209 protein-coding genes, 1 tRNA gene and 4 pseudogenes (2 of these 214 only partly in view) are annotated in these 230686 nt (G+C 67.5%); 95 read left to right on the top strand and 119 right to left on the bottom strand.

From position 1 onward, the window contains the following. Positions 1-209, top strand: the 3' end of a protein-coding gene (locus PWF70_RS04760; RefSeq protein WP_006358591.1) for a YdcF family protein. The gene continues 352 nt to the left of window position 1, outside the view; the window shows 209 of its 561 coding nt (coding positions 353-561); the start codon falls outside the window, past its left edge; it ends in the stop codon at positions 207-209. Between the two features lie 36 nt (positions 210-245). Here PWF70_RS04760 and PWF70_RS04755 read toward each other — a convergent pair whose 3' ends face one another. Next, positions 246-1310, bottom strand: a complete 1065-nt coding sequence (locus PWF70_RS04755; protein WP_035753434.1) for an LLM class F420-dependent oxidoreductase — start codon at positions 1308-1310, stop codon at positions 246-248. A 194-nt stretch (positions 1311-1504) separates the two neighbouring features. On the opposite strand from PWF70_RS04755, the gene PWF70_RS04750 reads away from it, so the two are divergent. The 5 genes from PWF70_RS04750 to menE all read left to right on the top strand — a co-directional run bounded on the left by PWF70_RS04750 (position 1505) and on the right by menE (position 5042). Then, the gene (locus PWF70_RS04750; RefSeq protein ID WP_196813041.1) at positions 1505-2740 is read left to right on the top strand and encodes an inorganic phosphate transporter; all 1236 of its coding nucleotides are present in this window, start codon (positions 1505-1507) and stop codon (positions 2738-2740) included. 48 nt (positions 2741-2788) lie between these two features. Beyond that, positions 2789-3067 (top strand): hypothetical protein, encoded by a 279-nt coding sequence (locus tag PWF70_RS04745; RefSeq protein ID WP_006358588.1) that lies wholly within the window; start codon positions 2789-2791, stop codon positions 3065-3067. Positions 3068-3123: 56 nt separating this feature from the next. After that, positions 3124-3432, top strand: coding sequence for a DUF3349 domain-containing protein (locus tag PWF70_RS04740; RefSeq protein ID WP_006358587.1), 309 nt, complete (start codon positions 3124-3126; stop codon positions 3430-3432). Between the two features lie 131 nt (positions 3433-3563). Continuing rightward, complete coding sequence (locus PWF70_RS04735; RefSeq protein WP_035753310.1) at positions 3564-3881, top strand: DUF3349 domain-containing protein; 318 nt, start codon at positions 3564-3566, stop codon at positions 3879-3881. 48 nt (positions 3882-3929) lie between these two features. After that, positions 3930-5042, top strand: a complete 1113-nt coding sequence (gene menE, locus PWF70_RS04730; RefSeq protein WP_042375524.1) for an o-succinylbenzoate--CoA ligase — start codon at positions 3930-3932, stop codon at positions 5040-5042. Positions 5043-5089: 47 nt separating this feature from the next. Here the strand turns inward: menE and PWF70_RS04725 are convergent, their stop codons facing one another. Further along, on the bottom strand, positions 5090-5965 hold the full coding sequence (locus tag PWF70_RS04725; RefSeq protein WP_035753311.1) for a type IV toxin-antitoxin system AbiEi family antitoxin domain-containing protein: 876 nt from the start codon (positions 5963-5965) through the stop codon (positions 5090-5092). A 145-nt stretch (positions 5966-6110) separates the two neighbouring features. Here PWF70_RS04725 and PWF70_RS04720 point away from each other — a divergent pair, with 145 nt between their 5' ends. After that, positions 6111-6995 (top strand): 1,4-dihydroxy-2-naphthoate polyprenyltransferase, encoded by an 885-nt coding sequence (locus PWF70_RS04720; protein WP_035753438.1) that lies wholly within the window; start codon positions 6111-6113, stop codon positions 6993-6995. Between the two features lie 60 nt (positions 6996-7055). Here PWF70_RS04720 and PWF70_RS04715 read toward each other — a convergent pair whose 3' ends face one another. Together PWF70_RS04715 and PWF70_RS04710 are read right to left on the bottom strand one after the other, a co-directional pair. After that, entirely contained in the window at positions 7056-7919 is an 864-nt protein-coding gene (locus PWF70_RS04715; protein ID WP_035753313.1) for a Clp protease N-terminal domain-containing protein, read from the bottom strand. Further along, a complete protein-coding gene (locus tag PWF70_RS04710; protein WP_035753315.1) occupies positions 7897-8193 on the bottom strand; it encodes a helix-turn-helix domain-containing protein in 297 nt (98 codons plus the stop codon). The genes PWF70_RS04715 and PWF70_RS04710 overlap by 23 nt, the downstream gene beginning before the upstream one ends. A 128-nt stretch (positions 8194-8321) precedes the next feature. On the opposite strand from PWF70_RS04710, the gene PWF70_RS04705 reads away from it, so the two are divergent. The 5 genes from PWF70_RS04705 to PWF70_RS04685 all read left to right on the top strand — a co-directional run bounded on the left by PWF70_RS04705 (position 8322) and on the right by PWF70_RS04685 (position 12939). After that, positions 8322-8660, top strand: coding sequence for a hypothetical protein (locus PWF70_RS04705; RefSeq protein ID WP_075862714.1), 339 nt, complete (start codon positions 8322-8324; stop codon positions 8658-8660). Further along, a complete protein-coding gene (locus tag PWF70_RS04700) occupies positions 8660-10963 on the top strand; it encodes a TPR repeat domain-containing protein (RefSeq protein ID WP_035753317.1) in 2304 nt (767 codons plus the stop codon). Before PWF70_RS04705 ends, PWF70_RS04700 begins: the two co-directional genes overlap by 1 nt. Before the next feature lie 17 nt (positions 10964-10980). After that, positions 10981-11682 (top strand): hypothetical protein, encoded by a 702-nt coding sequence (locus PWF70_RS04695; RefSeq protein WP_155225034.1) that lies wholly within the window; start codon positions 10981-10983, stop codon positions 11680-11682. Between the two features lie 27 nt (positions 11683-11709). After that, positions 11710-11982, top strand: coding sequence for a hypothetical protein (locus PWF70_RS04690; RefSeq protein ID WP_035753319.1), 273 nt, complete (start codon positions 11710-11712; stop codon positions 11980-11982). 261 nt (positions 11983-12243) lie between these two features. Next, a complete protein-coding gene (locus PWF70_RS04685) occupies positions 12244-12939 on the top strand; it encodes a LysE family transporter (RefSeq protein ID WP_050918664.1) in 696 nt (231 codons plus the stop codon). A gap of 20 nt (positions 12940-12959) precedes the next feature. On the opposite strand, the gene PWF70_RS04680 is transcribed toward PWF70_RS04685, so the two are convergent. The 5 genes from PWF70_RS04680 to PWF70_RS04660 form a co-directional block, all read right to left on the bottom strand. After that, positions 12960-14270 carry an ISL3 family transposase gene (locus tag PWF70_RS04680; RefSeq protein ID WP_006358616.1) on the bottom strand — a complete coding sequence of 437 codons (1311 nt, stop codon included), beginning with the start codon at positions 14268-14270 and terminating at the stop codon, positions 12960-12962. A 225-nt stretch (positions 14271-14495) separates the two neighbouring features. Then, the gene (locus PWF70_RS04675; protein ID WP_196813042.1) at positions 14496-17078 is read right to left on the bottom strand and encodes an FtsX-like permease family protein; all 2583 of its coding nucleotides are present in this window, start codon (positions 17076-17078) and stop codon (positions 14496-14498) included. After that, entirely contained in the window at positions 17075-17767 is a 693-nt protein-coding gene (locus tag PWF70_RS04670; protein WP_006358574.1) for an ABC transporter ATP-binding protein, read from the bottom strand. Before PWF70_RS04670 ends, PWF70_RS04675 begins: the two co-directional genes overlap by 4 nt. Positions 17768-17807: 40 nt before the next feature. Further along, on the bottom strand, positions 17808-18929 hold the full coding sequence (gene cds1, locus PWF70_RS04665) for an L-cysteine desulfhydrase Cds1 (RefSeq protein WP_035753321.1): 1122 nt from the start codon (positions 18927-18929) through the stop codon (positions 17808-17810). A 25-nt stretch (positions 18930-18954) separates the two neighbouring features. Then, a complete protein-coding gene (locus PWF70_RS04660; protein ID WP_035753444.1) occupies positions 18955-19281 on the bottom strand; it encodes a DUF4229 domain-containing protein in 327 nt (108 codons plus the stop codon). A 188-nt stretch (positions 19282-19469) separates the two neighbouring features. Between PWF70_RS04660 and PWF70_RS04655 the strand changes: the two genes are divergently transcribed. The 3 genes from PWF70_RS04655 (at position 19470) to PWF70_RS04645 (ending at position 20589) form a co-directional block, all read left to right on the top strand. Continuing rightward, positions 19470-19691: a BldC family transcriptional regulator gene (locus PWF70_RS04655; protein WP_006435233.1), complete on the top strand. Its 222-nt coding sequence runs from the start codon at positions 19470-19472 to the stop codon at positions 19689-19691. Positions 19692-19764: 73 nt separating this feature from the next. After that, positions 19765-19983: a hypothetical protein gene (locus PWF70_RS04650; protein WP_006358570.1), complete on the top strand. Its 219-nt coding sequence runs from the start codon at positions 19765-19767 to the stop codon at positions 19981-19983. A 138-nt stretch (positions 19984-20121) separates the two neighbouring features. Next, entirely contained in the window at positions 20122-20589 is a 468-nt protein-coding gene (locus tag PWF70_RS04645) for a helix-turn-helix domain-containing protein (protein WP_006358569.1), read from the top strand. A gap of 4 nt (positions 20590-20593) precedes the next feature. Here PWF70_RS04645 and ccsB read toward each other — a convergent pair whose 3' ends face one another. The 7 genes from ccsB to PWF70_RS04610 all read right to left on the bottom strand — a co-directional run bounded on the left by ccsB (position 20594) and on the right by PWF70_RS04610 (position 27818). Further along, a complete protein-coding gene (gene ccsB / locus PWF70_RS04640) occupies positions 20594-21619 on the bottom strand; it encodes a c-type cytochrome biogenesis protein CcsB (RefSeq protein ID WP_035753325.1) in 1026 nt (341 codons plus the stop codon). Positions 21620-21640: 21 nt separating this feature from the next. Further along, positions 21641-23371 (bottom strand): cytochrome c biogenesis protein ResB, encoded by a 1731-nt coding sequence (gene resB, locus PWF70_RS04635; RefSeq protein WP_035753327.1) that lies wholly within the window; start codon positions 23369-23371, stop codon positions 21641-21643. Positions 23372-23384: 13 nt separating this feature from the next. Beyond that, complete coding sequence (locus PWF70_RS04630) at positions 23385-24215, bottom strand: cytochrome c biogenesis CcdA family protein (RefSeq protein WP_006358566.1); 831 nt, start codon at positions 24213-24215, stop codon at positions 23385-23387. After that, on the bottom strand, positions 24215-24808 hold the full coding sequence (locus PWF70_RS04625; RefSeq protein WP_035753330.1) for a TlpA family protein disulfide reductase: 594 nt from the start codon (positions 24806-24808) through the stop codon (positions 24215-24217). The genes PWF70_RS04630 and PWF70_RS04625 overlap by 1 nt, the downstream gene beginning before the upstream one ends. A 19-nt stretch (positions 24809-24827) precedes the next feature. Then, complete coding sequence (locus tag PWF70_RS04620; protein WP_035753334.1) at positions 24828-25454, bottom strand: histidine phosphatase family protein; 627 nt, start codon at positions 25452-25454, stop codon at positions 24828-24830. Then, the gene (hemL, locus tag PWF70_RS04615; RefSeq protein WP_035753336.1) at positions 25454-26803 is read right to left on the bottom strand and encodes a glutamate-1-semialdehyde 2,1-aminomutase; all 1350 of its coding nucleotides are present in this window, start codon (positions 26801-26803) and stop codon (positions 25454-25456) included. Before hemL ends, PWF70_RS04620 begins: the two co-directional genes overlap by 1 nt. A gap of 97 nt (positions 26804-26900) precedes the next feature. Then, on the bottom strand, positions 26901-27818 hold the full coding sequence (locus PWF70_RS04610) for an SGNH/GDSL hydrolase family protein (RefSeq protein WP_372512918.1): 918 nt from the start codon (positions 27816-27818) through the stop codon (positions 26901-26903). Positions 27819-27933: 115 nt separating this feature from the next. Here PWF70_RS04610 and PWF70_RS04605 point away from each other — a divergent pair, with 115 nt between their 5' ends. The 6 genes from PWF70_RS04605 to PWF70_RS04580 all read left to right on the top strand — a co-directional run bounded on the left by PWF70_RS04605 (position 27934) and on the right by PWF70_RS04580 (position 35482). Continuing rightward, the gene (locus tag PWF70_RS04605; RefSeq protein ID WP_286352860.1) at positions 27934-29418 is read left to right on the top strand and encodes an NAD-dependent succinate-semialdehyde dehydrogenase; all 1485 of its coding nucleotides are present in this window, start codon (positions 27934-27936) and stop codon (positions 29416-29418) included. A 127-nt stretch (positions 29419-29545) separates the two neighbouring features. Beyond that, positions 29546-30178 carry a YdcF family protein gene (locus tag PWF70_RS04600; protein WP_042377482.1) on the top strand — a complete coding sequence of 211 codons (633 nt, stop codon included), beginning with the start codon at positions 29546-29548 and terminating at the stop codon, positions 30176-30178. A 118-nt stretch (positions 30179-30296) separates the two neighbouring features. Beyond that, positions 30297-31730, top strand: coding sequence for a plasmid pRiA4b ORF-3 family protein (locus PWF70_RS04595; RefSeq protein ID WP_286352859.1), 1434 nt, complete (start codon positions 30297-30299; stop codon positions 31728-31730). Positions 31731-31822: 92 nt separating this feature from the next. Further along, positions 31823-33517, top strand: coding sequence for an HNH endonuclease signature motif containing protein (locus PWF70_RS04590; RefSeq protein ID WP_286352858.1), 1695 nt, complete (start codon positions 31823-31825; stop codon positions 33515-33517). Between the two features lie 244 nt (positions 33518-33761). Then, positions 33762-34385, top strand: a complete 624-nt coding sequence (locus PWF70_RS04585) for a DUF8548 family protein (protein WP_052362802.1) — start codon at positions 33762-33764, stop codon at positions 34383-34385. Further along, positions 34385-35482 (top strand): hypothetical protein, encoded by a 1098-nt coding sequence (locus PWF70_RS04580; RefSeq protein WP_286352857.1) that lies wholly within the window; start codon positions 34385-34387, stop codon positions 35480-35482. The genes PWF70_RS04585 and PWF70_RS04580 overlap by 1 nt, the downstream gene beginning before the upstream one ends. 4 nt (positions 35483-35486) lie before the next feature. On the opposite strand, the gene PWF70_RS04575 is transcribed toward PWF70_RS04580, so the two are convergent. Next, a complete protein-coding gene (locus tag PWF70_RS04575) occupies positions 35487-38729 on the bottom strand; it encodes a UvrD-helicase domain-containing protein (RefSeq protein ID WP_286352856.1) in 3243 nt (1080 codons plus the stop codon). 1 nt (position 38730) lies between these two features. Beyond that, positions 38731-41541: a PD-(D/E)XK nuclease family protein gene (locus tag PWF70_RS04570; protein ID WP_042377477.1), complete on the bottom strand. Its 2811-nt coding sequence runs from the start codon at positions 41539-41541 to the stop codon at positions 38731-38733. 250 nt (positions 41542-41791) lie between these two features. On the opposite strand from PWF70_RS04570, the gene PWF70_RS04565 reads away from it, so the two are divergent. The 8 genes from PWF70_RS04565 to PWF70_RS04530 all read left to right on the top strand — a co-directional run bounded on the left by PWF70_RS04565 (position 41792) and on the right by PWF70_RS04530 (position 56243). Then, complete coding sequence (locus PWF70_RS04565; RefSeq protein ID WP_042377476.1) at positions 41792-42400, top strand: DUF1819 family protein; 609 nt, start codon at positions 41792-41794, stop codon at positions 42398-42400. Continuing rightward, positions 42400-43011: a DUF1788 domain-containing protein gene (locus PWF70_RS04560; RefSeq protein WP_042377475.1), complete on the top strand. Its 612-nt coding sequence runs from the start codon at positions 42400-42402 to the stop codon at positions 43009-43011. Before PWF70_RS04565 ends, PWF70_RS04560 begins: the two co-directional genes overlap by 1 nt. 4 nt (positions 43012-43015) lie before the next feature. Next, positions 43016-46501: a BREX system P-loop protein BrxC gene (brxC, locus tag PWF70_RS04555; RefSeq protein ID WP_286352855.1), complete on the top strand. Its 3486-nt coding sequence runs from the start codon at positions 43016-43018 to the stop codon at positions 46499-46501. Then, the gene (pglX, locus tag PWF70_RS04550) at positions 46501-49986 is read left to right on the top strand and encodes a BREX-1 system adenine-specific DNA-methyltransferase PglX (protein ID WP_042377469.1); all 3486 of its coding nucleotides are present in this window, start codon (positions 46501-46503) and stop codon (positions 49984-49986) included. The genes brxC and pglX overlap by 1 nt, the downstream gene beginning before the upstream one ends. Further along, positions 49979-52471 (top strand): BREX-1 system phosphatase PglZ type A, encoded by a 2493-nt coding sequence (gene pglZ, locus PWF70_RS04545; RefSeq protein ID WP_042377467.1) that lies wholly within the window; start codon positions 49979-49981, stop codon positions 52469-52471. The genes pglX and pglZ overlap by 8 nt, the downstream gene beginning before the upstream one ends. Before the next feature lie 7 nt (positions 52472-52478). Further along, a complete protein-coding gene (gene brxL, locus PWF70_RS04540; protein WP_042377464.1) occupies positions 52479-54665 on the top strand; it encodes a BREX system Lon protease-like protein BrxL in 2187 nt (728 codons plus the stop codon). A 92-nt stretch (positions 54666-54757) separates the two neighbouring features. Then, entirely contained in the window at positions 54758-55810 is a 1053-nt protein-coding gene (locus tag PWF70_RS04535) for a hypothetical protein (RefSeq protein WP_042377462.1), read from the top strand. Then, positions 55782-56243 carry a hypothetical protein gene (locus tag PWF70_RS04530; protein WP_231498977.1) on the top strand — a complete coding sequence of 154 codons (462 nt, stop codon included), beginning with the start codon at positions 55782-55784 and terminating at the stop codon, positions 56241-56243. Before PWF70_RS04535 ends, PWF70_RS04530 begins: the two co-directional genes overlap by 29 nt. A 275-nt stretch (positions 56244-56518) precedes the next feature. On the opposite strand, the gene PWF70_RS04525 is transcribed toward PWF70_RS04530, so the two are convergent. The 3 genes from PWF70_RS04525 to PWF70_RS04515 form a co-directional block, all read right to left on the bottom strand. Then, the gene (locus PWF70_RS04525; RefSeq protein ID WP_035751749.1) at positions 56519-57682 is read right to left on the bottom strand and encodes an acyl-CoA dehydrogenase; all 1164 of its coding nucleotides are present in this window, start codon (positions 57680-57682) and stop codon (positions 56519-56521) included. A gap of 159 nt (positions 57683-57841) precedes the next feature. Continuing rightward, entirely contained in the window at positions 57842-58537 is a 696-nt protein-coding gene (locus PWF70_RS04520; RefSeq protein ID WP_286352854.1) for a TetR family transcriptional regulator, read from the bottom strand. Positions 58538-58770: 233 nt separating this feature from the next. Next, positions 58771-60480, bottom strand: a complete 1710-nt coding sequence (locus PWF70_RS04515) for an AMP-binding protein (RefSeq protein WP_279939115.1) — start codon at positions 60478-60480, stop codon at positions 58771-58773. A gap of 220 nt (positions 60481-60700) precedes the next feature. On the opposite strand from PWF70_RS04515, the gene PWF70_RS04510 reads away from it, so the two are divergent. From PWF70_RS04510 to PWF70_RS04505, 3 genes and pseudogenes are all read left to right on the top strand, one after another. After that, entirely contained in the window at positions 60701-62767 is a 2067-nt protein-coding gene (locus PWF70_RS04510; protein ID WP_006358547.1) for an acyl-CoA dehydrogenase family protein, read from the top strand. Positions 62768-62938: 171 nt separating this feature from the next. Beyond that, positions 62939-63111 (top strand): annotated as a pseudogene (locus tag PWF70_RS24105) (manganese catalase); the annotation flags it as partial. Between the two features lie 22 nt (positions 63112-63133). Further along, positions 63134-63850: a hypothetical protein gene (locus PWF70_RS04505; protein WP_006358546.1), complete on the top strand. Its 717-nt coding sequence runs from the start codon at positions 63134-63136 to the stop codon at positions 63848-63850. Here the strand turns inward: PWF70_RS04505 and mce1N are convergent. The 9 genes from mce1N to PWF70_RS04460 form a co-directional block, all read right to left on the bottom strand. After that, positions 63832-64473, bottom strand: coding sequence for a transport-regulating membrane protein Mce1N (gene mce1N / locus PWF70_RS04500; RefSeq protein ID WP_006358545.1), 642 nt, complete (start codon positions 64471-64473; stop codon positions 63832-63834). The genes PWF70_RS04505 and mce1N overlap by 19 nt on opposite strands. Beyond that, positions 64470-64913: a hypothetical protein gene (locus PWF70_RS04495; protein ID WP_006358544.1), complete on the bottom strand. Its 444-nt coding sequence runs from the start codon at positions 64911-64913 to the stop codon at positions 64470-64472. The genes mce1N and PWF70_RS04495 overlap by 4 nt, the downstream gene beginning before the upstream one ends. Further along, a complete protein-coding gene (locus PWF70_RS04490) occupies positions 64910-65704 on the bottom strand; it encodes a Bax inhibitor 1 family protein (RefSeq protein WP_279939126.1) in 795 nt (264 codons plus the stop codon). Before PWF70_RS04490 ends, PWF70_RS04495 begins: the two co-directional genes overlap by 4 nt. Before the next feature lie 65 nt (positions 65705-65769). Continuing rightward, on the bottom strand, positions 65770-66747 hold the full coding sequence (gene hemB, locus PWF70_RS04485; RefSeq protein WP_006358542.1) for a porphobilinogen synthase: 978 nt from the start codon (positions 66745-66747) through the stop codon (positions 65770-65772). A gap of 13 nt (positions 66748-66760) precedes the next feature. Beyond that, the gene (locus tag PWF70_RS04480) at positions 66761-68443 is read right to left on the bottom strand and encodes a bifunctional uroporphyrinogen-III C-methyltransferase/uroporphyrinogen-III synthase (RefSeq protein WP_006358541.1); all 1683 of its coding nucleotides are present in this window, start codon (positions 68441-68443) and stop codon (positions 66761-66763) included. Between the two features lie 49 nt (positions 68444-68492). Then, positions 68493-69437: a hydroxymethylbilane synthase gene (gene hemC, locus PWF70_RS04475; RefSeq protein ID WP_006358540.1), complete on the bottom strand. Its 945-nt coding sequence runs from the start codon at positions 69435-69437 to the stop codon at positions 68493-68495. Then, entirely contained in the window at positions 69434-70810 is a 1377-nt protein-coding gene (locus PWF70_RS04470) for a glutamyl-tRNA reductase (protein WP_155225024.1), read from the bottom strand. The genes hemC and PWF70_RS04470 overlap by 4 nt, the downstream gene beginning before the upstream one ends. Continuing rightward, positions 70807-71634 carry a redox-sensing transcriptional repressor Rex gene (locus tag PWF70_RS04465; RefSeq protein WP_006358538.1) on the bottom strand — a complete coding sequence of 276 codons (828 nt, stop codon included), beginning with the start codon at positions 71632-71634 and terminating at the stop codon, positions 70807-70809. The genes PWF70_RS04470 and PWF70_RS04465 overlap by 4 nt, the downstream gene beginning before the upstream one ends. A gap of 145 nt (positions 71635-71779) precedes the next feature. Further along, positions 71780-72034 carry a glutaredoxin family protein gene (locus tag PWF70_RS04460; RefSeq protein WP_006358537.1) on the bottom strand — a complete coding sequence of 85 codons (255 nt, stop codon included), beginning with the start codon at positions 72032-72034 and terminating at the stop codon, positions 71780-71782. Positions 72035-72208: 174 nt separating this feature from the next. Here PWF70_RS04460 and PWF70_RS04455 point away from each other — a divergent pair, with 174 nt between their 5' ends. Beyond that, entirely contained in the window at positions 72209-73381 is a 1173-nt protein-coding gene (locus tag PWF70_RS04455) for an HAD family hydrolase (protein WP_006358536.1), read from the top strand. A gap of 63 nt (positions 73382-73444) precedes the next feature. After that, positions 73445-75814, top strand: a complete 2370-nt coding sequence (locus tag PWF70_RS04450; RefSeq protein ID WP_006358535.1) for a thiamine pyrophosphate-binding protein — start codon at positions 73445-73447, stop codon at positions 75812-75814. A gap of 6 nt (positions 75815-75820) precedes the next feature. Here the strand turns inward: PWF70_RS04450 and PWF70_RS04445 are convergent, their stop codons facing one another. The 10 genes from PWF70_RS04445 to PWF70_RS04400 all read right to left on the bottom strand — a co-directional run bounded on the left by PWF70_RS04445 (position 75821) and on the right by PWF70_RS04400 (position 86133). Continuing rightward, a complete protein-coding gene (locus PWF70_RS04445) occupies positions 75821-76984 on the bottom strand; it encodes a zinc-binding dehydrogenase (RefSeq protein ID WP_035751761.1) in 1164 nt (387 codons plus the stop codon). Between the two features lie 66 nt (positions 76985-77050). Further along, on the bottom strand, positions 77051-78046 hold the full coding sequence (locus tag PWF70_RS04440; RefSeq protein ID WP_006358533.1) for a lysophospholipid acyltransferase family protein: 996 nt from the start codon (positions 78044-78046) through the stop codon (positions 77051-77053). Between the two features lie 518 nt (positions 78047-78564). Next, positions 78565-79617 (bottom strand): NAD-dependent epimerase/dehydratase family protein, encoded by a 1053-nt coding sequence (locus PWF70_RS04435; RefSeq protein WP_006358532.1) that lies wholly within the window; start codon positions 79615-79617, stop codon positions 78565-78567. A gap of 110 nt (positions 79618-79727) precedes the next feature. After that, positions 79728-79829: a 30S ribosomal protein bS22 gene (locus PWF70_RS04430; RefSeq protein ID WP_003402602.1), complete on the bottom strand. Its 102-nt coding sequence runs from the start codon at positions 79827-79829 to the stop codon at positions 79728-79730. 314 nt (positions 79830-80143) lie between these two features. Next, the gene (locus PWF70_RS04425) at positions 80144-80377 is read right to left on the bottom strand and encodes a helix-turn-helix domain-containing protein (protein ID WP_006358531.1); all 234 of its coding nucleotides are present in this window, start codon (positions 80375-80377) and stop codon (positions 80144-80146) included. A 188-nt stretch (positions 80378-80565) separates the two neighbouring features. Beyond that, entirely contained in the window at positions 80566-81426 is an 861-nt protein-coding gene (gene proC, locus PWF70_RS04420; protein WP_035751763.1) for a pyrroline-5-carboxylate reductase, read from the bottom strand. 6 nt (positions 81427-81432) lie between these two features. After that, positions 81433-82320: a thioesterase family protein gene (locus tag PWF70_RS04415; RefSeq protein WP_286352853.1), complete on the bottom strand. Its 888-nt coding sequence runs from the start codon at positions 82318-82320 to the stop codon at positions 81433-81435. A gap of 65 nt (positions 82321-82385) precedes the next feature. Next, the gene (locus tag PWF70_RS04410; RefSeq protein WP_005194240.1) at positions 82386-83294 is read right to left on the bottom strand and encodes a sugar phosphate isomerase/epimerase family protein; all 909 of its coding nucleotides are present in this window, start codon (positions 83292-83294) and stop codon (positions 82386-82388) included. Then, positions 83291-85024 carry an Rv0497 family membrane protein gene (locus tag PWF70_RS04405; protein ID WP_286352852.1) on the bottom strand — a complete coding sequence of 578 codons (1734 nt, stop codon included), beginning with the start codon at positions 85022-85024 and terminating at the stop codon, positions 83291-83293. The genes PWF70_RS04410 and PWF70_RS04405 overlap by 4 nt, the downstream gene beginning before the upstream one ends. A gap of 131 nt (positions 85025-85155) precedes the next feature. Further along, positions 85156-86133 (bottom strand): Ppx/GppA family phosphatase, encoded by a 978-nt coding sequence (locus PWF70_RS04400; RefSeq protein ID WP_187346464.1) that lies wholly within the window; start codon positions 86131-86133, stop codon positions 85156-85158. A 55-nt stretch (positions 86134-86188) separates the two neighbouring features. On the opposite strand from PWF70_RS04400, the gene PWF70_RS04395 reads away from it, so the two are divergent. Further along, positions 86189-87049: a DUF3109 family protein gene (locus PWF70_RS04395; protein ID WP_035752078.1), complete on the top strand. Its 861-nt coding sequence runs from the start codon at positions 86189-86191 to the stop codon at positions 87047-87049. A 30-nt stretch (positions 87050-87079) separates the two neighbouring features. Here the strand turns inward: PWF70_RS04395 and PWF70_RS04390 are convergent, their stop codons facing one another. The 4 genes from PWF70_RS04390 to PWF70_RS04375 form a co-directional block, all read right to left on the bottom strand. Continuing rightward, complete coding sequence (locus PWF70_RS04390) at positions 87080-87766, bottom strand: winged helix-turn-helix domain-containing protein (RefSeq protein ID WP_006358524.1); 687 nt, start codon at positions 87764-87766, stop codon at positions 87080-87082. Next, on the bottom strand, positions 87763-89121 hold the full coding sequence (locus PWF70_RS04385) for a sensor histidine kinase (RefSeq protein WP_006358523.1): 1359 nt from the start codon (positions 89119-89121) through the stop codon (positions 87763-87765). The genes PWF70_RS04390 and PWF70_RS04385 overlap by 4 nt, the downstream gene beginning before the upstream one ends. Positions 89122-89260: 139 nt before the next feature. Continuing rightward, the gene (locus PWF70_RS04380) at positions 89261-89581 is read right to left on the bottom strand and encodes a GNAT family N-acetyltransferase (RefSeq protein WP_006358522.1); all 321 of its coding nucleotides are present in this window, start codon (positions 89579-89581) and stop codon (positions 89261-89263) included. Positions 89582-89680: 99 nt separating this feature from the next. After that, positions 89681-90427 carry a phosphoglyceromutase gene (locus PWF70_RS04375; protein ID WP_006358521.1) on the bottom strand — a complete coding sequence of 249 codons (747 nt, stop codon included), beginning with the start codon at positions 90425-90427 and terminating at the stop codon, positions 89681-89683. Between the two features lie 112 nt (positions 90428-90539). Between PWF70_RS04375 and PWF70_RS04370 the strand changes: the two genes are divergently transcribed. After that, on the top strand, positions 90540-91985 hold the full coding sequence (locus PWF70_RS04370; protein ID WP_006358520.1) for an APC family permease: 1446 nt from the start codon (positions 90540-90542) through the stop codon (positions 91983-91985). A gap of 68 nt (positions 91986-92053) precedes the next feature. Here PWF70_RS04370 and PWF70_RS04365 read toward each other — a convergent pair. From PWF70_RS04365 to mshA, 4 genes are all read right to left on the bottom strand, one after another. Continuing rightward, positions 92054-92130: transfer RNA gene (locus PWF70_RS04365), tRNA-Met, on the bottom strand. An 80-nt stretch (positions 92131-92210) separates the two neighbouring features. Further along, positions 92211-93818 (bottom strand): 4-coumarate--CoA ligase family protein, encoded by a 1608-nt coding sequence (locus tag PWF70_RS04360; protein WP_006358519.1) that lies wholly within the window; start codon positions 93816-93818, stop codon positions 92211-92213. Between the two features lie 208 nt (positions 93819-94026). Next, positions 94027-94635, bottom strand: coding sequence for a type III secretion system chaperone family protein (locus tag PWF70_RS04355; RefSeq protein WP_006358518.1), 609 nt, complete (start codon positions 94633-94635; stop codon positions 94027-94029). Between the two features lie 37 nt (positions 94636-94672). After that, complete coding sequence (mshA, locus tag PWF70_RS04350; protein WP_035752079.1) at positions 94673-96037, bottom strand: D-inositol-3-phosphate glycosyltransferase; 1365 nt, start codon at positions 96035-96037, stop codon at positions 94673-94675. Between the two features lie 148 nt (positions 96038-96185). Here mshA and PWF70_RS04345 point away from each other — a divergent pair, with 148 nt between their 5' ends. Genes PWF70_RS04345 through PWF70_RS04335 form a run of 3 tightly spaced genes read left to right on the top strand, consistent with a single transcriptional unit; the run spans position 96186 to position 98829 of the window. Then, positions 96186-97154: a metal ABC transporter solute-binding protein, Zn/Mn family gene (locus PWF70_RS04345; protein ID WP_006358516.1), complete on the top strand. Its 969-nt coding sequence runs from the start codon at positions 96186-96188 to the stop codon at positions 97152-97154. 5 nt (positions 97155-97159) lie between these two features. Next, positions 97160-97963: a metal ABC transporter ATP-binding protein gene (locus PWF70_RS04340; protein WP_006358515.1), complete on the top strand. Its 804-nt coding sequence runs from the start codon at positions 97160-97162 to the stop codon at positions 97961-97963. Continuing rightward, on the top strand, positions 97960-98829 hold the full coding sequence (locus PWF70_RS04335) for a metal ABC transporter permease (protein ID WP_006358514.1): 870 nt from the start codon (positions 97960-97962) through the stop codon (positions 98827-98829). The genes PWF70_RS04340 and PWF70_RS04335 overlap by 4 nt, the downstream gene beginning before the upstream one ends. On the opposite strand, the gene PWF70_RS04330 is transcribed toward PWF70_RS04335, so the two are convergent. Beyond that, entirely contained in the window at positions 98826-99371 is a 546-nt protein-coding gene (locus PWF70_RS04330; protein WP_035751768.1) for a DUF2599 domain-containing protein, read from the bottom strand. The genes PWF70_RS04335 and PWF70_RS04330 overlap by 4 nt on opposite strands. A gap of 63 nt (positions 99372-99434) precedes the next feature. Here PWF70_RS04330 and PWF70_RS04325 point away from each other — a divergent pair, with 63 nt between their 5' ends. Continuing rightward, the gene (locus tag PWF70_RS04325) at positions 99435-100565 is read left to right on the top strand and encodes a beta-mannosidase (RefSeq protein ID WP_231498863.1); all 1131 of its coding nucleotides are present in this window, start codon (positions 99435-99437) and stop codon (positions 100563-100565) included. 7 nt (positions 100566-100572) lie between these two features. On the opposite strand, the pseudogene PWF70_RS04320 reads toward PWF70_RS04325, so the two are convergent. Continuing rightward, a pseudogene (locus PWF70_RS04320) lies at positions 100573-101073 on the bottom strand (ABC transporter); the annotation flags it as partial. A gap of 29 nt (positions 101074-101102) precedes the next feature. Then, positions 101103-101555: pseudogene (locus PWF70_RS04315) on the bottom strand (hypothetical protein); the annotation flags it as partial. Positions 101556-101742: 187 nt separating this feature from the next. On the opposite strand from PWF70_RS04315, the gene PWF70_RS04310 reads away from it, so the two are divergent. Further along, a complete protein-coding gene (locus tag PWF70_RS04310) occupies positions 101743-102546 on the top strand; it encodes an alpha/beta fold hydrolase (RefSeq protein WP_006358509.1) in 804 nt (267 codons plus the stop codon). A 16-nt stretch (positions 102547-102562) separates the two neighbouring features. On the opposite strand, the gene PWF70_RS04305 is transcribed toward PWF70_RS04310, so the two are convergent. Next, complete coding sequence (locus tag PWF70_RS04305; RefSeq protein ID WP_006358508.1) at positions 102563-104116, bottom strand: carboxylesterase/lipase family protein; 1554 nt, start codon at positions 104114-104116, stop codon at positions 102563-102565. A gap of 64 nt (positions 104117-104180) precedes the next feature. On the opposite strand from PWF70_RS04305, the gene PWF70_RS04300 reads away from it, so the two are divergent. Next, on the top strand, positions 104181-104963 hold the full coding sequence (locus PWF70_RS04300; RefSeq protein WP_006358507.1) for a LamB/YcsF family protein: 783 nt from the start codon (positions 104181-104183) through the stop codon (positions 104961-104963). 13 nt (positions 104964-104976) lie between these two features. Here PWF70_RS04300 and rlmB read toward each other — a convergent pair whose 3' ends face one another. From rlmB to PWF70_RS04270, 6 genes are all read right to left on the bottom strand, one after another. Next, the gene (gene rlmB, locus PWF70_RS04295; RefSeq protein WP_006358506.1) at positions 104977-105939 is read right to left on the bottom strand and encodes a 23S rRNA (guanosine(2251)-2'-O)-methyltransferase RlmB; all 963 of its coding nucleotides are present in this window, start codon (positions 105937-105939) and stop codon (positions 104977-104979) included. Further along, complete coding sequence (cysS, locus tag PWF70_RS04290; protein WP_280089185.1) at positions 105939-107330, bottom strand: cysteine--tRNA ligase; 1392 nt, start codon at positions 107328-107330, stop codon at positions 105939-105941. The genes rlmB and cysS overlap by 1 nt, the downstream gene beginning before the upstream one ends. An 82-nt stretch (positions 107331-107412) precedes the next feature. Beyond that, positions 107413-108732, bottom strand: coding sequence for a condensation protein (locus tag PWF70_RS04285; protein WP_286352851.1), 1320 nt, complete (start codon positions 108730-108732; stop codon positions 107413-107415). Continuing rightward, entirely contained in the window at positions 108729-110246 is a 1518-nt protein-coding gene (locus tag PWF70_RS04280; protein ID WP_286352850.1) for an acyltransferase, read from the bottom strand. The genes PWF70_RS04285 and PWF70_RS04280 overlap by 4 nt, the downstream gene beginning before the upstream one ends. Then, positions 110246-111736 (bottom strand): condensation domain-containing protein, encoded by a 1491-nt coding sequence (locus PWF70_RS04275; protein WP_286352849.1) that lies wholly within the window; start codon positions 111734-111736, stop codon positions 110246-110248. Before PWF70_RS04275 ends, PWF70_RS04280 begins: the two co-directional genes overlap by 1 nt. A gap of 167 nt (positions 111737-111903) precedes the next feature. Further along, positions 111904-112827 (bottom strand): alpha/beta hydrolase, encoded by a 924-nt coding sequence (locus tag PWF70_RS04270; RefSeq protein ID WP_483154634.1) that lies wholly within the window; start codon positions 112825-112827, stop codon positions 111904-111906. An 87-nt stretch (positions 112828-112914) separates the two neighbouring features. Here PWF70_RS04270 and PWF70_RS24185 point away from each other — a divergent pair, with 87 nt between their 5' ends. From PWF70_RS24185 to PWF70_RS04255, 3 genes are read left to right on the top strand one after another with little or no spacing between them, the layout of a single operon-like run. Beyond that, entirely contained in the window at positions 112915-113298 is a 384-nt protein-coding gene (locus PWF70_RS24185) for a non-ribosomal peptide synthetase family protein (protein ID WP_286352847.1), read from the top strand. Further along, a complete protein-coding gene (locus PWF70_RS04260) occupies positions 113222-114052 on the top strand; it encodes a hypothetical protein (protein WP_286352846.1) in 831 nt (276 codons plus the stop codon). Before PWF70_RS24185 ends, PWF70_RS04260 begins: the two co-directional genes overlap by 77 nt. Next, complete coding sequence (locus tag PWF70_RS04255) at positions 114049-115284, top strand: nucleotide disphospho-sugar-binding domain-containing protein (protein ID WP_286352845.1); 1236 nt, start codon at positions 114049-114051, stop codon at positions 115282-115284. Before PWF70_RS04260 ends, PWF70_RS04255 begins: the two co-directional genes overlap by 4 nt. A 22-nt stretch (positions 115285-115306) precedes the next feature. Here PWF70_RS04255 and ispF read toward each other — a convergent pair whose 3' ends face one another. The 3 genes from ispF to PWF70_RS04240 are packed head-to-tail and all read right to left on the bottom strand — an operon-like array spanning position 115307 to position 117002. Next, positions 115307-115771 (bottom strand): 2-C-methyl-D-erythritol 2,4-cyclodiphosphate synthase, encoded by a 465-nt coding sequence (ispF, locus tag PWF70_RS04250; RefSeq protein WP_006358499.1) that lies wholly within the window; start codon positions 115769-115771, stop codon positions 115307-115309. After that, positions 115768-116484, bottom strand: coding sequence for a 2-C-methyl-D-erythritol 4-phosphate cytidylyltransferase (gene ispD, locus PWF70_RS04245; protein ID WP_286352844.1), 717 nt, complete (start codon positions 116482-116484; stop codon positions 115768-115770). The genes ispF and ispD overlap by 4 nt, the downstream gene beginning before the upstream one ends. Positions 116485-116513: 29 nt before the next feature. Next, on the bottom strand, positions 116514-117002 hold the full coding sequence (locus PWF70_RS04240; RefSeq protein ID WP_006358497.1) for a CarD family transcriptional regulator: 489 nt from the start codon (positions 117000-117002) through the stop codon (positions 116514-116516). A 322-nt stretch (positions 117003-117324) separates the two neighbouring features. On the opposite strand from PWF70_RS04240, the gene PWF70_RS04235 reads away from it, so the two are divergent. Beyond that, positions 117325-118035 (top strand): copper chaperone PCu(A)C domain-containing protein, encoded by a 711-nt coding sequence (locus PWF70_RS04235; RefSeq protein WP_286352972.1) that lies wholly within the window; start codon positions 117325-117327, stop codon positions 118033-118035. An 83-nt stretch (positions 118036-118118) separates the two neighbouring features. Then, positions 118119-119498: a DNA repair protein RadA gene (gene radA / locus PWF70_RS04230; protein ID WP_006358495.1), complete on the top strand. Its 1380-nt coding sequence runs from the start codon at positions 118119-118121 to the stop codon at positions 119496-119498. A 7-nt stretch (positions 119499-119505) separates the two neighbouring features. Here the strand turns inward: radA and PWF70_RS04225 are convergent, their stop codons facing one another. After that, complete coding sequence (locus PWF70_RS04225) at positions 119506-120036, bottom strand: PaaI family thioesterase (protein ID WP_286352971.1); 531 nt, start codon at positions 120034-120036, stop codon at positions 119506-119508. Positions 120037-120140: 104 nt separating this feature from the next. On the opposite strand from PWF70_RS04225, the gene disA reads away from it, so the two are divergent. After that, positions 120141-121226, top strand: coding sequence for a DNA integrity scanning diadenylate cyclase DisA (disA, locus tag PWF70_RS04220; protein ID WP_006865342.1), 1086 nt, complete (start codon positions 120141-120143; stop codon positions 121224-121226). A gap of 44 nt (positions 121227-121270) precedes the next feature. On the opposite strand, the gene PWF70_RS04215 is transcribed toward disA, so the two are convergent. Beyond that, entirely contained in the window at positions 121271-122038 is a 768-nt protein-coding gene (locus PWF70_RS04215) for a hypothetical protein (RefSeq protein ID WP_006358492.1), read from the bottom strand. 126 nt (positions 122039-122164) lie between these two features. Further along, a complete protein-coding gene (locus PWF70_RS04210) occupies positions 122165-122815 on the bottom strand; it encodes a carbonic anhydrase (RefSeq protein WP_035751798.1) in 651 nt (216 codons plus the stop codon). Here PWF70_RS04210 and PWF70_RS04205 point away from each other — a divergent pair. Next, positions 122814-123686, top strand: coding sequence for an iron-sulfur binding domain-containing protein (locus PWF70_RS04205; protein ID WP_286352843.1), 873 nt, complete (start codon positions 122814-122816; stop codon positions 123684-123686). The two genes, PWF70_RS04210 and PWF70_RS04205, sit on opposite strands and share 2 nt — an antisense overlap. 120 nt (positions 123687-123806) lie before the next feature. After that, positions 123807-124775, top strand: a complete 969-nt coding sequence (locus PWF70_RS04200; protein WP_286352842.1) for a hypothetical protein — start codon at positions 123807-123809, stop codon at positions 124773-124775. A 60-nt stretch (positions 124776-124835) separates the two neighbouring features. Here PWF70_RS04200 and PWF70_RS04195 read toward each other — a convergent pair whose 3' ends face one another. Then, positions 124836-125663, bottom strand: coding sequence for an alpha/beta fold hydrolase (locus PWF70_RS04195; protein WP_286352841.1), 828 nt, complete (start codon positions 125661-125663; stop codon positions 124836-124838). A gap of 82 nt (positions 125664-125745) precedes the next feature. On the opposite strand from PWF70_RS04195, the gene PWF70_RS04190 reads away from it, so the two are divergent. From PWF70_RS04190 to PWF70_RS04180, 3 genes are all read left to right on the top strand, one after another. Continuing rightward, on the top strand, positions 125746-126054 hold the full coding sequence (locus PWF70_RS04190; RefSeq protein WP_006358487.1) for an antibiotic biosynthesis monooxygenase family protein: 309 nt from the start codon (positions 125746-125748) through the stop codon (positions 126052-126054). Between the two features lie 52 nt (positions 126055-126106). Beyond that, complete coding sequence (locus tag PWF70_RS04185; RefSeq protein WP_006358486.1) at positions 126107-126742, top strand: LON peptidase substrate-binding domain-containing protein; 636 nt, start codon at positions 126107-126109, stop codon at positions 126740-126742. Between the two features lie 134 nt (positions 126743-126876). Beyond that, entirely contained in the window at positions 126877-128376 is a 1500-nt protein-coding gene (locus PWF70_RS04180) for an aldehyde dehydrogenase (protein WP_286352840.1), read from the top strand. A 107-nt stretch (positions 128377-128483) separates the two neighbouring features. Here the strand turns inward: PWF70_RS04180 and cydC are convergent, their stop codons facing one another. From cydC to PWF70_RS04155, 5 genes are all read right to left on the bottom strand, one after another. Then, positions 128484-130196: a thiol reductant ABC exporter subunit CydC gene (cydC, locus tag PWF70_RS04175; protein ID WP_286352839.1), complete on the bottom strand. Its 1713-nt coding sequence runs from the start codon at positions 130194-130196 to the stop codon at positions 128484-128486. Then, entirely contained in the window at positions 130178-131902 is a 1725-nt protein-coding gene (gene cydD / locus PWF70_RS04170; RefSeq protein ID WP_286352838.1) for a thiol reductant ABC exporter subunit CydD, read from the bottom strand. Before cydD ends, cydC begins: the two co-directional genes overlap by 19 nt. Beyond that, the gene (gene cydB / locus PWF70_RS04165; protein ID WP_035751811.1) at positions 131899-132981 is read right to left on the bottom strand and encodes a cytochrome d ubiquinol oxidase subunit II; all 1083 of its coding nucleotides are present in this window, start codon (positions 132979-132981) and stop codon (positions 131899-131901) included. The genes cydD and cydB overlap by 4 nt, the downstream gene beginning before the upstream one ends. 27 nt (positions 132982-133008) lie before the next feature. Continuing rightward, positions 133009-134589 (bottom strand): cytochrome ubiquinol oxidase subunit I, encoded by a 1581-nt coding sequence (locus PWF70_RS04160; protein ID WP_035751813.1) that lies wholly within the window; start codon positions 134587-134589, stop codon positions 133009-133011. 207 nt (positions 134590-134796) lie between these two features. Beyond that, a complete protein-coding gene (locus PWF70_RS04155) occupies positions 134797-135666 on the bottom strand; it encodes an aminodeoxychorismate lyase (protein ID WP_035751815.1) in 870 nt (289 codons plus the stop codon). 74 nt (positions 135667-135740) lie between these two features. Between PWF70_RS04155 and ygfZ the strand changes: the two genes are divergently transcribed. From ygfZ to PWF70_RS04140, 3 genes are all read left to right on the top strand, one after another. Further along, the gene (gene ygfZ, locus PWF70_RS04150) at positions 135741-136919 is read left to right on the top strand and encodes a CAF17-like 4Fe-4S cluster assembly/insertion protein YgfZ (protein WP_035751816.1); all 1179 of its coding nucleotides are present in this window, start codon (positions 135741-135743) and stop codon (positions 136917-136919) included. Between the two features lie 3 nt (positions 136920-136922). Beyond that, a complete protein-coding gene (locus tag PWF70_RS04145) occupies positions 136923-137600 on the top strand; it encodes an MOSC domain-containing protein (RefSeq protein WP_035751818.1) in 678 nt (225 codons plus the stop codon). 94 nt (positions 137601-137694) lie between these two features. Next, positions 137695-137871 carry a DUF3073 domain-containing protein gene (locus PWF70_RS04140; protein ID WP_005194294.1) on the top strand — a complete coding sequence of 59 codons (177 nt, stop codon included), beginning with the start codon at positions 137695-137697 and terminating at the stop codon, positions 137869-137871. Positions 137872-138199: 328 nt separating this feature from the next. Here PWF70_RS04140 and purM read toward each other — a convergent pair whose 3' ends face one another. The 3 genes from purM to PWF70_RS04125 form a co-directional block, all read right to left on the bottom strand. Continuing rightward, a complete protein-coding gene (gene purM, locus PWF70_RS04135; RefSeq protein ID WP_035751819.1) occupies positions 138200-139312 on the bottom strand; it encodes a phosphoribosylformylglycinamidine cyclo-ligase in 1113 nt (370 codons plus the stop codon). A gap of 82 nt (positions 139313-139394) precedes the next feature. Next, positions 139395-141002, bottom strand: coding sequence for an amidophosphoribosyltransferase (purF, locus tag PWF70_RS04130; RefSeq protein ID WP_035751821.1), 1608 nt, complete (start codon positions 141000-141002; stop codon positions 139395-139397). A 161-nt stretch (positions 141003-141163) separates the two neighbouring features. Next, a complete protein-coding gene (locus PWF70_RS04125) occupies positions 141164-141583 on the bottom strand; it encodes a sterol carrier family protein (protein ID WP_006358475.1) in 420 nt (139 codons plus the stop codon). A 47-nt stretch (positions 141584-141630) separates the two neighbouring features. On the opposite strand from PWF70_RS04125, the gene PWF70_RS04120 reads away from it, so the two are divergent. Further along, positions 141631-143139 carry a glutamate-cysteine ligase family protein gene (locus tag PWF70_RS04120; RefSeq protein WP_006358474.1) on the top strand — a complete coding sequence of 503 codons (1509 nt, stop codon included), beginning with the start codon at positions 141631-141633 and terminating at the stop codon, positions 143137-143139. 4 nt (positions 143140-143143) lie between these two features. Here the strand turns inward: PWF70_RS04120 and PWF70_RS04115 are convergent, their stop codons facing one another. Both PWF70_RS04115 and PWF70_RS04110 read right to left on the bottom strand, forming a co-directional pair. Further along, positions 143144-144223 carry an NAD(P)H-dependent amine dehydrogenase family protein gene (locus tag PWF70_RS04115; RefSeq protein ID WP_042376200.1) on the bottom strand — a complete coding sequence of 360 codons (1080 nt, stop codon included), beginning with the start codon at positions 144221-144223 and terminating at the stop codon, positions 143144-143146. Between the two features lie 22 nt (positions 144224-144245). After that, the gene (locus PWF70_RS04110) at positions 144246-144881 is read right to left on the bottom strand and encodes a hypothetical protein (protein ID WP_035751827.1); all 636 of its coding nucleotides are present in this window, start codon (positions 144879-144881) and stop codon (positions 144246-144248) included. A gap of 35 nt (positions 144882-144916) precedes the next feature. On the opposite strand from PWF70_RS04110, the gene PWF70_RS04105 reads away from it, so the two are divergent. Then, positions 144917-145864, top strand: coding sequence for a glycerophosphodiester phosphodiesterase (locus PWF70_RS04105; RefSeq protein WP_042376201.1), 948 nt, complete (start codon positions 144917-144919; stop codon positions 145862-145864). Here PWF70_RS04105 and PWF70_RS04100 read toward each other — a convergent pair. The 3 genes from PWF70_RS04100 to purL all read right to left on the bottom strand — a co-directional run bounded on the left by PWF70_RS04100 (position 145853) and on the right by purL (position 149099). Then, positions 145853-146269, bottom strand: a complete 417-nt coding sequence (locus PWF70_RS04100; RefSeq protein ID WP_196222028.1) for a DUF2752 domain-containing protein — start codon at positions 146267-146269, stop codon at positions 145853-145855. The genes PWF70_RS04105 and PWF70_RS04100 overlap by 12 nt on opposite strands. Before the next feature lie 28 nt (positions 146270-146297). Continuing rightward, entirely contained in the window at positions 146298-146660 is a 363-nt protein-coding gene (locus tag PWF70_RS04095) for a CD225/dispanin family protein (RefSeq protein ID WP_042376203.1), read from the bottom strand. Between the two features lie 144 nt (positions 146661-146804). Further along, complete coding sequence (gene purL, locus PWF70_RS04090; protein WP_196222027.1) at positions 146805-149099, bottom strand: phosphoribosylformylglycinamidine synthase subunit PurL; 2295 nt, start codon at positions 149097-149099, stop codon at positions 146805-146807. A 210-nt stretch (positions 149100-149309) separates the two neighbouring features. On the opposite strand from purL, the gene eccA reads away from it, so the two are divergent. The 3 genes from eccA (at position 149310) to PWF70_RS04075 (ending at position 152145) form a co-directional block, all read left to right on the top strand. After that, positions 149310-151094 carry a type VII secretion AAA-ATPase EccA gene (gene eccA / locus PWF70_RS04085; RefSeq protein WP_035751832.1) on the top strand — a complete coding sequence of 595 codons (1785 nt, stop codon included), beginning with the start codon at positions 149310-149312 and terminating at the stop codon, positions 151092-151094. A gap of 68 nt (positions 151095-151162) precedes the next feature. Beyond that, positions 151163-151591, top strand: a complete 429-nt coding sequence (locus PWF70_RS04080) for a hypothetical protein (RefSeq protein WP_006358466.1) — start codon at positions 151163-151165, stop codon at positions 151589-151591. A 14-nt stretch (positions 151592-151605) separates the two neighbouring features. Then, the gene (locus PWF70_RS04075; RefSeq protein ID WP_006358465.1) at positions 151606-152145 is read left to right on the top strand and encodes a hypothetical protein; all 540 of its coding nucleotides are present in this window, start codon (positions 151606-151608) and stop codon (positions 152143-152145) included. 30 nt (positions 152146-152175) lie between these two features. On the opposite strand, the gene PWF70_RS04070 is transcribed toward PWF70_RS04075, so the two are convergent. The 3 genes from PWF70_RS04070 to cysD all read right to left on the bottom strand — a co-directional run bounded on the left by PWF70_RS04070 (position 152176) and on the right by cysD (position 155852). After that, positions 152176-152955: a 3'(2'),5'-bisphosphate nucleotidase CysQ gene (locus PWF70_RS04070; protein ID WP_035751833.1), complete on the bottom strand. Its 780-nt coding sequence runs from the start codon at positions 152953-152955 to the stop codon at positions 152176-152178. Between the two features lie 72 nt (positions 152956-153027). Further along, complete coding sequence (gene cysC, locus PWF70_RS04065) at positions 153028-154890, bottom strand: adenylyl-sulfate kinase (protein WP_042376207.1); 1863 nt, start codon at positions 154888-154890, stop codon at positions 153028-153030. Continuing rightward, positions 154890-155852 (bottom strand): sulfate adenylyltransferase subunit CysD, encoded by a 963-nt coding sequence (cysD, locus tag PWF70_RS04060; protein ID WP_006358462.1) that lies wholly within the window; start codon positions 155850-155852, stop codon positions 154890-154892. Before cysD ends, cysC begins: the two co-directional genes overlap by 1 nt. A 61-nt stretch (positions 155853-155913) precedes the next feature. Between cysD and PWF70_RS04055 the strand changes: the two genes are divergently transcribed. The 6 genes from PWF70_RS04055 (at position 155914) to PWF70_RS04030 (ending at position 161593) form a co-directional block, all read left to right on the top strand. Further along, positions 155914-156837, top strand: coding sequence for an IclR family transcriptional regulator (locus PWF70_RS04055; RefSeq protein WP_042376209.1), 924 nt, complete (start codon positions 155914-155916; stop codon positions 156835-156837). A gap of 95 nt (positions 156838-156932) precedes the next feature. Continuing rightward, positions 156933-157403: a hypothetical protein gene (locus PWF70_RS04050; protein WP_035751840.1), complete on the top strand. Its 471-nt coding sequence runs from the start codon at positions 156933-156935 to the stop codon at positions 157401-157403. 44 nt (positions 157404-157447) lie between these two features. Next, complete coding sequence (locus PWF70_RS04045; RefSeq protein ID WP_035751842.1) at positions 157448-158356, top strand: enoyl-CoA hydratase; 909 nt, start codon at positions 157448-157450, stop codon at positions 158354-158356. Between the two features lies 1 nt (position 158357). Then, complete coding sequence (locus PWF70_RS04040) at positions 158358-159524, top strand: acyl-CoA dehydrogenase family protein (protein ID WP_006358458.1); 1167 nt, start codon at positions 158358-158360, stop codon at positions 159522-159524. A gap of 6 nt (positions 159525-159530) precedes the next feature. Then, on the top strand, positions 159531-160499 hold the full coding sequence (locus PWF70_RS04035) for an acyl-CoA dehydrogenase family protein (protein WP_035751845.1): 969 nt from the start codon (positions 159531-159533) through the stop codon (positions 160497-160499). Next, positions 160496-161593 (top strand): acyl-CoA dehydrogenase family protein, encoded by a 1098-nt coding sequence (locus tag PWF70_RS04030; protein WP_035751848.1) that lies wholly within the window; start codon positions 160496-160498, stop codon positions 161591-161593. Before PWF70_RS04035 ends, PWF70_RS04030 begins: the two co-directional genes overlap by 4 nt. A 7-nt stretch (positions 161594-161600) precedes the next feature. On the opposite strand, the gene PWF70_RS04025 is transcribed toward PWF70_RS04030, so the two are convergent. The 7 genes from PWF70_RS04025 to hsaA all read right to left on the bottom strand — a co-directional run bounded on the left by PWF70_RS04025 (position 161601) and on the right by hsaA (position 168180). Beyond that, positions 161601-162227, bottom strand: a complete 627-nt coding sequence (locus tag PWF70_RS04025) for a TMEM175 family protein (RefSeq protein WP_035751850.1) — start codon at positions 162225-162227, stop codon at positions 161601-161603. A gap of 77 nt (positions 162228-162304) precedes the next feature. Next, on the bottom strand, positions 162305-163447 hold the full coding sequence (locus PWF70_RS04020) for a sulfotransferase family protein (RefSeq protein ID WP_035751852.1): 1143 nt from the start codon (positions 163445-163447) through the stop codon (positions 162305-162307). Beyond that, positions 163440-164231: an SDR family oxidoreductase gene (locus PWF70_RS04015; RefSeq protein WP_035751854.1), complete on the bottom strand. Its 792-nt coding sequence runs from the start codon at positions 164229-164231 to the stop codon at positions 163440-163442. The genes PWF70_RS04020 and PWF70_RS04015 overlap by 8 nt, the downstream gene beginning before the upstream one ends. Continuing rightward, positions 164228-165424, bottom strand: coding sequence for a hypothetical protein (locus PWF70_RS04010; protein ID WP_006358452.1), 1197 nt, complete (start codon positions 165422-165424; stop codon positions 164228-164230). Before PWF70_RS04010 ends, PWF70_RS04015 begins: the two co-directional genes overlap by 4 nt. Then, the gene (gene hsaB, locus PWF70_RS04005) at positions 165421-165993 is read right to left on the bottom strand and encodes a 3-hydroxy-9,10-secoandrosta-1,3,5(10)-triene-9,17-dione monooxygenase reductase subunit (RefSeq protein WP_006358451.1); all 573 of its coding nucleotides are present in this window, start codon (positions 165991-165993) and stop codon (positions 165421-165423) included. Before hsaB ends, PWF70_RS04010 begins: the two co-directional genes overlap by 4 nt. A 1-nt stretch (position 165994) precedes the next feature. Then, positions 165995-166906: an iron-dependent extradiol dioxygenase HsaC gene (gene hsaC / locus PWF70_RS04000; protein WP_035751856.1), complete on the bottom strand. Its 912-nt coding sequence runs from the start codon at positions 166904-166906 to the stop codon at positions 165995-165997. A gap of 89 nt (positions 166907-166995) precedes the next feature. Further along, positions 166996-168180 carry a 3-hydroxy-9,10-secoandrosta-1,3,5(10)-triene-9,17-dione monooxygenase oxygenase subunit gene (hsaA, locus tag PWF70_RS03995; RefSeq protein WP_006358449.1) on the bottom strand — a complete coding sequence of 395 codons (1185 nt, stop codon included), beginning with the start codon at positions 168178-168180 and terminating at the stop codon, positions 166996-166998. A gap of 226 nt (positions 168181-168406) precedes the next feature. Between hsaA and PWF70_RS03990 the strand changes: the two genes are divergently transcribed. From PWF70_RS03990 to PWF70_RS03980, 3 genes are all read left to right on the top strand, one after another. Further along, the gene (locus PWF70_RS03990; protein ID WP_042376212.1) at positions 168407-169639 is read left to right on the top strand and encodes a 3-ketosteroid-9-alpha-monooxygenase, oxygenase component; all 1233 of its coding nucleotides are present in this window, start codon (positions 168407-168409) and stop codon (positions 169637-169639) included. 2 nt (positions 169640-169641) lie between these two features. After that, positions 169642-170037, top strand: coding sequence for a hypothetical protein (locus tag PWF70_RS03985; protein ID WP_006358447.1), 396 nt, complete (start codon positions 169642-169644; stop codon positions 170035-170037). 128 nt (positions 170038-170165) lie between these two features. Further along, a complete protein-coding gene (locus PWF70_RS03980) occupies positions 170166-170702 on the top strand; it encodes a C40 family peptidase (protein WP_035752086.1) in 537 nt (178 codons plus the stop codon). Here the strand turns inward: PWF70_RS03980 and PWF70_RS03975 are convergent. Then, the gene (locus PWF70_RS03975) at positions 170677-171237 is read right to left on the bottom strand and encodes a hypothetical protein (protein ID WP_006358444.1); all 561 of its coding nucleotides are present in this window, start codon (positions 171235-171237) and stop codon (positions 170677-170679) included. The genes PWF70_RS03980 and PWF70_RS03975 overlap by 26 nt on opposite strands. A 160-nt stretch (positions 171238-171397) precedes the next feature. Here PWF70_RS03975 and PWF70_RS03970 point away from each other — a divergent pair, with 160 nt between their 5' ends. Next, positions 171398-172192 carry a VOC family protein gene (locus PWF70_RS03970; RefSeq protein ID WP_035751861.1) on the top strand — a complete coding sequence of 265 codons (795 nt, stop codon included), beginning with the start codon at positions 171398-171400 and terminating at the stop codon, positions 172190-172192. A 45-nt stretch (positions 172193-172237) separates the two neighbouring features. Here the strand turns inward: PWF70_RS03970 and PWF70_RS03965 are convergent, their stop codons facing one another. Both PWF70_RS03965 and PWF70_RS03960 read right to left on the bottom strand, forming a co-directional pair. Next, complete coding sequence (locus PWF70_RS03965; protein WP_035751864.1) at positions 172238-172450, bottom strand: Rv3202a family protein; 213 nt, start codon at positions 172448-172450, stop codon at positions 172238-172240. Positions 172451-172556: 106 nt separating this feature from the next. Continuing rightward, on the bottom strand, positions 172557-173750 hold the full coding sequence (locus tag PWF70_RS03960; protein ID WP_006358441.1) for a TDT family transporter: 1194 nt from the start codon (positions 173748-173750) through the stop codon (positions 172557-172559). A gap of 48 nt (positions 173751-173798) precedes the next feature. Here PWF70_RS03960 and PWF70_RS03955 point away from each other — a divergent pair, with 48 nt between their 5' ends. Then, entirely contained in the window at positions 173799-174716 is a 918-nt protein-coding gene (locus PWF70_RS03955) for a LysR family transcriptional regulator (protein ID WP_081724793.1), read from the top strand. 7 nt (positions 174717-174723) lie between these two features. Here PWF70_RS03955 and dmpG read toward each other — a convergent pair whose 3' ends face one another. The 3 genes from dmpG to PWF70_RS03940 are packed head-to-tail and all read right to left on the bottom strand — an operon-like array spanning position 174724 to position 177560. Beyond that, positions 174724-175818, bottom strand: a complete 1095-nt coding sequence (gene dmpG / locus PWF70_RS03950; RefSeq protein WP_035751867.1) for a 4-hydroxy-2-oxovalerate aldolase — start codon at positions 175816-175818, stop codon at positions 174724-174726. Further along, positions 175815-176720, bottom strand: a complete 906-nt coding sequence (locus PWF70_RS03945) for an acetaldehyde dehydrogenase (acetylating) (RefSeq protein WP_006358438.1) — start codon at positions 176718-176720, stop codon at positions 175815-175817. The genes dmpG and PWF70_RS03945 overlap by 4 nt, the downstream gene beginning before the upstream one ends. A 51-nt stretch (positions 176721-176771) precedes the next feature. Next, positions 176772-177560, bottom strand: a complete 789-nt coding sequence (locus PWF70_RS03940; protein WP_279939169.1) for a 2-keto-4-pentenoate hydratase — start codon at positions 177558-177560, stop codon at positions 176772-176774. Positions 177561-177744: 184 nt separating this feature from the next. On the opposite strand from PWF70_RS03940, the gene PWF70_RS03935 reads away from it, so the two are divergent. Genes PWF70_RS03935 through PWF70_RS03910 form a run of 6 tightly spaced genes read left to right on the top strand, consistent with a single transcriptional unit; the run spans position 177745 to position 183745 of the window. Then, positions 177745-178557, top strand: a complete 813-nt coding sequence (locus PWF70_RS03935; RefSeq protein ID WP_035751874.1) for an enoyl-CoA hydratase-related protein — start codon at positions 177745-177747, stop codon at positions 178555-178557. Then, on the top strand, positions 178554-179720 hold the full coding sequence (locus PWF70_RS03930) for an acyl-CoA dehydrogenase family protein (RefSeq protein ID WP_035751877.1): 1167 nt from the start codon (positions 178554-178556) through the stop codon (positions 179718-179720). Before PWF70_RS03935 ends, PWF70_RS03930 begins: the two co-directional genes overlap by 4 nt. Then, positions 179717-180832, top strand: a complete 1116-nt coding sequence (locus PWF70_RS03925; RefSeq protein WP_035751880.1) for an acyl-CoA dehydrogenase family protein — start codon at positions 179717-179719, stop codon at positions 180830-180832. Before PWF70_RS03930 ends, PWF70_RS03925 begins: the two co-directional genes overlap by 4 nt. Next, entirely contained in the window at positions 180829-182109 is a 1281-nt protein-coding gene (locus PWF70_RS03920; RefSeq protein WP_035752089.1) for a CaiB/BaiF CoA transferase family protein, read from the top strand. The genes PWF70_RS03925 and PWF70_RS03920 overlap by 4 nt, the downstream gene beginning before the upstream one ends. Positions 182110-182120: 11 nt before the next feature. After that, positions 182121-182798 (top strand): GntR family transcriptional regulator, encoded by a 678-nt coding sequence (locus PWF70_RS03915; RefSeq protein WP_035751883.1) that lies wholly within the window; start codon positions 182121-182123, stop codon positions 182796-182798. Beyond that, positions 182795-183745, top strand: coding sequence for an alpha/beta hydrolase (locus tag PWF70_RS03910; RefSeq protein WP_035751887.1), 951 nt, complete (start codon positions 182795-182797; stop codon positions 183743-183745). Before PWF70_RS03915 ends, PWF70_RS03910 begins: the two co-directional genes overlap by 4 nt. Before the next feature lie 9 nt (positions 183746-183754). Here PWF70_RS03910 and PWF70_RS03905 read toward each other — a convergent pair whose 3' ends face one another. The 6 genes from PWF70_RS03905 to PWF70_RS03880 all read right to left on the bottom strand — a co-directional run bounded on the left by PWF70_RS03905 (position 183755) and on the right by PWF70_RS03880 (position 189236). Further along, the gene (locus tag PWF70_RS03905) at positions 183755-185035 is read right to left on the bottom strand and encodes an NAD(P)/FAD-dependent oxidoreductase (protein WP_035751889.1); all 1281 of its coding nucleotides are present in this window, start codon (positions 185033-185035) and stop codon (positions 183755-183757) included. 1 nt (position 185036) lies between these two features. Next, entirely contained in the window at positions 185037-185354 is a 318-nt protein-coding gene (locus PWF70_RS03900) for a 2Fe-2S iron-sulfur cluster-binding protein (protein WP_035751892.1), read from the bottom strand. A gap of 9 nt (positions 185355-185363) precedes the next feature. Further along, entirely contained in the window at positions 185364-186614 is a 1251-nt protein-coding gene (locus PWF70_RS03895; RefSeq protein WP_035751895.1) for a cytochrome P450, read from the bottom strand. Between the two features lie 38 nt (positions 186615-186652). Beyond that, complete coding sequence (locus tag PWF70_RS03890) at positions 186653-187558, bottom strand: SDR family NAD(P)-dependent oxidoreductase (protein WP_035751898.1); 906 nt, start codon at positions 187556-187558, stop codon at positions 186653-186655. A gap of 44 nt (positions 187559-187602) precedes the next feature. Next, entirely contained in the window at positions 187603-188550 is a 948-nt protein-coding gene (locus PWF70_RS03885) for an SMP-30/gluconolactonase/LRE family protein (protein ID WP_035751900.1), read from the bottom strand. A gap of 167 nt (positions 188551-188717) precedes the next feature. Next, entirely contained in the window at positions 188718-189236 is a 519-nt protein-coding gene (locus PWF70_RS03880; RefSeq protein ID WP_035751902.1) for a nuclear transport factor 2 family protein, read from the bottom strand. Between the two features lie 254 nt (positions 189237-189490). Between PWF70_RS03880 and kstD the strand changes: the two genes are divergently transcribed. From kstD to PWF70_RS03865, 3 genes are all read left to right on the top strand, one after another. Further along, on the top strand, positions 189491-191224 hold the full coding sequence (kstD, locus tag PWF70_RS03875) for a 3-oxosteroid 1-dehydrogenase (protein WP_035751903.1): 1734 nt from the start codon (positions 189491-189493) through the stop codon (positions 191222-191224). A 3-nt stretch (positions 191225-191227) separates the two neighbouring features. Then, positions 191228-192088 (top strand): enoyl-CoA hydratase ChsH3, encoded by an 861-nt coding sequence (gene chsH3 / locus PWF70_RS03870; protein ID WP_042376215.1) that lies wholly within the window; start codon positions 191228-191230, stop codon positions 192086-192088. Positions 192089-192183: 95 nt separating this feature from the next. Then, positions 192184-192615, top strand: coding sequence for a DUF6918 family protein (locus PWF70_RS03865; protein WP_035751907.1), 432 nt, complete (start codon positions 192184-192186; stop codon positions 192613-192615). Positions 192616-192640: 25 nt separating this feature from the next. Here the strand turns inward: PWF70_RS03865 and PWF70_RS03860 are convergent, their stop codons facing one another. Further along, a complete protein-coding gene (locus PWF70_RS03860) occupies positions 192641-192838 on the bottom strand; it encodes a hypothetical protein (protein WP_035751909.1) in 198 nt (65 codons plus the stop codon). 192 nt (positions 192839-193030) lie between these two features. On the opposite strand from PWF70_RS03860, the gene PWF70_RS03855 reads away from it, so the two are divergent. Together PWF70_RS03855 and PWF70_RS03850 are read left to right on the top strand one after the other, a co-directional pair. Further along, positions 193031-194701, top strand: coding sequence for an MFS transporter (locus PWF70_RS03855; protein WP_042376217.1), 1671 nt, complete (start codon positions 193031-193033; stop codon positions 194699-194701). A 17-nt stretch (positions 194702-194718) separates the two neighbouring features. Beyond that, positions 194719-195984: an ArsB/NhaD family transporter gene (locus tag PWF70_RS03850; protein WP_006358428.1), complete on the top strand. Its 1266-nt coding sequence runs from the start codon at positions 194719-194721 to the stop codon at positions 195982-195984. Positions 195985-195992: 8 nt separating this feature from the next. On the opposite strand, the gene PWF70_RS03845 is transcribed toward PWF70_RS03850, so the two are convergent. The 7 genes from PWF70_RS03845 to PWF70_RS03815 all read right to left on the bottom strand — a co-directional run bounded on the left by PWF70_RS03845 (position 195993) and on the right by PWF70_RS03815 (position 205000). Beyond that, positions 195993-197624, bottom strand: coding sequence for an acyl-CoA synthetase (locus tag PWF70_RS03845; protein ID WP_006358427.1), 1632 nt, complete (start codon positions 197622-197624; stop codon positions 195993-195995). An 82-nt stretch (positions 197625-197706) separates the two neighbouring features. Continuing rightward, positions 197707-198879 (bottom strand): lipid-transfer protein, encoded by a 1173-nt coding sequence (locus PWF70_RS03840; RefSeq protein ID WP_006358426.1) that lies wholly within the window; start codon positions 198877-198879, stop codon positions 197707-197709. After that, positions 198879-199322 (bottom strand): MaoC family dehydratase, encoded by a 444-nt coding sequence (locus tag PWF70_RS03835; protein ID WP_006358425.1) that lies wholly within the window; start codon positions 199320-199322, stop codon positions 198879-198881. The genes PWF70_RS03840 and PWF70_RS03835 overlap by 1 nt, the downstream gene beginning before the upstream one ends. Continuing rightward, positions 199319-200371: a bifunctional MaoC family dehydratase N-terminal/OB-fold nucleic acid binding domain-containing protein gene (locus PWF70_RS03830; protein ID WP_006358424.1), complete on the bottom strand. Its 1053-nt coding sequence runs from the start codon at positions 200369-200371 to the stop codon at positions 199319-199321. The genes PWF70_RS03835 and PWF70_RS03830 overlap by 4 nt, the downstream gene beginning before the upstream one ends. Beyond that, on the bottom strand, positions 200368-201567 hold the full coding sequence (locus PWF70_RS03825; RefSeq protein ID WP_286352837.1) for an acyl-CoA dehydrogenase family protein: 1200 nt from the start codon (positions 201565-201567) through the stop codon (positions 200368-200370). The genes PWF70_RS03830 and PWF70_RS03825 overlap by 4 nt, the downstream gene beginning before the upstream one ends. 2 nt (positions 201568-201569) lie before the next feature. Continuing rightward, a complete protein-coding gene (locus PWF70_RS03820; RefSeq protein ID WP_006358422.1) occupies positions 201570-202694 on the bottom strand; it encodes an acyl-CoA dehydrogenase family protein in 1125 nt (374 codons plus the stop codon). Positions 202695-202813: 119 nt separating this feature from the next. Next, positions 202814-205000 (bottom strand): acyl-CoA dehydrogenase family protein, encoded by a 2187-nt coding sequence (locus PWF70_RS03815; protein ID WP_040004075.1) that lies wholly within the window; start codon positions 204998-205000, stop codon positions 202814-202816. A 137-nt stretch (positions 205001-205137) separates the two neighbouring features. On the opposite strand from PWF70_RS03815, the gene kstR reads away from it, so the two are divergent. Beyond that, positions 205138-205788: a cholesterol catabolism transcriptional regulator KstR gene (kstR, locus tag PWF70_RS03810; RefSeq protein WP_005194416.1), complete on the top strand. Its 651-nt coding sequence runs from the start codon at positions 205138-205140 to the stop codon at positions 205786-205788. Between the two features lie 7 nt (positions 205789-205795). On the opposite strand, the gene PWF70_RS03805 is transcribed toward kstR, so the two are convergent. The 5 genes from PWF70_RS03805 to PWF70_RS03785 form a co-directional block, all read right to left on the bottom strand. Beyond that, positions 205796-206278: a MaoC/PaaZ C-terminal domain-containing protein gene (locus PWF70_RS03805; RefSeq protein WP_006358420.1), complete on the bottom strand. Its 483-nt coding sequence runs from the start codon at positions 206276-206278 to the stop codon at positions 205796-205798. Then, the gene (locus PWF70_RS03800) at positions 206275-207285 is read right to left on the bottom strand and encodes an alpha/beta hydrolase (RefSeq protein WP_006358419.1); all 1011 of its coding nucleotides are present in this window, start codon (positions 207283-207285) and stop codon (positions 206275-206277) included. The genes PWF70_RS03805 and PWF70_RS03800 overlap by 4 nt, the downstream gene beginning before the upstream one ends. Positions 207286-207400: 115 nt before the next feature. After that, positions 207401-208171 carry an SDR family NAD(P)-dependent oxidoreductase gene (locus PWF70_RS03795; protein ID WP_006358418.1) on the bottom strand — a complete coding sequence of 257 codons (771 nt, stop codon included), beginning with the start codon at positions 208169-208171 and terminating at the stop codon, positions 207401-207403. Between the two features lie 54 nt (positions 208172-208225). Next, entirely contained in the window at positions 208226-208891 is a 666-nt protein-coding gene (locus tag PWF70_RS03790; RefSeq protein ID WP_006358417.1) for a crotonase/enoyl-CoA hydratase family protein, read from the bottom strand. Between the two features lie 241 nt (positions 208892-209132). Then, complete coding sequence (locus PWF70_RS03785) at positions 209133-210197, bottom strand: enoyl-CoA hydratase/isomerase family protein (protein WP_286352836.1); 1065 nt, start codon at positions 210195-210197, stop codon at positions 209133-209135. Between the two features lie 47 nt (positions 210198-210244). Between PWF70_RS03785 and PWF70_RS03780 the strand changes: the two genes are divergently transcribed. Together PWF70_RS03780 and PWF70_RS03775 are read left to right on the top strand one after the other, a co-directional pair. Continuing rightward, positions 210245-211429 (top strand): CoA transferase, encoded by a 1185-nt coding sequence (locus PWF70_RS03780; protein ID WP_286352835.1) that lies wholly within the window; start codon positions 210245-210247, stop codon positions 211427-211429. Continuing rightward, a complete protein-coding gene (locus tag PWF70_RS03775; RefSeq protein WP_286352834.1) occupies positions 211426-212835 on the top strand; it encodes an amidohydrolase family protein in 1410 nt (469 codons plus the stop codon). The genes PWF70_RS03780 and PWF70_RS03775 overlap by 4 nt, the downstream gene beginning before the upstream one ends. 8 nt (positions 212836-212843) lie before the next feature. On the opposite strand, the gene PWF70_RS03770 is transcribed toward PWF70_RS03775, so the two are convergent. Next, positions 212844-213536, bottom strand: coding sequence for an SDR family NAD(P)-dependent oxidoreductase (locus PWF70_RS03770; protein WP_006358413.1), 693 nt, complete (start codon positions 213534-213536; stop codon positions 212844-212846). Positions 213537-213599: 63 nt separating this feature from the next. On the opposite strand from PWF70_RS03770, the gene PWF70_RS03765 reads away from it, so the two are divergent. Both PWF70_RS03765 and PWF70_RS03760 read left to right on the top strand, forming a co-directional pair. After that, positions 213600-214460, top strand: a complete 861-nt coding sequence (locus tag PWF70_RS03765) for an alpha/beta fold hydrolase (RefSeq protein WP_286352833.1) — start codon at positions 213600-213602, stop codon at positions 214458-214460. A 4-nt stretch (positions 214461-214464) separates the two neighbouring features. Beyond that, a pseudogene (locus PWF70_RS03760) lies at positions 214465-215688 on the top strand (MFS transporter); the annotation flags it as partial. 72 nt (positions 215689-215760) lie between these two features. On the opposite strand, the gene PWF70_RS03755 reads toward PWF70_RS03760, so the two are convergent. Next, a complete protein-coding gene (locus PWF70_RS03755; protein WP_006358410.1) occupies positions 215761-216087 on the bottom strand; it encodes a hypothetical protein in 327 nt (108 codons plus the stop codon). A 303-nt stretch (positions 216088-216390) separates the two neighbouring features. Between PWF70_RS03755 and PWF70_RS03750 the strand changes: the two genes are divergently transcribed. After that, positions 216391-217869 (top strand): LVIVD repeat-containing protein, encoded by a 1479-nt coding sequence (locus PWF70_RS03750; protein WP_286352970.1) that lies wholly within the window; start codon positions 216391-216393, stop codon positions 217867-217869. Next, positions 217866-218528 (top strand): DUF305 domain-containing protein, encoded by a 663-nt coding sequence (locus PWF70_RS03745; protein WP_035751952.1) that lies wholly within the window; start codon positions 217866-217868, stop codon positions 218526-218528. The genes PWF70_RS03750 and PWF70_RS03745 overlap by 4 nt, the downstream gene beginning before the upstream one ends. Positions 218529-218558: 30 nt before the next feature. Here the strand turns inward: PWF70_RS03745 and PWF70_RS03740 are convergent, their stop codons facing one another. The 3 genes from PWF70_RS03740 to PWF70_RS03730 form a co-directional block, all read right to left on the bottom strand. After that, a complete protein-coding gene (locus PWF70_RS03740; protein ID WP_005194436.1) occupies positions 218559-219056 on the bottom strand; it encodes an HNH endonuclease in 498 nt (165 codons plus the stop codon). Positions 219057-219375: 319 nt separating this feature from the next. After that, a complete protein-coding gene (locus PWF70_RS03735; protein ID WP_042376231.1) occupies positions 219376-220242 on the bottom strand; it encodes an enoyl-CoA hydratase-related protein in 867 nt (288 codons plus the stop codon). A 107-nt stretch (positions 220243-220349) separates the two neighbouring features. Beyond that, positions 220350-222896, bottom strand: a complete 2547-nt coding sequence (locus PWF70_RS03730; protein ID WP_006358406.1) for an ATP-dependent Clp protease ATP-binding subunit — start codon at positions 222894-222896, stop codon at positions 220350-220352. A 402-nt stretch (positions 222897-223298) separates the two neighbouring features. Here PWF70_RS03730 and betT point away from each other — a divergent pair, with 402 nt between their 5' ends. From betT to PWF70_RS03715, 3 genes are read left to right on the top strand one after another with little or no spacing between them, the layout of a single operon-like run. Further along, positions 223299-225515: a choline BCCT transporter BetT gene (gene betT / locus PWF70_RS03725; protein WP_042376235.1), complete on the top strand. Its 2217-nt coding sequence runs from the start codon at positions 223299-223301 to the stop codon at positions 225513-225515. Beyond that, positions 225512-227029: an aldehyde dehydrogenase family protein gene (locus PWF70_RS03720; protein WP_042376236.1), complete on the top strand. Its 1518-nt coding sequence runs from the start codon at positions 225512-225514 to the stop codon at positions 227027-227029. Before betT ends, PWF70_RS03720 begins: the two co-directional genes overlap by 4 nt. Then, positions 227026-228591: a GMC family oxidoreductase gene (locus PWF70_RS03715; protein ID WP_006358402.1), complete on the top strand. Its 1566-nt coding sequence runs from the start codon at positions 227026-227028 to the stop codon at positions 228589-228591. The genes PWF70_RS03720 and PWF70_RS03715 overlap by 4 nt, the downstream gene beginning before the upstream one ends. A gap of 5 nt (positions 228592-228596) precedes the next feature. Here the strand turns inward: PWF70_RS03715 and PWF70_RS03710 are convergent, their stop codons facing one another. Next, positions 228597-229199 carry a TetR/AcrR family transcriptional regulator gene (locus PWF70_RS03710; protein ID WP_006358401.1) on the bottom strand — a complete coding sequence of 201 codons (603 nt, stop codon included), beginning with the start codon at positions 229197-229199 and terminating at the stop codon, positions 228597-228599. Positions 229200-229268: 69 nt separating this feature from the next. On the opposite strand from PWF70_RS03710, the gene PWF70_RS03705 reads away from it, so the two are divergent. Further along, the gene (locus PWF70_RS03705; RefSeq protein WP_006358400.1) at positions 229269-230147 is read left to right on the top strand and encodes an alpha/beta fold hydrolase; all 879 of its coding nucleotides are present in this window, start codon (positions 229269-229271) and stop codon (positions 230145-230147) included. Positions 230148-230204: 57 nt separating this feature from the next. Further along, positions 230205-230686 carry the 5' portion of an RNA polymerase sigma factor gene (locus PWF70_RS03700; RefSeq protein ID WP_372512905.1) on the top strand. Its footprint extends 52 nt past the window's final position, so only the first 482 of its 534 coding nucleotides appear in the window; its start codon is at positions 230205-230207; its stop codon lies off the right edge, out of view.

The following is a 230686-nucleotide window of genomic DNA, read 5'->3' as shown; positions in this document are numbered from 1 at the left end:
GACGCCACGACTGGCAGGACGTCATAGTCGTCAGCTGGAGTTACCACCTGGTGCGGGCGCGGTTCATCTTCGGTCAGTGTTTCGGCGGCGACGTCGTCATGCACGCGCTCCCGCGCGACTACAGCCCCAACCCGGTGCTCTGGGGTGCGGTGTACACATACCAGTACGGCGGCCTCGCGAAGGCCGCCGTACTGGGGTGTTCTGACTGAGAGGTTCCGCGACCGCCGAGGACCGGCCGGGCGGGGTCAGCCGCCGAAGACGTCGCGCAACGCCTCGACCTCGGCGACCCGTTCCTTGTGCCTGGGCGCGGTCGGCGAGGCCAGGATGCAGGTGACCCCGGCCGCACGGAACGCGGCGACGCGCTCGGCGACCTGAGACTTGGAACCGATGAGCGACATGGCGTTCACCAGCTCCTCGGGGACGGCCGCGGCGGCCTCGACCTTCTTGCCGTCGAGGTAGAGGTCCTGGATGAGCTTCGCCTCGTCGACGTAGCCGTACCGGATGGCGAGCTGGTTGTAGAAGTTCTTGCCGCGGGCACCCATGCCGCCGATGTAGAGCGCGGCGTGGTGGCGGACGAGTTCCTTGGCGTTGTTGATCTGCTCCGGGTCATCGGAGACCCGCGCGGTGGCCTGCACGACGATGCCGAGCTCGCCCAGCGACGGGTCGCGCTTGGCCCTGCCTGCGGCCAGGGACTCGCCGAATGCGGCGTCGATCTGCTCCGGGTGGAACAGGATCGGCTGGAGCTCGTCGAACATCTCCGCGGCCAGCTCGATGTTTTTCGGCCCGATGGCGGCCAACAGCAGCGGGATGTTCTCACGGACCGGATGGTTGATGATCTTGAGCGACTTACCGAGTCCCGAACCGCCGTGCTCCTCGTCGAGCGGCAGGGTGTAGTGCTTGCCCTGGTAGTTCAGCTTCTCGCGGCGCCACACCATGCGACAGATCTCCGCGTGCTCGCGCGCGCGGCCCAGCGGGTAGTCGTACTTCACGCCGTGGAAGCCCTCGATGACCTGCGGTCCCGACGCCCCGATGCCGAGCACCGCGCGGCCGCCACTGATGTAGTCGAGGCCGGCCGCGGTCATCGCGAGATTGGTCGGGGTGCGCGAGTACATGGGCAGGATCGCCGTCTGCAGTTCCATCTTCTCGGTCTTCGCGGCGATGAAGCCGAGCTGGGAGACCGCGTCGAAGCTGTAGGCCTCCGGCACCGCGATCCGCTCCACACCCGCAGCCTCGAAGTCGGCGAGATTGTTGATGGTCTCGCGGAAGTCGCCCGCGTAGTTGATCGGCATGCCCAGCTTCATCGATGTCATGGCGTCGGATTCTTCCACAGCGACCGCCGGTTCCACCATGCCCGGCCGAGCGTTCGTTCGCCCCGGAGAGCGACGGACGACACACCGGTGCTGAACTGCGACAACAAGCGCGACACGCCGAGGAGACAACGAATCCCCACGAAACCGTGCCGAGACGTTTAGGAATTTCGATGCCCAGCCCTCATGATGAAAATATGAGCGGCGAAATGCTGATCCTGGTGCTGTTGGTGATCACGGCCCTCGGCTTCGATTTCACCAACGGCTTCCACGACACCGGCAACGCCATGGCCACCTCGATCGCCACCGGCGCCCTGAAACCGAAAGTCGCCGTCGGACTCTCCGCCATCCTCAACCTCGTCGGCGCCTTCCTCTCGGTCGAGGTCGCCGCCACCATCACCAAAGAAGTCCTCAACATCCAGCAGACCTCCGGCCCCGACGCCGGCGAGATCGTCGCCGGCATCACCCCGACGACCGCGCTGCTGATCATCTTCGCCGGACTCATCGGCGGCATCCTCTGGAACCTCTTCACCTGGCTCTTCGGCCTGCCGTCGAGTTCCTCGCACGCCCTGTTCGGCGGCCTCATCGGTTCCGGGATCGCCGCCATCGGGCTCTCCGGCGTGAACTGGCACGGGGTGTTCGGCAAGATCATCGTGCCCGCGTTGCTCGCCCCGGTGATCGCCTGCCTCGTCGCCGCTTGCGGAACCTGGCTCGTCTTCACGATCACCCGTCACCTCGCCGAGAGCCGCAAGGAACAGGGTTTCCGATACGGCCAGATCGCCAGCGCCTCACTGGTCTCGCTCGCCCACGGCACCGGTGACGCGCAGAAGACCATGGGCGTCATCGCGATGGCCCTGATCGTCACCGGCCATCTCGACGCCTCGAGCGTCAGCCACGGACTCCCCCTGTGGGTCGTCGCGAGCTGTGCCGTCGCCATCGCGATCGGCACCTACCTCGGCGGCTGGCGCATCATCCGCACCCTCGGAAAAGGCCTGGTGGAGATCAGTTCCCCGCAGGGCATGGCCGCCGAGGCCTCATCCGCGGCGATCATCCTGACCTCCAGCGCAGCCGGGATGGCGCTGTCCACCACGCAGGTCGCCACCGGTTCGATCCTCGGCTCCGGCGTCGGCAAACGCGGCGCACAGGTCCGCTGGGCTGTCGCCGGCCGGATGGCCGTGGCGTGGCTCACCACCCTGCCCGCGGCCGGACTCGTCGGCGCGGCATCGTTCTACATCGCCCACCTGCTCGGCGACGTCGCGGGCGCAGCGGCGATCTTCGGCCTCCTCATCGCGGCGTCGGCCTACATGTACCGGCGCGCGCAGCAGAACAAGGTCGACGCGGGCAACGTCAACGACGACTGGGACGAGACCACCGGCTCGGTGCTGCCGACCGATCCCGGGGCCACCCCGGACACCACCGCCCGGTCCGCCTGATCGTCACGGGCCGACCACAACACGAGCACACGAGAGGACCCTGCTGAGATGGACATCGTCGAGGCGATCGCCAAGGTGCTGGTCGTCGGCCTGATCTTCGGCGCCGGCCTCCCGGCACTGTTCGCGGTCGGCCTCCGGGTCCACGAGCAGGGTTCCGACGAGGTCATCGACGGTTCGGTCATCAAGGGCAACCCGGCGATGCGCGTATTGAGCTACGCGATCTTCGCCGTCGTCGCACTCGTCATCCTCACCGCGCTGCTGTGGATCACCCGGCAGACCCTCTACTTCCACACCGGCATCAAGCTGTTCCCGTTTGGTTACAAGTGACCCCACCCGGGTAAACAGCTGTTCCAGATGTGCAAGAGCCGGAGACGCGATCAATCATGAGCAGTGAAACCCCGCTCTTCGAATCGGTGATCAACTGGATTCGCAAGGGCTATCCCCAAGGTGTCTCGCGCACCGACTTCCCGCCCCTGATGGCGCTCCTCACGCGTGTGCTGACCGATGAGCAGGTCACTGCCGTCGCACTGCAACTGGTCAAGGAGTACGGCCCCCGGGAACCGGTGACCGAGAACCAGATCAGCGACGCCATCAAGCGGGTCACCAGCGAACCCCCGACGCCCGAAGAGGTCAACCAGGTCGCCGGACGTCTCGCCGCCGTCGGCTGGCCGCTGGTGTCCAGCCGAGCCTGACATCGCGCTCCGCAGACACCGAGGACCGACCGCGTGGCGCCGAAACCTACAATCACGCTGAGTGGGTACGCATCCGCGTCACCGCAACGCGCCCGACGCACCTGCGTCCCGTCGAAGAAAGGGGGTGAGGAGTGGACCGCCCACAGTTGCTCTACCGCATCATCGAATGGCTTCGCACCGGATATCCCGACGGCGTACCCCAGGGCGACTACATTCCACTCGTCGCCCTCCTGCGCCGTCAGCTCAGTGAAGACGAGGTGCAGGAGGTGTCGTCGCGGCTGATTCGTCAGTCGCCGCCACCTCCCGAGCCGATCTCCCAGATCGACGCGGCTGTCGCGATCACCAAGGTCACCCGCGAGCTACCGCACGAGGACGACATCGCCCGCGTGCGCCGTCACCTGGAATCGTCGGGCTGGCCGTTCGACGGACCCGACGCGAATCGGGGCTGAGTCCTGAGAACTCTTCGCGCTCTTGCCCTTCCCTCTCGGCCGGAGGTCGTGGACCGACGCGACGAGCTGCTGGCGGTGCTCGACGGTTCGGTCGCGATCGTCCCCACCCCCGACGACGCCCGCGAGACAGCGCTTCTGACCGAGGCGCTGGCGGTGGGTGAGCCGATCGCCGACGAGGTCTCGCTCGTGGTCTCCACGTCCGGGTCGACCGGCATCCCCAAAGGGGCTCAGCACACCCCGGCGACGCTGGCCGCGTCGGCGCGGGCGACCGCGAACCGCCTCGGCGGCCCGGGCAACTGGCTCCTGGCCCTCGCCCCGCATCACATCGCCGGACTGCAGGTCCTGCTGCGGGCCTTCGCCTCCGGACACACACCCGCCGTCCTCGACCTGGCTGTGGGCTTCGACGCCGACGCGTTCGCCGATGCGCTCGACCGGCTGGACGGGCCCCGTCGCTACACCTCACTCGTGCCGACGCAGCTGATCAAGGTCCTCGACTCACCACGGGCTACCGCCGCGCTGCGCTCCGCCGACGGCCTGCTCGTCGGCGGTGCGGCGACCCCCGCTCCCCTGTTGCGCCGGGCCGGCGACGAGGGACTCCCCATCGTCCGCACCTACGGGATGAGTGAGACCGCAGGCGGTTGTGTCTACGACGGCATCCCGCTCGACGGCGTCTCCATCCGCATCGACGAGCCGTCGCCCGACGGTGTCGGTCGCGTCATCCTCGGCGGCCCCATGGTCGCCCACGGCTACCGGAATCTGCCGGATCATCCCGCCTTCGCCGAGTCCGGTTGGTTCCGCACCGACGACCTCGGTCGCCTCGACGCCGGTGTCCTGTCGATCGTCGGGCGCGCCGACGAGGCGATCTCCACCGGCGGACTCACCGTCGTGCCGCAGGTGGTCGAGGCCGTGATCGCCGAGGACCCGTCGGTCGCCGAATGCGTCGTCGTCGGGCTCCCCGACGACCGTCTCGGCGAAAAGGTCGTCGCGGTGGTCGTCGCACGGCGCGGAGAGCTCCTCGACGCCAACCGGATTCGTGGTTCGGTCGCCGAACGACTCGGCCGGTTTGCGGCGCCGCGCGAGGTCATCGAGGTCGACGAGCTGCCGCTGCGCGGCCCGGGTAAACCCGACCGGCGCGAGTTGCGGCGTCGCTTCTCTTCGTAGGTGTCGCGGATCGTGTCGGGCCGCAACACCTTTCGCGACAACTGCGGTCAAGCCGCGACGCTGATCGCCTGACGGATGGTCGACGCGACGTAGCCGGCCCGTTCCGTCAGGTCACTCCAGGTGAAGTTCAGAACAGTCCAGCCGGCCGCGATCAGCGCGTTCCGTCGGGTGCGGTCGTTCTGAAACGTCCCGGCGTCCCGGTGGAACGCGAAGCCGTCGAGCTCCACCGCCACCATCTGCTCGAGGAACGCGAGATCGATCTCGTACCCGCAACTGGGATGGTTGGCGACCCAGCCGACGATCCCCGCGTCGTCGAGGATCGTCACCGCGAGCCGCTCCGCGGCCGATCGTGCGCCGGACTCCAGCAATTCGACCATCGGTCCCATCTCGGCGGCTCCGACACAGCGGTACCGACGTCGGTAGGCCTCCTCCAGTCGATCGACGGTGATCCGACGCTGTTGCAGCGCCGAGTCGATCACCCCGGCCCCCTGTTCGACCGCCCCTTCGAGCGCCGACAGCGCAATTCCGGTGACCCGCAGGTCTCCTCGGACGAGGATATCCGCGTCGTCGAGGGACCGGTTGATGATGCGCACCCCCTTGACCGGTGGACCGTGCCGTCCGCGGGGAGCGGTGACGGTGATCGTCGCGGGCGGGTCGTCGACGATGCCATGCCACCATGCCGCCGCCAGTCCCGACAGGATCGCCGAGGGACCGACGGACAGCGTCGCGATCCGGGTGGTGGTGCGGTCGGTCACAGGGTGGTCGGCGAGTCGGTACAGCCGGGGTCGGACACGGACCCATTCGCCGGCGGCCACCCGACGGTGCACCGCCGAGCGATCCAGTCCGTGATCGCGTGCCTCGCCGGCGGTGATGACACCGTCGTGTTCGAGGGCAACGGCCCGCAGTTTCGGTGGAGTACGCACTCTCATCAGACGTATCCGCAGGTCGGTGCGGTTCCGGCCGTGGACGGCCGAAGACAGATGTCGCGTGTCGTGTCGCGCGTCGCAACGATGCGCGACATCTGATGGGGTGGTCGGCGGCGATCCGGCGGCGTGGCAGGATCGATCCGTGGCAACCGCATCGCAGTGGATTCAGGGCGCACGCCCGCGGACTCTCCCCAATGCCGTGGCGCCCGTCGTGGCCGGCGTCGGAGCGGCGCTCCACGGCACCTCGGGATGGGGAGGGATCTCGTGGTGGAAGGCCGGGCTCGCGCTGGCCGTGGCGATGGCGTTCATCATCGGCGTGAACTTCGCGAACGACTACTCCGACGGAGTGCGCGGCACCGACGACGACCGTGTCGGTCCGTTGCGCCTCGTCGGCTCAGGTCTGGCGTCCCCGGGTTCGGTGAAGGCCGCGGCGTTCATCTGCTTCGGCATCGGGGCGGTGTGCGGTCTCGTGCTGGCGATCGCAACGGCCTGGTGGCTGGTCGTGGTGGGTGCGGTGTGCATCGCGGGTGCCTGGTTCTACACGGGCGGTAAGCGGCCGTACGGCTATGCGGGCTGGGGCGAGGTCGCGGTGTTCGTGTTCTTCGGTCTGGTCGCGGTGCTCGGAACCCAGTTCGTGACGTCGGACCGCGTCGACCTGGTCGGCCTCGCCTGCGCGGTGGGTGTCGGCGCGGTCTCCTGCAGCGTGCTGGTCGTCAACAACCTGCGCGACATCCCCTCCGACACCGAGAGCGGCAAGATCACCCTCGCCGTCCGGTTGGGCGACCCCCGCACCCGAATCCTCTTCGCCGTCCTGCTGATGGCCCCGCTCGTGATGAGCGTGGCGCTGGCCTTCGCGACCCCGTGGGCGCTCGTCGGGCTGTTGACGTTCCCACTGCTGTGGCAGGCGTACACGCCGGTCCGCACCGGGGCGCAGGGTCCGGCGCTGATCCCGTCGATCGGGACGACCGGCAAGGCGATGCTGGCGTGGGCGGTCGTCACCGCGGTGGCGTTGGCACTGACCTCATAGTCTGCCGGCGAAGAAGCCCGCTCCGGATCTGCTCCGGGGCGGGCTTCTTCGTATCGGGAATCAGACCTCCGCGTCGACCTCGGGCAGGCTCGCCCACACGGCGGCCTTGAGTTCATCTGCGGTGGTGGCCGATTCGATCAGCGTCCGCGAAGCCTCGTCGGCGGCGTCGATGATGCCGAGCAGCAGGTACTCGCCGCGGAGCTGGCGGTCGCCGCGTTCGCGGGCGATCTCGACCGCCCGGGCGAACACCGCACGGGTGGCCGACGCGAACCGAGGGCGGTTACCCCGCCCGCGCGGACCACGACGGCCACGACCCGGTTCCCAGGGTCCCTCGCCGCCGGGGCCGAAGGGTCCACCGGGACCGAACGGTCCGGGTCCGAAGCCGCCGGCACCCTCGGGGCCGAAGCGCGGGTCGAAACCTTCTGGCCCGCAATCGGGGCGGGGTCCGCGAGCGCGGTGCGGTCCGTGACCGTGCCCGTGCCGGCGTCCGTGTCCTCGGCCGCGTCCACGACCCCCGTCGGGGCCTCCTCGTCGGCCCGGCCCCCGTCCGGGGCGTTCGCCCCAGCCGTCGGACAGGTCCTCACCGAATCGTCCGCGAACGGCTTCGCGGACCTTGTCGAGGTCGATCCCGATGCTGCGCAGCGCTTCCCGGTCCTCCTCGTAGCGCCGGCGCGCCGACTCGTCGTCGGTGTCCGTCACCTCGGCCTGGTCGGCGTGCTCGTCGTGGTACTTGCGCACCACTTCCCGCGCCGATGCCAGGGTCAGCCCCTGATCGGCGAGGATCGAGAACAGCGGACTCCGGGCGTTGCAGAGCATGCCCAGGATGAGGTGGTCGTTGCCGAGTTGCCGATGGCCGAGGTCGGCGGCCTCCTGCGTGGCGAAAGCCAGCAGCATCTTGTCATCACGAGTGATTCGTTCGAACATCTTTGACTCCTTCGGGTCCGCCCTCGCGGACCTCACGTTGTGAGTGCTTCTGATGCACGGCCTGCCGGCTGATCTGCAGCACTTCGGCGATCGCCTGCCAGCTCCAGCCATTGGCCCGAGCGTTGGCGACCTGAACTTCTTCGAGCCGGTCAGCCAGTGTGCGTAGCGCCCGAACCGCAGCCAGGCCCTTCGCGGGGTCGCTGCTCGCGGCATCACCTGCGAGGTCAGCGCCCTGGGCGTCGTCCGGCGTTTCGGTCTTCTGGTCGGCGTGCATGGTGTCAGGTTATGTTGACATCTTGATGTTGTCAAGAATTATTGACGACCCCAACTGCCTGTGGATGGCTGCACATCGACCAGTCCACGAGTCGGCTAGCATGCAACAAACTGCGGGGGGAGTTTGCGATGACAACGAGGGTTGATCCAGACGAGTTGCGGAAAGCAGCGACCAAGTTTGCGCCGGCGGTCGCCTTTGGGCCGGTGTGGCCACCTTCGACGTCAACCGCCGGGCTCGCGGTCACCTTCGCGGCTGCGGGCGTAGACCAACTCGACACCGGGACAGCGCTTTCCGAGACAAAGACGTCCCTGCTGTCTGCGTTGGCCACACTCGGCGGTCGCAAGGCTGCTTGGGAGTCGATCCTCAACGAGTCTGCTGACGCCTACGAGGGATCCGATGTCACCGCGGCCAATCGACTTGCCGGCCTAGTCGACTTGAACCGGCCGCTTCCGGGTCAGCCCGGCTGATGGTCTACCCCACCCGGTCGATCGTCGCCGAGCTCAACTTCGACAAGATGACGACGCTCGCTGAGGAACTGAACGACTACGCCGAACGCACTGCATCCGACGCCCAGACCACACGGGACACCATCACCAGGCTGGACTGGTCCGGCGGCGCGAAGAACGCCGCGGAAAGTCGCGCCCACAGGGAACACGCCCAACTGATGCGGGTCTCGGCAACCTTCACCTCCCTCGCCAATGCCATCACCACCGGGCACACAAATTTGTCGTCCTTGGCAGGCGACTTGAAGCTGACCGCAACGGCCTACGAGGCAAACGATTACTCAGTGGCGGACAACTGGAAGGTCACCGACTCATACAACTATGCGCTTGCCGAATCCGCAGCCGCCGGAGACGACGAGCAACTCACCGCACTCGAAACGTTGAAGGCCACCCGTGCGCGGATCGCCGAGAACGCGACACTCTGGATGGAGGGGGTTGCAAGAGATTTCGACACGGCCGATACCGACATCGCGGCAGCGATCCGGGGCGCAAACGGCGTGCTCGACCAATTAACGCCTCCCGCAGCAGGTTTGAGTGCCGGTGGCGCAGCGAAGATCCTGGACAACTGGGAAGACGGCCGTGGCCTGACCCAAGAGCAGATGTACGCGCTCGCCGCCGCCGGGAACCTGACACCGGAGCAACTACAGGCGCTGCATGCGGGTCAACCTGTCAACATCCCGCAGGGACAATACGACTTCCTTCGAACTCTTTTCCGCGGGATGGACGGCATGTCCGTCGAGGAGATCACCGGACTGCCTGGCACCGGGGAGCAGAGTGCCGCAGTTCGAAACCTGCTCGCCAACGGAATGCAGATCATGAGCAATCCGTCTGTGTCCACCGACGCCGGGGACGCCGGCGGGATGGCGGTCCTGCCGACCAACGTGCGGACGCTACTCACCGAGAAGCCCGCGCAGACAGCCCCCTCCGCCCACGGTTCCGCGGTCAGGCGTCTTGGCGAGTTCGACGCGCTGGCAGACCTTCTCCTGGCGGGCGACGATTCGCTTCGAATGGGTACCGACATCGACCGGGCCTTCCTGAAGCAGGCGGCAGAGATCACCGCATCACTCGAGGGCGACCCGACTCGCAGGGCTTTCGGGGACGTGATCATGACCCCCGAAGAGACCTCCCGATTCCTTGACAAGATGATCGGAGTCGCGAGTCCGGACAAGGCCGCAATCCATGACTTCGTCACTGGATCAAATATGGACGTAACGTGTTCAGACGGAGGCAAATTCAACGCCGACAGTCATCTGGACGCGCTGTTCGGCCACAAGTGGGATGAAAACGCTACCAACGTCAACAATCTCTTCAAGTGGGTCGGTTCCGACGCCGGCAATCCACAGAATTCCTACTACGCCGGCACGGCCGCCGACACCGCCACCGCACTCGGGAAGTACCTCGGCGCCGAGTCGAACATGTCGATCGGCGGAAACCTCGGCGTCAACAGCCCGCACCTCGCACAGACGCTGGCGGGCGCGCTTGCCCCCTACCTCGGCGACTACGCGCACTCATTCACCGGGTCCACCGGTATTCCCACGTACGGTGCCGGAGAACTGACCGCAGGAGAGCTCAAGAACGTCTTCCGAGCCTTGGACTCGGACCCGGCGGCCGCTGCGATCATCAACCAGGCCGGTGCGCAGTGGCAGCTCGCGATGGCGTACCAGGCAGGAGCACATGACCTTCCCCAGCTCGGCGTGGCTGCCGGACTCCTGGCGGATGCGATGCGAGATGGCATGGACGAGGAAATCGCGCACCTGTCCGAGACCGCATACAAGGACCGCGTCGGCGACTATCAGGACAAGCTGAATGCGGCAACAATGCTGAGGTATGTCGCCTCGGTGAGCACCTACGGAGCCGCGCTCAATGCTCTGGTCCCGCCTGAAGTCGAACAGAGACTGTTCGGTGGACCGCCTGACCTCGATTCAATGACCGCAGAGGAGAGGGCGCGCTACGCCTCGGTGAACGTTCCTGCGTTGACTGATCCACAGGCCATTCGGTTCGCATACTTCGTTGGTGCGGCATCCACCGACCCCTCCCTTCAAGACCAGTTCCCTGGGGGCTTCGACGAAAAAGGCCGGCCAAACTACGAACAGCTGATCGAGTGGGACAAGGCCAATGGAGGCAAGTGGACGAAGTGGATGAGTGAGCAGATGTCACAGGGCTTCGACAGCAACTTCGATCTCGGTGTCGGCGCACCCGACCAACCCGGACCACCACCGCAGGCAGGCACGCTTCCACTCGTCCCGGGCGGAAAACCGGTCGGCTGACGGAGGAACAAAAAACTATGCGCTCCTTCTATTCAGTTATTCTCGCGCTCTTGCTGCTGCCGATGGTCAGTTGTTCTGGCGACGCACAGACCAACGACCTCCCTTTAACCGGCCCCCCGCCGGCTCAAGGTGCAGACCCGTCACAGTTCCCTTTCCGATGGATCCCGACCCGTGCGCTCGACCTCAAATCACCGGACGGAACCTTCGTACGTGCGATAGCCGAGACCGACGTTCTTTTCAGTTATCTGGGCAGCTCCGCGATGCAAGCACTGGTTCCCCCTGGATACGTCGAAGCAGCCCAGGAGCTTTGGACTCTGAGAGTGAACAACATACCCACCTTGAACATCGAGCCACGAACGACGTACCTGTTCGCAGTCGATTTCCCCGACACCGTGCGGCGAGCAGACGAACCGAGAGATCAACGTCACGCCTCGCCCACCCCGACCGATCAGCTCGGCAGAGCGGCCGTCTGCACCTTCAGCACGGGGCCAAACCCCAAACCCATTCTTCGCGCGCTCTTCACCTACCGGCGCACCGGCATCGCCCCTTCGGTTGACCAAAAGGGGGCGCTGAACCAGCCCACTGTGAACGTGTTCGGCGATTGGACGGCTCTCGAGGACTACGACACGCTTGACGATCGGCCCTGCGAGAGAACGCTTGCGTCGCCCGACGGTCAACATCAAAGCCCCAGCCCTGGATGGGCTGGCGCGAGCCACTGACCGCTAGCAGAATCAGGTATTCAAACCATGTCAAGTGAACTCGAAGGACTGAAGCCCCACATCATCGCCGCGCTCAAGTCACCGCCGGGCACAACCCTCAAGGACCTCGCCGCGCGCTTCCCCGAACTCGACCGCGAGAAGCGACTCGAGGAGGAGTTCAGACGTCGCTACGACGACGCGATCTTCGACTGGCAGCACCACAACGGATGGAAACAAGCTCCGTATGACGTGGCGCAGGAGATCGCCGAGCAGGTTCGACACGAGATCGAGTACGAGGTCCGAACAGGGAGACTCACCTGAGACAGACTCCGCCAGAAGTTGGGGCAGTTTGATCCGCCTACCGGATCAAACTGCCCCAAGAAGGAAGGGCTCGACGACCACGCCGAGCAGATGAGGTGGCAGCAGCCGGTCGCAACATCCTTGCCGCGATACCGAACGTCGGCGCACCGCTGAATGCCATGATGATCTGAGGACGCCACGGCTCTGACCACGAGACTCACGGCGCGTTCGAAGCGTCGCACTGCTACCGTCACGGCTCATGACGACTCCTACCGCCGCTGGATGGTCCGCCGACGAGCACCCGCCCTGCGCGCAGCAGCAGAACCTCTGCAGGGAGGATTCGGCAGCACACTCGTGATCACCGCACTGTTCGGTGGGATCGTTGCCGGCCTCGCGGTCGCGGTTCCGGTCGGTGCCGTCGGTGCACTCATAGTGATGACCGGCGCACACCGCGGGTGGCGGGTCGCAGCCGGCGGCGGCCTGGGAGCCGCGACTGTCGACGCCCTCTACGCGATCTTGGCGGTGATCGGCGGGAGTGCAGTCACCGCCGCCGTCGGAAGTGTGGCGACACCCCTGCGTTGGGTGGCCGGCCTCGTACTTCTGGTCCTCGGCGCGATGATGCTTCGATCGGGCTGGCGAAGCCGAAGCGGGACAACGGATGCCGGGCCCTCACGCCTCTTCGGCACCGCCGGCCGCGCCTATGTCAGCGTGTTCGGCGTGACGGCGATCAACCCCGCGACGGTCATCTACTTCGCCGCTCTCGTGGCCGGCGGTGCGGTCGTCGAACCCACGGCGGCCTCTGGCACCGCATTCGTTCTCGGCGTACTGATCGGCTCGGCGGCGTGGCAACTGGTTCTCGCCGCGGGCGGTTCGTTCCTCGGCGCAGCGCTCGTCGGCGACCGTGGTCGACGATGGACGGCGGTCATCGGAGGTGGGCTGACGATGCTCCTCGCCGCCCGAATCCTGATCGGGTCGTGAGTTTTCTGGCTCTTCCGGATTCAGAGTGCATGCAGGTGTTCTGCGAGTTGGCCGGAGTGGATGAGTGACCGCAAGATGTAGTGGGTGAGGTTACGGAACCCGAGCGCGATCCCGCGCAGATGCTCGAGGCGCCCGTTGATGGCTTCGACCGGCCCGTTGGAGGCACCGGTGTCGAAGTAGGCGAGGATCTCGGCTCGCCGGGCCCACAGGGATCGGCCCAGCTGCGCCATTTCAGCCAGCCCGGTCGGCAGACCGGTGTGGATGCGTTTGAGCAGCTTGTACATCGCGATCTTCCCGTCCCGCTTGTTCGGTTGGTCGTAGGCGTCGATGAGGTCTTGGTAGATCGCGTAGGTGACCGCAACGGCCACATGCTCGTCATGGGCGTCGAGGCCGGTGCGCAGGCGGGTCTTCTGTTTGTCGGTGAGCAACCCGATCCGGGTCAGCAGGGTCCGACGGATACCGTAGAGGGGATCTCCACTGCGACCCCGATGTCCACACGTATCCTGTTGCACCCGTTGGCGACACAGGGTGAGTTTCTCCGCGGCCAGGTGCACCACGTGGAATGGGTCCATCACGGCCCGCGCCTTGTCGAGGGACTCTGCGGTGGCGGTGCGGTAGCCGCTGAACCCGTCCATGGTGACCACTCGGATTCGATCGCGGAACGCCTGATCGCGAGCGTCGAGCCAGTCCTTCAACGCGGCTTTCGACCGGCCGGCGACCATGTCCAACAAGCGGGCCGGACCGGTCCCGTCGACGATCGGGGTGAGGTCGACGAGGACGGTCACGAAACTTGAATCACCCTGGCCACGAACATGTTTCCACTTGTGCTCATCAACCCCTAAGACCCGCACACCGGACAGCCGGACGGGTGCAGTAGCCAGGGTCCGGGCCGCTTCGCAGGCCAGGGTGTTGACGGTGTTCCAGCTCAACCCCACCGCCGCGGCCGCGGCCGAGACCGACATTTTGTCGCAGATCATCGCCCGCATGATCCAGGTGGTGGTGCGGCGGGTGACCTGCGCACGCGAGGCCACGATCGCACTGAGGTCGGCCCGGAAGATCGACGTCGCGCAGTCGCTGGTGGCGCATGTGTAGCGCGGTACCGTCAGATGCAGCCGGGTCGGATGCCCCACGATCGGCAGATCGGCGACCTCCCGGTCGACGTGATCACGCAGCCGACCCACTCGCCCGCAGGTCGGGCACGTGTTCTTTGGGTCCAGGAGCTGGCAGAACAGGTGGGTGCGGTCCTCGCCGTCGACGGCGGCATCGGTGATCGTGACGCCGAGTTCGATGGTGCGGCAAATCGTGTCGGCAATAGCGCTACGCTGCGTCATGGGTCCTGTGAGTGTTCGGATGAGTGTGTAGGAGCTTTCATCCTCACACCACAGGACCCGCCCACATCACGCAGAGGCTCACACCCGCAAATCCGACCTACATCTTGTGGCCAGTAGAACCTGTTTCACGCACCGTCAATCCGGAAGAGCCAGTTTTCTCCGTATGACGTTGTGCCCGGATTCCGGGCACAACGTCATACGGAAATCAGCAGCACCGGGCAGGACCTACTCGTTCAGAATCGACTCGCTGATGTTCATCCGCGCTGCGCGCACGGCCGGTAGGAACGCGCCCACCAGGCACAGCGCCACCGCGATCGCGACGAACATCGCGGCAGACGGTCGTGGCGAATAGATCACCGTCAACGACGTTGTGACACTCAAGATTCGGTCACTCAGCAGATGCATCATCGCACCGAGGACCACCCCGACCAGGGCGCCGACCATGGCGACCGCGGCGGCCTCGGCAAGCACCATGCGCGAGATGAACTTCCGCGAGGCACCCATCGCCCGGAGCACACCCAACTCACGACGACGCTCGATCACCGAGAGCAGCAGGGTGTTCAGCAGCGCGATCGCGGCGGCGCCGGCGACGATCCACTGGATGGCCACCGTGAACGAACCCGCCTGCTGGACGGTCGCCTGCGTGGCGGCGAGCGCTTCCGCACCGGTGTAGACGCTGATGGGTTTGTTGCCGGTGGTCGGAACCTCCGCGACCAGCGCTTCGAGCGACTTCTGCACCTGCTCGGGGTCGGCGTCGGGTGCGGTGATCACCTGCAGGTAGGTGTCGCCCTCGCGTCCGAACCACTCCCCCAGCTGCTGCTGCGACAGCGCGGCGACCCCGGAGTCCACGGAGACGTAGTCGACGGTGTCCCGGACGATGACGTCGTGCGGACCGGTCGGCGTCGCCAGCGTCACCGTGTCTCCGACACCCACATCGAGCACGCGCGCAAGCACATTCGACAACAGGATGCCGTTCCCGGCGAGCACCTGCTCGACCGACTCCGGCGTCGCCTTCCGCATGAACGGCGCTCGCGACCCGGGTTCCAGACCCTGCACATTCGCTCGGCTCTCGCCGATGTTGACCGCAGCCCACTGACCGCCGACGACCTCGGTCACCCCGGGCACCTTCGCGGCCTCGCCGCGGATCGACGGCGGCAGGATCGGACCCAGCGGCAGGCTCGCCGACGAGGACGACGACACGTAGAAGTCCGGGTCGCCCAGGCCGTCCAGCGATTTCGACATCGACGAGACGAGGTTGTCCAGCGCACCCGACGTCCCCATGCCCACGGCGATCGCCACGGCGACCGTCATGAGCGTCGCCCACGCCCGACGCGGCGCGCGCTCGGTGTTGACCGACGCCAGCTGACCCGGTCCGCGGAACCAGCGGGCGACCCGAACCACCAGCCAAGTCAACGGATTCGACAACGCGAAGCACACCAGCAGCGCACCCACGAGATAGACGACACCGGCCAGAATCGCCGGCCGGCCGGGCACCGTGGCCACGATGACCCACGATGCGATCAACCCGGCGACACCCACGATCGCCGCGATCACGACCACCGGGCCGCGACGTCTCGACGCGTCGGACACCTCGACGGGAGCCATCGCCTCCACCGGCGACACCGAGAACACCGACCGCGCGGCCAGCGATGTGGCGGCGACACAGGCGATCACACACGCGAGGACCGCGACCACCGGCGCGTACCCCGGGAGATGATAGTTGATGACCGTGCCCACCGTGTCGGGCGGCGGATCGGGCAGGCTCGCGATGACCGCGCGGCCGGCGAGGATTCCGAACGGGATACCGACCACACCACCGACCAGACCCATCAGGGCGGCCTCGCCCAGCATGTCACCGACGAGGTGGGATCGTTTGGCGCCCAACGCCCGGATCATGGCGAGCGAACCGCGCCGCGACGCCACCGCCATGTTCATCGTGTTGAAGACCAGGAACGCCGCGATCACCAGCGACACCAGCGAGACGAGCAGCGTCGCGTCGCGCGTCACCGAACTCGCGACCTCGGCCTGTTTGGCGCGGAAGTCCGGATCGACGACGACCGCCCGGCCGTCGACGATCTCCTCGACCTGCTTGCGCACCGAACCGACATCGACGCCCGGTTCGGTGACGATGAGGATCGAATCGAGCCGTCCTTCCAGCCCGACGAGTCGTTGCGCGAGGTCGAGGTAGGCGAACAGAAACCGACCGTTGTTGAGTCCGGCCGCCTGCTCGTTGTCGACGACCTCCAGCACCTCGACGTCGACGCCGTTGACCGTCAGCTTCTGCCCGACGTCGAGGCCGAGTCCCGGCCCGACGAAGACGCCGTTGCGCAGTCGGTCGAAGTCGATCGAGCCGGAGTTCTCCTGTTGCACGGCGGATCGCAGGCTCCCCGACAGCGACGTGACGCGCTGGTCGGAACCGATGAGCGGGATCGCCGACTCGTCGACGACGACCGACCCGCGGATCATCGGTACGACGGCTTTGACACCGTCGACGTCGCGGCGGATCTGCCCGGCCAACGACTGGTCGACGCCGCTGTCGGCGATCGCCGCGACCTCGAGATCGGCCGAACCGGAGATCGCATTGTTGAACGCGCGCACCGACTCCGAGGTCGAACCGAAGGTCCCCAGAACAGCGACGAGCAGCGCCGACGAGACGATGACCACCGCGAGCGAGGTGAACAGCCGCAGCCGGTGGGTGCGGATCTCGCGGATGTTGAGCAGCCGGATACGGGTGAAGCCGGCGAGCAGGGCTTCGACACGCCTCCTCGCTGCGCTGGTCGGCTGCTCAGCCGGCGGGGTGTCGCTCACTCCGCGATCTTCCCGTCGCGCACCGTGATCGTGGTGTCGGCGAACGCAGCCGCCTTGGGGTCGTGGGTCACCATGACCACCAGTCGATCCGGCGCGGCGTGCGCGACGTCGGCGAGCAGTTCCAGCACCGATTCCCCGGTCTTGGAGTCGAGGTTGCCGGTGGGTTCGTCGGCGAGCAGGATCGTCGGGTCCATGATGAGCGACCGGGCGATGGCCACGCGCTGCATCTGTCCGCCGGACAATTCCGACGGCCGGTGGTCGACGCGGTCGCCGAGGCCCACCTGCTCGAGGAGTTCGACGGCGCGCGGTTTGGCCTTGCGCAGCGACTGGTTGTCGAGCAGTCGTGGCAGCGCCACGTTCTCCCACGCCGACATGGTCGGGACGAGGTTGAAGAACTGGAAGACGAAGCCGACGCGATGGCGCCGGAAGGCCGACGCGGCAGTGTCGTCGAGCGCACCGAGATCGACTCCGTCGATGGAGATCCGGCCCGACGTCGGGGTGTCGAGGGCGCCCAGGATGTGCAGCAGCGTGGACTTGCCCGCGCCGGAGGGACCGACGATGGACGCGAACTGCCCTCCGTCGATGGTCAGATTCAGTCCGTCGAGGGCGCGGACGCGTTCCTCACCCATCTGGTACTCACGCACCAGGTCGACGGCCTCGACGAGTGGACGCACGGTTTCGGTCGGCACCCCCCGGATGGTAGCCCACCGGGTTGGTGCGGCTCGGGGCTCAAGCCGTCCAGCGTCCCGTCGCGAGGAACTCATCGAGGACCCCGTTCGCCGGGTCCAGATCGAAAGACTGTGCAGCGATCCACTTCTCGTCGAAGTAGGTGTTGGCGTAGCGGTCACCCGGATCGCACAGGAGCGTCACGATGCTGCCGGCCCGACGATCGGCGACCATCTCCGCGACGAGGGAGAACGCACCCCATATGTTGGTGCCGGTCGACCCGCCGACGCGGCGCCCCAGCATCTCCGACAACCGGTGCGTGGTGGCGATCGAGGCCTCATCGGGAACGCCGATCATCCGGTCGATCACCTGGGAGATGAACGACGGCTCGACGCGCGGCCGGCCGATTCCCTCGATACGCGAACCGATCTCACCGGTGAGCGTTCCGTCTCCGGTCTCGTACGCCGGCAGGAACACCGAGTTCTCCGGGTCGACGACCGCGAGCCAGGTGTCGTGGCGCCGGTACCGCACATAGCGGCCGAGCGTCGCCGAGGTGCCGCCGGTACCGGCGCCCACCACGATCCACGTCGGGACCGGGTGCTCCTCGTCGGCCATCTGGGCGAAGATCGATTCGGCGATGTTGTTGTTGCCGCGCCAGTCGGTGGCCCGTTCGGCCATCGTGAACTGGTCGATGAAGTGCCCGCCCAACTCGGCCTCGAGGCGCAACGCCTCGGTGTAGACCTCGCCGGGATGTTCGACGAAATGACAACGGCCGCCGTGCCGTTCGATCAGCCTGGTCTTCGCCGGCGACGTACTCGACGTCATCACCGCGATGAACGGCACGCCGATCAGCTCGGCGAAGTAGGCCTCGCTGACGGCCGTCGAGCCCGACGACGCCTCGATGACGGGCGTGCCCTCGGTGACCCAGCCGTTGCAGATCGCGTAGAGGAACAGCGACCGGGCCAGACGATGCTTCAGCGATCCGGTCGGATGTGTCGACTCGTCCTTCAGGTACAGGTCGACACCGGCCTCGCCGTCGGGCCCGGACCATCGCGACCACGCGGGCAACGGAACCCGCAGCAAATGCGTGTCGGCACTGCGCCGGGCGTCGGCCTCGATCAGCCGTACCGCGTTCTGCGCCCAGGCGCGGTCTCCCCGATGATCGACGACCCGCGTCGGCCTCATGCGGGACGCCCCGTTCGGAACGACCTCACTTGTCCCCGCGCAGGCGCGACTGGAGGTCGTCGTGGCGGGCCCGACGATCGGCCTCGATCGCGGCGATCTCGCCGTTGACCTTCAGCCTGAGCGACTTGAACAGGTACATGCCAAGCGGGAGCGCGATCAGCACGCCGAAGACTGCGGCCACGAGGAACGGCACGTCGACACCGACGAGCTTTCCGCCGAAGAGGATGACGGCGGCGATGACCACGACGAGCAGCATGCGCGCGACCGTGTAACCGAACAGGGCGACCGCCAGGGTCGCGGGGCGGCCGCTTGGCGTAGGTGTACCGGGGGCAGGGTCTTGCGCTTCACTCACCACCTCAGAGTACTTGGCACCCCTCGAAGACCTGCACGTCGAGGGCCTTTGCACGCTCTTTACCTGCGGCTGACGGTTCGAGTACCTGGGCGATTTGCGTGTATTCATGAAACACGCGTCCATCACGTGCCGGGCCGATTCGCCAAACCGTGGCGCACCGACAGGGCACCATCGTTTCAGGGGGAAACGTGACCAGCATCGAAACAACCGCGTCCACCTACATCACCCCGGGACTCGCCAGCCAGCACACCCTGACCCCCGGCCAGGTGGCGGCGATGTTCAATGTGAATCCCAAAACCGTCGCACGCTGGGCCAGCTCGGGCATCCTCGGCTCCATCCGCACCCCGGGCGGCCATCGACGCTTCCGCGAAGAGGACGTGGTCGCACTCCTGAACCGTCGCACCCACTAGTCGGGCCGGCCCATCGAGCGACCTCAACCGGCTGCCAGACGAACTGACGTACCCTGGTTGACGGGAGGTTGCCATGACTTATCTGTTCGCCGTTCTCGGTCTGCTCGCCATCGGTTTCCTGATGTGGCGTGCGTTCGGACCGCAACCCGACGGCGGCGGCAGCGCCTCCCCGTCCGGCGGTCAACGGCGTCGCTCCAGAGGGCCGGTCGGCCCCGACGACGACCCCGACTTTCTTCGTGACCTCGACAATCGCACCCGTGACACCAACGGCGGAGAAGCTGACGACCTCTGACGTCAGCCATCTGCTGAACCGCGTCATATACAAAAACCTGAGACGAGATTCAGAAAGCCTTGCCGGAACATACCCAGGGGTAGGGTAATGTCCTTCTCATCATCGACTCCACGATGGATGATCCGAGAGAAGGCGCCGTTGAACCCGGGACGATCTCCGCAAGGGGCGTCGACCGATGACGACCTGAGCTTCGCAGACAAGATCGGTCACCTGTTCGAGCACAGCCGTGACGAGAACGGGATCCGCTACACCGGCAAGAAGATCGCCGAGAAAGCGAACCGCTTGGGGTACTCGCTGTCGGATGCGTACATCTCGCAGCTCCGCACCGGCAAAGCTCGTACTCCGTCGTTCCGCACCGTCGAAGCCATCTCCCGTGCCTTCGACGTGAGCGTCACTTATTTCCTCTCCAATCCCGACGAGGACCTCGAGCGCGTCAGACAGCAGCAGAACTATGTCGAGATGCTCGAGGTCACCGGCAGCCACCTGGCCGGGATCGACCTCGGTTCACTGTGCCCGGACACGATCGATGCCCTCATCGATCTGCTGAAACTCGTGAAGTCACAGGCTCTGGCGAAGCAGGCCGAGACCCCGGAGCCCGACGCCTGACGGCTCAGAGGCCTGCGTACGAGTGCAGGCCCGAGACGACCAGGTTGATGATGAACAGGTTGAACAGCATCGCGACGAAGCCGGCGACGTTGATCCAGGCCGCGGCGGTGTTGCGCCAGCCTGCGGTTGCGCGGGCGTGCAGGTAGGCCGCGTAGATCACCCACGCGATGAACGACACCGTCTCCTTGGGGTCCCAGCCCCAGAATCGTCCCCAGGCGGCCTCGGCCCAGATGGCACCGCAGATCACGCCGAGGCCGAAGAGCGGGAAGCCGACGACAACGGTCTTGTAGGCGAGGCGGTCCAGGCTCTCGGCCGCCGGGATGTGGTCGACGATGCGACGCAGCGCGCCGCCCAGTCCCGGGCGAGCGGTGGAAGCCGCGTCGGCGGCGGGGTTCGATGCCCACCGCATCTTCATCAGGTAGAGGATGCTGGCGACGCCGGAGACCATGAGGATGCCCGAGGACACCGAGATGATCGAGACGTGCACGGCCAGCCAGTACGACTTGAGCGCCGGCACCACGGGCGCGGCCTGCGTGTAGAGCCAGCGGCCGGCGATGAACATCAGCAGGACGACCGGCAGCAGCACGAACGAGAGCAGCGGACGGTGTTCGGGCTTGCGCAGGATGACCAGCGCGGCGATCACACCGGCGGCACACGTCATCGAGACGAACTCGTACATGTTGCCCCACGGCACACGGTCGGTTGCCATGGCGCGCAGCACGATCGACGCGAGGTGCGCGACGAGCCCGACGATCACGACGGGCAGGCCCATGTTGCCGAGCTTGTCCCCGAACGTCCGCTTCGCCGGGCCCGCGACGCGACCCGGCACCCGGACGTCGTCGGAACCGGCCGAAGCCGAGGCGGTACCGGCGGCGACGAGTTCCCGCTCCTCGAGCCGGCGACCGCGAACCGCCGCCAGCGCACCGAAGAACAGGAACGCGGCGACCACGTACACGGCCATCGCGGTGCCGAACAGCAGGTCGGAGTAGCGTGCCAGCGTCTCGTCCACCTGGACGGTGCCGTTGTTCATCAGAGTTCCTTTCGCCGGCGCCTAGAGCCGCCGGGTCGCGCGCCGCGAGGTGGATTCGTCCGCGTCGTCGGCGACGAGTGCCGCCGCCTGATCTTCGAACCCTTCACCCCAGCCGGCCTGATCGGTACGGGCCAGACCGGCAATCTCTACTACAGTACGTCGTTTTCCGTCGAGCGGTTCGGAGCCGGCCGGGTTTCGACTGCCGTCCTGCCCGGTGGTGACCGGTGCCGGGACGAGCCGCGCCCAGATGCGACGGCGGCGGATCAGCAGCGAGATCAGAAGCCCGCCGAGCATCACGATCGAGCTGACCAGCACCCAGATCTGTGCCGGGTCGTGGGAGACCTGCACCGACACCCACCGCTTGTATCCGTCGAAGGTGACGGTGGTGCCGTCGGCGGTGGTGTGGCTCTGGCCGATGCTCAGGTTCACCTGTGCCTGCCGCTGGAGGCGGCCCTGCTCGACGAGGTCCTGATCGAGGGAGTAGACGTTCTGCGGTTTGCCGGTGTCGAGACCGGTGTCGCCCTTGTAGACGCGGATCGCGACGGCCGGGTCGTCGGGCTCGGGAGACAGCGACGTCAGCAGGGTCCCGTGGTAGAGCGCGGTCGGCGCGAACAGGCCCTCGAGCGCGATCTGGTTCTTCCGTCGCTCGTCGGCGTCGGGATAGAGACCGGCCGGGGTGTCGTAGCGCACCGCACCCGAGGACAGCATCGTCTGCAGTTCGTCCGGGACGAACGGGACGGTCTGGGTGCGCTTCTCCCCGTTGGGGAAGGTCACGGTGAAGGTCGGGGCGAAGCCGTTGCCCAGCACGTAGACGCGGTCGCCGGCGACGCGCAGCGGTTCGTTCACGCGGACCGAGGTGCTGGTCCAGGTGTCCGGGGAGCCGACCTTGGTTCCCTCCGCGTAGCGGATCGTCGCGTCGTACATGTCGGGCTGCCCGCTTGGCAGGAAGGTCGCCGAGAAGTCGTCGACGCGGAAGCAGAACGGCGACAGGTCGGTGCCGTCGACGAGGTTGCCGGCGCGGAAGGAGTCGTAGACGGCGGTCGAGGTGTTGCACATGCCCTGCTCGCCGTCGGCGACGAGGATTCGCGTGCCCTCGTAGCCGAACATCTTTCCGGCCGCGATCGACACCAGCAGCGCGAGCAGCGCGAAGTGGAAGACCAGGTTGCCGAACTCCCGCAGGTAACCCTTCTCCGCGGACACCTCGACGCAGCCCTCGGGGTAGGCCTTGGACGGTTCGCGGACGACGACCTCGCGCCGCCAGCCGCGGAGCCGGCCGTTGATGCGCTCGGCGATCTCGTCGGGGGTGCCGTCGACGGTGTGCGTGACGTGCCGCGGGAGCCGCGACAGATTGCGCGGCGCGGCAACGGGTTTGGCACGCAGGCTGTGGAAGTGCTCGATCATCCGCGGCGTGAGGCAACCGACCAGCGAGACGAACAGCAGCACGTAGATGGCGGTGAACCAGACGCTGGAGAAGACGTCGAACAGCTGCAGTCGGTCCATCCAGGTGCCGAGCGTGCCGCGTTCGGCGATGTACTCGAGCGTCTTGGTCTCGTTCAGCTCGCGCTGTGGGAGGAGCGCTCCGGGGATCGCCGCGAGTGCGAGCAGGAAGAGCAGCAGCAGGGCGGTGCGCATCGAGGTCAGCGAACGCCACAGGTTGCGCAGCGGCCAGAGCACCCGGCGTCGGGCCCAGTGCGGCTTGGGCGCGCCGGGTTCGGGGGTGTCCACCTGGGGACGGTCGGAGACGTCGGTCATGGCTGCAACACGCTCAGATCGGTAGTTGGGTGTCGGTGACGAAGCGGACCTGGACCCAGACGATGAACTGGTCCCACCAGCCGGTCAGCAGTGCGACGCCCACGCCGATGAGGAGGACGCCACCGATGATCTGGATGGTCCGGGCGTTGCGGCGCAGCCAGCCGAGGCTGCGCAGGGCCCACGCCGAGGAGAATGCCAGCACGACGAACGGCAGGCCGAGGCCCAGGCAGTACGCGACGATGAGGGTCACGCCCTTGGCCGCGGTCGCACCCTCGGTGCCGCTGACGGTCGCGATGACCGAGGCCAGCGTCGGTCCGAGGCACGGCGTCCAGCCGAGCGCGAAGACCGCGCCGAGCAGCGGGGCGCCGACGATGTTGGAGACGCGCACCGGCTCGAAGCGGACCTCACGCTGCAGGGCCGGGATGAGGCCGATGAACACCAGGCCCATGGCGATGGTGACGACGCCGCCGATACGTTGCAGCAGTTCACGATTGAGGACGAACGTGCTGGTGACCCCCAGCACCGTCGCGGTGGCAGCGACGAACACGACGGTGAAACCGAGTACGAACAGGCCGGCGGCGAGCGCGACCCGTGAGCGTCCGGTCTTGGCTCCCTCGCCCGCCTTCACCGCGGGCGCCTCGGCGCCGACGAGTCCCGCGAGATACGACAGGTAACCGGGGACGAGCGGCACCACGCACGGCGACGCGAACGAGACGAGACCGGCCAGCAGACATGCCGCGAGGGCGAGTAGTAGCGGGCCGCTGGTCACCGTGTCGGCGAAGGTGTCGCCGATCGACGAGGCGAGGACGGTCGTCGTCAGGTCGGCCGTGGTGGGCTGGGACATCAGGCGGCACCCGTGGGTTCCGCGGCGACCCGCTTGACGACCTCGTCGAGTTCCTTGTCGGATACGGCCTTGAGGAAGACCGCAGCCGGCCGGTGCTGACGGTCGAGGACGATCGTCGTCGGGACCACCGAGGTCGGGGTGGTCAGTGCCGCCAGGGACAGGCCCGGGAAGTCGTAGATGGACGGGAACCCGACCTTGCGGTCGATCACGAAGTCCTTCGCGGAGTTCCGGTCGTCGCGCAGGTTGATGCCGAGGAACTCGACGCCGTCGTCGCGGTTGTCCTCGTAGACGCGCTCGAGGTCGTCGGCCTCGCCACGGCAGGGCCCGCACCACGAACCCCAGACGTTGATGACCACGACCTTGTCGGCGAACCTCGCGTCGGACAGCGACAGCGGCTGCCCGCTCACGAGGTCCTCGCCCTCGAGGCCGGCGATCGGTTTGCGGTCGGCCGGTTCGTAGGTGATGACCGTCTGCCCGCCGGGCGACACGAACTGGAAGGTGTTCCCCTGTGCCACCGCGTCGTCACCGGTGCTGCAGCCGCTGATCAGCAGGATCAGGGCCGACAGCACTGCCGGCAGGAGGAACTTGCGCACTGCTTCTCTACCTCTGGCTTCACGCACCGGTGGCCAGCGGGTCGGATGCACCGGCCGGCTCGGAGTAGATGATGTCGACGAGGGCGTCGTCGTCGTAGATCAGGCTGGTCAGCGAGGCCAGCGAGCACTGCCGCCGACGCGGGTCGTGCCAGAGGCGCTGACCTTCGAGGAACCGACGCAGCGTGTAGACGGGCAGCTGATGGCTGACGCAGATGGCCTCGTGGCCGCGTGCGGCGTCGCGGGCCTTGTTGGCCGCGGCCAGCATGCGGTGGGCCAGCTGAATGTACGGCTCGCCCCACGACGGGGTGAAGGGGTCACGCAGCTTGGGCCAGTGCCGCGGCTTGCTCAGCGCGCCGTCGCCGACGGAGACCTTGAGGCCCTCGAAGACGTTGTCGGCCTCGATGAGGTCGTCGTTGGTCTGGATGGACAGCCCGTGGGCGGCCGCGATCGGGGTCGCGGTCTCCTGCGCACGCTGCAGCGGCGAGGCGAAGACGGCCTTGACGTCGTGGTCGGCGAGGGCGTCGGCGACCGTCTGCGCCTGCGAGCGGCCGGTGCCGGAGAGCCGGAAACCGGGGAGTCGGCCGTAGAGGATGCCCTCCGGGTTGTCGACCTCTCCGTGGCGCATCATGTGGACGATCGTGTGCATCAGGCGTTGTCCCCCGGGGTGGCTGCGGTAGCGGCTGCTTGCGCTGCCGCGGGCAGCGCGTCGGCGATCTGCGAGAAAGCATCCTCGTCGAGTGCGGCGGACACAAACCAGGCCTCGAAGGCACTCGGCGGTGCGTACACCCCGCGTTCGAGCAGCGCGTGGAAGAACGGGGCGAATCGCCAGGTCTGCGTCGCATTCACCCCCGCGTAGTCGACGATCGGGATCTCCGGGTCGGTAGTGAAGAACACACTCAGGAGGTTGCCCGCCTTCTGCACGCGGTGGCTGACACCGGCTGCGGTGAGCGACTCCGTGAGCAGTCCGGCGAGACGGTCGGCGTTGGCGTCGAGCTTGTTGTAGACCTCGTGGTCGGCGTGACGCAGGGTGGCGAGGCCGGCGGCCACCGCGACCGGGTTCCCCGACAGGGTGCCCGCCTGGTAGACCGGGCCGGTCGGCGCGAGGCGTTCCATGACGTCGGCGCGACCACCGAAGGCGGCGGCGGGCAGGCCGCCGCTCATGACCTTGCCGAAGGTGTAGAGGTCTCCCGCGACTCCTTCGAGGCCATACCAGCCGCTCGGGCTCACCCGGAAGCCGGTCATGACCTCGTCCATGATCAGCAGCGCGCCGTGGCGGCGGGTGACCTCGCGGAGACCGGCGTTGAAGCCCGCGTGCGGCGCGATCGCGCCCATGTTGCCGGCGGCCGCCTCGGTGATGACCGCGGCGATGTCGTGGCCGTGCTCCTCGAATGCCTTCGCGACGGCCTTCAGGTCGTTGTAGGGCAGAACCAGGGTGTCGTGGGCCGACGCACCGGTGACGCCCGGGCTCGTCGGCAGACCGAGCGTCGCCAGACCCGAACCGGCGGCGGCGAGCAGGGCGTCGACGTGACCGTGGTAGCAGCCGGCGAACTTGATGATCTTGGAACGACCGGTGAATCCGCGGGCGAGCCGGATCGCCGACATCGTGGCCTCGGTACCCGAGTTCACCAGGCGCACACGCTGGACCGGATCGACGCGGCCGATGATCTCCTCGGCCAGTTCGATCTCGGCCTCGGTGGGCGCGCCGAACGACAAACCGCTGGTCGCCGCACGCTGCACGGCTTCGACGACGGCCGGATGCGCGTGGCCGAGGATCATCGGTCCCCACGAGCTGACGAGGTCGACGTAGGTGTTGCCGTCGGCATCGGTCAGGCGGCAGCCCTGGGCACTGGAGATGAAGCGCGGGGTCCCGCCGACCGCAGAGAAGGCACGGACCGGAGAGTTGACGCCGCCCGGGATGGCCTCGGCGGCGCGGGCGAACAGCGCAGCGGAGGAGTCGGAATGCTCGACGATGGGGCCGTCAACGGAAGGGGTCACGGCCTACAGTGTTCCAAATGGCACCGGGTGACCCAAATCGCCGCTGGTGAGAGGGTGCTCCGGATCACGCGGGGGTGTCAGATGGGGCCGTCGACGGTCAGTTCGCGAGCGCCTTGCGGACCTGCTCCGCGATCGCTGCCTGGCCCCGTTCGTTCGGGTGAACCCGGGCGGGTCCCTGCGCCGTCATCGGCTCGATCCAGCGTTGCGGACCGGCGCAGGCGTCGTGCCCCACCGACACCGGCAGCATGTCCACGAACCGGACACCCTCGTCCTCGGCAGCGCGTCGGCCGTACTCGTTGAGCGAGGTCTGCAGCTCGCGGATCATGGGGGCGTCGCCGACGGCGAGCTTCATCTCGGGGTAGCAGCCGACGGTCGGCGGCATCAGCCACGGATAGCCGACGAGCAGCACCTTCGCGTCCGGCGCCTTGGCCTTCACGTCGCGCAGCGCCTGACGGATGGCCGGATAGATGTCGGTGGCGACCGGCTCGATCAAAGAGCGTCCGTACCGATCGGTGCACGGCGAGCCGAGTGGATTGGTGTCCGCCGCTCGGCTGCAGAGCTCGATCGTCCGCCCATAGGTCCCCTTGTCGTTGCCGCCGATCATCACCGTGACGATGTCGGCGTCAGCGGTCAGGGCGTCGAGCTGCGGCGGCACCCCCTCGTGCTGGGCGTTCCGGAAGTCGGCGGTCTCGGCGCCGCCGCAGCTGACGTCGGTCAGCGAGAGGTCTTCCTCCGCGGCAACGATGTGCGCGAAGTTCTTCGACGAGCGCAAGCACAGGATCGGCGAGTCCTCCACCAGCGGCTGGACGCCGGTCCCCGCACTGAAGCTGTCGCCGAGGTTGACGTAATCCGTGCGGTTGTCGGCGGTCTGGGTCTCGGCGGATGTGGGCGGCGGGCCTGGGCTGCCCGCGGCGTCGTCGCTCGAGCAACCAGTCGCCAGGGTCGCGGCCACCGCGAGCAGGCCGAGACCGCGCAACAGGGAGCTGGTCCGACCGCATCGGTGTCGTGTGTCCACCAACCCATCGTGCGTCCGCGCGAAGGCGGTCGGCAACCACCGCCCGGCCGGTAGCGTTGAAAACGGCGTGCGAATGCCGAGGCTGCAACTCGAACAGACGAGGATGTGAGACCGCATGAACTCCAGCGATGTCGGCGACAGGGATGTGATCGATCCCCAGGCGGTTCTCGACGGGGTGCCGACCGGACTGTGGATCAACGGCCGCTCGACGCCGGCCGCCGACGGCGCCACCTTCGAGGTGTACGACCCGGCCACGGAGGAGTCGCTGACCTCGGTCGCCGACGCCGGGGTCGCCGATGCCCGCTCCGCGCTCGACCACGCGGTCGCCGTGTCCGACGAGTGGGCCGCGACGCCCGCCCGCGAGCGCGGCGAGATCCTGCGCCGGACGTTCGAGTTGCTCACCGACCGCGCCGACGACATCGCCCTGCTGATGACGCTCGAACTCGGCCGCGCACTCCCCGACAGCCGGGCGGAGACCAAGTACGGAAACGAGTTCCTTCGTTGGTTCGCCGAGGAGGCGGTCCGCATCGGCGGGCGGTTCACCCAGGCCCCCGCGGGCAACGGACGGATCCTCGTCGCCCATCAGCCGGTCGGACCGTGTCTGGCGATCACGCCGTGGAACTTTCCGCTCGCGATGGGAACGCGCAAGATCGGGCCGGCGCTGGCCGCCGGCAACGTCATGATCGTGAAACCGCCGCGGGAGACACCGCTGACGATGCTGGCGCTGGCCGAGGCCTTCGCGGAGGCGGGGTTGCCGCCCGGTGTGCTGTCGGTGCTGCCGACGAGTTCGAGCGGCGAGGTGTCCACCGCACTGATCACCGACGACCGGATTCGCAAGATCAGCTTCACCGGCTCTACGCCGGTGGGCCGCAACCTGCTCGGGCAGGCGGCCGAACGCGTGCAACGCACCTCGATGGAACTCGGCGGCAACGCACCGTTCCTGGTCTTCGACGACGCCGACGTCGACGCCGCGGTCGAGGGAGCGTTCGCGGCCAAGATGCGCAACGGCGGCGAGGCCTGCACAGCGGCCAACCGATTCCTCGTGCAATCCGGTGTCGCCGAGGAGTTCACCACCAAGCTGGTGGAGAAGATGTCCGACGTCGTGATGGGGCCGGGCTACCAGGACGGCGTGACCCTCGGGCCGCTGGTCAACGCCGATCAGCGGGACAAGGTCGCGGCCGCCGTCGAGCAGGCCGTGAGCGACGGAGCACGGGTCCGGCTCGGTGGGGAACGACCCGACGGTCGCGGATTCTTCTTCCCGGCAACGGTTCTCGACAACGTCGACCCGTATGCCCCGGTCACCCGGGAGGAGATCTTCGGCCCGGTCGCGGTGATCAGCACCTTCGACGCCGAGGACGACGCGATCGCTGCCGCGAACTCGACCGAGTACGGCCTGGCGGCGTACTTTTACAGCCGCGACCTGGAACGATGCATGCGCGTCGCGAGCCGCCTGGATTCGGGCATGGTCGGGGTGAACCGCGGCGTGATCTCCGATGCAGCAGCACCATTCGGCGGCATCAAGCAGTCCGGCATCGGCCGCGAGGGCGGCAGCGAAGGAATCGACGAGTACCTCTCGGTGAAGTACATCGCGCTCACCTGACCCCGGCGCGACCTGATGATCCGACGATGGTTCGACGCCGATTCAACCTGTTACGTATGTGACTGGTGATGCAGATGTTATCGCGCCGAAACCTGCACGTCCGTGCTCATCCGTACACTTCGAGAGCATGCATCTGAGAAGAATGATGCCCGCGATCGCCGTCGCCGCGGCGGTGACGACGGCCGGTGTTGCCGTCACCACCACCGGGGACAACAGCACCGCGAAGATCGAATCAGCCGCCACCAGTCTGGATTTCGGTAGTGCCGACCCCGGTAGTCTCGATTTCGGTAGCGTCGACTTCGGCAGCTCCGAACTCGGAACGCCGAACAGCACCTTCCTCTGGGAGAGCCCGCCGACCCGTTACATCGTCGTCCTGGGCGCCAAATTCGGCCAGCTCGGCCAAACACCGCAGATCATGACCCAGCGACTCAACGTCGCGGCCAAACTCGCCAAACAGCATCCGTTCAACCGCATCATCGCCTCCGGCGGCGACACCCACTGGCTCCCCATCGCCGAGGCACAGTTCATGAACATCGGACTGATCCGACGTGGAATCCCGACGTGGCAGATGGTCAACGAGGTCGCGTCGACCTCGACGGTGCAGAACGCCCAGAACACGGTGGCGATGCTGAAACGCATGGGCGGAACCGGCGCGCTCATCGTCACCAACGGCTTCCACATGGAACGCGCGATGAAGAACTTCCGCGACGCCGCCAAGGTCCAGGGTGCCCGGCTGACCTTCCGGCCGGCGTACGCATAGACACTTCCCCGCGGGGCGGTCCCCCCTCCCGCCCGACTGTTTCCCTCCCGCTTGCCGGATCCGGTAAGCGGGAGGGAACAGACACCGCGGGAAACGGGCCTGGCCTACGCTGGGCAGCATGCACGACCCTGGCCACGAATCGCCCGATGCCGAAGAACTGCGTCGCCAGTTCGAGGCGATGCTTGCCGGCCTGCAACCGAACGAACTCCCCACGCTGCTGAACCAGCTCAGCAGAACTGCCGCGGACAGGTTCGAGCGGCCACCGTCGATTCGTCACCGCAAGGAACCGCTCGCCGAGACCGTGGTGTTCCGCATCCGCGTGGACCTCGACGAAGCGCGGCCTCCCATCTGGCGCCGCCTCGACGTCCGCTCGGATGTCTCCCTGGAGGACCTGCACCGGATCATTCAAGCGGCGTTCGGATGGCTGGACTACCACCTCTATCGTTTTGCCCTGGGCGGCAGCCCATTCGACCGCAGGAGTGAACTGTTCCTCTGCCCGTTCGACGCGCAGGAAGGCGAGGAGGTGGGCACACCCGTCGCCGAGGTTCGCCTCGACGAGACGCTCCACGGACAAGGCGACGTCCTGCGCTACGTCTACGACTACGGCGACAGCTGGGAACTGACATTGCAGGTCGAAAGCGTCCACGAGGCGTCGAAGGACACCCCGTGGGCCCGCTGCGTCGGCGGTCGGCGAGCTGCACCGCCGGAGGACTGCGGCGGGATCACCGACGCGGAGTCACTCGCCGAGGTCGTCGACGACCCCGCACATTTCGACATCGACGAGGTGAACGCCGCACTCAGCGATCCCATCCTCTCGCTCGTCGATGCCGGGATCGATGGTCGTCTCGGCGTTCTGCTGTGCCGGATTCAACCGTTCGACGAGTCCGGAGCTCTGACGGCGAGCGCAGGTCGGCTGGCGAGTTCATCAACAATGGCGACGGGTGAGCAACTCGAGGCCGACCTGAACCCGTACCTGTGGTTCCTGCGTCGCGCACGTGATGAAGGATTCACACTCACCTCGGCCGGCTACTTGAAACCTGCTGACGTGGTTGCGGCGTCCAAGGTGTTGCCGACGATGAAGTACTTCTTCGGCGCCAAGAATCGAGAAGTCCAGAGCGCGCCGGTATTGCACTTCCGCGAGTCCATGCTTCGGATGGGGTTGTTACGCAAGTACAAAGGCCGCCTCCTGCCGACCCGAGCCGGAGCGAACCTCGCCGACGATCCGCAGGCACTGGCCGACCATCTCGCAGACCGGCTGCTGAACCAGAAGATGGATCAATTCAGCGAGGACGCGAGTCTGCTGATGCTCTTCTTCGCCGCCGCCTCCGAACCCGGCGACGAGATGCCACTCGAGACGATCGGCGCGCTGCTCACCGCGTATCGCTGGCAGGGCCCGGGCGGGCGCCCGATCCAGAAGTACGACCTCTATGACCTCGACAACGGAATCTACGAGTTCTTCGGAGCCGTCTCGCCCCCGGAACGGGGACTCCGAGGGGTGACGCTGAGTTCGACGGCCATCGAGATCGCGCGGCGCGCCATCCGACACCGCTGACCCACGTCTACTACCGAAAGTAGTTCTGGCGCCTGACGATCCGTCGGAGTCGTGCCGACGGTTTTGTCGGACCCCCTTCGTATGGTGGTGTCATGGCTTTCGAGTTCGGCACCATCGACCCCGGCGGGGATCTCCCCGACGCGGGGTTCGACGTGTTCGGATCACTCGCCGGCCTCTCGCCCGAAGCCCTGATCAGCACCGCCGTCTATTCGGCATCGATGAACGCCGCCAACACCTGCCGCACACTGATCACCGCCAGCCTGCTCCACGAACAACGCGAAGAAGAATACCTACTGCACCGCAGTGCGATTCACCCCGGCGAGGCAGGTTCCATCGACGAACTCCTCGACAGGACAGCACAAGCAGTTACCGGTGCGGACCCGTATGAACAGTTCGGGCCCAACGGATTCGAACAAGCCACCGCCGAACTCGGCGCCGCCCTGAACCTCACCCCCGCCGAAGCCCGCGACCTCATCCGCACCGGCGACGCCATGCGGTACCGGCTTCCGCTCACCGGCACCACCCTGGCCTGCGGACGAATCGACCTCGACCGGTTCCTGATCGCACTCAAACGCACCGACTTCGTCGACAACGCCACCATGCCTATAGTGGACGCCGCGTTGGCCGAGGCAATCCTGGCGCGCGATCCGATGTCGACGGCGCGGTTCACCACCATGGTCGACAACATTGTCCACACGCATGCACCTGATGCGGTGAAACGCCGCAACGACCACGCCGCCCGCGACCGCGGAATCGACATCCGACCCGACCGCCACCAACCCGGCCAATCGCGCATCACCGGGCACCTGCCACACACCGACGCCGCCGCCCTCAACGCCCAGCTGACCGCCATGGCCACCGGCGTGCACACCGGCGACCCGCGCACCATGCCCCAGCGCCGCGCCGACGCCCTCCTCGCCCTCGCCCACGGTAACCAAACCCTGAACTGCCACTGCCCCGACTGCACACCCCCACCAGCCGAGCAGAACCTCGATACCCCCGAGCCCGCCGTTGCGACAACACCCGGACCCGGGCCCACCCCCGTTGCTGCACCGAACGTGACCGACACCGCCGCAACCCAACCCGAGGACGACGCGCAGGCCCCGGAGCCGACCGGCGACTGCACATGCACCTGCACCAGTTGCCGCGCACCCCGACCGACTTACCACATCGTGGGCAACCTGACGACTTTTGTCGGGCTCGACAACGAACCCGGCATGCTCGACGGCTACGGGCTGATCGACGCCCACACCATGCGCCGACTCTTCGCTGACGCGGTTCACACCTTCATCACCACCGGGGTGCGCACCGACCCGGCCGACGCCGACGCCCGGGCCGCAGCCGCCGCCAGCACCTACGTACCGAGCAAGAAACTGCAGGCACTCGTCCGCGCCGGCGAGTTGTGCTGCACCTTCCCCGGCTGCAATCAACCGGTGTGGACCGTCGACCTCGACCACACCCACCCATACGACCACCGCCAGCCCGACCGCGGCGGAAAGACCCTCCAGCACAACCTCAAACCGTTGTGCCGGTTCCACCACCGCATCAAAACCTTCGGACAATGGCGCGACTCCCAGGACGAGTACCTCGCCGTGTGGTTCGAAGCCCCCACCGGCCACACCTACCTGGGCAACCCATACACCGGGCGAGACCTGTTCGCGTCGTTGAAAACCCAGCCACCCGACCACCCGGCGCGGCAACGACTCACCGACGAGCGCGCACACCGCACCGACACCTATCGTCGACAACAAGTCGAGTGGGACCGAAACAACCCGCCACCGTTCTGACACAGAACAAGTGCGCGGGCGGCTGAAGGCCGGCTTCGATATGCCGACGGGGGCGATTTCGCTGCGCGAATCGCCCCCGAGGTGTGCCGAACTGCGGAATGGGTACAAGCACACGCGTGGTGGTCAAGCGCGCGGTCGGCAAGGACACTGAGACCTTCCCAGACTTCACCCGCCGTCTCGGCTTCTGGGTCACCACAGAACCGAGGTTTCGGAACTGACCGACTAGAGAGCGGAGGAGCTCGAAGTGGACGAAGCAGCCACACTGGACGAATACATCAAGACTGCGCTCGGCGACGACTTTCATACCTGGCCAGGGGGATGGCCGGGTGAGATCGAGGCGGCCCTGATTGACGCGGTGTTCTCCATTCAAGCCAGGTATGGCGGTCCCAGAACAGGCGTCCGCGCGGTCGTCAACCGGTGGCGGTCGCGCGACGACCGCACCGCGAAGATCGACGATCTGGAAGCTCTCGCCGCTGCAGATCCAGTGGAGTTCGTGAGGACGGTCAACAATTCTGCGCAAGCGAGCGGGCGCCTCAAGGGCGAGATCGTCATCGACGCCGCGAAAGCACTCACTGCCGTTGGACTTCGTCACGCGAGTGACTTCACCAATTCGAAAGAGCAGAAGAACGCTTACCTATCAGTCAAGGGCTGCGGATCGGTGACGTGGTCATACTTCGGGATGTTACTCGGTGAGGCTGATGTCAAGGCAGACACGTGGATTGTCCGCTTCGTGGAGAGGGCGCTGGCGCGACCCGTGCGGACTGAGGAAGCCCGTGAACTTCTAGCCACAGTCGCGACGATGCGTGATGTCAGCGCCACCGCGCTGGATCACGCCGTGTGGGAGTACGCGCGCAAGAACCTCGGCTGATGCCCGTCCCAGGACAATCCGAAGAGCGACGCGTCCACCTCGTCGGCGTGGCGCCGTGGCGGCAGGCCGTCGATTTCTACTACAACCCCGACGACGATCTGGACCTCGACGATCTCGGGTTCACGTTTCCCGCGCGCTGGGCCGCGGGAGATCTGTTCGTCGTCGTGACGACGGACAGCCCCTCGCCGGCCGTAATCGTGGTGGAGACAACTCATCACGACTCATCGGATCCGGACTCGTACGACCAGTATCTCGGGCCGTTCGACCACGGGCTCTCGGTCGCCGCTGTCGAACGCCGGATCGGCACTCCCCTACCGAGCGCCCCAGCCACCCTCGACACGGCGTCGGGCGAACGGTTGATCGCGGCGATCTCGGCCGAGGAGAAGTCTCCGACACCCTGGCGTGAGTTGGACGAGCGGGGATGCGTTGCTCACTCTGAACCTGTCGAACCGTACTCCCGGTGTGCATGCTGCGGGGAGTGGGCGGACGAGGCACCGGTCCTCGAGAATCACGTGCTCGTCGACACCCAGGAGTTGGAGTTCTTCGGTTACGGCCCGATCGTCGTGTGCCTCACCTGCCACGACCTGCTTCATCGTCCACTCGCGCCGAGCTCCGACGACCTCATGTTCGGTTTCCGACCGTTGTGCCCACGCTGTTCGGCGATACGCACCTGCCAGGTGGACCGGGGATTCCCTGCGGGACCACCGGGACCGGGAACCCTCCTCGCCGGTTGCGTCATATCTGACCCAGTGACCTTCGAGTATCGCTGCGACTCATGCGAGTACGAGTGGACCGATGACGACGATGGTTACCAGCCGTTGCCTGCAGAATTCGACGACGATGTGGTGGTTCGAGCCCGCATCGCGCCGATCCCCGAGGGGGTCTACCGCCCGTACTCACGCACAGGCGAGCCCGGTCGGGTCGTCATCGGGCGGTATGCGCGGCGAGGGCCGGGACCCCACGCCGCCGCCTGGGGCGACGCGATCCACCACGAGCTCGTCGGGCAGGACGGGCGTATCTACCTGGTCGACCCGCCGACGGTGAGGTCTGCGGAGCCCCATACGTGGGAGACCCAGCAGCCGTCTGACGACAGGTAGGTTCTCAGCGTCCTGCCAGGCGCAGACCTCGTTCGACGACGGTCGCCTGCCCGGGCCGACAGAACACCAGCTCCAGCCGAGACACTTTCTCCCCAGTCGCATTTCGCAACAGATCGGCGTAGATCGCGAGTTGCGCCCAGTACGCCTCGAGGGTGTCGGCGGAAACCCCGACGTCGGTCTTGTAGTCGACGATGACCAACGAACCGTCGTCGTCGCGATACACCAGGTCCGCGATGCCCTCGACCACGGTGACTCCGTCGGGCCCGGAACCGGCGAGCTGCATTTCCTGCCAGTGCTCGCGGACGGCAGCCCGCTGAACAGGTGCCGACTGCAACGCCGACCGAGCCAGCGCCACGAAATGATCCACGTCGACGACGCCGGCGAGTGCGGCCGCGCGCCGAGCGGTCTCGTCGAATCCGTCGTCGACGGCGGTACCCAGGGCGACCTGTTCGAGGAGCGCGTGCAGGGCGGTACCCAGCGTCGCGCCGCTGTCGGGGCTCGCGGTGCCGACCGGAATCTGTTCGGCTACCGGCGCTGTCAGCCGTCCAGAATCCCGGTACCCCTGCAGCACAACTGTTTCGGCGTCATCGACGCCGTGGACGATCCGCGTCGCCGAGTAGGAGGCCCGGAGCGTCGAGGCGGTCTCGATCGCGGCGGTCTCTGCCGACCAGTCGATCCAGGCCTGTCGTTCGTGCTGGGCGATCGCTTCGTCGTCGCGCCTGACCGGTTCGACGAGCTCCGGAACGTCGTTGGGCAGGCCCTCCAGCGCGGGTGCGAGCGCGGCTCCCCAGGATGCGTTCTTCCCGACGTATCCGGAGACCGCGAGGTGACTCTCGGCGCGCGTGCAGGCGACGTACAACAGGCGCTTCTTCTCCGCCTCGGCGTGCGCTTTCTCGGTCTTTGCTGCTGCCGCATAACCTTTCGAGGTCACGTTCTTCGACGCACATGCCTGCAGCTTCTCGTCCTCGTCCCATAGCAGCGGCTCGGGCTGCGTGCGGAATCCGCCGCTCATGCCGGCGACGACGACCATCGGGAACTGCAATCCCTTGGCGGCGTGGATGGTCATGATGCGCACGGCGTCGACGCCGATCTCGGGGAGTACGGTCTCGGCGACACGCGCGTTCTCGTCGGCCTGGGTGGCGGCCCAGTCGATGTAGTCGCGCAGCGACCCACGATCTTCGGCGTACCAGGCGCGGGCCTGGTCGATGACGAAGCGGAGCCGCCGCCAGACGTCGCGGTGACGGGGCGAGTCCATGGACACCTCGAACACCCGACGATCGATGGCCAGGCGGCTCAGCAGTGCGCCCGGGTTCAGGTCCCCCAGTTCCGAAGACAGAGCCTTCAGGTATGCACATGCGGCCGCCACCGGCGATCCGACCAGTTCCTCGGTGGGCGCATCGGCGTAGATGCTCCATCGGCCGTCGGCGGCCTTCCAGCGGAGCAGGTCGTCGTCGCCGCAGCCGAACAGCGGGGTACGCAGGGCGGCGACGAGGGCGGCCTCGTCGGCGGTGTTCGCAAGTGCGCGACAGGTGACGAGGAGGTCGTGCACCTCTTGCGTCGAGTACACCAGACTCGATGCCTCCGAACGGAACTCGATGCCCGCGGCGTCAAGGCTCTTCTCCAGGAACGGCAGTACCGCCCGCGACGGGATGAGGATGCAGATGTCCTTCCAGCGCAATGGGACATGCTGGTACGCATCGCCGTCGAATGTCTCCTTGCGCCAGCCGTTCTCGACAGCGGTGGCGATGATCCTCGCGACGTCGCGCGACTCGCGTGCGCGGAGGGCTTCGGCGGGCGAGAGTGCGTCCTCGTCGTGGACGGGTTCCTCGGTGTCGGGGAAGACGAACGGCTTCGGTCCCCAGGAGAGGTCCCAGCGGGGTCGGCCCGGGGCCGGGTCGAGCGGCGTGTACTCGGGCTGCACGTGATGCTCGGCGACGATGAGCCGGCCGAAAACGGCGTTGACCCAGTCGAGGACGGGTCGCGTGGACCGGAAGTTGGTGGTCAGCTGTACGACGTCGGCCGGCGGAGTGCGATCCCGCGCAGACATGTATGCCGCGATGTCGGCGCGGCGGAAACGGTAGATGGATTGTTTCGGGTCGCCGACGGTGAAGAGCCGACCCGCTTCGTCTCGGCCGGCGACGATGCGTTGTGCCAGCGTGAGTTGCAGCGGATCGGTGTCCTGGAACTCGTCGAGGAGGACGCGCTGGTAGCGCTGATGGGCGGCCGCGGCGACCTCCGGCTTCCCGAGTACGTCGCGGGCCAGGACGAGCAGGTCGTGGAATTCGAGCTGTCCGCTGCGCTGCCGGTCGCGCGCCTCGTCGAGGACGATCTCCGACAGGTGGCGGACCACCACGCGCACCGCGCCGTCGACGTAGGTGCCGACCACGTCGGAGCAGATCTCCTCGCGCAGCGCCTTGGCGGCGGCTTTGATCTCCTTGCACTGCGCCACACCACCGCGCCACGCGGACCCCCGGCCCACGTTGCCGAGCTTCGGGCACAGGTCCACCATCGGAACCCATCCGAAGGAATCACGTTCCGCGGCAACCAGGATCCGCCATTCGCGCAGTTCCTCGAGTTTGACCGCGAGCTTGTCCTCCGGATCGAGACAATCGTCGAGCTTGTCGATGATGGCGTCGGTCTCCCAGAGGATGCGGTCGATGTCGGCGGGTGCGATGCCCTGCGGGTTGTCGTCGAGGGTCAGGCGATCCCAGTTGCGGTCCAGCGCATCGGCGAGTGTGCGCATCTGATCGAGCGATGCGCCGGCGGCCATCACGATGCCCATGGCGTCGACCAGCATGGGTGGGGCGTCGTCGGTGAACAGTCGGGTGCGCATGCGACGCCAGCGGCGTTCGAAGGACAGCTGGGAGCCCATGGCGTCGACGACCGCGATGCGCGGTGGCACACCGGCTTCGAGAGGATGCTCGCCGATGATGCGGGCCGCGAACGCGTGCAGCGTGCCGATGGCTGCGGTGTCGATCTGTTCGAGAGCGGCTCGCGCACGGTCAGTGTCGTGTGTGGCGAGTTCGACACGCACGCGTTCACGGAGTTCGGCCGCGGCCTTTTCGGTGAAGGTGATGGCGGCGACGGCGTCGAGTTCGATGCCGTCGTGCAGCACGAGGTGACAGATGCGGCCGACCAGCGAATGAGTCTTGCCGCTGCCGGCGCCGGCTTCGACGAACAGGGTGGCGTCGGTGTCGGTGGTGATGCGATCGCGCGCGGCCTGGTCGGCGAGTTGTGCTGCGGTCATCTCAGCCTCCGTACTTCTGCACGTAGTCGGACAGTTCGTCGACGTGTTCCAGTGCGGCCCAGGCGCGTCGCAGCCCGGCACGTCCGAGGAGGTCGATGACGGGCAGGTCCCAGTGGGTGTCTTCGATCTTGGGCGGGAAGTAGCCGGCCCGGATCGACTTGTGCACGAGCGTCATGTCGTCGATGAGGGTGGCGACGACGTCGTCGGTGACGGGGTAGCCGACCGAGGCGAACTTGCCTTTGCTGGTGATGAACCAGTATCGGGCTTCGACGTCGGCGCCGAAGGTGCGGGCGAACAGGCCGTAGACGGGGAGCTGGAATTGCAGACCCGAGTTGGTGGGTGTGCTTTCGGCGAGGTCCTTGTACTTGTCGGCCTTGCCGGTCTTGTAGTCGGTGACGCGGATGCGTCCACTGTGGTGGCGGTCGATGCGGTCGATCTGCCCGCGGAAGCGAATCCTGCTTTCGCCCAGTTCCAGCGAGACCTCGTGACTGCCTTGCGCGTCGAGACCGAAGTCCGCCTCTGCGTGCGTCGGCTGCCAGCCGTCGGCGGCGTCGGCGTGGTCGTGGGTGAACCATTCGTCCAGGTCGCGCATGATGGTGCCGCGGTCCTTGGCCCACAGCTGTTCGAGCCAGCCCGGACTGTTGGCCTGCGCCTCGTCGAGAACTTCTGCGGCAACAATCCGTAGGCGGGCGAGGTCGAGCTGCGCGCCGTCCATCGTCTCACGGACGTACCGCTCGAGGATGGTGTGGATCAGGGTCCCCCGCGTCGATGCGTCGATCTGGGCGATCTCGTCGGGGTCGTCGAGGGCACGCAGGCGCAGGATGTGTTCGAGGAAGTACTGATAGGGGCTCTGCACCCACAGTTCGAGGCCGGTCGGCGACACCGGCTGATCGAAGGTGGTGATGAGTTCGCTGACCGACGACAGGTTGCCGTTGAACCGGGTGAAGCGGCCGTTGAGGCGGTCGCTGCGCATGTGCATGCCGCGGTTGATGATCGGATCGTCGAGCGCGCCGCGACGACTGTCGGCGGGGACTGCGGCGAGCTCTCGGAGGCGCCATTCGGTGTCGGAGGCGGCGGAGGCGCCGATGCGCTCGTCGGCGCGTTGGGCGGCGACGTCGAAGGAGTCGACTGCGACGATCTGCGGCGAATTCTCCGTCGCGCGTTGCCAGTTGACGACGTCGACGTCGCGCCCGGCGAGGTCGGCCAGCGCCGGGAGTAGCCAGCGGGACGGTACCTTCTCGGCGCCGCCGCGAAGGTTGCCGCGCGGGAAGGTGACGACCCGTTCGGCGCGGCTGGCACTCACGGCGCCGGCGAAGACGAGGCGTTGGCGTTCCATGTGATCGCGGACGGTGACGCCGATCAGTTTCGGCGGGAGAAGCGGGTCGTCGCGGCGGGGTGTGGGCACGATGCCTTCGGCGGCACCGACGACGACGCACACGTCCAGGTCGCGGCCGATGCCCGATGAGATCGGTGCGACCGTCACGCCTGCACCCGACGTCCCGTGTATGCCTCGGTGCGCGTTCAGCCGGATCGAGACCGCGTCGAGCACCCGCGCCGCGGTGGGTTGCGGTGCGATGCCGTCCATCAGGGCGATTCCCGCGCAGTCGGCACGGATCGCGGCGAGGTCGGCGGCCGCTGTCTCGCGGGTCGGCGTGCGAAAGTAGGTGTCGAGCAGGGTGTTCAGATGTTCGGCGACGGTCGCCCAGTCCGGCGCGGCGACGAGAGCGCGCAGGTCGGCCTGCAGCCGACGGACGTAGGAGTGGACGGCCGCGGCCCTGGTGTGGTGCTTCTCGTGCGCTCCGACGCGGGTGAGGCGCTCCCAGTCGGCGCCGCCGACGATGGGTTCGTCGCTGCGCGTGAGGCGTTCGAGTTGGGGCTGCGTGATCGGCGTGTCGTCGAGTTCGGGGCGTCGGAGGGCGCCTTCGGCGAGGAGGGTGAACAGTTCCCGACGGGGCATGGCGTCGTGGTCGAGTGCCAGCAATCCGAGTAGTGCGCGACCGGTGGGACGGTCGACGAGGGTGTGGCATTCGGGTCCGGTGAACGCGATGTGGCCGGCGGTGAGGTGCTCGTGGAGCAGCGGAAGGTAGGGGTCGTCGGTGCCGTAGAAGATGCCGATGCGGTGGCCGGGCACCCCGGTGGCGAGGTGTTTGCGGACCAGCCGGACGACAGCGCGGATCTCATCGTCGGCGTCGGAGGTGTGGATGACCTGGGTGGGTGAGACATGAGTGATCGCTTCGATGGTCTCGCCTCGGCGCTGGAGCTCCCTGAGAAGGGCTTGCTCGGCGGGCGTGTGAGCGGCCGGGTGATGGACGATCACCGCCCCGAGATCGTCGAGTCGTTCGGCGGCGGCCGAATACGCCTCGTGCTGGAGGTAATAGGCGCTGGTCAAACGCTCTGTAGTGGCGCGATGGATGCGCAGCAGGTCGGCGACGAGGGGCGTCGGCGACGGCATCGTAGGTTCGGCGATCCCGGTGAGTTCCCAGGCTGCGCTCGCGAGAGCCTCTGACGTAATGGGCTCGTCGGCAACGTCGGCGAAGACACCCGGCGCGTCGGCGAGAACTCGCTGGACCGCCGCCTCCAGGAGCGGATACGGCAACGGTCGGCGAGGCGCGAGCGCGGGGGCGGCGAGCTTGTCCACCAACTGCGCAAGTGTGAGGACGCCGGTGTTGGCCACCCCCTGCGTCCGCGCCAGGTGGTGCAGGACGTCCCGGCCGGAGCCGTGGCTCGGCACGATGACAGTGACCTGGGTCAGCGGTGAGCCGGACTTGGCGCGGGACACCGCCTCCGCCAACTGGTCCATCACGGTGGGCATGGGGCCATCATGCCGGGTGGGTGTGACATCGTGACCAGACCTACAGAATCACCGTCGGCCGGCGCCGAGATCACGAGAGCTAGAGACTCCTGTTCTAGCGCGTGAGCATAGTTCGCCTCGCGCGCCAGTGCACGATGACAAGAACGGCTCTTGACCATCGCGCGCCATGAGGCCCGAACTGTCAGAGGGCCGAAGTATCCTGACCAACTTGCGTACCCTGATCAACTCACCCTTACAAAGGAGGTGTCCCGTGAGCAGCAGCTCGGCAGCATCGTCGCGCTACGCTCTGTCGTTCACGACCGGTGGCCTCCTAGAGCGCGAGGCCGCTGTCTTGGCACCCGTGTACGCCGAACATCGCGACTGGGCGAAGGTCCGCGACGTTGCCGTCGATGGGAACCTCCTGCAGACACGAACCCACAGCACGGGTGTCCGTCGCGTGCGGGAAACCGTCAAGCGCCTGTCGGCGCTCTCCGACCGAGAGATCGAGGCGCTCGCCGATCTCACAGCCACCGAGCGCGGCCACCTCATGTGGGCAGCCGCCTGCCGGCGCTACGACCTCATCGGTGAGTTCGCCGAGGAAGTCCTCCGTGAGCGTTTCCTCACCTTGGCGGGCACCGTCTCTTACGGGGACTACGACTCGTTCTACCGCGCCAAAGCCATGTGGCACGACGAACTGAGCGAGGTCACAGACCTCTCGTACAAGAAGCTCCGGCAGGTGCTCTTCAAGATGATGGTCGAGGCAGGACTACTGACGACAAAGGGCACAATCGAGCCCGTGCTTCTCTCCACCCGCGTCGCCGAGTTTCTCACGCAGCACACCCCAAGCGACATCCGCTTTTTCCCGACGAGGGAGGCCTGATGCCCCTGCACGCCCAACCCACATTGGCTCAGCAAGAGGAGCACCTGTTCAAGGTGCTCAGCAGCGAACGCTTTCTGAGGATGGAGGGTCTCGGCAACGAGGTGGCCCACTTTATCTACGACTACGACCCGGCGTGGGCACTCGACGTCGCCCAGGCCAAGAAGCGCATCAAGACCAAGCTCGACACCGAGCTGGGCATCAAGGTTCTTGAGATCAACCTCTACGACCTGTGCGTCGAGCTCCTGAAGAAGCGCAACGTGTGGGAGCGCGTCCTCGCTGCTGAGCCGACGATGGAAAAGCCCGACTTCCTCAAGATGCTCCAGAACATGCTCGACCCGCAGATGCACCTTGCCCCGGCCATCAAGGAGCGCATTGCAGCCGAGTCGTTCCAGATCCTTTTTCTCACCGGCATCGGCGAGGTGTTCCCGTTTGTGCGTTCCCACACGGTCCTCAACAACTTGCAGACTGTCGTCTCCGATAAGCCGATGCTGATGTTCTTCCCGGGACGGTACGAGGTGTCGGCTACGCAAGGCTCAGCGCTGGTCCTGTTCGGCCAGCTCAAGGACGACTCTTTCTACCGCGCCAAGCGCATCCTCGACCAGGAAGCATGACCCGATGAAACTCAATGAGATCTTCCTCAAGGACGTCACCCGCTCGATTGAGGGCGTCGTCAAAGCCGACGATGTCGACCACCTGGGCATCGAGGTCGAGGAGTACGTTTTCACCAACGACGCCGCGAAAGGTGTCGCGCCGCTGCTCGAGGAGTACACCAACTACACGAACGCCAACGGTGTGTGGATCTCCGGCTTCTTCGGCTCCGGTAAGTCCCATCTGCTCAAGATGCTCGCCCATCTCCTCGGTGACGTCGAGGGCCAGGCGTTGCCGCGGGAGAAGGTGAGCGAGAGCTTCCTCGGTAAAACCGACGACGCGATGCTCATCGCCTCGCTCAAGAAGGCCGCCGCGATCCCGGCTAAGAGCCTGCTGTTCAACATCGACCAGAAGGCGACTCTCATCGCCAAGGACCAGACCGATGCCCTGCTCAAGGTCTTCGTCAAGGTCTTCGACGAAAGCCGCGGCTACTTCGGCAACGATGGTGCTGTCGCCCGGTTTGAGGAGGACCTCGACAAGCGCGGCCAGTACGAGGCATTCAAGGCCGCCTTTGCCAAGCACGCCGGGATCGACTGGTCGCAGGGACGTGAGCAGACCGCCCTGGAGGGTCACAACGTCGACAAGGCGTTTGCTGAGGTCAACGGTCAGGCGAACCCGGGGATCATTGCGCAGTATCAGAAGTCTTATGCCGTCTCGATCGAGGATTTCGCTACGTCGGTCAAGGCGTGGATCGACAAGCAGGAACCGGGTTTCCGGCTCAACTTCTTCGTCGATGAGGTCGGGCAGTTCATCGCCGATGACGTGAAGCTGATGCTCAATCTGCAGACGATCGCCGAATCCCTCAATACCAAGTGCAAGGGACAGTCGTGGGTGTTCGTTACCTCGCAGGAGGACATGGACAAGGTCCTCGGCGACCGCACCAAACAGCAGGGCAACGATTTCTCGAAGATTCAGGCTCGCTTCAGCACCAAGGTGAAGCTGACGAGCCAGGATGTCGAGGAGGTCATCAGCAAGCGTCTGTTGGAGAAGAACGACGCGGGCGCTGCCGCTCTCACATTGATTTACTCCAAAGAAGCCGAAAATTTCCCGACGATCTTCAACTTCGTCGACGGCGCGAAGACGTACCGCAACTATATTGACGAAGCTCGCTTTATCAACGCCTACCCGTTCGTCACTTACCAGATCCCGATGTTTCAGGCCGCGATTGAGGGTCTGTCGGACCACAATATGTTCGAGGGCAGGAACAGCTCGGTGGGTGAGCGCTCGATGCTCGGGGTGGTTCAGGAGGTTGCCAAGCGTATTGGTGACCAGCAGGTGGGCTACCTTGCGACTTTTGACGAGATGTTTGCGGGTATCAGCGCCGCGCTGAAGTCGGCTGCCCAGAGCGCGATCCTCCAGGCCGAGAAGCACCTGCCGGACCCGGGGTCCGATGTCACGATCCTCGCTAATCGCCTTCTCAAGGCGCTGTTCCTGGTCAAGTATGTTGACACCTTCAAGGCCACGCCACGCAATCTGACTGTGCTCGTCTACGACCGTTTCGGGCTTGATCTCACTGGGCTGGGTAAACAGGTGCAGGCGGCGCTCAACCTACTGGAGGCGCAGTCCTACGTCCAGCGAAACGGCAACGTCTACGAGTATCTCACCAACGAGGAACAGGAGATCGAGAAGGAGATCAAGGCCGTTGACATCGACTCCTCGGAGGTCGCCAGCAAGCTCTTCCGGTACCTGTCGTCGGACATTCTCAAGACCAATAAGCTCAGGTACGCCAAGAACGGTCAGGATTTCCCGTTTGGCTACAAGCTCGACGACATCGTGCAGGGCAATCAGCGTGAGCTGACCGTCCACTTCATCACGCCCGAGACGAGCTACACCGATGCCGAGATCGCTGCGCAGAGCATGGGTAGGGACGAGCTGCGGGTCTTCCTTGGCCGCGACAAGCGACTCCTCGCTGACCTGCGGCTGCTGCTCAAGACAGAGAAGTACACCAAGCAACGCACCACCTCCGGTGCCACACCGTCGATGCAGGCGATCCTCCAGTCCAAACAAGTACTCAACTCCGACCGCGAGAAGGACCTCATCGAGCGCCTACGACAGGCCGTCGGCAAAGCACAGTTGATCATCAACGGCACCGAAGTCACCTCCTCCTCCTCCCAGGACGCCGTCACCCGCGTAACCGACGGATTCCAGGAACTCGTCAGCCGCACGTACACCAGCCTCGGATTGCTCGGCGGGAAGACCTTTCCCGAGCAGCAGGTTGCCGGCGCGGTCGAGCCCGACAAGGGTTTGTTCGACCCTGCGACGCCCAGCGCGCTCACCTCGCCAAGCACCGAGATGGAGTCCTGGATCATCACCCAAACGGGCCTGGGCGAACAGGTGACGATCAAGAAAATCGTCGACCGCTTCGAGACCAAACCCTACGGCTGGGACCTCGGATCCATCGAGGTCGTGTTGGGATGGCTCGTCGGAAACGGCAAGGTAGCACTGGGCGTCGACACCAACCCGGTCGTTCGCACCGAGGCAGCAACCCTGATCCGCAACACCGGTAAGCACCAGCACGTCGTCGTCACACCGCAGAAAGCATACGACCAGACGAAAGTCGCCGCGTTCAAGAGGTTCTGCACCGACTTCTTCGACGAGGGAGCCGTACCGAGTGACCCTACCGAGTTGGCTCGGTTCGGCAAGGACAAGATCGCGTCCAGGCGGGACGAGCTCAATGCCCTCGTGTCGGGTAGCCGGTACCCATTTGTCAGCCAACTCGCTCCTGTCGTCAACCTGCTCGACGAGGTCGTAGGGAAGCCTGTCGACTGGTACCTCAACGACTTCGACAAGGCCGACGAACTACTCGAGGCCAAGGAAGACCTGATCGACCCCATCAGGTCCTTCCTCAACGGCCAACAGGCCAAGATCTTCGACGAGGCGCAATCGCTCCTGAACGCCAGCACCGGCAATCTCAGCTATCTCCCCGCGGGCAGCGCCCACGCTGTTGAAGCGCTGCTCGCCGATGCCAACGCCTTCCGCGGCAACAAGATGAACCAGCTCAAGGCCGCCACCGACACCCTGCGAGGGCAGATCGACGACACCGTCGCCGACAAGCGCGCCCAAGTCACAGCCGCGATAGAGGAACGCAAGACCGAGATCCTCGCCAGCGCGCACTACGCCAACGCCATCCCGGCCACGCAGGAGAGCGTGATCCAGCAAATCGACCAGATCCTCGCTCGTCTAGTCGACGAGACCGAGGTAGCGCTGATCCTCCAGACACGCTCCACCTTCGAGCAGGACGACTATCCAGCGCTGCTGAGCCGGCTGTATGAGTCGCAGCAGGGCAGGGGCGACGACGATCCCCCACCATCGCCGATGGTCTCGGTCAAGACGATCAGCGCCCCGGGTGTCACCGGTGTGCTCGAATCCGAAGCCGATGTCGACAACTACCTCGCCGCGCTGCGCACCGCGCTCCTCGCCACCCTCGACGACGGAAAGAAAATCACTCTCTGATGGACACCGGACCGCTCAAATCCTTCGCCACCTCGGCACGCACGGAACTCATCCGCGAAGTCGGTGCGCGGATCACCGCGGTGCTCGCCCAGGGGTCACCCGAGCGCGTCGAACAGCCACGAGCGATCGCTGCGCTCGAACGAGCCATCGCCGCAGCCGGCGGTGGCGACAAGGGTAAGGCACACGTAGCCGACAAGGTGGCCTACACCTGGTTCAACCGCATCATTGCCCTGCGTTTTATGGATGCCAACGGATATACCGGTATTGGTGTGGTCTCACCCGCAGCCGATCAGATCGGGCAGCCCGAAGTCCTCGCCGCAGCAAAACGCGGACAGATCGACAGCGGCGTGGTCAGGGGCACAAATTCAGCAACGGTTACAGGACTGCTGAGTGGAACCCGCCAGCCGCGAGCCGGCGTCGACGCCCAAGCCGAGGCATACGCCCTCCTACTTGCGGACTACTGCCGCCACTGGAACAGGGCCATGCCGTTTATGTTCGAGCGCGCAGGCGACTTTACCGAGCTACTCATCCCCGCCAATCTGCTTGCCGAAGATTCTGTCCTGAGCCGCTCGGTCAAAGTGCTCACCGAGGAGGTGTGCCACGACGTCGAGGTCATCGGCTGGCTCTACCAGTTCTACATCTCCGAACGTAAGGACGAGGTCTTCGCTGGGTTCAAGAAGAACAAAAAGGCGGGCGCCGACGAGATCCCCGCCGCCACCCAGCTCTTCACCCCGCACTGGATCGTCCGCTACCTCGTCGAAAACTCCCTGGGCCGCCTGTGGATGCTCAACCACCCCGAGTCCCGTCTCGTTGACCAGATGGACTACTACATTGCACCGGTCGACGAGGAGACCGACTTCCTCAAGATCACCAAACCTGAGGAACTCAAGATCATCGACCCAGCTTGCGGCTCCGGCCACATGCTTACCTACGCCTTCGACCTCCTCTACGCCATTTACGAAGAGGAGGGCTACACGCCGTCTCAGATCCCGAGCCTGATCCTCACCAACAATCTCTACGGCACCGAGATCGACCCCCGCGCCGGCGCCCTAGCCGCATTCGCCCTGACCATGAAAGCCGCAGCCAAACGCAAACTGTTTCTGAAGAACTCGGTCGAGCCGAACATCTGCGTGCTCGAACCGATCTCCTTCAGGATCGACGAGCTGGACTTCCTCGTTACCAACGACGGCGACCGGGACGCCGAGGAAGCATTCTGGAACCAGTTTACCGAGGCCAACACACGTGGTGCCCTCATCCAGCCCGATCGTGATTTGACTGCTCGACTGGACCGCCACCTGGGGGATCTTGCAGATGGCGGAGACATGCTCAAGGCCTACTCGATCGAACGGGCACATAGGGTGGTCAAACAGGCAACGTATCTTGCGGGAGGCTATTCGGCCGTTGTGACGAACCCGCCTTACATGGGGTCAAACAATATCAGCGATGGCTTGTCTAATTGGCTGACCGAGAATTACCCCCTGGGCAAGGCAGACTTGATGACCGCGTTCATGGAGCGAGCCGCTTCGTTTACGTCGGGTGGTGGCTATTGGGGAATGATCAACCTACCTTCGTGGATGTTCCTGACCTCGTTCGAGCGCTTGCGGCGTTTCCTCCTACGCACGCAAAGCATCGAGTCGTTACTGCATCTCGGCCGAGGGATTTTTGGCGCGGATTTCGGATCAGTCGCATTCGTCTCACGTAACTCGCCGCATGCCCGGGGCCATCACGGTGTTTATCGACGGCTCTTCGAAGAGCATGTGGACGTAAGGTCGGTCGAGACAATTCGCCGTCTGTTTCTAAACGCGAACTACGGTTCGTATCGCGCAGACCAGGAGGCTTTCCTTGCGGTGCCCGGAGCTCCTGTTTGCTATTGGCTAAGCGAAGCGTTCCTTGCAACGTTCGAGAATCTACCGCCCTTGTCCAAGGTGGCTACCCCTAAGCAGGGACTCGCTACTGCCAACGATGCTCGGTTTCTGAGGTACTGGCACGAAATCGCTGCGAACAAGTGCGGCATAGGGCTTCCCGGCCGTGCAGTGGCCGCGACCTCCGGGTTTAAGTGGTTCCCTTTCAACAAGGGCGGTGCTTTCCGGCGTTGGTACGGCAACATCGAGCATGTCGTGAATTGGGAGCGCGACGGGCACGAAATACGGACCACGATCGGCGAGAATGGGCGCGTTCGGGCACGTCCTCAAAATCTGGACTACTATTTCCAGCCAGCTGTTACTTGGTCAAATGTGAGCTCCGGGGCACCAGCCTTCCGCGCGGTCGATCCGGGTGTGATCTTCGGGCATGTCGGACAGAGTTTGTTCGGAAGCGAACGGGCTCGTCTGGCGTCACTAGGCATCCTGAACTCAGCCGTTGCGTCGAAAGCACTGGAGGTTCTGGCCCCAACGATCCACTACGAGGTGGGCTCGATCGCTAAGGTTCCGATCGACATAGATTTGGCCGAATCGCTAGAACCACTGGTCTCCCGACTTGTTGAGATCGCACAGAGGGACTGGAACTCCCGCGAGACAGCAATGGGGTTCCAAGCACTTGGTTGGATTGCGCGGCGCGATGAGCGATCAATTGACCGCTTGGTGACTAGCGAGTTCGATGAGTGGTTCGCCCTGACAGATGAAACTCAGAGGACCGAGTCACAGCTAAATGAGGTCGTCGCAATAGCGTACGGACTCCACAACGAGGTCTCCTCGACGGTGGCACGCGGCCGTGTTTCTCTGATCAATAATCCGTGGTTCCGATTCGAGAACCTTGAGGGTGAGGAGGACGCGCGCCGGGCATTCGAGAGAACAGCTGCCCTCGACCTGGTATCATACGCCGTAGGTTGCATGTTCGGCCGGTACAGCCTCGACGAGCAAGGTCTAATTCTAGCTGACCAAGGCGCGACGTTGAATGACTACCTTGCGAAGGTGCCATCGCCGACGTTCAGGCCTGACGCCGATAATGTCATCCCGATCGTGGACGGCGACTGGTTCGAGGACGACATCGTCCAATTGTTCCGCCAGTTCCTACGCGTAGCGTTCGGCGAGCATTACTTCGAGGAGAACCTGCGGTTCGTCATAGAGTCGCTCGGTGTGAAGAATCTGCGCGCTTACTTCGTAAAGTCCTTCTACAAGGACCACGTTCAGCGGTATAAGAAGCGTCCAATTTACTGGCTGTTCTCCAGCCCTAAGGGCTCGTTTAACGCCTTGATCTATATGCATCGCTACACACCCTCAACGGTCTCGACGGTACTGACCTACCTGAGGGAGTACGTGACCAAACTGGAGTCGGCTCTCCAGCAATCCGAGCGCGACGGGAACGCGAAGGAGGCGGATCGACTTCGTAAGATCCTCGTCGAGCTGAACGAGTATGAGCACGACACGCTTTTCCCGAAGGCGTCCGAGAACGTCGAGATCGACCTCGATGATGGCGTCAAGGCGAACTACCCGAAGTTCGGCGTTGCACTCAAGAAGATCCCGGGCTTGGAGGCTGCGAGTGACTGATCTGACCTCGGTCCAGGACGCCGTCCAGCGCCGACTCGCCTCTCAGCGGGTCGTGTTCTGGCACGACCCCGCCCGTGAGTTCGTCGGTGACCTGAACGCACTCGATCTTGGAGCCGTAAATGTCATCCGCGTCGAGGGCAACGAATTCGGTGTCAAGAACACGATTCTGGCCGACCACGTCAGCAAGCACCTCGTCTACCGCTCCGGCGACATCCCTCGCGGAACCGCGAACTGGCTGCTCGACCTTGAACTCGCGTACGGAGTCTTCACAGCCGACAAGACCTCTATTCTTCAGCAGGAGCTCGGCCTCAACGACCCGGCCATAGCGTCGGTGATCGAGCAGCACCAGGAGTTCTTTACCGCGAACAACCGAAAGCAGGCACTGGAGAAGCTCCTGAACGACGGAGACGACGACGCCCGGCTCCGCGCCAAGATGTGCCAGGTGCTCGTCAACGCATCCGGACATCAGCTGACCGACATCGTGCGCGAACTCCTTGTCGAGAACGCCGCCGGGAAGAGCGCAAAGTTCGACGATCTCGTCACCTTCGGCCTCGATCTGTTCTTCTGGGACGGGCTCGCCAGTATCTATAGGTACTCGAACACGACGCCGACGATCGACGACTTCGTCCTCTGGATGTTCAGTCGCGCCATTGAGGATTTCGCGTCGACCACGCCTGACGAGTTCCGCAACATCCGAAGCGATTTCAACGCCCTCCGCTACGACGTTCGTACCCAGGGCGTGATGACGACGCTTGCATCCCACGCCGCCAACGCGCTCGGGGTGCAGTCGAAGGTCGAGAACCGCGACTTCCGGGAGCTTGCCGCGATCACGATCTTCGAGGAAATCGACCGTAAGGTGATCGTGGACCTCGCCGCCGCCGTGGCCACCAAGTCGGTGACGCACCGAGAGGTCGCCGACATCGTTCGGCAGCGCCAGCACAGCTTGTGGAGCGCCAAGTACGCGAAGCTCTATGAAGCCATTCATAGCGCCTCAGAGTTACTCGCCGCGATCGCTGCGCTCCCGAACGCAATTGCCACGGTCGCCTTCGGTCTGGAGAACTATCAGTCCGACTGGTTCCGCATCGACCAGCACTACCGCCGATTCACCTACGCCCACCAAACCGCCGACTTCCAGCAGCCGCTCGGAACACTCAAGGCCGAGGTCGACAAGCAGTACGCCAACACGTACCTCTACCACTTCGGCGGGCTTTGGCAGCAGGCTCTCGAGTCGATGAGCGAGTGGAAGTCCACCACCCTCGCGTCACAAACGAAGTTCTTCGACCGCTATGTCGCTCCGCTCGTCAAAGACGGACGCACCAAAGCGGTCGTCATCATCTCCGACGGCATGCGCTACGAAATCGCCGAGCAACTCGCTTCTACGATCCGCAGCGAGGACCGATTCGACGCCTCGCTATCGGCCCTACTCGGCTCGCTGCCGAGCTACACGCAGCTCGGCATGGCATCACTGCTCCCGCACTCGAGTCTCGAACTCAACCCCACAGGTCTTCCGGTTCTTGCGGACGGGAAGCCGACCAACGGAACGGCGAACCGCGACAAGATCCTGCAGGTGGTCAAGGGGCATGCCGTCACTGCGGAAGAGGTCTTGGCAATGCAGGGAACCGAACTCCGAGAGCTGTACAAGAAGCACCAGATCCTCTACGTCTACCACGACCGCATCGACGCCGCTGGTGACAAGGCCTCGACCGAGCGGACCGTCTTCGAAGCCGCCGAGGAGACGCTCCGCGAATTGCTCCAACTCGTGAAGAAATGGACCAACGCAAACGCGACGAACATTCTGATCACCGCTGACCACGGATTCCTGTATCAGGACATCCCCTTGGAGCAGGCGTACTACGTCTCCGAGACTCCCCAGGGCGACGCGGTCACCAAGACCACTCGTCGCTATGTGCTCGGCCGGTCGCTAAAGCCGTCCCCCTCCTTCATGACGTTCACCTCGGCCGAGGCTGGACTCGTGGGTGACCTTGACATCCAGATCCCCAAGTCGATCCACCGCATCCCGCAACCCGGCGCTGGCACCCGCTACGTCCATGGCGGTGCATCTTTGCAGGAGGTCGTCGTCCCAGTGATCACGGTCAACAAGAAGCGCAAGAGCGACGTTCGTCCGGTGAACGTCGACCTCATGCAAGAAACCGACAAGATCACCACAGGCCAGCTCGCGGTCAAGCTGCTGCAGCGCGAGGCAGTTACGGACAAGATCCAACCGCGCCAGGTCCGGCTCGGCCTCTATGTCGGCGACACGCTGGTCTCCGACCAGCCTGTCCTCGCCTTCGACAGTGCATCCGACGACCAACGCGATCGATACCAGAAGGCCGTGCTCTACCTGACCCAGGACGCCGACCAGTACAACAACCGACCCGTCGAGTTGCGGCTCGAAGAGCCGATCGCAAACACGACGCAGTGGAAGTCGTTCTCAAAGGGGCATTACAAGATCAATCGGTCGTTCACTGCTGACTTCGACTTCTAGGAGACTCATGACGAACCTCGAAGACGCTCTCGGCGAAATCGATGTCCTCGCCGCTGTTGAGGCGACTGATACGACCCCGACGAAGTCCGCGCTCGATGACAAGATCAATGAACACTTCGCCGGCGCCGTCGTCCGTAAGGACCTCGTCAAGGCAGTCCGCGGGAACGCCGTCGTGCCCTCCTACGTCCTGGAGTACCTGCTGGGCCAGTACGCTGCGTCCGACGACGACGCGACGATCCAGGCCGGGATCGACAGCGTGCGTCAGATCCTGGCGACCCACTACGTCAACCGCAACGAGCACATGCTCGTGAAGTCGGAGATCCGCCGCAAGGGTCGCCACCGTGTGATCGACAAGGTCACCGTCACGCTCAACGAGAAGAACGACGTCCACGAGGCGGAGTTTGAAAACCTCCAGGTCAAAGGCGTGATCATCGATGACGTCACAGTCAAGCAAAACCCGAAGCTCCTCGTCGGGGGTGTCTGGTGCATCTGCGACATCGAGTACTTCCACTCCGACGACCAGCGCGTCGTGCCGTGGATCCTCGGCAGCCTCAAGCCCATCCAGGTCGCTGGCGTCGATATCGACGCCTATTACGAGGCGCGCAAGGCGTTCACCACGGAGGAGTGGATCGACCTGCTCATGCAATCGATCGGCCTCAACCCCGAGCAGTTCAACGAGCGCGGCAAGCTCATCGCCCTGACTCGCCTTATCCCGTTCGTCGAGCGCAACTACAACGTCGTCGAACTCGGGCCGAAGGGCACCGGCAAGTCACACACGTTCAGCGAATTCTCCCCGAACGGCATCCTCATCTCCGGCGGCGAGGTCACCGTCGCTAAACTGTTCGTCAACAACGCCAGCGGCCGTATCGGGCTGGTGGGCTACTGGGACTGCGTCGCGTTCGACGAGTTCGCCGCCAATCGGCGCACCGACCAAAACCTCGTCAACGTGATGAAGAACTACCTCGCCAACAAGTCATTCTCGCGCGGGACCAGCATCTACGGAGCAGAGGCGTCGATGGCCTTCATCGGCAACACGACGCACACCGTGCCCTACATGCTCAAGAACAGTGATCTCTTCGACGAGCTGCCCGACGCGTACCGCGACCCGGCCTGGCTCGACCGAATCCACCACTACATCCCCGGCTGGGAGGTCGCGCCGATCCGCTCGGAGATGTTCGCCACGGGGTATGGCTTCGTCGTCGACTACCTCGCCGAAATTCTCCGCGCGAAGCGGTCTGAGGACTTCTCGGACAAATACAAGGACTACTTCACGGTCGACAACTCGATCTCGACGCGCGACCAGGACGGCATCCGCAAGACCTTCTCTGGGCTGATGAAGCTTGTGCACCCGACGGGCGAGGCCACCGACGATGAGGTACGCGTGCTGCTGGAGTTCGCAATCGAGGGGCGTAAACGAGTCAAGGACTCGATCCTGCGGATCGACGCCACCATGCGCGACACTCCTGTGCACTTCCGCTACACCGACAAGGGGGGCGCGCTGCACGATGTCGTGACTCTCGAAGAGAGCCAGTACCCACAGCTGTACCGGCGGGACTGGGATGCGATACGCGAGGCTGGGGGCGCTTCGGGAGGCGATGAAAACACGACCGCCGTTGAGTCTGCTCCTGCCGCCCCGATAGCTGCTGGCACATCCGTCGCGGTGGGCCCGACGCAGCCAGCTGATGTCCCGTTGGCTGAAGGCCATCGGGACTTCTCGGCCGGCCAGAAGGGCGTCTCCTACGAGAACCTCCTCCTGCCCTACCTCCGCGGCGCCTCCAAGATCACGATCACAGATCCCTATATCCGGATGCCCCACCAAGGGCGCAACCTCGCGGACCTCCTGAGCCTCCTCGCCTCAGCCAAGGACGCGGCCGACGAGATCGACGTCATACTTGTCACCACCGAGGAGCCGAAGGTCGAGTTCAAGCACAACCAGTTGCTCATGCTCAAGGCGATCAAGGACGCGTCCGACGCCGTCGGTGTCCGTCTCGCTGTACGCCTCGACGACACGATTCACGACCGCCGCATCGAGACTGACCGCGGCTGGCGCATCGATCTCGGCAAGGGGCTCGACATCTGGCAAAGGCCGAGCGACAATCCCTTCGACTTCGGCCGCAACCGCCAGGAGTTCCGCCTGATCGGATCGGCATTCACCGTCCACTTCGTGAAGATCCCCGTCGGGTCCGAAGGGTAAGTCCCCACGCGGGTTCTGAAGGGCATCGCGACAACCATGCGAGTTTGTCCGAACAGTGTGTAAGACTCTGGCCAACGGAGAAGGAGGGCCGCATGGTCTTGCCATTGATTCCAGTCGTCGCCATCGCAATCGGAGCAGCTACTGGAAGTGGCGGCGTTTTACTGGGCGGCAAGGGTGCCTACGACATCAAGAAGGCGAACGCAGAACTGAACGCAGCGCGTGAGCGTTATGACGCTCGGCGCGAAGCCAGCGAAACGCTCATCTCGTCCATCAACGACCGGATCGTGCGATACGGAGCGCAACAAGAGGTTGCGATTCGAGACGTTGTCCTGCGCATGCACGACTTCCTCATCCGCAACGAGAAGAAGGTCCGGGAGAACGAGAAGCTGCTGGTCGATGGCATCGAGGCCAGCGTCAACTTGGTTGCCGGCTCTCATTCGCTTGAACTGTCCATGACCGAGTGGGTACGCGGAGTAATCGGCTCCGTCGGAGCGGGCGCCGGGGCGGGCGCCGCCACGAGCGCTGCAGCCACGACATTCGGGGTCGCAAGTACAGGTGCGGCTATTTCCGGGCTATCGGGTGCCGCGGCCGAGAGTGCTGCACTCGCTTGGCTGGGCGGAGGCGCCGTCGCCGCAGGTGGCGGCGGGATGGCCCTCGGTGCGCTCGCACTGAACTTCGTAACCGTCGGGCCTGGCTTGCTCGTCGCCGGCTTCGTCGTGAAGGGCCAGGGCAAGAAGGCAGTGACGCAGGCACGTGAGTATCAGGCCAAGATCAACGTCGAGATCGCGAAATTGGACGCCGCGGACGCCGAAATGATCGCGGTCGAATCCCGAACGGACGAGCTCAGCGCACTACTCGAGGAGCTATCCGACAAGGCCATCGCGGCACTCGACGAACTCGAGGCCGAGCCCTTCGATCCGACCGTGCACGCGACTGTGTTCCAGCGAGCAATGATCCTCGTCAAAGGTGTAATCGATCTGGCCACCACACCTGTAATCGATGAGAACGGCGACCTTACTGAAGCAGGTCACCAGCTGACTGTGAAATACCGCAGTGCAGGCAGGGCGAAGACAGATGCGGCCGAAGACGTCTCGTCCCCGTCGCCACTTTCAACCGATGAAGAAGGAGAGCTGGCTTATGAGTGACCGGACGGAACCTTTGTCGGGCGAGGTCTTTCCTCCTAGATCGGGAAAAGTCGCAAAGCCCGGCGCCATTGACGGTTTCACAGCACTCAACCAGTTGGTAGACGCAGCCCGGGAGTGCATCACCGTCCATGCGGTGGAGAACACCAAACAGGCGAGGATAAGCGCTTACGAAACAACGGAAGTCGCGCGAATCAAAGCGGCCGAGGGCATTCTCCGTGAGTACTTCCACCAAGCGTTTGCCGAGCGACGGGCAACGACCGACGCACTTTTTGAACGGCTCGATACTGCGATCGAGACAGGCGACTCTCAGATGATCGGCGAGGTCGTCAAGGGCGTCGTCGACATCGCCAAGAGCTCTCCACTGGCGGATCTCGGTGATCTGAGCCAGATCAGAGCTGCGCTCGACGACCCCGACCAGGTCTGGGACCTATGACTCATCGCGCAGGCAAGACCAGAGCACGGGGTTCTGCCCAGCTCTCGTAGCCGTACGTGCCGGCCCCGCCGTTGACGCTGCCCGGCGACCGATGGTCGAACCCTCAGACCCCACCGAGCGCACGAAGCCGTCCTTCCCGCGGGACCGCTTCCCTCCCGCCCGCGCCGTTTCCTTCCCGCTTGCCGGCTAGCACCCGCGGGAGGGAAATGGTCCCGCGGGAACGAAACGCCCCGCCGGGAATGCCGGCGGGGCGAATTCAGCTGAGAATCGGGCGATCAGCGAAGCAGCGCGCGGCTCATGACGACGCGCTGGATCTGGTTGGTGCCCTCGTAGATCTGGGTGATCTTGGCGTCGCGCATCATGCGCTCGACCGGGAAGTCGCGGGTGTAGCCCGCGCCGCCGAAGAGCTGCACGGCGTCGGTGGTGACCTCCATGGCGACGTCGGACGCGAAGCACTTGGCAGCGGCCGAGATGAAGCCGAGGTTCTTCTCGCCACGCTCGGCGCGAGCGGCCGAGGTGTAGACCATGAGGCGCGCGGCCTCGACCTTCATCGCCATGTCGGCGATCATGAACTCGACGCCCTGGAACGAGCTGATCGGCTTGCCAAACTGCTTGCGGTCCTTGACGTATTCGATGGCCTTGTCGAGCGCACCCTGCGCGATGCCGACGGCCTGCGCGCCGATGGTCGGGCGGGTGTGGTCGAGGGTCTGAAGCGCGGTCTTGAAGCCGGTGCCCTCGTCGCCGATGATGCGGTCGAGCGGGATGGTGCAGTCCTCGAAGTACAGCTCGGCGGTGGGCGAACCCTTGATGCCGAGCTTCTTCTCCAGCGGGCCGACGGTGAAGCCGGGGTCGTCCTTGTGGACCATGAACGCGGAGATGCCGTTGGCCTTCTTCTCCGGGTCGGTCACGGCCATGACGGTGTACCAGGTCGACTTGCCGCCGTTGGTGATCCAGCACTTGGAGCCGTTGAGGACCCAGTTGTTGCCGTCCTTGCGGGCGCGGGTCTTCATGCCTGCGGCGTCGGAACCGGCCTCACGCTCCGACAGCGCGTAGGAGGCCATGGCCTCACCGGAGGCGATGCCCGGGAGCACCTGCTGCTTGAGCTCGTCCGAGCCGTTGAGGATCAGGCCCATGGTGCCGAGTTTGTTGACGGCCGGGATCAGCGACGCCGAGGCGTCCACGCGGGCCACTTCCTCGATGACGATGCAGGCTGCGATCGAGTCACCGCCCTGGCCGCCGAACTGCTCGGGGACGTGGATGGCGTTGAAGCCCGACGCGTTGAGGGCGTTCAGCGCCTCCTCCGGGAAACGCGAGTTCTCGTCGACGTCAGCCGCGTGCGGCTCGATCTCCTTCTCGGAGAGCGCGCGGATGGCCTCGCGCAGGGCGACGTGCTCCTCCGGAAGCTGGAAGACGTCGAAGTCGGGATTTCCGAAACCCATGACAACTCCTCACGGCACGGGGTGCCAAATTGGTGGTTATCTATCAGTGCATCACGGCACTCAGTGCCATGTCAACGCACCACAGCACCGGAGGAATGCGACCCACGCCACCGATTGTCCTCGCCGGCTCCGACGTTGTCCCGAACCTGCCGGTCTCGGTCAGGATTCCCGCAGCTGAGCGGCCACGCGACGGGCGACTTCGTCCGGCGGGGTGCCCGCCGGATAGGTCACCACGGTGACCTCTTGAGACCCATCGTCGCCGGCCGAGGCCTCGGGACGGTCGACGTCGGCACCGAGTGCCACCGCCACCCGGGCGAGTTCACGACGCAACCGTTCGAGGGTGGCGTCTGCGTCCCCGCGGATCATCTGGCGGAGCAAATAGTTGTGCGTACCGGTGATCGCCGCGACGTAGGCGACGATGCGGACCGGCGGCTCGTCGGGCAGCCGTCGACGCAGGAACTCCTCGAAGGCGCCCTGGTAGCGGTAGGTGGTGACGAGCTCGCGATCACGCAGCGCCGGGACCTCCTGCACCACCTGCGCACGCCGGACGGCCAGGTCGCGGTCCCGCCGGAAATGGCTGAACACGACCTCCGCGGCGGCGCACACCGCCGACCACGGATCACCCTCGAAGCCGGCCAGGGTGTCATCGACCTGCGCCAGCAGGGATTCGTGATCGGCGAAGATCACGTCCTCCTTGGACCCGAACTGCCGGAAGAACGTGCGACGCGACATCCCGGCGGCCGACGCGATCTGCTCGACCGTCGTCGACTCGTAGCCGTGCTCGCTGAACAGCCGGATCGACTCGGCGACGACGAGCATGCGGAAGCTCGTGCTGTCGACATCGGCAACTGACATGGGTCAAGTATCACCACATGAGCGTCCGCATGGGCGCACGACCCGATCAGTGGTCGGCGGTACCGAGGTCCTGCCGGCCGAAGGCGCCCGTCGCACGCGGCGTCACCTCCGCTTGCTCGTCTACCAACATCCCACGCCGGGGCCCGAGACGGGACCGCCTGGCCGCGAGACCACCGGCACTATTGCGCTTGGGGTACGGATTCGGTTCCTGCCCTACGTCACTGGGCGCCGGGTCACTCGGCGCGGGCTTGTGCACGAAGCTCGCCTTTCAGGACCTTGCCGGTGGGGGTGCGCGGCAGGTCGTGCGCGAAGACGATGTCGCGCGGCACCTTGTAACCGGCGAGCAGGCGACGGCCGTGCTCGATGAGCTCCTCACCGGTCAGCGTCGCCCCGGGGTGCAGCAGGACGTAGGCGCGGGGGCGCTCGCCCCACTTCTCGTCCTCGACACCGATGACCGCGACGTCGACGACGGCGTCGTGGCTCACCAAGGCCTGCTCGACCTCGATGGTGGAGATGTTCTCGCCGCCGGAGATGATGATGTCCTTGGCGCGGTCGCGGAGCTGGATGTAGCCGTCGGGGTGCATGACGCCGAGGTCGCCGGTGTGAAACCAGCCGCCCGCGAACGCCTTTCGGGTCTCGTCCTCGTCACGAAAGTATCCGGCCATCACGTTGTTGCCGCGCAGCACGATCTCGCCCATTGTCTCGCCGTCGGCCGGGACGTCGACCAGCGGAACCTGATCGGCGACCACCACCCGGGCCGTCTCGGCCTGCACCATACCCACGCCCTGGCGGGAGAGCTTCGCCGCACGATCGCCGGGTTCCAGTGCGCTCCAAGCATCTTGGTACTCGCAGATGGTGTACGGGCCGTACACCTCGGTGAGGCCGTAGACGTGGACCACGGTCACGCCGATCGCCTCGAGGGAGCCGATCACGGTCGGCGACGGCGGCGCGCCGGCAGTGGTGATGTGCAGCGGCCGGTCCAGCCGATGTGCCCGCGGCGAGCCGACGATGGTGGTGCAGACCGTCGGCGCTCCGCACATGTGGGTGACACCGAGATCGTCGATGGCATCCCAGATCGCGTCCGCGCGCACGGCACGCAGACAGACGTGGGTGGCACCGGCGTGGGTCACCGCCCACGGCGTGCACCACCCGTTGCAGTGGAACATCGGCAGCGTCCACAGATACCGCGACGAACCGGTGAACTGGTTGTGGAAGGTCTCGCCGAAGGAGTTCAGGTACGCGCCACGGTGGGTGTACATGACGCCCTTGGGCTTTCCGGTGGTTCCCGAGGTGTAGTTGATCGAGATGATCGCGTTCTCGTCGTCGACCGTCCACGGGATCGGCGTCGCATCGAGGTCGTCGGCGGAGGCCAGGTGGTCGTCGTAGGAGACGAGCCCGTCGATGCCGGCGTCGGAAACCGGACCGGGTGTCACCCCGAACTCGGGGTCGGCGATCTCGACAACCGTCTCGACCTCCGGCACCTGCCCGATGATCGCGGCGACGGTGTCGCGGAACTCCGCGTCGAAATAGAGTGCCTTGGCCCCGGAGTGCTCGAGGATGTAGACCAGCTCGGGTCCGGCGAGTCGCGAGTTGAGGGCGACGAGGACGCCACCGGCGAGCGGCACCGCATAGTGCGCGATCAGCATCTCCGGGATGTTCGGGGCCAGGTAGGCGACGCGATCACCGGGCTTGATCTTGGCGGAGAGCACGCGGGCGAGCCGCTGAACATGGTCGGCGAACTCCGCGTAGGTGTGCCGACGCTGCCCGTAGATGATGGCCGCGCGGTCGGGGAAGACCGCCGCCGAACGCTCCAGGAATCGCAGGGGGCTCAGCTCGGAGCGGTTCGCGCCGCCCCAATCCGTGGTCGAGGGGCCCGGGCCTGCAGACACATCGGGGGACGGGGCTGCGCCAGTCCCGGACACATCGGGGGTGGAGACCGACATCATTCCTCCGTTTTCTCGCGACCGTGTGAGAAGGGCCGTGGGGTTTGTGACGGCCCATACGTGCGACGGCGATCTAGGGTACTGATCACATGGAAGTGCCTGCACCCTCCGAAGTGGGGGTTCGACGCCGACACCGTGACCGGATTGGTGCACTCCCCGAGCCCGTAGCGGGCACCACAAAAGGTGGGACGGAGGCCTGCGCACTACGTACGGTGGTTCCATGGCAACTCCCACCGAGAGTCCCACCCCGTCGAGTCCCACCTCATCTGGGCGCACCCCGATCGCCAAGGAACCGACCGTCGACGATCCGGTCACCCCGGCCGGTGTCTCCGCCGACGACGACCTGTCCGCCGACGAGCGCGCGCTACTCGTCGACAACCTCCGGTTCGTCCTCGACGGCCGGTGGCGGGCCACGAGGGAAACCGTCCGCGAGAACTCCAACCGCGCCGACCTGCTCCCCGATCCCTCCTGCACGCTGGAGGAGGCACGCGCCCACACCCTCGAGGTGATGCGCGAGCTGGCGTCGCAGGGTTTCGCCGCCGCCGGATTCGCCGCCGATCACGGCGGCACCGGCGACATCGGCGCCTCGATCACCGCGATCGAGATGCTCGGCTACGCGGATCTGTCGCTGATGGTGAAGGCCGGCGTGCAGTGGGGTCTGTTCGGTGGTGCGGTCGAGAACCTCGGCACCAAGCGCCACCACGACAAGTACGTGCCGGGCATCATCGACCTGGACGTCCTGGGCTGCTTCGCGATGACCGAAACCGGGCACGGCTCCAACGTGCAGGCCATCGAGACCACCGCCACCTACGACCGCGACGCCCGCGAGTTCGTGATCCACTCCCCCACCCCGTCGTCGCGCAAGGACTACATCGGCGGGGCGGCCGAGCACGCCCGGTTCGCCGCGGTCTTCGCCCAGCTCATCACCGGCGGACCCGGCGAGGAGCCGGAGGGTCGAGGCGTGCACTGCTTCGTCGTACCGATCCGCGACGAGGACGGCAACGACCTACCCGGCGTCACCACCAGCGACTGCGGCTACAAGGGCGGTCTCGACGGCGTCGACAACGGTCGCATCATGTTCGACAACGTGCGCATACCGGCGGAGAACCTCCTCAACCGCTACGCCGACGTCGCCGAGGACGGCAGCTACAGCTCGCCGATCGAGAACATCAACCGTCGCTTCTTCACCATGCTCGGCACGCTGATCCGCGGACGCGTGAGCGTGGCCGCGACCGCGGGTGCCGCCGGTCGCAAAGCGCTGACACTCGCAACCCGGTACGGCCTGATCCGCAAGCAGTTCGAGGCGCCGGAGGCCACCGACGAGATCACCGTTCTGGACTACCTCGGCCACCAGCGAAAGTTGTTGCCGCTCATCGCCAAGTCCTACGCGATCGCCTTCGCCCAGAACGAGATCGTCGCCGAACTGCACGACGTCCAATCGGTGGCACCCGACGACTCCGACGCCGGACGCCAGCGCCAGCTGGAGGGACAGGCCGCGGGCCTCAAGGCCTACGCGACCTGGCATGCCTCGCATTCGATCAACGTCAGTCGTGAGGCCTGCGGCGGCGCGGGATACCTGGACGAGAACCAGCTCTCGATCATCCGCGGCGACATCGACGTGTTCACCACCTTCGAGGGCGACAACACGATCATGATGCAGCTCATCGCCAAGGAACTCCTCTCGTCGTATTCCGATGATGTGCAAGGTCTTTCGGCGGGCGGCTGGGTCCGCTTCATCGCCGGGATGGCGCGCGACGTGGTGGCCGAGAAGACCGCCGTCCGCCAGGTGGTGCAGACACTGCTCGACAGTTCCGACGAGGACACCGAGAAGTCGGCACTCACCGACCGGAGCACGCAGATCCGGCTGTTCCGCAACCGTGAGGACCACCTCGTCCGCACGTGTGCGCAGCGTCTGCGCCGAGCCCTCGACGACGACAACGACGCCTTCGACGTCTTCAACAACGCGCAGGACCACCTGCTGAAGGTCGGGCACGCCCACATCGAGCGCGTGGTGCTCGAGGCCTTCGTCGAGGCGATCGAGAACTGCGATTCCCGTTCCGCCGCAGAACTGTTGGGCAAGGTGTGCGACCTGTTCGTGTACTCCGCCCTCGAAGCCGACCTGTCGTGGTTCATGATGCACCGGCACATCTCGGTGGAGCGCGCGAAGGCGGTCCGGCGCGGCGTGAACGAGCTGTGCCAGGAACTGCGCCCGCACGCACGGTCGCTGGTCGACGCCTTCGGTGTCCCCGAGGAACTTCTCCGCGCACCGATGCTCGTGAACGGCTGACCCGACCGGTAATTCATCTGACACTGTGCCCGGCCTGTATCCCTCAGGCCGGGCGCAGTCTTGTGTGCGCTCGTGTTTGGAAAGAGCACAACTCGGGCACTACTGCCTCGACGCCGCTGTGAAACCACCCGCTGCGACGCGTCCAGGGATGTGGCCACGTGCTGCATCGAGCACCTCTCGGACGGCGCGGACGCCGACAAGGGCGGCTGGGCCAGTGGTCCTACCCCGACGGGAAGCACGAGTTCAAGTTCCTCGCCGATCCGCAACCGCTCGGCGACCGCCAATCCGGTCCGCCGCCGGATCCGAAGCTCTACGCGACCTACGATGGCGCCATGGGAGACCCGCCGCTTCATCTACGGAGGTGCCATGCCTGACCTGCCCGACCTCATCACCACGCCGTTCCGCTGGCTCGGCGCTCTGCGGCACGCCCGCGTGTTCCATCCGGACGGCCTGCTGTGCGGCGGCCGGGCGTCGGTGTCCGGCGACCACCCGCTGCCGTTCCGTTCCGGCCCGGTGACGGTCCGCCTGTCGAAGGGGATCGGCACCCCTGGCGGTCTGCCCGACATCGTCGGTGTGGCCGTGCGGTTCCCCGCCGTGGCCCCGACGAACGCCCCCGCCGACGCCCCGACCCCGACCGTCACCGGCGACACCGCGTCCGGTGCCTGGGATCTGCTGCTGGCCGGCCCCGCACCGCTGTCGGGTCGTCTACCGGTGCCGCTGCCGGCCACGCACTGGGCCCCCACCGCCGTCTCGAGCCTGACTCCCTATCGCTACGACGGCGAGCTCTACTGGATTCGTGCCCGCATCATCGAGCCGACCGGGCCGTCGGGTCTGAATGTCGAGGATCTCGCCGCCTGCCTGCGCACCAAGAAACCGGTCGTCATCATCCTCGAAGCCGGGTTCAAACGGTTCGTACCCCTGGCCCGGATCGAACTCGACCACGTCCTGACCGGGCTCGACATCGACTTCGATCCGATCCTGCATCGTCCCGACGGGGTCGAGTTCGCGCCGTCGTGGCTGGGCGACCTGCGCCGGCGCGCCTACCGCGACAGCCGCAAGGGCCGTCACTCGGTGGTGTCCTGATCCTTCTTCTCGGGTTCTTCCGGATCGGTCTTCCGGGATTCGTCGCTCTCGGTGGACTTGCTCTTCCTGGTGGAGGGCGGTAGTCCCATCCGTACGGCGGCGTGCGCCTGCGTGAGTTCACTGCGGAACACCTCGACGTCGCGGGCCCATGCCTGGGCCAGATTGCCGGAGGTGAGCCGCACCCCCACCCCCTTACGACGCCGCGGCACGCCGTGGAGTTCGCCGAGCGCCGGAGCGCTCTCCCAGTCTTCGGGTGTCGGGGAGTTGTTGGCCGGGTAGATCTTCTCGATGTCGGCGAGCGGCGTCGTCACCGCGCCCTGACGCAGCGTCGTCTCGGTGAGTTCGACGCTGACGTGGCGTCGTGCCGCGGTCACCTGGACGAGCGAGAAGCCGAACAGGATCACCAGGAAGATGATCAGGACCGGCCAGTGCACCTGCCCGGGCCCGGCGATCTCCATGATCAGGACGGCGAGGACGAGCACCGGCCCGATGAGGACCACCCACCTGCTGCCGCCGGGTTCGTAGAAGAGAACCTCGCCCGGGTCCACTTCCGGTTGGGGTGCAGCCGGTTCGGGTTCGACCGGATCGACCCCGTCGGCCGGGTCGGGGGTCTCGTCGGTCACGGCTTCTTCTTGCGCGGCGTGCGCTGCTTCTTGGGTTCGGGGGCCTTGCCGGTGTACCAGGTCTCCGAGTCCGGCCGGTAGGCCAGCAGCGAGCCGAACAGGCCGATGATGGCCGCCAGCAACGCCAGGGCGAACACCGGCGATCCGAGACCGACACTGAGGAACAGCAGCATCGCGACGACGACGAGTGTCAGGGCCGACAGCGACGACCGCCAGCGCGCGTCACCGGTGAAGGCCTTGCTGCCGAGCAGGATGTAGGCGACGCCGACGATCAGGACGAGGACGCCGAGCGTCGCCGAAGACATCGACCCGGAGTCGTCGATCGCGGACAGGATCACCACGAGGACACCGAGGACGGCCAGGAGCGCTCCCGACACCACCCAGCACCGGTAGGCCCAGACGACGAGTTTCGGACGCTGCGCCGGGTCGGGACTTGTCACTGCTTCTTCGGTCCTTCGCTGTCGGGGTCGGGGGTCTCGGGTTTGCGGAGGTCGGGTGTTCCACCGCGAGCCGCGTCGCCGGGTGAATTGTCACCATACGGTGTGCCCGCGGACTGCGTCCCCGGCTCTGACGCAGACCCGTACGGGTTCGGTGTCGGCTCGTGGGGTGACGGATACGGATTGCTGCCATACGGATTCTGGCCGTACGGATTCTGGCCATACGGGTTCTGGCCGTACGGGTACGGCGCCGCGGCGGGCGGCACGGGCCGCGGCTTGCGCTCCTCGGCCATACGCCGGCAGTACTTCTCGGAGTCACCACGCATCAACAGCACCGTCGCGCCGAGCGCGGCGACGCCGCTGATGACCAACGGCACCATCGCCCACGCCGGTTCGAGGTCGCCGAAGAGCGAGAAGACCAGGTTGACGACGATGTAGACGCCCATCGCACCCAGCACGATGCGCGCCCAGTTGTAGCCCTTGCGCGTGAACCACACGACCAGCGCGGTGATCGCGGTCAGGAAGACCGACATCGCGACGAGGACGCCGACGACGAAACCCGACGACGTCATGAACTGCAACTGGTCCGCGGAGACACCCTCTTGCGGGTTGGCGCGGATCTGGTCGCGGACCATGTCGACGAAGGTGCCGGTCTGGGCGAACAGCGCGACGATCTGTCCGACGACGACCACCACCCACAGTTCGACGGCGATCGAGATCGAATCCGGGATCGTCGGGCGCTGGTGCGCATCGGCCTCGGACGAGGCGCGCATCGGGTCGAACGGTGCGGACATGGCACCAGCCTAATCGGAGGCGACCCCGGTCCCGTGCACGCGTCCCGGAGGCCGCCGCGGTCAGCTCAGGAGAGCCGGTTCGCGACCTCGGTGGCCCAGTAGGTCAGGATGACCGACGCGCCGGCACGACGGATCGAGGTCAGCGATTCCATGATCGCGGCGTCGCGGTCGATCCAGCCCCGCTCGGCGGCGGCCGTGATCATCGCGTACTCACCGCTGATCTGATACGCGGCGACGGGGACGTCGCTCATCTCGGCGACGTCGCGCACGATGTCGAGGTAGCTCATCGCGGGCTTGACCATCACCATGTCGGCGCCCTCCTCGAGGTCGAGGCGCACCTCCCGCAACGACTCGATCCGGTTGGCCGCGTCCTGCTGGTACGTCCGCCGGTCCCCCTGCAACGAGGAGCCGACCGCCTCGCGGAACGGACCGTAGAAGGCCGACGCGTACTTGGCCGAGTAGGCCAGGATTCCGGTGTCGGTGAAGCCCTCGGCGTCGAGTGCCTCGCGGATGACGGCGACCTGGCCGTCCATCATCCCGCTCGGCCCCAGGAGCCGGGCACCGGCGCGGGCCTGTGCCAGCGACATCGACACGTAGCGGTCGAGGGTCACGTCGTTGTCGACGCGCCCACGACCGTCGAGGACACCGCAGTGCCCGTGATCGGTGAACTCGTCGAGACAGGTGTCGGCCATGAGGACCGTCGAGTCACCGAGGTCGTCGGTCAGCGCGCGCAGGGCACGGTTGAGGATTCCGTCGTCCGCATCGGCACCCGAGCCCGTCGCATCCTTGTCCTCCGCACGCGGCACGCCGAACAGCATCAGCCCGCCGACACCGGCCTCGACGGCCTCGGCCGCGGCAGTGCGCAGCGAGGCAAGAGTGTGCTGGACGACGCCGGGCATCGACGAGATCGGCTTCGGCTCGTCGATGCCGTCGGCGACGAACATCGGCAACACGAGTTGCCGTGGCGCGAGGGTGGTCTCGGCGACCAGCCGACGCATCGCCGGTGTGGTGCGCAGCCGGCGGGGCCGGATCAGCGGTGCCATCGATGCACCCGGCTCACGAACGCGATCGACGGGACTTCTTGCGCGGCGGGGGCAGTGCGCCCTCGGCGCGGAGCCGGGCGGCGTGCTCGGCGAGCGCGTCGACCAGTTCGAGAACCGACGCGTTCTCCGGCTGCACGTCCACGCGCAGACCGAATTCCGTTGCGGTCTCGGCGGTCTTGGGACCGATGCACGCAACGATGGTGCGGGCGTGCGGTTTTCCGGCGATGCCGACGAGGTTGCGGACCGTCGAGCTCGAGGTGAAGCAGACCGCGTCGAAGCCGCCGGTCTTGATCATCTCGCGGGTCTCGGCGGGCGGCGGCGCGGCGCGCACGGTGCGGTACGCCGTCACGTCGTCGATCTCCCAACCGCGGTCACGCAGTCCCTCGGAGAGGGTCTCGGTGGCGATGTCGGCCCGCGGCAGCAGGATTCGGTTCACCGGGTCGAAGACGTCGTCGTACGGCGGGAACTCGTCGAGCAGACCCAGCGAGCTCTGCTCACCCGACGGCACGAGTTCGGGGTTGATGCCGAACGACCGCACCTTGTCCGCGGTGGCCTCGCCGACACAGGCGATCTTGACGCCGGAGAAGGCGCGGGCGTCGAGACCGAACTCGGCGAACTTCTCCCACACGGCGCGGACCGAATTGGTGGAGGTGAACACCACCCACTGGTAGCGGCCGTCGACGAGTCCCTTGACCGCGCGCTCCATCTGCGCCGGACTGCGCGGGGGCTCGACGGCGATCGTGGGCACTTCCTTGGGGATCGCGCCGTGACTGACGAGGCGGTCGCTCATGTCGCCGGCCTGGTCCTTGGTACGCGGCACCAGCACGGTCCAGCCGTAGAGCGACCGCGACTCCCACCAGGAGAGCCTGCTGCGGGAACCCACGACCTTGCCGACGGTCACGACCAGCGGGCCGGTCAGGGCGTTGCCCTGCTCGTTCAGTGTCGCGAGAGTGGCCTCGATGGTGCGCTGTGCACACGTGGTGCCGTTGATGGTGATCGCCGCCGGGGTCTGCGGCGCCATCCCGTGCTCGGTCAGCGCGCTGGCCGTCTCGGCCAGGTGGCCGGACGTGGCGTGCAGGACCAGCGGGCCGGGCGCCGCGGCCAGGGCGGCCCAGTCGACCTCACCGCGCACGTCGGCCTCGGTGTGCGTCGAACCCAGCGGCATGCCGGCGTAACTCGGTACGACCGAGGCGGCGGGCAGGCCCGGCAGCACCTCGAAGGTGACCGAGTGACGCGCCACGGCGTTGACCTCGGCGAGCACCGAGTCGGTGGTGAGCGGATCACCGGCGACGACGCGGACCACGTCGTCCCCGTTGCGGGCGGCGGCCACGAGGGTCTTGGCGACCTCGGTCGGGTCACCGAGCGCCGGGCGCACCACCGACTCCTCGTCGGCCTTGTCCGCCTCCGCCGCGGATGCATCCGCGGCGGCCGCGGTGTCCGCCGCATCGGTGCCGTCGGCTTTGTCTTCCGCCGTCTTGTCGGCCTTCTTGGTCGACCGGCGGGTGTTCGGTGCGGGTTCTTCGCGGTGCGCGCTGCCGATCAGCGACACCACGGCGGCCGGGACATCGGGATCGATGTAGGCCGTGGTCGCGTTGATGATCACGGTGCGTGCCCGCACGGTGAGCAGGTCTGGGTCACCTGGACCCGACCCCACGAACAGGATCCGTCCGGGATTTGCCTTCTTCGTACGGCTCATGGGTTCGCACTCTCCTGCCCTCGCGTCGAGGGCTGCAGTTCTTTCTCTGCTAGGGAGAGTTGACGAGTTCGCCCGCTCCCAGCTCCAGCAGTTCGGCGGCAAGATCTTTACCAAGTTGGACGGCACGATCGACCGGACCCACCGCCGAAGCGCGGATCACATCGGATCCGTCCTCGGCCGCCACCGCCGCACGAAGCGACAGTTCGGCGAAGATGCGCCCGTCCTCGTCGATCGATTCGACCACCTCGGCGATCGCTCCGACCGGCGCAGTACACCCGGCCTCCAGGGCCGCGAGTACTGCCCGCTCGGCATCGATGGCCGCCCGGGTGGACTTGTCGTCCAACTCGGCGAGTATTCTCACCAGTTCGGCATCGTCTGAGCGGCACTCCACAGCGAGAGCACCCTGCGCCGGAGCCGGCAGCATGACGACCGGATCGAGCGCTTCGGAGACCACTTCGGTCCGTCCGATCCGCACGAGGCCGGCGCGGGCGACCACGACTGCGTCGAGTTCGCCGCTGGCGACTTTGCCCAACCGAGAATCTAGGTTGCCTCTTAGGGGGCGGATTTCCAAACCGAGACCCAATGCCTTAAGCTGTGCCGCCCGCCGGGGGGCCGAGGTGCCGATCACCGATCCCGGCGGCAATTCCCCGAGCACCAGATCGTCCCGGCTGACCAGCGCGTCTCGCGGGTCCACGCGGGTCGGGACGGCCGCGATCGTCAGGTCGTCCTCGGGGGCCGTGGGGAGATCCTTGTAGGAGTGCACGGCGACGTCGACCTCGTCGTCGCGGAGCGCGACGCGGATGGCGGTGGTGAAGACGCCGACGCCGATCTCGGCGACCGGTGCGGCCGAGGCGTCACCGGCGGTCTTGATGATCACCAGTTCGGCCGGGTGGCCGGCGGCGGTGAGTGCATCGGCGATCGTCTGGGATTGGGTGGTGGCCAGTAGCGAACCCCGCGTACCGATACGGATCGGCGCGGTCCGGGTTTCACTCATCGGTCACCCTGCTCGCCGGTCGCGTCGGTGGTCCCCAGTCGATCGGGCGCCGAAACCGACTCGGCCGCACCTGGTTTGAGTTCGAACAATTCGCGCAGGGCCTCCGCGTAGTGATCGCCGTTGGGCGTCGACGCCAGCTGCTTCACCCTCACCGTCGGTGCGTGCAACAGCTTGTCGACGACGCGGCGGACGGTCTTGGCGACCTCGTCGCGCTGGTTGTTCTCGAGGTCCGGGAGCCGGGTCTCGAGGCGCAGGATCTCGGCTTCGACGACATCGGCGGCGCGCTGGCGGAGAGCGGCGACGGTCGGGGTGACCTCGGCCTGGCGCTGGTGGGTCAGGTAGTCGGCGAGCTCGGCGGCGACGATGGACCGGGCCGCGAGGGTGTCGTTCTCCGCGGCCTGGGTCTCGGAGTGGCCGCGCAGACCCTCGATGTCGACGACGTGCACGCCGGGCAGGCGGGCCGCGGCCGGGTCGACGTTCCGCGGGAGTCCGAGGTCGCAGATGACCATCGGGGTCGACTCGCCGTTGCGGTTTCGCTCGGCGAGAGCCGAATGCACCGCACCCACGCTCACCACGGAGCCGATCGAGCCGGTACAGCTGACCACGACGTCGGCGGCGGCCATCGCGGCCGGCAGGTCGTCGAGTCCCACCCCGTGCACGGTGATCCCGTGGTTGGCGGCGATGTTGTCGGCCAGGTGGCGGGCGTTCTCGACCGTGCGGTTGACCACGGACATCTCCGTGACGCCCTCACGGGCCAGCTGGGCGGTCGCGAGGCCACCCATGGCGCCGGCGCCGACCACCACCGCGGTGCGCAGCCGGTGCGCCCCGGTCGCGGGGTCGGTGAGGAGGGACTTGGCGCGGTGCAGGGCCACGGACACGACCGATGCGCCGGCACGGTCGATGCCGGTCTCGGTGTGCACCCGCTTGCCCACGCGCAATGCCTGCTGCGCGAGCTCGTGCAGGACGCGGCCGGCCGAGTCGTTGGCGTCCGCGCTCAGGTAGGCGTTGCGGATCTGGCCGAGGATCTGCTGCTCGCCGACGACGAGCGAGTCGAGACCGGCGGCGACGGTGAAGAGATGTTCGACGGCGGCCTCGGAGTAGCGCACGTAGGCGTGCCGGGTCATCTCGTTGACGGTCATGCCGGAGTGGTCGCCGAGAACCTCGCCGACCGCCTCGAGGGCCGGGTGGAAGGCGTCGACGACCGCGTAGATCTCGACGCGATTGCATGTCGAGACGACCATGGCCTCGGAGATCGCCCGTGACGACAGCAACTCGTCGACCAGCTTCGGACGGTCGTGGTCGGAGACCGTCAACCGCTCCAGCACCTCGACGGGCGCACTGCGGTGCGACACCCCGAACAACAGAACACTCACGCTGTCACCGTTTCTTCACCCATTGCTTTTCCGTGGCGTCCGTCGGCCGCCTTCACCTCGCGAGGCGCACCGACGTCGCTGCGTGAGGAGATCTTGAGGTCGTTCCGTGGGGCCTGTGCACTGCCACGAGAGGCCTGGAACGTCAACACCTGTAGCTCCAAGGCTAGATCAACTTGTCTGACGACGACATCCGCCTCCGTCGTCAGCGCCACCGGGGTGACGTTGAGCACTTGCCGCACACCTGCCCCGACGAAGGCGTCGAAGGCCGGCCGGGCGTCGTCGTCGGCGGTGGCCACGACCCCGATCTCCACCGCGGGCTCGACCTCGGCGCAGACCGCCGCGATGTCGGTGAGCGGGGCGATCCGCGGGCCGCCGACCTCCAGCGATGTGCCCGTGAGAGCCGGATCGGCGTCGAACATCGCGGCCACCCGGAAGCCGCGACCGAAGCCGGTGTGGGCGAGCAGAGCGCGTCCGAGCTGGCCGGCCCCGGCCAGTGCGACCGTGTGGATGCTGTCGGTGTGCAAGGTCATCGAGATGCGCGCGGTGAGACGACCGACGTCATATCCGACGCCGCGGACGCCGTTCGCGGCGACATAGGAGAGGTCCTTGCGGAGGATGGCGGGGTTCACCCCGGCCGCGGTGGCCAGTTCGCCGCTGGAGGCCACCAGGACGCCGCGCTGGCTGAAAGAGCGCAGGACGTGCAGATATGTGGCCAGCCGGGCCACTGTGGGAGCCGGGATGTCGGTGGCCACCGTGGCGGCGGGCGGCGGCAGCGCAGACGCGGGAGGGTCGGCGTCGCCGGACTTCTGACGATCGGCGCCCACGCTCACCTCCACTCCCCTACGCACAGCACGATCCATCGAGGATATAACCCCCTGTGAATCTCTTCACATGGACCCTCATGATTCGCGGAGCTGTGTTAAACACCACCGTTTCTCCGCGATGGCGGATCGGGGCCGGACCGCCGGTTCAGCCCTGACGCGTGAGGTCGGCACGCAGCCGGGGCTCGTCGACCTCCCAGTAGCTGTGCTCGTCACCCTCGAGCAACACCACCGGCAGCCGGTCCCCGAACTCCGCACGGATCTCGGGACGGCCGTCGGCCGCGGCCCGGTCGACGTCGACCTCGGTGAACTCCACCCCCAGCTCGCCACAGATCCGCGTCAGGTCACGACGGGCGGTCGCGCACATCTGGCATCCCTCACGGGTCAGCAGTTCCACGGTCATGAGGTCCATACTCGCAGCGCTCCGCTCCCCCGCCGACGCGACCCCGGCCCGGTGACGAGAACCACGGCCCGGGCGCGCCGCAACGGCCCCGCGGCGACGCTGATCGTCGTGGGTGGCCGCTAGGCTGGACCGCGCAGGCAGTGCTGGCGCCAGACGCGACGTGGGAGGTGGGCAGTGGGCAACACCCCGGGCCCGGGAGACGAACGACCCGACAACTCGTCCGACACCCCTGTGCCCGGCGCATCCAGTCCCGAAACCCCCGCGGCGCGAAGCTCCGCACCGGCCGACTCCGGCGCCACCCCGCTCGACACCGGCGACGACTGGGAGTCGCAGGCAGCACGCATCGAGTTCGACGACGACTTCGACGAGGACGCCGAACTCCACGACATCGCCGCCGACGACGAGACCCACCGGGTCACCACGTGGATCTCCCAGCGGGCCAGCGCGGCGACCGGCCGTTTCCGCCAGACCGCCCACGAACTCCGTCAGACCCTCGCCGGCGAGGCGAGCGCGAAAGCCGCCGTCGACTCGCTCCGGCTGCGCGAACCGTCCGACATCGAGCCCGGCGAACCCCCGCGCGATCTGACCGCGGCCGCCTTCTTCGACGTCGACAACACCCTCGTCCAGGGCGCGTCGATCGTGCACTTCGCTCGAGGCCTCGCCGCCCGCAAGTACTTCACCTACGGCGACATCATGGATTTCGCGTGGACCCAGGCCAAGTTCCGGATCACCGGCAAGGAAAACGCCCGCGACGTCGCCGAGGGCAGGGAGAAGGCGCTCTCGTTCATCGCCGGACGCCAGACCTCGGAGCTCGCCGAACTCGGCGAGGAGATCTTCGACGACTACATCGCGGACAAGATCTGGCCGGGCACGCGCGCTCTCGCGCAACGCCACCTCGACGCCGGTCAGCAGGTGTGGCTGGTGACCGCGACGCCGGTCGAACTCGCGCAGACCATCGCCGACCGTCTCGGACTCACGGGTGCGTTGGGCACGGTCGCCGAAAGCGTCGACGGCGTGTTCACCGGGCGTCTCGTCGGCGACATCCTGCACGGGCCCGGCAAGGCCCACGCGGTGCGCGCACTCGCCATCCGTGAGGGCCTCAACCTCAAACGCTGTACCGCGTACTCGGATTCGCACAACGACGTCCCGATGCTGTCGCTCGTGGGCAAGGCCGTCGCCATCAACCCCGACACCGACCTGCGCGACGTCGCCAAGGTCCGCGGATGGGAGATGTACGACTTCCGGACAGCGCGCAAGGCGGCGAAGTACGGTGCCGGTACCGCCATCGTGCTGGGCGCCGCCGGCGGCGGTGCCGCGGCCGCCGCACGGCTCCTACGACACCGCTGACCCCGGCGCCTCGTCGCGACATCGGTGACCGCCCGGAGAGACCCCATCCCGGAGAGGACCACCATGACGGACGAGACCCTCACCGATCCCGGACCCGGAGCAGGCGCGACCGCCACACCCGATCCGCTGCGCACGATCGAGCAGCGCGTGCTCTGGCTGTCGACGTCGATGATCCACCACGCCAACCGGGTTCGGCCGAACCCGTCGGGCCTGAAGGTCGGCGGGCACCAGGCGTCGTGCGCCTCGATGGTGTCGATCATGACGTCGCTGTGGTTCTCGCAACTGCGGCCGGGTGATCGGGTCTCGGTCAAACCCCATGCGTCACCGGTCCTGCACGGCATCAACTACCTGCTCGGCGGTCTCGACGAGTCGTATCTGACGACGCTGCGGCAGTTCGGCGGACTCCAGTCGTATCCGAGCCGCACGAAAGACCCCGACGCGGTGGACTATTCGACCGGGTCGGTGGGAATCGGTGCGACCGCGCCCATCTGGGGTGCGGTGGCACGCCGCTATCTCGACACGACGGTCGGCGGCCCCGATGCGGTTGCCGCCGACCGGCGTTCGCCCACGGTGCTCGCCCGGCAGTACTCGCTCGTCGGCGACGCCGAACTGGACGAGGGCGCGGTCTGGGAGGCGATCCTCGACCCCTCCGTGGCCGAGCTCGGCGAGATCGTCTGGATCGTCGACCTCAACCGGCAGTCCCTGGACCGGGTCGTCCCCAACATCGCCGCCGGACGCCTGGAGGCCATGTTCGCCGCCGCCGGGTGGCAGGTGATCATGGTGAAGTTCGGCCGGCTGCTGGAGGATCTGTTCGCGCGGACGGGCGGGTCCGCGCTGCGTTCGCGCATCCTCGACATGCCCAACCCCGAATATCAACGCCTGCTGCGGTGCGACGCCGGCGAGGTCCGCGAACGCCTGCCGGGATCGGGTCCCGACTCGGACGCCGTCGCCGCGCTCATCGCCGAGGTCGACGACGAGACCCTCCTCGAGGCCATCCGCAACCTCGGTGGCCACGACCTCGACGCCCTGGTCGGCGCCTACGAGCAGATCGACGACACCCGTCCGACGGTCATCCTCGCCTACACCATCAAGGGCAACGGACTGCCGATCGAGGGCCACCCGCAGAACCACTCGTCGCTGCTCACCGTCGAACAGTACGACGAGCTGGCGGCGTCGCTTGGGCTCGACCCGAGCCATCCGTGGGGACGGTTCGACGAGGACACCGACGAGGGCCGGCTGTGTGCCGCGACGGCCGAGCGACTTCGGCGCGAACCCGTCGCGCCCACGGCACCGCCCGCGGTCCCGACCGACACCGGGAAGACACCGTCGGGAACGTCGACAACGCAAGCCGCACTGGGCCGTACGCTCCTCGCCCTGTCCCGGGAGGCTCCCGAGGCCTCCGCCCGGGTCGTCACCGTGAGCCCCGACGTCAGCTCGACGACCAATCTCGCCGGCTGGCTGAACAAGGTCGGGGTGTGGTCGCCGAACGAACGCCGCGACTGGTTCGCCGACGACGCGGAGACGATCATGCACTGGCGGGAACGACCGACCGGCCAGCACATGGAACTCGGTATCGCCGAGACGAACCTGGCCGGACTGATCGGCGAGCTCGGCGCCACCTGGAGTCGTTGGGGCGAACCGCTGTTCCCGATCGGCGTGCTCTACGACCCGTTCGTGGAGCGCACACTCGAGCCGTGGTCCTACGGCATCTACGCCGGCGGCCAGTCGATCCTGGTGGGTACCCCGTCCGGCGTCACGCTGGCAGCGGAAGGCGGAGCGCACCAATCGATCACGACACCGTCGATCGGCCTGGAACAACCCGGGTGCGTCAGCTACGAACCTGCCTTCGCGATCGACGTCGAGTGGACGCTGCTGGCGTGCATCGGCCGGCTCGGACGCCCCGACGGGACCTCGTCGTACCTGCGGCTGTCGACGCGGCCGGTCGACCAGCGACTCGCCGCGGTCCCCGACGACCCGGCCGCCCGTGAACGCCGCCGCCGTCAGGTGGTGGCCGGCGGATACCTGTTGCGTCGCAGCGAATCCCCGCAGGTCACGCTGGTCGGGATGGGTGCGGTCAGCACGGAGACACTGGCCGCCGCCGACCGCCTGGCGGATCAGGGCGTCGCCGCCGACGTCGTCTGCGTGACGAGCCCCGGACTGATCTTCGAGGCGCTACAGGCCCGACGCGGGCTCGCCGAGGCCGCGTCGTGGATTCTCGACCAGGTGTTCCCGCCCGGGCGCGCGGCACCGATGGTCACCGTCCTCGACGGACATCCGCACACCCTCGCCTTCCTGACCGGCATCAACAACGTGCCGGGTGCGGCGCTCGGGGTCAGCCGGTTCGGTCAGGTCGGCTCGCTCGAGGACGTGTATCGCCTCCACGGCATCGACGCCGATTCGATCGTCCGCGCCGCCCTCGACCTCGCGACCTGATCCTGTTCAGAGCGAGGCAACCTCACTCATCGGGTCGATCAGCACCTTCGCGTGGTGGGCGGCCGACCCGAGCGCATCGAACGCCGGCGCGACCCCTTCGAGTCCGACCGTCGCAGTGATCATCGGCGCGACGTCGACCTTGCCCGCGGCGATCATCTGCAGCGTCTCGTGGAATTCGGCCGGGTCGTAGACGAACACGAATCGCAGTTCGATCTCCTTGTTGAGCGCCATCGCCGGGCGGAATGTGTCCGGTTCCATGCACACACCGACCACGACGACACGTGAGCGGAACGGGGCGTTGGACACGATGTGCTCGATCATGCCGGGGGTGCCCACGCATTCGAAGATCACCGGCCCCTTCGGCGTCGCGCCGAGCCGATCGGCGATCCGGAACAGGGAGTTCCACGGGGCCAACGGAATTCGACGCAGGGTGTGCATGGCATCGAATGCGGTGCCGAGCAGGTCCTGCGCGGCGGTGACGTATTTCCCCTCCTGGGCACACCGGTCGAACGGCGACTCCACGGCCGGGTCGACGACGATGTCGGCGCCGACGCGGCCGGCCAGCGCCCGGCGTCCCTCGGACAGGTCGCTCGCGATCACGGTGCGCACGCCCGACGCCTTGAGCATGGCGATGACCGCGAGGCCGATGGGCCCGCACCCGATCACCACGGCGACATCGCGCCGGCCGACCTCGCCGCGTCGGACCGCGTGATGGGCGACGGAAAGGGGTTCGGTGAGGGCGGCGTGGTCGACCGACAGCCCGTCGGGGATCTCGAAGGTCATGTCCTCCGACACCAGCACGAACTGCGCGTAGGCGCCCGGGGCCGACGCCGTCAGGCCGGTCAGGTGCGCCTCGTCGCCGTGGCGGATCATCGGCACCGCCACCACCGGCGTCCCCGGCGCCCACAGCTTGCGGCATCCGGGACCGTAGGACACCACCTCGCCGGCGAACTCGTGACCCATGACGACCGACTGGTCGGACCGCATGAACGCGTCGTAACCGACCTCGCCGGACACATCGGCGGTCGCATCGCAGTGCACGCGGGCGTGGAGGTCGGAACCGCAGATGCCCGCCCGCAGAACACGCAGGAGAACCTGCCCGGTTTCCGGTACGGGGGTGGGGACGTCCTGGACGGTCAGCTCACCGGCTCGACACACGACTGCACGCATGCCTCAATGGGTAGCAGCCGACGGGCGCTGCGTCAGCTGAAATGCGGGGTCAGCCGAAATGCGGGGTCAGCCGAAGTAGACACTTCCGCGGCGGCTCAGCATCCGGAACAGGGTCTGCTGAATCTCTTCGCGTACATGGTCGGTGAGGTCGAAGACCACCATCGGGTCGTCCGCCGACGACTCGTCGTAGGAACCGGTCTCGATCGGGCGGCCGAAGTGGATGTGCCACTTCGACGGCAACGGCACCATGCCCAGGGGCCCGAGCCACGGGAACAGTGGCGTGATCGGGAAGTACGGCAGGCCGAGCACCTTGGCGAGCGGCTTGAGGTCGGCGAGCATCGGATAGATCTCCTCCGAGCCCACGATCGACACCGGGATGATCGGCGCCGCGTTGCGCAGCGCGGTCGTCACGAAGCCGCCCCGGCCGAACCGTTGCAGCTTGTACCGGTCCTTGTAGAGCTTGCCGATGCCCTTGAACCCTTCCGGCCATACGGCGGTGAGTTCACCGGCGCGCAGGAGTCGGTCGGCGTCGTTGTTGCAGGCGAGCGTCGCGCCGATACGCCGCGCGACCTCGCTGATGCCCGGTGAGTCGAAGGCCATGTCGGCGGCGAGGACACGTAGATACCGATTGTCGGGATGGTTGTCGCGGACGGCCAGCGAGGTGATGATCGCGTCGACCGGAATGGTGCCGGCGTGGTTGGCAACGAGCAGCGCACCGCCCTCGAGGGGCAGATTCTCGATACCGGTGACCTCGACGCGGAACCACTTCTCGTAGACCTGGCGGAGCGCCGGAAACCACACCGATTCGGTGAAATGGGGGTCGAATCCGAACTCGTCGACCTCGTACTCGCCCGCCATCCGTTCGCGGATGAAACCCGCGGTGGAGGTCAGGGTGTCGGCGACGGCGTTCCGGATGCCCCCGAGACTGAACAGCGGGCTCGACTTGGACGGGCCGCGGTGCTCGACACCGAGCGCCTCATCCGACAGCGCGATCTCGTTGCTGATCGGGGTCACCCGCGCGGGCGAGCGGCCGAATCCATCGGTGTTGGGATGGCCGAGCATCGAATCACCTTGCATGACACCGGTATTCGTGCGCTGTCCCGGAACCTGCTGGCTCGGATGTCGACGGCGCCCCGAATCACGTGCACCGCGGCGATCCGCAGAGGCGTCCGGACCCGACGGTGACGCGTAGAGCTGTATGACCTTGGCGGTACGTGCATCCGTCGCTCCGCTACCTGGCAAGGCGCTCACCCCTTGTTCTTGTCCCGTGGATCGTCCGTGTCGGTGAACCCCCCGCTCGACGTCTGAACCGGGGTGCCTGAACTACTGGCCGTCGTTCCGTCACAAGCCATCCCCCCAGGCCGGCAGACGTAACGCTGCGTCGTCGATGACATGAAACGAGAACCCGGGAACGACCCGCGATCTCCCCGTGTGATCGTCAGCATGTTCCCGAAGTCTCACCCGTCGCCCGCGGTGGAGTGATTCCCCCGCGCGCGATGTGGGTCTGGCGACCAAGTCTAGAGGTTGCACCGACGTTGCGCACGTCGACGGCCACACCTCGCACCAATCTCATCCACAACTCACTGGAGTTGATGTGCGGCCGAGACGACACGCTGCTCCAGAGCCCGCCAGACGTCGGTCCCGATCACCGGCGTCACGCCGCTGCGTTTCACGAAGTCATCCAGGGTTTCCATGGTCGTGTACCGCGGCACGAAACCCAACTCGGTGCGCATCCTGGTGGTGTCCAGCACCCTGCCGTAGGTGAGGAACTCGGTCTGCGAGGAACGGAGCTTCGCCGAGCGCAGGTCCTGGAACACTCCGGCGATCGGCGCGAGGAGACCACTCGGCACCGGCAGTTCGACGTGCCCGACCCGCCGGATGGCCTGCGACAACGTCACCACACCCTCACCGGAGAGGTTGAACGTGCCGGGCTTGCCGGCGAGGGTCACGTGCTCCATCGCCGCGAGTGCGTCCTCCTCGTGGAGGAACTGCAGGCGCGGCTGGTATCCGATGACCGTCGGGACGACCGGCGCCGACAGGTACGAACCCATGCGCGTGGTGATCCGCGGTCCGAGCATCGCCTGTGGGCGCACGATCGTGATGTCGATGTCCGGGCGGCGGCGTCCGAGTCCGCGGACGTAGCCCTCGACGTCGAGGAGGTCGCGGCCGTAACCCCGCTTGGGCTCGCGGCGTGCGCGGGTCTCCTCGGAGAAGTGCGACGGGTCGTGTGCACTGGAGCCGTAGACCATCCCGGTCGACCGAAGTACGAGCCGCTTCACCGACGGCGTCCGCTGGCAGGCCGCACAGACCTGCATCGCGCCGACCACGTTGAACTCCTTGATGGCCGCCGAGTGCGGGGCGGTGTCGGCGATCGACGTCGCGGCGTGGACCACCGTGTCGACCTCGTACGACACCAGCGCCTTTGCGATGGTGGGTCGCCGGATGTCCAGACGCAGGAACTCCGCACGCCCCATCCGGCGCAGGAGGTCCTTGCGCGGCACCCGGGAGTCCACGGCCAGCACACGTTCGATCTGCGGATTGGCCGCGAGCCTTGCGACAAGGTACCCGCCGAGAAAAGTCGACGCCCCGGTCACCAGGACGACCCGGGGCAGCACTGCGGAGGATTCGGCCATGGCGTCGAGGCTAACGTCATCGGCCCGTTTCAGCCCGTCGAGGGCCCCGGATCGGGTCCATCAAACAGCAAAAGGACCCGCCGAGGCGGGTCCTGGTGCCATGAGAGTGCTTATTTGCCGAGTTTGCGGCGCTGCACCCGGGTTCGACGCAGCAGCTTGCGGTGCTTCTTCTTCGACATGCGCTTGCGGCGCTTCTTGATCACTGAACCCATGGGGGCGCTTCCTCACGATTGACACTGATGTACTTGACCGACCCTGGCCTGCACTCGATCGGCTTCGTCAGTGGTCGTCGACTGGCGTCGACTACCCGGCTCGAGGAGCTCACCGGTACATCCAGGTACGCGACCACTGAGCCTACCGGGCGGTGTATCGGATCAGGAAATCGCGGTGGCCGAAATGACCACCGGGACGGTCTGCCGGCCCGGGTGAACACCCGCACCAGACACAGCACTCCCGGGGCGGCCGTGCGGCCACCCTCGGGAGTGCTGGGTAGAACTGCTGATCGGCGCGTCAGCCGAGACCGAACCTAGCCGGCGTCGAAGTACGACGTCTCCAGGTAGTCGTGCACCGCTTTCGCGTGCACACGGAACGAGCGTCCGACCCGAACCGCGGGCAGTTCGCCGTTGTGGACGAGACGGTAAACGGTCATCTTCGAAACGCGCATCAGCGACGCAACTTCGGCGACGGTGAGGAACTGCGACGCAGAGGTCGCGTTGCTCACCGAGGCCGCCCTGTCACCAGGAGTGTCTGCAGGTGCCATTGATCACTCATACCTCCGGTGCACGCGTCGCGGCCGCAGGCTTCCCCTCCTGCGGACATCAGACACGCACGTGCTTAAAGCAGCTTAGCGTGGCAGATGTGAAAAAAGCGACGTGAGGGACCGTGATTTCTGAGATTCCTGGGACTCGACCCCAACATGCTGGGGTTTAGCGGCCTGTCGACCACAACTCATGGGGTGTCGGACACCGCGTGTCCCGCCGCCAAACCCTCGACTTCCACTCGACGTCCGCCGCGGGCGCTGGCGGCCGCACAGGCGCGTGTGGCCTGGTAGACGGCGTGCCGCAGGCCGTTCGCCTCGAATTCCCGGATCGCCTCCGCGGTCGTGCCGCCCGGTGAGGTCACCGCGGCCCGCAGATCGACCGGTGACATCCCGGAATCACTCAGCAGGACCCCGGCGCCACGGATGGTCTGGATCGTCATCTCCGACGCCTGTGCGCGGGTCAGACCCAGACCGACGCCGGCGTCGATCATCGCCTCGGCGAGCAGGAAGACGTAGGCGGGACCGGACCCGGACACGGCGGTGACCGCGTCCATCTGCTTCTCGGGCACCACGGCCACCCGGCCGACGGTCTTGAGGATGTTGACGACGGCGCGCAACTGCTCATCGCCGACGTAGCGTCCGGCTGAGACCGCGGACATCGCCTCGTTGACCAGCATCGGCGTGTTCGGCATGACGCGGATGACCGGCGAACCCGCCTGTAGCGCACTCTCGTAGCGGGCCAGCGGGATGCCGGCGACGAGGGTCACGGTCACGCGCTCGGTCTGCGCGTTGTCCTCGGCCGAGGCCAGCTCCCGCAGCACCGAGTCGACGGCATCCGGCTTGACGGCGAGGAATACGTACTGCGCGGATTCGGCGGCCGTCTTCACGTCGGTCACCAGGACCCCGTATTCGTCGGCGATCTCGGACGCGCGGGATTCGAGCTTCTCCGCGACGACGAGATCCTTCGTCGGGGTTCCGGCGCCGATCAGGCCGGCCAGGAGCGCCTCCCCGATCTTGCCTCCACCGATGATGGCGATGCGTTCGGTCACGAATGTCTACCTTCCTGCGGGAATGAGTGCCAGCTGACGCGACTGGGCGACAACTGTCCCGGTCGAGTCCACCACGAGATGATCCTCTTCGAACATTCCGGGCCCGACCTCGGTACTCGTCGCGGCGAACCGCAGCCATCCCGGCGCGGGATGCCGACGCACGTAGGTGGTCAGCTGCACGGTCGGCGCCCAGCCGAACATCGCGAGGTTGAAGACCACCGGCGGCGAGATGTCGCACACCAGGACCGCGAAGTACTCGTCGGGATCGAGGCCCTTCGGACGAATCCACCCGCGCACGAGCGGCTCACCGGTCTCGCCGCGGACCATCGGGAACGTCTCGGCGTCGAGGACCAGGTCGACCGCCGCACCGAGATGGTTGATCTCGGCGATCGGCGAACCGTCCAGCGAGATCCCGGTCGACGGGGGTTCGGCGGGCGTGCCGTCGAGCACGTTGGGGCCGGAGTGATGCGGGGTCCCGGAGTCGGGGCGGGCCATCGTCACCGACGAGGACACGACCGTGCGACCCTGCTGGACCGCGTCGACCTGGAGGACCGTGACGGTCCGGCCGCGTTTGCGCACGGAGATCGCGAGGTCGACGTCGGCGGCGTCGGGTGCGGTGAGGTAGTCGCTGGCGATGGCGACCGGGATCATCGCGGCCGCCGCGTCGGCGGCCTTCGTGTCGCCGTCCTTCGTGTCGCCGTCCGGTCCCGGGGCCGGGGTGAGGGCGCTCAGCGCGGTGCGCGCCGCTTTCGCCACGACCATCTGCAGGCTTCCGCCGTGCACCTTGGGTCCGATGGTGAAGGTGTCATCGATGTACGCGCGCAAGGTGATGGAGTCGGGACCACCGCGGTCCACCTCGGTCAACGCCAATACCTCGGTGATCTTGCTGCTCATCGTCCCGCTTTCGCCGTGCCGACCCCGCGGCCGGCGAAAGACCGCAACGCGACGATCTCCGGGCGTCAGTTGTTGCGCCGGCCGGCGCTCTCGGGGTGCAGCTCCCGTTTGAGATGCTGCCGCGCAAAATCTAGCGAACGGGCCAGGAGTGCACTGCGTTCGGGTTTGGTGCGTGCACTACCGGTGGTCACCTCCAGCACGACGGCGCCGGCGAAGTCGCTCGCCGCGATCCGGCGGCACACCTCGGCGCACGGCTGTCCGCCGTCACCGGGGATGAGATGTTCGTCGGTGGCCGCACCGTGGCCGTCCGCGAGATGCAGATGGTTGAGGCTCGAGCCCATGCGCTCGAGCAGGTCGAGCGCGTCGACCCCGGCCGTCGCGGTGTGCGACAGGTCGAGTGTGTAGTTCGAGTACCCGTCGTCGGTGGGGTCGATCGACTTGCCGAAGGCGGAAGCGGCGAGGCCCGGTCCACCACCGCGCTTCTGGAGGCGTCGCACGGACGGCTCCCGGGACCCGAAGAAGCGGTCGGCCCGCATCGGGAACATGTTCTCCACGGCGATGGCGACCCCGCTGTCCTCCTCGAGTTCGCCGACGAGGTCGTCGAAGGCGGACACGTAGCCACGCTGCCAGCGAAAGGGCGGGTGCACGACGACGGTCGGCGCGCCGAGATCCTCGGCCGCCTGCACCGAGCGCGCGAGCTTCACGACCGGGTCACGTCCCCACACCCGCTGGCTGATCAGCAGGCACGGGGCGTGGATCGACAGCACCGGCACCTGATAGTGCTCCGACAGGTAGGCGACGTGCCGGATGTCCTGGCTGGCCGGGTCGCCCCAGACCATCAGTTCGACGCCGTCGTAGCCGAGGTCGGCGGCGTAGGCGAAGGCCGCCTCGGTGTTCTGCGGGTAGACCGAGGCGGTCGACAGGCCGATGGGTATCTCCGGCCTGGGGAGCGGAGGCGGCTCGGGCGGCGTCACGTGGCCAGGAGCACCAGTGGACCGATGGTCACCAGCAGGCCGACCCCCAACGCGAGCAGCGTCGTGGTCAGGTCCTTGGTGCGCCGCACGACGTGCGACAACGTGACGATCCCGAAGATGACCAGGACCGCTAGCACCAGCGCGAAGTACGGATTCCAGCGCCACAGTTCGGTGAAGCCCCAGAACAGGCCGATGCCGACGACCAGACCTGCGACTGCCTGACCGAAGATCAGGAGCCAGGCGACAGCCGGCGACCTCTCCTCCCTGGTCTCGTCGACCTCGGCCTCGTCGGTCTCGTCGCCGGTGACCGCGGGCCTCGCGGCCTCGTCGTTCTCGGGCGTCGACATACCCGCGACGGCGCCCTCCGACGACCCTTCGCTGTCACCACCGGGGGTCTCGTCGAGGTCGGCGGTCTCCGCGAGACGGGCGGTGTCGGGCTTGGCCGGATCTTCGGGCTCGGATGAGGTGGTGGACTCGGCCGATTCGCTGGGCTGGTCATCCTCCTCGTCGACGACCGGCGCCGACCACGCCTCGGTGTCGTACCACTGGGCCGACGCCTGCCAGTCCACGGTCTCGGCGGTCTCCGCGGGCCGGGTGTCCTCGCCGCGGGTGTCCACCGCGGCCGACTCCTCGGGAGCGGCGGCGTCCTCCGGGGTCGGGACCGGCGCGATGATCTCGGTCGGGTTCTCGTCGTCATCGCGCGCCCGCGCCGCGGCGGCTCGTGCGCGGCCACCGGCCGGGGCGGCGTCCTTTCCCGACTTCGCTGCGGCGGCCGTGGCGGCGGTTCCCGCGGCAGCGCCCGCCGATTTCCGGCTGAACAGTTTGCGTGCGAGCCCACCCAGCGCCTTGGCGCCCTTCCTGGGTCCGCTCGTCCCGACCGCCGGCTGTGCGCCGGTGTCGGCGTCGCCCTCCACGTCGGCGAAGTTGCGATAGGCGTCGAAGTCCATGACGTCGGAGAACCCGCCATCGGCCCGCTCGCGCGGATCTGAACCGGAGTCGACCTCGGTGAGGTCGTAGGTCACCACGTCGTCGGATTCGACGACGACGAGACCCTCGTCGGAACCTTCCACGACCGGGATGATGCCGGTGACCGCGTTCGCCGACTCCTCGTCGACGGGTTCCGAGTCGCGCGGCGGGCTCATGCGCCGGGCGACGGAATCCGAGCTGAAGTCACGGGTGGCCGGCGGTGCCTCGCCGTAACCGGGCATACCGCTGGCGTTGCGACCGGACGATGCGAACGGCCGGTCCGGGCGGGACCGGTCGGCGACCGGGCGGTCGTCGGCGGCGCGACGCGCGACGGGGTTCCCCGACCGCGGGAACGGACCGCTCGGGCTCTCGGTCCTCGCCGACGATTCGGGTGCGGAAGGTTCCGATGCGGACGGTTCCGGGGTCGATGCGGTCTCGGCCGGCTCGGCCTCCGGCTGCTCGACCTCGGCGGTCTTCGCCTGGGGCGCTTCGACCTCGGACGCCTCCACCACTGCGGGTTCGGTCTGCGCGGACGCGTTCTCGTCCGCAGAAGCGGGTTTCTCGTCGGCCTGCGTGGCGGGCGCGTCGGTGATCTTCGGGATCTCGCCGGTCAGTTCGGACACCGAGACCGAGCCGTCGCGACCTGCGCGTCGCCGCCCGCGACCGTCACGCCGCGTGGGCGTCGTGCCGCCGGCCGCCTGCGACCGGGCGAGTAGTTCCGATACCGAAATGGGTCGAGATTCGGGTTCCGAATCCTTCGACATGAAGTGGCTCTCCGTCCTCGAACGTCACCGGATGCCGGTCGAGCGCATCCGCTTGGGTACCTCTCGGCGCTCGTGGACGCACCGTCGACCGTCTCCCCCATCCCGCGCGCCCGTGGGCGTCGCAGACCGGATCAGCCGACGCCGCCCCGGGCGCCAGTCGTCTGTGAGGGCTCGAACGAGTCGGCTGGTTCCGCATCGAGTCGACGCAAGATAACACCCTCCCGCAGAGCCCACGGACAGATTTCCAGTGTATCGACTTGGAGGGCCCGCATAGCCGCCTCCGCCACGAGCGCGCCGGCGACCAGCTGACCGGCACGATCGGCGCTGACGCCTTCCAGTTCGGCGCGGTCGGAGCGGGTCATGCGGGAGATGAAGGAGATGAGCTGACGGAGTCCGCTCGTCGTCAGCTCGCGCCGGACACGGGGGCCCGCGCTCGACGGTGCCGCGCCGGTCAGGCGGGCGAGGCTGCGGAAGGTCTTCGAGGTGCCGACACACAGGTCGGGTGCGCCGGGCGCGAGGAGCTCCCTGGCGGGGGCGCGCAGTTCCGCGTCGAGCCAGTCCCGCAGCACACCGATCCGACGCCGGTCCGGCGGGTCGTCGGGCAACCAGTCGCGGGTGAGTCGTCCGGCGCCGAGCGGCAGCGACAGCGCGACGTCGGGTTCCTCGTCGACGCCGTTGGACATCTCCAGCGAACCGCCGCCGATGTCGAGGGCGAGGATGCGTCCCGCGCTCCACCCGCGCCAGCGTCGGACGGCGAGTGAGGTGAGCCGCGCCTCGTCGCGCCCGGACAGGACCGTGATACGCACCCCGGTGCGCTGCTCGACCTCGTCGAGCAGATCGTCGGAGTTGGTGGCGTCGCGGACCGCCGACGTTGCGAAAGCCATCATCTGCTCGCATCCGGAGGTGCCGGCGATGTGGGTGAACTCCGTGACGGAGTCGATCAGCTTGGACACCGCCTTGTCGCTCATCCGCCCGTCGGCGTCGATCTGTTCGGCGAGGCGCAGAACGGCCTTGGTCGAACTCATGGGCGTCGGGTGGCCACCGCGATGGGCGTCGACCACCAGGAGGTGAACAGTGTTGCTGCCCACGTCCAGAACTCCTAAGCGCACGCGTCAACGGTAGTGCAGGCTCCGTGTCGGCACGATCCCGGCTACCGTTGTGGTCGTGACCGCACTCTCGCCGTCCGCGCCACGAATCACGCCCGCCCCGGAGGTCGAACTCGACTTTCCGCGTGAATGGTACGAATTCGTCGATCCGGCCGATCCCGAACACTTCATCAGAGCTGACCTCACCTGGCTGCTGTCGCACTGGACGTGCGTCTTCGGCACCCCGGCCTGCCAGGGCATCCTGCCCGGACGCGAGACCGACGGCTGCTGCAGCCACGGCGCCTACCTGTCCGACTCCGACGATCGGGAACGTCTCGCCCACGGCGTCTCCATGCTCACCCCGGAGGACTGGCAGTTCTACAAGAAGGGCTCGGGCAAGAACCCGCTCGGCCCCAAGGGGTATCTCGAGGAGGGCGACCTCGACGACGAGCCGGCGCTCAAGACGCGACTCCACAAGGGCGCGTGCATCTTTCTGAATCGTCCGGGCTTCGAGGGCGGCGTCGGATGCGCACTGCATTCGATGGCCCTGCGCAAGGGACTCGAACCGCTGACCGTCAAGCCCGACGTGTGCTGGCAGCTGCCGGTGCGCCGTGAGCAGGACTGGGTGGAACGGCCCGACGGCACCCAGATCCTGCAGACCACGATCACCGAGTTCGACCGTCGCGGATGGGGCGAGGGCGGCCACGACCTCAAGTGGTACTGCTCGGGTTCACCCGACGCCCACGTCGGCGCGAAGCAGGTGTGGGAGTCCTATGCGCCCGAGCTGACCGAGCTCCTCGGCGCCCCCGCCTACGAGGCACTCGCGGCCGCCTGCCGGCGCCGTAAGGGTCTGGGGCTCATCGCCGTTCACCCGGCGACCACCGCCGCAACCGCACGCCGCGAGACCGACGTCAAATACGAGCTGCAGCCGCCGGAGTGAGCCGGGTGCGCGGGAGACCGCGCACCCGTTTCAGGCCTCGATCTTGTACCCGAGACCGCGGACCGTGATGAGGTGTTTGGGGCTGGCCGGGTCCGGCTCGATCTTGGAGCGCAGGCGTTTGACGTGCACGTCGAGGGTCTTGGTGTCGCCGACGTAGTCCGCTCCCCAGACCCGGTCGATCAGCTGCCCGCGGGTCAGCACGCGGCCGGCATTGCGCAGGAGATACTCGAGAAGATCGAACTCCTTGAGCGGCAACGTGATCGGCTCGCCGTTGACCGCCACGGTGTGTCGTTCCACGTCCATCCGGACCGGGCCCGCCTCGACGACACCGAGATCGAGGTCGTCGTCGCCGGCGTCCGCCCCGCGGCGCAGGACCGCCCGGATGCGGGCGATGAGCTCCCGCGCCGAATACGGCTTGGTCACGTAGTCGTCGGCGCCCAGCTCCAGTCCGACGACCTTGTCGATCTCGGTGTCCCGGGCAGTCACCATGATCACCGGCACGTTCGACCGGGCACGCAGGGCCTTGCAGATCTCCGTCCCCGACATCCCGGGGAGCATCAGATCGAGAAGGACGATGTCGGGGCTGACGCGGTCGAAGGCGGGCAACGCCTGGGCACCGTCGTTGACGATGCTGGCCTCGAACCCCTCCTTGCGCAGCAGAAAGGCCAGCGGATCGGCCAGCGATTCCTCGTCCTCGACGATCAGCACGTGGGTCAACTCTCGGATTCCTTGTCGTCAGCGGACCAGCCCACGTCGGACAGGTCCTCGGGGATACACAAAGTGAAGGTGGAGCCCGTACCGGGTTCGCTCCACAGATTGATCGTGCCGCCGTGGTTGGCGGCCACGTGTTTGACGATCGCCAGGCCCAGACCGGTGCCACCGGTCATCCGCGACCTCGCCTGGTCGACCCGGAAGAAGCGCTCGAAGACACGCTGCTGGTCGGCGCGGGCGATGCCGATACCGCGGTCGGTGACGGCGATCGCCACCATGGGACGGCCGTCGATCCGGATGATGCGTCGGCTGATCGAGACGACGGTGTCGGCGGGCGAGTAGGCGATGGCGTTCGAGATGAGGTTGTTCAGGGCAGTCAACAGCAGCAGCCGGTCGCCGCGGATCGTCGCGCCCAGCGGATCGTCGGAACGCAGTTCGATCGACGCCGCCTCGGCGGTGAGCGTCGCCGCGGCGAGGGCGTCGTCGACCAGTTCGTCGACGTCGATCGGGGTGAACTCGGGGGTGTCGCCGTCCTGCAGGCGCGACAGCGCGAGCAGCTCACTCACCAGCCTGCCCATACGTTTGGTCTCCCCCACAACCCGCTGGCCGAAGTGCTGGACCGATTCGACGTCGTCGGACGATTCCAGGAGAGCCTCGGCGAGCAGCCCGATCGCGCCGACCGGTGTCTTGAGTTCGTGCGACACGTTCGCCACGAAGTCGCGGCGGGTGGCCTCGAGACGCTTGTGTTCGGTGTCGTCGAGGCCGTAGACCACGGCGTACCGCTCGTCGTCCTGCGCCACCACCTTGGCCAGGCAGCGCACATGTTCGACGGTCGGCCGCGGGGTGCGGCCGGTGGAGACGAAGCCGAGGGTCGAGGTGGGTGGACTGAACTCGAAGTTCTGCTCGACGCCGGTGTCGAGGACGTCCTTGACGGCATCCCAGACGGGGTCGGCGAGCAACATGTCGCGGACGATCCCCAGTTCGACAGCCCGGTGATTGAACATCACGACGTCGCGGAACTCGTCGACCACCGCAACGGCGGTCGACGAGTTGCGAACGACCATGCTCAGCAGGCCGGCCTTGGTCATCCGGCCGTCGGCGGTCGTCGACGCGACATCGGAATCGCGGATCTCGGCCGAGGCGGGCACAGCCCTCGGGACCTGCGCGCGGTCGGTGGCCGGGACGGGCAGGGCCGCGGCGCCGGAGGCGTCGGATTGCATGGACGTGCTACCCCGGCCGAACAAGGAGCCGAGCGAGAAGCGTCGGGGCCACCGGGAGGCGCCGAGACAGCGACCCAGGATGACTCCGAGGATGAGCGCGAGTACGAACGCGATCGTCGCGGCTGAGATTGCGGCGGTCACAGGCCCAGCTTACGGCGGAACCAACGCGAGTTGCACACGTGTCGCAGCTGTTGGGCAGCTGTTCACGTGCCGTTCGCCGAAGGCCTTGCGGCCGCCGGGTCGGACCGTCGGCGGGTGGAGCCCACGCCGGCGGCGCGGATCACTGGGGGACCGGCACCGCCATGTCGGCGAACTCCGGATGGAGCTGGATGAAACGCTGTACATACGAGCAGACCGGCACGACCTGCTTGCCACTCGCCCGGATGTCCTCGAGGACGAACCGAACCAGTTGTCCCGCATAGCCGTGCCCGCTGTATTGCTCGCGGATCACTGTGTGCGTGAGCACGACCTGATACGGCTCGGAGACATAGTCGAGGTACCCGACCACCTCGTCCTCGCCGAAGGAATCGGAGGCGAGCATCGCCTCATACCGTTCCCGAGCAGGTGAATGATCGATCCGCAGGGTGCCCACATCCGCCATAGCGTCTAATGTAGCGCGCGTCACACCCAAGAAGCTATGACGATTATGTTACGCGCTCACCGCCCGGCGTCTGCGGGCGGCGAAGGCGTGTCGGAGAGGCTACTTCTGGCCCTGGGCCGCCACCGCGGCCGCGCCGGCCGCGGCCGCCTCGGGGTCGAGGTAGGTGCCGCCCGGGTTCAGAGGCTTGAGGTTCTCGTCGAGGTCGTACCGCAGCGGGTTGCCGGTGGGGATGTTCAGACCCGCGATGTCCTCGTCGGAGATGCCGTCGAGGTACTTGACGAGCGCCCGGAGCGAGTTGCCGTGGGCGGCGACGAGCACGGTCTTGCCTGCCTGGATGTCGGCGGCGATCGTCTCGGTGAAGTACGGGATCATCCGCGCCACGACGTCCTTGAGGCACTCGGTCAGCGGCACCTCGTCGAGGTCGGCGTAGCGCGGGTCGCCGACCTGGCTGTACTCGGCGTCGGGCTCGATGGCCGGCGGCGGGGTGTCGTAGCTGCGACGCCACAGCATGAACTGCTCCTGGCCGTACTTCTCCAGGGTGTCGGCCTTGTCGAGGCCCTGGAGCGCACCGTAGTGACGCTCGTTCAGACGCCAATCGCGGACCACCGGGATCCAGTGGCGGTCGGCGGTGTCGAGAGCGATCTGCGCCGTCGAGATGGCGCGTCGCAGCAGCGAGGTGTACAGGACGTCGGGCAGCAGATCGTGCTCGACGAGCAGCTCACCGGCCCGTACGGCCTCGGCCTTGCCCTTGTCCGTGAGTGCCACGTCCACCCATCCGGTGAACTGGTTGGACGCATTCCATTCGCTCTCGCCGTGACGCATCAGGATCAGGGTGCCGTTGCTCATGGGCGATAGTTTCGCACAGACGCGCTGCGCCCTCTTCCCACCGCCCGGCCATTTGGTGTCCGGCGTCGCGATTCGCGCGGCGACCCGCACGTCCGAGGTCTAGCGTTGTCGCATGACAGCCAGCACAAACGCCGGCGAGACCGGCAAGAATGCGGAACAGCAGCCCGAGCTCAAACGCGTACTGGGCTGGAAGCTGCTGCTCCTGTTCATCATCGGCGACATCCTCGGCACCGGCGTATACGCGCTGACCGGTCAGGTGGCGGGCGAGGTCGGGGGCGCGGCGTGGCTGCCGTTCCTCATCGCCTTCGCCGTCGCGACGCTCACCGCGTTCTCCTACCTCGAACTGGTGACGAAGTATCCGCAGGCCGCCGGGGCAGCGCTCTACGTGCACAAGGCCTTCGGCATCCACTTCATCACCTTCATCGTGCTGTTCACGGTGATGTGTTCGGGCATCACGTCGGCGACGACGGCCTCCCGCGCATTCGCGGTGAACATGCTGACCGCGTTCGGCGGCGAGTCCCCCGACGCCACGAATCCCGCCCTCTACGCAGTGGCCGTCGGTTTCCTGCTGCTCGTCATGTTCATCAACTTCCGCGGCGTCGCCGAGGGCGTCGGCACCAACGTCGTCCTGACCCTCGTGGAGCTGACCGGTCTGCTGCTCGTGCTGTTCATCGGTTACTGGTTCATCGCCGGCGGCAACGCCGAGCACTGGGATGCGGTGGTGGCGTTCGAGAGTCCCGACGACAAGAACGTCTTCATCGCCGTCACCGCGGCCACCTCGCTGGCCTTCTTCGCGCTCGTCGGCTTCGAGGACTCGGTCAACATGGCCGAGGAGTGCAAGGAGCCGACCCGCATCTTCCCGAAGGTCATGCTGAGCGGCCTCGGCATCACCGCCGCCGTCTACGTCCTGATCGCGATCTGCGCCGTGGCGATCGTGCCGGTGGGCGTACTGGCCGAGAGCGAGACCCCGCTCGTCGACGTCGTCCAGGCCGCGGCGCCGGACTTCCCGATCTCGGATCTGCTGCCGTGGATCTCGATGTTCGCGGTCGCCAACACCGCCCTGATCAACATGATGATGGCGAGCCGCCTGCTCTACGGCATGGCCAAACGCGGTGTGCTGCCCAAGTTCCTGTCGTACGTCCACCCGGGGCGCCGGACCCCGTTCGCGGCCGTCATCTTCACCACGGTCATCGCCCTGTTGCTGCTCACCTACGTGAGCTCCGACCCGAAGAGTTCCATCGTCGGGCTCCTCGGCGGCACCACCGCACTCCTGCTGCTCGCGGTGTTCACCATCGTCAACATATCGGTGCTCGTGCTACGTCGGGACACGGTGGAGCACAAGCACTTCCGCACCTCCACACCCGTCGCCGTGCTCGGCGCCGTCACGTGCGGGTATCTTACCCTGCCGATCACCGGCCGCGATCCCGAGCAGTATGTGATCGCCGGCTGGCTCCTGCTCCTCGGCGTGCTCCTGTGGGCGGTGACGTACTGGTGGCACCGACGATCCGGTGACCATGCGATCAGCTACGACGAGGTGCCGCCGCATCAGATGAATTGACGGCCTCGAGGAGAGCCCGGAAATGAAGCGACCCCCGACCAGGTGATCACCTGGTCGGGGGTCGTATCTGGTAGCGGGGACAGGATTTGAACCTGCGACCTCTGGGTTATGAGCCCAGCGAGCTACCGAGCTGCTCCACCCCGCGTTGCAAGGAGCAACACTATCCGCGGGGTGCGTCCTGCACCAAATCGGCAGCTCGGACGGGTCCTTGTCCTGCGCCCGGACCTACTTGCGCAGGTCCTTGCGGAGGATCTTGCCCGACGCCGACTTCGGGATCGCCTCGATGAACTCCACCGCACGAACCTTCTTGTGCGGGGCCACCTTCGACGCCACGAACTCCATCACCTCGTCAGCGGTCAGCTCCGCCTCGGGCTGCCGGACCACGAACGCCTTCGGGATCTCCTCCCCCGACTCCGCATCGATCACACCGATGACCGCCGAGTCCGCGATCTTGTCATGGGTCAGCAGCAGGGCCTCCAACTCCGCCGGCGGCACCTGGTAGCCCTTGTACTTGATGAGCTCCTTGAGCCGATCGACGATGTAGACACACCCCGTCGGATCGACCTGCGCCATGTCACCGGTGTGCAGAAAACCGTCGGCATCGATGGTGTCGGCGGTGGCCTGCTCGTTGTTGAGGTAACCGAGCATCACGTTCGGCCCCTTCACCCACAGCTCACCCGGCTCCGAGAGCCCTTCCTGCGGAAGAGGGATGTCCTCACCGGTGGCGGGATCGACGACCTTGTTCACCGTGTTCGGCACCGGCCAGCCCGTCGACGACAGCGGCGGATCCTCACGCCCCAGCGTGGCCTGGGTGTCGAAGGGGATGATGTGCGAGACCGGGGACAGCTCGCTCATGCCGTAGCCCTGCAACATGTGCAGGTCCAAACGCTTGGCCACGGCCTGACCCAGCTCGTCGTCGAGCGGGGCCGCCCCCGACATCATCGTGTGCAGCGAAGACAGGTCGTAGTTGTCCACGATCGGGTGCTTCGCGAGCGCCACCGCGACCGGCGGCGCGATGTAGGCCATCGTCACCTTGTGGTTCTGGATGTTCTCCAAGAACTCCACCAGGTCGAATCGCGGCATGATGACCAGCGAACCGCGAGCCGCGAGAGCCGCGTTGAGCAGCACCGTCATTCCGTAGATGTGGAAGAACGGCAGCACCGCGATCACCACATCGTCGGCGGTCATGCCCTGCAACGGCTTCAGCTGGGCGACGTTGGCGACCAGGTTGCGGTGAGACAGCGCAACACCCTTGGGGTTCCCGGTCGTTCCCGAGCTGTAGGGCAACACCGCCACATGGGTGGCGGGGTCGAAGGAGACGTCCGGCGCGGGCAGGTTCGGACCCAGCAGATCCACCGCGTTCGGGTGACCCGAGGCGTCCTGCCCCTCACCGTCGAGGACGATGAGGCTCTCCGCGGCCAGCCCCACCTCGTCGGCGGCCGCCTTGGCCTGCTCGAACATCGGCGAGATGGTGACCAGCATCTTGGCGCCGGAATCCCGGAGTTGCTTGGCGATCTCAGTCGCGGTGAACAGCGCATTGATCGTCGTCGCCGTCGCGCCCGCGCGCAGGATGCCATGGAACACGGTCGCGAACGCCGGGATGTTCGGCGAGAGGATGCCCACCACGTCCCCGACCCCGATCCCCCGCGACGCCAAGGCGCCGGCCGCGGCCTCGATCTGGCCGATCAGCTGGCCGTAAGTGGTCGTCGAACCCGACTTCGGGTCCACCAGGGCGATCCGTTCGCGGTCCTCGTCGGCGACCGACCCGAACAGGTAGTCGAAGACACTCACATCGGGGATCTCGACGTCGGGGAAAGGACTGGTGAAGCTCATGGCACCTCCGGTGATGGGTCGGTTCTGCCCGCACACCGTATCAACAATCGTTGCCGCGGTGTGACCTGGACCTCTCCATCCAATCAAACTCCCCCGGCCCGGTGGGACACCACCTACAAGAACCGCCCCTCGAATCGACCCCAGATCGCGGCCACCGACGATATATGTCTGCGAGCAGCTGCCCAGGGCGGTTGGTCGGGAGCGTTTCTCAGTCGTCGGACGCAGGCTCGTCGCTGGAGGTCTGTGCGCCCTCGACGACGGACTCGCCTGGGACGTAACGTCCTTCGAGCGGGGCGCCGGCCTCGGGCAGCGCCTCCTTGTCGATGAGGTGCTCGAAGGCCAGGAGGTTCCGCAGGGATTCACCGCGCGACACGCGCCAGGCCCACTCGCGCTGGATCGAGGAGAGGAAGCCGAGTTCGAGCAGGGTGTTGAAGTCGCCGTCGGCGGCCTCCAGTACCTGCCCGAGGACGCGGTCGAGTTCGTCGGAGCCGAGTGCGTCGGCCGAGATCCGGCCGACGAGGTAGATGTCGCCGGTGTTGTCGATGGTGTAGGCGACGCCGAACAGCCGACGGTTCCGCTTGAGCAGGTATTTGTAGACGCCCGCGTGGTTCTCGTCGGGTCGGCGGCACACGAAGGCCTCGACCCTGACCCCGTGTTCGCTGGCGGTGAGCAGGACCGTCGTCTTGAGCTTCTGCTCGCCCGGGAGTTCCAGGATGACGTGGTCGACGTCGGCTCCACCACCGCTCTTACGCGAGTAGGCGATCTCGTTCTCGGTCAGTGTCTTCTCGAGCAGGTCGACGACCTCGGTGCGACTCACGACATCCTCTCGGTGGGGAACGGGTACTGCGAGACCCTCAGACGGTCACCCGATTGCGCCGCCGACGCCAGCGCCGGCGAGCCCGGGCGGGGCCGCCCGGTGTCTGTGCCGCCGCCTGCTCGGCGTCTCGGTGGGCGGCATCGGTCTGAGCGGCGAAGGACTCCATCGCCCAGCGGTAGCTCTCGATCAGCTGGTCCACCGTGTGCTCCCAGGAGAACTTCTCGGCGTGGCGTCGGGCGTTGCGGCCGAGTTCGGCCAGCCGATCGGGTTGCGCCAGAAGCTTTTCCAGTGCATTCGTCCAGTCGCCGGGCACATGACCATTGACCAGCACACCGGTGCGTCCGTCGTCGACGGCGACGCCGAGACCACCGACATCGGCGGCGATGACCGGCGTCCCGCAGGCCTGCGCCTCGATGGCCACGAGACCGAAACTCTCGGAATGACTGGGCACCGCGACCAGGTCCGACGCGCGGTACACCTGGACGAGCCGATCCGACGGCTGCGGCGGGAGGAAGGTGACGGACTCGGAGATCCCCAGTTCGGCTACCTGATCCATGAGCGCGGTGGGGCGTTGCAGTCCGGAACCCGACGGCCCGCCGACGATCAGGAGTCGCAGCTTCCGCCCGGACCCGACTTCTTTGATCAGCGGCGCGATCGCGGCGACCAGGAGATCGGGAGCCTTGAGCGGCTGGATCCGTCCCACGAACGTCACGATCGTCTCGTCGGGATCGAGGCCGAGGACCGACCTGGCCTCGGCCGACGAGCCGGGCGTGTAGCACTCGAGGTCGGCGCCCGGCGTGACCACGTCGATGCGGTCGGCGTCCGCGTCGTACATCGAGAGAAGTTCTGCCGCTTCGGTTTCGGTGTTCGCGACCAGCCGGTCGGCCTCGCCCACCACCTGCTGCTCGCCGATGACGCGCAGTTGCGGCTCGGCGGTGTCACCCTCTGCGAGGGCGGCGTTCTTGACCGCGGCGAGAGTGTGGGCGGTGTGCACCAGCGGCACGCCCCAGCGGTCGCGCGCCAGCCAGCCGACCTGCCCCGACAACCAGTAGTGCGAGTGGATCACGTCGTAGTGGCCCGGCGCCTGCGCCGCCTCGGCGCGCAGCACTCCCGCGGTGAACGCGCAGAGCTGGGCGGGGAGGTCTCGCTTGTCGAGACCCTCGAAAGGCCCGGCGATCACGTGGCGGACGGTGACCCCCGGCGCGGCCGCGACCGACGGCGCGTCGGACGACGAGGTCGCCCGGGTGAAGATCTCGACCTCGATGCCGCGTCGGGCCAGCCGGATCGCCGTCTGCCAGACGTAGACGTTCATCCCGCCCGCGTCGCCGGTACCCGGCTGCGCCAACGGCGAGGTGTGCACGGAGATCAGCGCAACACGCCGCGGCAACGGGCTGGAGGTCATGGTCTCCACCTTAGAGAAATGGCGCAGACGGTGGCGCGCGCCCTCCGCGTCGACCAGCGCACACCGCAGTTCTCCCGCGGCTTCGCGTCGGGCCCGGCCATCCCCTACACTGTTTTCGGTAACGATTGTCATTTGCGTAAAGGGTGTCATGAGGAAAACGCTTCTCGCCGCGGCCGGAGTCCTGTCCGCCGCCGCGCTGGTGCTGGCCGGCTGCTCGAGCGACTCCGGAAACGGTGACGGCACCCCGACCGTGGTCACGTCGACCAACGTCTGGGGCGCGGTCGCCTCGGCCGTCGCCGGCGACAAGGCGACCGTCGCCTCCGTCTACACCAGCACCGAGGGCGACCCCCACGAGTTCGAGCCGTCCGCCGCCGACACCGCGACGATCGCCGACGCCGACATCCTCGTCATGAACGGCGGCCACTACGACGCCTACATGGAGCAGGCCGCGAAGTCCTCGGGCGCGACCGTCGTCGACGCCTACGCCCTCACCCGCAGCGACGACCATGACGCGCACGATCACGATGCCGACGGACAGAGCGCAGACGACCACGCGGATCACGCCGATCACGACCACGGCGACGAGAACGAGCACGTCTTCTACGACCTGCCCGTCGTCGCGGAGGTCGCCGACAAGGTCGCCGACGCCCTCGCCGAGCAGGACCCGGAGAACGCGGGGACCTACCGCGCGAACGCCGAGACCTTCACCACCGGCATCGACGAACTGCGAGCCGAGGTCGCCAGCATCCGCAAGGCGCACGACGGCACGAAGGTGGCCCAGACCGAACCGCTCGCGGGGTACCTGCTCACCGAGGCCGGCCTGATCGACGCGGCTCCGGCCGGGTTCACCCAGGCCGTCGAGGAGGGCCAGTCGCCGTCCGCCGCGGACCGCGCGGCCATGCAGGATCTGCTCGCCTCCCGCGGCGCCGCCGTCCTGATCTACAACGTCCAGGCCGTCGACCCGGTGACCCAGGCGATGCTCGACGTCGCGAAGTCCGCGAAGGTGCCCGTGGTCGAGTTCACCGAGACCCTCCCGGACGGCGTCACCGACTACCTCGTCTGGCAGCGCGCACAGATCGACGCGCTCGCGACAGCCCTCGACGCCGAGAAGGGGTGACCGCGATGACGGCGGGAACCGACCCGGTGGTCACGTTCTCGGGTGCGCGACTCGGCTTCGGCGACCGCGTGCTCTGGGACGACCTCGACCTGACGATCCGACCGGGTGAGTTCGTCGCCGTGCTCGGCCCCAACGGGTCCGGGAAGACCTCGTTCCTGCGCGTCCTGTTACGTCAGTACTCACTCGACCGCGGCACCGTCACGACCACCGACAAGATCGGCTACATCCCGCAGCAGCACGCCGACGAGGGCGACCCGATGGCCCTCCGGGGCCGGGACCTGGTCGGTTTCGGCGTCGACGGCAACCGGTGGGGACTCGGACTGCGCGGGCGGTCCCGCCGCCGCGACCTCGTCGACCAGGCACTCGCCGCGGTGGACTCGCTCCCCTACGCCGACGCCCCGCTCGGTGTCCTCTCCGGAGGCGAACAGCAGCGGCTGCGCGTGGCCCAGGCGGTCGTGAGCGATCCCGACCTCCTGCTGTGCGACGAACCGCTGGCGAGCCTCGACCCGACCAACCAGCAGGTGGTCGTCGACCTCATCGACCAGCGCCGCAAGCAGGCGGGAACGGCGGTCGTGTTCGTCACGCACGAGATCAACCCGATCCTCCCCTACGTCGACCGCGTGCTCTATCTGGTCGGCGGACGGTTCCGCGTCGGCACACCCGACGAGGTGATGACCACGGAGACGCTCAGCGAGCTGTACGGCAGCGACGTCGAGGTGCTCCGGGTCAACGGTCGCCTCGTCGTGATCGGCGGCGAGGATGCACACCACTGCGTCGACATCGCCGAAACCGGGAGTCAGCCCCTATGAGCGTGACTCCGCTGGCCGCCGAACGTCAGTTCAGCGACCTCTGGGACTTCTCGACGACCATCGACCTGCTCGGCTACGACTTCATGCAGCAGGCGCTGCTCGCGATGGTCCTGCTCGGCCTGGTGGGCGGACTGCTCGGGCCGTTGATCGTCGCCCGGCAGATGTCGTTCGCGGTCCACGGCTGCAGTGAGCTGTCGGTGACGGGCGCGGCCGCGGCGTTGCTCGCCGGCGTCAGCGTGAACCTCGGCGGTGTCATCGGCGCAGTCCTCGCCGCGGCGGTCTTCGGCATCCTCGGCAACAAGGCCCGGGAACGCGATTCGGTGATCGGTGTCGTGATGGCGTTCGGCCTGGGCATCGGTGTCCTGTTCCTGGCCCTCTACGGCCGGATCGGCACCGGTTTCGCGCTGCTGACCGGACAGGTCGTGAGCGTCGGACTGAACGGCCTGGTCGCGATCACGATCACGACGGCCATCGTCGTCGCGGTGCTCGCGGTGATCTACCGGCCGCTGCTGTTCGCGTCGACCGATCCGCGCGTCGCACAAGCGCACGGCGTGCCCGTCCGGACGCTGTCCGTCGTCTTCGCGATCATCATGGGACTCGCGGCCGCCCAGGGCGTCCAGATCATCGGCGCGCTGCTGGTGATGTCGTTGCTGATCACCCCGGGTGCCGCCGCTGCACGGGTGACGGCCAACCCGATGCGGGCGCTGGTGCTGTCGGTCGTCTTCGCCGAGGTCGCCGCGGTCGGCGGCTTGTTGATGTCGCTCGCGCCGAAACTCCCGGTCTCGGTGTTCGTCACGATCATCTCGTTCGTGATCTACGTGGTCTGCCGCATCATCGGCTCGCGCCGCGTGCACACGACGCGCTAGTACTCCTCGGCGAATCCCGGATTGCATCGGGCGCCGATCATGTCCTCCTCGGGGACGACGGGCCGTCCGGGTTCCAGGTTCCAGCTCGGCTTCTCCGGTTCGATGATCCGCGCGAACCGCCAGTGACAGTCGAACTGTGCCTGCATGCCGGGGGTGTCGGCGTTCGCGTCGAGTCCGACGACCTCACGCCAGGCCGCGGCCATCGCCGCCGGGTCCTGCGTGTACCGACCCGAGGTCGTCGGGAAGACGGAGAGGCTCGGTCCCACTTCCGTCTCCGTCCACTCGACGTGGTCGATGAACGGCGGCCGATAGACCACCGTCGGAGTGGTCGACCTACTCGCGGGTCCCGGACCTGTCGTGATGGTGGACGTGGGGGCAGAATCCGTACTCACCTGAGTGGTCGTCGACGTCGCGCCGACCGACTCGCCGGCCTCGCCGGATTCCGCACTGCAACCCGCCAGGAACAACGTGGTCGAGACACCTCCCACTCCGGCCAGAGCACAGATTCGCGCCGTTGTCTTCCTGAAGCCTCCCGCGCTCATACGGCCACCGTAGGGCACGAGTAGCCTGCATCTGTGATTCACCGGCGAACATTCGGTCGGGCGGTGCGCACGGGGACGACCGTGCTCATCGTCACCGTGTTCGTCCTGCTCATCGGTCTCAGCGGGGGCGACCGCGATTCCGCACCGCACGCCGGTGACTCGACTCGTCCCCGCGTGCGCGCGACCTCGGACGGCCTCACCCTCGACGGGAAACCGTGGTGGCCGGTGGGTTTCAACGCCTACCAGCTGGGCACCGACTGGTCGGTGAACGTCGGCTGCGGCGCCGAGGTCGATCTCGATGCATACTTCGCGGCGTTGCCACCCGGGGCCCTGACGCGGTTCGACCTCTACTCGTCCTTCGCCTCCGACAAACACACGGGACTGCTGAACTTCGAACCACTGGACCGGGTCTTCGAAGCCGCGAAGCACCACGCACAGCTGGTGCTGCCGGTCCTTGCCGGCGGCTCGGGGGACTGCGAGGACGGCAGGTTCAAGGAGCGGGCCTTCTATGTGGACGGGTGGCTGTCGAAGGGTGCCTCCGCGACGACCTCCCGAGGTCATCTGACGTATGCCCAATGGGTCGAGACCGCAGTGTCCCGCTGGCGTGACGAATCGTCGATCGTCGGATGGGAGCTCGTCGGCGAGCCCGAACCCGGAGTCTGCGGCAGATCCTGCGACTGGCGGCGACGCGTGTGTCCCGGCGATGCCACGGCCGTGTTGCGCTCGTTCTTCGACCGGGCCGGCGCGCATCTGCGATCGTTCGACGACTCGCGCCCGATCTTCTCCGGACTCGTGGGTGGCGACCAGTGCGGGATCGCCGGCGACGGTTACCTCGAGGTCGCTCGCTCCGACGGGATCGACGTCCTCGACTTCCACGACTACAGCTCCACCGACGACCCCGACCCCGGACCGCAGGGCAGCGACCTGTCGACCCGGATCGATCAGGCCCGACGACTCGGTAAACCGTTGGTGGTCAACGAGATCGGCATCGAAGCAGGTTCGTGCCTGTCCCTGGGGACCCGCGCCCGGCGCGTCGACGCCGCCATGTCCCGCCGGCGGGACGCCGGTGTCGCGGGCGTCCTGCTCTGGTCCTTCGTCCCCGACCCCCGCACCTCCGAGTGCACCTACGACATCGGGCCGCGCGACCCCGCATGGGATGTGTTGCGCGCCAACGTCCCTCAGCCGACCGGCTGAGGGGACCTCAGCCCGTGATCCGGTAGACGCGCCAATCGGGCAGATCGGCACCGTCGTTGGGGGCCTCGAGAACGCGGACCCCGATCTGGGCACCGTTCTCGTACATCGTCGGGTAGCGCTGGTTGATGGCGTCCGACACCCCGCGCCCCTCGGCCGGAACGGTGAGGAAGTACTGCACCCCGCCGCCGACCGGGTCGTTCAGCAACTGCGCGAAGTCGCGGTCCGACGGGATGACGAACTGTCGCGGCCGCTCGGACTGGGCGACCACCGCGAAGCCGTACACGGTGTCGCACAGGACGGCCCCGTCGGGCAGTTCGAGCGAGTCCAGGTACTTCGCCAACGCCCGTTCGGTGGAGAACGACCGCACGACGCGCTGTTCGTCGAGGTACTTCTTCTCGACCGACTGCGGTCGAGGATCGACCACCGAACCCACCGCGAACTCCTGCGGTGCGTACTTGGGTGAAGTCATCCCCATCGCGGTCACCGGGATCGCGGCGGCCATCAGCACGACGACGGCCCCGGCGGCGGACGGGTACGCGAGCCCGCGGTACGCAGGTAGGTCCGCAGGACGAGGTCGACGGCGTTGCGCTCGACGCGAATCCCACGCAGCGACAACGCGATCGGCGAGTTCACCGCGGCATCGATCGGGGTGCGCGAGATCAGCCGCCCCTCCTGCAGCACGTCGACGGTGCCACCGGTGACGAAGGTCGGGAACTGCGCGGTCCCGCGGATCTCGGTGGGGATCAGCCCCGGCGGCACCGCGAGCGACAGGCTGACCTCGCCCTGCTGTCCGGGGAACGAGACGGTCGGCGACGACCCGAGTTCGCGCATGCTCAACGGTGGTGGCGGATCACCCGGCGCCGCGGTTGCGGGGGCGGTGAGCGCCCCGGTCGAGACGATCCCGGCCAACAGCAGACCCGCCAGCAGCAGGCTCACGCTGCGACGGCTCCGGACAGGCGAAAATGCCTGGAGCGCCCAGGACGTGCACATACTTCACCCTCCGAATGACCCCCGGACAACACCCCATCGCCTCGGCGTTCAACCTATCCCATGCCCCTGCCGGGTACATCTTTGTCCGGCGAAGCAATGGTCTCGATTGCCGAAGGTCTCCCCGCGCCACGGCGAAGTCTGCAACCATGGCGGAGCGGAGGAGTCCACGCCAACCCGAGGAACGCCCATGCGCACAGTTCACGTCGGCGACGAGGTCGACGGCGGAACGTACGTGGACGTCGCCGGGACCACGCTCTGGCATTTCTCCGCCGGTGACCCGCAGGGCACCCCGACCGTCCTGTTGCACGGCATCTTCGCGTCCGCCGCGTCCTGGGGCGCGCAGGTCCCCGACTTCCTCGACGCCGGACTGTTGCTGTTCATGCCCGAGCGGCCCGGTCACGGCCACAGTCCCGACACCACCAGCGATTTCACCTGTGCATCGATCGCCGAGCGCACGATCGCCTATCTCCAGACGGTCGTCGGACGGCCGGCGAACATCGTCGGGTGGGCCGACGGTGCGGCGATCGCCCTCGTCGTCGCCCGGGACCGGCCCGATCTCGTCAACCGGATCGTGTACGTGGGTGGCTACCTGAACCCCCGTGGGCGCCGACCCGATCGGTTCTCCGACATGGTGCTCAGCCGCAATCCCGTCACCGTCGAATACCTGCGCACCCACCACGATGCGACATCGCCCGATGGGCCCGAACACTTCTCGGTCGTCTACGACAAGACGCTTCGAATGCTCGCCGCCGAACCCGACTACGCGGTCGCCGATTTCGCCGGCGTCCGGGCGCCGGTCCTCGTGGTGGTCGCCGACCGCGGGCTGGTCCGGATGGAACACGCCCTGGAGATCGTCCGGACGCTGCCCAACGCCCGGTTCGCGGTGCTGCCCGGTACGCACATCGTTCCGGTGGAGGCACCAGAACTGTTCAACCCGCTCGTACTGTCGTTCCTCGCCGCCGACCCGCCGACCCAGTGGCTACCGGAGTGACCCGACGGGTGTGCGGTCAGGCCTGCGACGGTGCGTGCACCCGGTACCAGGCCCGGCGACGCAGGGTGTCGGGGTCGGCGACGACACGGTCCGGGTCGTTGATGACCAGGACCTTCCGCTCGCCGGTGGTGTAGACCGGCCAGCCCAGACCGGGGTCGCCGGTGCGGGCGAAAGCACCCCAGCGCCCCTGCACGTTCTCGGTGACGCGGCGCGTGCCCGGCCAGTCGGCGATGGCGAGTCCGGCCCCCATCGGTGCCCGGTAGGCACCGAACACGGTGAACAGTTCCGTCGCGTGCGTCGCACCGAAGCCCGTCGCGTCCAGCACCTTCGTCCGGTAGTCGTAGCGGTAGACGTAGGTCGGCGCGACCTTGCTGTGTCCGTCGGCGAAGGCGGTCATCGGCGCCCAGAAGATCGAGTCGCCGGCCAGCCGGATGCGGTCGCGGTCGCCGTTGCCGTACTGCGAGGCGATCTCGCGGCGGACCTCCTCGTCCTCCACCCGCATCAGCATGCGTTCGGAGTCGGGTAGTACGTTCCAGAGCTTCGCGAAGAGCTTTCCCTCGTCCTTGTTGCTCCCGATCACCAGCGGCACCGGCACCGTCAGTCCCTCGGCTGCCGCGGCCAGCGGCGAGCGCGGCAGCACGTCACCGTCGACGACCGGCGCGAACGGGATGGCCCCGCCGGACGACTTGGTCGCGAACCGCATCAACCGGTTGCCGGCCTCGAGCAACAGGGCCGGGTTGGGTGTGGTGAGGAGGCGCTGCGCCTCGGCCGGGTCGACGGGATCCTCGGTGCGTTCCATCGAGGTGTTCCGGCGCTGCGGGTCGCGGAGGATCCGGACGAACTCGTCGGCGTAGACGGTCGCCGCATCCTGCTCGACCACGAGTTCGGGAGCCGGACTCTGCGCGATGGCGTGGTGGAACAGGCCGGTGGCCTCCGGCGCGGACAGCAGAGCGAGGACCGAGGAGCCGCCGGCGCTCTCGCCGAAGACGGTCACGTTGTCGGGGTCGCCGCCGAACGCGGCGATGTTCTCCTGCACCCAGCGCAGCGCGGCGATCTGGTCGCGCAGACCCGCGTTGGTGTCGAACGGCCGGTCGTCCGTGGCGAACTGCGAGAGGTCGAGAAAACCGAAAGGCCCGAAGCGATATTGGATCGTCACCACGACGACGTCCTGGGCGCGTGCCAGGAAGGCGCCGTCGTAGAGCGGCGTCGCGGCGGTGCCGAGGATGAAGGCTCCGCCGTGGATGAAGACCATCACCGGGCGCGGCCTGCTCGATTCCACCTCGGGCGAGAACACGTTGAGGGTCAGGCAGTCCTCGGCCATCGGGGCGAACCTGCCCGGCGCAACCGCGGTGAACCGCTTCTCCTGGATGGCCGCCTTGGCGATCTTGGTGCAGTCCCGGACGCCGGGCCAGTCGTGCACCGGTTCGGGAGCGCGGAAGCGGCGGTGAGCCACCGGGGGTGCGGCGAACGGGATGCCCCGCCAGCTGATCGTGCCGCGGCGGAGCCGCTTCCCCCGGGCGCCACCGATGACGCCGTTGACCGTGGTGACCTTGGTGTCGAGCAGTGCCATTCCCCCACTGTAGACGAATCGCACGTTTCGTCTGTTCAACCGTTGGCAGAACTAGGATGTGGCCATGACCCCCGACAGGGCCACGACCGACCCGGCGCCCGCTCCTCGCATCGATCTCAACGCCGATCTCGGCGAGGGTGTCGGCGACGACGAAGCGATGCTGACCATCGTCACCAGCGCCAACGTCGCATGCGGCTTCCACGCGGGGACGCCCGCGGACCTGCTGGCGACGTGCCGGGCGGCCGTCGCCGCCGGTGTACGCATCGGCGCCCAGGTCTCCTACCCCGACCGCGCGGGATTCGGCCGCCGCTTCATGGAGATGTCGACGCCGGACCTGATCGCCGACCTCGTCTACCAGATCGGCGCGCTCGACGCTCTCGCCCACTCCGTCGGCGGGGCGGTCACATATGTGAAACCCCATGGCGCGCTGTACAACACGGTCGTCCACCACCAGCAGCAGGCCGATGCGATCGTGACCGCGGTGCGCGACGTGAACCCCGACCTCGCGGTGATGGGCCTACCGGACTCGGAGGTCCTCGCCCGCGCCGAACGTGCCGGACTCGCGGTCATCACCGAGGCCTTCGCCGACCGCGCCTACACCCCGGCCGGCACACTCGTCCCCCGCACCGAGCCGGGGGCGGTTCTCTCCGACAGCACCGAGATCGCGCGCCGCGTCGTCGAGATGACCACGAGCGGACGACTCACGGCCGTCGACGGCTCGGTCATCACCGTCGCCGCGGATTCGATCTGCCTGCACGGCGACACCCCGGGCGCGGTCGACCACGCCCGCGCGGTCCGCGAGGCCCTCGGCCGGGCCGGCGTCGAGGTCGCGCTCCACCGGGCCTGAGGGTTGCCGGTCGTTACCGACGACGCCGCTGACGAGCGAATTCGGCGAGCACGACGCCCGCGGCTACCGACGCGTTGAGCGACTCGACGTCACCCGCCATCGGGATGGAGAGGATCGAGTCGCAGCTCTCGCGCACGAGCCGCGACAGTCCCTTGCCCTCCGACCCGACGACGATCACGGTAGGGCCGGTGCCGTCGTACTCGTCGAGGGTGACGTCGCCGTCGGCATCCAGACCCACGAGCTGGGCACCGGAGTCCGCCCAGTCCTTGAGGGTGCGGGTCAGGTTGGTGGCGCGCGCGACCGGGAGACGCGCGGCGGCGCCGGCACTGGTCCGCCAGGCCACCGCGGTCACACTCGCGCTGCGTCGGGCCGGGATCACCACACCGTGCCCGCCGAACGCGGCCACCGAGCGGATCACCGCGCCCAGGTTGCGCGGGTCGGTGATGTTGTCGAGGGCCACCAGCAGAGGCGGGGTGCCGCTGGCCTTTGCATCGGCCATCAGATCGTCCGGATGGGTGTACCGGTACTCCGGCACCTGGAGGGCGATGCCCTGGTGCATTCCGTTGGTGGACAACCGATCCAGCTCCGGTTTGCCGACCTCGAGGATGGAGATCGCCTGATCGCCGGCGATCTTGACCGCCTCGGCGACGCGCTCGTCCGGCTCGGAGTTGGTGGCGATGTAGAGCGCCGTCGCGGGAACGCCGGCGCGCAGGCACTCGACCACCGGGTTGCGACCGAGGACGTACTCGGGACCCTCGTCCTTGGCTCGCGCCGCGCCGCCACCGCTGCGTCCTGCACCCGACTTCGCCGCGGCCTTGGCCTTCTTGTGCGCGGGATGGTACGGGCGGTCGACCGCCTTCGGGGTGGCGCCGCGGGCCTCGAGTCCACGACGACGCTGGCCGCCGGACCCGACGACCTGTCCCTTCTTGGTGCCCGACTTCCGGATCGCACCCTTACGCTTCGAATTTCCTGCCATCACGCCTCACCCTTCAATGCCCACTGTGCACCATCAGGGGTGTCGGTCACCTCGATGCCGGCCTCGGCCAGGCGGTCTCGGACCGCGTCCGCGGTCGCCCAGTCCTTGGCGGAACGCGCGTCCGCGCGTCGTTGCAGTTCGGCGCGCACCAGCACGTCCAGCGCGGAGGTGGCGGCCGAGTCGTCGGCCGTACCGGCCCATTGGTCGTCGAGCGGGTCGACGCCGAGAATCCCCATCATGGCCCGCACCGACGACGCGGCTGCGAGAGCGGCCGCCCCGTCACCCGATTCGAGTGCGGTGTTGCCCTGCCGGACGACGTTGTGCACCACCGCGAGAGCCGCGGGGACGCCGAGATCGTCGTCGAGTGCGGCACCGAACTCGGGGTCGATGTCGCCGATCACCACGTCACCGACGCGGGCGGCGACACGCTCGACGAACGACTCCACCCGCCGGTAGCCGGCGGCCGCCTCGGTGAGCGCACCGGGCGAGTACTCCAGCATCGACCGGTAGTGCGCGCTGCCGAGGTAGTACCGCAGTTCGACGGCACGGACGCGCTTCAGCATCGCGGGGATCGACACCACGTTGCCCAGCGACTTGCTCATCTTCTCGCCACCCATGGTGACCCAGCCGTTGTGTAGCCAGTAGCGCGCGAACGGGTCCCCGGCGCCGTGCGCCTGGGCGATCTCATTCTCGTGATGCGGGAACACCAGATCCATTCCGCCGCAGTGGATGTCGAACTCGGCACCCAGCAGGCTGGTGGCCATCGCCGAGCATTCGAGGTGCCAGCCCGGGCGTCCCGGCCCCCACGGTGTCGGCCATGACGGCTCGTCGGGTTTGGCCGCCTTCCACAGGGTGAAGTCGCGGTGGTCGCGCTTGCCGGTGCCCGCGCTCTCACCCTGGTGCACGTCGTCGAGCTTGTGCCCGGACAGCGCACCGTAGTCGGGCAGGCTGCGGACGTCGAAGTACACGTTGCCGTCGGCGACGTAGGCGTGCCCGCGTTCGATCAGCCGCTCCATGTACTCGACCATCTGGGTCACGAAGCCGGTCGCGCGCGGTTCCGCGGACGGCGGCAGAACGCCGAGGGCGCGGTAGGCGTCGTCGAAGGCGCGCTCGTGGGTGGCCGCCCACTCCCACCACGGGCGCCCGGCGTCGGCGGCCTTGCGGAGGATCTTGTCGTCGATGTCGGTGACGTTGCGGACGAACAGCACGTCGAGGCCCTGATGGCTCAACCAGCGCCGGAGGATGTCAAAGGCGATGCCGCTGCGGACGTGGCCGATATGGGGAACACCCTGCACAGTCGCGCCACAGAGGTACACCGATGCCCGGCCTGGGCGCAGCGGCACGAAGTCGCGCACCTCTCGGGAGCTGGTGTCATACAGGCGCAGGGTCACGACCGGCCATCCTACCGGACCACGATCGGGCCACCGACCACGCGAGCGCGCGGACGAGCCCCGTTCCGCAGCCGGAATGCCATCAACTCGCGTCGGCAGCGAGGACCGAGTCGAGGAGCGCCTGCATCGTGTCGAGCGTGTCCCCGAGGACCGCCACGGCCCGTTCGGTGTGCGGATACCGCACACGCACATGGATGCCGTCACGATCACGCCAGAACCACCACTGCGCCGTGTCGGTCGGCTTCTGGCTCGAGATCTGCCGTACGACGACGTCCCCGCGCGGCATCGGCAGCCGCGTGTAGTCGACGTAGGACATCATGAAGACGTCGCTTCGACCGGGACGCAGTCGATCACCGAAGGCCGCGTACACCGGTGTCAGCCCGATCTCGGCCAGCGGCAGCGCGGCCGCGAGACGTCGGGTGTTCCGGTACATGGCGGCGTACAGGTCGCCGGTCGCACTGATCAGCAGCGGGGCGTTTCCCACCGACCAGCTCACGCAGCCCGGTCCCGCCCCGGAACCGGTGGGCACCACGGTCGCCACCTCGTCGGGTCCACCCGCGGCGCTGATGGCCATCCCCGCACAGGTGAGGACGGCCGGATAGGTACGCGCCCCGCGGCGGTGCACCGTCGAGCTGAAGGCCGCGGCGTCGTCGCCGGACAGCAGCGTCCGGACCATCGTGTGCACCGGCAGAGCGTCCCCGGGCGCGACGCCGAGGTCGAGCGGGAACTCCGGCACCGTCCAGCCGGTGGCGGTGAGGAACCGCTCCCAGCCGCCGAGCCGCGGATCGTCGGAGGTCACCGATGCCTCGCACTCCGCGATGGCACGGAGCGCGTCGAGGCCGGACTCCGCCGGGGCCGGCCCACGACCGGCCACCAGCTCACAGATCTCGGCGGCGACGACCGCCAGCGAGCGGGCGTCGACGTAACAGTGGTCGAAGGCGCAGATCAGGGTCGTGCCACCGGGACGCGTCACCGCGGCCAGGAAGTGCGGCATCGGCTCGAACGGATTGCACGTCGCGCCGATGCACTCGGCCAGGCGCGAGGCGAACGCCTTCGCCGAGAGCCCGTCGACCGTCTCGCGGAGTTCCTCCTTGACGTCGACGCCCGGATGCAGCAACCGCGTGACACCGTCACCGGTCCGCACGTAGTGGCTGCGCAGCGCGTCATGGCGGGCGACGATCGTCCCGACCACCTCGCCGAGCACGTCGGCGTCGATCTGTTCGGGGAAGTCGAGGGTCAGCGCCATCCAGCCCGGCTGCCCCGAGGCGAGCGACGCCAGATGGAACCGCTCGTTCTCCGACACCGGAGCGCTCGACTGATTGGCCGCCCCGCCCGGCACCGCCCGCCAGCGCACCAGTTCACCCGGCTCGACCTCCCACGATTCAGAACTCGAGAGCTTCATCGCACACTCCTTGACGATCGGCGGGGGTCGGTCGGTTGGCGGGGGTCGGCGGACGTGGACTCGGGAGCGCCCGCGGCGTAGTCGGCCACGATGGACTCGACCCGCTCGAACAGCCCGAGCACCGAACTGCGCGCCACCTCGTTGTCGGGGACGTGCGAGCGCATGACGAGGCCTGCGTCGGTGCGCGTGAACCACAGATTGGCGTTGCGGGTGGGACCGACCCCACTGGAGGTCTGCATCGTGGACAGGACCGGGTCGTCACCGAGCCCCAACCGGCGAACATCGGTGTAGGACAACATGTACGGACTTCCGTCGAGTCCTTTGAAGACCCCTTCGCCGGCCAGCAGACCGAGTGCGCCGTGGGCCGGCACGGAGGCGGCACGGCGAGCCGCACGCACGCTGCCGGTCGCGATCCGGACGTGGTCGTCGAACGAGGCATCCGGACCCTGCGGTGCGTCCACGATGACCGGCGCGAAGTTGCACAGCCAGCCCTGTGTCCGCTCGTGCCCGGCGTCTCGCCTCGCGAGCACGGTGGACACGAAGAACCTTGCCTCTCCGGTGGATTCACGATGGTGCCGGGCGAGAGCGGCGTAGAGAAGACCCGCGAAACCGCCACCGGTCGCGGCGAGCCGGGTGTCGCAGCGGGCCAGCTGCTCGGGGGTCAGCAACCAGTGCTCGACCGCGACCGCCGGTTGCGGCGTGCCGTCGGTCAATCCCAGTTCGAGTGGACACCGCGGAGGTCGACCATCGTTCGCGGACAACGCATCCCGCCAGAGAGCGACGCACTCGTCCGCCGAGGTCAGCGCCGCCGCCGCGGCCCGCTCGGCCGTGATCGAGTCACCGAAGGCACCGGCAGGGCCGAGTTCCGCGGGTACACCGGAGCTTCGCTCCCGGTACAGCGCGACGATCTCCGACAGCGCGAGCGCCGACGAGTAGCCGTCACCGTGGGCGTGGTCGGTGGCGAAGAAGAACGTGAAGGCGTCGTCGTCGACCGCGGCGGCACACCAGGTGCCCGGGATCAGCTCTGCGCGAGCAGTTTCCGATGCGCGACGACCCACCCAGAGGCCCAGATCGTCATCTTCGACGACCAGCGCCTCCCCGGCGCGCCGGGCCACCCGGAACTCGAACGCCTCCGGCGGCGCCACCCATCGCTCGGGACCCGAGTCACCACTGCGGTAGTGGGCGCGCTGCTCCTCGTGTCGGCGGACGAACGCGGTGAGAGCACCGCTCATCGCCTTCTCGTCGAGTGGACCGTCGAAGCGTGCGGCGGCGAGCAGGAAACCGTGGTGCGGCCGACCGTCGGATCGCTTGTCCGCCATGGTCGCCAGGTGATCGGACTGCAGAAACGACACCCCGTCACCCCACCGGTGCGCTGCCCGGGCGACGCCTGCCGGGTCGCCGAGTTCCCATTCGACGATCCGCCCACCACGCAGGTGGGGTCGGAGCCGAACGGTCAGCGACCCGGGGACACCGAACCCGGGTGACACGCGGGGGGAATGCAGGGTGCCGGACATCAGCGGTCCGCTACGACCGGCGACCCTCCGGCTACCAATTCCGCAGTGCGGTAGGTGTACTCGCAATCACCGTCGGTGACGATCTGCTTGAGGATCGCGTGGAACACGGACAGGAAGGTCTCGACCGCGGGTGCGACCTCGGCCGGGAAACGCGAGGACACGTTGACACCGGTGGGGATGCGGTTGATCCAGAAGTAGACCTCGTCGGCGTCGCGGGTCGCGCTGCGCAGCACGCGTGCCGCGCGCGGCTCCCACTCGGTCGATCCCTCGGCGTGGCGAAGGTCGATGTAGGACACCACGAATCCCGGCGGCGTGACATCCCCGCCGATCAGCTCGGCGACCGGCGCGAACGGGGCACCGCCCACGTCTTTGTACTGGGCCGAGGTGGCCGCCACGGTGGTCAGCGCGTCGGTGAACCTCAGCGGCCGGCCCGGACGCACGGCCACCGGGATGATGCCGACGAACCAGCCCACGGCCTCGCCCCACTCGATGGCGTTGCGGGTGTGGACCGGACTGATGAAACGCAGATCCGCGGAACCGGTCAGGGCCGCCGCGGTCATCGACAGCGCGGTGTAGATGCCTGCGGTCATGGACGACCCGGCTGCCTTGCAGATCGCGTCGAACCGCTTGGTCTCGGCGGGATCGAGCAGCCAGTGCGACAGCGTCGTCTGGAACCCCTCCGCCGGGGACCGCTGGGCCGTGATGGTGCGCGGCGCGTCCGCCGGGACGGCGAACTGCGGGAATCGCGGAATCGGCTCCGGCTGGACGGCAGTGGTGGTGTCGTCGAAGAAGTTGCGCCACTGGCTCACCGCGGCGTTGTTCGCGTCGATCTGCTCACCGAGTCGGCGCTCGGCGTCGCTGAAGTCCAGGTAGCTGCCGAAGGCGGCGAGTCCGTGCGGGTCGCCGGTGACCTCGGCGAGGTACAGCGCGGTCAGCTCGCGGATCGCGAACACCTGGGTGTAGGCGTCCATCACCGTGTGGTCGGCGGCGAACACGACGAGGAAGCCCTCGTCGTCGCCGGGCGTCTCGACGGTCACGGCGATGCAGTGCGGCCAAGCCAGCGGCGTGACGGTGGTGTTGAAGTACTCGGTGACGAGTTCGGAGACCTCGGCCGGTGCCAGGTCGGACCCGAAGGCCCGCTCGCGCACCGAGATCGCGTCGGCGGCAACGGTGATGCGCGTCAGGTCGCCCTGCGGGTTGCCGGCGTCGTGGACACGGACCGAGGTCCGGAACGCCTCGTGCCGGCGGTACCACGCGACGAGCGTGCGCGAGAACGCTTCCCGGTCGAGCGGACGCTGGATGCGGAAGGCCGTCCCGATCCACTGGCTGTACCAGTCGTCCCTCTCGCGAACCGCACGACGGGCGTGCTCGAGGTGCATGTACGACAGCTGCCGCGAATCGGTCTGCCATTCCGATGCCTCGACCGTCGGCTCCCAAGCGGTGACCGTACCGCCGGGCATCGAATAGTCATCGAGTTCGGTGTATTCCATCGAAACCTCCCGTGTTTACACGTGTCGGCCCCCGACTGATGGTCTTTCCCGGCCCCTCCCCTGAGGCCGGTGCGCTGCGCTGCGCTAGCGGTGTTGTGGATCGAAGTCGACGCGGGCAGGCGTCCTCGACGCCGAGAGCTGCTGTGTCCTCGGTTGTCTCGCCATGGTCACAGCCCCAATCCACGTCGTAGCGTGGGCCACGACTCCCGCTGCTGGTCGACCCAGTACGGCCACGAATGTGTGCCGGGGTCGACGTAGCGGATGGTGGCCGGAACACCGGCAGCGGCGAGCCTCGACTGCAGCTGCTGCGTGCACCACATCGAGCCGACCTCGATCACGCCACCGACGACCTGTCGGTCCGTGGGGTTCTCGTTGCCGGGATAGCCGGGGGCATCGTACTTTCCGGAGCGGCCCGTCCCGGTGGAGACGTAGACGGCAGCGCCCCGGAGGTTTCCCGCCCGGGCGAGCACATCGTGTGCAGCCCAATCCGGGTCGTTCGGGTCGCCCCACATGTTGTTGGCGTCGCCGCCGAACGCCGCGACGATGCCTCGAGGGTAGGCCTGGCCGGCCGGGCCCGTCGTGGTGAAGCATCCGCTGTAGGCGGCCACCGCGTCGTAGAAGCCGGGATTGCGGGCCGCCAGGACGAGCGCGGCACCGGCACCCATCGAGAGTCCGGCGACACCCCGCACACCGTTGCCGGAGAACTGCGCATCGATCAGCGGGGGCAGTTCGCGGGTCAGGAACGTCTCCCACTTGTAGCGGCCGAGCTTCGGATCGTCGCGCTGCCAATCCGTGTAGAAACTGCCGTCACCCGCGATGGGCATGACCACGTTGACGTTCTTGTCGGCATAGAAGCCGGCGAGATCCGTCTTCAGCGTCCACACGCTGTTGTTCGGATCCTGTTCGTTCAGGCCGCCCAGCAGGTACAGCGACGGCCGCGGGCCGGTGTCCGCACGCGGGGTCAGGACCTGCACCTTGATGGTCTTGTCCATGGACGCGGAATGCACGTACACGGCGTGGAGGTGCGGGCCCTCGGCGACCACTCGCTCGATCACGGAGGCGCCCGGTGCCGCGGACGCGGGCCCCGCCACACTGTTGTGGCCAGACCCGAGACAACGATCGCCGCAGCCACAGTGGTCGCGAGAACGCCTGTGGCGCGCATTTTCACACGGCGATACGTGTCCCATCGGGGTCCGGGGCGCGCCTACTGGCGGTACACCCCCGACGCCGGCCACTTCTCCGTGCAGGCCGAGCCGGTCGCGGTCGGCGAGGAAGAGCAGTGGGGCCGGGCACAGGCCGACGCCGACCTCGACATCGAGAACGGACCCGCGTGGCGGCTCGTCGTCGCACGGACCGCCGACGACGCCTCGGTGCTCGTGTCCCTGGTCATCTCCCATGTCATCGCCGACGGCGGGACGGGCGCGGTCGCGGTCCTCGAGGCCGTCCACGGCCCTGGACTACACGCCCGGCACCGCTCCGGGCCTGGTGTCGAACGTCGTCGACGCCGGCGACCTGCTCTGGACCGCGGGGAAGACCGCGATCCGGATGGCGCGCGCGAGTAGGTCCGGACCGCCCGCCTCGCCGGCGCGCGTGACCGGCCGGCCGGCACCCGACACCGACGTCGCCACCGCCGAGATCGCACCGAACGTGACCGTCCTGATCCCGGCCGCCGACTTCACCGCCGCGGCCGAATCCCGGGGCGGCACCGACAACAGCCTTTTCGCGGCGCTCATGGTGGGTGTACTGGAGCGGTGCGGCCGGGTCTCCCCCGGCGACGTCGTCCCGGTGTCGCTGCCCGTCTCGTCACGCACGCCCGACGACCGCCGCGCCAACGCGACGTCGGGCGCCACCGCCTTCGTCGAGGTCTCCCCGGACCGCTACGAGGACCTGTCCGCGGTCCGGACGGCGTGCAAGGACGCCTACAACCGGTTGGCCGCCAACTCGGGCAAAGTGGCCCAGCGAGCAGTCGTCCTGCAGGCGCTGAGCGCCGCCCTCACCCGACGCCTCGCCGCCAACGTCACCACACCGCTGTGCCTCGCCTCCAACGTCGGACTGGTTCCCGACGAGTTCGCGACGCTGGGCACCGGAGAACGTGCCGCACTCTCCATCCGCGCCGTCACCGCGACCGACGATCCCCGCAATCTGCGTGACCGCAAGGGCGGCATCAGCGGCTGGCTCGCGCTCGGCGCCGACGACGTCATGTTCAGCGTGAGTTCGCTCGACCCGGTGCGCATCCCGGACGTGACCACCCTGCGCGAGCTGGTGACCACCGAGCTCGCCGCGTGGGGCCTGCACGGAAGCCGCTGGGGCGCATGAGGATCGCGTTCACCGTCCACGGCAGCCGGGGAGACGTCCAGCCCGCGGTGGCGATCGGCACCGAACTCGCGCGTCGCGGCCACGAGGTCCGCCTCGCCGTGCCCGAGGATCTCGTCGAACTGACCGCGGCGTCCGGGTTGCCGACGCGGATGCTGGCGCCGTCGACGGCCGAGCTGCTGGCCGGTCCACTGGTCAAGGAGCGCCTGAAGTCCAAGAACCCACGGGTCCGGCTGAAGGCGCTGAGCGAGGTCGCCGACCACGGTCGCGCGACCTCGGAACAGGTCATGGCCGAACTCGCCGACGTCTCCGATCTCCTGGTGACCGGGCCGCTGGCGCAGGACCGGGCCGACGCGATCGCCCAGAGCCGTGGCATCGGATTCGTTCCGCTGCACTACTGTCCGCTACGTCCGAGCGCCAGCCTCGCCGTCCGCTACCGCGAGTACCCGCGTCCGGTCTCGCGCGCGATGTGGCGTCTCGCCGACCAGACCTACTGGCTGACGCTGCGCGGTGCCGACCGGAGGCTGCGCACCGAACTCGGCCTCCCGCCCGCGAAAGGCCCACTGGGGAGCCGACTTCGGCGGCGCGGGGTACCCGAGATCCAGGCCTACGACGCCGCCCTGTTCCCCGGACTCGCGAACGACTGGGGACCACAGCGGCCGCTGGTCGGATTCCTTCTGCCGGACAAGGAAACTCGCGCCGCACTCGCCAACGGCGACGACGCGACGTCACGCGCGGTCGAGTGGGCGTCGGCCGGTGAGGCACCCGTCTACGTCGGTTTCGGCAGCATGAAGATCACCGCCGAGCAGATCGGCGGGATCGTGAGCTCGCTCCTCGATCGCGGGCTTCGGGTCATCGGACACACCGATCACGAACTCCCCCAGCATGATCGGCTCCTGCACCTCCAACAGCCGGTCGACCACGAGACCCTGCTCCCGGAATGTCGAGGCGCGGTGCACCACGGCGGCGCCGGCACCACGGCAGCGGCAACACGCGCGGGCATCCCGTCGGTGATCGCGTGGCTCAGCGCGGATCAGCCGATGTGGGCGGCAGCTCTTCGACGGAAAGGTGCCGGTTCCGGCAACAAGCTGGCCCGGTTCGAGCCATCCGATCTCGACCCGCTCACCGATCCGGCGGTGGCGGCTGCGGCCGCGCGTCTGGGGAGGGACCTCACCCCACCGGCCGACGCCGTCGACCGCGCCTGCGAGATCCTGCTGGACGCCGCCGCGCGCTGACCCGGGCGTCGTCGAGCCGCGGTCACGCGTCGTCGAGCAGGGCGGTGGCGACCGCCGCGATCCCCTCGCCGCGTCCGGTCATGCCCAGACCGTCGGTGGTCGTCGCCGACACCGACACCGGTCCGCCGACCGCCGCGGACAGCACTTCCTGAGCTTCGGCACGACGGGGTCCGATCTTGGGACGATTGCCGATGACCTGCACGGCGGCGTTGACGACGCGGAGTCCCTCGGCAGCGATCAGCTCGGCCACATGGGTGAGCATCGCGATGCCGGAGACGCCCTCCCACTCGGGTCGACCGGTGCCGAACACCGACCCGACGTCGCCGAGTCCGGCGGCCGAGAGCACCGCGTCGCACAGGGCGTGCGCACCGACGTCGCCGTCGGAGTGGCCCTCACAGCCGGGCTCGTCGGGAAAGTGCAGGCCGACCATCCAGCAGTCGGCGGATGCGTCGATACGGTGCGCATCGGTGCCGATCCCGACCCTCATGACCGGGCCTCGGCGTCGGCCGCGGTCTCACGGACGACGTCTCGGATGATGCGGAGGTCCCACGGGGTGGTGATCTTCATGGCGAGAGGGTCTCCCGGGACGATGTGGACGGGGATTCCGCAGCGTTCGGCGAGGCCGGCGTCGTCGGTCGCCAGACCGGAATCGTCGGCATGCGCTCGCAGCAGGGCCTCGCGGGTGAAGCCCTGTGGGGTCTGCACCGCGCGGAGTTCTTCGCGGTCGACGGTGCGGGTCACGAGTTCGTGTCCGCTCGCATCCGGTGCGACCTGTTTGAGGGTGTCGACAACCGGCACCCCGGGCACCACGGCCGGATGCCCGGCCGCGACGGCGTCGACCACTCTCGTGAAGACATGAGCGGGCGTCAGGGGACGTGCCGCGTCGTGCACGAGAAGGATCCGGGCATCGCCGGCCGCGGCTATTCCCGCGCGCACCGAATCGGACCGGTGAGCACCGCCGGGAACGACGGCGACCCCGGGGAGCAGCTCTCGAGCATGCTCCACGAGGTCGGCCGGCACCACGACGACAATCGACGCCCCGAGCGATTCGGGGATGTTGTCGACGCAGCGCTCGATGATCGTTGCGCCATCGAGGTCGACGAACGCCTTCGGTACCGGCTCGCCGAGTCGGGTTCCCGACCCGGCGGCCGGGATGATGACGCAGACTGCCGCGCCGGAATCCTCCGGCGTAGTGGTCAATGTTCTACCTGATCAGGTACGAACCGATGTCAGGAAGCCGCCGCGAGGACCTCGTCCAGGATGATGGTGGCCTTCTCGTCGTCGGTGTTCTGCGCGAGCGACAGTTCGTCCACGAGGACTCGGCGGGCACGGGTCAGCATGCGCTTCTCACCGGCCGAGAGTCCACGGTCCTGCTCGCGGCGCCAGAGGTCGCGCACGATCTCGGCGACCTTGATGATGTCGCCGGAGATGAGCTTCTCCTGGTTCGCCTTGAATCGCCGCGCCCAGTTGGTCGGCTCTTCGGTGTGCGGGGCCCGCAGCACCTGGAATACCTGGTCGAGACCCTCTTGCCCGACCACGTCGCGGACGCCCACGTATTCCAACTTCGTCGAGGGAATCTGAACGGTCATGTCACCGTCGGCAACCTTGAGAACAAGGTATTCGATCTGCTCACCCTTGATGGTCCGGGTAACGATGTCTTCGACCCGAGCAGCACCGTGATGGGGGTAAACGACGGTGTCGCCAACTTTGAAATTCAATGTTCCTTGCCCCTTTCGAGTGAACCCAGTCTAGCACGGGCGTTCCGAGGGCCCCACCCAACGGTGCAGGTCAACGCGGTGAACCGGTTCCAGTGCAGGCTCTTCCGAGGTGGCAGGGGGTGCCGTAGCAGCGTGTTCGACGTCAGCAACACAGCTGCGGCGAGCCCCGTGGAGACCCCCCTCCCGAGCCTCGGAACATGCCCTCGCGGACACGAATCGGGCACCCGGGCGGACTTTTCCGGACGACGCCCACTACGCTGCGTAGTGCAGGGTTTCGCGCGCTGCAATTCGACTTCGTTTGACCTGGGAGGATCGGGTGTCAGTGCTTCCACTATCCGCACGGCGGTCGGCGGTTCGGCCGTCTCGTCTGGCCACCGCTGCAGCCACGATCGGCATCGCCGTTGCCCTGGGCACCACCGGTTGCGGTGCGGGACAGATCTCGCAGACCGCCAACCAGCTGCCCGCGGTGAACGGTGCGAACGTCAACATCGAAACGCTGCAGCTGCGGGACGTGCAGATCCTCTACCCGGAGAAGGACGCACCGACCGTCTTCGGCAACGGCGGACCGTTCGAGCTCGCGTTCGTCGTCGCGAACTCCGACCAGACCGCGTACTACCGCCTGAAGGAGATCAAGCCCGAGAAGGGTTCGGTCGAGTTCGTCGAGGGCAGCGACTCCGCGGCTCGCGTCATCGCGCCGGGGCAGGCCCTCAGCAGCGGCACGCCCGTCGGCTCCGTCCGGGACAGCGAGAAGAAGGTCACCGCCGAGCTCACCAACGCGGGCGACACCGTCGCCGCCGGCCTGACCACCGACCTGACCTTCGTCTTCGAGAAGCGCGAGGGCAACGGCTCGTGGGTCCCCGCCGGTGAGACCACCGTGCAGACCCCGGTAGACGCCGGCGCGGAACTCGAGCGCCAGGACGTCGCGCGCAACGCGGAGCCGACGTTCTACAACCAGCATCACGGAGCGGTCGGCCCCGGGGACTCCGAGGGCGGCACACCCGAGACCGGACACGAAGAGGGCGGCGGGCACTGACCCCTCCCCTGAAGACGCACGACGAGGCCCGGCATCCGCCGGGCCTCGTCTGTTCTGTCGGTCCGCCCGCTTAGGCTGACCGGGTGGCAAAACCCAAATCCTCGTATCGCTGCACCGGCTGCGGTCATCAGGTCGCCAAGTGGGTCGGACGCTGCCCCGAATGCAGCGAGTGGGGATCGATCGACGAGGTCGCCGGCGCACCCACGTCCTCCCGGACGACCGCCGCGGTGGCGCCGTCGAGCCCGGCCCTGCGCATCACCGAGGTCGACGCCCAGTCCACCGCGGCGGTGCCCACCGGCATCGGGGAACTCGACCGCGTCCTCGGGCGCGGCGTCGTCCCGGGGTCGGTCATCCTGCTCGCCGGAGAACCCGGCGTCGGCAAGTCGACGCTGCTGCTGGAGACCGTCAAACACTGGGCGGCCCAGGATCGCGTCGCGCTCTACATCACCGGCGAGGAATCGGCCGGTCAGGTCCGTATGCGCGCCGAGCGCACCGGCGCGGTGCACGCCAACGTCTACCTCGCCGCCGAAACCGATCTCGCGACCATCCTCGGCCACGTCGACACCGTGCGGCCGTCGCTGATGATCATCGACTCGGTGCAGACCGTCGTCGCGTCCGGCGCCGACGGCGTGACCGGTGGCGTGACGCAGATCCGCGCCGTCACCACCGCACTGGTCTCGCTGGCCAAGAACCGGGGCATCGCGGTGATCCTGGTCGGCCACGTGACCAAGGAGGGCGCGGTCGCGGGTCCTCGTTCACTCGAGCACCTCGTCGACGTCGTACTCGCCTTCGAGGGCGACAAGCACTCGACGCTGCGGATGGTCCGCGGCGTGAAGAACCGTTTCGGCGCCGCCGACGAGGTCGGCTGTTTCGAACAGCGCGACGACGGCATCCACCAGGTGCCCGATCCGTCGGGAATCTTCCTGCACCAACGGGATTCGGACGTCAGTGGCAGCGTCACGATGGTGACGATGGACGGCAAGCGGGCGCTCGTCGGCGAGGTACAGGCGCTCGCCAACGGGACCGAGATGTCCAACCCCCGTCGTGCGGTGTCGGGCCTCGACTTCAACCGGGTGGCGATGGTCCTCGCCGTGCTGCAGGCGCGCGCCGGCCGCAAGGAACTGGGTAAGTCGGAGGTCTACCTGTCGACGGTCGGCGGCATGCGCGTGACCGAACCCGCCGCCGACCTCGCCATCGCGCTCTCGGTCTATTCGACCCTGACCCAACGCCCCGTCCCCCAGTCGACCGTCGTCATCGGCGAAGTCGGACTCGGCGGCGAGATCCGTCGGGTGTCGGCGGTGGCGCGACGCCTGGCGGAGGCCAAGCGGCTCGGCTTCCGCGAGGCCATCATCCCCGCGGCCACCGACGAGGAACTCCCGAAGGGCATCCGCATCCTCCGGGTCGCCAACCTCGGCGACGCCGTCCACCTCCGCGACTCCGACCCGGTGGACGCGCCGTTCTGAGCCGGCCTCAGAGCTGAGGCTTACCGCCCAGGTACTCCGCCGCCTTGGCGCTGTTCTCGACGTGATCGGCGAAGTGCGCCCGGACGTCGATCTGGACGAACAGGCCGTTCGCCCGCGCCACCGGCCGCTCCGGATCACCGAGGTGCGCAACACCTTCGACGTAGATCTTGCGTCGCTGCTTGCCCAGGATCTCGGCATGCAGGTGCAGGGTCTTGCCCACCGGGATGGGCTGCAGGAAGTCGACCTGGAGGTGCACGGTCACCGCCGCCGGACCGATCAGCCGCGGCGTCATACCCATGACGTCGTCGAACGCACTGGAGAGGATGCCGCCGTGGATCACGCCGGGCCCGCCCTCCATCCACTGCTGGACGGGCATCTTCGCGTCGACGCTGAAGCCCTCGCCCGCGTACATCTCGAGGTGTAGGCCGCGTGGGGACTCTGGGCCACAACCGAAGCACGTCATGTTGTGCGGACGCATGAGTTCGCCCGGTTCGGACGTCTTCGGGTGACGCTCGAGCACGTCGAGTTCGTCGGGCACCACAAAACTGCTGCTCTTCACATCCCGGTACCCTAGTCACCGTTGTGACGACCTGCTTCGACGGGCGTCGTCCGCCCGGGGTGTCCCGGTGCCGAAGGGGAGACATGGTTGCCGAAGTGGTGAAGTCCGAGCTCACGCGTGAGACGTTGGCGCGCGTCGCGCCGGGCACCCCGCTGCGCGACGGCCTGGAGCGGATCCTGCGCGGCGGTACCGGCGCCCTGATCGTGCTCGGTCACGACTCCGACGTGGAGAAGATCTGCGACGGTGGCTTCCACCTCGACGTCGAATTCGCCCCCACGCGGCTGCGCGAGCTCGCCAAGATGGACGGCGCGGTGGTCTTGTCGACCGACGGCAAGCGCATCGTGCGCGCCAACGTCCAGCTCGTGCCGGACCCGTCGATCCCCACCGAGGAATCGGGCACCCGGCATCGCAACGCCGAGCGCACCGCGATCCAGACCGGCCACCCGGTCATCTCGGTCAGCGCTTCGATGTCGATCGTCAGCGTCTACGTCGACGGTGCTCGTCGTGTCGTGGAGAGCCCTGACCCCATCCTGTCGCGCGCGAACGTCGCCCTGGCGACCCTGGAGCGCTACAAGGCACGCCTCGACGAGGTCATCGCCGCGCTCTCGCGCGCCGAGATCGAGGACTACGTGCTGCTGCGCGACGCCATGTCGACCGCACAGCGCATGGAGATGGTGCGCCGGGTGTCGGTGGAGATCGAGGAGTACGTCCTCGAACTGGGCACCAACGGCCGGCAGGTGAGCCTGCAGCTCGAGGAGCTCATCAGCGACAACGACACCATGCGCGAACTCCTCGTCCGCGACTACTACGCCAGTCCCGAACCCGCCACCGCCGAGGACGTGCGGCAGGCGCTCGAGGTGATCGAGGGACTCAGCGATGCCGATCTCCTCGACCTCACGCAGCTCGCGGGCGCCTTCGGCTACCCGACGACGATCGATGCCCAGGACAACGCCATGAGTCCGCGCGGCTACCGGCTGCTCGCTCGCATCTCCCGTCTGCAGTTCGCGCACGTGGACCGGCTCGTCCGCAGCTTCGGCACCCTGCAGGCTCTGCTCGCCAGCACCTCGGCCGACCTCCAGGCCGTCGAGGGCATCGGCAGCATCTGGGCGCGGCACATCCGCGAAGGCCTTTCCCGGCTCGCGGAGACAAGCATCGAGCGATACGACTAGAGCCCCGACGAATCGGGCTTCAGACGATCAGGGTTTTCTGACGATCAGGGTTCTTGCGCCGGGGCGACCACGTTGAAGGTGATCGGGAACGACTCGCGCTCCCCGATCTTGCCGATCGCCGAGTAGGAACCGGCGGGCACCTGCGTCCGCGGACGCTCACAGCCGGGGCTGCTGGTGGTACCCGACCAGGTGATCGTGTCCTTGACCTGCTGTGCGGGCTTGAGGACGACGTTGTTCACGGTTTCGATCGGCGAACAGTCACGCGCCGACCACAGGGTGCGCGACCCGTCGAGCGTCCGCACGATCACGTTCTGAGCGGCCTTGCCCACATCGCGTGTGCAGTCGGACAGACCGGCGTTCGTGGTGACGATCGTGAAGACCGGCTGCTGGCCGATCGTATACGTCGGCTTGTCGGTGTAGAGGACCACCGAGATCGCCTGGTCCGGGCAGAGGTTGGGGCCGGCGGGGCCACCGGGGACTCCTGCGGGGCTCGCCGATTCCGGAGGTGAGGACGCCGACGCGGACGCACCACCCGGGGCTCCGGCACCGGCAGCATTGCCGCCCGGAGCGCCACCGGCGCCGGCGTCTCCGGCGGCGGGCGGTTCGGACGACGGCGGCGCCGACTCCGAGGACGGAGCCGCACTGCTGGGAACGGATGAGGTGGCCGCGGTGTTCTGCGGCGCGTCACCACCCGACGTCATCCACACGATGAGAGCCACGACCAACCCCACGACGACCAGTGCAGCACCCCCGGCGACAACGCGTCGTCGCCAGTAGATCTCGGGGGGCAGCGGGCCCTGGGGTTCGATCACGACCACAACGCTAACGGCCGGATCTTGACTTCCGGTTGATCACGTGCGGCGTGTCGCGGCCGAAAAACAGTCCCCAACAGGCAAAGTCTAGAGTTCGCCTTCAGGTTCCGGGTCGTCCGGAGCGATTCAGGCGGTCTCCGCCACCACGTGGGCCTGCGGCTGCTCGCCGATGTCGCCGTACACGCCCTGCAGGCTCACCCGGCCCTCGCTCAGCTTGTAGGTCAGGCCGACGATCGCGAGTCTCCCGGTGCTGATGCGGTCGGCGATGATCCGGCTGCGCTGCATGAGCAGGCGCCCGGTCTCGACGACGTGGCGGGCCTCGAACTCGTCGACCCGGGTGAGGCCCTCGCTGCGTCCGGCGAGAATGCTCGGGGTGACTCGTTCGACGACGTCGCGGATGTAGCCGCCGGGGATCTGCAGATCGTCGAGGGCGTCGAGGGTCGCCTTCACCGCGCCGCAGCTGTCATGGCCGAGAAGCACGATCAGCGGCACGTCGAGGACCTCGACCGCGTACTCGAGCGAACCCATGACCGCGGAGTCGATGACGTGGCCGGCCGTGCGGACCACGAACATGTCGCCGAGACCCTGATCGAAGATGATCTCGGCGGCCAGACGGGAATCGGCGCAGCCGAAGAGGACCACATGCGGGTGCTGCCCGTCGGCGAGCCGCGCCCGATCCTCGATACCCTGGCTCGGATGTTGAGATTCTCCGGCCACAAATCGGTCGTTTCCGTTGCGCAGGACGCGCCAGGCTTCGCGGGGTGTCTTTCCGATCATGACCAATAGTGTGCCACCGGAGCGATTGATCGGTTGGTTCGGCACCCATGAGCGCGACCTGCCGTGGCGGGACCCGGCATGTACCGGATGGCAGATCCTCGTCAGCGAGATCATGCTGCAACAGACCCCGGTCTCCCGGGTGTTGGAGCCGTGGCGGATGTGGGTCGAGCGCTGGCCGGTGCCGTCGGCGATGGCCGTCGAGCCTGCCGGTGAGGTCCTACGTGCCTGGGGCAAGCTCGGGTACCCCCGGCGCGCCCTGCGCCTCCACGAGTGCTCCAAGGTCCTCGCACGTGATCACGGCGACCGAGTGCCCGACGACGTCGAGACGATGCTCACGCTGCCCGGCATCGGCGACTACACCGCGCGGGCGGTCGCGTGCTTCGCCTACGGCCGGGCGGTACCCGTCGTCGACACCAACGTCCGCCGCGTCATCGCGCGCGCGGTGCACGGTCGCGAGCAGCCCGGTAACCCGTCACGCCGCGACCTCGACGACGCCGAGGCGCTGCTCCCCCGGTCCGGCGCGCCGCGGTTCTCGGCGGCCCTGATGGAACTGGGCGCACTGGTGTGCACAGCACGAAACCCCAAGTGCGACAACTGCCCTCTCGTGGACTGTGCCTGGGTCCGCCGCGGTCGTCCAGCGCACACCGGCCCACCGCGGAAGGCCCAGAAGTTCGTCGGCACCGACCGCCAGGTCCGCGGCCTGCTGCTCGACGTCCTGCGCGGCACCACCGGTTCGGTGGACCGGACGAAGCTCGACGTGGTGTGGACGAGCGACACCGCCCAGCGCGACCGTGCCCTCGACTCCCTGCTCGTCGACGGGCTCGTGGAGATCACCACCGACGGGCGCTACTGCCTTGCGGGCGAGGGCTGAAGCCGTCCGACCGACGGGCGACACCGCAGGTCATATTTCGTGCCAAGGTCGATGACCAGTCATTTGATCGTTCGGGCATAGTCTCCCGCCGGACCCGGATCGTTGCTAATGTCCCGATCCATGAGTCAGCCGCCGTATCCTCCTGTCCCGCCGTCGGACCCGAACCAGCCGGGTGGACAACCCGGGCAGCAGCCGCCCCAGTACGGGCAGCAGCCGCCGCCCCCGCCCCAGTACGGCCAACAGCCCGGGTTCGGGCAGCAGCCACCGCAGTACGGCCAGCAGCCCGAGTACGGTCAGCCGCAATACGGCCAGGCACCGCCTCCGCCGCCCCCGGGTGCACCGCAGTACGGCGATGTCGGCGCATATCCCGGTGGTCCGGGCGCCCCCGGCACCAAGGTCGATGTGGGCGAGGCGTTCTCCTGGGCCTTCAACAAGTTCAAGAACAACGTCGGCGCCATGATCCTCCCGGGTCTCGTGGTATTGCTGCTCGGCGCTGCGCTCATCGCCGTCGGATTCTCGGCCGTCGCACTCTTCGGTACCACCGAACGGGTCGACTACGGCAATGGCTACTACTACGAGGAGACGTCGCTGGGCTTCGGCGGCTCGATTCTCTTCGGCCTCGTGTACCTCGTGTTCATCCTGGGACTGCTCTACATCCAGGCGAGCATCATCTCGGGCGCGGTCCGCGTCGCCAACGGCGAACCGGTGACGGCGAAGTCGTTCCTGACCCCGATCCGCTTCGGACCGGTCGTCGGCACCGCGATCCTGGTCGGCATCATCACCGGAATCGGCTACGCCCTGTGCATCATCCCCGGCATCATCGCGATGTTCTTCCTGATGTTCTCGGTGGTCGCCACCATCGACAAGAGCCTCTCGCCGATCAACGCGATGAAGAACTCCTTCGAGCTGACGAAGTCGAAGGTCGGTGACTCGATCATCACCCTGCTGGTCACCTACGCCATCAACCTGGTCGGCGTACTGGTCTGCTATGTCGGGCTGATCGTCGCCGCCCCGGTCGCCCAGTTGTTCCTGGTGCACTGCTGGCGTCGACTCAACGGCGCACCGATCGCACCCGCCGATCCCGCCTGATCCACAGTCCACCCATTCGGGGCGCGCACGAGACATCGTGTGCGCCCCGATCTATTCGGGTCAGGTGTCCAGCCCGGACAGAAAAGCCTCCACCGCACCGCGATACACGTGCGGCGCGTCGTCGTGGACGAGGTGCCCGGCCCCCTCGACCCGTAGATACTGCGCATGCTCGTTGACCTCGTACATGCGGCGCATCTGCCCGGGCGGGGTGACCGTGTACTCGGCTTCGATCACCAGCGACGGCACCGCGACCTCTTCCCACTCCGCCCAGAAGTCGCGAACGCCCCACTCGTCGGCGATCGCGCCCCACAACGGAATCCGGCCATGGAGCCGACCGTCGTCGAATGCCTCGTAGAAGTACCGGCCGGCCACCGGACCGAACATCGCGACCGCGTCGTCGACGGAATCGAAACGCTCGGGCCAGGACTCGAACCAGGGCGTCCAGTTGGTGGTGGTCCGACCGCGGAAGTCGGGTGCCATGTCCTCGACCACGAGCGCCGCCACGAGCTCCGGATAGGCGGCGGCGGTGCACCAGGCGTGCAGGGCCCCCATCGAGTGCCCGATGAGTACCGCCGGTCCGCGGTCGATCCAGGTGAGGATCTCGGCGAGGTCGGCGACGAACCGCTCGGTCGCGAGTTCTGTTGCGCTGTCCGGCTCCTCGACATCGGCGCCGGTGTGAAAGGCCGCGTCGTAGGTGAACACCCGGCCGTACCGGCGCAACCACGGCACCTGTCGCCGCCACGTGCGCCCACGCCCCATCAGCCCGTGCAGCAGGACGATCGGCCGCGTCGTCGTGCCGTCGTCGAGCGGACCGCGGGCGTCGTCGACGATCACCGGACCCCCGTGGTCACGGAACCCGATCTCGCCGATCGCGTGGGTGTCGAACATGGCCGAAACTGTAGCCGCCCGACCGGTGCCTCGAGCCCGGCAACACCGTCACGACCGCACTCGCAACGCCTATGGTGGACGCATGGCTGTTGTGAAGATCAATGCAATCACCGTTCCCGAGGGCGCCGGACCCGAACTGGAGAAGCGGTTCGCCAACCGCGCCCACTCGGTCGACGGTTCCAAGGGATTCCTCGGGTTCCAGCTCCTGCGTCCGGTGAAGGGCGACGACCGCTACTTCGTCGTGACGCAGTGGGAGTCCGAAGAGGACTTCCAGGCGTGGGCATCCGGCCCGGCACGCGAAGCGCACGCCGGAGAGCGGGCCAAGCCGGTCGCCTCGGGTGCCGATCTGCTCGAGTTCGAGGTCGTCCTCGACGCGCGCCCCAGGGCCTGACGGAGCAGCCCTGAGTTCGTCGATCCCCGCCGGCGAGCAGTTCGTCTCGCCGATGTTCCCGCTCGGCACCGCCCTGCTGCCGGGTGGCGAGTTGCCGCTGCGTGTCTTCGAACCGCGCTACCGGCAGATGGTAGGCGACCACATCGAGGAGTCCGACGGACGATCGACCGTGCGCTTCGGCGTCGTGTTGATCGCCCGCGGCTCCGAGGTCGGCGGCGGCGAGGTCCGGTGCGAGGTCGGCACGATGACACTCGCCGACGTCACCGATCGATTCCCGGACGGTCGGGCGCTGTTGTCCGGCACCGGCACTCATCGCTTCCGGATCGTCGAATGGCTTCCCGACGATCCGTATCCCCTCGCCCGCATCGAGGTGCTCTCCGAACCGGCCCCTTCCGAGGTCGACCTCGAGCGGCTGCACTCGATCGACCAGCGCCTCCGCGTCATCATGCGGCAGACTCTCGAGGCCGCCGGCAAGGACGTCGACACGATCTTCGCCGCACTCGACATCATCGACGCCGATCCCGCGATGGCAGACATCTCGCCCATCTACCGCTGGGCCAACCGACTCCAGGTCGAGCCCCACGATCAGCAACGCCTCCTCGAGGCCGCCGACCCGTCCGGACAGCTCGATGTGCTCGACGACGTCATGGAAGGACTGGAGGCCCGAGCGGCGTTCGGCCGGGGCTGATTCGCGCCGGCCCCTGGCGGCGAAGTTAGAACGTGTTCTAGTATTGCGTGTGCCGTAGTTCACACTTGCCCGCGTGCGGAGAGAAACCCGCCGCTGACCGGCAAGAACCCGTCCTCCTGAGGAGCACACGCGTAATGACCGAGACCGTGGAGTCCCACACCGCAACAGTCACCGGCGGCGGGGATCAACCCCAGTTGCTCATCGGCGGCCGATGGGTCGACCCCCATTCCAGTGAGACCCTCGAGGTCTTCTCCCCCGCCACCGGGGAGCGTGTCGGATCCGTGCCGCACGCCGACGCCACCGACGTCGACACCGCGGTCAAGGCCGCACGCGCCGCCTTCGACTCCGGCGTCTGGAGTTCGACGCCCCCGGCTCAGCGCGCCGACATCATCGCCAAGGTCGCCGACCTCATCGACGAGCGCGGCGACGAGATCACCGCGCTGGTCTCGGCCGAGATGGGTGCGCCGCCGAGTGCGATCGCCACCTTGCAGCAGCTGCCCGGCACCGGTGTCCTGCGCGCCTACGCCAACGCCGCCCGCGACTACCAGTGGGAGGAGTACCGGACCGGCCTGTTCGGCACCACCCGCATCACCCGCGAGCCGGTCGGCGTCGTCGGCGCGATCTGCGCCTGGAACGTCCCGCTGTTCATCACCTGCAACAAGATGGGCGCGGCCCTCGCCGCCGGCTGCTCGGTGGTCCTCAAGCCCGCCCCGGAGACCCCGCTCACCGGCAACTACGTGGCCCAGCTGTTCATCGAGGCCGGCGTGCCCGCCGAGGCGATCTCGGTGGTCCCCGGCGGCACCGAGACCGGCCAGGCCCTCGTCGCCCATCCCGACGTCGACAAGATCACCTTCACCGGTTCGACCGCCGCGGGCAAGGCCATCGGCGCCGCCTGCGCCGAGACCCTGAAGCGCTGCTCGCTCGAGCTGGGCGGCAAGTCGGCGGCCATCGTCCTCGACGACGTCGACATCGCCGCGAACGCCTTCATGCTGACGTTCCTCGGCCTGTTCAACACCGGCCAGGCCTGCGTGGCGCAGACCCGAATCCTGGTGCCGCGCAGCCGCCAGGACGAGATCGTCGCGGCGATGGTCGAGGCGGCGAAGGCCATGAAGGTCGGCCTGCCGTCGGATCCGGAGGCCCAGCTCGGGCCGCTGATCACCGAGAAGCAGCGCCAGAAGGTCGAGGCGTACATCGAACTCGGCAAGAAGGCCGGTGCCACACCGGCTCTCGAGAGCGAACGTCCCGCCGGTCTCGACTCGGGTTACTTCCTCACCCCGACCATCTTCACCGGCGTCACCAACGACATGGCCATCGCCCAGGAGGAGATCTTCGGCCCCGTCCTGTCGGTGATCGCCTACGACGACGTCGACGAGGCCATCGCCATCGCCAACGACTCCGACTACGGACTCGCCGGCACGGTGTGGACCAACGACGTCGAGCGCGGCATCGAGATCTCCACCAAGATCCGCACGGGCACCTTCGGGATCAACTGGTACGCAATCGATCCCGAGTCCCCCTTCGGCGGCTACAAGAACTCCGGCATCGGCCGCGAGAACGGTCGCGAAGGCCTGGAGTCCTTCCTCGAGCACAAGTCGACGATGCTGCCGATGGGCTACGAGGTCTCCAGCAACTAGACCCTCACCTCTCACAGGGGGAAATACCGGGGCCGGACGCCAGGCGTCCGGCCCCGATTCCGTTGTCCTCTGCTGCTCGAGGTGCGAGGAGCGATCGGGTATCCCCGTCAGTGGGTGGCGACCGGAGCCAGTTCCACCACCCGCGCGTAGCCGACGTCCGCGGGGAGCTGGTGGGTCACGACCACGACGATGCGGTCGGGTCCGAAGAGGTCGTCCTCGACGCCGAGGAGGCGCCGGAGCAGGCCGGCGGCGTCGTCGGCGGAGAGGTGTTCGGTCGGTTCGTCGAGCAGGACCATCGGTGCCGGGTGGAGCAGTGCTCGAGCGAGGAGCAGGCGTCGGCGCTCGCCGCCGCTGACGGCGTCGGCACCGCCGGTCAGGGTGGTGTCCAGACCGTCGGGAAGCCTTGCCGCCCAACCGTCGAGGCCGACGGTCGTCAGGGCCGCGAGGATCTCCTCGTCGGTGGCGTCACCGCGCGCGACGCGCATGTTCTCGCGGACCGACGTCGAGAAGAGATGTGCCTCCTCCGCAAAGTAGCAGCCGGCCGAACGGAGTTCGACGGGCCCACGGCTCGACGTGTCGACACAGGTGATTTCCCCGTCGACGGGATCGAGCAGGCCGGCGAGGGTGAGCAGCAGCGTGGACTTGCCGACTCCGCTGGGTCCGACGACCGCCAGCCTCGATCCCGGCCGCAGGTCGAGGTCGAGGCCGTCCTCGGGTCCGAGGACGTTCCGTTCCGCGCGCCCCCATCGCAGTCCGTCGGTCGACACCTCGACCATCCCACGGTGGACCGCCACATCCGCACCGGACGGCCCGGTGCCGTCGGCGGCGTGCGCACCGTCGACGAGAGCCATGACCCGAGCGGCACTCTGGCGACTGCGCTCGATCTGCAATCCGGCCTCGGTCAGCGGCGCGGTCGACTCGAAGGCCGACAGCGGCAGGAGGACCAGCACGCCGAGGATCATCGGGGTGAGCCCCTCGCCGGAGGCGATCCCGGCGAGGGAACCGGTTGTCTGCGATGCCAACTGGATGGCGATCACACATGCCGCGACGAGTGACGCACCCATCGCGAGTGGGGTGGCCGCAGCGGCTGCCGCCTCCAGTCGACGTCCCCGATCGGTGGCCGCGAGATGCCGGCGGTCGGCGTCTGCAGCGGTCTCGAGCAGCTCTCCACGCCGACGCGCGACGACGAGTTCGGAGGCGTGCCACAGTGTGGTCGTCGTCGCCTCGGCGGATTCGGTGGCCGCGCGCGACCCGTCCCGGAGGGTGGAGGCGCCACCGCGCGCCGCGAGCCACGGGGCGACGCCACCGCTGATGACGAGCGCGACGGCGAGCACTGCGGCGGCGGGCAGCGAGACCAGTGCCATCACGACGACCGCGGCCACGGCCGTCGTCACCCCGACGCCGATGGGGATGAGTCCGCGGATGAGCGCGTTGCCGATCTCGTCGATGTCATCGCCCGTGCGGGTCAACAGATCTCCGCGCCGGAGAGTGACCGAGTAGGCGGGCGAACCGGTCGCGAGGGCCGTGTACACCCGTTCGCGGGCGGTCGTCATCGCACGCAGGGCGAGATCATGGGTGGCGAGCCGTTCGAGGTAGCGGAACAGGCCGCGCGAGATGCCGAGTGCCCGAACGGCGGTGATCGCCACCGACAGGTACAGCACCGGCGGCATCTGCCACGCGCGGGTGATCAGCCACGCGGACAGCGCCGCGAGGCCGAGCGCCGACAGCGAACCGCCGACGCCGAGCAGCAGGGCCTTGGCGACCGCGCCACGGCGCAGGCCGAGGAATCCGAGCGCCCGGATCAGTGGGTCGTCGCGCATCGCACACCTCCGTCGAATTCGACGACCTGATCGGCGAATTCACGCGCGATCCCCCGATGGGCCACCACGATGACCGTGTCACCGGCGCGTGCGCGCTCGCGGAGCGCGGTGAGCACCGCACGTTCGGAGTCCTCGTCGAGGTGGGCGGTCGGCTCGTCGAGGAGCAGCAGCGGAGCCGGGGATGCAAGCACTCGTGTCAGCGCGAGTCGCTGGCGCTGGCCGGCGGACAGTCCGACGCCGCCCGCGCCGAGCCGGGTGTCGAGACGGTTCGGCAGCTCGAGCACCACGGAGTCGAATCCACTGGCCGTCGCGGCCCGGTCGGCGGCGTCGCGGTCGAGGGCGCCGAACAGTTCCACGTTCTCGCCGACCGTGCCCGGCACGACGACCGGTTGCTGCGGCAGCCAGGCGATCTGTTCGTACAGGGACTCGGGATCGGCATGGGTGACCGGGATGGACCCGATGAGCACCGACCCGTCGTCCGGTGTCACCAAACCCATGATGGCGGCCAGGGTCGTGGATTTCCCCGACCCGTTCGGGCCGGTGAAGAGCGTGAGCGAGCCGGGCGCGATGGTCGCGCGCAGGGACTCCGGCGCCCAGCCGTCACGACCGTGCACCCCGAGGTCGAGGATGGTGATCGGCGCGCCCGCAACGGTGATGCCCCGGCCACCGCTGACCGGCATCGGCGCCGCGTCCTCGGGAGAGTCGATCAGCTCGAAGACCTCCCCGGCGGCGGTGACGCCGTCGGCGGAGTTGTGGAACTGTGCGCCGACGCGTCGGAGAGGCAGATACGCCTCGGGCGCCAGGATCAACGCGAAAACACCTGCGTAGAGCGACATCTCGCCGAACACCAGGCGCAGACCGATGCCCACGGCGACCAGTGCGACGCACAGGGTGGCGAGCAGCTCGAGGACGGCCCCGGACAGGAACGCCACCCGTAGCGAACTCATCGTGGAACGCCGGTGTGCCTCACCGAGTTCGGCCACCTGGGCGGCCGGGGCCTCGGCCCGGTTCAGTGCCCGCAGCGTCGGCAGGCCGGCGATCAGATCCAGCAGCTGCGCGGTCAGCCTGCTCATCGTCGCCAGCTTGCGGCTGGTGCGATCCCGGGTCATGAGCCCGACCAGGACCATGAAGATCGGGATGAGCGGCAACGTGATCAGGATGATCAGCGCCGACGGCCAGTCGGCGAAGGCGATCACCACGGTCACCGTAGGCGTGAGGATCACCGCGGCCACGAGCGCCGGCAGGTATCCGGACAGATACGGCCCGAGCGCGTCGAGTCCCCGCAACAGCACGGTCGCCGCATGCTCACGCAGCGTCAGCAGCGTTCGCGGTGCGGTCCGACGCGGATCGGTGAGCACATCGAGTGCCTCGGCCCGCAATTCCGCGATCGCCTGTTCGGCCGCGCGGTGCGCATATCGGTCGTGCCCATAAGCCATCGCGGTACGGGCCGCCATCGCGACCGCGAGGACGACCAGGTGCACCCACTGCGCGTCGAAGGACCGCTCCTCCGGGAAGACGATCAGCTCCGACAGGATCGAGGCGGCCGTACCCGCGGCCACGATGATCGCGATCACCTGCGCGACGGCGAACGCCGCGGTGACCGCGACGTAGCGCCGGGTCGTCGGTGAATACCGCAGCAGGCGCGGATCGACCGGCGGCCGGGCCGCACCCCGCCGCGTGGCCGCCGACCGTTCCAGCGGCGTCACTCGCCGAAGGCGCGCAGGGATCGCAGCCCCGCCGGCTTGGGCATGATCTCCACGGACAGGCGCTTGCGGAACACCCAATAGGTCCAGGCCTGGTAGGCGATCACGACGGGTGTGACCAGAACGGCGGCCCAGGTCATGACGACGAGGGTGTAGTGACTCGACGAGGTGTTGTCGATGGTGAGGTCATACGCCGGATTGATCGTCGACGGCAGCACGTCGGGGTACAGCGACCCGAACAGGGCCGCCACGGTGCCCACGATGGCGATCGAGGTCGCGGCGAACGCCAGGCCCTCCTTGCGCACCTGGGTGGCACCCACCATCACCAGGGCGGCGACCGCGGCGGTCAGCACCGGAATCCAGGTCCACGCACTGCCGTAGGCGAACTGCGTCCACAACAGGAACGCCCCCGCGACGACCAGCGCCGGGATCGACAGCCGCGATGCGTAGCGCATCGAGTCCTCGCGAAGCGCGCCGTCGGTCTTCAACGACAGGAAGACGGCGCCGTGGGTCAGGAAGGCCAGCAACGTGGTCAGCCCGCCCAACAGCGCATACGGGTTGAACAGGTCGAAGAATCCGCCCGTGTACTGCGCGTCGGCGTCGATCGGCAGACCGCGTACGACATTGGCAAAGGCGATGCCCCACACGATGGCCGGAATCCAGGAGCCGAGTCCGATCCCGACGTCGCACCACATCCGCCATCGCGGGTTGTCGATCTTGCCGCGCCACTCGATGGCGCAGACCCGCGTGATGAGGCCGATCAGGATCAGGAACAGCGCGAAGTAGAAGGCGGAGAACATGGTTGCATACCAGCCGCCGAAGGCGGCGAACAACGCTCCACCCGCGGTGATCAACCACACCTCGTTGCCGTCCCAGACCGGTCCGATCGTGTTGAGCAGCACCCGCCGACGGGTATCGGGGTCGGCGGCCGGCTCATCGGACGCCACCCGTGCATCGCCGCCGGTGTGGCTGCGGCCGAGGAAGGGCATCAGCATCCCGACGCCGTAGTCGAACCCCTCGAGGACGAAGTAGCCGACGAACAGCACCGCGATGATCAGGAACCAGACTTCCGGAAGTCCCACTGGTCTCTCCTATGGTTGGGTCGGCCGTCAGTACGCGAACGAGAGCTGTTTGGGCTCACCGCTGTCCGCGTCGGGGTCGGAATGTCCCGGCGGTCTGGAGTCATAGGTCGCCGGCCCCTCGATGACATATCGCCGCTGGAGCATGAACCACACGACACCCAGCGCGCCGTAGAGCAGGGTGAAGCCGATCAGCGTCACCCACACCGTCGCCGCCGAGTGGTTCGAAACCCCGTTCTGGACGAGCATGTTGATCCGCATCGGGTCGAGGTCGTTCTCCCAGTTGGGCGCAACGACCCACGGCTGACGTCCCATCTCGGTGAAGATCCAGCCAGAGCTGTTGGCCAGGAACGGTGTCGGGATCATCCACAGCGCGAGAGTGCCGAACTTGCGGGATTCGACGACTCGCTTGCGACGCGTGAGCCAGAGTCCCCCGAGCGCCACCACGACCGACCCGAGAGCCCAGGTGATCATCGCCCGGAAACTCCAGTAGGTGACGAACAGGTTCGGGGCGAAGTTCTGCCCTGCGGGCACACCTGGTTGTCCCGCGAGCGCCTCGGTGTACTGCTGCTGCAGTTCCTCGACGCCCTGCAGGGTGCTGTCGAAACTGTGGTCGGCCAGGAACGAGAGCATCTTCGGGATCTCGATGACGTGCTCGATGTTGTCGCAGTTGTTCTGCCGCCCGATGGCCAGCACGGAGAATCCGGCGCCGGTCTGGGTCTCGCACAGAGATTCCGCCGCAGCCATTTTCATCGGTTGCTGGTTGAACATGATCTGCGACTGGATGTCGCCGGTGATGAACAACCCCACACCGGAGGCGATCACGATCCAGAGAGCCAACCGGGTGACCGGCCGCCAGAAGCGTCGGGCGTCGAGCTCGAGATCCTCGGGGGTGGCGTCGATGTGGCTCGGCGAGGTCGTCTTGGGCATTTCCGAGGTGTCACCGGTGTCGATGGCCACACGGAGTTTCTTGGCGCGCCACATGTTCCGAGCCATCCACCAACAACCGATGGCGGCGACGAAGGTGCCTGCGGTGAGGAAGGCACCGGCGATCACGTGCGGGAACGCCGCCAGTGTCGTGCTGTTCGTGATCACCGCCCAGAAGTCGTTCATCCTCGGCCGGTCTCGCGTGTCGTCCCACACCACGCCCACCGGGTGTTGCATCCACGAGTTCGCCGCGATGATGAAGTACGCCGAGGCGATGACGCCTATCGAGGCGAGCCAGATGCACGCCAGGTGCACCCTGCGCGGCAGCCGATCCCAGCCGAAGATCCAGAGTCCGATGAAGGTGGACTCGAGGAAGAACGCAACGAGCCCTTCCATCGCGAGCGGGGCGCCGAACACGTCCGCGACGAATCGGCTGTACTCGCTCCAGTTCATGCCGAACTGGAACTCCTGGACGATGCCGGTCGCGACACCCAACGCGAAGTTGATCAGGAAGAGTTTGCCGAAGAACTTCGTCGCGCGCAGCCACTGCTCGTTGCCGGTGACGTGCCACACCGTCTGCATCACCGCGATCATCGGTGCGAGACCGATGGTCAGCGGCACCAGGATGAAGTGATAGACGGTCGTGATACCGAATTGCCATCTGGAGACGTCCAGAGCGTCCATGTATGCCTCGAATCAGGTCACCGGCTGAGCCGGCGGGTGCCGACGTCGCCTACTACTTTTAGTAGTAGGCCCTGGGCGCGACGTTACGCCTGGTCACCGACCCTGTTCAAGCGCCAAAAGTCCCATCACTGCACTGTCGCTGGTGCATTCGCTCTCACCCGCGAACAGGTGTGACGCGGGCCCGGGATCATGTGTGAGTGACCGGGATCAATTGTCTTCCGCGGCGATGGCTCGGTCCACCAAATCGGAAAACCGGTCGGCGTCGGCCGGCACCGGCATCACGTACCGGTTGAGATGGGTGACCCGGGCCGCGAGCGTCACGCTGCTGACGAGCCAGACCGAGTCGGCCGCCACGAGATCCTCCGGGCGCAGGATCTCGACCTTGGTCTTCCAGCCCTCCGCATCGGCGAGATCGAAGACGGCCTGGGCAGTCGTCGAGGCGAGGATGCCGATCTCCGTCGGCGGGGTGACCAGCGAGTCCCCGTACACCGCGACCACCGTCGATCGCGGCCCCTCGAGCACCGCCCCCTCGCTGCTGACGAAGATGACGTCGTCGTAGCCCTCGGATGCGGCGTGCCGGAGCGCGGCCATGTTGGTCGCATAGCTCAGCGTCTTCGCCCCGAGCAGCTGCCATGGCGCCCTGGCGGCCAGGTCGATGGAGAAGCCGCGATCGAGGGTGACCACCGAGACACCGTCGGCGCGCGCCGAGGCGACGCGTTCGGGCACCCGCTCCACGGTCAGGTAGGCCGTCGGGGCGTACCCGTGTTCGCGCCCACGGGTGTAGACCAGACGCAGCAACGCCTCGTCCGACGTCCCGTGCTCGGCAGTCCACAGCTTGACCGCGTTCTCGACCGCCGCGCGCCACTCGTCGGGGTCCGGTGCCGGCAGCTCCATCGCGGTCGCGCTACGGGCGAGGCGCTCGAGGTGCAGGCGCACCCCACGCGCCCGGCCGGCACGGACGAGCAGGGTCTCGAAGACGCCGTCGCCGCGCACCGCCGCGAGGTCGTCGGCGTGCAGGAACGGTGCATCGGCATCGTGTTGGGTGCCGTCGAGGGTGAGCAGGATCGAATCCGACATGGATAAGAGGCTCCCACGACCGCCCGGCCCCGGCTCCACACCCCTGGTGCGCGAGCGACCCGTAGAATCGACCCGTGAGCCGTTCACCCATCCTGACCAGGCATTCCGAGGGCGGGGCGGTCCCCGGCCCCGGCGAGTTCCACTCATCGGAGACCCCGTGGCACTTCGGTGATCCACTCGGGGAACAGAGAGCCGCCGCCACCGGGGTCATCGTCGTCGACCGCTCCGACCGCGCCGTCGTCGAGATCCCCGGCGAGGAACGCCTGAGCTGGCTGCACACCATCTCGAGCCAGCACGTCGCCGCACTCCCCGACCGCCGGAGCGCGGAGAATCTGTCTCTCGACGCCAACGGCCGCGTCGAGGAACACTTCGTCCTGACCGACATCGACGGCGTCACCTGGGTCGACACCGAGGGCGTACGCGGCGAGGCCCTCGCCGGGTTCCTCGCCAAGATGGTGTTCTGGGCCAAGGCGCAGCCGGCCCCGCGAACAGACATGAAGGTACTCACCCTCGTCGGTCCCGGCGCGGTGACCGGACCGGTCGCCGAGCTGCTCGAGATCCCCGCCGACGCGGACGTCTACCAGGCGGGCAACCTGCCGGAGACGCATCACGAGGACGAGCCGCTGGGATTCTGGCGACGGATGCCACCCCTCGGCGAGAACCGCGACCTGCCGGTCGTCGACCTCGTCCTGCCCGAGTTCGTCCTGCTGCGCTGGTGGGACGCACTCGTCGAGGCCGGCGCCCGGATGGCGGGCAGCTGGGCGTACGACGCGCTGCGCGTCGCCGCCCGCCGCCCCCGGCTGGGTGCCGACACCGACGAACGGACGATCCCGCACGAGGTCGACTGGATCGGCGGTCCGGCCGAGCAGGGCGCCGTCCATCTGGACAAGGGCTGCTACCGCGGCCAGGAGACGGTCGCCCGTGTCCACAACCTCGGCAAGTCGCCGCGACGCCTGGTACTTCTGCATCTCGACGGCAGCTCGGATCAGCGTCCGACGACCGGCGACCCGGTCACCGCGGGTGGCCGCACCGTCGGCCGTCTCGGCACCGTCATCGACCACTACGAGTGGGGCCCCATCGCGCTCGCGCTCGTCAAACGCAACGTCGGTTCGGACGTCGAACTGACGATCGGCGCCGAGGAACCGGTGAGCGCGCGCATCGATCCGGACTCCGTCCGCGAGGACGATCATGTCCAGGCCGGTCGCGCCGCCGTCGAGCGGCTGCGCAGCGGCTCGGCCACCCCGGGCACCTGACGCGTGGACACCGGAACCGTGCTGGCCGTCTGCGCGGCCGGCCATGACGTCGTCCTCGACAAGATCGGCCCGTCCGCGATCGACAAGCGCCCTCTGGCCGGCCGCGCCGACGTGCACGAGCTCGGACTGGCCGCCGATCACCAGCGCAACCGCAGGCATCACGGCGGCGTCGATCAGGCGGTGTACGCCTACGCCGAACCCGACGCACGACGCTGGTCCGAGGAACTCGGACGTGAGCTTCCTTACGGCTGGTTCGGCGAGAACCTCCGGATAGACGGGATCGACGTCACCGACGCCTTCGTGGGTGAGCGGTGGCAGGTCGGTGACGACGGACTCCTCCTCGAGACCACCATCCCTCGTGTACCGTGCCGGACCTTCGCGGTGTGGGCGGATGAGCCCAGGTGGGTGAAGAGGTTCATGGACCAGGCCGATTTCGGCGCCTACCTGCGCGTTCTGCAGCCCGGTACGGTGGCCGCGGGCGATTCGGTGACAGTGATCCACCGTCCCGATCACGGTGTGCGGGTCCGGCAACTGCTCGTCGACGCCGACCCCGAGTCGATCGCCACGCTGCTCGCCGCCGACGATCTGCCGGTCAAGGTCCGACGCGAGGCGCAGCGAATTATGAGCAAGGTGAAGAGATCGGGCGGCGCGGCGAGGCAGGGCGCGGCACACAAGTCCTGAAGGCGCGCTAGACTGGTCAGCACGACAGAATTACTTCAAGAGAACGGGGCCGCCAAATCGTTGGCCGCCCCGTCATTTTGCGAGGGGGTCCCGTATGGGCCGCGGCCGGGCAAAGGCAAAGCAGACGAAGGTTGCTCGTCAGCTGAAGTACTCCACTCCGAACACCGATCTCGAAAGCCTGCAGCGTGAGCTGTCCGGGCAGACCAGCTCGGTAGATCGTCCGGATCCGGTGGATGAGTGGTTGGACGAGGACGAGTGGCGACGCGCCTGAGGCGCACCACTCGTGGGTGCCGGCCTCATCGGCGACACCAGATCTCACCCCGCCACGACCTCTCCGCTCAGCGGACCCGCGGTAACGCGGGTTGATGTTTTCGTAGGTATCAGACGGCCGCAGGTGACTGCGGCCGTCTGATGCGTGCGGAGTCGTTTCTCGACATCCAGCGGTGCTCGCCGCGGCGACAACCGGCGATGAGCATCGCTGCTCTGTGGTGTCCAGCGGTAGGGTGCGATCGACGCGTCTGACAACGAGAAAGCGGCGGGAACCCGAAGGTCCCCGCCGCTTTGGCGTCGGTGCGAGAGGCGCTGTGCGCCCGTGACTCTCAGAAGCGCGGGTGCTCGCCGACCAGGGAGACGCGCGAGCCTGCCTCGGTGCTCTTGGGGTCGGTGGACCGCTTGATCGTGCCGAGCACCCAGTTGTCGACGTGCCGGGCCGTCAGGACCGCCTGTGCGCGGTCGGTGTCCTCGGGTGCGACGACCGCGACCATGCCGACACCCATGTTGAAGGTGCGCTCCATCTCGAGCTGCTCGACGCGTCCGCGCTGCCCGATGAGGGCGAAGATCGGGGCCGGGGTCCAGGTGTTGCGTTCCAGCTCGGCCACGAGGCCCTGAGGGATGACGCGGGCCAGGTTCTCGGCCAGTCCGCCGCCGGTGATGTGCGCGAAGGTCCGCACGTCCGCCTCGGCGATGAGCGCCAGGCAGTCGCGGGCGTAGATGCGGGTCGGCTCGAGCAGTTCCTCGCCGAGCGAGCGGCCGAACTCCTCGACGTGGCCGAAGAGATCCATGTGGCCCCACTCGAGCAGCACCTTGCGGGCGAGCGAGTAGCCGTTGGAGTGCAGGCCCGACGATCCCATGGCGATGACGACGTCACCGGCACGGACACGGTCGGGGGTGAGGACCTTGTCGGCCTCCACGACACCGACGGCGGTGGCCGACAGGTCGTAGTGGTTGTCCTGCATGAGTCCGGGGTGTTCGGCGGTCTCGCCGCCGAGCAGCGCGCATCCGGCCTCGACGCAGCCGTCGGCGATGCCGGCGACGATCTGGGCGACGGTCTCGGGGACGACCTTGCCGACGGCGATGTAGTCCTGTAGGAAGAGCGGCTCGGCGCCGCAGACGACGAGGTCGTCGACGCACATGGCGACGAGGTCACGTCCGACGGTGTCGTGCTTGTCGATGGCCTGCGCGACGGCGAGCTTGGTTCCGACGCCGTCGCTGGCGGCGGCGAGGACCGGCTCGCGGTAGTTGCCCTTCAGCGCGAAGAGGCCCGAGAAGCCACCGAGCCCGCCGAGGACCTCGGGGCGCGAGGCACGTTTCGCGTGCGGGGTGATCAGCTCTACGGCTCGTTCACCGGCGTCGATGTCGACTCCGGCCGCCGCGTACGAGGCCGGCGGCGTAGCGCCCGTCGTCTCGTCGGCCGCCGCATCCCGCTCCGTCATCTCCGCAAGCACCCCTTGTCAAAAGTTGTTCTCGGCGTGTTCGCCGACGATCACACGGTACCGGAGTGCCCTGCCCCCGGATTCAGGGACGCATCACTGCGCTGACGTTGTCGTTCGGCTTGGTGAGCGGGTCGACCGTTCCGTCGTGTGCGGCGGAGGCCAGCATCTGCTCCAGGACCGCCTTGCCCATGGAGGTCTCCTCGGGCAGTTCGATCGGATAGTTGCCGTCGAAGCAGGCCGCGCACAGGTTCGACGCGGGCTGCTCGGTGGCACCGATCATCTCGTCGATGCTGATGTAGCCGAGCGAGTCGGCGCCGATGGCCTGGCGCACACCCTCGACCATGCCCTCCTCGGACTCCATGCCGTTGGCGATGAGTTCCGCCGGGGAGGCGAAGTCGATGCCGTAGAAGCACGGCCAGCGCACGGGACTGGAGGCGATCCGCACGTGCACCTCGGCGGCACCGGCCTCGCGCAGCATGCGGATGAGGGCGCGCTGGGTGTTGCCGCGCACGATCGAGTCGTCGACGACGACGAGTCGTTTACCGCGGATGACCTCGCGCAGCGGGTTGAGCTTGAGCCGGATGCCGAGCTGACGGATCGTCTGCGACGGCTGGATGAAGGTGCGGCCCACGTAGGCGTTCTTCATCAGGCCCTGCCCGTAGGGAATACCCGAGCCCTGGGCGAAGCCGACGGCCGCGGGCACACCCGACTCCGGGACCGGGATCACCAGGTCGCCCTCGGCAGGGTGTTCCTTGGCCAGGCGGCGGCCGATCTCCACGCGGGTGGAGTGCACCGACCGGCCGTGGATGTTGGAGTCCGGGCGGGCCAGGTAGACGTACTCGAAGACGCAGCCGCGCGGGGTCGGCTCGGCGAAGCGCTTGGTGCGCACGCCGTCGGCGTCGATGGCCAGCAGCTCACCGGGTTCGATGTCGCGGACGAAGGAGGCGCCGACGATGTCGAGGGCGGCGGTCTCCGAAGCGACGACCCAGCCGCGGTCGAGGCGTCCGAGCGAGAGCGGACGCACACCGTGCGGGTCTCGTGCCGCGTAGAGGGTGTGCTCGTCCATGAAGGTCAGGCAGAAGGCGCCCTTGAGTGTCGGCAGCAGCTCCATCGCGGCCTGCTCGATCGAGCTGTCGGCGGCGCCGTGCGCCAGGAGCGCACCCACGACATCCGAGTCCGACGTCGCCGCGGAGCTCTTGATGCCCTTCTCCCGAGCGCGGGCGGCGAGATCGGCGGTGTTGACGAGATTGCCGTTGTGACCGAGCGCGACGCCGGTGCCGGCATCGGTGGTGCGGAAGATCGGCTGCGAGTTCTCCCAGGTGGTCGAACCGGTGGTGGAGTAGCGGCAGTGCCCGATGGCGACGTGGCCGCTCATCGCGCCCAGTGTCTGCTCGTCGAACACCTGGCTGACGAGGCCCAGATCCTTGAAGACGACGACCTGGCTGCCGTCGCCGACGGCGATGCCCGCCGCCTCCTGTCCGCGATGCTGCAGCGCGTAGAGGCCGTAGTAGGTGAGTTTGGCGACGTCCTCGCCGGGTGCCCAGACCCCGAATACCCCGCACTCCTCGCGCGGTTCGTTCTCGGGCTGGTCCAGCGGAGCGGGTTCGGGCGCGCATCCACCGGCTGCGGAGCATCCACCGGCCGGCGTGGGAGCGAGCAGGTTCACGTTGGCGATCGAGCGATCAGTCATCGACTAGCTCCCCTGGGCTGCGAATCGGTTAACACGTCAATGTGCTGGGAGACAGTTTCGGAGTTTACGTGCCCGTTGCCTCACAGAGCGAATCTTCCAGCGGTGTCCGAAGCGCCGTAATTCCACGTGAACGCCAGGAGTGACGGATCACACTCGTCGGATCACTCGGTTCTCGACGCGCCCGGGCCCAGCGGAACCAGCGGCAGCAGCCCCGCCACCAGGTCCGCGCGGTGGCCCGATGCGTCGAGTTCCCCGGCGCCGAGCGCGGCGTCGTAGGTCAGCAGACCGGTCACCATCAGCAACCACGTGCGCGGCGAGGTCTCGACGACGTTGGGCGGCGTCCCGCGCGTGTGGCGCGGGCCCTCGATGCACTGCACCGCGACGAACGGTGGGACGCGAACCTCGACCGAGTTGCCCGGGGCGAGGTGTTCGAGCGTGCGGGCGGTGAGGCGGACGGCGGCGGCGAGAGCCGGCCGCGACGGCGCGGGGGCCGATTCGTCGCCGAGCCAGTCCGCGACCGCGAGGACTGCGGCGCGGACCTCTGCCGGGTCGGGTCTCTTACGCGGGGGCACGTCAGTCATCTTGCAACGGCGGTTGACGCCGCCCGAATTGGGGCAGTATGTGACGCATGGGCGCGGAAGTGACCAAACAGGAGTTCACCGGCGAGGATCGCGTGAGGTTCCGCCGGCAGGTCAGTCGTGGTACCGACGCGATCGCGCGGATGCTCGCCGACGGGCTGTTCACCGATCAGGGGCGGCCACCCAAACCCCTCCTCGGCATGGAGGTGGAACTCAACCTCGTCGACGAGCAGATGCGTCCGGCCATGGCCAACGCCGCCGTCCTCGAGGCGATCGCCGACCCCGACTATCAGACCGAACTCGGGCAGTTCAACATCGAGATCAACGTCTCGCCGCGGCCCTTCACCACCGACGACACGATCTCGCTGGAACAGGCGCTGCGGACGTCGTTGAACCGCGCGGAGGAACGCGCCGCCCGCACGGACAACCACCTGGTCATGATCGGGATGCTCCCGACCCTGAAGGCCGAACACTTTGCCCATCAGTGGATCTCGGCCAACCCCCGCTACGACCTGCTGAACGAGCAGATCTTCAACGCCCGCGGCGAGGACCTCGAGATCGACATCAGCGGTGTGCCGCTGGGCGACGGCCATGACACCGAACGCCTCCACACGTCCACCGACTCGATCCTCCCCGAAGCCGCCTGTACCTCGCTGCAGCTGCACCTGAGGGTGGCCCCGGAAGACTTTGCCGCGCATTGGAATGCCGCCCAGGTGATCTCCGGGATACAGGTGGCGCTGGCCGGCAACTCCCCGTTCCTCGCCGAGACCGCACTGTGGCACGAGAGTCGCATCCCGGTCTTCGAGCAGGCCACCGACACCCGGCCGCTGGAGCTGAAGAACCAGGGCGTCCGGCCACGCGTCTGGTTCGGCGAACGCTGGATCAACACCATCTTCGACCTGTTCGAGGAGAACACCCGTTACTTCCCTGCTCTCCTACCCGTCTCGACCGACGTCGATCCGCTGGCCGAACTCGATGCCGGACGTATCCCGACGCTCGACGAGCTGCGGCTGCACAACGGCACGGTCTACCGCTGGAACCGGCCCGTGTACGACATCCACGAGGGGCAGGCACATCTGCGCGTCGAGAACCGGGTGCTGCCCGCCGGACCGACGGTCGTGGACACGATGGCCAACGCCGCCTTCTACTACGGGGTGGTCCGCGGGCTCGTCGAGGCCGACCGGCCGCTGTGGTCGCAGATGTCGTTCAACGCGGCCGCGGAGAACCTACAGTCCGGTGCGCATTTCGGCATGGAGTCGCAGCTCTACTGGCCCGACGTCGGCTGGGTCCGACCGGACGAACTCGTACTCCGGCGCCTGCTGACCCTCGCCGAGAAAGGCCTTCGCGCATACGGCGTCTCGGACAAGGCCCGCAAGCGGTATCTGTCGGTGATCGAGGGACGCTGCGTCACCCGCCGGACCGGGTCGGTGTGGCAGCGCGAGGCCGTCGCCGCCCGCGAGAAGGCCGGCGAGAGCCGGTCGGCGGCGCTGAGCGGCATGCTCGCCGATTACGTGACTCTCATGCACGAGGGCGAACCCGTGCACACGTGGGACATGTGAGGGGTCAGCCCCGCGTCACCAGACCCCGCCCGGTGATGAGCGGCAGATCCAGGGCGGTCACCAAGCCGGGCTCTGCATCGACCACCGCGGCAACCGAATTGACCAGCCGCATGGCCGTGACGATCATCCCGGAGACGTTGTGGTCGCCGTTCTCCCCGTGATGGCCGAACTCGACGGTCATCTCCGGTTCACCGGAGATCGCTATCCGATAGCAGCCGTCGCCCTCATGCGGCGTCGGCCAATCCGGGCATTGATCGGCATGCGTGCGTGTGTAGTGCTCCAGCACAACACGATCCACACCGTCGACCTGGCCGGCGACCTCGAACCGCAGCGCCGCCATGGTCCCCTTCGGGATCTCCACCGACACCGTCGAGTAGTCGCGGTCCGCCTCGACCCGCTGGACCCGTTCGACGAGTGGCTCGTCGAGGGAGAGGCCGAGGCCGGTGGCGATCTGGCGCACCACGCTGCCCCAGCCCATCGACAGGATGCCGGGCGACAGCAACAACGGCGTGGTGTCCATGGGTTGTCCGAAGCCGAACAGGTCCCGCATGACGACCGGCTGGTAATAGGTCGAGTAGTCGGCGATCTCCTGGCACCGAACCTCGTCGATCCGCTGCGACAGACTCGTCATCGACAGCGGCAGAACGTCATTGGCGAAGCCGGGATCGATACCGTTGACGTGCAGACTCGCCCCGCCGGTGCGTCCCGCCGCGGCGATCCGCTCCAGTAGCGAATCGGGCAGGATTCCCTGCGGGAACTGCAGCACCACCGGCCCGCTCGACACCACGTTGATCCCGTTCTCCACGAAGAAGATCAGGTCCTCGATCGACTCCATGACGCGGTCGTCGGTCATCGCGGTGTGGACGATGCAGTCGGGCCTCAGGGCGATCAGTGCGTCCCGGTCGTCGGTCGCGGCGACGCCGAGGTCACGACCGAGACCCGCCAGTTCTCCGGCGTCCTTCCCGACCTTGTCCGGACTCGACACCCAGACCCCGACGAGCTCGAGGTCGGGACGGGCGTCGATCCCGGCGATCGCATGTCTTCCGACGGTTCCGGTCGACCACTCGACCACGCGCAGAGTCATGCCCCTCAAACTAGAACACGTTTCAACTGTGCAGGGTCGGTTCGGCGAGAACAGGTCGCGACCGCAACCAGAGTCCGGTGACCACCGCGACGGTCGCGGCCATGCAGATTCCGGCCAGTGCGAAGGTGACCGCCATCGTGGCACCGGGGGTGGACTCGTCGATGAACGGACCGGGCAGGAAGGTGAAGACCAGTCCCACCGTCCAGGCGACCACGTTCACCGGTATCCACTGCCATGCGTGGGGGATTCGGTTCCGAAGAACGACGTACTGCGCCGAGGGAATGCTGATCAGCAGCGCCACGGCCCCCGCGCCGGCCACGACCCAGGCGAGGGGATTCCCGAGGTCGATGTCGACACCCAGATCGACGAGACTCGACGGCGCCATCCCCAACGACCAGGCGATCATCGCGCCGACCGCGGTCGCCGGAACCCATCGCGCGGACGGGACCTGCCACGACGTCCCGCGGAGGCCGACCGCCTGACCGACACCGAGCAGCGCGCCCTCGCCGGCCCCACACACGACCATGAGCAGCCAGGCCCATCCAACCGGGAGCCCGGTGATGGCGGAGATCGCGAACCCGGCGACCGGGATGAGGAATCCGGCCGACTCGGCCATCGTCACCGCACCGACCCATCTGGGCATCGAGAAGGCCGCCATCTGCCAGACCCTACCGGGACTAGTCTCGGAAGACGATGTCCCAGACGAGCACACCATCAGCGCCCGATCCGGCGCGTCCGCCTCTGTACGTCGACTTCGACGGGCACCGGACCATGCTCAAGTGGCACCGCGGGCGCCGTCGCGCCGACGACCCGGCCTTCACCGCTTCTCGCATCATGGAGGGGATGCGGCTGGGCGCGAGCATCGAGGTGGATCTGGTCATCCACGCCGACCGCGGTTTCGCGATCCTGCACGACCGCGTCGTCGATCACGCCACCACCGGAACCGGGGCGATCTCGGCGCTACCCGCGGCCTACCTCCGCGGACTGTCCCTGCGCGACAACCACGGAAGGGCGCTCGATGAGCCGGTCCTGCTGCTCGAGGACCTCACCGAGCTGTTCTCGACGGTCGACGTCGCACCGTCGTCGATCCTGCAGCTCGACTTCAAGGAGGACGACGCCGCTCTCGATCCGCGTGCCGTGGACATCTTCGCGCGCAGCGTCGAGCCGCTGGCGTCCCACTACATCCTGTCGTGCGGGGACGCCGCCGCGGTGAGGACGCTGACCTCGGCGGCCCCCGGAATCCGCATCGGGTACGACCCCTGCCACCACGGCGCCGCCGACGCCGTGATCCGGTCCGGGGATTTCGACGGTTTCGTCGCGGGGGCCCTCGCCGCGTCACCGGATGCCGAGATGATCTACCTCGAGAACCGGCTGATCCTCGCCGCGGACCGCCGTGGGTACGATCTCGTCGACGCCTTCCATCGCCATGACCGACTCGTCGACGGTTACACGGTGACCCGCGTCGGACCGGGTTCGGTCCCGGACATCCGGCGGCTGTTGGAGTTGCGGATCGACCAGATCACCACCGACGACCCGGAGGGGCTTGCCGCTCTCGATCTCGACGCAGCTGCCGACGCCGGCGGGTCACGACTGGTCCGATGGGTCCGGCGCACCGGACGCCGCGGTTCGTCAGACGTGTAGGGACCAGAGCGGTTGCACCGGGATGTTCCGGACCACGAACCAGCCGAGCACGGCGACGAGCAACACGACGGCGGAATAGCGCATGTTCTGCCAGCTGCGGATACGCCGCCCGGTCCACAGCCGCAGGCAGTAGGCGCCGAATGCGAAGAGCAACAACCCGGTCGCGAGGACAAAGGCCGCGTTGTAGTGCAGGGACGCGACCAGATCACCGTGCAGGAGTGAGTAGAGCGCACGCTGCGACCCGCAGCCCGGACAGGTCACACCGAGGATCAACTTGGTGGGACACATCGGGAGCACCCCGCCGGGCGTGGTGGGATCTCCCAGCAACACTGCGGCACAACATATCCCAGCCCCGACGATGACGGTCGCCGGGCCGAGGACCCGATGGTTCGAGAGGACCGACACCCGCCCCAGGACGGCCTGCTCGAACCGTTCAGTACGTGGACGTGGTGGCGCTTGCACCGATGATCAACGCCGCGAAGACGAAATAGACGACCACGATGAGGATCGAGCCGACGACCCCGATGATCGCGCCCCACATCGCCCACTTCTTGGCGTCGTCGGCCGCCTTCTGAGCACCGGCGAAATCACCGGCGGCCCACAGCTTGCTGACCGAGGTGGACTTGACGATCGCCACGATCCCCAGGGGCAGGCAGCACAGCACCGTCGTCAGGATCGCCCACACGAGGTTGTTGTCCGGTTCGGGACCGGGCGCGTATGCGCCGTACGGCTGCTGTCCGTAGCCGGGCGCAGCGCCGTAGTTCGGCGGCTGGTTCGGATCGTGGGGATAGCTCATCTGCGCCCTTTCGACTCTCGTTGAGAACCCAAGGAGCGTATCCGACCCCGACCGTATTCGTCGGGTCGGTGAATCAGATTGCTTTCAACGATATACGCGCACCGTTCCCGCAGAAGGGGAACGGCGCTACAACGATTCGGCTCGCTACGCGGTATCGCCGAAGAGACGCGGCAGCGTCGCCTCGTGCACCTCGCGCAGCTCGGCGAGCGGCACCGAGAAGTAGTCCTGGACCTCGACCTCGTCGCTGCCCTGGTCGACCACGCCGATGCGCGTCCACGGCATGCCGCGGGCGTCGAGCATGGCGGAGAAGCGGGACTCCTCGGTGCGCGGCACTGCGACCAGCACGCGTCCGGCGGACTCGGAGAACAGCCAGACGAAGGGGTCGGCATCCTCGGGCAGCAGCAGGCGGCAACCGGTCTCGCCGGCCAGCGCCGCCTCGACGACGGTCTGGATGAGTCCACCCTCGCTGAGATCGTGTGCGGCCGAGATCAATCCGTCGCGCGAAGCCGCGGTCAGGATCTCGGACAGCAGCCGCTCACGCTCGAGGTCGACCTCCGGGGGCACGCCACCGAGATGGTCGTAGGCGACCTGCGCCCAGATCGAACCGTCGAACTCGTCGCGCGTCTCACCGAGGAGGATCAGCGTCTCCCCCGGCTCGGTGCCGAGACCTGTGGGGATACGACGATGAACGTCGTCGATCACACCGAGGACACCGATGACGGGCGTCGGGAGGATCGCGGTCGCACCGGTCTGGTTGTAGAAGCTCACGTTGCCGCCGGTGACCGGGATACCCAGCTGCGCACAACCGTCGGCGAGTCCGCGGACCGCCTGCTGGAACTGCCACATGACCGCCGGATCCTCGGGCGAGCCGAAGTTGAGGCAGTTGGTGACCGCCTTGGGCGTCGCACCCGAGACGGCGACGTTGCGGTAGGCCTCCGCCAGGGCCAGCTGGGCACCGCGGTACGGGTCGAGGAAGGTGTAGCGGCCCGACGCATCGGTCGCCAGCGCGATTCCGCGGCCGGTCTTCTCGTCGATCCGGATCATGCCGGAGTCGGCGTGCTCGGCCAGGACGGTGTTGCCACGCACGTACCGGTCGTACTGATCGGTGATGAACCTACGGCTGCACAGCGCGGGGCTGGCCAACATCTGCAGCAAGGTCTCGCGCAGCTGATCCGGCGTGCTCGGGCGCTTCAGCGGCTCGGTGGTCGAGGCGACCACGGTGTCCTGCCAGTCCGGACGCGCCACCGGGCGCTCGTAGACCGGACCGTCGTGCGCGACGGTGCGCGGCGGCACGTCGACGACCGTCTCACCGTGCCAGGTGATGACCAGATGATCACCGTCGGTGACCTCGCCGATCACGGTGGCCAGCACGTCCCACTTCTTGCACACCTCGAGGAAGGCGTCGACATTCTCCGGGGCGACGACCGCGCACATGCGTTCCTGCGACTCGCTGGAGAGCACCTCGGCCGGGGTCATGCCCTCGGCGCGCATCGGCACCTTCTCCAGGTCGATGTGCATGCCTCCGTCACCGGCGGCCGCGAGTTCACTGGTGGCGCAGGACAATCCGGCACCGCCGAGGTCCTGGATACCCACCACGAGTCCCGCGTGGTAGAGCTCCAGGCAGCACTCGATGAGCACCTTCTCGGTGAACGGGTCGCCGACCTGGACACTGGGGAGCTTCTTGCGGCTCGGGCCCGCACTCTCGTCGTCGTCGAAGGTCTCCGACGCCAGCACGGAGACACCGCCGATGCCGTCGAGACCGGTGCGCGCACCGAACAGGATGATCTTGTTGCCGGTTCCCGACGCGAAGGCCAGGTGAAGGTCCTCGACGCGGAGCACACCCGCACAGAGTGCGTTCACCAGCGGGTTGCCCGCATAGCTGGCGTCGAAGACGGTCTCGCCGCCGATGTTGGGCAGGCCGAGGGAGTTGCCGTAGCCGCCCACGCCGCGCACCACACCGTCGACGACGCGTCGGGTGTCGGGGGCGTCGGCCGGGCCGAAACGCAGCTGGTCCATGACCGCGATCGGGCGCGCGCCCATCGCCATGATGTCGCGGACGATGCCGCCGACACCGGTCGCCGCACCCTGGTAGGGCTCGACGTAGCTGGGGTGGTTGTGCGACTCGACCTTGAAGGTCACCGCCCATCCGTCGCCCACGTCGACGACGCCGGCGTTCTCACCGATACCGGCGAGCATGTTGGCCCGCATCTCCTCGGTGGTGGTCTCCCCGAAATACCGGAGGTGGACCTTCGACGACTTGTAGCTGCAGTGCTCGGACCACATGACCGAGTACATGGCGAGCTCGGCGTCGGTGGGTCGACGGCCCAGGATCTCGCGGATCCGCGCGTACTCGTCGTCCTTGAGTCCGAGTTCGCGGAACGGTTGCGGATGATCCGGGGTCGAGGAAGCGGCTGAGACGGTATCCACCTGGGCACTCACGGTGACAAGTCTAGGCGGGCCCGGGCGGTCGGAGGCGACGGGGCGGACCATCCGATGTTCGACGGGTCCTCCCCTGGGAGATCTGTTCCGGGGACCGGGCCTGTCTCGGGATAGTCTGTTCACTCGAGCCGCGCCGTGTGCGCGACGTGCGCGGGGGAGCGCCGCACGCCGCCGCCGCGCGGGGGGACGACGTTGACACAGGGGGACGAGATGGCCGATGTCCGCAAGGCGAGGGCACTCTTCGAGCTGGGTGTCCTGTCCTTGAACATCCCGGTCGACGGTCAGGAACCCATCAACAATCCGGCCCAGGCCGCGAAAGCATTCACTCGCGCGACCGAGTGGGACCCGTCGCTCGGCGACGCCTGGATCGGCCGGCTCGCCTGCGGGGACACGAGCGACGAGGTGCTCCTGGGGCTGTACCGCGCACGCGCCACGATCGGCGCCGAACAGCGGCGCCTCGGCCTCCCCCCGGGCACCATCGCAGGCCGCTGGGACACCGGGCTGTACATCGAGTACCCGGCGATCAACGCCGTCGACGCCACCGCCGCATATGCGTCCAGCCTGATCCGCGGCGCCGACCACACCGGCGCAGAGGAGGCGCTGGACGAGGTCCCGCCCGCCCATCGACTGCCGATCGTCGAGTTCGTCCGCGCTCACCTCCACTTCAAGACCCAGCGGTGGCCCGACGTCCTGACCGCCCTCACCCGCTCGGACCGGTGGGGCGACACCGTCATGCAGTCGGTGGCCGACTACATGGCCGGCTCGGCGTGTGTGAGCCTCGGCATGCTCGGTGAGGGCATGCGGCGCCTGCAGAACGCCATCGACGGTCCGATCGCCGCCTGCTCGACGAGCGCTATGTACGCCTATGCCCTCGCACTCCGCCAGCAGGGGCATGAGGAGAAGGCGAAGGCGATGCTCGAACAGGTCTACGCCCGCAACCCGGCGCACACCGCCGCGGTACAGGCTCTGCAGTCTCCGTCGATCCGCCTGGCTGTCACGACCCCCGAGCAGATCGCCGCCCGCACCGACCCGTGGGACCCCGCCTCCGTGCCGGACCGGACCGAGACCCTGGTGTCGCAGGACGGCTCGGACGGCGTCGCCGAGAACGAGCTGGTGACCGATGCCCGGCGCGAGCTCGACGAACAGATCGGACTCGAGTCGGTCAAGCAGCAGGTCGCAAAACTGCAGTCGGCCGCCACCCTCGCCCGGGTCCGCGCCGACCGCGGACTCTCGACGTCGGCGCGCAGCCTGCACCTGGCCTTCACCGGTCCTCCCGGAACCGGCAAGACGACGGTCGCCCGGATCGTCGCCAAGATCTACTGCGGGCTGGGCTTCATCAAGTCCGACAAGGTCGTCGAGGCGACGCGGCGCGACCTCGTCGGCGAGCACCTCGGCTCCACCGCCATCAAGACGTCGGCGCTCATCGACTCGGCCATGGACGGTGTGCTGTTCATCGACGAGGCGTACACCCTGATCCAGAAGGGCCTGTCCGGCGGCGACGCGTTCGGCCGCGAGGCGGTGGACACCCTACTGGCGCGGATGGAGGACGACCGCGACCGTCTGGTCGTGATCATCGCCGGCTACGACTCGGAGATCGACCGTTTCCTCGCCGCCAACGACGGTCTCTCGTCGCGTTTCGCCCGTCGCGTCCGATTCGACTCCTACACCCCGCAGGAGCTCGCGCAGATCGGCGAGTTCATCGCCCGCAAACGCGATTCGGTCCTCACCCCGGAGGCGGTCGCCGAACTGGAGCAGGCGTGTGCGCCGCTGTACCACGATGTCCGCGGAGACGACGGCGGCACGCGCCGGGCCACCGACCTGGCCGGTAACGGCCGATTCATCCGCAACATCGTCGAAGCCGCCGAGGAGGAACGCGAGTTCCGGCTCAGCTCCGCCGGCGACCTCGCCTCCCTGTCCGCCGACGACCTGATGCGCATCGAACTCGACGACATCCGGTCCGCGATCTCCGGAGTGCTGTCCGGACTCCGCCGCTAGCAGTCCTCCTTTGCCCCGGCCGTACCGTCCTCGATAACCGAGACTCGAATCCCCAGAGAGGTTTCCTCATGTCCCGCGCTCGTCTGTTCCGTCCCGCCCTGCTCGCCGGGGCTGCCGCGCTGTCGTTGTCGCTGGCCGGCTGCTCGTCCGACGACGCCGAACCCGCGCCGACGACGACGGTCTCGGAACAGACCTCGGTCGAGCAGACCAGCACCGAGCAGGCCACTCCGGCAGCACCGGGCACCGCCGAGAGCTCGGCGGCCCGGCCGTCGACGGGCACACCCCGGCCGACGGGCTCCGCCGACGCCGGCGACGCCAAGGCCCTGAGCTGCCGCGAATTCCGCGCACTCGAGGACGAGGGGCGTGCGGCCGCCGTGGCAGCACTCGGGGTGAAGTCGAACGCCGACCAGGTCGCCACCGTCGCGGCGACGGTCTGCCTCACCCGCCTCGAGGACAAGGTCGCCGACGTTGTCGGTGAACTCGTGCCCACTCGCTGATACTTTCGTTGTCCATGACCGCTCGCCCGTGGACAGTGCTGCACGGCCCGTTGTTCTCGCGCAGCAATCCGCTGGACCGTGAACACGCCGCCCCCCGCATCAGCGCCTACATCTACGGCAACATCCTGATCTTGGCGGCGCTGATCCCGCTGCACCTCACCGACGATTTCGTCGGCATCCTGATCCTGCTCGGCACGGCGGCGTCGACCTTCGTCGCGCATGTCTTCGCCGAGGCCGTGGGACGCCGCGTGCACGAGGGCGCCATCCATCCGAACAAGTCGATGGTTCTTCACAATCTGCGGGACTCGGTGCCGATCCTGTCCTCCGCGTCGGTCCCGTGTCTCATCCTGGCGATGGCCTGGGTCGGCTGGATCGATCCGCGCACCGCCCAGCTCGCCGCGGAGATCGTGATCCTCTTACGAATCGGCGGAACGGTTTTCGTCATCGACCGACTGAACAACGAACGGCCCAATCGCGCGACGCTGATCGGCGCCGGCGCGGTCACCGTGGTGGCCACCGCGATCGTCGTCATCAAGGTCGTGCTGACGCACTGAGCCGGGGTTCCCGGAACACGCGGCCGTGCGTCAGCCGCCCGCACCCTCGGTCGTGACGGTGAGGATCGCCTCGACGTATTCGGGTCGGCAGATCACCAGGTCGGGCAGATACGTGTCGTCGTTGTTGTAGACCAGGGGCGAGCCGTCGATGCGTCCGCACCAGAGACCCTTCGCCTGCGCGACGGCCACCGGTGCGGCCGAATCCCATTCGTACTGACCACCGGCGTGCACATACGCGTCCGCCTCACCGCGGACCACCGCCATCGCCTTCGCGCCGGCCGAACCCATCGGCAGGAGTTCACCGCCGACCGCGGCGGCGACCTCGTCGGCGAAAGCCGGTGGGCGCGACGAGCTGACGACGACGCGGGGCACACCGGTACGCGGCCGCGAGGCCAGTCCCTCGGTGGGTTCGACGACCGTCTCGTCGTCGACGTAGGTCACGCCGAGCGCCGGGAGTGCCACCGCACCGGCGATCAGACCGTCGGTCGCCGACCACAGCGCCACATGAACGGCCCAGTCGGCGCGGCCGGCTCCCGGCTCGTAGGTGCCGTACTCACGGGTGCCGTCGACCGGGTCCACGATCCAGACCCGCTCCGCCTGGAGTCGGGACTTGTCGTCCGCCGATTCCTCCGACAGCACCGCGTCGTCGGGTCGCTCCTCCGCGAGCCGTCGAAGCAGGAAATCGTTGGACTGCGCATCGCCGGCGTTTCCCAGCTCCTTGCCGGTCAGCCCACTGGTCTTGCGAATGTCCAGGAGGAGTTCTCCTGCCGCGGTGGCCAGTTCGCCTGCGAGTGCTCGATCGTCGGTCACGGGGTTCCCTCTCTGGCGTTGTGCTGATCAGTCGCTGCATACCCAGGGGTACCCCCGGCCAACCGGCGTTTCTTACAGTCCCAGGTTACGGAGGACCATGTCGGCGACCTCGGCGGGCGCGCCGTCATCGGGGGTGATGACGAGCTCTGCGTCGGCCGGCCGTTCATACGGCGAGTCGATGCCGGTGAACTGGCTGATCTCGCCCCGGCGAGCCTTGCCGTACAGCCCCTTCGGGTCCCGCCGCTCGCACTCCTCGATCGGGGTGTCGACGAAGATCTCGTAGAACGGCAGACCCCGCTGGGCGTGGATCTCGCGGGCGCGCTGCCGTTCCTCGTCGAACGGGCTGATCAGCGACACGATCGCGACCGCACCCGAATCGGCGAAGAGCGCCGCGACCTCGCTGGTCCGGCGGATGTTCTCGCGCCGGTCGTCGTCGGAGAAGCCCAGGTCGGAGTTCAGCCCGTGCCGGAGGTTGTCACCATCCATCAGGTAGGCGGGCCGGCCCTCGGCGACGAATCGCCGCTCGAGTTCGACGGCGAGCGACGACTTCCCCGAACCGGAGAGTCCGGTGAGCCAGATGGTGGCACCGCGGTGCGCCCGGTGTTCGCGGTCGACCTTGCTGGCCTGCCAGACGATGTGGCTGTCGTGGCTGACCGGAGCGTTGATCATGCCCGCGCCCACGGTGCGGTTGGTGGCCTCGTCGATGAGGATGAAGCTGCCGGTGTCCCGGTTGCGCCGGTACGAGTCGAACATGACCGGTTCCTGCGTACGCAGGGTCACCCGGCCGATCTCGTTGAGCGACAGCGCCTCGGCGTTCTCGTCGCGGTGCAGCGAGTTGACGTCGAGCCGGTAGTTGAGGCCGGTGATCTGCGCGCGGGTCAGTCGCGTTCCGCACAGGAGCTGATAGCGGTTGTGCGAGCGGAGATCCGCGTCTTCGGCGAACCAGCACACCATCGCGTCGATGTCGCGCCCGACGTACGGCCGGTTGTTCGGCCGCGCGAGCATGTCGCCGCGCACGATGTCGATCTCGTCGGCGAGCTCCACCGACACGGCCATCGATGCGAACGCCTCGTCGACACGGGCCCCGCCCGGTTCCCAGATCTCGGTGATGGTGGTACTGAATCCGCTTGGCAGAACCACGATCTCGTCGCCCTTGGCGAACACGCCGCCGGCGACCGTACCCGCATACGCGCGGTGGTCGGCGCCATCGCTGCGCTGCGGACGGATGACGTACTGCACCGGCAGGCGGGCGTCGATGAGGTTGCGGTCGGATGCGATGTAGACGTGCTCGAGGTGGTTGAGGAGCGGCCTGCCCTCGTACCACGGCATCGCGGTCGACTGTTCGACGACGTTGTCGCCGCGTAGCGCCGACATCGGGATGAAGGTGAGGTCGACGACGTTCAGCTTGGCCGCGAAATCGATGAAGTCGGCGCAGATCTCGTCGAAGCGTTCCTGCGACCAGTCGACGAGGTCCATCTTGTTGACGCAGACCGTCAGGTGCGGAATCCCGAGCAGTGTCGAGAGGAACGCGTGTCGCCGGGTCTGTTCCAGCACCCCCTTGCGGGCGTCGATGAGGATCATGGCCAGATCCGCGGTCGACGCCCCGGTCACCATGTTGCGGGTGTACTGCACGTGGCCAGGGGTGTCGGCGATGATGAATTTCCGCCTGGGAGTGGCGAAATAGCGGTACGCCACGTCGATCGTGATGCCCTGTTCGCGCTCGGCCCGCAGACCGTCGGTCAGGAGCGCGAGGTTGGCGTACTCGTCGCCCCGCTCCGCGCTGGTCCGCTCGATCGACTCCAGCTGATCGGTGAAGATCGCCTTGGAGTCGTACAGCAACCGGCCGATCAGTGTCGACTTGCCGTCGTCGACGGAACCAGCGGTGGCGAGCCGCAACATCTCGGTGGCACCCCCGGCAGCATTGACCCCGCTCATCAGAAGTACCCCTCCTTCTTGCGATCCTCCATGCCCGACTCGGAGATCCGGTCGTCGGCGCGCGTGGCCCCGCGTTCGGTCACCCGGGTCACCTCGATCTCCTCGATCACCTTGCGGACGTCGTCGGCCGCCGACAGGACGCACCCGGTGCAGGTGGCGTCGCCCACGGTCCGGAAGCGCACCGTCTCCGTTCGGATCTCCTCCCCCGGGAGTTCCTGGAGGAAACGGGTTTTCGCGAGCAGCATGCCGTCGCGGGGGATCACCTCCCGCTGGTGCGCGTAGTAGATCGACGGCAGGTCGATGCTCTCCTCGGCGATGTATTGCCAGATGTCGAGTTCGGTCCAGTTCGACAGGGGGAAGACCCGGATGTGCTCCCCTTTCGCATGGCGCCCGTTGTAGAGCCGCCACAGTTCGGGCCGCTGGTCCCGCGGGTTCCACGCGCCGAACTCGTCCCGGAAGCTGAAGACGCGTTCCTTCGCGCGCGCCTTCTCCTCGTCGCGACGCGCACCGCCGAACACGGCGTCGAAGCGGTTCTCGGTGATACCCCGCAGCAGAGCCGTGGTCTGGAGGCGGTTGCGGCTCGCTCCGGGACCCGTCTGCTCGACGACGCGTCCGGCGTCGATGTCGTCCTGGACCGAGCTCACGATCAGTCGGACGCCGGTCTCGGCGACCACCCGGTCGCGGTAGGCGATCACCTCGTCGAAGTTGTGTCCGGTGTCGACATGCATCAGCGGGAACGGGATCGGCGCGGGCCAGAACGCCTTGCGCGCCAGGTGGAACATGACGACCGAGTCCTTGCCGCCCGAGAACAGCAGCACCGGACGTTCGAAGGTCGCCGCGACCTCGCGGAAGATGTGCACGGACTCCGCTTCGAGAGCCGCGAGATGCGACAACTCGTACCCGTGCCGGCCCGGTCGGTGTGCCTGCCGGTCGCCGGCGCTGCCGCCGTTCGCTTCGGTCATGCTCGTCACCGTGCGCAACCCCCCTTGACATGTCGAATATTCGACACTAAGTGTTGACAATGTGACACCGACCGTAGGCGACCTCTCCGATGCGCGTCAACCGTCGCGCGCGGCGTCGCCACCCACCTCGCGGGTCGTCCACATCGTCCAGCTGCTGGCCGGTGCCAATCAACCGGCACTGACCCTCGCCGAGATTGTCCGGCAGACCTCGCTCTCGCGTGCGACGGCACACGCGATCGTCGCCGAACTGACCGAACACGGCTGGTTGAGCCGCGATCCCGCCACCGGGAAATACGGGATCGGCCCGGAATTCCGAGCCCTCGCACGGGCAGCCGCGGACGCCGATCACCTCGACCGATGGGCGGCGGTAGCCGCGCACGACCTGTCTGGACGCTTCTCGATCCCCTTCTTCGTGGCCCGCCGATCCTCGACCGACGTCGTCACGCTCGCGGCGCACGCCTTCCCACCGCATCTCGCGGCCGACTCCGAACCGCATCCGTGGCTTCGCAACGGAAGCCGCATCCGGATCCGCCCGCCGATCTGCCGCGAATTCGTCGCCTGGGACCCGGCGGAGGCACGTGATGCCTGGATCGCTCAGGCCGCCGAGCCCACCCGCACCCGGTTGCGCATGATCCTCGACGTGATCGCCGAACGCGGCTACTCGATCGAGCGGATGACCGACGACCACGTAGCGATCATCGACGCCCTGAACTCCCTGGACACCATGTCGGAGAACCTGCGCAGCCGGGTCGGAGACCTGCTGACCGAACTGTCGGTGATCGACTACCTGCCGGACGAGCTCGACGCCGGCGCCCGCGAGGGCGTTCCGGTGGTGACCATCGGTGCGCCGATCTTCGACCACACGGGGCGGGTCGTCGCCGCGATGGTCGCGTGCCCGAACTCCACACTGGACGTCGCGGATCTGCACTCGATCGCCGACGCCACCCGCGCAGCGGCCGAAGAGATCTCCTCGCATCTGCGATGAATTCCGGTACTCCGCAACGAAACCCCACTGGATTCGCGACAATCGCCGGAAGTCGGCCGCGGGCCGATCGTTCCCACGACACGAGGAGTTCGAGCATGGTCCGGACGAAGACGTTCACCAGGTTGGCCGCGGCGACCCTGTCGGTCGCAGCCGCAGCAGGACTCGGCCTCGCCGGCACGGGACAAGCCGAGGCGGCGCGCGAGTTCCCGGTCTCGCACTGCATCGGCCCGAGCCCGAACATCGTCGACCTCCCGTTCATGGTGAGACGCGCCATCGTCAGCACCTACGGTGGCGATGCCTACATCGCCGCGGACTTCCCCAGCTACTTCCCCGGCGGCTACCAGTCGTCGTTGCGGATGGACTGGCACAACCTGTCCACCGGCAAACGTGGCTTCAAGGTCAGCAACACCAAGGTGAACCCGCCTTACCAGGGTGTCCACTACTTCGTCATCCCGGTGAAGACGATCGGCAAGGGCCGGGTGGCTGTGACCTTCGGCGCGACGAACCGCAACGCGCTGTGGAGCGTGCCGTCGACGAGCTGCAGCGGGACGATCGTCGTTCCCTGACGCCGGGCTACCAACCAAGCACTTGCTAGGTTAGGCTCGTGGGCATGAGTGATGCCGCCATCCCGCCCGCACTCGGCCCCGACGATCTCGGCCCGGACACCTCTCCGGTCGCCTACGAGGTCGGCGGGCCCGAAGGTGCCGTCGCGTACGTGACACTGAACCGTCCCGAGTACCGCAATGCACAGAACTCGGTCATGACGTATTCGCTCGACGCCGCCTTCCGCAAGGCCGTCGAGGACACGACCGTGAAGGTCATCGTCCTGCGCGCGAACGGCAAGCACTTCTCGGCCGGACACGACATCGGCACCCCGGAGCGCGACTTCGACACCTACTACGAGAACGCCGCCGTCCTGCACTGGGATCACACCGACAAGACCGGTGCCGATCAGCGCCTCGCCCGCGAGATGGAGGTGTACATGGGGATGTGCCGCCGTTGGCGCGACATCCCCAAGCCGCTCATCGCCCAGGTCCACGGCGCCTGCATCGCCGGCGGCCTGATGCTGGCCTGGATCTGCGACTTCATCGTCGCCTCCGACGATGCGTTCTTCTCCGACCCGGTGGCACGCATGGGCATCCCGGGCGTCGAGTACTTCGCGCACGCATACGCCCTCGGCACCCGCCGCGCGAAGGAGATCCTGTTCACCGGCGAGCGTTTCACCGCCACGCAGGCAGCCCACTGGGGCATGGTCAACCACGTCGTGCCGCGCGACGGGCTCGAGACCAAGGTGAACGAGATCGTCGAGAAGGCGGTCTCGATGCCGATGCAGGGGTTGTTCCTCAGCAAGAAGGCCGTCAACATCTGCGAGGACCAGATGGGACTCCGCAACTCGATGGACTCGGTCTTCGGCTGGCACCACTTCGCCCACTCGGCCAATGCCGAGGCGTCGGGCGGCGATTCGCTCGGCGGCATGGACGCCAAGTCGATGAAGGCCTCGGCAGGATCGGGTAGCTGACATGGACCTGCTCTTCGACGACGCGGCCGAGCAGTTCCGGGCCGAGGTCCGCTCCTGGCTGGCCGAACACGTTCCGCGCGAACCCCTCCCGTCCATGGACACCGCGGAGGGCTTCGAGGCCCACCGCGAGTGGGAGCGCACGATGGCCGCCGACCGCATGTCGGTCGTCAGCTGGCCCGAGGAGTACGGCGGCCGCGACGCTCCCCTCCTCCACTGGGTGATCTTCGAGGAGGAGTACTACCGCTCGGGCGCACCGGGCCGGGTGAGCCAGAACGGCATCTTCCTGCTCGCCCCGACCCTCTTCGAGCACGCGAATCCCGCTCAGCTGGAACGCATCATGCCGCGGATGGCCCGGGCCGACGACATCTGGGGCCAGGCGTGGAGCGAGCCGGAGGCGGGCAGCGACCTCGCCTCGCTCCGTTCGACCGCGGTCCGCACCGACGGCGGCTGGCTGCTGAACGGGCAGAAGACGTGGAGTTCGCGGTCGAGTTTCGCCGACCGGGCCTTCGGCCTCTTCCGCACCGACAAGGAGGCCCAGCGACACAGGGGCCTCACCTACTTCATGTTCGACCTACGTGCCGAGGGCGTCACCGTCCGTCCCATCGCGCAGCTCGACGGCGAGGCGGGTTTCGCAGAGCTGTTCCTGGAGAACGTCTTCGTGCCCGACGACCCCGCGAACCCCGGCGAGTCCGGGGTCATCGGCGAGGTGGACAACGGCTGGCGGGTGGCGATGAGCACGGCCGCCAACGAGCGCGGACTCTCGCTGCGAGCACCGGGCCGCTTCCTCGCCACCACCGACCGCCTCGTCGACCTGTGGCGGTCGAAGCGCGACGAGGTGCCCTCGACGGCCAACGCCGATGCGCGGGTCGCCGACGCCTGGATCGGGGCGCGCGCCTACGAGTTGTCGACCTGGCACACCGTGAGCCGGCTCTCCGCAGGCGGACAGCTCGGCATGGAGTCCTCGATCAACAAGGTCTTCTGGTCGCAGTGGGACATCGCCGCCCACGAGACCGCCCTCGATCTACAGGGACCGGACGCCGAACTCGACGACGCCTGGATGGACGGCTACCTGTTCTCCCTGTCCGGCCCGATCTACGCCGGCACCAACGAGATCCAACGCAATGTCATCGCCGAGCGACTCCTCGGCCTTCCTCGCGGAGATCGCTGATACCACATGGACTTCCAACTCTCCGACATCCACACGGACCTCGCCGCCACCGTCGACGCCATGCTCGGCAAGGCCGACATGCCCGCCGCGGCTAGAGCATGGGCGGCCGGTGACCGGACCGCGGTCACCAAGGTCTACTCCCAGCTCGCCGACGCCGGGATCAGCGGCCTCCTCATCGACGAATCCCACGGCGGCAGCAGTGCCGGCGCCGTCGAGATGATCGTCGCCGTCGAACAGCTCGGACGCCACTGCGCTCCCGGACCGATCGTGGAAAGCGTTGCCGTCCTGCCGATCCTGTTGCGAGACGCGGACGTGAACGGCCCTCTCCAGGATCTCGCCGAGGGGCGGTTGGCGACCTGTGCCATCGCCCCGCTGCAGCCGCTCGCGCCCGATGTCGATTCCGCCGACGTGTACGTCGTGGAGGACGGCGTCCTGTCGACGGCCACCGTGCTCGGCACCGAACCCTCGGTGGACACCACCCGCACACTGTCACGGGTGGCTCCGGACAAGACCCTGGCCACCGGCATCGACCCGTCCGACGCCGTCGACGCCGGGGCACTCGCCACCGCAGCCGAACTCCTCGGACTCGGTCAGGCGATGCTCGCCCTCGCCAGCGAATATGCACAGACCCGCAAGCAGTTCGGCCGGCCGATCGGGTCCTTCCAGGCCGTGAAGCATCACCTCGCCGATGTGGCCATCGCACTCGAGATGGCCCGTCCCCTGGTCCATGCCGCAGCACTCGGCATCGACGGCCAGGTGCCCGAGGACACCAACGTGTCGCGGGACGTGTCGGCGGCCAAGGTCGCGGCGGCCGACGCCGCGCACCTCTCGGCCCGCCGCTCGCTGCAGGTGCTCGGGGCGATCGGTTACACCGCCGAACACGACATCTCGCTGTACATCACCAAGACCCGCGCGCTCCTGTCCGCCTGGGGCTCGCCCGCAGTCCATCGTCGACGCATCCTGGAGACACTGTGACCACCGAGACGCTCGCGATCTCCGCCGAGGAACGTGAGGCACTGGCCGAGGCGGTGCGTGATCTGCTGCGACGCCGGGGAGACATCGCCTCGGTGCGCACGGCCATGGCGTCGACCGGACGCGTCGACCGCGGCCTGTGGGAGACCCTGTGCACCGAGATCGGGGTGGCGGCACTTCCCATCCCGGAGGACGCCGGCGGTGCGGGGGCGTCGTGGGCCGAGTTGGCCGCTGTCCTCGAAGAACTCGGTGCGACCCTGAGTCCGGTGCCCGCCTTCGGGTCTTCGGTGCTGGCGACCGGCGCGATCCTGCTGGCGCAGGACGACGACGCCGCGTCGCAGCTGCTTCCCGCGCTGGCCGCCGGTGAGCAGACGGCCGCCCTGTGCTGGGCCGGCGAACGCGGCTGGGACACCCCCGGCGTGCACGCCGACGCCGGATTGCTCTCCGGCACCGCACACTTCGTCGTCGATGCCGAGTCCGCGGACACCTTCCTGGTATTGGCATCGGGGCCCGGTGAGCACGTGACAATGCACTCGGTCGCCGCTGATGCGGCCGGTGTGACGGTGTCGCCGTTGCCTCTTCTCGATCCGACGCGTGCGTTGTCCTCGGTGCGGTTCGACGAGGTCGTGTCCACCGCGATCCCCGCACCGGCCGACCTCGCCGCACGCCTGCGGACGCTCGGGTGGGCGATGCTCTCCGCCGAGCAGGTCGGCGGCGCCCAGCGCGCCCTCGACCTCACCGTCGAGTACACCAAGTCGCGCAAGCAGTTCGGCCGCACCATCGGCTCGTTCCAGGCGCTGAAGCACCGCATGGCCGACATGTACGTTCTCGTCGAGACCGCTCGTTCGATCTCGCGTGCGGCGGTCGCCGCGGTCGCCGGCGACGACCCCGAAGCGTCCGAACTGGCCCTCGCCGCCCACGTGTACTGCTCGAATGCCTTCCGGCGAATCACCGGCGAGGCCATCCAGTTGCACGGCGGCATCGGCATCACCTGGGAACACGACATCCAGCTGTACTTCAAGCGCGCACAGGCGTCGTCGCAGTTGCTGGGCGCCCCGCATCTCGCGGTCGCCGAAGCTGCTGCGCGCCTGCGATAGTCGGCTCTCAGGCGCGGTTGCGGAGGCGGTCCAGCGTCCGCTCGATCGGATCGGTGAAGAGCAGCAGCAGAAGCGGCCAGTTCCCGCTCTTCGGGTAGACCAGCGCGATGACCAGCGCCACCGCCAGGGCCAGGAGGGTGCCCCACCCACCCGACGACCTGGCCCAGCGGTCGGTGGCCTCGTCGTCGACGAGCAGCTCCCGGTGCCGATGCCCCCACTGAGCGATCCCGACGAGCGACGCCACCGAGATGGCGAGCACGCCGATGTAGAGCACGTTCGCCCACTCAACCCGGCTGTCGTCGACCATCGCGGTCGCGAACGGCAGCACCACGATGGTCAGCAGCCACACGAAGGTGAGATTGATCAAAACCGAGTCGTAGGAACGGAAGTACTCCATCGCCCGATGGTGTTGCCGCCAGAGCACCCAGATCACCACGAAGCTGACGAAGAAGCTGGTCAGCTCGAGCGCATGGTCGGACACCACCTCGGCGACCGAGGTCTCCTCACGCAGGTCGTTGGCGATGTCGACCAGCGGGAGCACCAGCAGCGTGAGCGCGATCGCCACCACCGCGTCCGCGAACGCGATCAGCCGACTCAGACCCTCTTCCGACTTCCGATTCTCCGGTGCGGCCATTGGTTGAATGTAGAACCGTGGCGGTCGGCGCGCGCGACAATCGACCCGATGGTCCCGGATCGCGCGCCCGTTCCCGGCTACTCCCCGAACGCCGCCTCGACCACTGCCTCGTCGAGTCCGTAGTCGGCGAGCTGGTAGCGGTGCTGCGGCTTCCGCGCACCGGACCTGCTCTCCTCGTCGAGCGTGGTCACCGCCGCGCGGGCCGCCTCGGACATGGGGGTGTCGAGCGCCGCGTAGACGCGTTCGACGGTGCCCATCGGGTCCGAGCGGAGGTCGGCGAAGTCGATGTCGAGGAACTGGGCGGGGTCGTACTTCTCGCGGGCGCGAGAGAACTCACGCAATCCACGCGACCACAGTTCCAGCTGGTCCTGTCCGATCTGATCACCGGTGAAGGTCGTCGACCAGCCGGGAGTGGCGTGCTCGGCGAGGCTGCACATCGACGCGATGATGGTCGACGGCGCGCGATGGGTCTGGATGACCAGCGCGTCCGGGTAGGCGGCCATCAGCGCGTCGAGTGCGAACAGATGGCTCGGGTTCTTGAGCACCCACCGCTTGCCCGGATCGTTGAGGCCTATCAGCTGCAGGTTCTTGCGATGCCGCAGGTATGCCGGCGTCCAGTCCTGCTCGGCGAGCCAGCGCGAGTAGGTCGGGATATGGGCGAGCGACTCGTAGGAGATCGAGGTGACGCTCTGCCGCAACAACTGCCAGCATTCCTCGACCTCGCCCGCATCCATGTAGTGCAGCCCCATGAACTCCGGGTTCTCGACGTGGTGCTGCTCGAAGCCGGCCTGGATCTGCTGGTACACCGGGTTGTCGGCCCAGGTGTCGCGGGGCGGCCGCGGCTGCGGGAACTCGGCGAGCCACATCTCCAACCCCTGGTGCGCCGGGTCGGCGGCCAGGAGCCGGTGCAGCGCAGTGGTTCCCGTGCGCGGCAGACCGGTCACGAAGATGGGCCGGGTGATCTCGACCTCGGCGTGTTCCGGGTTCGCCTTCCACGACGCCTCACTCAGCAGTCGGGCGACGAGTGCTCCCTTGAGGAAGAACCGGAACATCTTGCTGCCGAGTTCGGTGAGTCCGGCCTCGGAGCGGTAGGAGTCGAGCAGGATGCCCAACGGCTCCAGGTAGTCGGTGTCACCGAAGTCCTCGAGGCCCGTCGCCCGGGTGGCCGAGGCGTGCAGGTCCGCGATGGTCCCGACGTCGGTCCGCGCCGTACTAGTCATGGTATTCACCGCAATTCACGTCCAGGGTGTGCCCGGAGATCGCCCGCGCCATCGGCGAGGCGAGGAACATCACGGCGTCGGCGATCTCGTCCGGCTCGGGCAGGCGTTTGAGATCGGACTTCGACGCGGTCTGTTCGTACACCTGCTCGGGAGTGATGCCGTACTTCTTGGCGACCTCGCCGAAGTACCACTTCAGCTGATCGTCCCAGATGTAACCCGGCGCCACCGAGTTGATGCGGATACCGCGATCCCCCAGCTCCGACGCCAGCGTCTGCGACATCGCGAGCAGCGCCGACTTGGCGATCTTGTAACTGCCGTATCGCGGTTCGGAGTGCCGGATGACCATCGAGTTGATGTTGACGATCGACCCGTTCGCCTCGGCGAGCGCATCGGTGAACGACTTGATCACCCGCAGGGTCCCGACGACGGTGACCTCGATGCTGCTGGTGATCTGCTCGAAGTCGGTGCGGCCCAGCGGTTTCATCGACGGCAGGGCAAAGGCGTTGTTGACCAGGACATCTGCCCGGCCGAACTCGGCGAGCGTGGTGGCGACCAGATTGTCGACGGCGGCGTCGTCGGTGATGTCGGTCGGCACGACGAGACTCGTCCCTCCGGCCGAATCGACCTCCGCGGCCACCTCTTTGAGACGCGACTCGGTGCGCGCAGCGAGGACGACACGAGCTCCCTCGGCGGCGGCGCGCAGGCAGATCGAGCGACCCAGCCCGGGTCCCACGCCGGATACGACGACCACCTTGTCGTCGAGGAGACCCGCTCCAGAACTCATCCCAGCATCCTCTCGGCGAACGCGCGTTGCCGTGCCGCGATCCGGTCGGACCAGCCGGCGGCGTCGATCTTGTTGTGTTCGAAGTGCGGCAGGTGCGCGGCCACGTCGTCGAGGCCCACGACCGTCGCCGTCGGCCCGAGCTCGGGACCGATCGGCGAATCGCTGCGCTGCCAGCGGAACTGCAGGATGCCCTTCTCCCGGCCGGTCGTCTCGATCCAGTTGGCGACGCCGGGGTCGCGGTGCGAGACGACCATGCGGATCATGCCGTCCGGGTCGACCTGCGCCTGAGCCGAATTGAGGCTGGTCTGGTGGTTCACGTAGTCGAGCGAGATGTACCACATGCTCCCGAGCTGGAATCCCTGATAAGGCGCATCGGACTTCGGGATCGTGATGACCATCGCCTCGTCGGGACCCAGACGGTAGTGGCCCACCGAGGAGAACTGGGTGCTCAGCCCGCCTGGTGTCTGCCGGGGCGGGGTGAAGGTGTTGACCGGTTCGTCGAGGTAGAACCACTTGGGGAAATTGAACCAGGTGTTGATGCGTGCCGTGAGCATCTTGCCCGCCGTCGCGTACCGACGTGCGACGCGGGCGAGATCGGCTTCCTCCGGCGCGGTTCCGACGGTGTCGACGCGTTCGACGGTGATCGAACCCTTGCGCTCGGTCCAGTCGGAGTACACCTCGCGGACCGCGAGCATCGACGCCCCCTCGCCGAGGGCGAAGTAGTTGTCGGGCGGGTCGGCGATCCCCGGTCCGAAGGTCAGCTCGAACGTGCCGTCGTCGGCGATGGTCAGGCGACGGTCGTCGAAGGCGTCCTCGCCGCCGGGCACCGCGGACGGCGTGTAGTCGCCGCGCAGCACCTGGAAGCTGAGATCGGTTGTGGTGCCACGGCGTCCGCGGACCACGTAGGTCCCGGTCGGTTCGACGTCGGCGTGGTAGTACAGCGTGTCCGGGTTGTCGAGGCCCATCTTGGTCGACGGCCCGGTCGAGGTGACGAAGTTCGGGTGCGACAACGACCGGCCGCGGACCAGCTGGATGATCGCGGCGATGCTGCCCGCGAGATAGTCGTACCCCTCGGCGAGATCCTGCTCGGTCTCGGCGAACTCCGCCGACGCGACCAGCTTCTCCGCCTCGGCGATCGCATCGGTCAGGGGCTTGGTCAGGTCCTGCGGTACAGCGATCTCGCGCGAGCTCATAGCCAGGTGTCTCCGCCCGTCCAGGTCAGGAAGTTCTCGAGTTCGGCCTGTGCCGGCGTCACCCGCGGATGTTCTGTCGACAGATAGCCGCCACGGTAGAAGAGCAGCGGCTTGTCCTGCAGCACTTCGCCCAGCGTGAGCGCCCGGCCGATGACGATGTGGTGATCGCCCCCGTCGGTGACCCGTTCGACGTCGCACTCGACCCAGGTCAGCGCGTGCCTGATCACCGGCAGGCCCGCCGGCGACGGGTCCCAGGTGATGTTGGCGAACTTGTCGTCACCCGGGGCGCCGAAAGCCGCACTCACGTCCTGCTGCCGGTTGGAGAGGACGTTGACGCAGAACTTCCCGGCCTTCTCGATGACCTTCCAGCTCCGGGACGTCTTCATCGGGCAGAACAGCACCAGCGGCGGATCGAGGGACAGCGCCGCGAAGGACTGGCAGGCGAAGCCGACGGGTTTGCCGTCGTCGTCGACGGTCGTGATGACCGTGACGCCGGTGCAGAACTGACCCATCGCGGTACGGAACTGCCGGGAGTCGAACTCCGCGGACCCGTAAGGCGTCTGGGCCATGTCAGTTCTTGAACCCGACGCTGAAGTCATGCCCCCACAGACTGACCGCGGTGCTCTCCCGGGCGATCCACTCCTCGTCCTTGACCGTCCGTCCCTCGCAACCGAACTCGACGTCGAAGCCGCCCGGTGTCTTCATGTAGAACGAGAGCATCAGGTCGTTGACGTGCCGACCCAGGGTCGCCGACATGGGGACCTTCTTGCGCAGGGCGCGGTCGAGGCACAGTCCGACGTCGTCGGAGTTCTCGACCTCCACCATCAGGTGGACGATGCCGGTGCTGTTGGGGATCGGCAGGAACGCCAGCGAGTGGTGTCGCGGGTTGCAGCCGAGGAATCGCAGCCACGGGACCTCGTCGCCCTCCTCGCGTCCGACGACCTGCGGGGGCAGGCGCATCGAGTCACGGAGCTTGAATCCCAGTACGTCCCGGTAGAACTCGAGCGCGGCCTTGTCGTCCTCACAGGTGAGCACGACGTGGCCGAGACCCTGTTCCTCGGTGACGAAGCGGTGACCGTACGGGCTGACGATGCGACGATGCTCGAGCGCGGCCCCGTGGAACACCTCGAGGGTGTTGCCGGCGGGATCGTCGAACACGATCATCTCGGCGACGCGACGGTCGGCGATCTCCTCGTCCTTGCCCTCACGGAAGACGACGTGCGCGCCCGCCAGGCGGTCGCGGACCTCCTGCAGCGCAGCGGCATTGGCGACCTCCCAGCCCGCGCAGGCCAGGCGGTCGTGCTCGGAGGGCACGATGACCAGGCGGGCGGGGAAGTCGTCCATCCGCAGATAGAGCGCGCCCTCGGTGAGTCCAGAGCCCTCGATCATGCCGAGAACCTTGAGGCCGTAGGTGCGCCACGCCTCGATGTCGGTCGCCTCGATCCTCATGTATCCCAATGAACGGATCGGACAGTCACTCATCTCCACGATCTCCTGTTTCCTGCTCCCTGAGGAGCGTGTGAAAGTGTCCCCGGCCCCCTGAGGAGCTAGCCTGCGAGCGTCTCGAAGGGTCAGACCATCGTGTCGCCGATGGGAATCCCGAACTCGCCGTTGCCGAATGCGACGTAGGCTCGTTCCGGATCGTTGGCGGCATGCACGCGTCCGGCGTGGGCGTCGCGCCAGAACCGCTGGATCGGGGTGCCGTTCTCGAGCGCGTGGGCACCCGAGTTCTCGAAGAGACGGTCGATGGCGGAGATCGCGCGGCCGGTGGCGCGCACCTGGTCGCGACGGGCCGCCAGACGCAGCTCCATGGGGACCTCTTCACCGGCGAGGATCAGGTCGTACTCGGCCTGCAGGTTGCCTGACAGCTGACGCCATGCGGCGTCGATGTCGCTGGCGGCCTCGGCGATACGAACCTTGGCGAAGGGGTCGTCCTTGGCCTTCTCCCCGGCGTAAGCGGCGCGGACGCGCTTGCCCTGGTGCTCGACGTGAGCGTGGTAGGCACCGAAGGCCATGCCGACGATCGGGGTCGCAATGGTGCTGGGATGAATTGTGCCCCAGGGCATCTTGTAGACCGGTGCGGTGTTCTGCTCGAGTCCCGGGCTCTGGCCCATCGACATGGTGCGCATGCTCAGCATGCGGTGGCGGGGGACGAAGACGTCCTTGACCTCGATGGTGTTGGACCCGGTGCCGCGAAGACCGACGACGTTCCACACGTCCTTGATCGTGTAGTCCTCACGCGGGATCAGGAAGCTGACGAAGTCGACCGGCTTGCCGTTCTTGATGACCGGTCCACCGACGAACACCCAGTCGGCGGTGTCGCAGCCCGACGACCAGGCCCACGAACCGTTGACCTTGTAGCCGCCGTCGACGACCTCACCCATACCCATCGGCGCGTACGACGACGAGATGCGGACGTTGGGGTCCTTGCCCCAGACGTCCTCCTGCGCCTGCTGGTCGAAGAGCGCGAGGTGCCAGTTGTGGATGCCGATGATGCCCGACACCCAACCCGTCGACCCGCAGGCCGAGGCGATCCGCCGCACGGCCTCGTAGAAGGTCACCGGGTCGACCTGGTATCCGCCCCACTGCTCGGGCTGCATCAGCTTGAAGAAGCCGGCCGTCTCGAGGCTGGACACGGTCTCTTCGGGGATTCGACGCAGATCCTCGGTGGACTGCGCCCGCTGCTCGATCTCCGGGAGCAGTGCGTTGATCTTCTCCAGGACCTGCTCGGCGGCTTCGCTCCGTTGTGCTGGCATCTCGCCTGCTCCTACCTGTCTCTCCCTCGGCCGGACGGCGCCGGCCGCTTACTCATCGAGTTCGAGATTAGAACACGTTCTCATTTCTGTCGAGCACTGGGACTTTATGCCCATGTACAGCACTGATCGGCGATCTGGGCGGCGATCCACCCAAAGGATTTGAAACGTGTTCTAGTATTGGCGGCAGAGGTTCGACGCGACACCAGCCACAGACAGGAGAGGGCACATGTCACCAGCACCCGACACGATGACCCCGAACACCCCCGGTTCGTCCAACGACGCCGAGGTGGGTATCCGGGAGATCGACACCGGCGCGCCGCCCACCCGGTTCGCCCGCGGGTGGCACTGCCTGGGCCTGTTCGGCGAGTTCGACGACGGCCAACCGCACTCCGTGCAGATCTTCGGCACCAAGCTCGTCGTCTGGGTCGACACCAAGGGCGAGCTGAACATCCTCGACGCCTACTGCCGCCACATGGGCGGTGACCTGTCGCAGGGCAAGCTGTCCGGCGACAACGTCGCCTGCCCGTTCCACGGCTGGCTGTGGAAGGGCAACGGTCGCTGCGCCGGCGTCCCGTACGCCAAGCGCAACCCCAAGCTCGCCAAGACCCGCTCGTGGCCGTCGATGGTCCGCAACGGCCAGGTCTTCGTCTACAACGACCCCGAGGGCAACCCGCCGCCGGAAGAGGTCATCATCCCGGAGCTGGCCGAGGTCGGGTCCGAGGAGTGGACCGACTGGACCTGGAACCGCATCGTGATCGAGGGCTCGAACTGCCGCGAGATCATCGACAACGTCGTCGACATGGCGCATTTCTTCTATGTGCATTTCGCGCTGCCGGATTACTTCAAGAATGTCTTCGAGGGCGAGATCGCCGCGCAGTACATGAATTCGCATGGGCGCCCCGACGTCACGCTGGGCACCAACTACGGCGACAGCCGGCTCGAATCGATCGCCGCTTACTACGGTCCGTCTTACATGCTGAACCCGATGGTCCAGTACTACGGCGGCTTCGCGGTCGAGACCATCCTGACCAACTGCCACTACCCGATCGACGAGAATTCGTTCGTCCTGATGTACGGCGTCATGGCGAAGGTTCCCGAGGGCCTCACCGCCGAGCAGGCCTCGAAGATGGCCACCAAGATCAGCGCGGGTGTCGAGGTCGGCTTCCTGCAGGACGTCGAGATCTGGAAGAACAAGACCCGCATCGACAATCCGCTCCTCGTCGAGGAGGACGGCCCGGTGTACCAGCTCCGTCGCTGGTACGAGCAGTTCTATGTCGACAAGGCCGACGTCACCGACGAGATGACCGGCCGGTTCGAGTACGAGATCGACACCTCCAAGGCAGTCGAGAGCTGGAACGCCGAGATCCAGGAGAACCTCCGACGCCAAGAGGCCGAGAAGGCAGCGGCCGAGCAGTCGCCGGACGGCGCGGCGGATTCCTCGGAGAAGGCGCAGGTCTGACGATGACCCGGGCCGCGTCACGAGCACACTGGGCCAAGGCGCCCGACTTCGGCGACGATCCCGACCGGGCGGCCCGGGTCCACGCGGCGACCCAGCGCGACCGCGAGCACTACCTGCAGGGCGGCATGCGAGAGATCGAATGCCGCGCCTGCCACGCGTGCGTGCTGGTGAAGAAGACCAGCACGCACCACACGAGCGTGCAGTGGAACGCCGACGCCCGGAGCCGATGCCACGGCCTCGAGCAGATGCGCGCCGGCGGCGACGACGGGAACGGGCCACTGCTCCCGGGTGCGATGATGCCGACCTGTGTCCGCTTGTCGGCGAGTATCGACCACGGTGTGGCCGAGGGAATCATTCCTCCGGAATCACCCGCCACCGATCCCGACGGCTATTGGTGAGTGTCGAATTTGAGCACTGTCTGCAACATTAATCAACACTAGCCTCACGCATCACAACGGTCACACCTTCATCACACGTCTAGGAATAGCGGCGACAAGCGGGTATGCGGTCGGCCAATCTGGTCGTCATGTCCGTTTTGCGAACCCGCTGTACGCGGGTCACCTGTGCTGTCGCCCTGTCCGCCGCACTCACCGTCGCGGCGCCGTTCCTGGGCTCACCTTTTGCCGATGCCGGACGCGCCGCCGCGGCCGGTTCGAGCTCCGGCTCCAGCGATTCGACAGGTTCGGTGCCGATCTACCTCCCCATCCCCACCCCCACCGGCCTGGCCGCGCTCGGGGCGTCGATGACCCAGATCGGCAAGCCGTACCGGTGGGGCGGCACCGGTCCGCACTCGTGGGACTGTTCTGGTCTCGTCCAGTGGGCGTTCCACACCGCCGGCGTGAAGCTGCCCCGGACCAGCCAGCAACAGGCGAGGGTCGGCAATGCGATCCCGTTCAGCGCCCTCGCCCCCGGCGACATCATCATCTTCGGCCGCGACGCCGGGCACGTCGGCATCTACGCCGGTGGCGGCCGCCTGTTCAACGCCTACACCACGGGCAAGCCAATCGGCTTCACCAAGGTCAAGGACATGGGCACCATCAAGACCATTCGTCGTTTCGGCTGACCGGGTCGACCGACCGTCCGGGCCACACCGAGGTCACCGTCGCGAACCCCACGACGACGAGCAGCAGCACCGCGACCACCACGGTGCCGAGCAGCCCGTAACCCGGTTGCATCGTCGGGAGTTCGAGGTCGAGGGCCTCGGTGACCCGGTCGGAGAACAGGTGCGCGGCCGGATCACTCAGCGTTCGGATCCCGACGACCGACGCGACCACCGCGGCCAGGCCGATTACCCCGATCGCCGCCGGACGGAGACGCTCGCGCCACCACGCCAACGCGGCGACCACCGCGATGACCGCACCGAGGATCACCACACTCAGACCGGGCCGGTCGGTGTTGTCCTCGAAGAAGAAGGCCACGTCCTCATCGCTCGCCCCCGGGACGGTCACCCGTCCGAGACCGGTGATGGACGGTTGTACGCCCTCGTCGGTGCTTCCCCACTCCACCTGTGCGAACAGCACCAGGAGGAGTCCACCGACGAGGGCGGCAGGCCACACGAAGGTGCGCAGTCTGTCGACGATGCCCGGTTCTGCGGTCATGCCGACAAGACTGCCATTCACCCGGTGCCGAAATCACGCGCCGGTATCGATCCCACCCAAGCGCCCCAACACGCTGTCGGACCGATGAGTTTGCGCGACGCTGAGAGTCTCCACCTCAGTCGTTCAGCAACATTCCGCAAGGCAACGAAGGGATACGAACATGGCCGAGTACGCAGCCCCGTCCGGGGCGCCGATCTGGTTCGACCTGATGAGCAGCGACACGGCGAAGGCCGAGCAGTTCTACGGCGAGATCTTCGGCTGGGAGACGGAGGAACCGAACGAGGAATTCGGCGGCTACCGGAACTTCCTCAAGAACGGCAAACCGGTCGCCGGGCTCAGCCCCGCCATGGACGAGGCCGGGCCGCCGAACATCTGGTCGGTGTACCTGCACTCCGAGGACGCGAACGCCACCGTGAACGCCGTCGAATCCGCCGGGGGCAGCATCATGGTCCCGCCCATGCCGATCGGTGACGAGGGCACGATGATGGTCGCCACCGATCCGGCCGGAGCGGTCATCGGTTTCTGGCAGCCCAAGCAGCACAAGGGTTATTCGGAGTTCGGCGATCACGGCACCCCGTACTGGTTCGAATGCCAGTCCAAGGATTACGCCAAGTCACTCGACTTCTATCGCGCCGTGCTCGGCGCGCGTATCGAGGAGGTCGGCACCGGCGGTGACCCCGACGCCGTAGGTCCTGACCATTACGGCCAGATCTTCTACGGTGAGGAGTCCTACGCCGGGATCATGGACGCCTCCAAGCTGTTTCCCGAGGAGGTGCCGTCGTTCTGGCAGATCTACATCACCGTCGACGACGTGGCGGCGACGGTCAAGCAGGTCGAGTCCCTCGGCGGCGAGATCCTGATGCCCGGCGAGGACACCCCGTACGGGACGCTCGCGGCGATCAAGGACCCGATGGGCGCGCTGATCTGCCTCGGACATCCGCCGGCCGGGATGTGACACCACCGATCGGTAGAAGAAAAACGCGCGATATGCGTGTGTTGTCTACCGATCGTCCTCGGGCGGGTACTCGTCGGGGTCGTCGGACCCGACGTCGGTCGCCTGTTCGACGACGTCCGCGTCGTTGGCTTCCAGAGCGATGACCGGCCCCTCGGACTCGGCGGGAGCCTCGTCGTCGACGGGATCCGCCGGCATCGTCTGCTCGACGACGTCGGCGTCGTCCGCTTCCCCTCCGCTCCACGCTTGGGCGTCTGCCATGGCGACTCCTTCCGGTAGCTGGGCGCTCGGCACGGGCGTGCCTGGGCTCGATCTTCCGGTGGTGCGCTTCCGATCATCCTGACGTACCCCGCGAGCGTCAACATCCTCAGACCGGCAGTCGGAGGAGATCGCCGGAGACGATGCCGCGGGCGGTGCGGGCGGCGACCACGGCCCAGGCGGCCACCAGTACAGCAAAGCCGGTCACCGCCGCGACCTCGAAGACCGGCCGGCCCAGGGTGAGCGCCAACGCGGAGGAGCCGGTCACGTAGGTACCGACCGGGAACGTGAACGACCACCAGGTCATCGCGAACGGCATCCCGGCCCGCGCGGTGCGGAGGGTGAGCAGTGCGGCGACACCGATCCAGGCCGTGGCGATCACCCACACGACCAGCCCATAGGCGATTGCGAACTCGTGGATGGCACCCGCGACCGGTGCGGGCACCACGTGGAGTGCCGCATGGGCGAGCATGCACATCGCCGTGACCGACTGCCCGAGTGGGCCGAGCACGATCCACCAGGTCGGCACCATGTTCGTGGCACCGTGATCGCCCGTCCGGAAGCGCCGGACGAGAGCGACCAGGATGGGCGTCGCGGCGACCACCGCCAGACCGAACATCGCGCACCCGACCCCGAGAACCAGGTCCCGCGCCCACCCGGCACCGAGTTGCCCCGACAGGATCGCCGCGGCCGACGCCGACACCATCGGCGGCACTACCGGCATCAACCAGCCGCCGAACGCATCCTCGACGCGAGCGCGCCCGACGATCAGGTGCCGGTACGGGATGACCAGCGCGGTGACCACGCCGCCGAGTGTGCCGACGATCCAGCACACGACGTCGACGCCGAGGGCAACGTCTCGGCCGACGAGCCCGCCGCCGACCAGGAGAGTGCTGGTCCCCACGGTCATGATCGCCATCGGCACCGCACCGTAGAAGTGCGCGACGACGCGATGACCGTGGTGGCTGCGAGCGACGGCGGGGTCCGCCACCCAGTGGCCGATCGTGGTGACGGCCACGGCCACGAACACGAGGCAGGCCAGCAACCAGAACCCGACGGCTACGACGCTCAGGCCGGCCGGCTGCCAGGGCAGGCCGTGCGCGGCGATCGCGATGATCCCCGTGCCCATCACCGCCGCGAACCAGTTCGGCGGAAAGTAGGTGACACGGACGCGCACTCCGGGCCCGGTCCCGGGCAGGGAACCGGTCCGGGACGGGGTCGGGCGAACGGTCATCGTGGTCATGTCCACCACGATCGCGTGGATGCCGCGCCCCCGGTAGAGCCCGAATCGTTGGCAGGTCACAAACTGCGCTTGTAGCCGGGGTACCAACGCTGGTTGTACCCTCGGGCGATGGTCCTCAGTCCGCGGATGCCCGACCTCGCATCGTTGGAAACCCTGCAGTCGGTCGTCAGCACGGGCAGTCTCAATGCTGCGGCCGCCGAACTCGGTGTCACCCAGCAGGCGGTGTCGGCGCGTATCCGCGCGATGGAGACGCAGCTCGGCGTCGGACTGCTGACGCGAACGCCGCGCGGATCGGTACCGACCCAGTCCGGCCGGCTCGTCGCCGAGTGGGCCGACCGATTACTTACGCTGGCAGGCGAATTCGACGCCGGACTCTCCGCCCTACGGCTGGAACGACGAGATCGGCTGCGGCTGGCCGCGAGCCTCACCGTCGCGGAGCATCTCCTCCCCCGCTGGCTCGTCTCCTTCGCGGCCCAGCACGACCCCGCGCCGAAGGTGTCGTTCACCGCCGCCAACTCCGACCACGTCTGCACGCTGGTGCGCGACGGCGAGGTCGAACTCGGGTTCGTCGAGGGGCCTCGGGTGGCACCCGGGCTCCGGAGCCGGACGATCGCGCGTGACGAGCTGGTCGTCGTCGTGCCACCCGATCATCCGTGGACGCGCAGCCGCCGTCGGATCGGGGCCGCCGACCTCGCCGGTACCGCACTCGTGACCCGCGAAGAGGGCTCGGGCACTCGCGAGTTCTTCGAACGCGCCCTGACCCGGGCGCTCGGACCGTCCCGCGAGGTCACCGCACCGGTGCTGGAACTGTCGACCACGGCATCGGTGCGCGCCGCGGTCATCGCGGGGGCCGGACCCGCGGTGCTCAGCAACCTGTCGGTCGCCGACGATCTCGACCGACGGCTGGTCCGCATCCCGATCGACGACCTCGACCTCGGACGTCAGTTGCGGGCGGTGTGGTCGTCCGGTCCCCAGCCCGGTGCCGGTGCAGCGCGGGACTTCCTGGCCCACATCGGCCGCTCCTGAGCTCTGCTCAGACGCCGGCGTTCGCGTCCTGCTTCTTCTTCAACTCCAGCGCGATGTCGATGAGCTGGTCCTCCTGGCCGCCGACCAGTTTGCGCGCGCCGGCCTCGAGCAGGATCTCGGCGGCCGAGACGCCGTAGCGCTCGGCGTGGCCCTCTGCGTGCTTGAGGAACGAGCTGTAACAACCGGCGTAACCCATCATCATCGCCGGGCGGTCCACCAGGCATTCCGACGGCATGGCCGGTCGGACGACGTCCTGTGCGACGTCGGCGATCTTCATGAAGTCGACCCCGGTGGTGATCCCGAGCTTGTCGCACACACCGACGAAGGCCTCGGTGGGCGTGTTGCCCGCGCCGGCGCCGAAGCGTCGGATGGAGCCGTCGATCTGCTGGGCGCCCGCACGGATGGCGTTGACCGAGTTGGCGATCGCGATGTCGAGGTTCTCGTGTCCGTGGAACCCGACCTGGGCGTCGTTGCCGAGTTCGGCGACGAGCGCCTCGACGCGGACGGTGACGTCCTCGAGGACGAGCGCACCCGCGGAGTCGACGACGTAGACGCACTGACATCCGGCGTCGGCCATGATGCGAGCCTGCTTGGCGATGACCTCCGGCGGCTGGCTGTGGCTCATCATCAGGAAGCCGACGGTTTCGAGTCCGAGATCCCGTGCGAGACCGAAGTGCTGGATGGAGACGTCGGCCTCGGTGCAGTGGGTGGCGATGCGGCAGATCTGGCCGCCGTTGTCCTGCGCGGCGCGGATGTCGTCCTTGGTGCCCAGACCCGGCAGCATGAGGAAGGCGATCTTGGCCCGCTTCGCGGTCTCGGCCGCAGCTTTGATCAGCTGCTGCTCAGGGGTTTTGGAGAACCCGTAGTTGAACGACGAGCCGCCGAGGCCGTCGCCGTGGGTCACCTCGATGACCGGCACACCGGCCTCGTCGAGGCCACCGACGATCGCGCGCACCTCCTCTTCGGTGAACTGGTGCCGCTTGTGATGGCTGCCGTCCCGCAGAGACGAATCGGTGATGCGGATGTCGAGGGTGTCGGAGTACTTGCGCGCGTTCGCCATCAGCTTCGGGTCGCGCGGGGTGGTGACCACGTTGGTGCTCATGCGGGGACTCCCAGCTTCTTCTTTGCGAGTTCTTCGCCGACCTTGGTCGCGGCGGCGGTCATGATGTCCAGGTTGCCGGCGTAGGGCGGCAGGAAGTCGCCCGCACCCTCGACCTCCACGAAGATCGACACCCGCGCATAGCCGCCGTTCAGGACGCTCGGCGGGTCGAACTGCGGGTCCTGCAGCAGACGGTAGCCCGGCACGTACTGCTGGATCTCCTTCTCTCGCCGGTGGATCGATTCCGCGATGGCGTCGGTGTCGGCGTCTTCGGGGATGGCGCAGAAGATGGTGTCGCGCATGATCATCGGCGGGTCCGCCGGGTTGAGGATGATGATCGCCTTACCGCGCTGCGCGCCACCGATCGACTCGACGCCGGCGGAGGTGGTGCGGGTGAACTCGTCGATGTTGGCGCGCGTGCCCGGACCGGCCGAGACCGAGGCGACCGACGCGACGATCTCCGCGTACGGGACCGGCACGACCGACGAGACCGCGTGCACCATCGGGATGGTCGCCTGCCCGCCGCAGGTGATCATGTTGGTGTTCGGGGCGTCGAGGTGTTCACGCAGGTTGGCGGGCGGGACCACGGCGGGCCCGACCGCCGCCGGGGTGAGGTCCACCGCGGTGATACCGGCGGCCTCGTACTTCGGGGCGTACTCACGGTGCACGTAGGCCGAGGTGGCCTCGAAGATGAGATCGGGCTTGTCCTGCGACCCGAGGAGTTCGTCCGCACCACCGCTCATCGTGATGAGTCCGCGGTCGGCGGCGCGCTTCATGCCCTCCGAGTCCGGGTCGATGCCGACCATCCATCGGGGTTCGATGACCTCCGAACGCTCCAGCTTGTACATCAGATCGGTGCCGATGTTGCCCGATCCGATGATCGCCGCGGTCAGTTTTGCCGCCACGTGGACCCTCCTCTTGCTAGTGAAGTCTGTTGCATGTCAGGTGAAGTCGTGTCAGGTGAAATCCAGGGTGACCGAACCGAGGCCGGCGAATTCGGCCACGAAGTGGTCACCCGAGGAGATGTCGATCGCCCGCGTCGCCGTGCCGGGCAGGATCACGTCCCCCTTGCGGAGACGGACCCCGAAGCTGTCGACCTTGCGTGCCAGCCACGACACCGCATTGAGCGGATGGCCCAGCACCGCAGACGAATTGCCCTTCGCCACGATCTCCCCGTTACGATGCAGGACCGCGTCGATGTCCCCGGTGTCGATCTCGCCGATCGGGACACGTTGCTGTCCGAGAATCCAGCCGCACGACGACGCGTTGTCGGCGATGGTGTCGCACAGCGTGATCTTCCAGTCCTTGATGCGGGAGTCGATGAGCTCGATCGAGGGCACCACCCATTCGACCGCGGCGATGACGTCTTCGTTGGTGCACCCCTCGCCGGGCAGGTCCTCGCCGAGGATGAAGCCGACCTCCACCTCGACCCGGGGGAAGCACAGCTTCTTCGCGTCGATGGGGGCCTCCTCGAAGTACTGCATCTCGTCGAGGAGGTGTCCGTAGTCGGGCTCGTCGACGCCCATCATCTTCTGCATCGCCTCGGAAGCGAGGCCGACCTTGTGCCCGGCGACCCTGGCCCCGGCCTCGAGTCGCTTGCGGATGTTGATCAGCTGGATCTCGTAGGCGTCGACCACGTCGAGGTCGGGATGGGTGTCCGTGGGCCGGTCGATCGCGGTGGCCGACGTCTCCGCTTTCCACAGCTCAGCCGCGATCTGCTCGCGAACAGCCTGGTCAACCGCCATCGTGCCCTCACCTTCCCAATGTGAACGTGTTCTAGTTTAGAACACGTTGCACCATCGTGTCTGCGGCCTTCCAGTAGGCGATCGGGTCACCGTCAGATACTCAGGTACGCAGTTCACCGCAGCGACTCCGGCAAGTCAATGATTTTGGATCGCTTTTTGTATCCAATCGGCTACGCTGCCCTTCATGACGTCCGACACAGCCCTTAACGCGCAGCCTTCCGACGACGACGCACCCTCGATCCTCACGTCGTTCACCGACGGCGTCGCCCGGCTGACCCTGAACAACCCGCGCCGCAAGAACGCCATCACCCTCGACATGGCCGCGGCGATCGAGCAGTTCTGCGACCAGGTCGCCGCCGATGAGACCATCGGCGCGGTGGTCGTCGACGCCGCCGGCTCCTACTTCTGCAGCGGCGCCGACACCCGCATCCTCGCATCCGCATCGGCCGATCCCGCATCGCCGAAGTCGGTCGTGCAGTTGTCCGCGGTGTACAAGGCCTTTGTGCGTGTGGGGTCGCTGCCCGTACCCACCGTCGGCGTGGTGGTCGGCGGTGCGGTGGGCGCCGGCCTCAACCTGGCGCTGGCCGTCGACCTGCTCGTCGCCACCCCGGATGCCGTCCTCGACAGCGGTTTCCTCGCTCGCGGTATCCACCCGGGAGGCGGACACATCACACTGCTGAACCGGGCGGTGGGACGGGCAAACACCATCGCCCTGGCGGCGTGCGGTCAGTCACTCACCGGCGAGGAGGCCGTCGCACAGGGTCTGGCGTACGCGGCCGCCCCGATCGAGGACATCCCGGCGATCGTGGACGGTCTCACCGCACCCGCCGCGCGCGATCCCGAGCTGACCCGCCGCGTGATGTCCAGCGTCCGACTCGAACTCGGCCCGCCCGCGGTCACCTGGGACTCGGCGATCGAGATCGAGCGCGGCACCCAGATGTGGTCGATGGCCCGCAAGGGACAGAACTGGTCGTCCCGCGGGCCCGGCCGGTCATGACGGCACTGCACGACCCCCGCGGCTCGTCGACGGGCGTCGACGACGCCGCCCTGGTGGAATTGCGCACCGAGGTCCGCGAGTTCCTGCGCGACGAGATCGACCGCGGCGCATTCGCTCCCGACGTGGACAGCTGGATGACCGGCTTCGACCCGGCATTCAGTCGACGACTGGGTGAGCGGGGCTGGCTCGGTATGACCACGCCGACCGAGTACGGCGGCCGAGGACGCACTCCCGTCGAGCGATTCGTCATCACCGAGGAACTCCTCGCCCACGGCGCGCCGGTGGCCGCCCACTGGATCGCCGACCGGCAGATGGCGCCGGGCATCCTCGCGAACGGCACCGAAGAGCAGAAGCGCCGCTACCTTCCCGGGATCGCCTCGGGCTCGATCTATTTCGCGATCGGGATGTCCGAGCCGGATGCCGGTTCGGATCTCGCGAGCGTCCGCACCCGGGCACGAGACACCGGCGACACCTGGACCATCACCGGCACCAAGGTCTGGACCACCGGCGCCCACGTCTCCCACGCGATGGTTCTGCTCGCACGCACCGACGGCACCCCGGAAGATCGTCAACAGGGTCTGTCGCAGATCCTCGTCGACCTGTCCCATCCGGATATCGAGGTACGTCCGCTGCGGAGCATCGACGGCCAGGCCCACTTCAACGAAGTGGTCTTCCACGATGCCGTCGTGGACAAGTCGGCACTCCTCGGCCGACGCGGCAACGGGTGGCAACAGGTGATGAGCGAGTTGGCCTTCGAGCGGTCCGGTCCCGAGCGCTACCTCAGCACACTGCCACTGTTGCGGGCGTGGACTGATCATCTCCGCGAGACCGGGGCCACCGCCGAACAGCGCCGAACTCTCGGCACGCTCACCGCACAAGCCTGGGCGCTACGACGGATGTCCCTGCAGGTCGCTGCCGAGTTGTCGGCCGGCGGCAAGCCGGATGTGCTGGCCGCCATGGTCAAAGACCTCGGTTCGATCTTCGAGGGCGACCTCGTCGACGCGGTACGCGCGGCGTCGGGCATCGTCGCACGACGGAGCGGAGGCACCTCGCTGGAGCGTCTCCTCGGCCAAAGCGTGTTGCACACACCGGCTTTCACCCTACGGGGCGGAACCAACGAGATCCTCCGCGGCATCGTGGCGCGGGGAATGGGGATTCGATGAGCGAACTGGCCGCTGAACTGGTCGCGGCGACGACCTCGATACTGGACCGCATTCCGGTCGGCACCGAGACGCCGCCGACCGGCGTCGACACGGAACTGTGGACAGTCCTGGCGGACTCGGGTTTCGCGAGTCTCGATGTGCCCGACGCCGCCGGTGGAGAGGACGCCGATCTCGACGATGCACTCGCCGTGATGTCGACCGTGACCGCGGCCGGGGCGGTCACGCCGTTCGTCGAACATGCGCTCCTGGCCGCATGGCTCGCCGGCACGGTCGGACGGTCACTCGAGGGGACCACCGCGACAATCGCGGTCGCCGACGACGTCGAAACACGCATCGAGCGAGGTGTCGAGGGCGAGGAGCGATTGATTCTCAGCGGGGTCGCACGCGACGTCGTCCACGCCGCCTCCGCCGACTCCGTGGTCGTACTCGTACCCACCTCCGACGTTCCGCTCGTGGCGATCGTCGACCTGAGCGGCGCCGGAGTCCACGTCGAGGACGGCACGGACCTCCTGGGAGTGTCGCTCGGCGACCTCCGATTCGACGAGGCGGCGACCGTGTTCCACGCCGACTCACCGGTCGATGCCGCCGAGGTCCGTCAACGGGGCGCACTCGCGTACTCCGCAGCCCTGGCGGCGGCAGCAGGGGCGGTCCACGACCTGTCCGTGCGGTACGCCTCGGAACGCATCCAGTTCGGCCGGCCCCTCGTCAAGTTCCAGGCCATCCAGCAACGCCTCGCGGTGATGGCGGCCCGGACCACCATGATGGAGACCGCGGCACGGGTGGCCGCCGATGCGACATCGCACGATCCGGCCGGTGCCCGGGCCGCGGTGGCCGCGGCGAAGGTGGTGACGTCCGGATACGCCGACGAGGTGGCCGCGGCGGGACACCAGATCCACGGTGCCATCGGTTTCACCTCGGAGCACCGCCTCGGCCGGTCGACGACGGCGCTGTGGGCATGGCGCGACCGGCACGGGACCGAAGCCGAATGGGCCGATGTCCTGGCCGGACGGATACTCGACGACGGTGGCGATCCATGGGAGGTCATCACCGGGACCGAAGCGCCGCAGGCCGGGGAGACATCGCCGGAGAGTTCGCCGCGGAGCGTCCGATGAGTGCGGCGGATCTGGTGGGTGACCAGCTCCGTGACGAGGACGAGCGGGTGGAGCCACGAGCAGCATGGCGCGCCGCCGACGCGGCCGCCGACCACGGAATCCTCAGCGGCCTGCGGGTTCTCGACCTGAGTCGGGTCCTGGCCGGTCCCTACACAGCCCAGATCCTCGCCGACCACGGCGCCGAGGTGATCAAGGTCGAAGCGCCCGCGGGCGACGAGACCCGAGGCTGGGGACCACCGTTCGAGGACGAGGGCGCCACGAGCGCCTACTACCAGAGCCTCAACCACAGCAAGGAGAACATCTGCCTCGACCTTCGCACCGACGCCGGACGGGAGGTCCTCGGCGACCTCCTGGCAGGTGCTGACATCGTGATCGAGAACTTCAAGGCCGGCACGATGGCGCGGTGGGGTTTCGACTACGACACCGTTCTCGCCGACCGACATCCGCGGATGGTGTACTGCCGCATCACGGGTTTCGGCGTCGACGGTCCGATGGGCGGACTACCCGGATACGACGCGGTTCTCCAGTCGTTCGGCGGTCTGATGAGCGTGAACGGTTACCCCGACGGCGCGCCGCTGCGCGTGGGTATCCCCATCGTGGACATCGTCGCCGCCAACATGGCGGTGAGCGGCATACTCCTGGCGCTGTACGAGCGAGACCGGAGCGGTCGCGGGCAGCTGGTGGACATGACGCTGCTCGATTCGGTGATCTCCCTGTTGCATCCGCATGCCGCGAACTGGGTCTCCGGAGGTGCGATACCGCAGCGGACCGGCGATTTCCACCCGACCGTGGTGCCCTATCAGGTCTTCTCCGCTCGAGACGGTGACTTCTTCGTCAGTGCGGCCAACGACCGTCAATTCCGTTCGCTCGTCGGGGTCCTCGGGGTGCCCGAGCTCGCCGACGACCCGAGATTCGTGCACAACGGCGAGCGGTCGCGCCATCGAGTCGAACTGGCCGCCGTCCTGGGCGCGCGGATCGCGCAGTGGGACCGGGACGATCTCGCGGAACGGCTCGAGCGGGCGGGCGTCCCGGCGAGCCCGGTCAACGATGTCGCGGAGGCACTCACCTCGCCGCAAGTCCGCCATCGCGGCCTGTTCCTGGACACCGACGAGTATCGCGGTGTCGGCGTGCCGATCTCGTTGAGCAGGTCGGCTCACCGTTCTCCCCGTCCAGCGGTACGTCGGGGCGCGCACACCGAGGAAGTCCTCGCCGCGCTGGGTTACGGCCCGCGCCGGTTGGCCGAGCTCCGATCGTCCGGCGTGTTCGGCGACGGGTGAGGGGAGACATCATGGGACGCACGACGACCGCGTCATCCGGGCCGGCACCGTCACGATCGGTTACACGTGTCATCGCCGAGATCGAGCGGATGATCGCGACCGGAGAGCTGCTGCCGGGACAGCCGATCCGACAGGAGTGGATGGCCGAACGCCTGGGTGTGAGCCGGCTGCCGATCCGCGAAGCCCTGCGCGAACTGACTGCTCAGGGACTTGTGGGGCACCAGCACAATGCCGGATACACCGTCGTCCGGTTGGATCAGGGCGAGTTCGACCAGATCTATCTGATGCGTTCGGCATTGGAGCGCGAGGTCCTCACCCGGCTCCCCCGGTTCGACGCCGCTGCGCTCGACGAGGTACGCGCCATCGCGGTGCGGATCACCGAGGCCGCAGACCACGGCGACATCGTCTCGATGCGTACCGAGAACCAGAGCTTTCATTTCGCGATGTTCGAGCGTTCGGGGCTTCACCTGGTGGTCGCCGAACTGCGTCGCCTCTGGAAGCTCGCCATGCCCTATCATGCGGCGTATCTGTACGATCCGGCCGGACGGCAGCGCGTGTGCGGAGAACACGACGCGATGATCGACGCCCTGGCCGAGGGTGACAACACCCGCCTCGTCGAGCTGATGGACGAACACCGGCGCGGCGGCGAGGCCAACACGGGGATGATCCTGGGTGGAGGTCGGCCGTGACGTCATCATGGGATCCCGATCTGGCGGTCATCGTCGAACGGATGGCCGCCGCGGGTGCGAGGCCTGTTCGCGAGCAGGGTGTCGCCGGCATCCGGAAGAGTCTGGAATCGATCGTCCGCCCGCCCGGCCCGGACATGTCCTCGGTCACCGACGCCGTGGCCGACGACCTCGGTACCCCGGTCCCGGTGCGGATCTATCGTCCGCACACCGCACCGGATACCGGTGCGGCAGCGCTGGTCTGGTATCACGGCGGCGGGATGATCATGGGGTCGCTGAACTCCTTCGACCGCCTCGCCCGCGACCTGGCGGAGGCCACCGGCGCCGTCATCGTCAACGTGGACTACCGGCTCGCACCCGAACACACCTATCCCGCAGGCAACGACGACGCGTACACGGCGCTCGCGTGGACCCACCGGGTCGCAACCGACCTCGGCATCGACCCGGCGAAGATCGGTGTCGGCGGCGACAGCGCGGGAGGCGGGCTCGCCGCCGCGACCGCGTTGCGCAGCCGAGATGAGCGGGGCCCGGCCATTGCACAACAGGTCCTGTTCTACCCCGGCGTGGAACGACGCCGTGACCGGGCATCGATGCGCGAGTTCGGTGACAGCCCGTTCCTCACCGCCGAGGACATCGACTGGATGAAGAATCTCTACCTCGGCAGCGACGCTTCACTCGACGACGAATACGGGACACCTGCGCTCGCCGCCGACCTGTCCGGTCTCCCGTCCACGATCATCGCGGTCGGACACGGTGATCCGCTCCGCGATGGCATCGAAGAGTTCGGGGATCGTCTCCGAGAGGCCGGTGTGACCACCGCCCAGTTGCGCTATCCCGGTGTGGGACACGGGTTCGCGATGCAGGCCCCGTCGGTGGCGCGGGGTCGTGCGGCGCTCGCCGAAGTCGGGGCCCTGGTCGCCGCACGTTTCGCGCACCCGGTGCGGGACTGACCCCTCCGATCAGGTGCGTGCGGACGCCAAGAGCATCTTGATCGGGACGCTCTCGTCCGCGAACACTTCCGGGGGTGGACGATGGCCGCGGTTCAGTGCGGTACGCAACGTCATGAAATCGGCCGGTGAGTTGAGGCATTCCGCGGCGGCCAGTCGACCGTCGGAGAAGTACAACGACACCTGACGGTCAGGCCGCTTCGGATCGGTACGGTGCACGACTTCGCTGTGCCCGCCGGACAATCCGACGATCTGGAGCTTCTGCGCCCCCTGGTCGGACCAGAACCACGGGGCCGGTCGAACGGGTGGTTCGGTTCCGAGGAGGACTGCCGCCGCGGCGGTGGCCTGTTCGGTGGCATTGTCCACGGACTCGAGCCGATAGCGCCGCCCGCTCGCGGAAACGTGGACCGTGCAGTCCCCGATCGCGAGTGTCCATCCGTCGGAGGCCAGACAGTTGTCGTCGACGACTATTCCACCGTCGCACTCCAGTCCGAGCATCTCACCGAGCTCGGTCCGTGGCTCGGCACCGATCCCGACAATCACCGTCGCCGCGGGGACGACGCCACCGTCGTCGAGGCGAACGCCGCGGATGAAGTCCCGCCCGATGCCGTTGTCGCCGTCGTTGTCCATGCCGCCGTGGACGATCTCGACGGGTCGCCGGCCCAACAAGACGGATGTCCCCATCGATTCGTGCGCACGGAGAAGCGCTGACGCCGTGTGCTTCCCGACCGCTCGGGCCAGGAGACGGTCGGCCGTCTCGACGACCGTCACGTCGGTACCCGCGGCACGGAGACCGGCGGCGACCTCCAACCCGATGAAACCGCCGCCTATCACCACGGCCGGACCGGCCGTGGCCCGATCTCGAAGCAGATCGGCATCGTCGAGGTCGCGGAGGACGAGAACGTCGGGATGGTCCGCGCCCGGCAGCGTGAGGCGCCGCGCGCGGGCGCCCGTGGCGAGGACCAGTCGCTCGAACTGCTCACTCCGGCTGCTGTTCTCGTCCGACAGATCCACCATCACACCGTCACCGGTACGGCGCACCCCGGTGACGTGGGTTCCCCGATGCAGATCGATGCACTGATCGTCGAAGTACGACTCCGCACGAAGCGCCAGGGTCGCTGAGTCGACCGCTCCGTTGAGCAGTCCCTTCGAGAGCGGCGGCCGATGGTAGGGCACGTGTGGCTCGTCGGTGAACAATGCGATCCGGCCGGCAAAGCCGTTCGTGCGCAGCCGGTCTGCGAGATGTACTGCGGCATGCGAGGCTCCGACGACCGCGACGCTGTGTGGCGTCACCTCAGACCTGTTCGTCGGGGATGGTGACGTGGAGGTCGGTGTCGGCCAGGGTGAGCTGGCACGACAGGCGCGAGGTGTCCTCGCGGTCCGACGACGTGCAGTCGAGCATGTCGTCCTCGTCCTCGCTGATCTCGGGGAACAGCTGGGCTTCTTCGGGATCCAGGTAGACGTGGCACGTCGCGCACGACAGCGTGCCGCCGCACTGGCCGACGATCCCGCTGACCCCGTTCTTCACCGCGGTCGCCATCACCGAGTCTCCCGCCGTACCGTCGATCACCTTCACCGCCCCGTCGGGTTGTGTGTAGAACACCTTGGGCATGCGGACCTCCTACCAGCTGACCGGGAGGTCGACGATCGGCTGGGTCAGGTTGTCGTTGTTCATGAGCGGGTCGCCGGCGAGCTCCAGGTCGGGAAGTCGACGGAACAGCTCGGCGATGGCGACCTGCATCTCCATCCGGGCCAGCGGAGCGCCCAGGCAGTGGTGCATGCCGTAACTCAGTGTCAGGTGAGGGTTGGACTGCCGCCGGATGTCGAAGGTGTCGACATGTTCGATCGCCGACCCGTCGTGATTGGCCGACGCCGGGTCGCCCATGATCGCCTCACCCTTGCGGACGAGCTGGCCGTCGAGCTCGACGTCCTCGGTGGCCACGAAGGGCACCAGTCCGCTGGGCCCGCCGACTTTGCCGTTGAGTTCGAAACGCCCGTGCCGCAGGATCTCCTCCACCGCAGTGGGTGTCACCCCGTCGATGTCTTCGAGCAGCACCCGAAGCTGGTCGGTGTTGTGTAGAAGCGACAGGACCCCGGCACAGATGAAGTTCGCCGTGTTGTCGAAGCCGCCGATGATGAGAACCAGCGCGACGGAGAGGATCTCACCATCGGTGAGGGTGTCGTCCTTGTCCTGCGCGTTGGTGAGGTCGCTGAGCAGATCCTCGCGCGGATTCTTCCGGCGCTCCTCGATGAGCGCGAGCATGTACATGACCAGTTCGGTCATGTTGGCGGTGGCTTCCTCCTCGGGCATGTTCGCGACCGCGAGCGTCGCCGAGCTCCACTTCTGGAACTTAGGGCGGTCCTCCGGCGGGACGCCGATGAGGTTGGCCAGCATCTGGATCGGCAATGCCACCGCGTAGTCGTCGACCAGGTTGGTCGGCGCGCCCTTGGCGAGCATGTCGTCGATCAGCTTGTTGGCGAACTCGACCGCCGAGTCGCGCATCGCCTTGACACGTTTCGGCGAGATCGATTTCTGCACGAGTTTGCGCAGCTTAATGTGCTGCGGCGGGTCCTCGAATTGCAGTGTGGTCTTGAGGAAGTCGGGGAACTCCACGAAGTAGGGCACCACACGCTCACCGGTACGGAAGGGCTCGCGGACGAATCGCGGGTCGCCGAGCATCTCTCGTGCCACGGCGTTGCGATGGATGATCCAGGCCTCGCCGCCGTAGGGCATCGTGATCTTGGTCATCGGCCGGTCTTCGGCGATCGCCTGGTAGCGCAGGGCCGCCTCGGACGGGGACACCGGCGAGAACGGGTACACCGTGTAGGCCTCGTCCAGTTCGGCTGTGTCGGAGGTGGTTTCGGTACTCATGTCAGGACTCCAGGGCTGTGGGGACGTTCGGTGGCGGGTCAGACCGGCATCTGCGCCGGAGCCACGACCTGCGGGATCGCCTCCGGCGTGATCGACATGATCTGGTCCCACTGCTCGGCCACGGTCTCGACGGTGAGAGCCGGGTCGTGGATGCCGGTGGTGTTGACCAGCGCGAGCCGATTGACGATCCCGCCCGCGACGTTGAACACCTCGCCGGTGACCTCGCAGGACGGATGGACGAGAAACGCCGCGACAGGCGCGACGTGCTCCGGCCGGAGCTGAGTCCGCATGTACTCCATGATCTCCGGCGACAACGTGTCGGCGGCCGCTTCGGCCATGCGGGTACCCGCACCCGGTGCGATGGCGTTGACCTTCACGCCCGCCTCGAGGCCCTCGAGCGCGAGATTACGGGTCAGGCCGAACAGCGCGCCCTTCGAGCCGCCGTAGTGGGCCATCCCGGGGTTGCCGAGCATCGCCTGCGAGATCGTGTTGACCACGCGGGGTGCCGGCGACTCGAGCAGATGGGGCCACGCGGCACGGAGAAGGCGCATCGGACCCAGGAAGTGGACGTCGAGGTGTCGCTGGTACTCGGCGTCGGGCACCTCTCGGAAGGGCGCTGCCCGCACGATGCCCGCGTTGTTGATGACCGCGTCGATCCGACCGAAGTTCGAGATCGCGGCGTCGACAAGAGCCAGCGCGCCCTCGTCGGTGGTGATGTCGGAGGCGACCGCGACCGCCTTGCCGCCGGCGGAGGTGATCTCCGCGGCGACGTCGGCAGCCGGATCGCCCGACTCGACGCCGGAGCCGTCGGTGGTCGAGCCCAGGTCGCCGACCACGACCGATGCGCCGCGCGAAGCCAGGAGAAGGGCGTGTGCGCGGCCGATACCGCGGCCCGCGCCGGTCACGATCACGACGCGATCGGTGAAGTCGAGTGGTGCTGTCATGGTGTCGTCCTCGAATCGGTTCGAAACAGATGGGTGGTCGGGGCTCAGGGGCGCGTCTGGCCGCCGTGGTGCTTGACGTCGGCGACCCAGATCCCGCCGAGTGCTTCGCGCGCGGACTTCTCGAAGTCGAAGACCTCGTAACCGACCGTCATGTAGAGAGTGCTGCGATCGGGTCCGCCGAGCAGGCAGGCCGATGCGATGCCGCCTTCGAGCGGCATCGGCACCGCGTCCGTCAAGCCCTCTTCGGTGAACCTGGCCACGTATCCGCCACCGGGCATTGCCGCCCAGACCCCGCCCTCCTCGTCCAGGCCGATGCCGTCCGGCATGAACGGACAGGTGGCGAAATCTTGCGCGTTGGAGAGTGTTCCGTCGGCGGCACGGTCGATCACGGTGATCTTCTGCGCCATCACCTCGGCGACGAAGAGCTTCGAGCCGTCCGAACTGATCCCGATGCCGTTGCCGCAGTTCAGCTCCGGTATGCCGGCCGGGACGTGTGCAGTACCGTCGGGCTCCACGATGATCAGCGCCGAGGTGATCGGGGTCTCGCCGTGGAAGATGTCGAAGCCGAGCTGGGTGATGTAGGCACGACCATCGGCGTCGACGACCATGTCGTTGACGGCCTTGATCGCGAACTCGCCGACATCGGCGTAGACGGTGAGATCGTCGATCCCGTTGCCGCCGTGGACGAGAACCTTCTGCTCGTGCATCGAGTTGACGATCAGCCGACCGTCGGGCAGCCAACCGAACCCGCCGAGGGTGATGGGGGCATCGGTGTCCGCGGCGCGTCCGTTTGCGTCGACGACCACGGTCGCATTGCCGTCGGCGTCCAGGGTCTTGAGCGTCCCGGTGTACATGTCCGAGAACCACAGTGCTCCGTCGTGCCAGCGCGGACATTCCGGCCAGGAGAACCCGGACGCGATCTTGCGGGCCTCGAATGTGGGTGCGTCCGCGGCGGCTACGGCCGCTGCGACGGTGTCGACAGGAGTGGTCATCGGTGAACCTTCCGAAGCGTGAGAGGCTGAGTTGTGTTGTGCGACAACGGGGAAGACGGCCCAGAATGGTCGTGAGCTGGATCACAGGGCCGCGTACAGAGGTACGTTAAGTGCTCGGCGGCCGAGTGGTCGGGACCTTCCCATTCAGTGGACCCCCACCTGAACGGTCAGCCGGGGACGGTCTCCGGGTACACCGCGGCAAACCACGCCCGCTGCTCCGCGTCGAAGGTTCCCAGCTCCATCGCACGACGCCCCCACGCCTTGATGAGGTCGAGGAAGGTCGTCACGTCGTAGACGTCCCGCTGCTGGGAGAACTTCCCGTCACCGGCGTAGTCGAGGACGCTGATGTGCGGCGCCGCGAATCGGCTCCCGTCACCGGGATCGCTCATCACGTTGTCGAGGCGGGCGACGATGGTCCCGTTGGTCTCGTCGATGACATGCCAGTGCTCGGGAAAGCTCTCGGTGTGCGAGCCCGGGAACTGCGCCAGGCTGGGTTCGGCCCACGCCCAGATCCCTTCCTTGCCCTTCAGCTCACCCGCCATCTGCTCGTGATAGACGACGTCATCGGTGAACAGGTCGAGAAAGTCCCGCCAGCTCCCCTCCCCCGACCCGGCGCGGTTGATGGTGATGAACCACCGCTGGTATGCCTCTTCGAGTTCCTGCCTGGACCATGTGTTGTGTGCCATGCCGGCACGCTAGGCCCGGCCGCCGCGGTAGGAATGGGACCGCTTCCGCTCAGCGGGAGGTCGGAGCGATCCCGGGCCACCCTGAGCGCGACGCTACTCCCATCCAGCGGAAAGCCGGTCGTCATGACCGTGCAGGTCAGCGCCTCGTCCTGACGGTTTCGCGGGAATGAGGCGACTGACCCTGGCGGCACGTTTCTGTAACGTGTTCTAATTCAGGTAGAACACGTTACAGCTGCGCGCACGAAGGGGACCCCATGGCCGGCTCGTCCGATCAACCACAGACCAGCACCGAACCCGAGACCTATGACGTCATCGTCGTCGGCGCCGGTGGTGCCGGTCTGGCCGCCGCGATCACCGCGGCCCGCAAGGGCCTCAAGACCGTCCTGATCGAGAAGTCGCCCTACTGGGGAGGTTCGACCTCCCGGTCCGGCGGCGGCGTGTGGATCCCCAACAACTCGGTGCTGAAGCGCGACGGCGTCAGCGATACGCCGGAGAAGGCCCGCGAGTACGTGCACGCGATCATCGGCGAGCACGCCCCGGCCGACCGCATCGACGCCTACATCGATCGCGGACCCGAGGCCCTCGACTTCCTGCTGGAGCACGCACCCCTCGACCTCGAGTGGGTGAAGAACTACTCGGACTACTACCCCGAGGCGCCGGGCGGTCGTCTCGGCGGCCGGTCGATCGAGCCGCGGCCGTTCGACGCGCGCCGCCTCGGGGACGACCTCAAGACGCTGCACCCGCAGTACACCAAGGCCCCGCTCAACATGGTCGTGCTGCAGTCCGACTACCGCTGGCTCAACACCGGTCTCCGCCACTGGCGTGGGCCGCTGCGCATGGCGAAGGTCGGCAGCCGGTTCTTCTGGGCCCGCAGCCGCGGCAAGAAGCTGATCGCGATGGGCGCGGCACTGGCCGCCGAGCTGCTCATCGGCGTGCGCGAGGCCGGGGTCCCGGTCCGCCTCAACACCGGCCTCGTCGACCTCATCACCGCCGACGACCGGGTCGTCGGCGTGATCGCGGAGTCCGAGGGCAAGCAGTTCGAGATCCACGCGCGCCAGGGCGTGATCCTCGCCTGCGGCGGCTTCGAGCACAACGAGGAGATGCGCAAGAAGTACCAGCGCGAACCGATCGGTTCCGACTGGACCACCGGTGCACCCAGCAACACCGGCGACGGCATCAACGCCGGGCTCAAGATCGGCGCCGCGGTCTCCCTCATGGACGACGCCTGGTGGGGTCCGACGATCCCGCTGCCGCGCGGACCGTGGTTCGCGCTGTCCGAGCGGTCGGTCCCCGGCACCTTCATCGTGAACTTGCGCGGCAAGCGCTACATGAACGAGTCACTCCCGTATGTCGAAGCGGTGCACCAGATGTACGGCGGCGAGTTCGGTCACGGCGAGGGTCCGGGCGAGAACGTGCCGTCGTGGCTGATCTTCGATCAGCGCTGCCGTAACCGCTACCTCTTCGCCGGAATCAATGCGCGACAGCCGCTCCCGAAGAAGTGGTATGAGTCGGGCGTGGTCGTGAAGGCGGACAGCATCTCTGCACTCGCGGAGAAGATCGGCGTTCCCGCCGAGTCGCTCGTCGCCACCACCGAGCGATTCAACGGCTTCGCCCGCGCCGGCGTCGACGAGGATTTCGGCCGTGGCGCAAGCGGTTACGACCACTACTACGGTGACATCACCAACAAGCCCAACCCGAGCCTCGGCGAGGTCAGCAAGGGCCCGTTCTACGCGGTCAAGATGGTCCCCGGCGACCTCGGCACCAAGGGCGGCATCAACGCCGACGCCGCGGGTCGCGCGCTTCGCGCCGACGGATCGGTCATCGAGGGCCTGTACGCCGCGGGCAACACCAGTGCACCGGTGATGGGCCACACCTACGCCGGTCCCGGCGCCACCATCGGCCCGGCGATCGTCTTCGGCTACCTCGCTGCCGCCGACATCGCCGCCAAGGCGTCGGCCACCACCCCGACGTCCCAGACAGGAGCCTGAACCATGCCGATCGATCCCACCGTCGCCGTCGGAGCGGAACTGCCCGAGGTCTCGTTCGAGTGGTCGGCATCGGATGTCGCGCTCTATCACCTCGCGGTGGGTGCCGCGGCCGACCCGATGGACACCGAGTCGCTGAGCTACGTTCATGATTCGGCGCCCAAGGTCCTGCCGACCTTCGCGACCGTCGCCGCGGGTTTCCACACCACCGAGCCGCCGAAGGTCTCCTTCCCCGGCGTCGACATCGACCTCGCCAAGGTCGTTCACGGAAGCCAGAAGATCACCGCTCATCGTCCGCTGCCGGCGGCCGGCAAGGCGACCACCCGGACCCGCATCGCCGAGGTCCAGGACAAGGGATCGGCCGCCGTCATCGTCCAGGAGTCGGTGACCACCGACGACGCCGGTCAGACGCTGTGGACCGCACGGTCGTCGATCTTCGCCAAGGGCGAGGGCGGCTTCGGCGGTGAGCGCGGCACGTCGGAGAAGGTCGAGTACCCCGACCGCGAACCCGATCACCGGCTCCGCATCCCGACGCTGCCCAACCAGGCGCTGCTCTACCGGCTGTGCGGCGACCGCAACCCGCTGCACTCCGATCCCGACTTCGCCTCGCGCGCAGGCTTTCCGCGCCCGATTCTGCACGGGCTGTGCACCTACGGCACGGTCGCTCGCGCCATCACCGACGAACTGCTCGACGGCGACGTCGCCGCCGTCGCGGAGTTCTCGGCATCTTTCGCCGGCGTGGTCTTCCCCGGCGAGACCCTCGAGGTCGCGGTCTGGGACGACGGCGCCCGTTTCCTGGCCACCGCGAGTGTCATCGAACGGGAGGGCGCGAAGGCCCTCGCCAATGTGGTGTGCGCGCGTAACTGAGTCGCCGGCCCGTCAGCGGCGGCCAGTACGCTCTACACGCGGACCGGGAACGACCGGTCCGCGTGAACCACGTCGCATATCCACGAGGAGACCGCATGAGCGATTCGCTGACGCCCCTACTTGCCGACAACCGCAGCGCACTGGTGACCGACCTGGTCGGTGTCATCGATGCCGAGGTGGCCGACCAGTCGGGTCTGAGCGGCGCCGCTGTGAAGACCGCCTACTCGGCGGTCCAGAAGGTGAAGCCCGGCGTGGTGCGCAGCGCCACGGATCAGCTGGCGGAGGACTTCCTGACGGCCCTCGCGCCGTTGTGGGATTCGAAGCCTGCGGGTGTCGCCTTCGGCGATCACCTCTCGGCCAACGGCGACGCCGCTGCCGAGGCCCTGCTGGCGGTCACCGACGCACAGGCCGATTCGGCCAAGCCCGGATTGGCGAAGGCCTACAACTCGCTGCGCGGGAAGGCCAAGAACCATGTGGTCGCGGCACTGCCGCGACTCGGCACTGCCATCGAGAAGCACGCCGGGTAGTCACCCGGTCACGCGTCGTCGGCGGTCACACCGCCGACGACGCGATGACCACGAGGGTCACGATGACGCCGATGAGCGCCGCGAGCATCGACAGCACCCGCCAGATGTGGAGGCGTGCAGGCGAGACGTCGCTACTGTTCGGAGAAGCGATCGGGGCCGCGCCGGTACTGGGACCTGCAGTGGCGGACGCGACGGGGTTTGACGCGATGTGGGGTGAGGCCATGACCTTTCACCACTTTCGATTGTCCGGGGCCAACTTCGACCGTTACGGCCTCTGGTACTGCAGTGATAAATGTGTCACAAGTTACCCACGTTGCGGTGGTAGCCCCCACGCGTGTCGCGATAACGAAACCGCAACGCGACGGACGGCAACCCTGCGATCCTACGAGTCACACACCGAAATCGGGGACGGAAGATGAAAGTGCCGAACGGATTCCGGATGGATGCGCGCTCCGCGTGGCTCGTCCTCGTCGCCTGCCTGTCGGTGAGCATGGTCGTCGCCGCCATGGCGGCGCTCAACACAGCTCTGCCGGACATCGCCGTCGACACCGGCGCCGACGCCGGTCAGATGACATGGATCGTCGACGGTTACACCCTGGCCCTCGCCGCGCTGCTGTTGCCCGCCGGTGCAATCGGTGACCGCTTCGGACGACGCGAGATCCTCATCATCGGTCTGGTGCTGTTCAGCATTGCGTCACTGGCCGCGATCTGGGTCGACGGCCCGGAGCAGCTGATCATCACACGCTGCCTCGCCGGCGCCGCCGCCGCGCTCATCATGCCGACGACGTTGTCGCTCATCACCTCCGGGATGCCCGACGACCAGCGGGCGGTCGGGATCAGCATCTGGTCGGCCATCGCCGGAGGCGGTGCGATCGCCGGTTTCCTCGTCACCGGCCTCCTGCTCGAGTTCTTCTCCTGGCATTCGATCTTCATCACCTTCGCCGCGTCGTCGGCCGTGTCGGCGCTGCTCTGCTTCACCATCGGGACGTCGAAGGACACCGACCCGGGCCGCTTCGACATCCCGGGCACGCTGTGCTCGGTGCTGGCGATCGCGGGTGTGGTCTTCGGGCTCCTGGAGGCGCCGCACCGCGGGTGGGACGATCTGCTCGTCCTGGGCTGTCTGATCGGCGGCATCCTGCTCGCCGTGTTGTTCGTGGTCGTCGAACTGCGTTCGGCCTCACCGCTCTTCGACGTACGACTGCTCCGCAACCGGGCGTTCGGATCGGGTTCGCTGTCGGTGGCGGTGCAGTTCCTCGCCTCGTTCGGCATGTTCTACCTCGTCCTGCAGCTGTTGCAGCTGGTCTTCGGCTACTCGCCACTGCAGTCCGCCGTCGCGCTGATGCCGTTCGTCGCCGGCGTGGGCGTCTTCTCGCTGCTGTCGAATTGGCTCGCGGTGCGGTTGGATTCACTCAAATTCGTGATCGCCGGCGGTGCGCTGCTGTCGGGGATCGGCCTGACACTGCTGGGCCTGATCCGGGTGGACGACTACTGGACCCTGGCCTGGATTCTGGCGGTCATCGCCATCGGCATCGGCCTCGCCTCCGCCCCGGCCACCACCGCGATCATGTCCAACACCCCGCTCGACAACCAGGGCGTCGGTTCGGCGATCAACGACACCGCCCGCGAGATCGGGGCGGCCATCGGCATCGCGATCGCCGGCTCCATGGTGGCCGCCGGCTACAAGGCACGGATCGGAGAGACCGCAGACCTCGCCAGGGAGCAGCTCACCGCGGCCGGACAACAGCAGATGGCCGCGGGTGACCCGACCGGCGGTCAGGCCACCATCGCCCAGGCCGAACAGGCCGGCACGCTCATCGAGCGGTCCCTCGCCGAGGCGAGGGTCGTGGTCGACAATCTGTCCGCGCAGTCCGGCGAGCTCGCCGACAAGATCGCCCAGGGCAGCCAGGCCGCCTTCGACGTGCCGTTCGAGCAGGCGTCGCTGATCCTGGGCGGCATCATGCTCGCCAGCACCGTCGTCTTGTTGTGGATCACTCCCCGCCGCGTCGTCGAAGGTCCGGTCATCACGAGCCGAACCGGTGACTTCGAGGCCGATCCCGACCTCGACGACACCTACGCGCACGACTGACGCGTAACCTGTCTGCGGTGCTCACCGTGGACAGCATCGCCGGCTGCATCGTCAGCATCGCCGGCCTCGTCGTGGTGATCATCGCAACCCTTGCCGCGCAGCGTGTTCCGGTGGTCGTGGTGGCAGCACCGGTGGCCGGACTGCCCATCGCGTTCGGTCTGACGGACCTCGAGGCCGCGGCCGACGAGGTCATGACCATGGCCCCGACCATCGGCTTCCTCGCCGCGCTGCTGGTGGTCGCGGACGTGTGCGCCCGCGAAGGCGTCTTCACCTGGGTCGGGACAGTGCTCGCCGGTTGGAGCCGGTCCTCGCCGCATCGCCTGCTGCGTATCGTGTTCGTCGCTGCTGCGGTGACCACGGCCATCCTGAGCCTCGACACGACGATCGTGCTGCTGACTCCGGTCGCCGTCGCCACCGCGCGGCACATCGGCGCGCGCGTGACCCCGATCGCCTTCTCCAGCGCCCATCTGGCGAACACCGCGTCGACGCTGCTGCCGGTCTCCAACCTCACCAACCTGCTGGCGTTCTCGGCCACCGGCTTCGGCTTCCTCGGTTTCACCGGCGTGATGCTGGCGCCGTGGATCGCGGCGATCCTCGTCGAATACCTGATCTTCCGGTGGTACTTCGCCGGCGAGTTGCGCAGTCCCACACCCGAAGCAGCTGACCGTGAACCTCAACCGCACGCTCGGCGCCCGACCCTGCTGCTGGTCGGGCTGGCGTTGCTGCTGGTGGCCTTCGTGATCGCCGAACCGTTGGGCGTGCCGCTCGCCGCGGTCGCCGGGATGGGCGCCGTGGGATTCACCATGCCGGAGCTACTCCGCTCTCCGATCGCCACCCTGCGCTCCACGATCACCGCGCTGAACCTGCCGTTCCTGGCCTTCGTCGCCACGCTCGGCGTCGTCATCCTGCCGGTGCGCGACGGCCCCTTCGGCGACTGGATCGGCGGGCTCATCCCGTCGTCGTCGACGCTGCTGGGCATCCTGGCGGTCGCCGTGCTCGCCGCGGTTCTGGCGAACCTCGTCAACAACCTCCCGGCGACGCTTCTACTGATCCCGCTGGTGGCCCACGACCCGGGACTGGTCATGGCGATGCTGCTCGGCGTCAACATCGGCCCCAACCTGGCCTACTTCGGGTCGCTGGCCAACCTGCTGTGGCGGGAGATCATGCACCGCGATGTCGCAGCGCCGACCTCACGCGAGTACCTGCGGCTCGGCGCGCTCACCGTCCCCGCGACGCTCGGCGTCGCCGCGCTCGCGCTGTGGGCGAGCCTGCAGCTCACCTGAGCGCCGGGTCAGACCGGTGCGCTCTCCTTGGCCGCGGCCGCCTTGGCCCAGCGGTAGTCGGCCTTGCCGGCCGGCGTGCGCTTGACCTCGTCGACGAACACGACGGTGCGCGGGACCTTGTAGCGGGCCAGGGTCTCGCGGCAGTGCTCCTGGATCTCCTCGAGCGACGGCTCCTCGGCACCCTCGGCGAGTGAGATCACCGCCGCGACCCGCTGGCCGTACTTCTCGTCGGGGACCGGGACGACCAGCGCGTCGGCGACCGCCGGATGGGCGTGCAGGGTGGCCTCGACCTCTTCGGCGTAGACCTTCTCGCCGCCGGTGTTGATGCATTGCGAGCCGCGGCCGAGGAACACGATCGAACCGTCGGCCTCGACGGTGCCCATGTCACCCAGGATCGAGATGCGGGTGCCGTCCGGCAGCGTCGGGAAGGTCTTGGCGGTCTTCTCCTCGTCCTTGTAGTAGCCGAGGGGAACGTTGCCGATGCGCGCGATGTACCCGACGTCGCCCGAGCCCGGCTCGATCTTGTTGAGACTCTCGTCGACGACCATCATGCGGTCGGTCGGCGGCACCTTCAGGTTGCCGTTGTCGTCCATCATGATCTCGCCGTCGTTGCCCGACTCGGACGCGCCGAAGTTGTCGCGCAGCACCAGATCCGGCTTCACCGCGAGCATCCGGTCACGCACATGCTGCGACCAGATCGCACCACCGGAGGTGATGGAGAACATCGACGACAGGTCGACGGAATCCTTCCGCTTCTCCAGCTCCTCGACCAGCGGCATGCCCATGGCGTCGCCGACGATGAGGACGATGTTGACCTTCTCCTTCTCGACCTCGGTGACGATGGCCTCCGGGTCGAAGTCGCGCTGGATCACCAGGCGGCCGCCGAGGGTGAAGAAGGTGAACAGCGAGTACGACGCCGCGCCGTGCATGAGCGGGGCCGCCAGCAGGAACGCGATCGACGGGAAATCCTTGACCGCCGTACCGATCTCCTCGAGATCTTTGCGGGGATCACCGTAGGGGTTGCCACCCGAGAGCGGCTTGCGGAAGAAGTCGTCGTGCTGCCACATGACGCCTTTGGGGTAACCCGTGGTGCCACCGGTGTAGAGCAGGTAGAGCTCTTCGCCGTTGCGTGGCTCGAAGTCGCGGTTGTCCGGCTTGGAGTCGGCCTCGGCGAAGGACACGATCTCGACGGTGCGTCCATCGGGCAGGTCTGCGACGGCCGCGGTGAGTTCCTCGACGACGTCACCGATGACGAACACCGTTCGGACGGTAGGCGTCTCGGCGAGCAGCGCGGCGACGCTGCGCTGGTGCTCGGGGAGTTCGACGATGATCGCGCGCGAATCGGAGTTGTCGAAGATGTACTGCAGCTCGGCGTTGGTGTACCGGTAATTGATGTTGACCGGCACCGCGCGGACCTTCAGCAGGCCGAGGAGGCTGGTGACGTGTTCGACGCTGTTCTTGAGGAACAGTGCGACGTTGTCGAAGGCGCCGATACCCGAACCCGAGAGCAGGTGTGCCACCTGGTTGGACAGCTTGTCGAGTTCGGCGTAGCTGATCTGGCGGCCCTGATAGCTGAGCGCGATCCGCTCGGGCACCGAATCGGCGACCGTCTCGAAGACATCGGCGAGGTTGAACTTCATTCTGCGCGCTCCTCGTTCTCAAGAGAGTTGTTGCACTGGACTGGCTGGTCGGGACTGATGTGGGTGGTGGCTGCGGTTCCGGTCATGCGGTGAGCACCAACCCGCTTGTGGGGACGCCCGTTCCGGCGGTGACGACGACCTTCTCGGCGTCGTCGACCTGGTTGACGGAGGTACCCCGGATCTGACGGACGGCTTCGGCGATGCCGTTCATGCCGTGGATGTAGGCCTCACCGAGCTGGCCACCGTGGGTGTTGAGCGGCAGGCGGCCGCCCACCTCCAGGGCACCGGGTTCACGGACGAAGTCCTTGGCCTCACCGCGTCCGCAGAAACCCAGCTCCTCGAGCTGGAGGAGCGTGTACGGGGTGAAGTGGTCGTACAGGACGGCCATGTCCATGTCCGCGGGACCGAGGCCGGACTGCGACCACAGCTGCCGTCCGACGAGACCCATCTCGGGCAGCGATGCCAGCTCGTCGCGGTAGTAGCTGGTCATGATGAACTGGTCGGCCGCGGAACCGGCTGCGGCCGCAGCGATCACGGCCGGTGTGTTCGGCAGGTCCTTGGCACGCTCGGCCGACACGATGACCAGCGCGACACCGCCGTCGGACTCCTGACAGCAGTCGAGCAGGTGCAACGGCTCGGCGATGTACCGGGAGTTCTGGTGGTCCTCCAGGGTGATCGGCTTCTCGTAGAAGAAGGCGTCTGGATTGACCGCGGCATGCTTGCGGTCGACGACCGCGATTCGGCCGAAATCCTCACTGGTGGCGCCGTAGTCGTGCATGTACCGCTGGGCGATCATCGCGACGAACGCCGCCGGCGTCGACAACCCGTGCGGGTAGCTGAAGGCGTTCTCCGTGCCCGAGGAGTTCTCCTGGTTGGCGACCGCCGAATTCACCTGTCCGAACCGCAGTCCCGACCGTTCGTTGAACGCACGGTAGGCGACGACGACGTCGGCGACCCCGGTCGCCACCGCCATCGCGGCCTGCTGCACGGTCGCGCACGCTGCGCCGCCGCCGTAGTGAATCCGCGAGAAGTAGGTCAGCTCGGGGATTCCGACGGCCCGGGCGACCGAGATCTCGCTGTTGGTGTCCATGGTGAACGTGACGAGTCCGTCGACGTCGGCCGGGGTCAGACCCGCATCGGCGATCGCCGCCGACACCGCCTCCGCCGCGAGCCGCAGCTCGCTCCGCCCGGAGTCCTTGGAGAACTCGGTGGCCCCGATGCCGGCGATAGCCGCCTGTCCGGACAACCCGCCCATCAGTGCCCCTCCCCTTGCGACGAACTCGAGGCACCCTCGCCGATGGTGAGGGTCACCGTCGAGATGACGTGCTTGCCCAGCGAATTGGTTCCGGTGACGGCGACCGTCAGCAGGCCGTCGTCGGCGACCTCGGTGACCTCACCGGTGAAGGTGACCGAGTCGTAGGCGTACCACGGCACGCCCAGTTTCAGTGAGATCGAACGGATTCGGGCGGTGGGTCCCGCCCAGTCGGTGACGAAGCGCTCGACCAGACCGGTGTCGGTCAGGATGTTGACGAAGATGTCCTTGGACCCCTTGGCCTGCGCGAGGTCGCGGTCGTGATGCACATCCTGGAAGTCGCGGGTGGCGAGTGCCGTCGCGACGACGAAGGTCGGGGTCGCTTCGATGACCAAAGGCGGCAGGGCGGTTCCGACGTTCACCGCCGGAGTGGCGACACTGGTCATGCTTCTCCCCCTTCGCTTGCCGGCTCCCAGGCGTACAGCGTCCACGCCGGCGTCCCCGCGTCGTCGCGGGCCGGGAAGTCCAGGAAGGTCACCCGCACCGGCATGCCGATCTCCACGTCCTCCGGTTCGACGCCACGCAGTTCTCCCAGCATCCGCACACCTTCGTCGAGCTCTACGAGGGCGACGACGAACGGCAGCTGCCGGCCGGGGACCTTGGGGGCACGATGGACCACATAGCTGTAGACGGTGCCGGTTCCCGACGCGACCACGTAGTCGGTCTCCGGCACCGAACCGTCGGCCTCGCGGGGCTTCCATGTCGCCGGGACCGGCGGGTGTCGCAGCGCGCCCTCGCCGTCGCGCTGGATGCGCAGCTCGTGTGCCGCCACGCCCTCCCAGAAGAAGGCGGTGTCGCGTGAGACGCTCGGCTTGAGCAACCGGGCCGGGTCGAGATCGTCGGGTATAGACGAAACCGGCTCGGGTGCAGCGTCCTTCGCGGCCGGGCGGAACTTGAGGATGCGGAACCGCATCTCCGCGACGACCTCGTCTACACCGTTCTCGTCAGGCACCGACCACACGTTGCGCGTGGTGAAGAACCAGCCCTCACCGAGCGCGGTGTTCTTGGGGCCGACGATCTCGATGAGTTCGGCCGACAACGACACCTGTTCGCCCGGCCGGATGTAGCGGTGGTACACGGTGTCGCAGTTGGTCGCGACCACCGAGGTGAAGCCCGCGTCGTCGAAGAGCTGTGTCGCGCGTCCGAGCGGATCGTCGGCCGTGCGTACGCCGTTGAGGCCGCGCATGGTCCACACCTGGGCCATCGCCGGCGGCGCCACCACGCCGGGGTGTCCGGCAGCGCGTGCCGCGGCATCGTCGACGTAGATGGGGTTCTCGTCGCCCATCGCCTCGACCCAGTTGTTGATCATCGGCTGGTTGATCGGATCGCGCCCACGCACCGGTGCACTCGCACCGTCGTCCATGATTGTCTGCGCGGCAGCGCGGATCGCCTCGTCTTCGGTCAATTCGGTACCGGTCAGCTCGGGGGTGCTCAACGCTTGGCCCTCGGGAGTCCGAGTCCGGCGGTGGCGATCATGTCGCGCATGACCTCGTTGACCCCGCCGCCGAAGGTGATGACGACGTGGCGCTTCTGCTGGACGTCGAGCCAGTCCACCAGGGCGGCGGTCTCCGGATCGGTGAAATCGCCGTAGCGGCCGATGATTTCGTTCGCCATCCGGCACACCGACTGGATGCGTTCGGTGGAGAACACCTTCGTCGCGGCGGCATCGGCCATGGAGATCGCCTCACCGGTGGAGGCGACCTGCCAGTTGAGCAGTTCGTTGATCCGGCCGTAGGCGTCGATGGTGGCCAGCGCCCGGCGCACGTCGGGATGCTTCGCGATCACGGTGCCGTCGGGACCCGGACGCTGCGTCCAGGCACGCAGTCGGGCCGCCAGACCGTCGATGCGTCCGGCCGGTCCGAGCATGACGCGCTCGTGGTTGAGCTGCGTGGTGATCAGCTTCCAACCGTCGCCTTCCTCGCCCACGCGCATCGTCACCGGGACCTTCACGTCCTGGTAGTAGGTGGCGTTCACGTGGTGGGCACCGTCGGCGGTGATGATCGGCGTCCAGCTGAACCCGGGATCCCTCGTGTCCACGATGAGGATCGAGATGCCCTTGTGCTTGGGCGCGTCCGGGCGCCGGGAGCTTCGCGAGCGGGCCCTCTCAGCACTGTCGGTGCGCACGGCCAGCCAGATGTAATCGGCGTCATGCCCACCGGTGGTGAAGATCTTCTGGCCGTTGACCACGTAGTGGTCGCCGTCGAGCACTGCGGTGGTACTCAGCGACGCCAGGTCGGTACCGGCCTCGGGTTCGGTGTAACCGATGGCGAAGTGCACATCGCCGGCGAGGATCGCGGGCAGGAAGATGCGCTTCTGCTCCTCGGTCCCGTGGACCTGGAGGGTCGGACCGACGGTCTGCAGGGTGACCGACGGCAGCGGGACATCGGCCCGGACGGCCTCGTTGGTGAAGATCTGCTGTTCGATCTCCCCGAATCCCTTGCCGCCGAACTCCTTCGGCCAGCCCACGCCGAGCCAGCCGTCGTCGCCCATGCGCTTGATGACCTTGCGGTAGGTGGGCCCGTGCCGCTCGGTCAGCATGACCTTCGCTTCTTCCGGGGTCACCAGGTCGGCGAAGTACTCCCGGAGTTCCTCACGCAGCGCGCGCTGCTCGGGCGTCAGATCGATGAACATGCTCACCCCTGTACTCGGTCGGCCGGGGCAGTGCCCTCGGTGATGTCGGCGAGTTCGTCGAGCCGCACGGCGGCCCCACCCACCAGGCGGGCGAGGTCCTTGGCGACGGAGAAGTACCGGTGCAGCGGGTAGGTGATGTCTACGCCGATTCCGCCGTGCAGGTGGGTCATCGCCCGCAGGGTCGGCGGGATCTCCTCGGCGAGCCAGTACGCGGCGACGCCGAGATCGGTTGCAGCGTCGAGGCCTTCGGACAGTCGCCACGCGGCAGCGGTGGTGGACAGGTCCATCGAGCGACCGACGACGTAGATGTCGGCGAGCTGCTGACCGACGGCCTGGAACAGTGCGATCGGCTTGCCGAACTGTTCGCGCGTCGAGACGTGGTCGGCGGTGAGCCGGGTGGCCCCGGCGACGAGACCGTCGGCGTAGGCACACAGCGCGAGCCGGTACCGGTCGCGCAGGACCGACAGCTCACGACTGACGACATCGGCATCGTCGACGGCGACGTCGTCGAAGGTGACCGTGTACTCGCCCCAACCGCTCGACGACGGGGTGCGCGTGAGCGTGACACCGTCGGCCGTCGGGGAGATGGCCACGACGCCGGCGTCGGACGTGACGAGCAGGACCGAGGCACCCTCGGCGTGCAGGACCCCGACCTTCGTGCCGTTGAGGCGACCGCCACGGACACTGGTCTGCGGAGTCGGCGTCAGCGGGTCGCCGTGTTCACCGATCGCGATGGCGGCCCAGCGCCCGGCGGTCAGGGACTCGCCCCAGCGCGACCATACGTCCGCACCGTTCCCGGCGGCCTCGGCGAAGACGAGCGCGGCGGTCAGGGTGCCGAGCGCGGGGGTCACCGCGGCGGCTCGCCCCATCCGTCGGAACAGCGGCAGCAGCCCCGCCTCGTCGACGTCGTCACCGTCGCGGTCGGCCGGCAACGGCAACGCGAGCAGCCCGGCGTCGACGAGCGCCTGCCAGGTCTCGGTGTCGAAGCCACCGATCTGATCACCTGCTCCCGACCCACCGGAATCCCGCCTGCCGAAGGTCGACTCCCAGTCGGGTTGTCGTCGTGCGAACACGTCCTCCGCGACGTCGCGAACCGCGATCGCCGTGCCGTCCAGGGCAAAGTCCACCCTGCGTCTCCTCACCGTGCGCGAACTACAGAACTAGAACTTGTTCTAGTTGTATCAGAGTCGGCGCATCAGAGGGTAGAGATCCGGCTTTATCTGCGGTTTCGCGCAGCCGCGACCGGTCAGCCGCGCGGCAAACCGAGAATGCGTTCCGCCGCCGCGGTCTTGAGAATCTGGGTCGTTCCACCGGCGATCGACAGACAGCGGTTCTGCAGCACCGCGTCGGACGCATCGGTGGCCGCCAGGCCCTGCACGCCGAGGAGCCGCAGGGCGAGATCGGGCACCGACTGGCGGTGCTGCACACCGATCAATTTGCGGACGCTGGACAGCGCACCCGGGTCGAGTCCGGCGAGCTGCTGGGTGGCGGCACGGGCGTCGAGGACCCGACCGACATGTGCGTCGGCGAACTGGCTGCCGAGTGCCACCCGTTCGGCGTCGGAGAGGTCGCGCGTCATGCCCTGCACCTGACGCAGCAGCGACTCCATCTCCTTGCCGAGCCCGGACCCGCCCATCGCCACGCGTTCGTTCGCGAGGGTCGTGCGGGCCAACCGCCAGCCGTTGTTCACCTCGCCGACCATGCAGTCGTCGGGCACGACGACGTCGTCGAGGAAGACCTCGTTGAAGTTGGCGCGACCGGTCAGCTCGCGGAGCGGCCGGATGTCGATGCCCGGCGAGGACATGTCGACGAGGAAGTAGGTGATCCCCTTGTTCTTGGGGGCCTCGGCGTCGGTGCGCGCCAGACAGATGGCCCACTGCGCGTTGTGCGCCTGCGAGGTCCAGATCTTCTGACCGGACAGGCTCCAGCCGCCGTCGACGCGCTCCGCCTTGGTACGCAGCGCGGCGAGGTCGGAACCGGCCTCCGGTTCGCTGAACAGCTGGCACCAGACGATCTCGCCGGCGAGGGTCGGGGCGACGAAGCGTTCGCGCTGCGCGTCGGTGCCGTGGGACAGGATCGTCGGAATCGCCCAGGCGCCGATGACGAGGTCGGGCCGGACGACGCCGGCCGCGTCGAGTTCGGTGTCGATGAGCAACTGCAGGGCCGCATCGGCACCGAGTCCGTACGGCGCCGGCCAGTGCGGGGTGAGGTAACCGGTCTCGGCGAGGACGCGCCGCTGGTCGTCGGCGTCGGCCGCCGCGATGCGTGCGACCGTCTCGCGGACCTCGTTCCGCTTGTCCTCGACCTGCGACAGGTCGAGGGCGAAGCGCCGGCGTGCACCGGCGAGCCCGCGGTCGGCGAGCGCGGTGGCGGCATCGTGCGCATGGTCCAGAGCCGCCTGCGCGGCGAGTGCGGACCGCAGGTAGAGATGCGCGTCGTGTTCGAAGGTGAACCCGATCCCGCCGAGCACCTGGATGCAGTCCTTGGCCGTGGCAGCGGGCGCCTGGGCCACCACGACGTCGGCGGCGAGCCGGCTGATCTCGAGTTGTTCTCGCGCAGAGGCGAGTTCGTCGGAGGAGGCGTTGAGCACCTCGTCGACCGCACCGGCCACGTCCCATGCGACGGCCGTGACCTCTTCGCTGCGGCAGAGCATCTCGGCACAGATGTGCTTGATCGCCTGGAACGATCCGATCGGCGCACCGAACTGTGTGCGGACCTTGGCGTAGTCGACCGCGGTGTCGAGGGTCCAGCGGGTGACGCCGCTCTGATACGCAGCAAGCGTCGCCGACAGCAGCCCCTCGACGAGCGGCGCATCGGGTAGTTCGACGAGGTCGTCGGCGGTGACACCGGTCAGGCGCACGCGGGCCACTGAGGTGGTGCCGTCGAGCGGGGTCTCCGGCGCGATGTCGGCGCTGCCGACGTTCGGCGGGAGGATCCACCAGCGACCCTCGCGACCGGGGACGTCGAGCGCCGCGAGGACCGCGACACCCTCGGAGTAGCCGCCGACGAGCCCGAGGTCGATGGCGTCGGACAGCGGTGCGGCCGCCCCGCCGGCGTGGCTCGCGACCGGCGTCACGATGGGTAGCGCACCTTCGAGAACCTGGTCGAGGAGCGCCTGCGCCCGGGCATCGGCGCTGGTGGACAGCGCGATAGCAGCGGTCACCGTCGGGACGACGGGCCCCGGGACCAATTCGATGCCGCACTGCTCGACCATCGCCGCCACGTCGACGAATCCCGCCCCGAGACCACCGGACGCCTCCGGCACCGCGGCCGCGAACACACCGAAGTCCGCGAGCTGACCGAACAGCTGTGTCCACTGGTCGCGCGGCTTGTCGAGGTCGGAACGGACGAGTTCGGTCACCTTCGCGGCGCGCGCCCAGGACTCGATACTGTGGCATACGGCTTGTTGTTCGGGAGACGTGGCGATTGTCACGAGTGATCCTCTGTATGTCGAGTTGTGAGGAATAATTAGAACCTGTTCTAATATGCCATGGGTGGAGGTGATCGGGTAGCCACCCGTGAATCCCCCGCCTCCCCGGTCGCCGATCACGTGAGGATGTCCGTACACACATGGCCCGCTCTGCACCAGGCAACGCCGCGGTCGACGCCCCAGCGGGGGCCGCAACCCCTGCCGCGTCGCCCGAAGCCGGTTCCACCGCGCAGCGCGAACGCCGCCGCCGCATCCTCGACGCGACGCTCGCTCTGGCCTCCAAGGGCGGTTACGACGCCGTCCAGATGCGCACCGTCGCCGACAAGGCCGACGTCGCGGTCGGCACGCTCTACCGCTACTTCCCGTCCAAGGTCCACCTGCTGGTGACCGCACTGGCGCGCGAGTTCGAACGCGTCGAGTCGAAGGTCGACCGCTCACAACTGCGGGGCGACACCGCGATCGACCGCCTGCGCCACGTACTGGACATGATCACCTTCGCGATGCAGCGCGACCCGCTGCTCACCGAGGCGATGACCCGCGCCTTCATGTTCGCCGACGCGTCGGCGACCGCCGAGGTCGATCAGGTCGCCGGCATCATCGACCGGCTCCTCGCCGGTGCCATCGTGGGCGTGGGCGAACCCACCGAAGAGGATCTCGCGATCGCGCGCGTGCTCTCCGACGTGTGGATGTCGAACCTCGTGCAGTGGCTGACCCGACGCGCGTCGGCCACCGACGTCACCAATCGCCTCGAGCTCACGGTCCGGCTGCTGCTGAAGGACCGCGCCAACTGAGCTGAATTCAGTCGTCCCGGTCGGCCGGCAGAGGGGTGCCGGCCGGCCGAGCGTGTACGTACGCCTCTACGACGGTCCGCATCACCGGCTTCCCGGCGTCGTTCACCACTTCCGACGTCGACCTGACGAGCGCGCGATTGCGGTCGTCGAAGTCGACGGCGTCGATGGTCAGCGAACCGGTCAACGTGTCACCGGGACGCACCGGCCGGAGGAACACGACATCGGCAAGTCGCTTGCCCGCGATGACCTTCCAGCGATACAGGACCCCGGTCACCGCGAGCTTCTGATAGATCGACATCGTGTGCAGACCACTGGCGATCAGCCCGCCGTAGACGCCGGCCTCGGCCGCGGCCTTGTCGGTGTGGAAGTCCTGCGGGTCCCAGGTGCGGGCGAAGTCGAGCAGTTCGTCCTCGGTCACGTGGTGAGTGCCGAAACGGAACACCTGTCCGGCCTCGAGATCGTCAGCCCACAATCGGTCGGCTTCGCTCACTTCAGATCTTTGGCGATCATCGGCCAGGTGGTCTTGAGATCGCGTTCCCAGTAACCCCAGGAGTGGGTGCCGTCAGGCCGGAACAGCACCGTGTGCGGAACCTTCAGCGCGCGCATACGCTGCGCCATCTGCTTGGTGCACTCGTTGACGGCGGCTTCGATGACTCCGCCGAGGATCACCTGGTTGGCCAGCGTCGCCGGGTCTCCGGCGACCAGCGGGGCCTCGAGGCGGTCGTACCAGCCGGGGAGGCCGGTGCCGCTGGTCATGTAGACCTTGGTGCCCCGCAGCTTCGCGGCGTTGACGTACGGGTCGTTCTTGCGCCATCCCGACGAGTTGATCGGACCCCACATGTTGTCGACGTTGCCCATGCCGCGGTCGGCGACGACCATCCGGATGTAGGTCTGCCCCAACGGATCACTGGTTCGGGCGCAACCGCTGTAGGCTGCCACCGACTTGTAGAGCCGCGGTGCGGAGATGGCGAGGTTCAGCACGGAGGTGCCGGCCATCGAGATGCCCGCGATCGCGTTCTTGCGAGTGGTGTTGAACTCCCTGTCCACCAACGGCGGGAGTTCCTTGGTCAGGAACGTCGTCCACTTGTTGCGGCCGAGCACCGGGTCGTCACGCTGCCAGTCGGTGTAGTACGAGAACGCACCGCCGATGGGCGTCACGACGTTGACCTGCTTGTCGCGGAAGAACTTCGAGTACTGCGTCTTCGCCGCCCAGGTCGCCGAGTCCTCGCCGCCGCCGGCACCGTTGAGGAGGTATAGGGTCGGGCGTGGCTTGGTGAGGTCCTTGGGGCGCAGGACGTTGACCGGGACCAGCCGGCGCATCGCGGCCGAGTAGACGATCAGCGTCGTCTGCTGGGCCGAGTCGTGGATGACGGTGTCGATTCGTGCGCGATTGGGGTCGGGTGCCGGCGCAGCAAGAGCCGCCGGCGCCCATCCGGTCGCCGCAACCGCGACGGCACACGCGACGACAGCCAGTCGCCTCTTCCACGAGGAACGCACCAATAGCCCCTTTGGTTAACAATGTTCTCAGACTTAACAAAGGTAACCGGGATCGACGGAGCACCCCAAGCCGAGACGGTCGTCGTTGTGCTTTTGTGATGTGCGGCAGGCCCGGTCAGCGTGGCTGGAACCGCTGAGCACCGTCGAGGCGCACGATCTCTCCGTTGATGTAGTTGTTCTCGAGCAGGTGTTGCGCCAGCGCGGCGAATTCGTCGGGAAGACCGAGGCGCTTGGGGTAGGGCACGCCGGCGGCGAACTTGGTGAGCGCCTCCTCCCCCATCGACTCCATGATCGGCGTCCGCATCGTGCCGGGGGCGATGGTGTTCAGGCGCACGGCAACCGAGCCGAGGTCGCGCGCGCCGGACAGGGTGAGACCCAAGACCCCGGCCTTGGCGGCGGCGTAGGCGGTCTGGCCGACCTGCCCCTCGTAGCCGGCGATCGAGCTGGTCATCACGATCGCGCCGCGCTCCCCGGAATCCTTGGGTTCACCGGCCGCCAACTTGGCCGCGGTCAGCCGCAGGACGTTGTAGGTGCCGGTGAGATACAGGTTGAGGGTCTTGACGAACCCCTTCATCTCGGCGGGCGAGCCGTCGCGGCCGACGATCTTCTGTGCCACACCGAATCCGCCGTGCGCGATGACCGCGTAGCGCAGCTCGCCGAGTTCCCCCGCCTGCTCGAGCGCGGCGTTCACGGAGTCGTCGTCGAGCACGTCGGTGCGCGCATAGATCGCCCGCTCCCCCAGCTCTTCCGCGAGTTCCTTCGCCGGCTGGTCGGCCAGATCGGCGATCACGACCGACGCACCGGCGGCGTGCAGCCGACGCACCGTCGCCGCACCGAGTCCACCTGCACCGCCGGTGACGACCGCGACTTCACCCTCGAACGACATCTGTTCTCCTCACATCGATTTCACGTGCTGATCGGTTGGGCACATGCAGTTGACTCAGGCGCCGGTCCACTCGGGCTTGCGCTTCTCGGCGAACGCGCGGGCGCCCTCGATCGCATCTTTCGAGGTGAAGACCGGCGCGAGCAGGCGACCCTGGCGGTCCCACTTCTCGTCGTCGCTCCACGATTCCGACTCGGCGATGATCCGCTTGGTGACCGCGACGGCCAGTGGACCGTTCTCGGTGATGCGTTCCGCCAGCGCCAATTCGAGGGCCTTCTGGTACGGGATCTTCTTGGGCAGCCGGAGAAGTCCACCGGCGCCCGCGACGAGGCCGCGCTTGACCTCGGGGATGCCGAACTTCGCCGACTTCGACGCGACGACGAGGTCGGTCGCGAGAACCAGCTCGGTTCCGCCCGCGAGTGCGTAGCCCTCGACGGCGGCGATGACGGGCTTGGCCGGCGGCTTCTGTGTGAAGCCCAGACCGCGACCCTCGATGGCAACCGACTCGCCGGCCGCGAAGGCCTTCAGATCCATTCCCGCGCAGAAGTTCCCGCCCGCGCCGGTCAGGATGGCGACCGACAGCTCCGGACTGTCGTCGAGCTCGTCCATCGCGTCGGCGAGCGACTGGCTCACTTCGTGGTTGATCGCGTTGCGCGCCTGTGGCCGGTTGATCGTGATGACGAGGATGCGCCCCCGGCGCTCCACGAGAACTGCGTCGGACATGTGTCGCTGACCCCTCACCGATTTTCGACGATCGCTGCGGACGCGCTCACGCGAAATCGGGCGGCGTCGGCCGCAGCTCGGGGGTCATCGTAAGCAGAGACCGGTCGCCGAATGGGGAAAATGAACCAACTGAGTTAGACAAGTTCCACGACCCCGTCCGCAAACCCACCCCTTTTCCGTAAACCCACTACCCGGCTAGGGGGTGGAAATACGGAAAAGGGGTGGGTCTGCGGGAACGGGTCTACTCCCGGATCTCGTCGACCAGTCCCCAGTCCAGTGCCTGCTGGGCGTCGATCTCGGCACCTGTGACGAACAGGTACAGCGCACGCCACCGTCCGATGCGCCGGGGAACGCTCACGGTTCCGCCCGCTCCAGGGATGAGGCCCATCGCCACCTCTGGGAGGCGGATGCGGGTGTCCGGCGCGGCGACGATGTGCCCGGCGAAGGCGGGGATCTCGATACCCGCGCCGACGCAGTGCCCGTGCAGCCGGACTTCGACTTTGTCAGCCAGCGTGGACACCAACCGGCCGGCCCCACCGCGCGTGCGGATCAGATGGGCGGTCGACGAGTCGGGCATGTGGCCGAACTCGTCGAGGTCGCCGCCGGCACAGAAGGAGCTGCCCGCGCCGTCGATGATGATGCGGTCGATCGAGTCGTCGAGGACCGCGAGGCGCAACGCCTCCACGAGCGCGTCTCTCCGGGCCGTCCCGTACGCGTTACGGCGTCCGGGCCGGTTGAGGGTGATCCGCAGGGTTCCGGCCTGTCGGTCCAGCAGCACCGGGTCGACGGCGGGCGGTGGAAGAGGTCGTCCTTTCGCTCGACGCGCCTCCAGCCACCGACCGAACTCGTCGCCGCCCTGGAGTGTCGAGTAGCCCAGCGATTCGACGTCGATCGCCGCGACGGGGTCGAGCGGTTCGGCGGCTCGGACCACCTGCGCGGCGACGAGAGATGCCTGGGGGCAGCGTGAGACGGCATCGGTGAACACTGCGACAGCCGCGTCGACGTCGTCGGCGGCCACCACACTCCGGTGGCCGGTTCCGGTCGGGGCACAGGTGAGATCGAGTGCCTCCAGCAGCGGGTTCAGCGCGTCGTCGAGCGGGCCCGTCGAAGTTCCCATCAGGATCACGTCCGACGCCGAGGCACGGTCGACGGCCCGGGTCAGGTCACCGTCGGTCACGCCATCCGCGGTGTCGAGGTCCACCAGCACCAGCGGGAGTGAGACAGCGGCACCATCCCCGAACAGGCCTCCGCCGCCGACGACCGGTTCGGCGGCGAGATCGGCGATCGAGATACGGCGGGCGTGCACGGCAGTGAACCTCCTGAGCTTTACCTGCGGACGGTAGCATTTCGCCCGTGTCCAGCCCTGCGTCCCATGATCCGGTGCGCGCCTGGGCGGAGAGCGGGATCCCGCATCTCACCGGTAGGCCCGACGGCCCGCCGCTCATTCCGCCCGGCCATGCCGCGGCACGGGCGCGCGAACTCACCGACTGGATCCGCACGGCAAGCGCCGGCGCGGTCGACGTCGACGGTGCCGCACTGCTGGGAGAGCGCGCGGCACTGACGGGTCACCGCCGCCAGGGAGACCTCACCCCCGGCGGATCGGGGCGCCTGCTTCCCGCATCGGACGGCTGGGTCGCGGTGAGTTGCGCACGCCCAGACGACCCCCTCCTGCTGGGCGCGCTGATCGAGAGCGAGGTCACCGGGGACGATCTCTGGCCGAAGGTCGCCGCCTGGCTCGCCGGACACTCCCGAGCAGACTTCGACGAACGTGCTGCACTGTTGGGCATCGCGGGCGGCGGTGTCGCACATGGCGCCGCGATCGCTGACGCAGCGCGTGACGCATTGCGGCCGAACGGTGTTCCCCGTCCGGTCGACGGTCTGCTCGTCGTCGATTTCAGCGCCCTCTGGGCCGGGCCACTGTGCGCACACCTGCTGGGTCTCGCGGGAGCGCGGGTGGTGAAAGTCGAGACACCGCAACGTCCGGACGGCGCGCGACGCGGAAACCAGGACTTCTACCGATTGCTCCACGACGGCCACGAATCCGCCGTGCTCGACCCGTCCATCGCCGCTGAACGCGAAGCGCTTCACCGACTCGTGGCCGCGGCCGACATCGTGATCGAGGCATCCCGACCACGAGCGCTACGCCGATTCGGTCTGCGCGCCGAGGATTTCGTCGCCAACGGGATCACCTGGCTGTCCATCACCGCGGCCGGACGCGACTCCCACCGGATCGGCTTCGGCGACGACATCGCAGCCTCGGCGGGTCTGGTCGCCGCCGACGACGCGGGCCCGATGTTCGTGGGCGACGCGATCGCCGATCCGTTGGCCGGTCTGACCGCCGCCGCGCTGGCAATGTGCGAGCCCGGCAACGGGACACTGTGGGACATCTCCATGCGCGCCACGGTCGCCTCGACCCTCGGCGGTCAACCGTCCCCGCCCACGCGTCGCGACGGCGATCAATGGGTGGTCGACACCGGTTCCGGCACAGTGCCCCTCGATCCACCCCGAGCACGCGCCGGCGGTGGAGGAACCCGATGAACGGCAACCTGTTCCGTGGGGTGTCACTCCCCGAGGGCATCCGCGACGTGGCCGTGGACGACGGCATGATCACCACGGTCGGCGTGGACCTCACGGGCGACGCGACAACGGGATTCGACGTCATCGACGCCGACGGCGGTGCACTCATCCCGGGTCTCCACGACCATCACATCCACCTCCACGCGCTGGCTGCGGCCTCGGCGTCGGTACAGTGTGGTCCACCCCAGGTAACCAGCGCCGGCGATCTCGGCGCCGCCCTGGACCGCGCCCCCGACACCTCCGGCTGGGTCCGCGGCATCGGCTATGTGGAGACCGTTGCCGGACTTCTCGATTCCGCCGCCCTCGATCAGCTCCACGCCCGCCGGCCGGTCCGCATCCAGCACCGCAGCGGAGCGGTGTGGTTCCTCAACACCGCAGCCGCCGTGGGCGTCGGGTTGCGGACCGCCGATCATCCCGGCGTCGAGCGAGACGACTCCGGAGCACCGACCGGGCGGGTGTGGCGCGCCGACGATTGGCTTCGGGAGCGGATGGGGCACGCCCGGCCGCCGGATCTGAAACACGTCGGTTCCGAACTGGCCCGATACGGCATCACCGGGGTCACCGACGCCACGCCGAACCTGTCCGACGAGTCCCTCATCGCGCTCGTCTCCTCGCACACGAACGGAGCAGTGCCACAACGACTTCACCTGCTGGGCGTCCCACTCGACGCGACACCCGACCTCCCACCGACCGTGACTGTCGGACCGTTCAAGATCGTCCTCGCCGACTCCGACCTCCCCGACTTCCCAACCCTGTGCGACCAGATCCACACCGCGCATTCATGGGGCCGCGGCGTCGCCGCGCACTGCGTCACCCGGGAAGCGCTGCTCCTCCTGCTCGCGGCCCTCGACGAGGTCGGCAGCCACCCGGACGACCGGATCGAACACGGCGCGATCATCGCCGCAGACACCGTCGAGGAGCTGCACCACAGACAGATCCCCATAGTCACCCAACCCGGCTTCATCACCGCGCGGGGCGACGACTACCTGGATCGCCTCGACACCTCCGATGTCGCCGACCTGTACCGCTGCGCATCACTCGTCGAACGCGATGCACCCGTCGCGATGTCGAGCGACGCCCCCTACGGACCGGTCGATCCATGGACGGTGATCGCCGCTGCCGCAACCCGTCTCGCACCAGACGGCCGCACCATCGGCGCCGACGAACGGGTCAGCCGCGGAACAGCATTGGGTCGCTATCTGACGCCGCTGAGCACCCCGGCCGCAGCGCCACGGACGGTCCGTCCCGGTGAACCCGCCGACCTCGTCCTACTCGACGACACCCTCGAATCCGCGCTACGGACAGGCGCGGATTCCGTGCGCTGCACAATGATCCGCGGGCGCATGGCGTACCGGCGTGGGGAGTGAGCCGATTGTCAGCCGACGCCGGGCACCGGGACCTGCGCACCCGTCACCGCGGCGGAGGCGTCGGACACCAGGAAGGCGACGGTCTCGGCGATCGCCTCCGGCGACACCCAGCCCTTGCGGGACGAATCCGGCTGGCTCTCACGGTTGCCCGGGGTGTCGATCACCGACGGCAAGATCGCGTTGGCCCGGACGGCGTCGTCCTTGTACTCCGCGGCGAGGGCGCTGATGAACGCCCAGACGGCGGCCTTGGACGTGATGTATCCGGCGGCACCGGAGAACGGTGCGAACGCGGCCTTCGCCGACACTCCGACGATCGATCCGCCGCCGGCGTCGATCAGCTTCGGGATCGCCGCCGCGGACAGCAGATACAGCGGACGCAGGTTGAGGCGGAGCAGTCGCTCGAACTCGTCGACCGGGGTCGCGTCCACACGCTCCCCCATCGCGAACCCGCCGACCAGATTGACCACGGCCTTCACCGGAGCCGACGGATCACCTGCCGCAGCGGCGACGACCTCGGCCACCGACGACTCGTCGAACAGATCGGCCTGGAGAGCGACCAGTCGATCGGAGTCGGGAAGGCGCGACAGCTCGGCCTCGACGACCCACGGCACCACCACACGCCAACCGTCGTCGAGCAGTTTCCTCGTGACCGCGGAACCCAATCCGCCCGTACCGCCCGACACGATCACCGTTTGCACCATCACCCGATCCGTCCAGTCTGATTGTGTGTATTCATCTCACCCTATGCGTGAAAGGCTATGCCGATGAGCACGAACGTCACCGCGGACGCTCCGGAGTGGTTCCGCACAGCAGTCGAAACGGAACCCGAGCACTCGTCGATCATCGTCCACGGTGCGCGGATCACCTATCGCTGCTGGGGTGAACCCGGCGCCCCCGGCCTGATCCTGGTCCACGGTGGTGCGGCCCACGCCGGATGGTGGGACCACATCGCCCCGCGGTACGCGCAGGACCGTCGCGTCGTCGCCCTCGATCTGTCCGGACACGGCGACAGCGACTGGCGCGACGCCTACAGCCTGGGCATCTGGGCCGACGAGGTCGCCGCGGTCGCCACGGCTGCCGAAGCGACCACCGACGCAGTCCTCGTGGGGCACAGCCTGGGCGGGCTCGTGGGCATCCGGACGTCGGCCGCCCACCCCGATCTCACCGAGAACCTCGTGCTCGTCGACTCCCGCATCCTCGACGCCGAGATGCTCGACGAGATCCAGCGAAACCAGCCCGAGGAAGGCATTCCCCGAGGCAGCAAGCACTACCCGTCACCCGAGGCGGCCCTCGAACGGTTCCGGCTCGTGCCCGACCACCCGAGCCTCGACTACGCCAGGGCCCACGTGGCGCGGCAGTCGGTCGTCCGCGACGACGACGGCTGGCGGTGGAAGTTCGACCGCGGATTCGCCGACGAACTGACCGATCTCCCCTCGCACCCGCCGAGCAGCTGCCGGCTCAGCGTCGTCTACGGCGAACACGGGGTCGTGACCCCGGCGATGATCGACATCGTCACCGCCGGCCTCGACGAACCCGCACGCGTCGTCGAACTCGCCGGCGCCGGTCATCACATCCCGCTCGAACAGCCCCTCGCATTGATGGATGTGATCGACCACGCCCTCTGATTCGCGTGACAGCGTCTTCGCGTCGCTGCACATCCCCAACTACCGGATCTTCTTCGCCGGTATGACGGTGTCGATGACCGGTTCCTGGATGCAGGCCACCGCCCAGGCCTGGCTGGTGTTGACGTTGAGCGGGTCGGCATCGATTCTCGGCCTGATCGTCGCGCTGCAGGCACTGCCCGTTCTCCTGATCGGCCCGTATGCCGGTGTCATCGCCGACCGCGTCGACCGTCGGCGACTGCTCACGATCCTCCAGGCGATGATGGGCTTGCTTGCGGCGGTGCTGGCCGCGCTCGCCCTCGCCGGAGTCGTGGCGGTGTGGCATGTGGCGATCCTGGCGGTACTGCTCGGCCTCGGACACGCCTTCGAGCAACCCGCGCGACAGGCGTTCATCCACCAGATCGTCGGGAAATCGCTGATCCGCAATGCTGTCACGCTGAACTCGGTGATGGTCAACGCCGCTCGCGCCGTCGGTCCAGCCGTCGCCGGTGTCATCCTCACACTCGTCGGCGCGGGTTGGTGTTTCGCGATCAACGCGGTCAGTTTCGTCGCGGTGGTCGCCTCGCTGATCGCGCTCGACAGCACGAAGATCACCCAGGAGACCCCGGTTCCCCGTGCGAAAGGCCAGCTGCGCGAGGGTATCCGCTACGTCCGCGGCATCCCCTCGCTGTGGATTCCGCTCGCCACGATGGCGCTGGTCGGCACTCTGGCCTACAACTTCCCGGTCACCCTGACGGCCGCCGCGGACTTCGTCTTCGACGGCGGCCCACAGGCTCTCGGTTTCATGACCTCGGCCATGGGTGTCGGCGCGGTGGTCGGCGGTCTGGTCGTCGCGGCGCGCGGCACCATCGGCCTGCGGCCGCTCACGCTGGCCGCCTTCGGATTCGGCATCACGATCGCCGCGGCCGCGCTGGCACCTGATCTGATCACCGCCATCTGCGCGCTGTTCCTGGTGGGCTGGCTGAGTGTGACGTTCATGTCGACCGGCAACGCCACCCTGCAGCTCAACGCCGAACCGCAGATGCGGGGACGCGTCATGGCCCTGTGGTCGGTGGCGTTCATGGGATCGACGCCGATCGGAGGTCCACTGATCGGCGCGGTCATCGAGGCCACCAATCCGCGTGTCGGCCTGGGCGTCGGCGCGGCCGCGTGTCTGGCCGCCGCGTTGCTGGCCTTCGTCGCCGACCGCAGAAGCCGACCGCGCCCGGGGCCCGAACCTGTCACCGACTGACCGGTGAAACGCCTTGCAGCCGGTCAGCTGTGCTGACCGGCTGCGTGCGGGGGCTCGGGACTCAGAGGCGGGTCAGACGGCGTCGCTTCCGTCGATGCTCCCGAAGTCGCCGACCGAGACGTTGCCCTGATCGTCGACGGCGGTGTCGAAGGTGCCGTCGCAGTCGGTGTCGGCGACCGCGATGTCGGTGTAGCCGTCGCCGTCGCTGTCCGCCTCGATCAGGTCGATCTGGCCGTCGGCATTGGTGTCGTAGGCGATCGAATCGGCCGAGCCGTCACCGTCGGTGTCGAGGACGGCGTCGGTGGTGCCGTCACCGTCGATGTCGGCGAGGGCGGCGTCGACGAGGCCGTCGCCATTGGTGTCGACCAGGACTGCGTCTGCGGGGATCTGGGTGCTCATGGGTTGTTCCTTTCGTGGTGTCCGACAGTGCGGGCTGTTCGCTGCGTTCGAATACTTGGAGCGGGTGCGGGCCGGGAATGTTCCCGGCGATCCAGGAGTCGTTCGGATGGCCGATGCCCCGCCGCGTGTGCCGACGACATGCCTCTTTCGACGAATCACCCCCACCGTCTCAGTCCGGCCGTTAGCGTGACTCAGGTCACGATCGGAGGGGCGATGACGCCAGATCGATGGAATGTGTCCACAGCACGACGGCGACTACACGCGATCACCTGCCTTGCCGCGGGGGCAGTGCTCGCGTCGACGATGCTGGTGTCGGCGCCGGCGACCGCCGCGAACCACTGGTTCCCGGACATCTCCGACACTTCTGTTCCCAAGGCCGACTGCGGTCCGGGCTCCAAGCCGGAACCGGGCCTGCAGGGTGACGTCAGCGCCGAGGACCGACAGTCGGGCCGGAGCAAGCAGGGCTACAACTGCAACCTGACCGAACTCGGCAATGTGACGGGTGCGGGCGGCGGCATCGTGTCCGCATCCTTCGAGCACTGCAGCTACACCGGAAGTCTCTTTCCCGGCAACAACTTCTTGCCTCAGCCGGGCGTCCAGGTCATCGACGCCTCGAATCCCCGGAACCCGAAGGTCGTCGGGTCGCTGACCGACACCGCGATGCGCGGCGGCACGTGGGAGACCCTGAAGGTCAACAAGAAACGCAAACTCCTCGCCGCGACCGGGGTCCCGCTCCTCTGGGGTGCAGGCTTTTTCGCGGTCTACGACATCTCCGATTGCACCCGACCCAAGCTGCTCAACGCCCGTGGCGGCGGCATCGCCTACCCCATCCCGTTCACCTCGCACGAGGGCGGCTGGTCACCGGATGGCCGAACCTACTGGGCGTCGGGTGTCGCACCCGGTCACCTGAGCGCGATCGACGTCGCCGATCCGCGAAACCCGCGGGTGATCTGGCAGGGACTGCACAGCTTCCTCGGTCACGGTTTCGGCATCACCCCCGACGGCAATCGCATGTACCTGTCGAACATGGCGGGCGTCACGGTCCTCGACATCAGCGCGGTACAGCGTCGTGCGCCGTATCCGCAGGTCCCCCACGTGGCCGCGTACCTGTGGCCGGACGGCCAGCTCAATCAGCACTCGATCCCGATCACCTACCGCGGCACGCCCCACGTCATCACGGCCGACGAGGGCGGCTCGGGCGGCGTCAAGATCTTCGACGTCGCCCGGGTCAACAAACCCCGCTACGCCGCACAGCTCAAACTCGAGATCAACCTGCCCGAACACCTGGACACCCAGTTCCGTTCGTCCATGGGCGGTTCGTTGTTCGGCAGCAACCCGCACTACTGCGCGGTCGACCGTCCGAACGATCCGACGGCGCTGGCCTGCGCCTGGGAATCGTCCGGCATCCGCGTGTTCGACATCCGGGACTTCTCCGCCATCAAGGAGATCGCCTACTACAACCCGCCGGCACAGAAGGGCGCGACCGCACTGACCCGGCCCAACTCACCGCATGTGCTCGGGTCGGTCATCGGCGCACCGGGTATCGAATTCCTCAGCCTCGGAATGTCTCTCGTGAACGGACGAGCCAAGCTGAACGAGATGATCGGTCCGCGCATGGGCATGGTCGTGGGTGGTGACATGGCCACCGACTGGTGCTTCTCCCCGCCGGAGTTCCACGGCAACAAGATCCTCACCACCTGCGCCGACGGGGGCTTCTACGCCCTCGAGTTGAGCAACCGGGTCTACATCCCGCCGCCGGATCAGGATTCCTTCCTCGGATGACCGACCGGCACGCCAGTACGCAGATCGCCGGACTGACCTCGCTCGCCGTCCTGCTCGTGGCGGTCGGCGTGGTCATCGGTTCGGTGTGGTCACCCGGCTCGCGGGACGACCTGAAGACGATGAGCCCCTCCGATATCGGTTTCGCACAGGACATGTCGACGCATCACGATCAGGCCCTCCTGATGGCCCGCACAGTTCTCGCCGCCCCCGATGTGGATCCGACGATCCGCGGATTGGCCGACCAGCTCGTCGTCGCCCAATCCGCGGAGAGCGCGACCATGCGCGGCTGGCTGCAGTTCTTCGAGCTGCCGCTGACCTCCGACGAACCGATGTCGTGGATGTCCCACGGTGATTCACATTCCCACGGTGCTGGCTCGGGGACCACGCCCGACGCACCGCTCATGCCGGGCATGGCGAGCACCGAGGAACTCGGCCGACTCGCCACCCTTCGCGGCGACGAGGCCGAGAAACTGTTCCTGCAGCTGATGATCCGGCACCATCGCGGCGGACTCGAGATGGCGCAGGCGGCGTACAACGACGACCGTTCCGGGTCGGCGACCAAGCAGCTCGCCCTGAACATGCTCAGCGATCAGGGAAACGAGATCGGCCAGATGTCGATGCTGCTCAAGGAACGCGGCGCCGAACCCCTGCCCACCTGAACGGTTCTCACGCTCTGACGGTCCGACCTCTCAGTCGGTCTTGGGATGCAGCATGAACATCTCCCAGACCTCCTTCTGGTCCACGGCCCACGGGTCGTAGACGAAGGGTGCGTGCCGCAAGGCCATTCCCGCTTTCCGCGGGGTGCGGTTGGCCTTGAAACCGTTGCAGGACTTGCATGCCGCGACCTGATTGCCGAACGTGCTGGGGCCGCCCTGCGACACCGGCACGATGTGGTCCACGGTGTCGGCCGGACCGTCGCAGTAGGCGCAGATCCATTGGTCGCGACGCAGGATCGTCGCATTGGAGGCGTAGGAATCCATCGTCTTGCCCGCGTACGGACGGTAGGCGTCCCGCTTGATGGCCACCACCTTGTGGATGGGCAGCGACACGGTCGGCGAATGGACGACGCGCACCAAGGGGGTGCCCTCGACGTTGCGTGCGACCTCGGTGGTCAGCAGGACGGCAGCGCGACGCCAGGTGACGCGCGCGAGGATCTGTAATCCCGCATTCGTGACGAAGATGGTCATGGATACTCCTCGATGCGTGGGCGAGTGAGCGCGCCGACCATCGAGGTTCACGACCTCAGGAACTGGTGGCGCTGGATGTGACTGGTCCGGACCGGGTTCGGGCTGGTAGCCCGTACCGGCAGCCGGGGTCGGTCATCCGCCACTCGCGAACGAACACCGCCATACCGATCGACATCTGCGCCACCTCCTTTCCGCTCTCTTCTGGCCTGCTGTTCGCCACGATAACCGCGGTCAGCGCAGCCTGCCACCGTTCATGCCGCGTGTTCGCCGAAGTTCACGTGCTGAACACAGGGTGTTTGCAGCAGGAACGCGACCACGCTCAGAAGATGTCGGGCAGATCCTCCGACACCTTGTTCGGGTACGTCGCCGGGCGCTTCTCCAGGAACGACATGACACCCTCGTAGACGTCGCCGGACTGGCCGCGGTAGAAGATCGCCTTCGAATCGGCGTGGTGGGCGTCGAGCGGGCTGGGCGCCCCGGCCATCCGCCACAACAGCTGGCGGGTCAGTGCCGCCGAGACGGGGGCGCTGTTCGCGGTCATCTCGCGGGCGACGGCGATCGCGGTCTCGAGGACCTTGTCCTTGGGCACGACCTGCTGGATCAGTCCGCGTTCGTGCGCCTCGTCGACCTGCACCATCTTGGCGCCGACCGTCCACTGGAGAGCCGTCGGCAGACCGACGAGCCGCGGGAGGAACCAGCTCGACGCCGCTTCCGGCACGAGGCCTCGGGCCGCGAAGACGAAGCCGAATTTCGCGTCCTCGGAGGCGATCCGCACGTCGGCGGGCAGGGTCATGGTGACGCCGACGCCGGCCGAGGGGCCGTTGATCGCGGCGATGACCGGCTTGAGCGAGGCGAACATGCGCAGTGTCAGCTTGCCGCCCTCGTCGGCCGGGACCTCGTCGCCCTCGACCACCGAGGAGGCGTCGAAGGTCGAGCCGCCGGCCTCGAGGTCGGCGCCGGCGCAGAATGCTCGGCCGGTACCGGTGAGCACCACAGCACGCACCGAGTCGTCGGCGTCGGTCTCGTCGAACGCCGCCCGCAACTCCTCGCCCATCTGCACGGTGAAGGCGTTGAGACGGTCGGGGCGGTTCAGCCGGAAGACGGCGATCTCGCCGTCCCGCTCGACGGTGATGGTGGGCTCGGCCTGGGTGGCCCTACGGCCGACCTCTGATGTAACGCTAGTCACAGTGATCGATGGTATCCACCCCCGTCACAGATGACTCGGGCAGGCAACACAAAACGGCGGCGCCACCCTTTCGGGTGACGCCGCCGATTGTGTCAGATCAGCTCAGGTCAGCTCGCGTCCGAGCCGCCGTCGCCTGCCTTGGACAGCTCGACCGGTGCGTCCGGAACCGCACGCGGCTTCTCCGAGCCGGTGAAGGTGAACTTGGCGTCTTCGCCGTCGCCTTCGCCGTCCCAGCCTTCGACGTCGACCAGCACGATCTGCCCGGGAGCGATGTCGCCGAACAGGATCTTCTCCGAGAGCTGATCCTCGATCTCGCGCTGGATGGTGCGACGCAGCGGGCGTGCGCCCAGCACCGGATCGAAGCCACGCTTGGCCAGCAGCGACTTGGCACGGTCGGTGACCTCGAGCGCCATGTCCTTGTTCTTCAGCGCGCTCTCCACTCGGGTCAGCATGAGGTCGACCATCTGGATGATCTCGTCACGCGTCAGCTGGTGGAAGACGACGATGTCGTCGATTCGGTTGAGGAACTCGGGCCGGAAGTGCTTCTTGAGCTCGTCGTTGACCTTCTGCTTCATCCGCTCGTAGCCGGACTTGGTGTCGTCCTTCGACGAGAAGCCCATGCCCACGGCCTTGGAGATGTCGCTCGTACCGAGGTTCGAGGTGAAGATCAGGACGGTGTTCTTGAAGTCGACCGTACGACCCTGACCGTCGGTGAGACGGCCGTCCTCGAGGACCTGCAGCAGGGTGTTGTAGATCTCGGAGTGAGCCTTCTCGATCTCGTCGAACAGCACCACCGAGAAGGGCTTGCGGCGCACCTTCTCGGTGAGCTGGCCGCCCTCTTCGTAGCCGACGTAGCCGGGAGGTGCACCGAACAGACGCGACGCGGTGAAGCGGTCGTGGAACTCGCCCATGTCGATCTGGATGAGTGCGTCGTCCTCGCCGAACAGGAAGTTCGCCAGCGCCTTGGAGAGCTCGGTCTTACCGACACCGGACGGGCCGGCGAAGATGAACGAGCCCGACGGACGCTTCGGATCCTTCAGGCCGGCACGGGTGCGGCGGATCGCCTTGGAGACGGCCTTGACGGCGTCCTCCTGGCCGATGATCCGCTTGTGCAGCTCCTCCTCCATGCGGAGCAGACGGGTGGTCTCCTCCTCGGTGAGCTTGAACACCGGGATACCGGTCCAGTTGCCCAGGACCTCGGCGATCTGTTCGTCGTCGACCTCGGCCACGATGTCCATGTCGCCACTGCGCCATTGCTTTTCGCGCTCGGCGCGCTCGGCGACCAGCTGCTTCTCCTTGTCACGGAGGCTGGCGGCCTTCTCGAAGTCCTGCGCGTCGATGGCGCTTTCCTTCTCCTTGCGCGCGTCGGCGATGCGGTCGTCGAACTCGCGCAGGTCTGGCGGCGCGGTCATCCGGCGGATGCGCATGCGTGCACCGGCCTCGTCGATGAGGTCGATCGCCTTGTCCGGCAGGAACCGGTCGTTGATGTAGCGATCGGCCAGCGTCGCGGCGGCGACGAGTGCACCGTCGGTGATCGAGACGCGGTGGTGTGACTCGTAGCGGTCACGCAGACCCTTGAGGATCTCGATGGTGTGCTCGACCGACGGCTCGCCGACCTGGACCGGCTGAAAGCGGCGTTCGAGGGCGGCGTCCTTCTCGATGTACTTGCGGTACTCGTCGAGGGTCGTCGCACCGATGGTCTGCAGCTCGCCGCGGGCCAGCTTGGGCTTGAGGATGCTGGCGGCGTCGATCGCGCCCTCGGCGGCACCTGCGCCGACGAGCGTGTGCAGCTCGTCGATGAACAGGATGATGTCGCCGCGGGTGTTGATCTCCTTGAGGACCTTCTTCAGGCGTTCCTCGAAGTCACCGCGGTAGCGGCTGCCGGCGACCAGCGAACCGAGGTCGAGGGTGTAGAGCTGCTTGTCCTTGAGCGTCTCGGGAACCTGACCGTTGACGATGGCCTGCGCAAGACCCTCGACGACGGCGGTCTTGCCGACGCCCGGCTCACCGATCAGAACAGGGTTGTTCTTGGTGCGGCGGCTCAGGACCTGCATGACCCGCTCGATTTCCTTCTCCCGGCCGATGACCGGGTCGAGTTTGCCCTCGGCGGCGGCAGCGGTCAGGTTGCGACCGAACTGGTCGAGGACCAGCGAGGTGGACGGGGTGCCGGACTCGCTGCTGCGACCGCCGGTGCCCGCCTCCTGCGGCTCCTTGCCCTGGTAGCCGCTCAGGAGCTGGATGACCTGCTGGCGGACCCGGTTGAGGTCGGCGCCGAGCTTGACCAGGACCTGCGCGGCGACACCCTCACCCTCGCGGATGAGGCCGAGCAGGATGTGCTCGGTGCCGATGTAGTTGTGGCCGAGCTGCAGGGCCTCGCGCAGCGAGAGCTCCAGCACCTTCTTGGCACGCGGGGTGAACGGGATGTGTCCCGACGGTGCCTGCTGGCCCTGGCCGATGATCTCCTCGACCTGACTGCGGACACCTTCCAGGGAGATCCCGAGAGACTCGAGCGCCTTGGCAGCCACACCCTCGCCCTCGTGGATGAGGCCGAGGAGGATGTGCTCGGTACCGATGTAGTTGTGGTTGAGCATCCGCGCTTCTTCTTGGGCCAGAACCACAACCCGTCGCGCGCGGTCGGTGAACCGTTCGAACATTGTTCTCCCTCACATTGCTAGCGCCCCGGCCGCCGCGAAAACCACCTCGTGTGTCCGGTCGGGACAACGCGGTGCGGGTAGGCGACGACCAGCCTGCTTCCACTCTAGAGGTCGTCGTGGATGTACCTGCAGTTAACGCCCGTGCAGAGTGCACGGATCAACCGCGATGGCGGGGATGTGCACAGTACAACTGCGCAGGCCGGGGCGGTGTTCCCGCTTCGCTACGCCCAGAGCGAACGGGGCGTCGGGTCACCGCCGAAGGGCGACGAGGCGGGTCCGGCCGACAGTACCGACAGCGGTGTTGCCCGAGGGGTCGGTGAACCATCCGAGTTCATCGCCGCCCTCGGTGAGTCGGGCAATTCACCCGACCACACGAGTTCGGAGAGGCTAGCGTCATAAGCCATGAGTGTCGGCGAAAGACCTGCAATCCCGTCCACTCCTGACACCCCGGACACCGGGGAACCGACACGACGCCCGAGTTCGGTCAATCTGACCGTCTTCGTCGCTTCGGCCGCCATCGTGCTCGCCTTCGCGATCTGGGCGCTCGCCGCGCCGGAGACCGCGGAGACCGTCATCAACGAGGTGCGGAACTTCATCACCCGCTGGTTCGGCTGGTGGTACTTCATCCTCGCCACCGCGATCGTCGGTCTCGTCGTCTTCCTCGGCGTCAGCAAATACGGGCGGTACCGCCTCGGACCGGAGGAATCCCGTCCCGAGTACAGCCTCTTCACGTGGACGTCGATGCTGTTCGCCGCGGGCATCGGCATCGACCTGATGTTCTTCTCGGTCGCCGAGCCCGTCACGCACTTCCTGAACCCGCCGACGGGCGCGGCGGAGACCAACTTCGCGGCACGTGAGGCCGTGACGTGGACCGTCTTCCACTACGGCATAACCGGCTGGGCGATGTATGCCCTCATGGGCGGCGCCCTGGCCTATTTCGCGTTCCGGCACAACCTGCCGCTGACGATCCGTGCGGCGCTCTACCCGATCTTCGGCAAGCGGGTCGAGGGACGGTGGGGCGACGCGATCGACGTCGCGGCCGTACTCGGCACGATCTTCGGCATCGCGACTTCGCTGGGAATCGGTGTGGTGCAACTGAACTTCGGTCTCAACGAGATCTTCGGCATCGAGCAGGGCAAGGCGGCGCAGATCGGTCTGATCGCCCTGTCGGTGGTGATCGCCACCGCGTCGGCGACCTCCGGGGTGGACAAGGGCATCCGGCGGTTGTCGGAGATCAACGTGATCCTGGCCATCGGCATGCTGATCTACATCACGGTCGCGAAGGACGCGGACTTCCTCCTCAACGGTCTGGTCCAGAACGCGGGCGACTACGTGTCGACCTTCGCCGACCGCACCCTCGACACGTTCGCCTGGGATCAGGTGAATCCACAGCCCGGCAACGACGCCCGCGCCTTCGTCGACGGCTGGACGCTGTTCTTCTGGGCGTGGTGGGTGGCCTGGGCGCCGTTCGTCGGGCTTTTCCTGGCACGAATCTCCCGCGGACGGACGCTGCGGCAGTTCGTCTTCGGCGTTCTGGTGGTCCCGTTCAGCTTCATCCTGGTGTGGATCTCGATCTTCGGGAACAGCGCCCTGCAAGCAGCCCGCGGCGACAAGGATTTCGCCGAGACGACGGCATCGGCCCCCGAGGCCGGTTTCTACTCGCTGCTCGAGCAGTACCCGGGCGCGACACTGCTGATCGGCATCGCGACCATCACCGGCCTGCTGTTCTACGTGACGAGCGCCGATTCGGGGTCGCTGGTCATGGGCAACTTCACCAGCCGCCTCGACGATCCGATGGCGGATTGCTCACGGTCGCTCCGCATCTTCTGGTCGGTCGCCATCGGCCTGCTGACGCTGTCGATGCTCTTCGCCGGCGGCGGCGACGGATCGATCCTCACCCTGCAGGCCGCGACGGTCATCATGGGCCTGCCGTTCTCGTTCGTCCTGGGGCTGATCGGTATCTCGCTGTTGCGGGCTGTCCGCACCGAGTCGTACAAGCTCGACAGTTACCGCACCACGCTGCCGAAGGTGATCGCCGTCGGACGCGGGCCGACCGAGCAGAGCAGTTGGCGACACCGCCTGATCGGAACGCTCCGCTTCCCCGGCCGGATCGCAACCCGCAGATACATCACGGCGACGGTGGTCCCGGCGATGCACGAGGTCGCCGAACAGTTCGGTCGCGAAGGCGTTTCGGCGACGGTGGACGAGTCGGCCGCCAACGAGGGCCTGCCGTCTCCTCGTCTGATCGTGAAGCTGGCCGATGTCCCGGCCTTCGAGTACTGCGTGTGGCCGGTGTCCGCGCCGACGCCCACCTACGCGGTCCGTTCCCAGCGTTCCGACGACCGGTACTTCCGGTGCGAGGTGTATCTGACCGAGGGCTCGCAGGGGTATTCGCTGTCGGGATACACCCGGGAACAGATCATCGGCGACATCCTCGACCAGTATGAACGGCATCTCGGTTACCTCCATCTGCGTGACTCGGCGTCCGATCATCACGACCACACCGCTGTCGACCACGACCCCGACACCAGCGGCCCCGCCGCCGGCTCTGCGAGCGCCGGTACCGTCGCGGAGACGGACATACCCGACAGCGACCCGGAAGGAGCACCCGCTCCATGAGTGACACTCTCTACATCGACGGCCGGTGGTGCGCCGCCGAGTCCGGCAAGACTCGTGAGATTCGTTGCCCAGCGGACAATTCGGTGGTGGGCGTGGTGGCCGAGGCGTCCGCGGAGGACACCGAGGCGGCGATCGCCGCCGCCCGGCGCGCCTTCGATGCCGGGGAGTGGAGCGCCACCCCGGCTGCCGAACGCGGCGATCTCCTGCTCCGTGTCGCCGATCAGATCGACGCCCGCCGAGACGATTTCGTTCGTGCCGAGACACTAGACACCGGCAAGCGGCCGTACGAATCGGACATCGACATGACCGACATCGCGAACTGCTTCCGCTATTTCGGGAAGCTGGCCGCCCAGGACGCCGGCCGTGTCGTCGACACCGGGTCACCCGATGCCGACTCACGCATCGTCTACGAGCCGGTCGGTGTCTGCGGTCTCATCACGCCGTGGAACTATCCGCTGCTGCAGGCGGCGTGGAAGGTCGCACCGGCGCTGGCCGCGGGTAACACCTTCGTCCTCAAACCCGCCGAGCTGACGCCGCACACCTCGATCCTGCTCCTGGAAGTGCTTGACGGCCTGGGCCTTCCGGCCGGGGTCGCGAACCTCGTGTTGGGTGCCGGCGCGGATGCGGGCGCCCCGCTGTCGTCGCATCCCGACGTCGATCTGGTGTCGTTCACCGGTGGACTCGTCACCGGGCGAGTCATCGCCCGCGAGGCCGCGGCGACGGTGAAGAAGGTGGCACTCGAACTAGGCGGCAAGAACCCCAACGTGGTGTTCACCGACGCCTGCGCCACCGACGAGCTGCTCGCGGCCGCGGTGGACAACGCGCTCAACGCCGCGTTCCTGCACTCCGGCCAGGTCTGTTCGGCGGGCGCGCGACTCATCATCGAGGAGTCGGCCCACGACCGGTTCGTCGACGAGCTGGTTCGTCGAGCCGAGGAGATCCGTCTCGGACTCCCCTACAGCGAGGGCACCGAGACCGGGCCGCTGATCTCCGAAGCCCACCGCGACAAGGTGCACGCCTACGTCGAGAAGGCACGTGCCGACGGTGCGGTGATCCGCACGGGTGGCGCCTTCGCGACCGGCGACCAGGGCTCGGGGAAGCTCGATGACGGATGGTTCTACCTGCCCACCGTCATCGACTGCGCCGACCGTTCGATGGCCTGCGTGCACGACGAGGCCTTCGGGCCGACCGTGACCGTCGAGACCTTCACCACCGAGGACGAGGCAGTGACGCTGGCCAACGACACCGTCTACGGCCTCGCCGGCGCGGTGTGGTCGGCCGACGCCGCCCGCGCACGCCGCATCGCCGGCCGTATCCGGGCAGGAACGGTGTGGGTCAACGACTTCGGACCGTACCTCCCCGAGGCGGAGTGGGGCGGTTACGGCCAGTCCGGCTTCGGCCGTGAGCTCGGGCCGTCGGGCCTGGCCGAGTACCGCGAGGCAAAGCACGTCTACGAGAATCTTCGGCCGGGCGTGACCGGTTGGTTTGCAGACCGGAAGGGGCAGCAGCAGTGAGCGAGTCGTACGACTACGTGGTCGTCGGAGGCGGTTCGGCGGGTGCGGCGGTGGCGTCCCGGCTGTCCGAGGACCCGTCGGTCACGGTGTGTCTCCTGGAAGCCGGTCCGTCCGACGTCGGGGACGACGCGATCCTGCGCCTCGATCGCTGGATGGAACTGCTCGAATCCGGTTACGACTGGGACTATCCCATCGAACCGCAGGAGAACGGTAACGACTTCATGCGGCATGCTCGCGCAAAAGTCCTGGGAGGCTGCAGTTCCCACAACAGCTGCATCGCCTTCTGGGCGCCGCGTGAAGACCTCGACTCGTGGGAGCGCGATTTCGGGTGCGCGGGCTGGGGTTCGGAGGAGTTGTACCGACTGTTCCCCCAGATCGAGACCAACGACGCCCCCGGCGATCATCATGGCCGCAGCGGGCCGGTCCACATCATGACGGTCCCGCCGAACGACCCGTGCGGTGTCACCGTGCTGGACGCTTGTGAGGCGGTCGGCATCCCGAGGGCGGAGTTCAACAGCGGAAAGACGGTCGTCAACGGCGCCAACTTCTTCCAGATCAACCGCCGGCCCGACGGAGTCCGCGCGTCGTCGTCGGTGAGTTACCTGCACCCCCACCTCGACCGCCAGAACCTGACCATCCGCACCGGCTCCTGGGCCAAGCGCATCGTCATCGAGAAGGTCGACGGCGAGCTTCGTGCCGTCGGGGTCGAGATCACCGACAACGCGTTCGGACGCACGTCCAGGATCGATGCCGAACGCGAGGTGATCGTCTCGGCCGGCGCCATCGACACCCCGAAACTCCTGATGCTCTCGGGGATCGGGCCCGCCGACGATCTCCGTCAGCACGAGATCGACGTCTTCGTCGACTCCCCCGGCGTCGGCGAACACCTGCAGGATCACCCCGAGGGCGTCATCGGCTTCGAGACGAAGAAGCCCATGACGCAGGAGTCGACGCAGTGGTGGGAGGCCGGAATCTTCACCACCGTCGACGACGGACTCGACCGGCCGGACCTGATGATGCATTACGGCAGCGTGCCTTTCGACATGCACACGCTGCGTCAGGGCTACCCCACCAGTGAGAACACCTTCTGCCTGACGCCGAACGTCACCCACGCACGGTCGCGGGGCACGGTGAAGCTGCGATCTCGCGACTTCCGCGACAAGCCGCGCGTCGACCCCCGGTACTTCACCGACCCCGAGGGTTACGACATGCGGATCATGACCGCCGGTCTGCGCAAGGCGCGGGAGATCGCCGCAGCCGCACCATTGCAGGAATGGGTTGCGCGCGAACTCTATCCCGGACCCGACACCAGCAGCGACGAGGAGCTCGCCGACTACATCCGGCGCACCCACAACACCGTCTACCACCCGGTGGGCACGGTCCGGATGGGACCGCCGGACGACGAGATGTCGCCGCTCGACCCCGACCTGCGCGTCAAGGGAGTCGCCGGCCTGCGCGTCGCCGATGCGTCGGTCTTCCCCGAACACACCACCGTGAACCCGAACATAACCGTGATGCTGGTCGGGGAACGGTGTGCGGAGTTGGTGGCTGCGGAGCGGTAGGTCGCTCAGCTCCGGAACGAGTCGACGATGCGGTCGAGAACCGCGGCGACCTCCGCGGTCGCCGCGTCTCGATCCTCGGCCGCGGCGACGTAGAGCGCCGCCTCGTCGAGCGCACCGATCGCCACGTGGGCAAGAGGCCGGGTCGGCTGGTCGATGGCCTGGCCTGCGGCGATCGCCGCCTTGATCAGCCCTTCGACAAGGGCGAAGCCGAACTCCTCGCCGCGTGCTCGCCACTGGGCCCAGCCGAGGACGGACGGCGCCTCGACGAGGGTGATCCGGTGGACCGAGGGTTCGGTACACAACTCGAGGAACAGTCGCATACCCGACTTCAGCGCCGCGATCGGGTCATCGGCCGCGAGGGCACCGACCGCCTCGGCGATCTGGGTGACGACGTCCTGCTCGACGGCGTCGTAGACGGCGGTGAACAGCCCCTTCTTGTCGTCGAACTGGTGGTAGAGCGCGCCACGGGTCACGCCGGCCTCGTCGACGATCTCCTGGGTACCGACGTCGGCGAAACCGCGCTCGCCGAACAGCTTGCGACCTGCAGCGATGAGCGCCGCGCGGGTCGCCGCGGTGCGTTCGGCCTGGGTCCGACGGTTGACTTTCATACAGTCTGCACGTAACTTTCATACTCAGTGTTCGTAAGTTATCCGAGTCTACGAGAAGCGGACCTCGCCATGGCAAATACGCTGCCGACAGTCGAACTCCCCTCCGGTGTCATCGAGTGCGCCACCTACGGTCCCGCGGACTCCACCCTGCCGCCGATCGTCTTCATGCACGGGGCCGTCGTCGACCACCGCCTGTGGGAACCGGTGGCGGAGCTCCTCGCCGAACGCGGTCACCGGTGCCACGTACCGCTGATGCCGCTCGGTTCACACCGAATCCCTTGGGGGCCGGACGCGGATCGTTCGCCGCGCGGTGCGAGCCGGTTGTTGCGCGAGTTCGTCGGACACCTCGACCTGTCGTCGGCGGTCCTCGTGGCCAACGACACCGGCGGCGCAGTCACTCAGTTCGCACTCGACGAGGATCCCCATTTTGTGCGTCGTCTCGTGTTCACCAACTGTGATGCCTTCGATCTGTTTCCGCCGCAACCCTTTCGGTTGTACTTCGCGCTGATGCGCCAGCGGCTGCTGTTGAAGCCGCTCGTCGACGCGATGCGGCTCAAGGCCCTGCGGCACTCGCCGCTCGGCGTCGGCCTGCTCCTCCACGACCCCGACCCGGACCTCACCGCTTCGGTGTTCGCTCCCCTGCAGAGCGACGCTCGCATCCGCGACGACTTCATCGCATTCCTGCGCGAGATCAACCCGGCGGAGCTCGCCACGGTGACCGCCCGCATGTCGCGGGTCGACCTGCCCGTGCGGTTCGTGTGGGGTCGTGACGACCGGTGTTTCACCCCCGAACACGGCCGGCGGTTCGCCTCGGTCTTCCCCGGACCCGACGGCGAGGGCGCCCGGTTCGTCGAGATCCCCGGCGCCCGGACGTTCGTCTCGCTGGACCAGCCGCACGCGGTTGCCTCGGCGATCGCGGCGTTCGCGACGGAAGCGTCGAACCGTTAGGAGAAATTCTTCGCCGAAGGGCGTCGGATTCCGGTGCCCGCACACGACGATGTAGACGTGAGCAGCGACCAAGCGGCGTCTTCTGGACCAGAGGGATTGCTGGCGGTGTACGACCAGGCACTGCCGGCCGTCTACGGGTTCGTCGTCCGTCGCTGCGCGGATCGCCGGACCGCGGAGGACGTGACCTCGGAAACCTTCCTGGCGGCGATGGACTCCGTCCGTCGGCACCGGGACACCGAACCGACGACTCCGTGGCTGATCGGGATCGCGCGGCACAAGCTCGCCGATCACTGGCGGCGCGCCCAACGTACGCCGGAACCGGTCGAGGACGTCCCCGACCGCGGGGACGACCCGTGGGATGCCGAACTCGACCGCATGGTCGCCCACCACACGCTGGGGCAGCTGTCGCCGATCCACCGTGCAGTGCTCACGTTGCGCTATGTCGATGACCTGCCGGTCGGTGAATGCGCCGAGACCCTCGGCCGCACGGTCGGTGCGACCGAGGCGCTTCTCACCCGCGCGAAGCGCGCCTTCCGCGC

This window comes from Gordonia sp. Swx-4, assembly GCF_030316175.1.
In the GTDB taxonomy this organism is placed as follows: domain Bacteria; phylum Actinomycetota; class Actinomycetes; order Mycobacteriales; family Mycobacteriaceae; genus Gordonia; species Gordonia alkanivorans.
This window is presented reverse-complemented; position numbering and strand designations above follow the sequence as displayed.

Coding starts and splice junctions, on each gene's coding strand:
- PWF70_RS04755 (WP_035753434.1), bottom strand. CDS start 1,310: ATGACATCGATGAAGCTGGGCATGCCGATCAACTACGCGGGCGACTTC.
- PWF70_RS04750 (WP_196813041.1), top strand. CDS start 1,505: ATGAGCGGCGAAATGCTGATCCTGGTGCTGTTGGTGATCACGGCCCTC.
- PWF70_RS04745 (WP_006358588.1), top strand. CDS start 2,789: ATGGACATCGTCGAGGCGATCGCCAAGGTGCTGGTCGTCGGCCTGATC.
- PWF70_RS04740 (WP_006358587.1), top strand. CDS start 3,124: ATGAGCAGTGAAACCCCGCTCTTCGAATCGGTGATCAACTGGATTCGC.
- PWF70_RS04715 (WP_035753313.1), bottom strand. CDS start 7,919: ATGTTCGAACGAATCACTCGTGATGACAAGATGCTGCTGGCTTTCGCC.
- PWF70_RS04710 (WP_035753315.1), bottom strand. CDS start 8,193: ATGCACGCCGACCAGAAGACCGAAACGCCGGACGACGCCCAGGGCGCT.
- PWF70_RS04705 (WP_075862714.1), top strand. CDS start 8,322: ATGACAACGAGGGTTGATCCAGACGAGTTGCGGAAAGCAGCGACCAAG.
- PWF70_RS04700 (WP_035753317.1), top strand. CDS start 8,660: ATGGTCTACCCCACCCGGTCGATCGTCGCCGAGCTCAACTTCGACAAG.
- PWF70_RS04695 (WP_155225034.1), top strand. CDS start 10,981: ATGCGCTCCTTCTATTCAGTTATTCTCGCGCTCTTGCTGCTGCCGATG.
- PWF70_RS04690 (WP_035753319.1), top strand. CDS start 11,710: ATGTCAAGTGAACTCGAAGGACTGAAGCCCCACATCATCGCCGCGCTC.
- PWF70_RS04685 (WP_050918664.1), top strand. CDS start 12,244: ATGGTCCGCCGACGAGCACCCGCCCTGCGCGCAGCAGCAGAACCTCTG.
- PWF70_RS04680 (WP_006358616.1), bottom strand. CDS start 14,270: ATGACGCAGCGTAGCGCTATTGCCGACACGATTTGCCGCACCATCGAA.
- cds1 (WP_035753321.1), bottom strand. CDS start 18,929: ATGAGGCCGACGCGGGTCGTCGATCATCGGGGAGACCGCGCCTGGGCG.
- PWF70_RS04650 (WP_006358570.1), top strand. CDS start 19,765: ATGACTTATCTGTTCGCCGTTCTCGGTCTGCTCGCCATCGGTTTCCTG.
- ccsB (WP_035753325.1), bottom strand. CDS start 21,619: ATGAACAACGGCACCGTCCAGGTGGACGAGACGCTGGCACGCTACTCC.
- resB (WP_035753327.1), bottom strand. CDS start 23,371: ATGACCGACGTCTCCGACCGTCCCCAGGTGGACACCCCCGAACCCGGC.
- PWF70_RS04630 (WP_006358566.1), bottom strand. CDS start 24,215: ATGTCCCAGCCCACCACGGCCGACCTGACGACGACCGTCCTCGCCTCG.
- PWF70_RS04620 (WP_035753334.1), bottom strand. CDS start 25,454: ATGCACACGATCGTCCACATGATGCGCCACGGAGAGGTCGACAACCCG.
- PWF70_RS04605 (WP_286352860.1), top strand. CDS start 27,934: ATGAACTCCAGCGATGTCGGCGACAGGGATGTGATCGATCCCCAGGCG.
- PWF70_RS04600 (WP_042377482.1), top strand. CDS start 29,546: ATGCATCTGAGAAGAATGATGCCCGCGATCGCCGTCGCCGCGGCGGTG.
- PWF70_RS04595 (WP_286352859.1), top strand. CDS start 30,297: ATGCACGACCCTGGCCACGAATCGCCCGATGCCGAAGAACTGCGTCGC.
- PWF70_RS04590 (WP_286352858.1), top strand. CDS start 31,823: ATGGCTTTCGAGTTCGGCACCATCGACCCCGGCGGGGATCTCCCCGAC.
- PWF70_RS04580 (WP_286352857.1), top strand. CDS start 34,385: ATGCCCGTCCCAGGACAATCCGAAGAGCGACGCGTCCACCTCGTCGGC.
- PWF70_RS04575 (WP_286352856.1), bottom strand. CDS start 38,729: ATGACCGCAGCACAACTCGCCGACCAGGCCGCGCGCGATCGCATCACC.
- PWF70_RS04570 (WP_042377477.1), bottom strand. CDS start 41,541: ATGCCCACCGTGATGGACCAGTTGGCGGAGGCGGTGTCCCGCGCCAAG.
- PWF70_RS04560 (WP_042377475.1), top strand. CDS start 42,400: ATGCCCCTGCACGCCCAACCCACATTGGCTCAGCAAGAGGAGCACCTG.
- brxC (WP_286352855.1), top strand. CDS start 43,016: ATGAAACTCAATGAGATCTTCCTCAAGGACGTCACCCGCTCGATTGAG.
- pglX (WP_042377469.1), top strand. CDS start 46,501: ATGGACACCGGACCGCTCAAATCCTTCGCCACCTCGGCACGCACGGAA.
- brxL (WP_042377464.1), top strand. CDS start 52,479: ATGACGAACCTCGAAGACGCTCTCGGCGAAATCGATGTCCTCGCCGCT.
- PWF70_RS04535 (WP_042377462.1), top strand. CDS start 54,758: ATGGTCTTGCCATTGATTCCAGTCGTCGCCATCGCAATCGGAGCAGCT.
- PWF70_RS04530 (WP_231498977.1), top strand. CDS start 55,782: ATGAAGAAGGAGAGCTGGCTTATGAGTGACCGGACGGAACCTTTGTCG.
- PWF70_RS04525 (WP_035751749.1), bottom strand. CDS start 57,682: ATGGGTTTCGGAAATCCCGACTTCGACGTCTTCCAGCTTCCGGAGGAG.
- PWF70_RS04520 (WP_286352854.1), bottom strand. CDS start 58,537: ATGTCAGTTGCCGATGTCGACAGCACGAGCTTCCGCATGCTCGTCGTC.
- PWF70_RS04515 (WP_279939115.1), bottom strand. CDS start 60,480: ATGTCGGTCTCCACCCCCGATGTGTCCGGGACTGGCGCAGCCCCGTCC.
- PWF70_RS04510 (WP_006358547.1), top strand. CDS start 60,701: ATGGCAACTCCCACCGAGAGTCCCACCCCGTCGAGTCCCACCTCATCT.
- PWF70_RS04505 (WP_006358546.1), top strand. CDS start 63,134: ATGCCTGACCTGCCCGACCTCATCACCACGCCGTTCCGCTGGCTCGGC.
- PWF70_RS04490 (WP_279939126.1), bottom strand. CDS start 65,704: ATGTCCGCACCGTTCGACCCGATGCGCGCCTCGTCCGAGGCCGATGCG.
- hemB (WP_006358542.1), bottom strand. CDS start 66,747: ATGGCACCGCTGATCCGGCCCCGCCGGCTGCGCACCACACCGGCGATG.
- PWF70_RS04480 (WP_006358541.1), bottom strand. CDS start 68,443: ATGAGCCGTACGAAGAAGGCAAATCCCGGACGGATCCTGTTCGTGGGG.
- hemC (WP_006358540.1), bottom strand. CDS start 69,437: ATGAGTGAAACCCGGACCGCGCCGATCCGTATCGGTACGCGGGGTTCG.
- PWF70_RS04460 (WP_006358537.1), bottom strand. CDS start 72,034: ATGACCGTGGAACTGCTGACCCGTGAGGGATGCCAGATGTGCGCGACC.
- PWF70_RS04450 (WP_006358535.1), top strand. CDS start 73,445: ATGACGGACGAGACCCTCACCGATCCCGGACCCGGAGCAGGCGCGACC.
- PWF70_RS04445 (WP_035751761.1), bottom strand. CDS start 76,984: ATGCGTGCAGTCGTGTGTCGAGCCGGTGAGCTGACCGTCCAGGACGTC.
- PWF70_RS04440 (WP_006358533.1), bottom strand. CDS start 78,046: ATGCTCGGCCATCCCAACACCGATGGATTCGGCCGCTCGCCCGCGCGG.
- PWF70_RS04435 (WP_006358532.1), bottom strand. CDS start 79,617: ATGGCCGAATCCTCCGCAGTGCTGCCCCGGGTCGTCCTGGTGACCGGG.
- PWF70_RS04430 (WP_003402602.1), bottom strand. CDS start 79,829: ATGGGTTCAGTGATCAAGAAGCGCCGCAAGCGCATGTCGAAGAAGAAG.
- PWF70_RS04425 (WP_006358531.1), bottom strand. CDS start 80,377: ATGGCACCTGCAGACACTCCTGGTGACAGGGCGGCCTCGGTGAGCAAC.
- PWF70_RS04415 (WP_286352853.1), bottom strand. CDS start 82,320: ATGAGCAGCAAGATCACCGAGGTATTGGCGTTGACCGAGGTGGACCGC.
- PWF70_RS04405 (WP_286352852.1), bottom strand. CDS start 85,024: ATGTCGAAGGATTCGGAACCCGAATCTCGACCCATTTCGGTATCGGAA.
- PWF70_RS04380 (WP_006358522.1), bottom strand. CDS start 89,581: ATGGCGGATGTGGGCACCCTGCGGATCGATCATTCACCTGCTCGGGAA.
- PWF70_RS04375 (WP_006358521.1), bottom strand. CDS start 90,427: ATGAGCAACGGCACCCTGATCCTGATGCGTCACGGCGAGAGCGAATGG.
- PWF70_RS04370 (WP_006358520.1), top strand. CDS start 90,540: ATGACAGCCAGCACAAACGCCGGCGAGACCGGCAAGAATGCGGAACAG.
- PWF70_RS04360 (WP_006358519.1), bottom strand. CDS start 93,818: ATGAGCTTCACCAGTCCTTTCCCCGACGTCGAGATCCCCGATGTGAGT.
- mshA (WP_035752079.1), bottom strand. CDS start 96,037: ATGACCTCCAGCCCGTTGCCGCGGCGTGTTGCGCTGATCTCCGTGCAC.
- PWF70_RS04345 (WP_006358516.1), top strand. CDS start 96,186: ATGAGGAAAACGCTTCTCGCCGCGGCCGGAGTCCTGTCCGCCGCCGCG.
- PWF70_RS04340 (WP_006358515.1), top strand. CDS start 97,160: ATGACGGCGGGAACCGACCCGGTGGTCACGTTCTCGGGTGCGCGACTC.
- PWF70_RS04335 (WP_006358514.1), top strand. CDS start 97,960: ATGAGCGTGACTCCGCTGGCCGCCGAACGTCAGTTCAGCGACCTCTGG.
- PWF70_RS04330 (WP_035751768.1), bottom strand. CDS start 99,371: ATGAGCGCGGGAGGCTTCAGGAAGACAACGGCGCGAATCTGTGCTCTG.
- PWF70_RS04310 (WP_006358509.1), top strand. CDS start 101,743: ATGCGCACAGTTCACGTCGGCGACGAGGTCGACGGCGGAACGTACGTG.
- PWF70_RS04305 (WP_006358508.1), bottom strand. CDS start 104,116: ATGGCACTGCTCGACACCAAGGTCACCACGGTCAACGGCGTCATCGGT.
- PWF70_RS04300 (WP_006358507.1), top strand. CDS start 104,181: ATGACCCCCGACAGGGCCACGACCGACCCGGCGCCCGCTCCTCGCATC.
- rlmB (WP_006358506.1), bottom strand. CDS start 105,939: ATGGCAGGAAATTCGAAGCGTAAGGGTGCGATCCGGAAGTCGGGCACC.
- PWF70_RS04285 (WP_286352851.1), bottom strand. CDS start 108,732: ATGAAGCTCTCGAGTTCTGAATCGTGGGAGGTCGAGCCGGGTGAACTG.
- PWF70_RS04280 (WP_286352850.1), bottom strand. CDS start 110,246: ATGTCCGGCACCCTGCATTCCCCCCGCGTGTCACCCGGGTTCGGTGTC.
- PWF70_RS04275 (WP_286352849.1), bottom strand. CDS start 111,736: ATGGAATACACCGAACTCGATGACTATTCGATGCCCGGCGGTACGGTC.
- PWF70_RS04255 (WP_286352845.1), top strand. CDS start 114,049: ATGAGGATCGCGTTCACCGTCCACGGCAGCCGGGGAGACGTCCAGCCC.
- ispF (WP_006358499.1), bottom strand. CDS start 115,771: ATGAGGGTCGGGATCGGCACCGATGCGCACCGTATCGACGCATCCGCC.
- disA (WP_006865342.1), top strand. CDS start 120,141: ATGGTTGCCGAAGTGGTGAAGTCCGAGCTCACGCGTGAGACGTTGGCG.
- PWF70_RS04205 (WP_286352843.1), top strand. CDS start 122,814: ATGACCAATAGTGTGCCACCGGAGCGATTGATCGGTTGGTTCGGCACC.
- PWF70_RS04210 (WP_035751798.1), bottom strand. CDS start 122,815: ATGATCGGAAAGACACCCCGCGAAGCCTGGCGCGTCCTGCGCAACGGA.
- PWF70_RS04200 (WP_286352842.1), top strand. CDS start 123,807: ATGAGTCAGCCGCCGTATCCTCCTGTCCCGCCGTCGGACCCGAACCAG.
- PWF70_RS04195 (WP_286352841.1), bottom strand. CDS start 125,663: ATGTTCGACACCCACGCGATCGGCGAGATCGGGTTCCGTGACCACGGG.
- PWF70_RS04190 (WP_006358487.1), top strand. CDS start 125,746: ATGGCTGTTGTGAAGATCAATGCAATCACCGTTCCCGAGGGCGCCGGA.
- PWF70_RS04185 (WP_006358486.1), top strand. CDS start 126,107: ATGTTCCCGCTCGGCACCGCCCTGCTGCCGGGTGGCGAGTTGCCGCTG.
- PWF70_RS04180 (WP_286352840.1), top strand. CDS start 126,877: ATGACCGAGACCGTGGAGTCCCACACCGCAACAGTCACCGGCGGCGGG.
- cydC (WP_286352839.1), bottom strand. CDS start 130,196: ATGCGCGACGACCCACTGATCCGGGCGCTCGGATTCCTCGGCCTGCGC.
- PWF70_RS04160 (WP_035751813.1), bottom strand. CDS start 134,589: ATGGACGCTCTGGACGTCTCCAGATGGCAATTCGGTATCACGACCGTC.
- PWF70_RS04155 (WP_035751815.1), bottom strand. CDS start 135,666: ATGTCGGATTCGATCCTGCTCACCCTCGACGGCACCCAACACGATGCC.
- PWF70_RS04140 (WP_005194294.1), top strand. CDS start 137,695: ATGGGCCGCGGCCGGGCAAAGGCAAAGCAGACGAAGGTTGCTCGTCAG.
- purM (WP_035751819.1), bottom strand. CDS start 139,312: ATGACGGAGCGGGATGCGGCGGCCGACGAGACGACGGGCGCTACGCCG.
- purF (WP_035751821.1), bottom strand. CDS start 141,002: ATGACTGATCGCTCGATCGCCAACGTGAACCTGCTCGCTCCCACGCCG.
- PWF70_RS04125 (WP_006358475.1), bottom strand. CDS start 141,583: ATGACTGACGTGCCCCCGCGTAAGAGACCCGACCCGGCAGAGGTCCGC.
- PWF70_RS04120 (WP_006358474.1), top strand. CDS start 141,631: ATGGGCGCGGAAGTGACCAAACAGGAGTTCACCGGCGAGGATCGCGTG.
- PWF70_RS04115 (WP_042376200.1), bottom strand. CDS start 144,223: ATGACTCTGCGCGTGGTCGAGTGGTCGACCGGAACCGTCGGAAGACAT.
- PWF70_RS04110 (WP_035751827.1), bottom strand. CDS start 144,881: ATGGCGGCCTTCTCGATGCCCAGATGGGTCGGTGCGGTGACGATGGCC.
- PWF70_RS04105 (WP_042376201.1), top strand. CDS start 144,917: ATGTCCCAGACGAGCACACCATCAGCGCCCGATCCGGCGCGTCCGCCT.
- PWF70_RS04095 (WP_042376203.1), bottom strand. CDS start 146,660: ATGAGCTATCCCCACGATCCGAACCAGCCGCCGAACTACGGCGCTGCG.
- eccA (WP_035751832.1), top strand. CDS start 149,310: ATGGCCGATGTCCGCAAGGCGAGGGCACTCTTCGAGCTGGGTGTCCTG.
- PWF70_RS04080 (WP_006358466.1), top strand. CDS start 151,163: ATGTCCCGCGCTCGTCTGTTCCGTCCCGCCCTGCTCGCCGGGGCTGCC.
- PWF70_RS04075 (WP_006358465.1), top strand. CDS start 151,606: ATGACCGCTCGCCCGTGGACAGTGCTGCACGGCCCGTTGTTCTCGCGC.
- cysC (WP_042376207.1), bottom strand. CDS start 154,890: ATGAGCGGGGTCAATGCTGCCGGGGGTGCCACCGAGATGTTGCGGCTC.
- cysD (WP_006358462.1), bottom strand. CDS start 155,852: ATGACCGAAGCGAACGGCGGCAGCGCCGGCGACCGGCAGGCACACCGA.
- PWF70_RS04050 (WP_035751840.1), top strand. CDS start 156,933: ATGGTCCGGACGAAGACGTTCACCAGGTTGGCCGCGGCGACCCTGTCG.
- PWF70_RS04045 (WP_035751842.1), top strand. CDS start 157,448: ATGAGTGATGCCGCCATCCCGCCCGCACTCGGCCCCGACGATCTCGGC.
- PWF70_RS04040 (WP_006358458.1), top strand. CDS start 158,358: ATGGACCTGCTCTTCGACGACGCGGCCGAGCAGTTCCGGGCCGAGGTC.
- PWF70_RS04035 (WP_035751845.1), top strand. CDS start 159,531: ATGGACTTCCAACTCTCCGACATCCACACGGACCTCGCCGCCACCGTC.
- PWF70_RS04025 (WP_035751850.1), bottom strand. CDS start 162,227: ATGGCCGCACCGGAGAATCGGAAGTCGGAAGAGGGTCTGAGTCGGCTG.
- PWF70_RS04020 (WP_035751852.1), bottom strand. CDS start 163,447: ATGACTAGTACGGCGCGGACCGACGTCGGGACCATCGCGGACCTGCAC.
- PWF70_RS04015 (WP_035751854.1), bottom strand. CDS start 164,231: ATGAGTTCTGGAGCGGGTCTCCTCGACGACAAGGTGGTCGTCGTATCC.
- PWF70_RS04010 (WP_006358452.1), bottom strand. CDS start 165,424: ATGAGCTCGCGCGAGATCGCTGTACCGCAGGACCTGACCAAGCCCCTG.
- hsaB (WP_006358451.1), bottom strand. CDS start 165,993: ATGGCCCAGACGCCTTACGGGTCCGCGGAGTTCGACTCCCGGCAGTTC.
- hsaC (WP_035751856.1), bottom strand. CDS start 166,906: ATGAGTGACTGTCCGATCCGTTCATTGGGATACATGAGGATCGAGGCG.
- hsaA (WP_006358449.1), bottom strand. CDS start 168,180: ATGCCAGCACAACGGAGCGAAGCCGCCGAGCAGGTCCTGGAGAAGATC.
- PWF70_RS03990 (WP_042376212.1), top strand. CDS start 168,407: ATGTCACCAGCACCCGACACGATGACCCCGAACACCCCCGGTTCGTCC.
- PWF70_RS03985 (WP_006358447.1), top strand. CDS start 169,642: ATGACCCGGGCCGCGTCACGAGCACACTGGGCCAAGGCGCCCGACTTC.
- PWF70_RS03980 (WP_035752086.1), top strand. CDS start 170,166: ATGTCCGTTTTGCGAACCCGCTGTACGCGGGTCACCTGTGCTGTCGCC.
- PWF70_RS03975 (WP_006358444.1), bottom strand. CDS start 171,237: ATGACCGCAGAACCGGGCATCGTCGACAGACTGCGCACCTTCGTGTGG.
- PWF70_RS03970 (WP_035751861.1), top strand. CDS start 171,398: ATGGCCGAGTACGCAGCCCCGTCCGGGGCGCCGATCTGGTTCGACCTG.
- PWF70_RS03965 (WP_035751864.1), bottom strand. CDS start 172,450: ATGGCAGACGCCCAAGCGTGGAGCGGAGGGGAAGCGGACGACGCCGAC.
- PWF70_RS03955 (WP_081724793.1), top strand. CDS start 173,799: ATGGTCCTCAGTCCGCGGATGCCCGACCTCGCATCGTTGGAAACCCTG.
- dmpG (WP_035751867.1), bottom strand. CDS start 175,818: ATGAGCACCAACGTGGTCACCACCCCGCGCGACCCGAAGCTGATGGCG.
- PWF70_RS03940 (WP_279939169.1), bottom strand. CDS start 177,560: ATGGCGGTTGACCAGGCTGTTCGCGAGCAGATCGCGGCTGAGCTGTGG.
- PWF70_RS03935 (WP_035751874.1), top strand. CDS start 177,745: ATGACGTCCGACACAGCCCTTAACGCGCAGCCTTCCGACGACGACGCA.
- PWF70_RS03930 (WP_035751877.1), top strand. CDS start 178,554: ATGACGGCACTGCACGACCCCCGCGGCTCGTCGACGGGCGTCGACGAC.
- PWF70_RS03925 (WP_035751880.1), top strand. CDS start 179,717: ATGAGCGAACTGGCCGCTGAACTGGTCGCGGCGACGACCTCGATACTG.
- PWF70_RS03920 (WP_035752089.1), top strand. CDS start 180,829: ATGAGTGCGGCGGATCTGGTGGGTGACCAGCTCCGTGACGAGGACGAG.
- PWF70_RS03915 (WP_035751883.1), top strand. CDS start 182,121: ATGGGACGCACGACGACCGCGTCATCCGGGCCGGCACCGTCACGATCG.
- PWF70_RS03900 (WP_035751892.1), bottom strand. CDS start 185,354: ATGCCCAAGGTGTTCTACACACAACCCGACGGGGCGGTGAAGGTGATC.
- PWF70_RS03895 (WP_035751895.1), bottom strand. CDS start 186,614: ATGAGTACCGAAACCACCTCCGACACAGCCGAACTGGACGAGGCCTAC.
- PWF70_RS03890 (WP_035751898.1), bottom strand. CDS start 187,558: ATGACAGCACCACTCGACTTCACCGATCGCGTCGTGATCGTGACCGGC.
- PWF70_RS03885 (WP_035751900.1), bottom strand. CDS start 188,550: ATGACCACTCCTGTCGACACCGTCGCAGCGGCCGTAGCCGCCGCGGAC.
- PWF70_RS03880 (WP_035751902.1), bottom strand. CDS start 189,236: ATGGCACACAACACATGGTCCAGGCAGGAACTCGAAGAGGCATACCAG.
- kstD (WP_035751903.1), top strand. CDS start 189,491: ATGGCCGGCTCGTCCGATCAACCACAGACCAGCACCGAACCCGAGACC.
- chsH3 (WP_042376215.1), top strand. CDS start 191,228: ATGCCGATCGATCCCACCGTCGCCGTCGGAGCGGAACTGCCCGAGGTC.
- PWF70_RS03865 (WP_035751907.1), top strand. CDS start 192,184: ATGAGCGATTCGCTGACGCCCCTACTTGCCGACAACCGCAGCGCACTG.
- PWF70_RS03860 (WP_035751909.1), bottom strand. CDS start 192,838: ATGGCCTCACCCCACATCGCGTCAAACCCCGTCGCGTCCGCCACTGCA.
- PWF70_RS03855 (WP_042376217.1), top strand. CDS start 193,031: ATGAAAGTGCCGAACGGATTCCGGATGGATGCGCGCTCCGCGTGGCTC.
- PWF70_RS03845 (WP_006358427.1), bottom strand. CDS start 197,624: ATGAAGTTCAACCTCGCCGATGTCTTCGAGACGGTCGCCGATTCGGTG.
- PWF70_RS03840 (WP_006358426.1), bottom strand. CDS start 198,879: ATGGGCGGGTTGTCCGGACAGGCGGCTATCGCCGGCATCGGGGCCACC.
- PWF70_RS03835 (WP_006358425.1), bottom strand. CDS start 199,322: ATGACCAGTGTCGCCACTCCGGCGGTGAACGTCGGAACCGCCCTGCCG.
- PWF70_RS03825 (WP_286352837.1), bottom strand. CDS start 201,567: ATGTTCATCGATCTGACGCCCGAGCAGCGCGCGCTGCGTGAGGAACTC.
- kstR (WP_005194416.1), top strand. CDS start 205,138: ATGGCCCGCTCTGCACCAGGCAACGCCGCGGTCGACGCCCCAGCGGGG.
- PWF70_RS03795 (WP_006358418.1), bottom strand. CDS start 208,171: ATGTCGTTCGAGGGTGAAGTCGCGGTCGTCACCGGCGGTGCAGGTGGA.
- PWF70_RS03790 (WP_006358417.1), bottom strand. CDS start 208,891: ATGTCCGACGCAGTTCTCGTGGAGCGCCGGGGGCGCATCCTCGTCATC.
- PWF70_RS03775 (WP_286352834.1), top strand. CDS start 211,426: ATGAACGGCAACCTGTTCCGTGGGGTGTCACTCCCCGAGGGCATCCGC.
- PWF70_RS03770 (WP_006358413.1), bottom strand. CDS start 213,536: ATGGTGCAAACGGTGATCGTGTCGGGCGGTACGGGCGGATTGGGTTCC.
- PWF70_RS03765 (WP_286352833.1), top strand. CDS start 213,600: ATGAGCACGAACGTCACCGCGGACGCTCCGGAGTGGTTCCGCACAGCA.
- PWF70_RS03755 (WP_006358410.1), bottom strand. CDS start 216,087: ATGAGCACCCAGATCCCCGCAGACGCAGTCCTGGTCGACACCAATGGC.
- PWF70_RS03750 (WP_286352970.1), top strand. CDS start 216,391: ATGCTGGTGTCGGCGCCGGCGACCGCCGCGAACCACTGGTTCCCGGAC.
- PWF70_RS03745 (WP_035751952.1), top strand. CDS start 217,866: ATGACCGACCGGCACGCCAGTACGCAGATCGCCGGACTGACCTCGCTC.
- PWF70_RS03740 (WP_005194436.1), bottom strand. CDS start 219,056: ATGACCATCTTCGTCACGAATGCGGGATTACAGATCCTCGCGCGCGTC.
- PWF70_RS03730 (WP_006358406.1), bottom strand. CDS start 222,896: ATGTTCGAACGGTTCACCGACCGCGCGCGACGGGTTGTGGTTCTGGCC.
- betT (WP_042376235.1), top strand. CDS start 223,299: ATGAGTGTCGGCGAAAGACCTGCAATCCCGTCCACTCCTGACACCCCG.
- PWF70_RS03720 (WP_042376236.1), top strand. CDS start 225,512: ATGAGTGACACTCTCTACATCGACGGCCGGTGGTGCGCCGCCGAGTCC.
- PWF70_RS03710 (WP_006358401.1), bottom strand. CDS start 229,199: ATGAAAGTCAACCGTCGGACCCAGGCCGAACGCACCGCGGCGACCCGC.
- PWF70_RS03705 (WP_006358400.1), top strand. CDS start 229,269: ATGGCAAATACGCTGCCGACAGTCGAACTCCCCTCCGGTGTCATCGAG.